This window comes from Micromonospora sp. NPDC003816, assembly GCF_042874705.1.
Classification (GTDB): Bacteria; Actinomycetota; Actinomycetes; order Mycobacteriales; family Micromonosporaceae; genus Micromonospora.
Genome location: NZ_JBIANP010000001.1, coordinates 921,927 through 1,152,612, shown reverse-complemented (window position 1 = coordinate 1,152,612; position 230,686 = coordinate 921,927). Strand labels below are relative to the sequence as shown.

Sequence of the window (230,686 nt, the reverse complement as noted above, 5' to 3'; positions counted from 1 at the left end):
ACCCGGTCGGCGGGGGCGTTGCGGGGCGCTCCCGCGTCCACCACCAGCACCGAGCGGCGGGCCCGCGCCAGGGCCAGCGCCCCGGCCAGCCCGGCCGCGCCACCGCCGACCACCACCACGTCGTATTCGTCGTCCATGCGTACCCCCTCGTGACCTTCGCTGGCACCCACGCTGCACCCGACCCGCCAAAACGACAAGTAATGTTGCTGTTATGGCAAACGACGAGGCGGCGGTGCTCGCGGAGGTCGGCCCCCGGCTCCGCGCGCTCCGCAAACGACGCGGCACCACCCTGACCGAACTCGCCGACACCACCGGAATCTCCGTCAGCACCCTGTCCCGACTCGAATCCGGCCACCGCCGCCCCACCCTGGAACTGCTCCTGCCGCTGGCCCGCGCCCACCAGGTGCCCCTGGACGAACTCGTCGGCGCGCCCACCGTCGGCGACCCCCGCGTCCGCCCCCGACCGATCGTCCGCCACGGCATGACGTTCCTGCCGCTGACCCGCCGCCCCGGCGGCGTCCAGGCGTTCAAACAGATCCTGCCGCCACACACCCCCACCGAACCGCAACCCTCCTCGCACGAGGGCTACGAATGGCTGTACGTGCTCTCCGGCCGCATCCGGCTACGCCTGGGCGAGCACGACCTGATCCTCAACCCCGGCGAGGTCGCCGAATTCGACACCCGCGTGCCGCACTCCGTCGCCAACCCCGACCCGACCCCCGCCGAAGTCCTCAACCTCTTCGGCCCCCAGGGCGAACGCCTGCACGTGCGGGCCCGACCCGCCGCCGACTGAGCACACGAAATCGGGGCGCGGCATACGCCGCGCCCCGATGCTCCCAGGCCCTTCCCAGCCGGTGCGGCGGGAATGAGGCACGCCGACCTTCGGACCGACCGGACGGTGACTGGCTGTCCCCGTCGGGCCGTTGTCTACTGGCCGTGCACCCCACCCTGCCCGTACACCGGTAACCGCGGCCGGTTCGCGCCGCCCCGCCGACCCCCGCCCGCTGGACCTGGCCGCCGCGACAACCGTCGCTCGGCCAGCGGACGAAGGGACGAAGCGAACAACAGCCGCTTCCCGTGGTAGGACTCAAAGACGGTACGTGGCGCACCCCCGGCCTTGTCAACCCACCCCCGACGAGTCGCCACACCGGCACGGCGTGTCGCGCTCACCGTCACCGTCCGCAGTCGACCCGACACCGGTCACGCCGACACCAACGGCCCCAGCAACGCCCGCGCCGCCCCCGGATGCTCCGCCGCCAACAACCCCGCCGCCGCCAACACGTAGTCGGAGTCCACCACCGCCCGCGCCGCCCTCGGCACCGCCCACCCACCCGCGTGATCACCCAACACCGCCTGCCACACCGGCGTCACCTCGCCGGCACGGGCATGCCGCAACACCCCACCCGAGCCCACCAGCAACCGCACGTCCCGCAGATCCCGACCGGCCCGCTCACCCGTACCCACCCCCCGGGCGTGCCGACGCACCGCCACCGTCGCCGCCAACGCCGCCAACCGGCCGTCGGACGCCCGCGCCGCCGCATCCGACGGCAGGAAACCCGGATCGGCGGCCCGCGCCGCCGCCGCGCCCGCCAACGCGTCCCGCTCGCCGTCACCGACCAGCCGCTCCTCCACGGCGGCCCGCACCACCCCCGGCGCGCTCCACCGCATCCCCAGGTCCCCCTCCACCGTCCGCGCCCGCCACAACGCCCCGGCCACCTCCCGACCCGGCCCGTCGGCCCGCTCGTCCGGCGTCAACACCGAATACACGTCCGTGGTGGCGCCCCCCACGTCCACCACCACCAGGTCACCACCGGCCGCGTCCGCCAACACCTCCACCCCGGTCAGCACCGCGTCCGGCGTCGCCGCCCGCACCAACCGCGCGAACCGCGACCCCCGCGACAACCGCTTACCGCCGATCACGTGCCGCAGGAACACCTGCCGGATGGCCGCCCGCGCCGACAGCGGCGCCAACACCCCGATACGCGGCAACACGTTGTCGGCCACCGTCACCGGCACCCCCGCACCGGCCAACACCGCCGCCAACTCCCCGCGCACGTCCACGTTGCCCGCCAACACCACCGGCACCCGCCACCGCGCCCGCGCCAACCGCGTCGCGTTGTGCGACAACGTCTCGGCATCCCCACCATCGGTGCCACCCACCAGCAACACCACGTCCGGCCGCGCCGCCCGCAATGCGGCCAGCTCCACCCGCCCCAGCCGCCCGGCGGCCACATGCACCACATCGGCCCCCGCCGACAACCCCACCCGCCGACCCGCCTGCGCGGTCACCAACGGCTCGTACCCCACCACCGCCAACCGCAGCCCACCACCCGCCGACGAACACACGAACCACGGCACGTCCCGACCACCCACCCCGGCCGCCGCCACCGCCGCGTCCAGACCGTGCAGCACGTCCGTACCCACCGTCGTCGGCACCGACGCCGCACCGACCAACCCGCCACCGGCCAGGTCGACCACCGCCACCTTCGTGAACGTCGACCCGACGTCGGCGCAGACCGCGACACTCATACCGGCGCGGGCACGACCACCGTGCCGGTCGCCGACACCGCCACCACCGGCACCTCCAACACCTCCGCCGCCGACTCACCCCGATCCGGGCGCCCCCGACACACCACCCGCGCCTCGAAGTCCAGCGTGCGGCTGCGGGAACCCACCCGCGTCACCGTCGCCACCACCTCCAGCACGTCACCGGCCCGCAACGGCGCCCGGAACTGCACATCCGAGTACGACGCGAACAACCCCTCGTCCCCGTCCGTACGGATACACACCTCCGTGGCCACGTCACCGAAAAGACCCAACGCGTACGCCCCGTCGACCAGGTTCCCCGCGTAGTGCGCATGCGCGTACGGCACATACCGCCGATGCGTCACCGTCAGGCCCACCCGAGGATCCGTCATGCCGCCCCCACCTTCCGACCCGTCACCAACGCGTGCACCAGATACGACGCCACCTCACCCGGCGTGGTGCCCCGACCGAAGATCCGATCCACCCCCAACTCGGCCGCCTGCGACTCGTCGAACCGCGGCCCACCCACGATCAACAACGGCCGCCGGCCCACCGGCAACGCCTCCCGGAACGCCGCCGACATCTCCCGCGTGTTGTGCAGATGCGCGTCCCGCTGCGTCACCACCTGCGACACCAACACCGCATCCGCCCGCGCCACCCGCGCCGCCTCCACCAACTCCGGCACACTCACCTGCGCACCCAGGTTCGTCACCGACAACTCCCGGTAGTACTCCAGACCCTTCTCCCCCGCGATCCCCTTCACGTTCAGGATCGCGTCGATGCCCACCGTGTGCGCGTCCGTGCCGATACACGCCCCCACCACCGACAACTTGCGCCGTAACCGCCGCTTCACCACCGCGTTGACCTCCTTGGCCGACAGCAGCGGAAAGTCCCGCTCCACCACCTGCACCGCCGACAGGTCCACCAGATGACTCACCCGCCCGTACACCACGAAGAACGTGAACCCGTCACCCATCTGCTTCGCGTGCACCAACAACGCCGGATCCATCCCCATCCGGTTCGCCAACTGGACCGCCGCACCCTCGGCCCGCTTGTCATGCGGCACCGGCAACGTGAACGACATCTGCACCATGCCGTCACCCGTGGTGTCCCCGTACGGTCGCACCACCGGACCCTGCGACACCGTCACGCCACCGCCTCCAGGATCTCCGTCGCCGGGTTGTAGTAGTCGGCCTCGTGCGCCGCCACCCCGTCCAACCCCTTACCCCGATCCGCCGGCCGCTTCATGATCCCGAACGTGCCCTCGGCGATCGCCGTCAACAACGACCGCTCACCGATCCGCTCCAACAACTCCACCGCCTCACCCAGCACCCGATGCGCCCGCTGCTGGATGAACCCACCCGGCGCCGGCACGAAGTCCTCGTGCAACCCGCCGGCGGCACCCAACACGTACCGCACGTTCTGCAGAGCGATGTCCCGATCCGACAACCACGGCGTCACCACCGCCTCCGTCATCATCCCCACCAGCAGGATCCCCTGCCCCGTCATGGCGCCCACCAGGTTGAAGAACCCGTCCAGCAGATTGCCCCGGAACACGTCACCGGTCATGTGCTTCGTCGGCGGCATCCACTTCAACGGCGCATCCGGGAACAACTCCCGCGCCAACAACGCATGCGCCAACTCCAACCGGAACGACTCCGGCACCTCCGGATTGATCTCGAACGCGTGCCCCAGCCCCAACTGCCAGTCCGCCAACCCCGCCTCGTGCGCGAAGTACTCGTTCAACAACTGCGACACCGTCACCGTGTGCGCCTCGTCCACCGCATCCGCAGTGGTCAGATAGTTGTCCTCACCGGTGTTGATGATGATCCCCGCCCGCGCGTGCACCTGCCGCGAGAACCGCTGGTCCACGAACGTCCGGATCGGATTGATGTCCCGGAACAGAATCCCGTACATCGAGTCGTTGAGCATCATGTCCAGCCGCTCCAGACCCGCGAGCGTCGCCATCTCCGGCATGCACAACCCCGACGCGTAATTCGTCAACCGCACATACCGACCCAACTCCCGCGACGACTCGTCCAACGCCGCCCGCATCAACCGGAAGTTCTCCTGCGTCGCGTACGTCCCCGCGAACCCCTCCCGCGTCGCCCCCTCCGGCACGTAGTCCAACAACGACTGACCCGTCGACCGGATCACCGCGATCACGTCCGCACCCGCCCGCGCCGCCGCCTGCGCCTGCGGAATGTCCTCGTAGATGTCCCCCGTCGCCACGATCAGATACACCCACGGCCGCCGCACCGGATCCCCGAACCGCCGCACCAACCGATCCCGCTCCGCCCGCCGCCGATCGATGCGCCGCACCCCCGCCGCCACCGCCCGCCGCGCCGCCCGCCGCGCCACCGACGCCGACCTGCCCGACGGCACCACGAACCGCACCGACCCCGCCGCCGCCTGCTGCGCCAGCAACGTCACATCCGAGACCCGCTCCCGCGCCAACGCCTCGAACACCGGCACCGCCACCCCGTGCCCCAACCCCACATCCGCCACCACCGCGTCCACCAACCGGTTCACCCACGGAATACCGTCCGGATCAGCCCCCGCCACCCCGGCCAACCGCAACACCGCACGCTCCACCGACACCGTGGTGTGCCCCCGCGCCAACTCCACCACCGGCTGCCCGACCCGCCGCGCCAACTCCCGCGCCCGCGCCACCACCACCGGGTCCAGATCCAACTTGCCGGCCGCGAAGCCACCCACCTCAGTCACGACAACCCTTCCTCATAGATCACCTCACCGCGCAACACCGTCGCCCGGCACACCGGCAACGGCAGCGGATCCTGCTGCGGATCCTCAGCCACCAACACCGGCAACCCCCGCTGCACCCCCGCCGACGACGACCACACCGCGAACGTCGCCGGCGCCCCCAACGCCAACACCCCCTCGCTGTCCCGATGCACCGCCCGCCAACCACCCCGCGAATGCGCCGCGAACGCCGCCCGCACACTCATCCGCTGCACCGGGTTGTGATGCGCCACCGCCGCCCGCACCGACCCCCACGGATCCAACGGCGTCACCGGCGAATCCGACCCGAACGCCAACGCCACCCCCACCCCGTGCATCGCCCCCATCGGATTCGACGCCAACGACCGCGCCAACCCCAACCGCGCCTCGTACATCCGACCCGCACCACCCCACAACCGGTCGAACGCCGGCTGCATCGACGCCACCACCCCGAACTCCACGAACCCCGCGATCAACCGCCGATCCACGATCTCCGCATGCTCGATCCGATGCCGCGCCGCACGCACCCGCTCCGTACCCAGCTTCTCCGCCGCCCCCGCGAACCCCGCCAACACCGTCGAGATCGCCGCATCCCCGATCGCATGGAACCCGCCCTGCATCCCCTGCGCCGCACAGTCCAACAAATGATCACGAACCTGCTCCGCCGTCAGATACCCGTGACCACACCCCTCCCCGTCCACGTACGCCGCCGACACATGCGCCGTCCGCGACCCCAACGCCCCGTCCGCGAACAGATCCCCACCCGCACCCACCGCACCCAACTCACGCGCCCGCGCCGCACCACCCAACTCACCCCAGTACCCGTACACCTCCGGCACCCCCGCACCCGACAGCGCCAACAGACCCGTGAAGTCCTCCTCGTCCGAGATCTCCGGCCCACCGCACTCGTGCACCGCCGCGATCCCCAACGACGCCGCATGCCGCAACGCCACCCGCTGCGCCGCCACCCGCTGCGCCCGCGACACCGAAGCCCGCGCCACCGCCCGCACCACGTGATGCGCGTCCCGCCGCAACCACCCCGAGGCGTCGAACCCCGGCGCCGTCACCGCCTCCGGACACGCCGCCAACAACGCCGACGACACCAGCGCCGAATGGATCGACGCCTGCGACAGGTACATCCGCCGACCACCGGCCGCCCGATCCACCTCCGCCGCCACCGGCGGCACCGGCACCGACCACGTCGACTCGTCCCACCCGTGCCCCAGCACCACGGCGTCCGCGGGCAAACCCGCCGCGAACGCCGCCACCGCCGCCAGCAACTCCCCCGCCGACCGCACCCCGGACAGATCCAGCCCCGACAACGCCAACCCCGTGTCACTCACGTGCACGTGCGCGTCCACGAACGCCGGCGTCACCAACGCCCCACCCAGATCCACCACCCGGTCCGCCGCCGGAGCATCCGCCCCGGCACCCAACCAGACGATCCGCCCGTCCCGCACCAACAGCGCCGTCGCGGACGGATCCGCCGGGCAGTGCAACACGCCGGCCCGGTACAACGTCGAGGGGTTCTTCGTCATGGCCTCAGTCTGCCGCCAACCGGGCCTCGAAGAGCCCACGCACCCCCGGCACCTCACGCAGCAGACCCAACGCCAGCTCCGCGTGACCCGGCACATACCCGTTGCCCACCAGCATCGTCACGTCCGCCGCCAGGCCCTCCGCACCCAGCGCCGCCGCCGCGAAACTCGTCGCCATCGAGAAGAACACCACCGTGCCGCCGTCCGCGGTCGCCAACACCGCGCCGTGCTCACACCCCGGCACGTCCACGCAGACCACCGTCACGTCCGCCGGCACCCCCAACGCCGAGGTCACCGCCACCGACAACCCCACCGGATCCCGCGCGTCGGCCACCACCACCTCGTCGGCCAGGCCCGCCGCCACCAACGCGTCACGCTCCGCGACCACCGGCACCACCCCGACCGTACGACCCGCACCCGCCCGCCGCGCCGCCGCCAGCGACAACGAACCACTCTTGCCCGCACCGCCGATCACCGCCACCGAGACCGGCCCCAACCCCGCCGGCCGCTCCGCCACATACCGCCGCACCACCCGCTCGGTCAACGCCGGCGCCCCGCACACGTCCAGCACCGCCAACGACAACTGCGGATCCAGATCCTCCGGCAGCACCGCCGCGATCGACCGGGCGAACAGGATCGCCCACCCCTCACACGGCACCTGCTCGCTGAGCCCGTCCCACCGCGCCAACCCGTCGGTGATCACCAGCGGCGTCAACGTCAACGACACCAACGTCGCCACCCGCTCACCGGCCTTGAACCCCAACGGCGACCGACGCCCCGCCTGCGCCACCGTGCCGATCAGCATCCCGCCCGACCCGGTCACCGGGTTCTGCATCTTGCCCCGCGTCGCGATGATGTCGCGCACCTCCGCGCGCACCGCGTCCCCGTCACCACCGTGCTTGTCCCGCAACTGGCGGAAACTCGCCGCGTCCAGGTTCAGCCGCTCGACCGAGATTCGCACCTCGTTCGGGCCGATCTCCGACCGCGCGTCCAACCGCCAGGCCGCCTGCGGCAGCACACCCGCCGGTTCCACGACCCGGTGCAGACCTACTGGTGACGTCACGCCAACCTCCCTGTCCGACCGCCCGAAGCCCCGACATCAACTCGCATGACGGGAAAACTTCCGGCAGAATAATTCCTGTACCGAATATTTTCCAGTAACCTTCGGTCCGCTGACGAACCCGTACCGACCTGCACCCAGGTCGGACGACCATCGACACACCCGCAGGAGGGGCCGTGACCCAGACCCAACCGCCGGTGCAGGCCACCCCGGCGACACCCGAGCCGGCCCCCACCACCGCACCCACCGGCCAGCCCTACGAATACCGCCGCCACCGCCTCGTCGAACCCGACTGGACCCGCTTCCCCGGCTGGCGCGACGTCACCCGCGACCAGTGGGAAAGCGCCCAGTGGCAGCGCGTCAACTGCGTCAAGAACATCAAGCAGCTCCGCGCCCTGCTCGGCGACACCGTCGACGAGAGCTTCTACGCCGACCTCGACGCCGACCAACGCGCCCTGGCCACCATGTCCATGCTCGTACCACCCCAAATGATCAACACCATGGTGCCGGACGCCCCACCCACCACCGAGACGCTGCTGGCCGACCCGATCCGGCGATACATGATCCCCGTCGCCTCGGACCGACGTACCGACTGGCCCTCCCACCCGTACGCCACCCGCGACTCCCTGCACGAACACGACATGTGGGTCGCCGAGGGCCTCACCCACCGCTACCCCACCAAGGTCCTCGCCGAGCTGCTCTCCACCTGTCCGCAGTACTGCGGACACTGCACCCGCATGGACCTGGTCGGCAACTCCACCCCCGCCGTCGACAAACTCAAACTCACCCTCAAACCCGTCGACCGGTACGACGCCCACATCACCTACCTCAAGGCCCACCCCGGCGTACGCGACGTCGTGGTCTCCGGCGGCGACGTGGCCAACGTCCCGTGGCGCAACCTCGAGTCGTACCTGATGCGCCTGCTGGAGATCGAGACCATCCGCGACATCCGGCTCGCCACCAAGGCACTCATGGGTCTGCCCCAGCACTGGCTCCAGCCCGACGTCGTGGAGGGGCTGGAGCGGGTCGCCCGCACCGCCGCCCGACGGGGCGTCAACCTGGCCATCCACACCCACGTCAACCACGCCCAGTCGCTCACCCCACTGGTCGCCAAGGCCGCGCAGACCGCCCTCGACGTCGGCGTACGCGACGTCCGCAACCAGGGCGTGCTGATGCGCGGCGTCAACGCCAGCACCACCGAACTGCTCGACCTCTGCTTCGCGCTCCAAGGCGAGACGGGCATCCTGCCGTACTACTTCTACATGTGCGACATGATCCCCAACGCCGAACACTGGCGGGTCCCGGTCTGGCACGCCCAACAGCTCCAGCACGACATCATGGGCTACCTGCCCGGCTACGCCACGCCCCGGATCGTCTGCGACGTGCCCTTCGTCGGCAAGCGCTGGGTACACATGATCACCGAGTACGACCGCGAACGCGGCATCTCCTACTGGACGAAGAATTACCGCACCTCCATCGAGTCCGCCGACCTGGAGGCCCTCAACAAGCGGTACGCGTACTACGACCCGATCGACACCCTGCCGGACACCGGCCAACAGTGGTGGCGGACCCACCGCGACGACTGACCGGACCCGGCGTAGCCCGGTCGGTACCTCCTCCACCGACTGACGCCACGCCGCGAAGCGGGCCACCGGAACGTTCCGGTGGCCCGCTTCGGCGTACGTACGGTCACTTCTTGGTGAAGGCGTCCTTGGCGTCGCGGCCGGCGTCCTTGACCTTCTCACCGGCCTGACGGGCACGGGCCTCGGACTGCTCACTGGCGCCCTCGGCACGCATGCGCTCGTTGTCGGTCATGTCGCCGACGCGCTCCTTGGCGGCGCCGCTCAGTTCCTCGACCTTGTTCTTCGCCTTGTCGGTGAAGCTCATGTCGCCTCCCTGCCTCGGCGGCGCAGCGATCCGCTGCGCTCCTCACGGTCGTGTCCCCGCTCCCGATGATCTGAAACTGTTCTCGGAGCGGTGGTGCCGCGCACATCCGCTAGGGCGTCCTAGGAAGCTAGGTGTACTGATCGTCGCGAGCTGCCGCCGCCCTCAGCGGGCTGTTGACCTGCCTTATGGCCGCTGTCGAGCTGAACCGTCCCTGCTATCGGAAGTCCCTGCCCTGGTCAGCGACGACTGGTAGCGCAGTTGGTCTGCCGGTTCCCGCCAGCCAGCTGAGACGTCATGCGCCCGGCCGTCGTCGCCGGCGGGCCCGCGTTCCCACTTCCCCACCCCTCGTTCTGGAGTGGAGCCCGATCCCCGTCCGCCTCCGACACGCCCACTCCGTCGGCCGCCGGGTCTGCCGACCACCTCCGTTCGTGCGTCACATCGCGCCGCCTCTGGCACGGACGCCACCAACCGCCCCCAACGGGATCCCACCACCGCCCCTCGAATGTGAACCTTGGACAGTTTCCGTTAGCTCGAAACGGAAACTGTCCAAGATCTTGAACCGATTCGTCCAGGCGCAGACCCTCCTGCTCTGCTTCAACCACCGCAACGGTCCGCGCCCAGAAGCAGTGCGGTGGTTGAAGCAGAGCAAAGGCGGCCGAGAGGTCACCCTCGCCGGGCCGAGCGATGCGGCAGGTCGCCTGATCCGTCCGTGACATCAGCTCGACAGTGCCCCTACCCCGAAGCCCTACCCCGAAGGATGGGCGGGTCAGGTCATGGGCCCAGCGTCCTTCGGGGTAGGGGGCGGTGGTGGCCAGACCACGACCTGGCCACCACTCACCACCGCACCGTCGAGCAGCCGGACAGGGAGCGTCCGTCAGGGCGACTCCTCGGCGGCTCCCAGCGACAGGATCTGCCAGTCCGCCAGGTCGGCGAGCATCTGGCGGTCGTGGGTGGCGACCACCACCGCCGCCGGGGTCTCCCGCAACGCGGCGGTCAACTCGTCCACCAGCAGCGCCGAGAGGTGGTTGGTGGGCTCGTCGAGGATCAACAGGTCGGGCAGCTCGGCCAGGCGCAGGGCCAGGTTCAGCCGCCGCTGCTGCCCCTGCGACATGCGGCCCACCGGAGTACGCAGCGCCTCCCGGTCCAGCAGGTGCGTCGCGCCCAGCGGCAGGCGGTCGGCCTCCCGGAGCCGACCTGCGGACTGGAGCCGACCCACGTGCTGGTCGTACAGGTCGCGGGCGAGCGCGCCCGACGGCCATGCCGGCACCTCCTGTCCCAGGTACGCCACCCGGGCCCGCCCCAGGTGCCGGACGGCGCCGGTGGAGGGTTCGAGGTTCTGGGCGAGCACCTCGAGCAGGGTCGACTTGCCGGCACCGTTGGGCCCGGTCACCAGCAGCCTCTCCCCACCGTCCAGGGTGAGCGTGACCGGCTGGTGCAGCCGCCCGGCCACCGTCACGTCGTCGCAGCGCAGCAGCGGCACCCCGGGGCGGGTCCGCAGCTCGGGCCAGCGCAGGCGCAGCGGCGGCTCGGGCACGGTGAGCCGGTGGGCGTCCAGGTCCTCCTGCCGGCGACGCAACGCCTGCACCACCCCGGGCGCCCGGGACTGGCGCTGATGCTTGCCGTGCCCCTTCTCCGGCCGCCAGCCGGTGCTGAGCCGCTGCCGTGCCTCGTTCACCGCCTCGGCCAGCCGCTGGTGTTCGGCCTGCTGGGCCTCGTAGTCGTGCAACCAGCGTTCCCGCTCGCGGCGACGGCCCTCCTGCCAGCCGGCGTACCCACCGGCGAAGACCCGTGGGCGGCCGTCCTCGCTGGGGTCGAGGTCGAGGAACTCCTCGGCCACGTCACCGAGCAGGGCCCGGTCGTGGCTGACCAGCACCACCCCGCCCGCGTGCTGACGCAGGCGCAGGGTCAGGAACGCCAGGCTGTCGGCGTCGAGATGGTTGGTCGGCTCGTCGAGCATCAGCAGGTCGTGTCGTGCCCCGAGCAGGCAGGCCAGCCGGACCCGGTAGCGCTGGCCGACCGACAACGTCGACAGCGGGCGCTGCCGGTCCGGGCAGGCGTCCAGCCCGGCCAGTGCCACGTCCACGCGGCGTTCCGCGTCCCAGGCGTCCAGTCGGGTGGCGGCGTCCAGCGCGACGGCGTACGCGGTGTCCGCGCCGGGCCGGCCCTCGGCCAGTCCCGTCGCCGCGTCGTCCAGCGCCCGCACCGCCTCCTGGGACTCCCGGATCGCTGCGGCGACCAGGGTGCCCACCGTCTCGCCGCTGCGGGCCTCCAGTGCCTGCCGGGCCACGCCGAGCGTGCCGACACGCTCCACCGTGCCCTGGTCCGGGGTGATTTCCCCGATCAGCACCCGGAGCAGGGTCGTCTTGCCCCGGCCGTTCTCGCCGACGACCGCCAGCCGCGAACGGGCGGAGACGGTCACGCTGACGTCGGACAGCACCACCCGTCCGCCCAGCACCACGCGTACGCCCTCGGCCCGGACATGCGCCCGGTCACCGGCCGGCAGGCCGGGGGTCGAGTCCTGGGTGGGGTTCAGTTCAAGATTGTTCACTCTGCGCTCTTCGGCTCGTCGTGGAGCCGGGCAGCGTGATCAGGCCGCCCGGCGGGAACACCAGGACGGCGACACAGAGTGGAGCTAGAAGAAGCCGGTCAACCCTGCCGCCGTCAGCGGCCGGACCAGGGCTTCATCGAGAAGGCACAGGAGTACATGGCCACGATCCTATCCGACTCCTGGTTGACTGAGAACATGAGCGAGATCCTGCTCGTCCGACACGGCGAGACCACCTGGAGCGCCAGTCGCCGGCACACCTCGTACACGGATCTGGAGCTGACGCCCGACGGTGAGCGACAGGCCCGCGCGCTCGGTCCGGCGCTCGCCGGCCGGCGGTTCGCCGCGGTGCTGAGCAGCCCGCGCCGCCGGGCGCTGCTCACCGCGCAACTGGCCGGGCTGACCGTCACCAGCACCGACGAGGATCTGGCCGAGTGGCACTACGGCGACTACGAGGGCCGGACCACCGCCGAGATCCACGACGAACGGTCCAGTTGGAACGTGTGGACCGACGGGTGCCCCAACGGGGAGTCGCCCAGCGAGGTCGGCGAACGCCTCGACCGGCTGCTCGCCACGGTGCATCCGCTGCTCGACCGGGGTTCCGTCGCGGTGGTCGGGCACGCGCACTCGCTGCGCGTGCTGGGTGCCCGGTGGATCGGCCTGCCGCCGTCGGCCGGCGGGCTGCTCCGGCTGGACACCGCCACCATGAGCGTGCTCGGCCACGAGCACGGCCGGCGGGTCATCCTCCGGTGGAACCAGCCGCCTCCCCCGCCGCCCGCGACCGTGAGCGACTCGACGGCTCGCCACTGATCTTCGGCGGACGGCCTTCGTAGGGCGTGGAGAGCACCACCGTCGTCCGGGTGGTGACGTTCGCCGCGGTCCGGATCTCCTGGAGTACGCGTTCCAGGTCGACCGGACCGGCCACCCGCACCAGCAACAGGTAGAAGTCCTCCCCCGCCACCGAGTAGCACGAGTCGATCTCGGGCAGGTGCGCGAGGCGTACCGGGGCGTCGTCCGGCTGCGACGGGTCGAACGGCCGGATCGCCACGAACGCGGTCAACGGCAGGTCGAGCGCCTCGAACGAGACCCGCGCGGTGTAGCCCTTGACCACACCGCGCTGTTCCAGCCGGCGTACCCGCTGGTGCACGGCCGAGACGGACAGACCCACCTTCTCCGCGAGATCCGTGTACGACTGCCGGCCGTCCGTGGTCAGCGCGGCGACGATGGCCCGGTCGATCTCCTCCACGGCGTGCAACCTACCGGGAAAGGCCCGTCCGCGCGACGACGAACCCACCCGAGGGCAGGCGCGGTCACTCCTTGGCCAGGGCCCGGGAGATCACCAGACGCTGGATCTGGTTGGTGCCCTCCACGATCTGGAGCACCTTGGCCTCCCGCATGTAGCGCTCCACCGGGTGGTCGGCCACGTACCCGGCGCCGCCGAGCACCTGCACCGCGTCGGTGGTCACCCGCATCGCCACGTCGGTGGCGAAGAGTTTCGCCTTGGCCGCCTCGATCGAGTACGGCCGTCCGGCGTCGCGCAGCCGGGCGGCGGCGAGCGTCAACGCCCGGGCGGCGGAGATCTGCGTGGCCAGGTCGGCGAGGGTGAAGCCGAGGCCCTGGAAGTCGATGACGGCACGGCCGAACTGGCGACGTTCCCGGGCGTAGCCGACCGCGTAGTCCAGCGCTGCCTGGGCCAACCCCACCGCGCAGGCGGCGATGCCGAGGCGGCCGGAGTCCAGGGCGGACATGGCGATGGTGAAGCCGGCGCCCTCGCCGCCGATCAGCCGCTCCGCCGGCACCCGCGCGTCGTCGAAGACGAGCTGTGCCACCGGTGACGACCGCAGTCCCATGGTGCGCTCGGCGGCCTGCGGGTGGAGACCGGGAGTGGCCCGGTCGAGCAGCAGGCAGGAGATGCCCCGCGGACCGGGTACGCCGGTGCGGCAGAAGACGTTGTAGAAGTCGGCCACCTGGGCGTGGGTGATCCATGCCTTGGTGCCGGTGACCACGTACGCGTCGCCGTCGCGGACCGCCTTGGTGGTCAGCGCGGCGGCGTCCGAGCCGCCCTGCGGTTCGGAGAGGCAGTACGCGCCGAGCAGCTCGCCGCCGATCATGTCGGGCAGCAGCTTGCGCTGGGCGTCGTCGCCGAACGTGGCGACCGGGTGGCAGGAGAGCGTGTGCACGCTGACCGCCTCGGCGACCGCCAGCCAGCGGCTCGCCAGGATCTCCAGCACCTGGAGGTAGACCTCGTACGGCTGGGCGGCGCCGCCGTACTCCTCCGGATAGGGCAGGCCGAGCAGACCGGCCCGGCCCAGGGTGCGCAGCAGTTCGCGGGGGAACTCGGCGCGCTGCTCGAACTCGACGGCCTTCGGGGCCAGCTCGCGGTCGGCGAGTTCGGTGGCCAGCTCCAGCAGGTCGTGGGCCTCTTCGGTGGGCAGGATCCGGTCGACGGTCATAGCGTGGTGAGCTCCGTGGGATGGTGGTGAGCTGTCGTACGCCGTGGCAGCTTCTGGCTCCCACCCGCTCAGCTTAACGTTCGTTCGGGTGGCGGGCACGGACGGTGCGGGTCGTGTCGACCACCGACCGACCGGCCTCGCGGTCAGTCCATCAGCCAGAGACAGAACGGGTGGCCGTCCGGGTCCAGGCAGACCCGCACGTCGTCCTGCGGCTGGAACTCGGCCAGCGTGGCACCACAGGCCAGCGCGTGCTCCAGGGCGGCGGCCAGGTCTTCGACCCCGACCTCCAGATGCATCATCATCTGCTGCCGGTCCGCCTCGGCCGGCCAGGTCGGCCGCACGTACGCCCGCTCGCGCTGGAAGGACAGGCCCACCCCGCCCTCGGGCCCGCGCAGGATGACGTCGTCGGCCTCCTCGACCTCCACCGTCCAACCGAGCAGTCGCGCGTAGAAGCGGGACAGCGCCGCCGGGTCGGGTGTGTCCAGGTTGACCGTGGTCAGCGCGAGTCGGGGCCTCGTGGTCATCGCGTCCTCCTGGATCGCGCCGTCGACGTGCCGTCGACCGCGAACGTCGGTGGGATGTGCCAGGCTGTCGGGCGTGGCACAGCAGACCCCGATCATGCTCGTCGACGCGCCCAGTCTCTACTTCCGGGCCTACTTCGGCATCCCCGAGTCGGCCGCGCGGACCGCCGACGGCCAGCCGGTCAACGCCGTACGCGGATTCCTCGACATGCTCGCCCAACTGGTCCGCACCCGGCGGCCGGGCCGGATGGTGTGCGCGATGGACCACGACTGGCGGCCGGACTGGCGGGTCGCGCTGCTGCCGTCGTACAAGGCGCACCGGGTGGCCCCCGAGGGCGGCGAGGTCGTGCCGGACACCCTCAGCCCGCAGGTGCCGATGATCCTGGACGTGCTCGACGCCCTCGGCATCACCGTGGTCGGCGCGACCGGCTACGAGGCCGACGACGTGCTGGGCACGCTCTCGGTCACCCAGCCCGGCCCGGTCGAGGTGGTCTCCGGCGACCGTGACCTGTTCCAGCTCGTCGACGACGCCCGTGGGGTGCGGCTGCTCTACGTCGGGCGGGGCGTGGCCAAGCTGGACGACTGCGACGACACGGCGGTCCGGTCTCGCTACGGGGTGGCCGCCGACCGGTACGCCGACTTCGCCGCGCTGCGGGGCGACCCCAGTGACGGGCTGCCGGGCGTGGCCGGCGTCGGCGAGAAGACCGCCGCCCGACTGGTCGAGCGGTACGGCGACATCGCCGGCATCCTGGCCGCGCTGGACGATCCGGCCTCCGGTTTCGCGCCCGGCCTGCGCACCAAGCTCGACGCCGCCCGCGACTACCTGGCGGTGGCCCCGAAGGTGGTGCGGGTCGCCCTGGACGTGCCGCTGCCGTCGCTGCCGACCGAGTTGCCGGCCGCACCGGCCGACCCGGAACGCGTGGTCGAGCTGGCCGAGCGGTGGAACCTGGCCGGCTCCACGCGCCGCCTGGTCGACGCCCTCGCCAACCGCACCACGACGGGCTGACGGACACTCCGTTCCACGAGAACTCACATACGGGGTTTATCGCGCGCACCTCTGGACGGGGCATCGCATCGACAGACGACAATTGATGTGTCGTCGACTCGATCGGGGGATCCCGCCATGGTCAGATTCCGCGCCCTGTGGCCGGCGCTGCTGGTCGCCGTCTGCGTGACCGTGCTGGCGCCGACGACGCTCGCCCGCGCCTCCACGGCGAACCCCTCATCGACCGCCGACCCGGCCACCGTCATCTGCCCGGTCTCCGTGGTCATGCACGGATCCGCCTACATGACCACCATCGTGGTGGTGAACACGGGCTCGGCGCCCCTCGTCGACTGGGCCGTCCGCTTCACCGCACCGCTCCCCGCATATGTCCATCCCTACGCGGAGAACGGCACCCTGACTCTCGTGGGCACCACCGGCACACTCACTCCGGCGTGGCCTCCGTACACCAACACCCTCGCGCCCGGCGCGGCTGCCATCATGCGCTTCAGCGGCGTCGCCTTCATCGCGACTCAGCGACCGACCGCCTTCGAGGTCGGCGGCACGCCCTGTCAGGTCGCCTACTACACCTGACAGGGCGACGAGCCCGGATCATCTGCGCGCGCGAGCTGCGATCAGGCCACCTCGCGCAGGTAGCCGTCGATCGAGGCGGCCAGCACCTCCGCACCGGGACGCGCCCACACCTGCGCGTTGAAGACCTCCACCTCGATCGGGCCGGTGTAGCCGGCCGCGTCGACCGCCTCGCGCATCCGGCGCAGCTCGATGCAGCCGTCGCCGGGCAGCGCCCGCCCCAGCAGCACGCCCTCGGGCAGCGGGGTGATCCAGTCGCAGACCTGGAACGAGGCGATCCACTCCCCCGCGCGGGCGATCTGGTCGTGGACGGTGTCGTCCCACCACACGTGGTAGGCGTCCACCACCACGCCGACCACGCCCGGGTCGAACCGTTCGGCGATGTCGAGCGCCTGGCCGAGGGTGGAGATGACGCAGCGGTCGGCGCTGAACATCGGGTGCAACGGCTCGATGGCGAGCGTCAACCCGGCGGAGTCGGCGTACGGGGCCAGTTCGGCGACGGCGTCGGCCACCCGGGCGCGCGCCCCGTCGATGTCCTTGCTGCCCGAAGGGAGGCCGCCGGAGACCAGCACCAGCACCGGCGCGCCGAGCGCGGTGGCCTCGTCGACGGCGCGCCGGTTCTCGTCCCACCAGTCGTCGGCGGTGAAGAACCCGCCCCGGCACAGCGTGGTGACCGCCAGCCCGGCGTCGCGGACCAGCTTGGCGGCGCGGTCCAGGCCGTACTCGGCAACCGGCTCGCGCCACAGGCCGATGCCGGGCACCCCGGCGTCGACGCACCCGGCCACCACGTCGGGCAGCGCCCAGTGCGTGGCGGTGGCCTGGTTGAACGAGAAGCGGGCCAGCTCCGGACGCCCGCCGCTCACTGGGCCACCCCCGCCACCTGGAAGAAGGCCCGGGCGCGGGCGGCGGCCAGCTCGGCGTCGGGCAGCAGGCCGGCGGCGTCGGCCAGGGTGAGCAGGGTGCCCAGGTGCGCCGGTGACCGGCCGGACTGGAGGCCGCCGACCATGGTGAAGTGGTCCTGGTGACCGGCCAACCAGGCGAGGAAGACGATCCCGGTCTTGTAATACCAGGTCGGGGCCGCGAACAGGTGCCGGGCCAGCGGCACGGTGGGCGCGAAGATCTCGTCGTACGCGGTCAGGTCGCCCCGGTCGAGGGCGGCGAACGCGGCCGAGGCGGCCGGTGCGATGGCCGCGAAGACGCCCAGCAGCGCGTCGGAGTAGCCGTCCGCGTCGCCCCGGATCAGCTCCGGGTAGTGGAAGTCGTCGCCGGTGTAGAGGCGTACGCCGGCCGGCAGTCGGCGGCGCAACGCCACCTCGCGTCCGGCGTCGAGCAGCGACACCTTGATCCCGTCGACCCGGGCGGCGTGTGACTTGAGCAGCTCCACCACCGTGTCGGCGGCCAGGTCCAGGTCGGTCGAGCCCCAGTAGCCGGCCAACGCCGGGTCGAACATCGGGCCGAGCCAGTGCAGCACCACCGGCCGGTCGGCGGCGGACAGCAGGTCGTCGTACACCCGCAGGTAGTCCTCGGGGCCACGGGCGGCGGCGGCCAGGTGGCGGCTGCACATCAGCACCGGCACCGCCCCGGCGGCCTGCACGTCGTCGAGCTGCTCGCGGTAGGCGGCGGCGACCTCGGCGAGGGTGACCGGGCCGGCCGGGAGCTGGTCGGTGGCGGCACCGGCGACGATCCGACCGCCGGCCGCCCGGGCCTCGGCCGCGCTGCGCCGGATCAGTTCCCGGGTGGCCGGGTAGTCCAGGCCCATGCCGCGCTGCGCGGTGTCCATCGCCTCGGCCACCCCCAGCCCGTACGACCAGATGTGGCGACGGAAGGCGAGGGTGCTCTCCCAGTCGACGACGGCGGGCGTACCCGGGGTGTTGTCGGCCTGCGGGTCGGCCACCACGTGCGCGGCGGCATAGGCGATCCGGCTGCGCGGCGGGCCGTCGGGGCGGGGGTGCCCGGTGCCACCGGCCAGCCGCAGTCGCCGGCCACCGGGCAGGTTGACCTCGGTGGCGCTCACAGCGACAGCTCCGGAATCTCGACGCGGCGACCCTCGCGGGCCGACACCAGACCCAGCTCGGCCAGTTGCACGCCGCGCGCCCCGGCCAGGAAGTCCCACGGGAACGGCTCGCCGACGGCGACGTGCCGCAGGAACGCCTCCCACTGCACCTTGAAGCCGTTGTCGAACTCCTCGTTGTCCGGCACCTCGGTCCACTGGGCGCGGAAGTCCTCGGTGGCGGGCAGGTCCGGGTTCCACACCGGCTTCGGGGTGACCGCGCGGTGCTGCACCCGGCAGCGACGCAGTCCGGCCACCGCGCTGCCCTGCGTGCCGTCGACCTGGAACTCGACCAGTTCGTCCCGGTGCACCCGGACGCACCAGGAGGAGTTGAGCTGGGCGATCACGCCGCCGGCCAGCTCGAACACGGCGTACGCGGCGTCGTCGGCGGTGGCCGCGTACGGGCGACCCCGCTCGTCGACGCGCTGCGGGATGTGCGTGGCGACGGTGGCCGAGACGCTGCGGACCTCGCCGAAGAGTTCCGCCAGCACGTAGTGCCAGTGCGGGAACATGTCGACCACGATGCCGCCGCCGTCGGAGGCCCGGTAGTTCCACGAGGGACGCTGGGCGGGCTGCCAGTCGCCCTCGAAGACCCAGTAGCCGAAGTCGCCGCGCACCGACAGCACCTGACCGAAGAAGCCGCCGTCGAGCAGCCGCTTGAGTTTGCGCAGCCCGGGCAGGAAGAGTTTGTCCTGCACCACGCCGGTGCGGATGCCGGCGGCGTTCGCGGCACGGGCCAGGTCCAGGGCGGCGGCGGTGTCCTCGGCGAGGGGCTTCTCGGTGTAGATGTGCTTGCCGGCCTCGATGGCCTGCCGGATCGCCTTCTCCCGCTGCTGGGTGACCTGCGCGTCGAAGTAGATCTCGACGTCGTCGCGGGCCAGCGCCGCGCTCAGGTCGGTGGTCCAGTCGGTCAGGCCGTGCCGGTCGGCGATCTCCCGCAGCTTGGCCTCACTGCGGCCGACCAGCACGAGGTGCGGCCAGAGGGTGGTGCCGTCGGGCAGCCGTACGCCGCCGGCGTCGCGGATGGCCAGCAGGGAGCGCACCAGATGCTGCCGGTATCCCATCCGGCCGGTGACGCCGTTCACGATGATGCCGATCGACCTGCGGGTCATGGGGGTCCTTCCGTCGCACACGCTCAGGTAAGCGCTTTCCCCGCGTAGCCTAGGCCGGACGGTCACGCCTGGGCAAGCGCTCTCCCGGCAGCGATATTTCCGGCACCCACCACCCACCGACCGGTGCCGACCACCGTCCCGACACCGTGCGAAGCACGCTGAGCTGGGCCGCGACCAGCGGTGTGAGCTGCCGGAACCGGCCCCCGAGCGGACGACCCCGACTGCGGTACGGTGACGCTGGCCGCAGGCGCGCGGCGTGAGCGCAAGGGGGCGGTACGTGGCGACTCTGTCCGATGTGGCCCGGCGGGCCGGCGTCTCCCCCGCCACCGCCTCTCGGGTGATCAACGGCAGCAGCAAGCCGGTCACCGACGAGTTGCGGGAGCGGGTGCTCCAGGCCGTCGCCGAGTTGCAGTACGTGCCCAACGCCCACGCCCAACTGCTCGCCCGCTCGCACCGGGGCGCGGTCGGCGTGATCGTGCACGACGTCTCCGACCCGTACTTCTCCGAGATCACCCGGGGCCTGCAACGGGTCGCCACCGACCAGGGTCGACTGCTGATGATCTGCAACAGTTACCGCGACCCGGAACGCGAGTTGGAGTATGTCGAGCTGCTGCGCGGGCACCAGGTGGCCGCCATCATCCTGGCCGGCTCCGGCTACCACGACACGGAGTTCACCCGCCTGCTCAACGGCAAGCTGACCGCGTACGAGGCGACCGGCGGGCGGGTCGCGGTGATCGGCCGGCACGAACACTCCGGCGACGCGGTGATGCCCGACAACCGCAGCGGCGCCCGGCTGCTCGGGCAGGAGCTGTGCCGGCTGGGCCACGACCGGATCGGGGTGGTGGCCGGCCCCCAGGTGTTGACCACCACCACCGACCGGTTGACCGGGCTGCGCGAGGAACTCACCGCCCACGGCCGCGACCTGCCGGAACACCGCATCCGGTACGCCGAGTTCGACCGCGACAGCGGTGCCGCCGCCACCGCCGCCCTGCTCGACGCGGAACCGGAGCTGACCGCCATCGCGGCGCTCAACGACTCGATGGCGATCGGCGCGCTGGCGCTGCTGCGCTCGCGCGGGCTGGCGGTGCCCGACCGGGTCAGCGTCGTCGGCTTCGACGACATGCCGATGGCCCGGGACGTCACCCCGACGCTGACCACGATCCGGCTGCCGCTGGTGGAGATGGGCGCGCGGGCGATGGCGCTGGCCCTGGACCCGGGTGCGGACCGCCCCCGGGTGGAGTCGCTCGCCGCCGAGCTGGTCCGCCGGGACAGTTCCGCCCCGCCACCCGGCTGACCGCCGGGCCGCCGCGATCGGGTTGCGCGGCTGAGATAGACGTAGTGCCATGCGTAGATTACTGATCTCCGCCGCGCTCGCCGTGGCGATGGTGGCCGGTGCCACCGGGCCGGCGGTGGCGGCCCCTCCGGACAGCCCCGCGCCCCGGCCCGCCGCCACCGGCTGGTCCATGGCCGGCGGCGAGCTGACCTGGCGTTCGAGCACCCGGGTGCCGGTCGGTGGTGCCGCGGTCGAGTTCTGGTCCGGTGACCGGCGGCTCGGCCAGGCCCGCCCGCACCCGGACGGACGCACGTTCAGCCTGCCGCTGACCGGGCCGGTTGAACCCGACCAGCTCAGCGTGCGGGCCGGCGGCCGACGGCTCGACGGGGCGGCTCCACCGGCCGCCCGTCGGTCGGGGCCGGTCCCCGCCGCACCCGCTCCGCAGCCCGCCGCCGCCGTCGATCCCGGCGTCCCCGGACCCCACGCACCGATCACCGGCGAGTACGACCTGCCCGCCGTCACGCTGCCGGACTTCCCGGAGAAGGTGGAGATGCGCGCCGTCGTGGTCGCGCCGCAGCGGGCCTCCGGTGCCCGACCGCTCGCGGTGTTCCTGCACGGCCGCCACACGAACTGCTACCAGAGCGGTTCCGACGATCTGTTCCTCCAGTGGCCCTGCCCGGACGGCACCGATCCGATCCCCAGCCACCGGGGCTACCTCCAGGCGCAGCGGCTGCTCGCCTCGCAGGGTTACCTGACGGTCTCCATCTCGGCCAACGGGATCAACGGCCAGGACTGGGCCCTCGAGGACGGCGGCGCCCAGGCCCGATCCTCGCTGGTCCGGCTGCACCTGGCGAAGTGGGCCGACTGGGCCGGTGCCGGCCGCGCCGCCGCGCCGGACATCGTGCGCGCGGCACCCCGCGCCGACCTGTCCCGGGTGCTCCTGGTGGGTCACTCCCGGGGCGGCGAGGGCGTCAACCGCGCCGCGATGGACTCGCTCACCCCGCCGCCGGCCGCCGTCGACGGCTACTCGGGCCGGGTCCGCTGGACCGTACGCGGTCTGCTGCTGATCGGTCCGACCATCTTCGGCCACAACCCGGTGCCGGACGTCCCGTCGGTAACGATCCTGCCCGGCTGCGACGGTGACGTCCTCGACCAGCAGGGCCAGATCTTCGTGGACGGCACACGCGGGGTCAGCTCCGGCCGCGCGTTGCACAGTGCGCTCTACGTCATCGGCGCCAACCACAACTTCTTCAACACCGAATGGACGCCCGGACAGGCGGTGGCCCCGTCGTGGGACGACTTCTTCACCGACGACGGCGGCCCGGATGCCGTCTGTGATCCCGGCACCCCGACCCGGCTCACCGCCGCGCAGCAGCAGACCGTCGGCGCCACCTACGTCGCCGCCGCCGCACGGCTCTTCGTCGCGGGCGACGACCGGGTCCGACCACTGCTCGACGGCAGCGGCCGACGCGCCCCCTCGGCCGACCCTGCCCGGGTGCGCAGTCACGCGCTCGGCGGCAACCGCACGCCGGTCCTGACGCCGGATGCGTCGACCCGGCTCTCCGGCGGGGCTCGCCTCTGCGAACAGGTCACCTTCGACCCGCAGCGGTCCTGCCTCGACCCGGACGACCGCAACGCGCAGTTCGCGCACTTCGTGCCGTTCTACTGGAACGTGCCCGACGCCGACCGATACGCGGCCGAGCTGACCTGGTCCCGCGCCGGCACCCCGATCCGGCTGGCGCCACCCCGGCCGGTATCCGCCGCCGGTGCCCGGGAGCTGGCACTCCGCGTCATCGTCCCGCCCAACACCACCGACAACCGGTGGGACGTCACCGTCGTCGGCACCGACGGACGGCGCACCCGGCTCGGTGAGGTCCGGATCGACGGCCTGCCCGGGACCGGGTACACGACCTCGTACTGGGCACAGGAGGTGCGGGTGCCGCTGAAGAGCGCCCCCACCCGGCTCGCCGCGATCGAGATCACCCCGCGCAGCGCGACCGGCAGCGCCTGGCTGCTCGACGCGTGGGGATGGGCGCCGGGTACGCCCGACCCACGCCCGGCCCCCCTGCCCCGCCTCGACGTCGGCACCCTCCAGGTATCCGAGGGCGACTCCGGCACCCGGACGCACGAGATCCCGGTGTCGTTGACCGGACGCGGCAGCGGCGCGGTACGGCTGTACCTGCTCGACCCGATGACCCTCGAGACGCGCATCTGGACGGCCACCGTGCGGCCCGGTCAGCGCCGCATCCCGGTGCCGGTCGAGGTGGTCGGGGACACGCTGTGGAACTACACCGAGCAGTACACCTTGTCCGTCAAGACGGACCGGGGCGTGGTGGTCGGCGACTACGTCGGTGGACTCGACGTCCGCAACGACGACCCGGTGCCGGTGCTCACCGTCGAGTCCCGCGAGGCGCGCGTGGCCGAGGGCGAACTGCTGAGCTGGCGCTTGTCCGCGTCGGCGCCGACCGAGCAGGGGCTGTTCCTGTCCACCTGGCCACAGGCGCCCAGCGCCGGGCCGGAGTTGTCCACCCTGGACGTCGACCCGGACTGGTTCACCGACAACGCGTTCGAGCCGGTGCAGCCGGAACGGCCGTTGTCGCAGACCTGGCTGACGCCGTACCTGGTGATTCCGGCCGAGACCGGCGTCGGTGAGGTCATCGTGCCGACGGTCGCCGACTCGGTGACCGAGCCGGACGAGTGGATCGAGCTGACCTTCGCCGAACCCGAGGACGGGCCGATCGTGGACGTGGTGCTGACCGGAGTGGTGACCGGCGGCTGACCGGTGACCGGCGGCACCGGACGCATACCCTGGTCCGGTGCCGCCGCTCAGCCCCACCCAACAGGTCCTCACCGCCGACGACGTGGCCGACTACGTCCGGGCCTCGTTCGGCCCCGACCGCAAGGTCCGCGACTGTGCGCCGCTGACCGGCGGCAGCTTCGCCACCGTGTGGTGGGTCCACCTCGACGACGACCGCCAGGTCGTGCTCAAGGTGGGCCCGCCGCCCCGCGCCCGGCTGCTGCGGTACGAGACCGGGCTGCTCGCCGCCGAGGCCCGCTACTTCCGGCTGGTCGCCGACGGCGCACCGACGGTGCCGGTGCCGGCCGTGCTGCACCACGGCGTGCACCCGCGCCTCGGCGAGTGGTTGGTCACCAGCCGACTGCCCGGCCGCGCCCTGCCCGACCTGGACGTCGACGACGCACCGGCCCGCGCCGACCTGGGCGCGGCGACGGCGGCCGTGCACCGGATCACCGGCGACCGGTTCGGCTACGACGCGGGCCGCAGCGGCGGGACGACCTGGCGGGCGGCGTTCACGGCGATCATCGATGACCTGCTCGCCGACGCCGCCGACTGGGACATCGCACTGCCCGCCCCGCCGCAGCGGTTCCGCGCGCTGGTGGCCCGGCACGGTGACCTGCTCGACCAGGTACGCCGCCCGGCGCTGCTGCACTTCGACTGCTGGGACGGCAACGTGCTGGCCGCGCCGGACGCCACCGGCGCGTACCGGATGTGCGGGCTGGTCGACGGCGAACGGTTCCTCTACGGCGACCCGCTGCTGGACCTGGTCTCGCCGCTGTTGTTCCGGCGGGCCGAGGACGAGCCGACCCATCCGTTCCTGCGCGGGTACGCCGAGGCCACCGGCACGCCGCTCGTCTTCGACGACGGGGTGCGCCGCCGGTTGGCGCTGTACCGGATGCACCTGCACCTGCTGATGACCGTGGAGATGCCGAGTCGGGGCATCACGCCCGACAACGACCCGGGGCGGCACATGCTGCTGGCCGACCTGGTGGCGCGTGACCTGGCCGACCTGGCCGACGACTAACCTGCGGTGGCCTCGACGGCGAAGGCCAGCACGACCAGGGTGCCGTTGCTGACCGCGTGGGCCAGGATCGGCACCCAGAGGTTGCGGTACCGGTGCAGCAGCCAGGCGAAGATGAGCCCGGCGACGAGCGCACTGATGGTGTTGAAGAACCGGGGCAGGTGCGCTACGGCGAAGAAAGCCGAGGAGAGGACGATGGCGGCGACGGCAGGCATCCGGGCCGCCAGTCCGCGGAAGAAGACGCCCCGGTAGAGGACCTCCTCGTAGACGGGTGAGGCGACGGCACCGAAGGCGAACGCGAAGGTGAACTGCGCCAGGAGGCTCCCGGCGGGGTAGCCGCCCTCTCCACCGCCGCCCTCGGTGAGCGCGGTGGGCAGCACCAGCAGCAGGCCGAGGGTCAGCGCGGCCTTGGCCATGCCCCATCCGGCGGCGGCGCCGACCTGGGCCCGGTCGGGGCGCTCCAGCAGCAGCGGTCGGCGGATCGCGCCGAAGCGGTGCCAGGTGACCAGCAGGCCGACGGCCAACTGGGTGCCGTTGATCAGGGCCCAGGCGATGCTCGTGGCCGCCATCTCGGACATGCCCAGCCGGGCCGGTCCCTGTGCCAGGAAGTCCGCCACGGCCGAGTTGGCCAGGCCGATGCCGACGAGGAACACCAGGGCCATGTCGCGGTAGGTGAATCGAGGGGCGTGGGTGATCGGGGTGGTCCGGCCCGGTGCGGAACTGCTCATGGGCGCTAGATTAGGTCGCTGACCTATATCGGTCAAATGACCGATCATCTATGATCGCTGGCGTGCCGAAGGTTGTGGATCATGAGGAGCGGCGGCGGCATCTCGGTGCCGCCGCCTGCACAGTGCTCGCCCGCTCGGGCTCGGTCGGGATGACCGTCCGGGCGGTCGCCACCGAGGCCGGCATGGCGCTGGCGACCGCTCAGCACTACCTGCCGACCAGGGAACGCATGGTGCAGGCGGCCATCGCGCACCTCGCCGAACGGGTGACGCGCCGGGCGCAGACGATCCCGGCGGACGCCATCACCGTGGACGTCCTCCGGCAGGCGGCGTGCGAAATCGTCCCGCTGGACGACGAGCGGACCTTCGAGGCCCGGGTCTGGCTCGTCCTGACCGCCGAGGCGCTGGTCGACGCGCAGATAGCGGAGATCCTCGCCGAGAGCGAGGCGGCCCTGCGGGCCAACCTCGAACGGTTGCTCACCCGGGGTCGGGCCGGCGGCGACCTCGGGGCGCACGTCGAACCGCGCGCCGAGGCCGCCGCGCTGACCACCCTGACCGACGGCATCACGGTCCGGATCCTGACCACCGGCCTGAGTCCCGCCGACGCCCGCACGGAGATCGACACGCACCTCGCCCGACTCGCGCCGGCAGCCGGTTGACGGCGGCACCCGGTCCCGCCGTGCCCACGCTCGACGGCGGGACGCCCGGCCTCGCCACCACAACCGCGAACGCCACCCGCCCGGCCGCCGTCAGGCAGGGCGGGTCGGCGGCTCACCGCGCGGGCGCGAAGCGGGCCAGGGGGTTGGTCAGGGCGCCGACGAGTTGCAGGGCGGCCGACGGGTCGGAGAGGTCGACCATCTGCTGGTTGTCGCGCAGTTGCAGCCGGTTGAGGCAGGAGAGCGCGAACTCCGGGGCGAACAGGTCGTAGCGGGCCAACCGGTCGGCCAGGTGCGGCACCTGGTCGGCGTACGCGGTGGCGCAGTCGGCGACCGCCCGCCAGAACGTCTCCTCGTCCACCACGCCCTGCGCGACCAGGGTGGCGCTGAGGAAGCGGAAGAAGCAGTCGAAGACGTCGGTGAAGATGGAGAGCAGCTTCATGTCCTCCGGGATGTCGGCCCGGATGCGCTCCACGGTCGCCGGCAGCTCCGCCTCGGCGCTCATCACCACGATCTCCTCGGCGATGTCCTTGAAGATCACCCGCTCGACCGCGCCGTCCCGCAGCACCATGATGACGTTCTCGCCGTGCGGCATGAAGGCCAGGTCGTAGGCGTAGAAGGCGTGCAGCAGCGGGGTCAGGTAGGCGTTCAGGTAGCGGCGCAGCCACTCGGTCGGCGCCAGTTTCGAGGCGGCGACGAGTTCGGCGACGAACGAGCGCCCGTCGGCGTCCACGTGCAGCATCGACGCCATGGTGGCCAGCCGTTCGCCGGGGGCGAGGCCGGGCACCGGGCTCTCCCGCCAGAGTGCGGCCAGCATCTTGCGGTACGGCGAGTAGCGGTCGGTGGCCGCCTCGTACTGCCGGTGCCGGTAACCGACGGCGGCCCGCTCCCGCAGGATGGTCAGGCCGGTGGCGCCGAAGACCGCGTCGCCGGCGACCAGCTCCGCGAGCCAGTCGTTGATCGCCGGGGTGGCCTCCATGTACGCGGCCGACAGTCCCCGCATGAAGCCCATGTTCAGCACCGACAGGGCGGTCTTGACGTAGTGCTGCTGCGGCGCGCTGACGTTGAAGAAGGTCCGGATGGACTGCTGGGCCAGGTATTCGTCCGGCCCCTCGCCGAGGTGCACCAGACGGCGGCGAGCCACCTCACCGGCGAACGTCACCGACATCTTGTTCCACCACTGCCACGGGTGCACCGGCATGAGCAGGTAGTCGTCCAGGTCCAGACCGAGGTCACGCATCGTGTCGGCGAACCGGGACAGGGTCGTCTCGCCCAGTTCCGCCCGCAGGAAGCTCGCGTACTCCAGGTCGGCGGCGCTGGTGAAGGTGGCGTGGTCGCGGTGCGCGGCCACCCAGACGAGCCGGACCGGATGGGCGGCCTCCGGGGCGTAGCGGTGGTACTCGTCGACGCCGAAGCCGAGGCGGCCGTTGTTGGCCACGAAGCACGGGTGGCCTTCCGTCATCGACGTCTCGATCACCTGGAAGTCGGCCTCGACCAGCTCGGCGGCGCTGGGCAGCGCGCGGTCCAGCTTGTACGCGGCACCGGCCAGCGTGGAGGTGATCTCCTCCAGGTAGACGGGCAGGATCCGGTCGGCGAGCCCGAGCGCGTCGCGCAGCTCCAGGCAGAGGTCGACGGCGTCCAGCGGCAGCGACTCGTCCCCCCGGTGCCGGGTGATGCTCTCCGGGTCGATGTCCCAGTGCTCCAGCGCCAGCACCCGCGCGGCGAAGCGGTACCGCACCGCGCCGGAGTCGCCGCTCACCGCGTACCACCGGCGGCCGTGCGCGTCGGCGGGCCCGGCGGCCGGGTCGACCGGCTCGGGGGTCAGCAGCCGCTCGTGGGTGAACTCGGCGAGGGCCTTGCGCACCAGCAGCCGGTTGACCCGCTCCCAGGTCTGCGGACGCAGGTGGGCGACCGGTGCGGACGAGGCGGGGGTGGTCACGATGATGCTCCTTCGCTACGGGTCGCGGCGACGAACCGTTCCCGGGTGCAGATGCTCAACAGCGCCGTCTTCTCCGGCTTGTCGATCGGGCCGGTCACCTCGAACCCGACCGCCGCGTTGAGCGCGTGCACGGCGGTGTTGCGCACGTCCGGCTCGACCACGACCCGACGGGTGGCGGGGTCGGTGAAGAGCCAGGCCATCACGGTGGTGATCACGGCGGTGGTGAAGCCGTGCACGGGGGCGTCGGTGGGCGCGCAGAGGAAGTGCATGCCGACGTCGCCGGGCTGCGCGTCGTAGAGACCGACCAGCTCCACCCGGGCCGGGTCGTAGCGTTCGGCGAGGAACGCCGGCTCGCCGCGCCACAGGCCGAGGAAGGCGTCGTGGTGCGGGTGGGCGGCGATCGCGCCGTACTCGGCCGCGACCCGGTCCACGTCGGCGTCCTGCATCATCCAGAACGCCGCCTTCGGGTGGGTGACCCAGCGGTGCAGCAGCGGCGCGTCGGCGGCCACGTCGAGCGTACGCAGGGCGAACTCGCCCAGCCCCGGATCGTGGCGGGTGAACACGAGCTCGGTCACGCGGGCACCCCGAACTCCTGGAACGTGATCGACTTCTCGATCGGGTACGCCTCCCGGCCGAGCATCTCGCGGATGATCCAGGCGTTGCGGTATGGGCCCATCCCGAGGTCGGGCGAGGTGATGCTGTGCGTGTGCGTACCACCGTTCTGGAGGAAGACGCCGCGCCCGGTGCTGTCGATGCTGTAGTTGCGGGCGACGTCGAGCCGGCCGTGCCCGTCGAAACGCAGCCGGTCCCGGATCGGGTCCAGGTACGCCGGCACCCGGTAGTGGTAGCCGGTGGCCAGCACCAGCCCCTCGGTCTCCATCGTGAAGTCGCGTTCCTGCTCGACGTGGCGCAGCGCGAGCGTGTGCACCCCGGCGGCCTCGTCGTAGCGCACCCCGGTCAGCTCGGTGTTGGTCAGCAGGCGGGTGTCCACCGGGCCGTGCACGCTGGTGGCGTAGAGCAGGTCGAAGATGTCGTCGACCAGGTCGGCGGAGATCCCCTTGAACAGGCCCTTCTGCTCGGACTCCAACCGGTAGCGGGTCGCCTCGGGCAGCGCGTGGAAGTAGTCCACGTAGTCCGGTGAGGTCATCTCCAGGGTGAGCTTGGTGTACTCCAGCGGGAAGAACCGGGGTGAGCGGGTCACCCAGTTCAGCCGGTAGCCGTACGTGTGGATGTCGCCGAGCAGGTCGTGGTAGATCTCGGCGGCGCTCTGGCCACTGCCGACCACGGTGATGCTCCGTTTGGCCCGCAACGCGTCCCGGTTGGACAGGTAGCGCGAGTTGTGCACCGCGTCGGAGGTCAGTCCGGCGCACGCGGGCGGCAGGTGCGGCGGGGTGCCGGTGCCGAGCACCACGTGCCGGGCCCGGTGCGTCACGGTCTCGCCGGCCACGGTGGCGGTCACCACGTACCGGTCGTCGGACGGATCGTACTCGACGGCGGTCACCTGGTGACCGAAGCGCAGGTTGGCCAGCTTCCCGGCGGCCCACCGGCAGTACGCGTCGTACTCCACCCGCAGCGGGTAGAAGTTCTCCCGGATATAGAAGGGGTAGAGCCGACCGATCTCCTTGAGGTAGCTGAGGAAGGAGTACGGCGAGGTGGGGTCGGCCAGGGTCACCAGGTCGGCCATGAACGGGGTCTGTAGGCGGGAGGACTCCAGCAGCATCCCGGGGTGCCAGGACACGTCGTCGCGGGCCTCCAGGAACAGCCCGTCGATCTCGGCGATCGGCGCGGTCAGGCAGGCCAGGCCGAGGTTGTACGGGCCGAGACCGATCCCGATGAAGTCGTAGCTGGACATCCGGCCCTCCAGGCTCGGGTTCTCCGGCGGCATGTCAGCCGACCGGGCAGGTCAGGTCAACGGCGGGCGTGCCGGCGTGGGCGTGCACGTACCGGCCGGCGTGCTCGGCGATCAGGTCCAGCACGTACCCGACATCCTCGCGTGTGGTGTGCGGATTGAGAACGGTGAACTTGAGGTACTGCCGACCGTCCACCTTGGTCCCGGCGACGACGGCCAGGCCGGAGGCGGCGAGCGCCTCCCGGGCCCGCAGGTTGGCCGCGTCGGCCAGGTCCCGCCCCCGGCCCGTGGGCAGCCAGCGGAACACCACCGTGCTCAGCGGCGAACGGGTCAGCACCTCGAAGCGGGGATCGGCGGCGACCAGCTCGAAGGCGTCGTCGGCCCGGTCGCAGACCTCGTCGAACAGCTCGCCGACCGCGTCCGGGCCCATCACCCGCAGGGTCAGCCAGAGCTTGAGGGCGTCGAAGCGCCGGGTCGTCTGCATGCTCTTGTCGACCTGGTTGGGGATGCGCTGGGCGACCATCCGGGCCGGGTTGAGGTAGTCGGCGTGCCAGGTGACGTGCCGCAACGTCCGCCCGTCACGGACCAGCACCGCGCTGGAGCTGACCGGCTGGAAGAAGGACTTGTGGTAGTCGACGGTCACCGAGTCGGCCCGCTCGATGCCGTCGAGCAGGTGCCGGCGGGTGGGCGAGACCAGCAGCCCGCAGCCGTACGCGGCGTCGACGTGCAGCCACACCCCGGCGGTGGCGCACACCTCGGCGATCCCGTCGAGCGGGTCGATGGTGCCGAAGTCGGTGGTGCCGGCGGTGGCGACGACCGCCATCACCGGCAGGCCGTCACGGCGGCAGCGGGCGATCTCGTGGCGGACCGCGCCGGCGCGCATCCGACGGTCCGGGCCGGTCTCCACCAGCACGATCGCGTCCGGGGCGAGGCCGAGCAGCTTGGCCGCCTTCTGGACGCTGAAGTGGCCGGCCGCCGAGGCGATGATCCGCAGCCGGGGCAGCAGGATGCGCCGGTCGGCAGGGGTGGCCCCGGCCAGGGCCTCCTCCCGGGCCAGCAGCAGGGCGTGCAGGTTGGACTGGGTGCCGCCGCTGGTGAACACCCCGTCGGCGGTCGGGCCGAACCCGATCCGGCCGGCCGTCCAGTCGACCAGCCGTCGTTCGATGAGGGTGCCGCCGGCGCTCTGGTCCCAGGTGTCCATCGAGGAGTTGACCGCGCTGAGCACCGCCTCGCCGAGCAGTGCCGGGAGCACCACCGGGCAGTTCAGGTGGGCCAGGTAGCGGGGGTGGTGGAAGTAGACCGCGTCGCGCAGGTAGACCTCCTCCAACTCGTCCAGGGCGGCCGTGGCGTCACCCAGCGGGCGGTCCAGGTCGACGGCGTCGACCAGCGGCGCCAACTCGTCCGGGTGTACGCCAGAGCAGGGTCCGGTCGCCTCGGCCACCCGCCGGGCCACCCGCTCGGTGCCGGCCGCCACGACGCGCCGGTACTCCTCGACTGTGCCGGCGTGGAACAGGTGGGCCCGGGCTGTTGTGGGCCCGTTCGGCGGCCGGGTCGGCGTTGCCTCGGCGGTGTGTACCGGCAGGGTCATGGACGTCCTCCACGCTCGGCGGATCAGGTGTCGGGCAGCCGGAACCCGCCGCTCGTACGTCGAGCGGCGGAGTGCTGCGGTCTCGGCGGGTGGTGGCAGGGGCGGCCGGCGGGATGAGGCGCGGGTCGCCCGGAGGCGTCAGGCGAGCAGTCGCGCACCCGGGGGCGGGGTGGCGGTCGGCACGAGGCCGCTAATGGCAGGTGCGAAGCGAGGTCGACCGATGTGACCGTCACGCGAAGGACCGAAAGTGATCGGCGAGTCGTCTCCGTCACGGCCGGCGGCCACGCCGACTGCGTCAGCAGTGCCGGCGGCGAGTGAGCCCCTGTGCGGGGAACGGCGGACGGAGACGGGATGAGGCATCGCGTCGTCTTTCGATCAGGGTCGAGAGGACCTTGGACAACCGCGGTTAGGTTAACCTAACCTAACCGACTGTCAAGTCCTGCTCGGCGTTTCGCACCACACAGGAGCTCACACTGTCCGTCATCGAGCCACCACCCGTTTCCCCCACCGCCGGTCCCCGCCACTCCCCTGCGCACCGGTACGGTTACGCCGTGGACGAGCGGCGGACGACCGGACCCTCCGGGCACAGTGGACGCCGCTACCGGGACCGCTACGGCATCCCGCACCTGCGCGCCGACGACCCCGGCTCGCTGGCGTACGCACAGGGTCGGGTCACCGCCCTGGACCGGGCCTGGCAGATCGAGGTGGAACGACACCGCTCCCAGGGCACCAGCGCCGCCTTCCTCGGCCCGGACGCGCTCGCCTGGGACCGGTTCGCGCGGCAGGTCCGGCTCGCCGACACCGCGCGACGCTGCCACGCGGCGCTCGACCCGGCGACCGCCGAGTGGGTCGGCCTCTACGTCGACGGCGTCAACAGCGGCCTCGCCGATGGTGCGGCGCGGACCCCCGAGTTCGCCGCCACCGGCCTGTCCCCCGGCACCTGGCAGCCATGGACACCGCTGGCCGTCTGGCTCGGTCACCACGTGCTCTTCGCCGGGCTGCCCACCAAGCTCTGGCGCGAACACGTGGCGCGCAAGCTCGGTGCGTCGGCGGCCCGCCTGTTCGCCGTCGACGGGCAGGTGACCTCCGGCAGCAACGGCTGGCTGGTCACCGGGGACCGCACCGCCACCGGCGCGCCCCTGATCGCCGGGGACCCGCACCGGTTCATCGAGGCGCCGGGCATCTATCAGCAGATCCGCCTGGCCTGCCCGGAGTACGACGTGCTCGGGTTCGCCGTGCCCGGCGTGCCGGGCCTGCCGCACTTCGGGCACGCCGGTGCGGTGGCCTGGGCCATCACCAACGCGATGTCCGACTACCAGGACCTCTACGCCGAGCGGCTGCGCCGGGTCGGTGACGCGGTCGAGGCGTACGGGCCGGACGGGTGGCGGCCGGCGTACCGGCAGGTCGAGACAATCGAGGTGGCGGGCGCCGACCCGGTCGAGGTCGAGGTGATCGAGACCGAGCGGGGGCCGGTGGTCTCCGGCAGCCCCGACGACGATCCCGAGCTGACCGTCAGCCTGCGTCACCCGCCCCGGGTCACCGCCGACCTCGGCTTCGCCGTGCTGCCCGCGCTGCTGCGCGCCCGCACCGTCGGCGACCTGGACGCCGCCCTGGACGGCTGGGTCGAGCCGGTCAACGTGGTGCTCGCCGCCGACACCGACGGTGGCCTGCTGCACCGGGTCGCCGGGCGGGTGCCGCGACGGCACCCGGACAACGGCCTGCGGGTGGTGCCCGGCTGGTCGGCGGAGCACATGTGGCAGGGCTGGCACGACACCCCGCAGTCCCCGGTCGACGGGGTCGCGGTGATGGCCAACGAGCGCGGCATCTCCACCGCCCTCGGCGTCGAGTTCGCCCCGCCGTACCGCGCCGACCGGATCCGTACGCTGCTCACCGCCCGCACCGGTTGGCGCGCGGAGCAGATGGCCGCCGTCCACACCGACACCCACCTGGCCGGCGCCGCACCGCTGCTCGCGGTCCTCGCCGACCTGGACGGCCTCAGCACCGACGCCGACGCGCTGCGGACCCGCCTACTGGCGTGGGACCGGCGGATGGCCGCCGACAGCGTCGACGCGGCGGCCTTCGCCGACCTGCGCTCGGCGGTGGCCCGACGGCTCGCCGTCCACCCGGCGCTGGCCGGGCTGGCCGAGCCGCCGGACCACCCGGAGGTCTTCCACCCCTGGCTGGCCCTGGTGCCCCGGGTCGGGTACGCGGTGGTGCCGCTGCTCCACGCCGACCTGCCCGGCGTGGACCGGGACGCGCTGGTGCGGGCCGCGGCCGAGGAGATCGCCGCCACCGGCGACACCCGTCGGTGGGGTGAGCGGCACCGGCTGCTGGCGTGGCAGGCCCTGCCCGACCCGGCCGCCCCGCCCGGGCCGGAGCTGTCCGGCGACAGCGACTGCGTGCTGGCCACCTCCAGCGTCCCCGGCGTCACCGACCTGTGCCTGCGCGGGCCGGCCGCCCGGTACGTGTGGGACCTGGCCCGCCGCGAGGACAGCCGCTGGGTGGTGCCGCTCGGCGCCACCGGCACCGGAGCACACCGCGACGACCAGCTCCCCCACTGGCTGCGCGGCGAGCTGGTCGAGGTGACCTGCGACTGGGACCGCCTCACCGAGGAGCACGATGACTGACCCGCACCACCACCGGCGGCACGTCCCCGGTTTCGGCACCGTCACCTTCCGGCCGGTCGACCCGGAGGCCGACGCGGACGTCATCCACGGCTGGGTCAGCCAGGACCGGGCCCGCTTCTGGGGGATGGGCGACGCCGACCGGGACCGGGTCGTGGAGGTCTACCGGTACGTCGACTCGCTGCCCAGCCACCACGCGTACCTCACCCTGCGCGACGGGCAGCCGGTGGCGCTGTTCCAGGGCTACCAGCCCGAACACGACCCGGTCGGCGAGTGTTACCCGGTACGCCCCGGCGACTACGGCGGCCACCTGCTGATCGGCACCCCGGTACGCCCCGAGCCCGGGTTCACCGGCACGCTGCTCGCCGAGTTCGTCGCGTTCGTCTTCACCGACCCCACCCGACGGCGGCTGATCATGGAGCCGGACGCCCGCAACGACAAGGCGATCGCCCGCCTGCGGCGGGCCGGTTTCGTCGAGGGCCCGTTGATCGACCTGCCGCACAAACAGGCCCGCCTGATGTTCCTCGACCGACCCAGGGTCGCGCTCGATCCAGGATCGAGTGGCATCCCAGCGCCGCAGTGACCACCCGATCCCTGATCGAGCGTGATCTCGGAGGCGGGTTCCGCGATCGAGAGGAGTGCCGTGGTGGACGTCTTCGGATCGGTGGCCGACCTGTACGACACCGTCCGGCCGGGCTATCCGCCCGAGATCGCCGGGGAGATCGTCGCCTACCACGGCGGCACGCCCGCGTCCGTGGTCGAGATAGGTGCCGGCACCGGCAAGGCAACGACCGCGCTCGCCCGCATCGGCGCACCCCTGACCTGCATCGAGCCCGATCCCCGGATGGCGGCGCTGCTGGCCGCGCGTCACCCCGGTGTTCGCCTCCACGTCAGCACCTTCGACCAGTGGTCGCCACCCGCCGGTGGGGTCGACGTGCTGGCCTGCGCCATGGCCTGGCACTGGCTGGATCCGGCCACCCGCAACGCACGCGCACGGCGGGCACTCGCGCCCGGCGGCACACTGGCTGTCCTCGGGCACCGCTACGACTACACCGACCCCGGCCAACGAGCGGCGATCCGATCGGCACTGCACGCCCTGGACCCCACCGTGCGGGAGCGGCCCACGGACTGGTTCCACCAGGACATCGTCGACCATGGACAGTTCGTCGACGTCCGCCAGGAGGTCTTCCGACGCGAGCTGCCCCTCGACCGGCAACGCTATCTCGACCTGGTGCGCACCTTCGGGCCGTACCTCTCCCGGTCGCCGGAGCAGCAACGGGCTGGTCTGACCGTCCTCGGCCGACTGGTCGACGACTTCGGTGGCACTGTCCTCCTCGACCTGCGCACCACGCTGGTGCTGGGCCGGGCGGGACGGCGCACCGGTCACGCCGGCCGGCAGCGCTCCGACAGGGCGTAGCGGGTCAGCACCACGTCCCCGATCTGACGCGCCTCCATCACCTGGGCCCGCCGGCCCGGATGCCAGGGGAACCGGCCCTCACCGACGAACCGGGGTGCCCGCCGGTCCCCGACGAAGAACGGCGCGACCACCAGGTGCAGTTCGTCGGCGAGCCCGGCGGCGAGGAACTGGCCGTGCACCACCGCGCCGCCCTCCACCAGGAGCCGCCGTATCCCCCGGTCGGCGAGGTCGGCCAGGGCCCGCGACAGGTCGACCGGGTCACCGGCGTCGACGACGGTGGCCAGGTCACCGAGGCGGTGCCGGGTCTTCTCCAGCGCGCCACTGGCGCTGTAGACGATCCGGTCGGTGTCGCCGACGGTGAAGAACCGGGCGGTCGGGTCCAGGTCGCCGCAGCCGGTCAGGGTCACCCGGGTCGGGGACTCCGGCAGGCCCCGGGCCACCCGCTCGGCCCGACGCCGGTCGCAGCGGACCAGCAACCGGGGATCGTCCCGGCGGACCGTACCGGCGCCGACCAGGATCGCGTCGCAGTCGGCACGGACCGCGTCGACACGGTCGAGGTCCGCGTCGTTGGAGAGCAGCAGCCGCTCCTCGGTGGCGTCGTCGATGTAGCCGTCGATCGAGGTCGCGCAGCTGAGCAGCACGTACGGGCGCTGCGCCGTCGCCGGGCCGGTCACCGGACGAAGGGAAGATCGACGGTACGGGCGGCGCGGTTGGCCTTGGCCGCGAGGTAGTCGGCGTTGGCCGGGGAGAGGAAGACACCGGTGGGCACCTGCTCGGTGACGGTGACCCCGAGGCGCCCCAACTGCTCGGTCTTCTCCGGGTTGTTGCTGAGCACCGCGATCGGCCCGACACCGAGCGCGACGAGCATCTGCGCGGCCACGGTGTAGTCGCGCTCGTCCTCCTCGTGCCCCAGCGCCACGTTGGCCTCGAAGGTGTCCAGCCCGGCGTCCTGCAACGCGTACGCGTCGAGCTTGGCGTACAGACCGATGCCCCGGCCCTCCTGCCGCAGGTAGAGCAGGTACCCGCCGACCTCGGCGATCCGCTGCACCGCCTCCCGCAACTGGGGGCCGCAGTCGCAGCGCTGACTGCCGAAGACGTCACCGGTCAGGCATTCGCTGTGCGGGCGGACCAACGGCACGGCCCCGCCCTGCTCGGCGTCCCCGAGGGCGAAGGCGAGATGTTCCCGGCCGTCGACCAGGCCGTCGAAGGTGAACAACCGGGCGGTGGTGGCGTAGCCGTCGGGGAACCGCAGCGGCACGGTGACCTGCGTCCGGATGGAGGCGAGAGGCAGTGAGTCGGACATGGGTCTCCTCGTCATACGGTGGCGGGTACACGAACACGTCGAGCCAGCAGCACGGCCGCTCCGGGCAGGCTCGCGACGAGCACGAGAGCCCCGTACACGGTCGCCGCGGCCACCCCCTCGGCGGCGGTCAGGCCGGCGGCGGCGAACGCCCACGCGGCCACCCCCTCGCGCGGACCGAAACCGGCGACGTTCGCCGGCACGGCCATCGCGAGCAGGGCAAGCAGGGTCAGCGGCAGCAGCAGGGTCAGCGGCGCGGTGGAGCCCGCCGTCCGCGCCGCCACCAGGAACGTCGCCAGGTGCCCGCCGATCGCGAGCGCGGAGGCGAGCAGCACACCCAGCCAGGTGCGTCGGCCCAGCAGGCCGTGGCGCACGTCGGAGACGGCCGTACCGATCGCGCGGGTGACCCGGGTGGCGCCCGACTGCGGCAGCATCCGGGCCGTGAGCACGACGCCGGCCAGCACCGCGACCGCGACGGCGGTCGCCACCGGCAGGTACGGCCGCACCGGCGAGGGGAACACGAACAGCAGCACCACCGCGACCGCGACCAGCACTACCTGACCTGCGACGCGCTCCCAGACCACCGCCCGGATGCCGCGTCCCACGTCACCGACGTCACGGCCGTGGCGTACCGCCCGGTGCACGTCGCCGAGGATCCCACCGGGCAGCGTGGCGTTCAGGAAGATCGCCCGGTAGCAGTGCGCGACCGCCTCCCGCAGCGGCAGCCCGACGCCGAGACCACCGGCGACCAGGCTCCACCGCCAGGCGACACAGACCGTGGTGAACAGGCCGATGGCGAGCGCGGCACCCAACGCGGGTGCGTCTATGAGCCGCAGTCCGGCCAGGAACGGTCCCGTTCCCAGCCACAGCAGCAGCCCGACGAGCACGGCGAGTCCCAGCGCCAGTCGTGCCCAAGCCCAGAACGACCGACCCGCCGGGGCGGCCGTGGAGACGGCGCCACCAGCTACATCCCCCACGCGTGCCTCCCCGGCATGGCGATCTTCCCTGACTGTACGCACGTAGTCGGCCGGCCACCGGTTCAATGGCACAGCGCGAGCAGGTCGACGTGATCGACCTGTACCCCGAGACGACCGGTTCTAGCCTCCTCGCGCCGACGACGCGCGTACTCCTCGGTGCGGTCGGTCAGCTCGGGCCGGTGGTCGCGGGCCGCGTCCAGCCAGCCGGCGAACCACTCCCCGGCCAGGTCGGCCTCGTCCGGCCCGAGCCGCCACGGGCTGGGCTGCACCCGCACCGGCACCCCGTGCCGGGCGAAGGCGGCGGTGCACGCCTGCACCGCGTCCGGGCCGAGCAGGTGCCGGCCCGCCACGGCCCGCCGCTGGTGGGCGTTGAAGGCCGCCGCCACCTCGTCGTCCAGCGGGTCGGACGGGGTCAACCGCACCCCGCCGGTCACCGAGATCAGGAACAGCGTCCGGGTGCCGGCACCGACACAGGCCGCCACGATGCGGTCGATCTCCTCGGCGGTCAGCATGTCGAGCAGCGCCGACGCGGTGACCAGGGCGGTACCGGCCAGGTCACCGTCGGTCAGCCGGGTCAGGTCCCCCGCCTCGGCGCGTACCGTGACCGCGCTGCCGTCGGCGGCGGTGGTGGGCATGTCGGCGCAGGCCCGGGCCAGCAGGTCCGGGTCCTGGTCGTGCAGCACCCAGTGCTGGGGGCCCGGCAGCAGCGGGGCCAGCCAGCGGCCCAGCGAGCCGGTGCCGGCGCCGAAGTCGCGCACCAGGTACGGGCCGTCGGTCAGGGTGGCCCGGACCGCGTCGACCAGCTCCGTCGACCGGGCCGCCACGTCGGCGGGTTCGCGCAGCGAGAGCCACTGCGCGAAGCCCGGCGGAAGCGAGAAGCTCATGCCGGCACTCCGCTCCGATGATTCACTCGCTGACGCTCGTTCATGACGCCAATGCCTCCTTGAGGGCGGTGGTGATCCGGGTGGTGGTGGCCGTCCAGTCGTCGAGCGTGTCCCGACGCCGCAGGGCGGCCTCGCGCAGGCGTGCCCGCAGGGCCGTGTCGTCCAGCCAGTGCCGCAGCGCCCCGGCCAGCGCCTGCGGGTCCTCCGGCGGCACCAGCAGCCCCGGCCGTACGCCGTCGGGGGCGTGACCGAGGGCGTCGGGCAGCCCGCCGACGGCCGAGGCCAGCACCGGCATGCCTCGGGCCAGCGCCTCGGTGACCACCATCCCGTACGTCTCGCCCCGGGACGGGTGCACCAGCAGGTCGGCGGCGGCGTACGCGGCGGCGAGCCGGTCACCGGTGAGCGGGCCGGCCAGTCGTACCCGGTCGGCGAGCCGGTGCTCGGCGAGCCGGGCCCGCAGCCGGTCGACGAAGGGTGGGTCCCGGTGCAGCGGGCCCGCGCAGGTCAGCGTCCAGTTCCGGTCCGCGACCGCGGCGAGCGCCTCGACCAGCACATCATGGCCCTTGTGCGCGGCGACGGCCGCGACGCAGAGCAGTGCCGCACCTTCCGGCGAACCGGGTACGGGCGGAGCCGGGTCGACCCCGGGCGCGGCCACGTGCACCCGGTCGGCGGGCAACGCGTACCGGTGCAGCAGCCGGTCGCGCGTCCAGGCGCTGGTGGCGACGACCGTGGTGGCCGCCGCCAGCGCGCGGGCCTCGGCGTCGTCGTCGCGGGGCAGGTGCACCAGCGGGACCAGGCGCAGCCGTCGGGCGTGTGCCACGAGCGCGTCCGGGACCACCGAGGCGACGAGGCCGTCGATCAGCACCGGGGCACCGTCGGGGAGCCCGGCCAGCACCTCGGCCAGCGCGGCCTGCTCGACCGGGGACGGCTGCGGCCAGCCCCCGGGCACGGCGTACTCGCGCACCGGCCAGCCGGCGGCGGCCAGACCGGCGCAGACACGCCGGTCGTAGCCGTTGCCTCCGCTGGGTGCGGCCGGGTCGTCGATGTCACCGGGCAGGATCACGTGCAGAACCGGCACGTGATCCTCGCCCGACGCGGGCGTATGCGGTACGACCACGTCAGGCGGCGCCCCCGCCGGACCCGCCGGGCAGTGACCGCTCGTAGGCGGCCCAGGCCACGTGCGACTCGTGCAGGGTCACGGTGATCCCGGTCAACCCGTGCGCGCCCGCGCCGAGCGCGCCGGCGGCCACCGCGTCGGCGAGCCGGTCGGCGATGGTCCTGGCCAGTACCTCGGTGGTGGTGTTCGTGCCGGCGAAGGCGGGCTCGTCGTCGAGGTTGCGGTAGTTCAGCTCGCCGAGCACGGCCTTGAGCTGGTCGGTGGCGAGTCCGATGTCGACCACGATGCCGTCGGCGTCGAGGTCGGGACGGCGGAAGGTGGCGTCGACCACGAACGTCGCGCCGTGCAGCCGCTGGGCGGGCCCGAAGACGTCGCCCCGGAAACTGTGGGCGATCATGATGTGGTCACGGACGGTCACGCTGAACACGGTCTACTCCCCGTCGTAGGTGATGAGATGGCAGAGCGCGGGCAGGCTGCCCCCGCTCAGTCGGTGCAGGACGTCGGGCAGCTCCGCGAAGGGCGACCGCCCGGTGATCAACGCGTCGAACGCCGGATCGGCGAGCAGGTCGAGCGCGAGAGCCATCCGGTCGGCGTAGCTGCGACTGCCGCCCCGGGCGGGGGCGACCGTGCCGACCTGGCTGCTGCGGACGGTCAACCGCCCCGAGTGGAACGCGCCACCGAGCGAGAGCTGCACCTGGCGGTCGCCGTACCAACTCAGTTCCAGCACGGTCCCCTCGGGCGCGAGCAGGTCCAGGCCGCGTTGCAGTCCGGCGGCGGTGGCGCTGGCGTGCACGACGAGGTCGCGTCCCCCGGTGGCGGTCTCCGGCGTGGCGAAGTCCACACCGAGCGCGGCGGCGATCCCGGCCCGGGTCGGGTCGGTGTCGACGAGTTCCACCCGTACCCCGGGGAAGCGGGCCAGCAGGGCGGTCACCGCGCAGCCGACCATGCCGCCGCCGATCACGGTGACCCGGTCGCCGACCAGCGGCGGCGCGTCCCAGAGGGCGTTGACCGCAGTCTCCACCGTGCCGGCCAGCACCGCGCGGGCAGCCGGCACGTCCTCCGGTACGACCGTGACCGCGTCGGCGGGCACCACGTACGCGCTCTGGTGCGGGTGCAGACAGAACACCGTCCGCCCGCGCAGCCGCTCCGGCCCCTGCTCGACCGTGCCGACGCTCAGATAGCCGTACTTGACCGGGGCGGGGAAGTCGCCCTCCTGGAACGGGGCGCGCATGGTGTCGTACTGGCTCTCGGGGACCGCGCCGGTGAAGACGAGCGTCTCGGTGCCCCGGCTGACGCCCGAGAAAAGCGCCCGGACCAGCACCTCTTCCGGGCCGGGCGTCGGGAGGGTCACCGAGCGGATCTCACCACGGCCTGGCACGCTGAGCCAGAAGGCGCGAGCCGTTCGGGTCACCGAGTTCTCCTTTGCCTGGGTCCGGACCGAACCGATCCGTGATGTTTTCCGTACATCTCTGACAGGGTCGTCGATCATAAACACGGAGGCACGGTGTCCACAGTTCGAACCGGTCCGCAAATCGGGCTGATCGTTCAGATCGTCCTGCTGGCGGGGCTCGCCGCGACCGTCGGTATCGGGGTCGCCGGCTGGGTGGCCGGGCTCGCGTACGGCACAGTGACCTGCGCGGTTCTCGTCCGCGCCCTGCGCCGATCCGGCTCGGACCGGCTCGGACCCGCCGACTGGGTGACCATGGGGCGGGGGCTGCTGGTCGGCGGGGTCACCGCGCTGATCGCCGACGCGCTGATCGCCGGCCGCCCGGCGCCGGTGGTGGTGCTGGTCACGATGACCGCGGTGGCGCTGGCCCTGGACGCCGTCGACGGCAAGGTGGCCCGCCGCACCGGCACGGTCAGCGCCCTCGGTGCCCGGTTCGACATGGAGGTCGACTCGTTCCTGGTGCTGATGCTGAGCTTCTACATCGCCCCGTCCGTCGGCGTGTGGGTGCTCGCCATCGGCCTGATGCGGTACGCCTTCCTGGCCGCGAGCTGGGCACTGCCGTGGATGGACCGGCAACTGCCGCCCCGGTACTGGCGTAAGGTGGTCGCCGCGGTCCAAGGGATCATGCTCGCGGTCGCCGCGTCCCAGGTGCTGCCCGGGCCGTTGACCGCTCTCGTACTGGTGGCGGCGCTCGGCATGCTGGTCGAGTCGTTCGGGCGGGACGTCGGGTGGCTGTGGCGGCAACGCGCGCCTCGGATCGTACCCGCGGTGGTGGTCCTGCCGGCGCCGGTCGTCGCTCGCCGGATCGATCGGATCGAGGACCGCGACATGCCACCCGCGCCTGTCCTGTCGCTGCGCTGACCCGGGAGAAGCAGTTGTCGAACTCCGACCCGGCCCCCACGCCGGGCACCGACCACGCCCGCACCACCGAGACCGAGCGACCGGACCACGAGCCCGCGTCCCCGCCCGCACCGGAGACCGCCGCCGAGGCGGAGACGACCGACGAGCCGGCGGCGGCGCCCAGCCGGCGGCGGGCGGTGCTGGCCCGGGTGGTGACCGTGCTGGCCGCCGTCCTGGTGCTGGCCACGTTGACGCTGCCCAACCGGCCGTGGCAGTTGGAACCGGGCACGTTCCTGCGGATCCCGCTGGAGGCGCTGCTGCTGGCCGCGCTCCTGCTGGCGCTGCCCGGCCGCCCCCGCCGGGTGGTGGCCGCCGTCTCCGGCGTACTGCTCGGGCTCGTCGCCATGGTGAAGGTCGGTGACATCGGCTTCTACTCGTCGCTGGGGCGCCCCTTCGACCTGGTGCTGGACTGGTCCCTGCTCGGCCCGGCGTTCGCGTTCGTGGCCGAGTCGGTCGGCCGGCCGGGTGCCATCGCGATCGCCGCCGGGGTCGGACTGCTGCTGCTGGGCATCCCCGTGCTCACCGCGCTCTCCTCGGTCCGGCTGGCGGGGGTGCTGGCCCGCCACCGCACCGGCAGTACCCGGGCCGTCGTGTCGCTGGTGGTGGTCTGGGTGGTGCTCGCCGCCTTCGGGGCACGGATCGTGCCGGGCGTGTACGTGGCCGACTCCAACGCGACCACCCTGGTCCAGGAGCACGCCGTCGAGGTGTACGCGCGGCTGCACGACCGGGCCGCGTTCACCGAGGAGATCAACGTGGACCCGTTCCGCGACCTGCCCGGCGACCAGTTGCTGACCGGGCTACGCGGCAAGGACGTGCTGATCACCTTCGTGGAGAGCTACGGCCGGGACGCGGTCGCCGATCCGGACTTCGCCTCGATCCAGCGGGTCCTCGACGAGGGCGCCGGGCGCCTGTCGGCGGCCGGATTCACGTCCCGCAGCGGCTTCCTCACCTCGCCGACCATCGGTGGGGCGAGCTGGTTGGCGCACGCCACCCTGCTCTCCGGGCTCTGGATCGACAACAACCAGCGGCACCGCAACCTGCTCGCCACCGACCGGTTCACCCTGGGTGACGCGTTCCAGCGCGCGCAGTGGCGCACGGTCGGCGTGATGCCGGCGGTCAACCAGGCCTGGCCGGAGGGGGCGTTCTACGGGTACGAGAAGTTCTACGGCGGGCCCGACCTCGGCTACCAGGGGCCGAAGTTCGCCTTCGCGCCGATGCCCGACCAGTTCGCCATCCACCAGTTCCACCAGCGGGAGCTGGCCGCCCCCCGGGATCGCCCGGTGATGGCCGAGTTGGCGCTGGTCTCCAGCCACTCCCCCTGGACCAAGGTGCCGTCGGTGGTGGACTGGGACGACATCGACGACGGCGAGGTGTTCCAGCGCGGCATCATCGGCACCCCGGCCGCGCAGGCCCGCACCGGTTACCGGCACTCGATCAACTACACGCTGCGTACCCTCGTCTCCTACCTGGAGCGGTACGGCAACGACGACACGGTGATGGTCATCGTCGGCGACCATCAGCCGGCGCCGGTGGTGACCGGGGAGAACCCCAGCCCCGACGTACCGATCCACATCGTGGCCAAGGACCCGGCGGTGTTCGCGCAGATCGAGGACTGGAAGTGGCAGGAGGGTCTGACCCCGGACGCCGACGCCCCGGTCTGGCGGATGGACACCTTCCGCGACCGGTTCCTGACCACCTTCGGGCCGGGCAACTCCCGCTCCCAGGCGCAGGGCCGCTGACCTGCCCGTGGTCCCGCACCGACCGCTGACGGCCGGTGCGGGACCACGGATCAGCCGGGTTTGCGGGCGACCAGCACGTCGCGGACGATCGCCTGGTCGACCCGGTGGGACAGGGCCTGCCAGGGGCCCTCGTCGAGCACGTCGAGACCGGCGGCGGTCAGCCGCTCGGCGGCGGCCTCCCGCCGGGCCACGTTGGTGTTCCAGGAGATGCCGAGGGCACCGCCGGGGCGCAGCAACCGCGCCCATCCCGGCACGGCGGCGGTGAGCAGCGCCAGCGGGTCGCGGGCCAGACCGGTCTCGGCGGTACGGCTGCCGTGCTGCACCCCGTACGGGGCGTCGGCCACCACCACGTCGACGGTCTCCGGGCGGAAGAACTCCCCGACCCGGGTGGTGTCGGCGCTGACCACGTCCACGGTCTGCACGTCGCCCGCCTTCTGCGCCTCCTTCGAGGCGGCCACCTCGACCCGCAGCCGTTTGCCGACCACCTTGCGTTCCCGACGGACCGCCCCGGACTCCAGCACCCGGTGCTTGACCCGCTTGCGCTTGAGCCAGGTGCTGAGGAACGTCTGGTACGCCTCGAAGTCCTTGCTGTCGCGGTCCAGGCCGGCGGCGTCGAAGCCGTACATCATCGCCTGGTTGACGGTGGTGCCCCGGCCGCAGAGCGGGTCGAGCACCCGGAAGCGCCGGGTGAGCAGGTCGTCGGCCCAGGCCGAGGCGAGCAGGGTGACATTGAGCAACAGCTTGGTGAACTGCTCGTTGGTCTTTCCCGGGTACTTCTGGATGGTGATCAGGTCGTCGTCGAAGCGGTCCAGAGGCGTCAACGGCACCGGCCGCAGCAGGTCACCGACGAACCCGAACAGCGCGTACGCGCTGGACAGGTTGGCCAGCAGCGCGGCGTCCCGTTCACTCAGTCCGCCGTCGACCTCGAACGTGACGTACGGGACGCCGCCCACGGCGACCGTCTCCACAGCCCCGATCCGTCCACCGAGCACGCTGCTGCCGAAGATCTCCAGCTCGGCCCGCGTCAGCTCCACCGCCGCCCCCGAGTACACCCGGTTACTCGAAGGCAGGATCAACACCCCATACCGCTCCACAACCAGGCACTATCCCACGCCCCCGCTCCCCCCACCTGCACCCCGGCCCCCTGACGCGATCATGGAGTTGTGGTACCGCGTACGCCGCACCTCGCGGCCGTCCGGGCACCACAACTCCATGATCGCGGGACTCGTCAGACGGGCAGGCCGCCGACCTGGGTGTTGATCCAGGAACGGATGGAGGGGAGGTCACCGTAGATCGAGGGCGCGGTGGCGCAGGTGGAACTGTTGTTGCCGGCCCGACTGGTCGCGCCGATCACCTGCCACACGCCGTTGACCCGGCGCACCTGCGGGCCACCCGAGTCGCCGTAGCAGGCCCCGGCGTTGCCGTTGGTGTTGTTGGTGCAGATCTCGTACGGGCCGTTGATGCCGCTGCACCGGCTGTCGGCCACGATCGAGGTGTCCAGTTCGTTCGCCGTGACCGGCGCGGAACCGCAGCCACGCGGCGCGCAGGTCTGGCCCCAGCCGATGATGCGGGTGGCGGTGCCGACCGCGCCGGAGGTGGACGGGATCACCGCCGGCGCGTAGCTGACCGAGCTGGAGAGCTGGAACAGCTTCACGTCGATGGTGGGGTGGTTGACGGCCCGGCTCACGCCGGCCACGACGCCGCCGCTGCTGCGGTTGACGCTGCCCACCCGCACCGACGAGGGGGTCGGGCAGTGCTTGGCGGTGACCACCCAGTTCGCCTTGATCAGCGTGCCGGTGCAGCCGGAGGTGTAGACCAGCCACGGGTAGTTCTCGGTGGCCGGCCGACCGCCGACCACGAAGGTGCCGAACTCCCCGTCCTCGTTCCAGGTGTACGACTGCGCCACGTCGGCCGTGCTGCGGCTGCCCGCGAAGAGCTGGTTGACCCGGCTGGCCTCGGCGGCACTGGGGTTGGCGTTGGTGCAGGAGACCGGGGCGCTGCTGCCGGACATCAGGTCCGAACAGAGCCCGGTACGCCGGTCGGGCAGCCCGAGGATGTGGCCGAACTCGTGGGTGGCGATGCGGGTGCGGTTATAGCCCTGGTCGACGGCCTGCCACCCCATCCAGATCCGGCCGGAGCCCAGCCCGGTGACCTGCGCCCGGGGCCAGCCGGTGTCGACCAGGATGGTGACGTTGGCCGGCGTACCCGGGACCAGCCGGACGTTGCTCACCCGGCTGTTCCAGATCTGGGCGGCCTGGTCGAAGTTGGTCCGGAACTCGCCGGCCCGGCTGGCGTCGTAGTACACGGTCCGGGCCGCGGCGGCGCCGGTGGCGGTGACCACCTGCACGCCGGTCGCCGCCAGCACCGCCGCGAGCGCGGCGGTGGCCGCGCGCAGCAGTTGTCGTCGGATCATCAGGTACTCCCCTGCGGACTGCGCGGCGCGCCGATACGCCGCGATCGATGTGCGTGAATATTAATGGCCGCCTCCCGTCCGATGTCATCGCGAAAGCGTCATACCGCCCGGGAGCTGTTAATCGCGTGTCACGCGCAAGCAGGGGTCCCCTGCTAACGCCTGGTGCATAGCAGGGGACCCCTGCTTACCCGAGGTCAGTCGAGGAGGCCCTCGTGCAGGGCACGCAGCACCGCGTTCGTCCGGTCCCGCGCGCCGAGCTTGGTGAGGATGGTGGAGACGTGGTTCTTGACGGTCCCCTCCGCCAGGAACAGCACCTCGGCGATCTCCCGGTTGCTGTAGCCGTGCGCGACGAGCCGCAGCACCTCCTGCTCGCGTTCGGTGAGGCCGGGTACGGGCCCGGCGTGCGGCCCGGCCGGTGACGGCCCCGACCGGATCGCCCGCAGCATCCGGTCGGTGATCGACGGGGCGATCAGCGTCCCGCCGTCGGCGAGCGTGCGGATGGCCCGGGTGAGCTGGTCCAGCGTCACGTCCTTGAGCAGGTAGCCACGGGCGCCCGCGCGCAGCGCCGCCAGCACCAGCTCGTCGTCGTCGAACGTGGTCAGCACCAGCACCGGGATCTCGACCTCGGCGGCGCGGAGTCGTTCGAGCGTCCAGATGCCGTCGAAGCGGGGCATCCGCAGGTCGAGCAGGATCACGTCCGGCGTGGTCTCGGCGACGACCGCCAGTGCGGCCCGCCCGTCGTCGGCCTCGCCGACCACGTCGATGTCGGCGACCTCCAGCAGCCCCCGGATGCCCTGCCGGATGAGCGTCTGGTCGTCGACCACCACCACCCGGGTCATGCCGCCGGCACCCGCGCGGTCACCCGGAATCCGGTCCGCCCGTCGACGGCGATGTCACCGCCGAGCGCCTGGAAGCGTTCGCGTAGCCCCCGCAGCCCGTTGCCGAGCACCAGGTCCGGTGCGCCGTGCCCGTCGTCGCGGGCCTCCAGCACGGTACCCCGGGCGTCGGCGGTCACCGAGATCCACAACTCCCGCGCCCCGGCGTGCCGGATGGTGTTCGTGACGATCTCCTGGGTGGCCCGCACGAACGCCGCGCTCTCCTCCTCGTCGACCCGCACGGTCGGCGAGACGTCCACCGACACGTCGAGTCCCGGCAGGTCGCGGGCCATCCGCCGCAACGCCTGCTCCAGGTCGGGCGGTTCGGTCCGCAGCCGGCCGACCGTGGCGCGTACGTCGCCGAGCAGTTCGCGGGCGACCCGGTCGGCCCGTTCCACGTGGGTACGCGACGCCTCGCCGTCGAGGTGCCGGGCCGTCTCCAGTTCCAGCGTCAGGACGGTCAACTGGTGACCGATCTGGTCGTGCAGCTCCCGCGAGATCCGCAGGCGCTCGGCGGTCCGGGCGGACTCGGAGAGCAGCACGCTCGCGGCCTGCAACTCCACGTGTGCCTCGGCCAACTCGCGGCGCATCCGCTGCTCGCGGAGCAGGGTGCTCGAACTGAGCAGGCTGGCCAACTGGATGAGCAGGTAGAAGCCGACCACCACGACCGCCTCCGCCGACCGGAGCGCGGTCGGCGGCAGGCCCACGGCGATCACCACGGTGTTGAGGGCGACGAGGACCAGCCCCACCTTCAGGGGCAGCAGGTACACACTGACCGCTGCGGTGAGCACCAGCAGCACCGGCAGCAGCCCCGTGTTGGGCAGTGCGAGAACCACCGCCCAGGACGCCAGCACGGCCACCGCGAACGCCCCGGTACGCAGCGGACCGGCCCGCTCGATGGCGAGCGAGGTGAGCAGCGCGACGAGGTGGAGGAGGAACAGCGCGATCCACAGCACCCGGGGGATCTCGGTGTCGACGGCCCCGAACAGCACGGGCGCGGCGACGCCGACCGCGACCACGAGCATGGCGATGCCGGACCACTCCTCCGTCCCGAAACGTCGCACGCCCCCACTCTAGGGCGGCCCGTGTCGGGCGCACCCGTGCCGGAAGTCATGCCCCCGGGAGGTGACTTCTGGGACAGGTGGCCAGGTCGGGGCGTCCGTAGCGTCGAGGCATGACCGATGCCGAACCGGCGATCCTCGCCGAGAACCTCGCCAGGAGTTACGGATCGACCCGGGCCGTGGCCGACGTGAGTCTCCGGGTCGACGTCGGGGAGGCGGTCGGCGTCCTCGGCACCAACGGAGCCGGGAAGACCACGGCGGTCGAGATGATCGCCGGGCTACGCGTACCCGAACGGGGGCGGGTACGCGTCCTCGGACTCGATCCCCGGGCGGACCGGCGGCGCGTACGGCAGGTGCTCGGGGTGCAGCTCCAGCGCGCCTACCTGCACGGCGCGCTGCGGGTGTCCGAACTCGTCGACCTGTACCGCAGCTTCTATCCCGACCCTCGCCCGGCCGACGAGTTGCTGGACATGGTCGATCTGACCACGCACCGGAAGGCGACGTTCGAGAAGCTCTCCGGCGGCCAGCAGCAGCGGCTCTCGATCGCCCTGGCGCTGGCCGGCCGCCCCCGCGTGGTGATCCTCGACGAGTTGACCACCGGCCTGGACCCGAAGGCCCGCCGCCGCATGTGGGCGACGATCGAGCAGCTCCGCGCCGAGGGGGTGAGTGTGCTGCTGGTCAGTCACGCCATGGAGGAGGTCGAGCGGCTGTGCGACCGGGTCGCCGTCCTCGACGCCGGCCGGGTCGTCGCCACCGACACTCCCGCCGGGCTGGTCGCACAGACCGGCGCCGCCAGCCTGGACGACGCGTTCGTCGCGCTCACCGGCAAGGAACTCGACCTGGAGGAAGCCGCATGACCACCGTCGTCGCCCACCGACCGGGGATGCGGTCGCTGCTGACGTTGATCCGCTGCGAGGCGAAGATGGTCATCCGGGACACCCCCGGACTGGTCGTCCCGCTCTGCCTGCCGCTGTTGATCATGCTGACCAGCGCCGGCTCCGCGAACGAGCAGGAGGTCTCGGGCGGGCTGACCGCGCTGGACCTGTTCGTGCTCCCGCTCGTGCTCACCATGGTCATCGCGATCATCGGCATCATCAACATGCCGAGCTTCCTGGCCTACTACCGGCGCTCCGGCATCCTGCGCCGGCTCGGCGTCACGCCCGCCTCACCGGCGACGGTGCTGGCCGCGCAGGTGATCGTCAGCGTGCTCCAGTCGGTCGTCGGCATCGCCGCCGCCGTCGCGCTCGCCTTCCTGGTGTTCGACGCGAACGCGCCGGTCGACGTCGGCGCGACCCTCGGCGTGGCGGCACTGGCGATGGCCGCCATGTACAGCGCCGGCATGATCGTCGCGGCGGTCGCGCCCACCCCGAACTCCGCCGTCGCCATCGGCCTGGTCATGTTCTTCGTCCTCGGCGCCCTGGGCGGGATGTTCGGCGGACCGGGCTCGCTGCCGGGCCCGCTCGCCGACATCGGTCGCCTGTTGCCGTTCGGCGCCTCCGTGGAGGCTCTCGGCGCCGCCTGGGAGGGCACGCCGGTCGGGCTCGGGCAACTGCTCGGCCTCGGCGTGACGGTGCTCCTCGGCGCCACCGTGGCGGGCCTGCTGTTCCGCTGGGAGTGACCCGCCCCGCCGGGCGGCCCTGCCGCCCTGGGGCCGCCGGGCGGTCCCGGGGCGGCCGTACGCGGGGGCACCGCCGGCGCCGCGTACGGCAGCGCGGTCAGCGCCGCTTGCGGCGGTTCCTGGTCCGGGCCCTCCGCTGGTCACGAACGCTGCCCGGCGGCGCGGAGGCGGTCCCGGCGATGTCGGCTTCCCGGGCCCGCCGTGGGACCGGCGGCAGGACGAGCGTCCCGACCTCCGGCGCGGCGGTCGGCGGACCGACCGGGACCGGTTCCGGCAGCCGCCGCTCCAGGTCCGTGATGATCGCCTGTACGCGGGCCAACTGCTCCCGCACCGACGGCTCGTCCTCGGCGTGCCCGCCCGTCGGCCGACCGGCCCGCTGCGCGGCGACCTGCTCGTCCTGGTGCGCCTCCTGCAACGCGGTGAGCACCAGCCCGACCAGCAGATTGGTCAACAGGTAGCAGGCGGCCACCATGTAGGAGACGTAGTAGAGCACCGCCCACCCGGTGACGTCGCGGCCCGCCTGAAGCGTGTCGGTGATCCCGTCCAGCGACAACAGCAGGAACAGCGTGAGCATGGCCTGGCCGACCGTGCCGTACTCCTCCGGGTAGGCGGCGCCGAACAGCATCCAGCCGAGCATCGCGTACCCGTACAGCAGCAACGCGGTGACCAGCAGGAAGCTGGCCAGACCGGGCAGGCTGCGCCGGATGCCCACCAGGATCACCCGCAGACTCGGGAAGAGCCGGAACGCCCGCACGATCCGGGCCAGCCGCAGCAACCGGAGCAGGGTCACGTTCTCCCGCACACCGGGCAGCAGCGGCGCGGCCACGATCACCAGGTCGAACACGTTCCACCGGTCCCGGAAGAAGCCGGCCGGGGCGGTGGCGTGCGCACCGAACCGCATCAGCAACTCCAGCACGAACAATGCGATGCAGACGTACTCGACGGCACGCAGCCCGATGCCCACGGTCGCCACGACGTTGCCGTACGTCTCCAGGCCCAACGCCACCGCGTTGACGATGACCACGGCGAAGCTGGCCAGGTTGAACCAGGGCGCGCCGACGACGGCCCCGCAGCGCACGGCGAGCCGGCGCAACGGACCACGGACAGTACGCGTCATGCTACTCCTCGACCGGCTCACGACCGGACGGCAGCCTATGACATCCCGGGACAGGCCGGGCAGCCGGACCGGCCACATAGGACGCATCCCAGCTCACCACGGCGCGCCGCCGGAGACGGTCGCGCAGCGGCCCTCACGGCCACGCGATCGTGCCTCCCGGCCGTCCGGCGGGAGGCACGATCGCGCGGTGGGCGGCTGGACAGCCGCCCTTACGATCTCCGTCGTGTCCACCTCCGTCGCCACCGAGTTCGCGGGCTCCTGGACCGCCGGCCGGTCGGTCCGCCGCACCGCGCTGCTGCTGCTCCTCGGGGTCACCGCCGTCGCGCTGAACACCGGCATCGGGTACGCCTCCGCAGGCACCCGGGTGATCCCGATCGTGACCGGCGTACTCCTCTGCCTGGCCTTCGCCACCGGCGTCCATCTCCTGCACCGGGCGAGTTGGCTGGCCCTGCTCTCCCTGCTGCCGGCCCTGTTCGTCCTCGTCGGCTCGGTGCAGCTCGCCCCGGACCTGGCCCTGGAGCAGCGCGGCGTCCGCCAGCAGGTGACGATCGTGGACGCCGAGGCCACCGGCAAGCGGCACACCTTCACCCTGCGCGGCGCGGCCGGCCCGCTCGACGAACCGCTCGTGTACCAGGGCAGTTCCCCCGGCTACCGGGTCGGCGACACGCTCACCGTGCTGACCGACCCGGAGGGACGGATCGCCCTGCGGGACGCCGACCGGGTCGACTCCGCCGGCAAGGTGGGCAGCCTCGCTCTCGGCACCCTCGGCTGGGCCGTGATCGCCCTGCTCGCCGGCTGGCGCGGCCACGTCCGCCGCCGCACCGGCCGCCACGCGGGCCTGATCCTCTAGCGCGGGACCTCGGACCTGGCACGAACCCCGGACCCGGTACGAGGTGGGGAGATTTGTTGTCGCTGGAACGACAACAAATCTCCCCACCTCCTCAGGAATCCGCTCCACCGCGGAGCAGGCAAGCGCCCACCGGAGCCGGACGGCTGGATCCCGCACGGCCGACACCGCGCACCGCGCCGGCATGGCACCCGGCAACCGGTCCGGCCGCTGTGGACGGACCCGCCCGACGCCCACGCGTCAGCGAGGATTCCTCGCGTTTTCGTTGACGCGCGCCACCGCACCGTGAGATACATGGCCACACGTCGATGGAGACGCCGGCCCGACGCCGCCGTCCGGAGAGGCGAGAGATGACACCGCACGCACACCCGCCGGTCCGGCGGCGTCGCCCCCTGTCCCGACTGCTGGCCGCGCTCGCGGTCCTCGTGCCCGCCGCGCCCGCGTACGCCAACTCGCTGCCCAACCTGCCGCACCACGCGGGCGGCTACGAGTCGTCCTTCTCCCCCGCCTACGACTACGACACCGACGGCTGTTACGCGGTCTCGGCGATCAGCCCGGACGGCCGGATCAACGGCGGGTTGCGGACCACCGGGGCGATCAACGGCAGTTGCCGGGACCGGTCCGACCTGGACATGTCGCAGACGTACGCGCGGTCGAAGTGCAACAACGGCTGGTGCGCGATCGTGTACGCCAGCTACTTCGAGAAGGACCAGGCGGTGCACGGCAGTGGCCTCGGCGGTCACCGGCACGACTGGGAACACGTGATCTCCTGGGTCGACCAGGTCACCGACCGGGTCGAGTACGTGACCACCACTCAGCACAGCAGTCGACGCACCTACCCGCGCTCCCAGGTGCGCTTCGACGGCACGCATCCGAAGGTGGTCTATCACAAGGACGGCGCGTCGACGCACTTCTTCCGGCTCGCCAACGGCAACGACGAGCCGCCGGAGAACCACTACGGCACCTGGCACTACCCGCCGGTGGTGGACTGGCACGGCTGGCCCAGCCTGGATCTGCGGAACAGTCTGATGGCGGCCGACTTCGGCGCGGCCAGCATCAAGATCAAGGATGGGGCGTTCGAGTACCTGCTCGGCGTCGCCAAGCCCGCCGGTATCCCGTTCGACGCGTACGCCTGAGGGCGAGCGGCGACTCGCTCACCGGTCGCCCAGCGACACCACCAGCTCCTGGGTGCGGTGGTCGGAGACGCCCCGCGCATCGCCGAAGCGGTAGGAGTGCACCCGGACCTGCGGCGAGGCGAGCGCCCAGTCGAGTCGCCACCAGTGCGGCCAGCCGGGTCGGGCCGCGAAGCTGGCCGGGTACGGCGTCGTCATGGCGTGGGCGGCGTCGCGCAGGCCGTCGGGCAGTTTACGCAGGTCGCCCATTGCCGGCGTGGTGTTCAGGTCACCGGCGAGCAGCACCGGATTCGGGTTGTCACGAACGTCGCGGGCCAGCGCCCGCCACTGCGGCTCCCGCTGGGCCCGTTGTTCCCGCAGAATGCGGTAGAAGGCGGCGTCGAAGGGGCCGTGCTGCGGGGAGAGCTGCACCGGCAGGTGCAGGTTGTACGCCGAGAGCACCCGCCCGCCACCCAGGTCCAGGTCGGTCCGCAGCGCCTTGTAGCGCCACTCGTCGCCGGCCGCCGCGACCTCGGGCGGCAGGCCGACCGGCTCCAGCGGTGCCTGCCGCAGCACCGGCAGCCGGGAGAGGGTGACCAGCTCGCCGACCACCACCACGTGGAAGCCGGGGAACTCGGCGCGCAGCCGGTCCAGCGTCGCCTGCGTCGGCCGGCCCTGCTCGAACCAGTACTCCTGCAACAGGTAGACGTCGGCGTCGGCGTCGCGCAGCACCTGGTACATCGTCTCGGTTTCGCCGCCGGAGTCCCAGTAGCCGGTGTTCCAGGAGAAGACGCGTACCGCGTCGGCCGGGGCGGGGCCGTCGCCGCCCTGCCACCAGCGCACGTTGGCGCCGCTGAGCCCGGCGCCGAGCAGCAACGCCAGGGCGGCGAGCACCGCCACCACACGACGACGGCGGCGGCTCATCACCGCGCCGGCCGCCAGCACCAGGGGCACCAGCAGGAAGGCCGGCGGCGGCACGGTGTCCACGGCGAGCCAGAGCCACCACCGCCCGCTCAGTGCCCGGTGCGCGACGGTGAAGGCGAGCCAGAGCCCGGCGGCGGCCGGCCACAGCACCGTCGGCCAGCGCCGCCGTACCGCGCGCCCGGGTGGCGTCGCGGTGTCGGCGGCGACCGGCGCGGCGGTGGTCACGCCGATTCCCACCGGGGGGTGCCGTCGATCGGGAACGAGGCGTCGTAGAGCTGCCGGAACGGCCGGGAGAGCAGCCACTGCGCGGCGCCGGTCGCCACCCCGGCCGTGATCGTCACGTTGACCAGGAAGTGCAGCCCGGCGAAGCCGAGCAGGAACAACGGCCCGTGCCGCCGCAGGACGAAGCGGTACATCCCGGCGTCGCAGGCCAGCGACGCGGCCAGCAGGGCCGCCGGCAGCACCGCACCCCACGGCCCGAACAGCAGCGGTACGACCAGCGCCGGCAGGGCGAGGAACGCGGCCAGGCTGCCCCATGCGCGGGAGGCGGTCTCGAAGCCCTTGCCGAATCGCCGGGCGCGGGCGTACAGCGGGATCCGCAGCCGTCCCCGGTGGAACAGCTTGCGCAGCAGTCCGGGCAGCTCGTGGTCGTGGTCGTGTCGGCCGCGTACCTCGGAGGTGAGCAGCATCCGGTACCGGCGGGTCAGCCGGTAGCCGTAGTCGACCTCCTCGGTCTGCCGCAGGGCCGGGTTGAAGGGCCCGATCTCGTCGTACACGGCCCGGCGGATCACGCAGACGGCGGGGAAGAGGAACGACACGTCGCCCTCCGAACTGATCGACCAGTAGTGGTACTGGAGCCCACGGTAGCGGGAGACGAGCGTGTCGTGGATCAGCGGCTCGGCGTCCTGGATCCCGCAGACCGCACCGACATCCGGCGCGTCCCGCAGGAGGCGCACCGCGTGGGCCACCGCGTCGGGCGCCAACGCCAGGTCGGAGTCGACGTAGCAGATCAGCTCGCCCCGGGTGTGCGCGGCACCGACGTTGCGGGCGGTCCCACAACCACCGTTCGCGCCGGTGCTGACCACGCGTACGCCGAGCGCCTCGGTCACCGCGACGGACTCGTCGGTGCTGCAGTCGTCGACCATCAGCACCTCGATGTTCGGGTAGGTCTGGTCGAGCACCGAGCGCAGGCAGAGGTCCAGGGACTCGGCGTAGTTGTAGTTGGGCACGATCACCGAGACCAGCGGAAGGGCGTTCATCGGGTGGCGACCTCCGGGCGGTCGTAGAGCCGACGGAACCGGCGTGAGGTCAGCCAGGCCAGCACACCGCAGGCCGCGGCGATTGCGATGACCAGGTTCAGGAAGAAGTGCATCGCGACGAAGTAGACCAGGAATCCCCAGCCGCGTTCGGCGCGGACGAAGCGGTACATCGGCAGGTCGCCGGCGACGAAGGCGGCGAACGCGGCCAGCGGCACCACCAGTGCCGCCGGGCCGAGCAGGACCGGGAGCACGAGGGTGAGCAGGGTCAGCGGGGCGGCGATGCTGACCCAGGCCCGGGGGCCGCTGCGCAGTCCGCCGGGGAACTCGGGTTTGCTCGCGTACATCGGGATGTGCAGCGCCGTGCGGGTGAACACCTTGCGGATCAGGACACCGAGTTCGTGGTCGTGGTCGTGCACACCCCGCACCCTCGGCGACAGCAGGATCCGGTAGCGCTGCGCGAGCCGCATGCCGTAGTCGGCGTTCTCGGTCTCGCGCAGTCGGGGGTTGAACGGGCCGATCTCGGCGAACACCCGGGCCGGCACGGCCAGCAGCGCGGTGTAGAGCGTCATGATCTGCCCCTCGTCGGCGATCAGCCAGTAGGACTGCTGGAGGCAGCGGTACTCCTCCAGCAGGCTGTCCCGGATCAGCGGCACCGGATCGTAGTTGCCGCACACCGCCCCGATCTCCGGGTCCGTGGTGAGCAGGTCGACCGCGTTGGCCACCGCGTCCGGGCGGGCCGCCACGTCGGAGTCGACGAAGAACAGGATCTCACCCGCCGCGACCGCCGCGCCGAGGTTACGGGCCGCGGCCGGGCCGCTGTTGCTCGGCGTCCGCACGACCCGAGCGCCGTGGGCCTCGGCGACCGCCACCGAGTCGTCGGTGCTGCAGTCGTCCACCACGATGATCTCCAGGCGCGGGTACGTCTGTGCCCGCAGGGAGTCGAGGCAGAGCCGCAGCGCGCGGGCGTAGTTGTAGTTCGGCACGATGACCGACACCAGGGGAGGGCTCATCAGTCCATCCAGGTCAGCAGGTGGGGATAGCGGGCGTTGATCTGTGCCATGGCCAGCACGACGCCGATCAGCACGGCACAGCCGACGATCGTCCGGTCGCGCAGCAGGATCCGGATCGGGTCGCCGCCGGTCCGCAGCACCAGGACCGCCTGGAGGTAGCGGAACGCGGCCAGCAGCCCGAGGGGTACGACGAGGGCCAGGACGGCCGGCGGGTAGGCGGCGATCGGGGCGTCCAGGTGCAGGTAGAGCAGGAAGGTGGTGCCGGCCAGGGAGGTGGTCAGGCCGAGCAGGTGGTCGGCGAGCAGCAGGTTGTAGCCGTGCAGCGCAGGCCGGTGCGGCGTGCCCAGGGCGGACAGTTCGTGCCGGCGCTTGCCGAGGATCAGCACCAGGCAACCGCTGAACACGGCGGTCAGCAGCAGGCTGGCGGGGACCGTCTCGGTGGCGGCGTACCCCTGGAGGACGCGCAGCACGAAGCCGGTGGAGACCACGCAGACGTCCAGCAGCGGCAGGTGCTTGAGCCACCGGCTGTAGGCGGCGCTCAGTGCCAGGTAGGCGATCAGCGGCCACCAGGTCATCTCCGGCCCCGTGACGGTCACCGCGACCAGTCCGACCGCGAGCAGCACCGCGTACGCCCAGGCGACCGGGACCGGGACGTGCCCGGCGGCGATCGGGCGGTGTTGCTTGTCGGGGTGCGCCCGGTCCAGGTGGCGGTCGGCGATGTCGTTGAGCACGTAGATCACCGACGAGGCGAGCGTGAACGCGCCGATCGCCCACAGGCACCGCCACAGCGACGACGCCGTCCAGACCGGGGTGTCGACCAGGGCGAGCGGAACGGCCAGGAGGTTCTTGACGACGTGACCCGGTCGGGCCAGGACGAGGAGGTGGCGTGGCAGCAGGAGCGGGCGTACGACCCGGTCGGGGGCGACCGGGGCGACCGGCTCCACCACGGTCTCGGCGGCGGTCATCGCGGGCCGTCAGAAGAAGATCTTCGCGGCGGCCAGGGCGCCCTGCCGCCACGGATCGCGGCTGGTCCGACCGTCCCGGGCCGGTCGGTGATGCTGCCGTTGCGCCCGCCACCACTCGTAGGTGCGCAGGATGGCGTCCTGGTTGGACAGCTTGGGCCGGAAGCCCAACCGGTCCCGGGCCTTGTCGGTGCTGACGTACGAGTCGGCCATCAGCTTGTGCAGCAGGCGCCCGTAGACCGGGGAGAGTCGGCTGCGTTCCAGCAGGCTGAGCGCGGCGAGTGCGGGCCGGGCGGGCAGCGAGACCACGCGTCGGCCGTGACCGGCGGCGTCCAGGACGGCCTGGAAGTCCTCGCGCAGTGTGCCGAACTCCTCGGCGGCGAGGTTGTACGTGTCGTTGGCGACGTCGTCGGCGGCGTGCAGGACGGTGACCACGGCGTTCACCAGGTCGTCCACGGCGAACATCTGGATGCGTACGTCGCCGCGACCGAGGACCGGGAAGTGGCGCCCTTCCTCCGCCCACTCGAAGAGCATGGCGAACAGTCCCATCCGGCCGGGGCCGACGAAGGTCTTGGGCCGCAGCACCGCCACCGGCAGGCCGTCCGCGCGGTGTCGTTCGGCGATCTCCTCGGCGGCGGCCTTGGCCGCGCTGTAGGTGTCGACCGGACTGCGCGGGTACGCCTCGGTGGTGGGCACCTGCCTCGGCAGCCCGTACACGGCGGTCGAGGAGACGTGCAGGACGCGAGCCACCCCGGCCCGGCGCGCCGCGTCGAAGACACCGCGCGTGCCGTCGACGATGACCGACCGGATCTCGTCGGTCGGGTAGCTGGGCAGCGCCGCCGCGCAGTGGATCACCACGGTGGCGCCGGTGAGGGCGCGGTCCAGCAGGGCCGGGTCGCGGATGTCGCCGACGTACCCGACGGTGGGTTCCGGTCGCAGGTCGACGCCACGGACCTGGTGTCCGTCGGCGGCGAGACGGTCGGCCAGCCGGGAGCCGAGCATCCCGGCGGCGCCGGTGATCGCGATCACCACAGCGATCCCACCTTCTGCGTGACGAACCGGGTCACCAGTCGGGTCAGTCCCTGGTCGAGCACCTCACCCAGGGCGTCCACGGCCCGCTGCGCGTCGGCCGGCTCGGTGACCAGCGACGGGCCGACGACAAGCGGGTTGCGGCCGTTGAGCGTGTAGTAGGTGAAGATGTCGTGGTCGCGGTAGAGCGCGTTGATGACGGCGCAGGTGACCAGCTTGGCCTTGAAGCGGGGGTCGCGGGCGACACCGGCCGGGGCGAGCCGGCCCACCAGGTCGAGGATCCGGGGTCCGCCGTCGATGTGCACGCCCCAGAGCGCCCCGGCGCCGGCCACCCGGCCGACCGCCTCCGGATGCTCCTTGGCCAACCGGTGCAGCCCCGGTTCGAGGACCCGTTCCAGCGCCCGCGCCCGTGCCGGGTAGTCGTCCTCCACCACGATGTTGATCGCCTCGATGGCGGTGACGCACTCCTCCCCCATGCCGTAGTAGGTGGTGCTGGTGCTCTGCAACAGCGCGTCGGTCAGATTGTCGTACGCCTTCCGGAAGACCGGCTTGCGGGCGACGAAGGCCGATATGGACGACTTGCCGCCGCCGAACGATTTGCTGGTGGTCAGCACGTCCGGTATCAGATCCGGGTAACGCATGAAGTAGAAGAGGCTGCCCGTCTTGCCCCAGCCGGTGTAGATCTCGTCGAAGATGAGTACGATGTCGTGTCGGTCGCAGAGTTCCCGGACGCCGCGAAGGAAATCTTCGTCGCACCATTGAATGGTGGAGGCGCTGAAAGGTTCGACGATCAGGGCGTACACGTCACCCGCATGCCGCTCGATAGCGGACCGGACGGATTCCAGATCCCCGTACGCGAATGGGACGATTCCCGGAATTGTCGGAAAGTTGAAGTGCGGCTGTCCGGTGAGCCCACCGGAACCGAGCAACTTCCCGTGGAATCCGCAGTCCGCGCGAAGGATGGTGCCCCGTCGACCACCGTGGTACTTGTAGGCCAGCTTCACCGCACCCTCCACCGCCTCGGCGCCGGAGTTGGGCAGGAACGACATGGACAGATCGCCGGGCAGCAGCTGGGCCAGGTTGTGGCCGAGCGCCGCGAGGTAGGGCGAAAAGTACGTCTTGTGCACCTCCATTCGCCGACGCTCGGCGAAGCGTTGCCGGGCCGCCACGATCCGTGGATGGTTGTGGCCGTGGTTGAGCACCCCCACCCCGCCGGTCAGGTCGAGGACGCGCCGGCCGTCCCGCAGGGTCAGGTAGGCACCCTCGGCCTGCTCCACCAATTCCCGACCGAACCCGAACGACGTCATCAGATTGACCTGGCTCGCGTTCACGTACCGCCGATAGAGGTCGTGCACCTCGCGAACGGTGAACCGCTCGCATTCCTCGACACTGACGAGATTGGGCATGCCGCGACGCTATCTATTGGTCCGTGATCTTTCCTGGACCGAGGCTGGATGCAACCTTGACTACGCAAGGCAACCCTTGCCACGGCGGGTGGGGCATGGATAACTTGGTCAAGGCGCAACACAATTGCCGCCGGTCAATTCCTCTGCACATTAGCCAACACTCGTTGAGGTGCCCGTCATGCCGCCGACGGTGTCGGTAATCGTTCCCACCCACAACAGCGCCAAGACCCTGGGTGCGTGCCTCGCGGCGGTGCACCGACTACGGCACCCGGTGACCGAGGTCATCGTGGTCGACGACGCCAGCACCGACGACACCCGGGCCGTCGCCCAGCGCTTCCCGTGCCGGCTGCTGGTCACCGACCGCAACGCCGGCCCGGCCGCCGCCCGCAACCGCGGCATCCGGGCCGCCACCGGCGACCTGCTGTTCTTCCTCGACTCGGACTGCGCCCCGGAACCCGACGCTCTGGGCAACGCCCTGGCCGTCCTGCGCGAGCAGCCCGACGTCGCCTGCGTACACGGCATCTACGCGCTGGAGCCGCTCTTCGACGACGGCCCGGTCGAGGCGTACCGGCTCACGCACGGGCACCACTGGCGGCTGCGCCACGTCGGGCGGGTCCGCACCACCCTCTTCGCGATCTGCCTCATCCGCCGCGAGGTCTTCGACACGGTCGGCCTCTTCGACGAGAAGCTGCGCGCCTCCGAGGACGTGGAGATCGGCGACCGGATGGGCGACCGGTACGGCATCGTCCTCACCGACACGGTGGTCTGCCGACACGACGACGACAGCCGACTCGGGTCGTTGCTGGCCAAGCAGTTCCGCCGCTCGCAGATGCTGATTCCGGTGGCCCTGGCCGAACGCGGACCGGCCGGGATCCGCGCCAACAGCGCGGCGGGCCTGCTCACCGCGGCGGCGGTGCCGGCGACGCTGCCGACGGCACCGCTCACCGGCGGGTGGCCGGTGCTGTCGCTGCTGTTCCTCGTCCTGTTCACGGTCGCCGAGCCCGCGCTGCTGCGGTTCGTGCTGCGTCGACGCGGGCTGCCGTTCACCCTCTTCTTCTTCGCCGTGCACCTGCTGGTCCAACTCGCCGTCGTCGGCGGCGCCGTGGTCGGCGGGATCCGTCACCTCACCGACCGCGACTTCGGGCCGAGCCGGGCCACCGCGGCGAAGACGTCCCGATGAGCGCCCGCCGAGGACCCGTCACCCGACTCGGCGCGCACCTGCACGCACAGGCGTTGCACTACCTGCTGTTCGCCTATCGCGGCGGGCAGACACTGCGCCGTCACGCGGCCCCCGGCGGCCCGCGCTGGCCGGCGTTCGGCCTGGCCGGGGCGGAGGTCGCCCTCACCGTCGACGACGGGCCGCACCCGCAGTGGACGCCCGCCCTGCTCGACCTGCTCGACCGACACCGGGTACGCGCCACCTTCTTCCTCATCGGCGACCGCGTCCGGGAACACCCGGACCTGGCCCGGCGGGTGCTCGCCGCCGGTCACCTGATCGGCAACCACTCCCGCTCGCACCCGCAGCCGTTCGCCGCGCTGTCCCGACCCGCGATCGTCGCGGAGATCGCGCAGACCCAGCGCGACATCGAGGACGCCACCGGGGTGTCGCCGCGCCTGTTCCGCGCGCCCGGCGGCAACTGGTCGCCGACCGTCCTGCGGACCGTCGCCGAGCTCGGCCTCACTCCTGTCGACTGGACGGTGAACCCCAGTGACTGGCGTCGTCCGGGTGTCGCGCGGATCGCCCGCACGCTGTCGCGTACCCGGCCCGGGCAGATCATGCTCTGCCACGACGGCGGTGGCGACCGGTCGCAGACCGTCGCCGCCCTGGCCGAGGTGTTGCCCGGGCTGACCGCCCGTGGGCTGCGCTTCGTCACCGTCCCCGCACACGTGACGCCCCGGCCGCGCCGGGTGGGAGAAGGCCCCTGATGTCGCAGAGTGAACTGTCCATCCTGCTCCTGGGTCCGGTGCGGGCCCGGCGGGGAGACACCGTCCTGTACCTGGGCACCCCCCGGCAGCGGGAGGTCCTGGCGGTGCTGGCGATGCGCAGCGGCATGGTGATGTCCGTCGCCCAGATCGTCGAGGCGATCTGGGTCGGTCGGCGGCCCGACTCGGTGGAGAACATGGTGCACACCTACATCGGCCGGCTGCGTCGGGCCCTCGAACCACCCGGAGACCGTCCGGCGGTGGCCCGGGTGCTGCGCTCCACCCGACCCGGCTACACCCTCGACGTACCGCCCGACGCCGTGGACACCGTCCGCTTCGAGCAGGACGTCCGCCGGGCCCGGGCGGCCCGCGCCCAGGCAGACCTGACCGACTCGCTCTACCTGTTCCAGGCCGGTCTGGCGCGCTGGTCGGGCCGGGCGCTGCACGAGGCCACCGGCCCGCTGGCCGAGGCCGAGCGGATCCGGCTGACCGAGCTGCGCCAGGACGTCCGGGAGGAGGTGACCGGCGTACGGCTGCTGCTCGGCGACATCGAGAACGTCGTCGCCGAGCTGCGCTGGATGCTGGCCGAGCACCCGATGCGGGAGCGGCTCTGGGAACTGCTGCTCATCGCGCTCGGACAGACGTCACGGCGGGCCGAGGCGCTGACCGCCTTCCAGGACGCCCGGACCACGCTGGCCGACCGGCTCGGCGTCGAACCGGGACACCGCCTCCAGGACCTGCACCGCCGGCTGCTGCGCAGCGAGCCGGTGACGGTGTGGCCATGGTGGGAGCGGCGCGTGCCGGTGTAGGCCCGGTGTGGCTCAGGGCTCCGCGACGGCGGCGGGGGTGAGAACGAAGAAGGCGTCCCGCCCGGCGTCACCGGTCTCCGGCGGTCGCCAGGTGGTCACCTCCAGCCCGCAGTCCCGGATCACCGCCACGAACTGCCGGGACCGCTGCACGTCGTAGATCTGCACGAGGATCCGTCCCCGCGCGGTGAGCATCCCCGGCAACCGGCGCAGCAGGTCCGCCGCCTCCGGCACGGACAGGTAGTAGATGACCTCGCGCAGCAGGATCGCGTCGTACCGGTCCGGCGGCGTGTACGTGCGGATGTCGGCCACCGCGTAGGACGCGTCCGGCCGACCCAGCGCCCGGGCCGTCCCGATGGCCCGCCGACTGATGTCCACCCCGTGGTAGTGCCGGTAGCGGCCCCGGCGCAACGCCAGGTTGACGCTGGTGCCGCAGCCCAGGTCGAGGATCGCCGGTTGCGGCGCCCACGTCTCGATCAGCGACAGCGGAACGCTCCCGTCGCCGGCCTCGTCGAGGTATCCCCACATCCCCAACGCGTACTGGGCGTCCCAGAGCACCGCGTTCAGCCGTGGACTGCGCCGTACCAGCGCCCGCACCGGTGCCCCCAGCAGTCCCGCCGTCGTCCGTAGTCTCGACACGTCCCTCACCGACCTCCTCCGCCGGGCCCGCCCGGCGGCTGTCAACACGAACGGCTCACCCGACCGGTGCCGACCGCTCGACCGGGACCGGCCCGGTGAGCACCGGACCGTCGCGCCGCAACCGGCGCCGGTGCAGATACTGGGCCAGCATCAGCCCTCCCCCACCGACGGCCACCTCGCTGAGCGCGCAGACCAACCGGCTGACCAGCACCACCGGGGTGGCCACGGCCACCGGCAGCACGGTGGACAGCCCGAGCATCAGCACCGCCTCCCGGACACCCAGGCCGTCCGGGGCCACCATCACGGCCAGCCCGGCGACGGTCGCGGCGGCGAACCCGGCTACGCAGACCAGGTAGGACCGCAGCGGCGGCGCGCCGGCCGCCACCGCGAGCAGCCACAGGTGGTGCCCGGAGACGAACCAGGACAGCGACTGCGCGCCGATGGCCCGTCGCAGGCCCGCCGGGGAGGCGCGCACCTGCGGCGGTGGACGCCGCAGCAGCCGGGCCACCAGGACCAGCGCCTTGTCGAGCAGGTCCGGCCGGACCACGAGCACGAGCAGTGGGACGCTGGCCAGCAGCAGCCACCAGGTGGCGCCGGAGAGCACCGCCGGACCGGCGGCGACCCCCAGCGTCATGCCGGTCATCGCCACCACCGCCCAGCTCAGCAGGAACACCCCGGCCAGCCGGACCGGCCCGACCTCGATCTCCCGACCCATCCGCAGCAGCACCGGCAGGGCGACCAACCGACCGGGCACGAACTTGGTCAGGAACCCCACGAAGAACAGCCGGTACGCGGTCCACCGGTCCACCGGCGCACCCAGGTCGACGAAGATGGCCCGCCAGGACGCCACCCCCAGCAGCAGCCCGACGGCGTTGACCAGCAGGGCCGCGCTGACCGCCGCGCCCACCCGCCACGGGTCCAGGCGACCGGCCAGCGTCGCTACCGGCGTCCAGTCCTGGGAGCGGACGAAGAGCACCAGACCGACGGCCAACGCCACCACGAAGGCGACGGTGAAGGCCCGGTTGAGCCACCGCCACCAGCCGCCGCTCACCGGCGCGGTTCCACGGTGACCGGACGGGAGCCCCGGGCGCGTACCCGACGCGACAGCGCGGCGCAGATCCCCAGCCCCATCCCGACGAACTCGGTCAGGTGGGTGAGCAGGCGCATTCCGGCGGCGTAGAGCGCGAACCGGGAACCCCGGTGCCGCGCCGCGAACGCCAGCAGGGCCCGGTCGGCCACCCCGACGGTCACCAGCAGGGCCAGCGGCAACACCACCAGCCCGGGTGTCACCAGGACCAGCGGCGCGGTGGCCACGGCCAGCCCGGTGCCGGCCATGCCGACCACCGCGCCGACGTCGACCCGGTGCGGTGGGCGTCCGTCGGCGACCGGCGGCTCCCAGCGGGCGGCGACGACCGCGTCGGCGTACGTCACCGCGCGGCGGAACAGTTCCGACAGGTACGGCCGGAGCCGGTCCACGTCGTCGTGGCGGCCGACCATCTCGGCACTGACCCGGATCTCGTAGCGCGCCGGCAGCCGGGTGCCGAACTCCACGTCCTCGGCGTCACGCAGCCGCTCGTCGAAGCCACCGACCAGCTCGAAGACGTCCTTCGGCACAGCCGTCAGCGCGAACATGGTGGTGGACGTGACCCCGGTGGCCCGGCGTCGCCAGAAGTGCTCGAACAGTGTCTTGTACGCCTCGACCGGCCCGTCGTCGTGGAGCGGGCGCAGGTCGTAGATGCCCTGCACCACGCCGCAGTCCGGATGCTCCCGCAGGACGCGCACCGCCGCGGCCAGCGTGCCGGGGGCCAGGGCGACGTCCGAGTCGACGAAGAGCAGCACGTCACCGGTGGCCCGGGCGGCACCGGCGTTGCGGGCCGCCGACACTCCCCCGTTCACCGGCAGAGCCAGCACGGTGCAGCCGAATCCGGCGGCGATCCGCCGGGACCGGTCGGTGCTGGCGTCGTCCACCACGATCACCTCGGCCGGCGTAACGGTCTGCGCGTACACCGCCGACAGGCAGTCGCCGAGGGTTCGCTCCTTGTTGTAGTTGGGCACCACCACCGACACCCTCACCGGTGCCACCCCTCCCCGCCGTCGGAGCGGGCACCGTCCGGCCGCCACGCCAGCCAGCCCAACGCCGCGTACCCGACGAGCACGTACAGGTTGCTGTGCAGCAGTTGCCAGTCACGGAAGTGCAGGTCGACGCCACGCAGCCCGATCACCGTCCAGGCGGCGCTGGCCACCAGCGCGGTCCAGAGCAGCACCGCGACGGCGACCGCGTACCGGTTCCGCCGGCCGCGCACCGCCAGCAGCACCAGGGCCGGTACGCACCAGATCCAGTGGTGGTGCCAGGAGATCGGCGAGACGAGCAGGCCGGTGGTCGCGGCGGCCAGCACTCCGAGGAGTTCGTGACCGGCGCGGACGCATCGGACCGCGACGACCAGTCCGGCCACCGCCGTCAGTGCCGCCAGCGGCAGCCAGACCGCCCGGACGTCGGCGGTGTCGCCGATCCGGGCCAGCGCGCCGTGCAGCGACTGGTTCAACACGGTCCGGGGATCACCGGTGACCCGGGCGGTGTCGAACAGGCCGCCGCCCCAGAACCGGACCGAGTCGGCTGGCCGCCAGGCCAGCCCGAGCCCGACGGTGGCGGCGAACGCGGCCAGCGCCACTCCGGCGGCCCGCCAGCGACGCAGGCAGAGCAGGTAGACCACGAACAGCAGCGGGGTGAGTTTGATCCCGGCCGCGACGCCGACACCGAGGCCGCGCCAACGGCGGTCCGGATCGCCGGTCAGGTCCAGCAGCACCAGCAGCGCCAGGAAGAGCCCCACCTGACCGACCTGGAGGTGCCCGGCCACCGGGAAGACCGGGAGCACCGCGACCGTGCCCAGCAGGACCGGTCCGGGTCCGGTGTCCGCCCCGGCGGCGCGCAGAGTCACCCGGACCACGGCCGCCACGGCGGCGACGGTGGCCAGCGTCCAGAGGCCGATGCCGGTGGCGGCGTCGAGGTACGCCAGCGGTTGCAGCAGCAGCGCGGCGAACGGCGGGTACGTGAAGCCCAGGTCGATGCCGTCGGTCCCCCGGTGGATCACGTCGTAGAGGGCGCCGTCGCCACCGGCGGCGGCGACCGCGCCCGCCCGGTAGACGGCGAGGTCGCCCCAGAACCGTCCCGTGCCGTGGTGCACGGCGACCGCTGCGGCGGCCACCAGCACCGCGAGCAGCGGCAACGCGGCGGCCGGCAGCACCGTGGCGAGTCGGCGCGCCGGCCGGGAGTCTGTCGTCGGCGAGAGGGTCGTCACCGCATCCCCCTTCAGACGTCGGCGGGACGACGGTAACAATCGATGCGGTACCCGTTTCTGTAACTGATCTGGATTACCGACGGTGCGGGTGAACCCCGGCCCGGCGTCCGCCCCCCGCGGACGCCGGGCCGGGGTCTCAGCCCTTGACGCAGACCACCTGCTTGAGGTGGGCGACCACCTCGACCAGGTCCTTCTGCTGCGCCATCACCTCGGTGATGTCCTTGTACGCACCGGGGATCTCGTCGACCACCCCGGCGTCCTTGCGGCACTCCACCCCCGCCGTCTGTGCCGCCAGGTCGGCCGTGCTGAACGTCCGCTTCGCCTGCGCCCGGGACATCCGCCGTCCCGCGCCGTGCGAGGCGGAGCAGTACCCCCAGTCGTTCCCGCCGCCCCGCACGATGTACGAACCGGTGCCCATCGAGCCGGGGATGATGCCCAGCTCGCCACGTCCCGCCCGGATCGCGCCCTTCCGTGTCACCAACACGTCCACCCCCTCGTAGTGCTCCTCGGCCACGTAGTTGTGGTGGCAGCTGATCGGCTCGTCGTAGCCGACCTGCGGGAACCGGTCCCGCATCAGGTTCATCAGCACGGCGAGCATCACGGCCCGGTTGCGCCGTGCGTACTCCTGCGCCCACCACAGGTCCCGGCGGTAGGCGTCCATCTCCGGCGTACCGGAGAGGAACACCGCCAGGTCCCGGTCGGGCAGATCCGCGTTGTGCGGCAGCCGGCGGGCCACCGCGATGTGCCGTTCGGCCAGTTCCTTACCGATGTTGCGCGAGCCGGAGTGCAGCATCAGCCAGACCCGGCCCGGGTCCGTCCCGCCCTCCTCCAGGCAGACCTCGATGAAGTGGTTGCCGCCGCCGAGCGTGCCCACCTGCCGCCGGGCCCGCGCCTCCAACTGCTGCACCCGCCGGTCCAGGTCACCGAAGCCCCGCCAGAAGTCGTCCCAGCCGCGCTGCTCCAGGCCCCGGATCCGGCGCGGATCCACCGGGTCGTCGTGCTTGGCGAAGCCGACCGGAATGGCGTCCTCGATGGCCCGGCGCAGCCCGGCGAGGTCGTCGGGCAGGTCGGCGGCGGTCAGCGAGCTGCGGACCGCCGACATGCCGCACCCGATGTCGACCCCGACCGCGGCCGGTGACACGGCCTGCCGCATGGCGATGACCGACCCGACCGTGGCGCCCTTGCCGAAGTGCACGTCCGGCATCACCGCGACGCCCTGCACCCACGGCAGCGCCCCGATGTTGCGCAGCTGCCGTGCGGCCTGCGGCTCGATGGCGTACGGGTCGGTCCAGACCCGTACCGGCGCCCGCGTTCCCGCGAGCAGACTGAATCCCATGACGTACCCCCGAAGTGTGTGGCTCCTCGCCCGACCACGGCCGACGCCGGGCAGGGGTGCGCCACCGGTGCCCTCCGGCACCGGCGCGACGAGTGGAGAAGTAGGTGGGTAGGACGAAGCCGCCCGGACCCGTGGCGGGTGGGCGGCCTCGACGAACGGGCGGACGCGCGCTAGCTGCGGCGCTCCGAGCCCCGAGGCGGAAGGCGGCGGGCGCCGGTCAACGCCGGCGATTTCCCGAGCCGACAGGGTTCACCCCGGGTCGGCCAACCGTCCTGCGGTCTGACGTCTGTCGACACGGCGTACTCCTCTCGGCTCCGGTCCGATGTGACCTGATGCCGAGAAGAGTAGGGACCACCGCCGGTGGGCCGCAAACGATATTGAGCGACGCTCAGACGCGCGCGCCTCCGCCCTGATCGCCGCCGACCCGGTCAAGGTGGTCGGCGAGTTCGTCGGTGAGCAGCAGATCGGTACGGATGTCGTCGTGCGGGTACGCGGCCCGGCCGACCATGTGCGCCGCCACCGGCGCGGTGGCCAGTTGGAAGACGCCGACCAGCACCAGGGTGGTGATGTCCACCCCGGTCCGCAGCCGCAGCGCGCAGCCGACCAGCACCAGCAGCAGCCCGAGGACCTGCGGCTTGGCCGCGGCGTGCATCCGGGTGAGCAGGTCCGGGAAGCGCACCAGCGCCACCCCGGCGGCGAGGCTGAGCAGCGCACCGCTGATCAGGCAGACGGCGGCGACGATGTCGAGGATGGCGTCCAGGCTCATTTGGTGTTTCTCCGCGCGGCGAATCGGGCGACGCTGACCGACCCGACAAAGCCGAGGACCGCGAGGACCACCAGCACCGGCAGTGCGGTGGCGTCGCGGCTGTAGGCGGCCTCGGCGGCGATCCCGGCGACGATGATGGCCAGCAGGACATCGGTGGCCACGGCCCGGTCGAGGATCGACGGGCCACGGATGATGCGGGTCAGGGTGAGTCCGCCCGCCACCGCGAGCAGCACGGTGACGGTCACGGCGACGACGGTCATGACGCGGCCCCTTCCAGGTCGGCCGGTGGGGTCGGGTCGGGGTTCTGGCGGACGCGGCGCAGCTCGTCGGCGGAGCCGATGGCCTCGATGATGCGGGCTTCGAGCGCCAGCACCTCGCGCCGGAACTGTTCCACCTCGTCGATGCTGTTCACGTTGATGACGTGGACGAACAGCGTGCCGGTGTTCCGGTCGGCCTCCAGGATCAGGCTCCCCGGCACCAGCGACAGCGCCTCGGCGGTGAGGGTGAGGTTGAGATCGGTGTTCACCCGGAGTGGCACCGCGATGATGGCGCTGCGCGGGATGTGCCCGGGACGGAACGCCAGCCAGGCGATCTGGATGGAGGCGACCACCAGGTCACTGAGGAACCGCGCCCAGAAGCGCAGCATCCCCACCGGGTGGAGCCGACCGGCGAACGTCACCGGCGGCAGTGGGAAGACCGCGATGACGATGGCGGCCACCACCAGTCCGCTGAGGATGTTCGCCACAGTGAAGTGGCCCCAGAGGAGCACCCAGACGACGACCAGCACGGTCACCGCGATGATGCGGTTGCGGCGTCGCGCCGCCCGGGTCAGTGGCGGGTTCGGCGAGTCGGTCGGCGGGGCTGGGGTCATCTGGTCGGGGCTCACGGCGTACCCCCTGGGAAGACGGCCTCGACGTAGGGTGTCCGCCGCAGCAGGTCGTCGGCGGCGTCGGTGCTGAGGTCGAAGAGCGGACCGGCCACCACGGTCAGCGCCAGCCCGAGCGCCACCAGGGCGACGGTCGGCGCGATCATCAGACCGGGCAGCACGGCGCCGCTCTGGCCGGTGGTGTTCACCTGCGGCTGGATCGCACCCTCGGTGCGGGAGGCCCGGTCGGCGTCACCGGAGTCCGGCATGTCCGGGTGCGGTGCCCGCCAGAACGCGAGGTTCCAGACCCGGGCGACCGCGTAGAGGGTGAGCAGGCTGGTCACCAGACCGCCGGCGACCAGGATCCAGGCCAGCACGCCGCCGTCGGCGATACCCGCCTGCACCAGGCCGACCTTGCCGAGGAACCCGGAGAACGGTGGGATGCCGGCGAGATTCAACGCGGGCACGAAGAAGAGGATGGCCAACACCGGCGACAGTCGTGCCAGGCCGCCGAGGCGGTCCATGGCGGTGCTGCCGCCGCGACGTTCGACGAGGCCGGCGGCGAGGAACAGGGTCGTCTGGATGGTGATGTGGTGCACCACGTAGAAGATCGCCGCGGAGAGGCCCAGCGACGAGGTGAGCCCGACGCCGAACAGCATGTACCCGATGTGGCTGATCAGGGTGAACGACAACAACCGCTTGATGTCGGACTGCGCCACCGCACCGAGGATGCCGACCAGCATGGTCAACACCGCTACCACCAGGAGCAGGGTGGCCGTACGGCCACCGGGGAACAGCAGCGTCTCGGTCCGGATGATCGCGTACACACCGACCTTGGTCAGCAGGCCGGCGAAGACCGCGGTGACCGGGGCCGGGGCGGTCGGATAGCTGTCCGGCAGCCAGGCCGACAGCGGGAACACCGCCGCCTTGATGCCGAAGGCGAGCAGCAGCATGCCCTGCAACAGCAGGCGCATGTCGTCGGGCAGCGCGTCCAGCCGGTCCACGAGCTGGGCCAGGTTGAGCGTACCGGTCGAGGAGTACACCAGGCCGATGGCGACCAGGAAGATCACCGAGGAGAGCAGGCTGACCACGACGTACGTGGTGCCGGCCCGGATCCGGGTCTCGGTGCTGCCCAGGGTCAGCAGCACGTAGCTGGCGACCAGCAGGATCTCGAATCCGACGTAGAGGTTGAACAGGTCACCGGAGAGGAACGCGTTGCACACACCGGCGGTCAGCACGAGATAGGTCGGGTGGTAGACCGACAGCGGCGTCTCCTCGTTGCCGTCGGCCATACCCTGCCCGATGCTGTAGACCAGCACGCAGAGGGTGACCGAGGCGGAGACCACCAGCATCAGCGCGGCGAGCTGGTCGGCGACCAGCACGATGCCCATCGGGGCGACCCAGCCGCCGACCTCCACCACGAGCGGACCGTCGATGCTGGAGCGGACCAGCAGCATCGCGGCGACCGCGACGGTGGCGGTGAGCACGGTGAGGCTGACCCACCGCTGGGCACGTGGACGGCCCAGCAGTAGCAGCGTGATTGCCGCGCCGAGCAGCGGCATCACCACCGGCAGCGGAACGAGGTAGGTCATCCGGCCCTCCCCGCGTCGACCGAGGCGGTCCGGGACCGCTCCGTCTCGGTGTTCGCGTCGTCGTCGTCATCGTCGTCACCGGTGCCGGCGTCGGCATCGCCCGGACCCTCGTCGCGTTCCGCGAGATCCATGATCCGGCGGTCCTCGACGTCGTCCTGCACCTCGTCGTGCCCGTTGAGGTGCCAACTCCGGTAGGCCAGGGCGAGCAGGAAAGCGGTCATGCCCAGGGTGATGACGATGGCGGTGAGGATCATCGCCTGCGGCAACGGATCGCTCATCTCCTCCTGCGGGCTGTCGCCGACGATCGGCGCGGTGCCGGCGCGCCCGCCGGTGAGCAGCAGCATGTTGGCGCCGTTGCCGAGCAGGATGACGCCCATCAGCACTCGGGTCAGGCTGCGCTCCAGCAGCAACGTCACGCCCGCGGCGACGAGGACGCCCACCACGATGACGTAGGTGAGGTTGGGTGTCACACCAGCTCCTTCTCGCGGATCTCGGCGTCCTCGGTCTCGTGTTGGCGGTCCATCTCGGCACCCAGGCTGCGCAGGATGTCCAGCACCAGCCCGACGACGATCAGGAAGACACCGACGTCGAAGAAGGCCGAGGTGACGAAGTGGATGTGCCCCAGCACCGGCAGATAGAAGTCGAGCAGGGCGGTCTGGAGGAACTCCCCACCGAGCAGCATCGCGGCCACGCCCGTGCCGACCGCGACGAAGAGTCCGGCGCCGAGGACCGCACCGGCGTCGACCGGTGCCGCGCCGTTGAGCTCGGTACGCCCACCGGCCAGGTAGCGCACGGCCAGGGCGAGGCCGGCGACCAGACCGGCGGCGAAGCCGCCGCCCGGGGCGTTGTGGCCGCTGAACAGCAGGTAGATGGAGAACAGCAGGATGGCGTGGAACAGCAGTCGGGTGACCACCTGGAGGATGACCGACTGGGAACGCGCGGTGGCGCCCGTGGTCAGCCAGCGGGGCCGGGTCGACTCGGTCGGGTTCCCGCCGGGGATCTGACCGCGCCGGTCCAGGTCACGGGCATGACGGAAGATCAGGCTGGCGACGCCGGTGGCGGCCACCACGAGCACCGCGATCTCCCCCATGGTGTCCCAGGCCCGGATGTCGACCAGGGTCACGTTGACCACGTTCTTGCCGCCGCCGTAGGAGACCGCCTCGTCGGGGAAGTCCACCGAGATGGGGACTGCCTGGCGGGCGCCGGTCGCGACGTACGCCATGCCGGCGGTGACGGCACCGACGGCGATGCCGAGCACGACACGTCCCCGGCGGCTGGCCCGGATCGGCCGTTCCGAGAACTTCACCGGCAGGCGGCGCAGCACCAGCACGAACATCACGATCGTGACGGTCTCCACCAGGAACTGGGTCAACGCCAGGTCGGGCGCACCGTGCAGGACGAACAACAGCGCGATGCCGTAGCCGGCGACGCCGACCAGGATCATCGCGGTGAGCCGGCGCAGCGCGCGGGCGGCCATCACGGCGGCGACCACAACGACGGCGGCGGCGACCCCCTGCAACGGCGTGTCCCACAGGTGGAAGCGCTGCGGCCAGGGGCTCCCGGCGATCAGGGTGCCGCCGGGCAGGACGACCAGCACCACCAGGATCACGCCGAGATAGAACGGCAACGAACCACGCTGGGTGGCACCGGTCAGCTCGACCGCCAGGCGGTCGATGCCGCTGATGGCCTTCTTGTAGACGCTGGCGCCGTCGAACGGCAGGCGCAGCGTCGCGCGTACCCGCTCCCGCCGCATCAGGTGGAACAGGCCGGCGCCGGCGGCGATGGCCAGCACCGACAGACCCAGCGCCGGGGTCAGGCCGTGCCAGAGCGCCAGGTGGTAGCCGGGCTCGGCGGAGCGGTAGAGGTCGGCGTACGGGGCGAGCAGGCGGTCCACCGCCGGGGCGAACAGGCCGGCGGTGACACCGGCGACCGCCAGCACGGCGGCCGGGGCGAGCAGGGACCAGGACACCGGCGTGGACTCGGTGTCCGGGGTGTCGGGCTTGTCGGCGAAGGCACCCCACATGAACCGCAGGGTGTACGCCACGGTCAGCACCGAACCGAGGATCACCCCGGCGAGGACGACCAGGTTCGCGGTGCCGCCGTGCAGCAGCGCCTCGACCGCCGCCTCCTTGGCCACGAACCCGGCCATCGGGGGCAGGCCGGCCATCGACGCGGCCGCGAGACCGGCGACCACGGCCAGGGCGGGTGCGCGGCGCCGGAGTCCGCTGAGTTCGCGCAGGTCACGGGTGCCGGTGATGTGGTCGACGACGCCGACGGTGAGGAACAGGGTCGCTTTGAACAGGGCGTGGGCCAGCACCATCGCCACTCCGGCCAGCGCGGTGTCCCGGGTGCCGCCACCGAGGATCACCATCAGCAGGCCGAGCTGGCTGACCGTGCCGTAGGCCAGCAGCAGCTTGAGATCGGTCTGGCGCAACGCGGCCCAGCCGCCGAAGAACATCGTGAGTAGACCGGCGACCAGGAGCACCGGACGCCACGGTCCGGCCTCGGCGACCGCCGGGCCCATCAGGGCGACCAGGAACACACCGGCTTTGACCATCGCCGCGGCGTGCAGGTATGCGCTGACCGGCGTGGGTGCCGCCATCGCGCCGGGCAGCCAGAAGCTGAACGGGAAGATCGCCGACTTGCTCAGTGCGCCCAGCAGGACCAGCACCACCGCCACCGCGAGGTAGCCGCCGCCGGGCAGGTTCTCGGCGACCTCGGACCACCGGTAGGTGCCGGCGTGCTGACCGAGCATGACGAAACCGGCGAGCATCGCCAGGCCGCCCAGCGTCGTCACCAGCAACGCCTGCATGGCCGCCCGTCGGCTGGCCCGCTTGGCGGGGTCGTAGCCGATCAGCAGGTAGGAGAAGACCGTGGTCAGCTCCCAGAACACGTAGAGCAGCAGCAGGTCGTCGGAGACGACCAGGCCGAGCATCGCGCCGGCGAAGGCGACGAACACGGCGGCGAAGCGTCCCAGGCTCGGGTCGTCGGAGCGGAAGTAGCGGGCGCTGTACGCCAGCACCAACGCGCCCACCCCACCGACCAGGATGACCATCAGCCAGGACAGCGTGCCCATCCGTAGCGCGAGTTCCAGCCCCAACTGCGGTACCCAGGAGACGGTCTCCACCACCGGCTCACCGGAGCGGACCCCGCTCGTGTGAGTCAACGCCCACACCAGCGTCGCGCCAGGCACCAGTGCCACCAGGTAGAGGGCGTGCCGTCCCCAGGTCCGCACCAGCGCCGGGGCGATCACAGCTGTCAGCGCATGGACCGCCACCAGTACCAGCACACACCCTCCCCAGAGATCATTCGTCGGTGTGACGACCCTATCCGGTAAGGACCGCAATCCGCATCTGCCGTGATCCGGATCAAAGGTGTGTCACCCTGACAGACCGCCCCGGCTCGTGTGCGAGTTCACGTGCGGTTCACAACCCGACCCACGCGCGAAACCTGCGGCCCACCAGGAGATCCGATCACACCTTAACGGACGTTCAGTCTCGTCCCGCACGTCGGAGTCGCCCGTCATCGCGGTCGATACGAAGTTCTCGTTCCAGCTCGACGATGAGGGTGCGCAGGTCGTCCAGCCGTTGGCTGATCGCGATCCGGTCCAACTCGTCGGGCACCCCGTCACCGTCCTGGTCGTAGCCGGGGGCGAGCCCCTCGGTCATCTCCAACCGCCGGGCCTCCTCCATCGAGTTGACGAAGACCGCGATGAGGATGTTGAGCAGCAGGTTGACGGTGATCACCACGAAGCTCACGTAGTAGAGCACGGTCCACGGCGAGAACTCCATGCCCTGCTCGATCAGGTCCGGCAGCGTCTCCAGGGAGAGCAAGACGAACAGTGTCAACAACGACCGCCCGATGTCCCCGTATTCCTCCGGGTAGGCGTCCTTGAAGATCAACCATCCGGCCATGCCGTACACATAGAGCGTCACCATCGCCAGCGCGAGGAACCCGCCGATACCGGGCAGGCTGCGCCACAACGCCGCGACGATCATGCGCAGGCCGGGCGAGAACCGCACCAGCCGCACCATCCGCAACACGCGGACGACCCGCAACAGCGCCGAGTCGCCATGCAGGCCCGGGACGAAGATCGCCGCGATCACCAGGAAGTCGAAGACGTTCCAGCCGTGCCGGAAGAAGTCCTGCGGGCGGCGACCGTAGGCCAGCAGCCGGATGGCGATCTCGACCACGAAGACCGTCCGGAAGAACCACTCGACGCCGTGCAGCGCGGTGCCCGCCGTGCCGAGATCGGGATAGGTCTCCAGACCGAGCACCACCCCGTTGGCGAGGATCACCGCGACGATGGTGACCTCGAACGACCGCGAGGCGGCGATCTCGTGGCAGGCGCGGGCGAGCCGGGACTCGGGCGGCAGCTCCACCGGCCCACCCCGCTGGACCGGCACACGCGTGACAATCACCCGACAACCGACCCCGACGGGAGGTCTGGGACCGGCGCGTCCGGCCACCGTGCGTCACGGTGGCATCGACGTACAGCAGTCATGGCCCACAGCGTACGGGACGCCGTGGGCCAGACTGCCCGGCCTCCGCGGAGCCCGTCCACTCCGGACGGGCCGTCGCCGGTCCGGGAGCTACGCCACCGGGACCCGGTCCAGGAACCCCAGCACCTGGGTCAGTCGGCCGTCGTCGTCGACGGTCGCCACGTCGAATCCGGCGATCGGCGCCTCGACACCCTCAGGGCCGAGTTCCCAGGTGAAGCGGACCTGCTGGTGGTGGCCGTCGACCGGACCCACCGCACGGAACGTCATCCCGGGGAACCGGTCCTGCACCGCCGAGATCGTCGCGTCGACGGCGTCGCGCCCCTCAGCGACCACCAGCGGGTCGACGTAACGCCCCTCGGCGGCGAACAGGTCGTCGATCTCCCGGCGTCGCCGCGCCGGGTCGGTCTCGTTCCAGATCGCCAGGTACCGCTCGACCAGCTCGTCGAACTCGACAGCCATCCCCGTCTCCTCGTCGCCACATACGGCCCGGCTCTCGGTGCCGGGACCGATGTTTCCCGGCCGCCGTGCATGGTGTCGATTACCTCGTGGGTAATGGTTCGGGCGACCAGCCCTCACTAGGGTCGGCGGGGTGACCACTGTGACCTCGCCGAGCCGTCCGGTCGGCACGCTGCTGCGCTACTGGCGGCGGGTACGCGGGCTGAGCCAGCTCGACCTGTCGATCGAGGCGGGCGTCTCGACCCGGCACCTGAGCTTCGTGGAGACCGGCCGCTCCCGGCCGAGCCGGGAGTTGCTCATGCGGCTCGGCGAACAACTCGACCTGCCGCTGGCCGCCCGCAACGTGATGCTGCTGGCCGGCGGGTACGCGCCCGCCTTCCCCGCGCACGACCTGGCCGACCCGGAGTTGGCCCCGGTCCGCACCGCCGTCCGCCGGATCCTCGACGGGCACCACCCGTACCCGGCCGTGCTCGTCGACCGGCACTGGCACCTCCTCGAGGCCAACCCCACGATCGACCTGTTCACCGCCGACGCCCATCCCGACCTGCTCACCCCGCCGGTCAACGTGTTGCGGCTCAGCCTGCACCCCGACGGCATGGCACCGCGCATCCTCAACCTCGCGCAGTGGCGCGCCCATCTGCTCCGGCGACTGCGTCACCAGGCCCAGACGACCAGCGACCCGGTGCTGACCGCGCTGCACGACGAGCTGCGCGGCTACCCCGGCGGCGAGGGACCCGCCGAGCCGGTCGGTGACCTCGCCGCACGGGTCGCCGTCCCGCTGCGTTTCCGGCACGACGACGGCGAACTCTCCTTCTTCAGCACCACCACGCTCTTCGGCACGCCGCTGGACGTGACGGTCTCCGGGCTGGCCGTGGAGGCGTTCTTCCCCGCCGACCCGGCCACCGCCGAGGCGCTGCGCGACCTCGCCCCGCTCAGTCCGCCGACGAGCGCGTGACCGGCAGGTCGAAGTAGGTGTCCGGCCAGGGCTCGTCGCGGTAGCGGAAGTGCCACCACTCCCGGTCGTAACCGACGAAACCGCCGTCGGTCATCAGGTCCCGCAACAACCGCCGGTTCGCCTGTGCGGTGGCGCCGACCGCCGTCGAGTCGGTGTGCGACAGCGGGTCGAAGCAGTCGAAGCCGGTCCCCATGTCCACGCTGCCGTCGGTGGAAAGCCGGCCGTACGGGTCGGTGCAGGCGGCCGGGGGCCGACCCGGGACGGGCCCGGACCGCTCGGGCGGCGGCTCCTCGACCAGCGTGAGGTCGACCGTGCTGCCCCGGCTGTGCGACGTGGGGGCACCGAGGTAGCCCCGGTCGAACAGCGCGGACTTGGCCACCCGGGGATAGAACTCCGCCTTGGTCTCCTGCCGCCCCGGGTCGGCGCCCCAGGCCACGAAGTCGTTCACGGCACGCTGCGGGCGGTAGCAGTCGTACACCTTGAGGCGGTGACCGGTGGCCAGGGCGGCGTCCTGCACCCGGCGCAACGCCCGCGCGGCCGCCGCGGTGAGCAGGCAGAGCGGCTCCTGGTAACCGTCGACCGGGCGACCGACGAAGTTGTGCGCGGTGGCGTAGCGGATGTCGGTGAGGATGCGTCCGTCCAGGTCGGACAGGACCACCAGGCCCGGCCGGGCCGGTGCCGACGCCGGCGGTGGCGTGCGGGACGGCTCGGGCGTCGGCGCGTTCCGCCCGCACCCGCCCAGCCCCGCGACCAGTCCCACCACGGCCGTCGGGACGACCGCCCACCGACCGAGCCGGCACCGGGCCGGACCGGTCGCCCGGTGTGTTGTCGACGCGGACCGGGCGGGTTCAGCGGGCCGGGCGGCCACGGTGGGCGGCACGGCGGCGATGCCGGGTGACGAGCGCGCCGGCCAGCAGCGTCACGCCGACGGCGAGCACGACCAGCGAGGCCCACCGCAGCGGGGCGCCGAGCGTCCGCGGTGCGGGCTCCGCCGCGGCCCCGCCGGGCAGCGCCTGCGGCGGCACCGAGGCCGACGGTACGGCGGACGTGGCGGTGCCCGGACTCACCAGCACCCCGACCGAGGTGTCCCGGGGCAGCGCGAACCCCCAGTCGAGCAGCGCGGCACCCTGCTCCCAGCCCCGCTTGTCGACGACGTCCGCGCCGAGCAGGGTGACCACCAGTCGACGCCCGCCCCGCTCGGCCGCGCCCACGTAGGTGTGCCGGGCCAGGTCGGTGTAGCCGGTCTTGCCGCCCAGCGCACCCGGATAGTGGTAGAGCAACTGGTTGTCGTTGTCGATGGCGAAGCCCTTCGTGCCCTGCGCCGGCTGGGGCGGGATGTTCGCCTCCCGGGTGGCCGCGTACCGCCGGAACTGTTCGTCGGCGAAGCAGGCGCGGGCGATCAGCGCCAGGTCGTACGCGCTGGTGAACTGCCCCGGACCGTCCAGCCCGGACGGGGTCACTGCGTGCGTCTGGTACGCGCCGAGTGCCCGGGCCCGCTCGTTCATCGCGCGCAGCCCGCCCGCCATGCCGTCCGGCCCACCACCGGCCCGCGCCAGCGCGTTCGCCACCTCGTTGCCGGACCGCAGCAGCAGACCGAGCCAGAGCGTCTCCACCCGGTACCGGCCGCCCTCCACCAGCCCCACGGCCGAACTGCCGGGTTCGATGTCGAGGTCCCCGGCGGTGATGGTGACCATGTCGTACGGGTCGAGTCGGGGCAGCATGGTCGCGGCCAGCAGCAGTTTCTGCACGCTGGCCGGGGTGGCGTACTCGTGCGGGCCACAGCCGCCCAGCACCGCACCGGTGTCCAGGTCGGCCACCAGCCACGAGGTGGCGGCCACCTCGGGCGGCCGGGGCACCGTCGTCGGCACGACCAGTCCCTGGGTGGCCAGCCGCGCGCCGCCCACCGCCCGCTGCACCGGGTCCGGTGACGGCGTGACCGGCTGCGACGGCCCGGGAGCCGGCGGTGCCGGACGTGGACACGGCACGGGTGCCGCCACCGCCACGGTCGCCGGCAGCGGTGTGGTCATGAGCGCCGTCGCCACCGCGACGACCAGGGCTCGGACTCTCACATCCAGCGACACTATCGGGTGATTACCGACTGGTCCGGCAAATCGACCATCGCACACGCGGTCGGCGCGTCCGCCGGCCGGCGGGTGGTGCGGATCGTCGGGTCAGTCGCGGGTGCGACCGGAGGCGCGGATCCGGCGGGCGGCGACCACCGCCAGGGCGATCGCGGCCGCGCCGACCGCCAGCGCTACGACCGTGCCCGCGCCCGGGCGGTCGTCGACGGTGGCCGAGGTCGTGGTGCTCACCGGCGGCGCCTCGGCCGGCGCGGGCAGGGCCGGCGGAGGCGGTACGGGCGTTCGTGCGGCGTCCCACTCCCCCGGCTCCACCAGCCGACCCACGCCGGCCTCCCGGGGCAGCCGGAAACCCCAGTCGAGCAGGGCGGCACCCTGCTCCCAGCCGCGCTGCGGTCGGGGCTCGGCACCGAGCAGCGTGACCACCAACCGGCGACCGTCGCGCTCGGCGGCGCCGACGTAGGTGTGCCGTGCGTAGTCGGTGAAGCCGGTCTTGCCGCCCAGCGCACCCGGATAGCGGTGCACGAGCTGGTTCTCGTTCTGGATCTGGAAACCCCTGGCGCCCAGCCCCCGCTGGGCCGGGATCCGGGTGCGTTCGGTGAGCGCGTACCGGCGGAACGTCGGGTCGGCGAAGCAGGCCCGGGCGATCAGCGCCAGATCGTACGCGCTGGTGAACTGCCCCGGACCGTCCAACCCGGACGGCGTGACCGCGTGCGTCTGCAACGCGCCGAGGTGCCGGGCGTACTCGTTCATCGCCCGCACCCCGCCCGCCGCACCGTCCGGGCCACCGCCGAGGCGGGCCAGCGCGTTGGCCGCCTCGTTGCCGGACTGCAACAGCAGACCGAGCCAGAGCGTCTCCACCCGGTACCGGCCACCGGGCAGCAGCCCGACCGCCGAGGAGCCGGGCGCGATGTCCAGGTCCTCCCGGGTCACCCTGATCACCTGCTCCGGATCGAGTCGGGGCAGCATGGTCGCGGCGAGCAGCAGTTTCTGCACGCTGGCCGGGGTGGCGTACTCGTGCGGGCCACAGCCACCGAGCACGGTGCCGGTGTCCAGATCGGCCACCAGCCACGAGGTCGCGGTCACCCTCGGCGGGGACGGTACGCCCGGCGGCACGACGAGTCCCGAGGTCGCCAGCGGCTCCCCGCCGACCACCCGGTGCTCCGGGTCCGAGGGTGGCGGGGTCGGCCGGGGCGAGCGGGTCACCTTCGGCGCGACGGCCTTCGGGCAGGGCACCACAGCAGTCGGCGTGGCGGCCGGCGCAGCAGGCGGCGGCGACACGGCGGCGACACGGTCGGTGATCGCAGCCGCACCGGCAGTCGCGGGGATCGCCACGATCGCGAGGACGACGACGGCGACGGAGAAGGCCCGGACGCTCATGAAGACGCAGACTAACGGCACGATCGGCGGCCGCACCCGATCGGTCGGACCGCCGACTCGACGCGATGGTGCCGATCTTCCACACGCACCGGTTGAACCGATCCCGCGCGCCCCCCGTATCCACAGCCGAACACACCACAACGTTCGGACCTGCGGCGGGAGCGCTCCCGAAGCGCGTCCGACGGTCACCCCGGGACAGGCTCCGGCATGCGGAACGGCCGCCGCTGTCGAGGCTCCCGGGCTTCCCACGGCGCTTCAGCCGGCGGCCGCCGACGCGGTCGGCCCGCCCGGCGGTCATTCATGAGGAGAGAATCATGGTCAGGCGTACCCAGAAGCAGCGGAAGCAAGCCGCCCTGAAAGTCGGCGGCGTCGGCATCCTCGCGGTCGCGCTGCTCGGCGCGGGCTTGACGCTGGCCTCCGCCGACGACAGCGCCGGGGCGGCGCAGACGGCGAACTGCCCGACGGTCCGGGACAAGCTCTCCGGCGTACCCGCCGCCGCCGTCGCCGGCGTCGAGCAGGAACTGGCCAACCTCGACAAGCAGATCGAGGAGGCCAACGCCCGCCTCGCCGCCCAGGCCGCCAACCCCCAGGGCGGCGCCAACTTCGTTCAGCTCGCCATCCTCGGCCCACTGGCCAGCAAGCGCACCGCCGCCCTCGACCGCATCGGCATCAACATCAACCGGGCCGGTGGCCAGCGCCCCGACCTGGCCAGCCTCGCGAACTGCGGACTGAACGCCGCAGGCACCCCCAGCGCCGTCAACGGCGGCGCGGGCAACGGCAACATCGGTGCCGGGAACGCGAACAACGGCGGCAACACCGGCAATGCCGGAGCCGGAGCGGCGCAGACGGCGAACTGCCCGACCGTCCGGGACAAGCTCTCCGGCGTACCCGCCGCCGCCGTCGCCGGCGTCGAGCAGGAACTGGCCAACCTCGACAAGCAGATCGAGGAGGCCAACGCCCGCCTCGCCGCCCAGGCCGCCAACCCCCAGGGCGGCGCCAACTTCGTTCAGCTCGCCATCCTCGGCCCACTGGCCAGCAAGCGCACCGCCGCCCTCGACCGCATCGGCATCAACATCAACCGGGCCGGTGGCCAGCGCCCGAACCTCGCCAGCCTCGCCACCTGCGGACTGAACACCCCGGGTACCCCCAGCGCGGTCAACGGCAACAGCGGCAACGCGGGTAACGGGAACGCCGGGAACAACGGCAACGCCGGGAACGGCAACGCGGGCAACAACGGCAACGCCGGGGCCGGCGTGGCGCAGCGGGTGAACTGCCCGAGTGTCGCCGACCGCCTGCCGGCCGTACCCGCTCAGGCCGCCGCCGAGGTGCAGCGCGAGCTGGCCAACCTGGACAACCAGATCGCGGACGCCAACGCCCGTCTCGCCCAGCTCGCGGTACGCCCGGAGGGTGGAGCGAACTTCGTGCAGAACACGGTCGTCGGCCCGCTGAAGGACCGGCGTGTCGCCGCCCTGAACCGGATCGCCACCGCGATCGGCCGGGTCGACGGCAACCGGCCCGCCGAGCTGGTCAACCTGGCACCCTGCTCGGTCAGCTGACCTGACGGAACACCACGGATGGTGGGCGATGGCTGCAGCCATCGCCCACCATCTCTTTTTGCGGCATCTCTCACAACTGGTTGACCCCTCAGTCACCAAGCGACTACAAAACGTTACAGAGCGGGGCCGGAGCCGCCGGCCGCGGTCGGAGGGGTGACCGTGGGTCTGATCTCGTACGACGACGCCGAGGCGGCCGCGTTCGCCGCCACCCGCGAGCTGGCACCCGCCGGCCTGACCCACTGGCGACACGCCGTCCGGGAGCACCTGCGACCACACCCCGGGTCGACGCTGCTGGACCTCGGCGCCGGTACGGGAGCCTGGGCCACCACCTTCGCCGGCTGGTACGGCGTACGCGTGCTGGCGGTGGAGCCGGCCCCGGCGATGCGTGACCGGTGCCCGCACCGGCCGATGCTCGCCGGTGAGGCGACCGCGCTCCCGCTGGCCGCATCCAGTGTGGATGGTGCCTGGCTCTCGACGATGCTGCACCACGTACCCGATCTCGACGCCGTGGCCCGGCAGTTGCGCCGGGTGCTGCGTCCGGGCGCTCCGGTGCTGATCCGTTCCCCCTTCCCGGGACGGCACCAGCTCGTCGCCCTCTTCGAGTGGTTCCCGGAGGCGATCCGGGTGCTCGACCAGTTCCCCAGCCTGTCCCGGGTGCGCTCCGCGTTCGCCGCGGCGGGGTTCCCGGTGAGCAGCGTCGAGCCGGTCGCCCAGACCGTGGCCACCTCGCTGGCCGAGTACGCCGACCGGATCGACCGCCGCGCGCACACCCCCCTGCACCTGATCACCGAATCCGAGTTCCGGGCCGGCATGGCCCGGCTACGCCAGGCGGTCCGGGGCAGTGCCCCGGCACCGGTGGTCGACCACCTCGACCTGCTGGTGCTGCGCTGATCCGACCGGAGCGCGGATCAGCACAGGCCGAGGTGCCGCAGGTAGTCGTGCAGCGCGGCGGAGCCGGCCAACCGACGCAGGCTGCGTCGGTGCAGGTCCTGTTCCCGCCGGGCGAGTTCCGCGCGGACCCGCAGCGGGCTGCCGGTGCTCCTCAGCTCGTCCAGCACCGCCGTGATGATCTCGAACGGGTAGGCACCCCGGCGCAGCAGCGCCACCACCTGGGCCGCGCGCAGCTCGGCCTCGTCGTAGCGCCGGTAGCCGGTGCCCGGCTCGCGGCCCGGCCGGAGCAGACCACGCGCCTCCCAGGCCCGTAGCTGCGAGGTGCGGACACCCACCAAGTCGGCGACCGCGCCGACCCGGGCGGCCCGACGGGGCACCGGGACCGGCGGGGCGGAGGCGCTCACCACCGTCTCGAAGGCGCCGAGCACCCGACGGATCTCGGCACGTTCCCGGTCCAGTTCGGCGTGCCCGGCGTCCAGCGCGGCCAGCACCGTCGGCAGGTCACCCACGTGCGCCGCCGCCATGATCTGGCGGGTACGCGCCCAGCCGTGCCCGTCCGCGACCGTCCGCGCCACGGTCAGCGCCCGCTGGTGCGCCGCAGTGAAGATCCGGTAGCCGCTCGGTGTGCGCTCCACCGGCGGCAGCACCCCGAGATCGACGTAGTTGCGCACCTGCTGCACGGAGATGCCGACCGCTGCGGCGAGGTCGACCGCGCGCAGTCGCCCGGTCGTCCGTCGTCCCGCCACCGGTTCACCCTAGCGCCTCACGGTTGTTTGAGACTTTACGGCACCTTTCGCCGCTCGTAGGCGCTCACCGTCGACGAAAGTCTCCACGGGCAGGTCCATGAGACACTTGAACCTGGCCAGGCCATCCCAGCTCCTTCTTTCCGGGGCGGGAGTCCGTCCACGATCTCGCGAAGGGTTCGCATGCAGCAGCCAGCACGGTCCGCCGCCGACAGTCACGACGTGATCGAGGTACGCGGAGCACGGGAGAACAACCTCGACTCCGTCTCGGTCGACATCCCGAAGCGTCGCCTGACCGTCTTCACCGGCGTCTCCGGATCCGGTAAGTCGTCGCTGGTCTTCGGCACCATCGCCGCCGAGTCACAACGAATGATCAACGAGACCTACAGCGCGTTCCTCCAGTCGTTCATGCCCAACCTCTCCCGGCCGGACGTGGACTCGCTGCGCAACCTCACCCCGGCGATCGTGGTCGACCAGGAGCGGATGGGCGCCAACTCCCGCTCCACCGTCGGCACCGCCACCGACGCGTACGCGATGCTGCGCATCGTGTTCAGCCGGCTCGGCACCCCGCAGGTCGGTGGCGCCGGAGCGTTCAGCTTCAACCTCGCCGAGGGCATGTGCCCCGCCTGTGAGGGCCTGGGCCGCGTCTCCGACCTCGACGTCAACGAACTCGTGGACGTGGAGAAGTCCCTCAACGACGGCGCGGTCACCGTGCCGAACTTCGCGGTCGACACCTGGTACTGGCAGACCATCGTCGGCTCCGGTCTCTTCGACCCGGACGTCAAGCTCCAGGACTTCACCCCGCAGCAGTGGGAGGACCTGCTCCGCAAACCGGCCACGAAGATCAAGGTGGGCGGCACGAACCTCACGTACGAGGGTCTGATCGTCAAGGTGCGCCGGCTCTACCTGGCCAAGGACCGGGAGTCGATGCAGCCGCACATCCGCGCCTTCGTCGACCGGGCGGTCACCTTCACCACCTGTACCGACTGCGACGGCACCCGGCTCAACGCCGCCGCGCTCTCCTCCCGCGTCGCCGGACGCAACATCGCCGAGTGCGCCGCCATGCAGATCAGCGACCTCGCCGCGTTCGTCCGGGGCATCGAGGACTCCTCGGTCGCCCCGTTGACCGGGAACCTGCGGGAACTGCTGGACTCGCTGGTCGAGATCGGTCTGGGCTACCTCAGCCTCGACCGCGAGTCGGCCACCCTCTCCGGCGGTGAGGCGCAACGGGTCAAGATGGTCCGGCACCTCGGGTCCAGCCTCTCCGACATCACGTACGTCTTCGACGAACCCACCGTCGGCCTGCACCCGCACGACATCGCCCGGATGAACGACCTGCTGCTGCGACTCCGGAACAAGGGCAACACGGTCCTCGTCGTCGAGCACAAGCCGGAGACCATCGCGATCGCCGATCACGTGATCGACCTCGGTCCCGGGGCGGGCACCGGCGGCGGCCGGATCTGCTACACCGGCGACGTGGCCGGGCTGCGCCGCTCCGACACCCGCACCGGCCGGCACCTCGACCACCGGGTACGCCTGCGCGAACAGGTCCGTACCCCCAGCGGACAGCTGGCCATCCGCCACGCCGACCTGCACAACCTGCGCGACGTCAGCGTGGACGTCCCGCTCGGCGTGCTGACCGTCGTGACCGGGGTGGCCGGCTCGGGCAAGAGTTCCCTGGTGCACGGCTCGCTGCACCGCCGCGACGGGGTGGTCGTGGTCGACCAGGCACCGATCCGGGGCTCGCGGCGCAGCAACCCGGCCACGTACACCGGCCTACTCGACCCGGTCCGCACCGCGTTCGCCAAGGCCAACGGGGTGAAGGCGGCGCTGTTCAGTGCCAACTCCGAGGGCGCCTGCCCGACCTGCAAGGGCATCGGGCTGGTCTACACCGACCTGGCGATGATGGCGGGCGTCGCCTCGGTCTGCGAACGGTGCGAGGGTCGGCGCTTCACCGACGAGGTTCTGACCTACCGGCTGCGCGGTCGCACCATCAGCGAGGTGCTCGGCATGTCGGTCAGCGAGGCGCAGGACTTCTTCCCCGGCGGTGCCGCCCGGGTGGTCCTGGACCGGCTCGCCGACGTGGGGCTGAGCTACCTCACCCTGGGCCAGCCGCTGACCACCCTCTCCGGCGGCGAACGGCAGCGGCTCAAGCTGGCCATCCACATGGCCGAGAAGGCCGGCACGTACGTGTTGGACGAGCCGACCACGGGCCTGCACCTGGCCGACGTGGACCAGTTGCTGGCGCTGCTCGACCGGCTGGTGGACGCCGGCAACACGGTCATCGTCATCGAGCACCACCAGGCGGTGATGGCGCACGCGGACTGGCTGATCGACCTGGGGCCGGGCGCCGGTCACGACGGCGGACGGGTCGTGTTCACCGGCACCCCCGCCGACCTGGTCGCACACGGCGACACCCTCACCGCCCGGCACCTGCGCGAGTACGTGGCCCGCTGACGGACGTGCCCCGCCCGGCACCGTCGCATCGCGCGGGTGCCGGGCGGGGCACCCCGATCAGGGTCGTCGGCGGAGTGTCAGGTCAGACGACGCAGCCAGCGACGTTGCCAGGGAGTCTCGACCGCGCGGGGCCGGTAGGCCGCCCGGACCCAGTCCACCGCCTGCTCGGCGGGCAACCCGTCGAGGATCGCCAACGCGGCCAACGCGGTGCCGGTCCGACCCGTACCACCCCGGCAGGCCACCTCCACCCGCTCGCCCGCGTATCCCCGGCGCAATGCCTCCCGCAGGGCCTCCAGGGCGTCGGCGCGGTCCACCGGTATCCAGAAGTCGGGCCAGCGCACCCGGCGGTGCGCCCATGCGGGCGTCGGGCCGGGAGCCAGCAGCAGGCTGAAGTCGGCCGGGGTGGCCGGGTCGGCGATGCGTCGCCCCCGCACCCGTACGCCGCCGGGCAGCGTGACCACCCCGGTCTGCGCGGCCCAGTCCTGCGGCTCGGCGCTCACCACCGGTGTCCCGACTGGTCCGGACGCCCCTGGTCCGGCACGGGCCGGTCGTCAGCCCAGGTGCGCTGGTCGGTCCCGGGCCGGTCGTCTGCCCACCCGGGGTGCTGGTCCGCCATGGGCCGATTATCTCCCCAGGCGTGGTGCTGGTCCATCACCGGCTGGTTCTCGGCCCACCCACGCTGCTCTGCCACCGGCCGGTCCCCCCAGACACTGTGCTGGTCCGCCGCAGGCCGGTTGTCGGCCCACCCACGCTGGTCCGCCACCGGCCGGTCCTCCGCCCAACCCGGCTGGTCGGCCACGGCCGGGTTGTCGGCCCACCCACGCCGGTCCGCCACGGGCCCGTCGTCCGGCCGGACGCGCTGGTCGGTCACGGGCCGGTCGTCAGCCCAGGCGCTGCGGTAGATGGTGCCCCGTCCCTCCGGGTCGGGGGTCCCGGTCGGCGCGGTCTCGGCCACCGCGGACGCGGTGTCGTTGGCGCGGAGCCCGCCGGTCCGCCGGGAGCGCCGCAACCGGGTGACCACGAACCACACCAGCCCGACGAGGCAGGCCACGATGACCACTTTCTGGAGGATGCCGGCGTACCCCTCGACCAGGTGCCAGTTGTCGCCGAGCAGGTAACCGGCCATCACGAACGTGGTGTTCCAGATCAGGCTGCCGAGCGTGGTGTAGAGCGTGAAGGTGAGCAGCGGCATCCGTTCCACGCCCGCCGGAATGGAGATCATGCTGCGGAAGATCGGGATCATGCGGCCGAAGAAGACGGCCTTGACGCCGTGCCGGAGGAACCACTCCTCGGTCCGGTCGACGTCGCTGAGCTTGACCAGCGGCAGCTTGGCCGCGATCGCCCGGGTCCGCTCCCGCCCCAGCGCCGCACCGATCCAGTAGAGCGCCAGGGCACCGACCACCGAGCCGAGCGTGGTCCAGAAGATCGCCGCGACCAGGCTCATCCGGCCCTGTGCGGCGGCGAAGCCGGCGAGCGGCAGGATCACTTCGCTGGGGATGGGCGGGAAGAGGTTCTCCAACGCCACGGCCAGCCCCGCCCCCGGGGCACCGAGTCGCTCCATCAGGTCGGTGACCAGGCCGACCAGGCCGTCCTCGGGTGGTGCGGACTGGCCGACGACGTCGGCGGCAGACGGAGCATGCGGGGCATGAATCATGGCCCACACGCTACGAACTCACGCGGGGAATCGCACAATCACCCGTCGATCCAGGACCGAGCGACCTCGGAGAGCGATCGGCACCAGGGCCGCCTCGTCCCACACGCCCTGTCACCGGTCGCTCTAAGCTACTCGGCATGAGTGGCATTCCCGCGCGCAGCCCGCTGCGGATCGCCGTCGCCCAGCCGCCGTGCGTGGCCTATGACGTCGAGGCGAACGTGTCGGCACACGCCGCGCTGGTCCGGGCCGCGGCCTCCCGGGTGGTGGTCTTCCCCGAACTCTCGCTGACCGGGTACGAACTGGACGCGCCGGCGCTCGACCCGACCGACCCGCGGCTGACACCGCTCGTCGAGGCGTGCGCCCAGACGGGGACGCTGGCGCTGGCCGGCGCGCCGGTGGCCGGTGAGCACATCGCCACCCTCGCGGTGGACCACACCGGCGCGCGTGTGGCGTACCGGAAGATGTCGCTCGGCACGGTGGAGGCCCGGCGGTTCGCGCCCGGCCCGGAGCCGGTCGTGCTGACCGTCGACGGCTGGCGGCTGGGCCTGGCGATCTGCAAGGACACCGGCGTGCCGGAACACGCCGCCCGGACCTGCGCCCTCGGCGTCGACGTCTACGTCGCGTCGGTCGTCGACCACGCTGCCGACACGGCGGTCCAGGACGAGCGGGCGCTACGGATCTCCACCACGCACCGGGTGGTGGTCGCGACGGCGAGCTTTGCCGGCTCGACCGGCGGTGGCTTTGTGGAGACCGCCGGGCGCTCGGCGATCTGGGCGTCCGACGGCGCGGTGCTGGCCCGCGCGGGCACGACGCCGGGCGAGTTCGCCCGGGTCACGCTCACCTGAGGCCGGTCAGTCGTCGTCCTCGTCGTCGAGTGAGTCCTCGACCTGGTCGAGCAGCCGCTCCAGGCGGTCGGCGAAGTCGGCCGGGACGCGGCCGCGTTCCACCTCGTCGTCGAGGCGGTCACGCACCTTCTCGATACGCTTCTCGCGGTCCTTGGGCTTACCGGTGGCGAGTTCGGCCAGGTCCTTGCGCAGCCGGTCGGCGACCTTGCGGTCGATGTCGCCGGTGAACTGCCCCTCGACGAGCAGCGCGATGAGTTCGCCCGCGGTCTGCCGCAGGTTGACCGGCTCGGGTCGGCTGGTCGACGGCGTGGGGCTGGGTCGTGGGGCGGCAGACGTCGGCGGGGGCGCGGAGGTCGGCGGCGGCGCGGCCGGAGCGGTGCTGGGCGTTGCCGCCGGCACTCCGTCGCCGCCGCCACTCAGGGCGACCGCCGTACCGACGCCGACCACCAGGGCCAGACCGGTCGCGACCACCGCCCCGACCGGGCGTCGGGGACGCCGTGGGCGGCCGGGAAGGCCCCGGACCGGACTGTCCGGCGTGGACCGGGCGCCGGAGGGCGGTCGGGCCGTCGCCGACCAGGTGCCGGTCCGGTCGACGAGCGTCGACGGGTGTGCGTCGGCCGCCGTGCGGGCCCCGGTGGACGGGTCCACCGGGGCGGTGGCCGTGACGATCGGCAGCACGGTCGTGGCCGACGAGGGCGCACCGCTCGCGCCGGCGGCGAACCGCGCCGCCAGTTGGCCCGCCGTGGGGCGGCGCCCCGGATCGGGATCGAGGCAGGCCAGCATCAGGTCGGCCAGCTCGGCCGGCAGGCCGGGTACGCGCGGCGGCGGCACCGGACGGCGGTTGGCGTGCACCACCAGGGCGTCCTCCCAGCTGTGCACGGGCAGCGGGGGTTCACCGGTGACGGTGCGGTAGAGCAGCGCGCCGAGGGCGTACACGTCGCTGGCCGGGTCCGGGGCCCCGGACCCGAAGCGTTCCGGCGCGGTGTACGCGGGCGTACCCATCATGGGCTCGCCGGTCGGGCCGGGACCGGGGTGCGGTGGCCCGGCCGGCGCGGCGATGCCGAAGTCGAGCACCTTGGCGCCGGTCTCGGTGAGCATCACGTTGCCCGGCTTGATGTCGCGGTGCACCACGCCGATGCGGTGCGCGGCGGCCAGGGCGGCGGCCACCTGCGCGGCCGTGCGCAGCGCCGACGGCCAGGGCAGCGGGCCGTCGGCGAGCCGGTCGGCGAGGTTCTGCCCGTCGACGAGTTCCATGACCAGGAACGGCACCACCGTGCCACCGGCGAGGGCGGCCTCGCCGTAGTCGTAGACCTGGGTGACGTGCGGGTGGGTCAGGCGTGCCGCGGCGCGGGCCTCACGCCGGAGGGCGGCCCGCAGGTCCGGGTCGACGGCGAACGAGCCGGCGAGGACCTTCACGGCGACGGGACGGCCGAGGATCTCGTCGTCGGCCCACCAGACCTCGGACATCCCGCCCAGGCCGATCCGGTCACGCAGCACGTAGCGGTCGTGCAACCGCAGGCTGGAGGTGAAGGCTGACATCGGTCCCAGTCTGCCTGGTGCACCGCCCCGCACACCACCCGAGCGGCCTGGTCGGCAACGGTCCGGGGATCGCGGACCCGCCTCGCCGCTCCCGCCCCGTCGCCGGCCGCTCCTACCGGACGCAGTTCGTCGGACTGGGCAACGCGGGCGGTTGGATCTGGTCGGCGAGCCGGCGCAGCGCCGTGGCGGCGCGGCGACGACCGGCGGCGAAACGCGCGGGGCGGGGCGGATCGGGACGGATCGGCGCGTCCGGCCGGGCGGAGTTGACGTGGCGGGTGACCGCGTCGATGGCGAACACGAAGCCGGTCGGCTGTTCCATGGTTCAGCTCCTCGGGGCAGGTCCGGAACTGGTCCGGACGACCAGCGTGGTGGGCAGCAGGATCTGACGCGCACGGGCGTCCCCGGGCGGGTCGAGGAGCAGTTCGGCGGCGGTGCGGCCCTTCTGCTCGGCGGGTTGGCGCACCGTGGTCAGGCCGGCCGTGGCGGCCTCGGCGATGTCGTCGAAGCCGGTGACGGAGACCTGTCGCCCCCGCCCGCCCTGCTCGCGCAGCGCGTCGAGCGCGCCGAGGGCGAGCACGTCGGAGGCGGCCAGCACCGCAGTGGGTGGTTCGGCCAGGGCGGCCAGCGCGCGGGCGGCGGTGGCCCCGGCGTCCCGGGTGTTGTACTGGGCGGTGAGCACAGTCAGGTCGGTCCAGGGCACGTCGGCGGTCGCGAAGGCGTCGGCGAAGCCGGCGAGTCGGTCGCGGGTGGTGGGGTGCGGCACGTCGGCCACGTCGGCGACGCGTAGCAGACCGGTGTCGGCGCGCGGCAGGACGTCGTGGCCGAGCAGCGCGACCCGTCGGTGGCCGAGGTCGACCAGGTGTGCGGCGACCGAGCGAGCGGCGGCCCGCTCGTCGATGCCGACCCACCGGTCGTCCGCGCGGGGCCGCGACGAGGTGGTGACGAAGGGAAGTCCGCGACCACGGATGGTGTCGAGAATGCCTTCCTCACCTCCGGCGCAGTAGACGCAGAACCCGTCGGCGGCGGCGTTCTCCACCGCCCGCCGGGCACCGGCCGGGTCCGGCGGCAACGGCACCAGCAACAGGCTGCTGTCGTGACGTTCGGCCGCCTCGGCGACGCCGGTGACGAACCGGACCGCGAAGGGATCGGTGAACGCGTACGACAGCCGCGAGGTGAACAGCACGCCGATGGCGCCGACGAAGCCCCGGCGCAACGATCGTGCGGTCGGGTCGGGCCCGGGATAGCCCATCTGCCGGGCGGCTTCCAGGATGCGTGCCCGCAACTCGGTGGAGAGCTGGTCGGGACGGCTGTAGGCGTTGGAGACGGTGCTGCGCGAGACACCGACCGCCTCAGCGACGGCCCGCAGGGTCGGTTTCATGCGCCACCCCGTTCTGGATCGATTCAGTAACTGGATCGATCCAGAGATTAGCCAGCAGTTCGTCAGGTGTCAATCCACGCCACCCCGGCGCGGATCGGTCAGCTGGGGTCGAGGTCGGCGATCATCCGTTCCAGGATCTCCGCCGTACGCTCCGGCGGCTCGGCCTCGACACAGAGCCGCTCCATCGCCACCGCGTAGAAATCGAGGTCCTCGCGCTTGTCCAGATAGATCGCGCTGGTCAACTGCTCGATGTAGACGATGTCCGGCAGGTCCTGGTCGCCGAAGCGCAGGATGGTGAACGCGCCACCGGCGGCGGCGTGCCCACCGGCGGCGAACGGGATGACCTGCACCCGGACGTTCGGCGTCCGGGTGGCCTTGAGCAGGGCCTCCAACTGGCCCCGCATCACCTGCGGGCCACCGATCGGACGGCGCAGCGCCGCCTCGTCGACCACCGCCCAGAGCCGGGGCGGCTTGGCCCGGTGCAGCACCTCCTGCCGACGCATCCGCAGGTCCACCCGGCGGTCGATCTCCGCCGGCGAGGCCTGGCCGTGCCCGAGCAGCACCACGGCGCGGGCGTACTCGCGCGTCTGCAACAGGCCCGGCACGAACTGCACCTCGTAGCTGCGGATCAGCGCCGCCGCCGCCTCCAGGCCCAGGTACGACTGGAACCACGCCGGCAGCACGTCGCCGTAGCGGTGCCACCAGCCCGGGTTGTTGGCGCCCCGGGCCAACTTGAGCAGCGCGCCGCGCTCCTGTTCGGCGGTGACGCCGTAGAGCGTGAGCAGGTCGGCGACGTCGCGTTCCTTGAACCCGACCCGACCCAGCTCCATCCGACTGATCTTCGATTCGGAGGAGCGGATCTCCCAGCCGGCCTTCTCCCGGGTGACCCCGCGCGACTCCCGCAACCGCCGCAGTTGGGCACCCAGCAGCATCCGCAGCACGGTGGGGCCCGCCGCCGGACCCTCCTCCGCGGAAACCATGGTCACCTGCCGCCCTCCGCACGCCGTCGTCGTCGATCGAACCGACGGACCGGTCCGACCGACGTGTAAGCATGCCATGAACCATCAGTGAGATGAACCTCCGTCCCGCGCGCGGCGAATCCCAGCCGTGGGATGGACGGTCAGTCGATCAGATGGTCGAAATCCCCGTCCCGGGCGCCGAGCACGAACGCGGCGATCTCGTCCACGGTGTAGATCAGCGCCGGCCCCTCCGGGTGGCGGGAGTTGCGCATGGCGATCCCCGCCCCCTCGGGCAGTTCCGCCAGCTCGACGCAGTTTCCACTGGGATTGCTGCGCTGGCTCTTCTGCCAGACGAGGGGAGGCAACTGGGCGACGGGAACGCCGTTCGGGGGCTGCTGCATGGTGGCGTCGGTTCTCTCCGGTAGGCGCCGGTGCCGTGGGAGGAGCGGTAGCGGCAAAAGGGATGGAGTCAACTCATCTGCACGTGCATCTGCTATTGCATCTGCAATGGACAGCGAGCATGATAGCGCAAGTGAGCGGTGCCCATCCGCTCACTTTCTGTCACGCGATCTCGGCCGCCACCAGGGGAAACGAGGTGTCTGGCACACACCCGTCGGCCGGAAGCGGGACGTGCTCGCGGCGAAGGGAGAGGTGCGTGCCGGATCCGCTCACTGTCGCGTCCGGTATCTGCGCCGTCGGTGCCCTGCTCTCCTCCTGGCAACTCGGACGTCGGGCCGTACGCGCCGAGACGGAGATCGGCCGCCTCCAGGCAGAGCTGACCGCCGAGCGGCACGCCGCCAGCCACGATCCGCTGACCGGCCTACCGAACCGGCGTGCCTTCTACCGCCTCGCCGCCACACTGCTCACCGACAGCGCGGGCCGCCCGCTGGTCGCCGTGGTGCTGGACGTGGACGACTTCAAGCAGATCAACGACCGGTACGGACACGCCGCCGGTGACCACGTGCTGATCAGCGTCGCCGAGCGGCTGGCCACCTTCGCCGGGGACAACCTGGTCGCCCGGCTCGGCGGGGACGAGTTCGCCGGGCTGCTGGCCACCCCCACGGTGGACCGCCGCTGGATCGACCACGCCACCCGACGGCTCTGCGACATGCTCGCCGCACCGATCCCCCTGGGCACCGTCACCCTCCGGGTGACCGCCTCGGTCGGCCTCGCACCGGTGCAGGGCGCGCAGCTCAACGAGGCCCTCGACCGGGCCGACGCGGCGATGTACGAGGCCAAGGGCATCGGCGCCGGCCGGGCCCGCCGGGAACTGCGCGACAGCCCCCACCTCGCCGAGTGCTGACCTCCGTCCCGGAATCGGGGCGTGACCGTGCCGAAGGCGGGTAACGGACCGGAATCAGCGGAACGACGGCCGGAGGGACGATCGTGGCGAACATCCGGGCCCTGGTGCTCAACTGCACCCTCAAACGCTCACCGGCGCCCTCCAGTTCCGAGGCGCTCGGGCGCGAGGTCCTCGACGCCCTCGCCGAACAGGACGTCGAGGGCGACCTGGTCCGCGTCGTCGACCACGACGTCCGGTTCGGTGTCTCCACCGACGAGGGCGACGGCGACGGCTGGCCGGACATCCGGGCGAAGCTGCTCGCCGCGCAGATCCTGGTGATCGCCACGCCGATCTGGCTGGGGCAGCCGTCCAGCGTGTGCAAGATGGTGCTGGAACGGCTGGACGCCGAACTCGCCGAGACCGACGAGCAGGGCCGGTTGCTCACCTACGGCAAGGTCGGCGCGGTGGCCGTGGTCGGCAACGAGGACGGCGCACACCACACCATCGGCCAGGTGCAACAGGCGCTCAACGAGGTCGGCTTCACCTGCCCGGCGGCCGGGGCGACGTACTGGGTCGGCGAGGCGCTGCACAAGACCGACTACCTCGACGTACGCCCGAAGCCCGACACCACCGGCCGGACGACCTCGGCGCTGGCACTCAACAGCGCCCACCTCGCGCGACTGCTCGCCGAGCAGCCGTACCCGCCGCCGGACACCCGGCACGCGGCCACCCGCCCCGAATCGGGCTGAGCGCCGGCGGGAAGGTCACTGCCAGCCGTACCCGGCGCGCAACGCCTGGCCGACCCGGTCGAACCGGGCCCGGTCCAGCACGGCGCCCTCCCGGCGGATGCCGTCCTCCCGCATGGTCAGCACCCGGTCCAGCCGTACCCAGCTGGGCCGCTTCTCCCGGTCCCACTCGCCGGGCCCGAGCGCCAGCCAGTGCCGTTCGCCGTCACGGTCGCTGCGGCTGGACAGCATCAGCGCGAACAGCGTCCGGCTGTGCCGTCCGACCACCAGCACCGGGCGGTCCTTGCCCTGCCGGGGATCGTCCTCGTAGGACACCCAGGTCCAGACGATCTCGCCCGGATCGGCCTGACCGTCCGGCTCCGGGGCGTACGACAGCACGCGGCGTTGCAACGCGGTGACCTGACGCGGTCGCGCGGTCTTCGCCGGGGTCGGCCCGCTACGCCGGGGACCCGGGATCACCGCGCCGACACGGGCCGCCATACTCCTCAACAGACCTGCCACGGCGGCAGCCTATCCGCTGCCCCCGACCGCCCCACGGGCAGGGAGACACCACCGGGCCGCGAAACGGTCCGCCCGGCCGGGCGCGCCGGGTGGCGGCAGGTCCTCCCCCGCCCCGAGGCCGGTGCCGCGTCAGGGCAGGCGTCCGCCCGGCCCGTCGAACGGACCACCCGGCGAGGTCCGCAGGCGCGCCACCAGTTGCCGGAACTCGTCCACGGTGACCGTCTCGCGCAGCGTGGCGAAGACCGCCTCCGCCCCGGCCGAGGCAGTCGGGGCGTCCACGCCGGCCCGCTGGGCCACCCGGCGCAGGAACTCCGCCGGCCGGGTCGGACCGGATCCGGCGGGCAGTTCGCCGGTCAGCTCGTCCGGCAGGTACCCGGTCGGGTCGGCGGTCGTCGCCGCGCCCGCCATCCGCTCGACGACGGTGTCCAGCACCGCACGGGCCACGGCGGCGGCCTGCTCGGACGGCAGACCCGACCGGCGCGACACCGCGGCGACGAATAGGGGAAACCGCACGGCGCCCTCCTGTCGTCGGCGCCGCGCCGATTACCCCCGGCACCTCCCGACAAACCGCCCTGGGCGGGTAAGCAGGGGTCCCCTGCTAACGCCTGGTGTATAGCAGGGGACCCCTGCTTACCCGCGGCGCGCGCCCGACGGAGTTCAGCTTGCGGGGTGTGCCGGGCCCGGTGCGGTCGCGGGCACGGGTTGTTCCGGGAAGCCGCTCTCCGGTGTCCGGGGCGAGCGGGCCTCGCGCCAGCACGCCGCCCGCCGCGCGTCCACGGTGTAGCAGAGTTCCCGTGGCGCCTCCGGCCGCCCGTCCACCCGGGCGAACGGAAGTCCCCGACCCGCGTAGTCGTAGTGCGCCTTCAACAGCCGGGTCAGTCCCGCCATCGCCCCGACGATCTTCTTGCGCGGACGGCCGGTGGCCTGGGCCAGGTCCCGCACGGTGAACAGCCGGTCGGGGGCGGCGGCGAGCGCGTCGAGCACCGCGGCCACCGTCCGGTGGGTGGCGCTGCGTCCCCGGCTGAGCCGACGCAGGTCCTCGACCGTCCAGTCGGCGACGGGCGGGCCCGGCGGCGAGTCGATGCGGGTACGCGGCGGACCCGAGCGCTGGCCGGCGTCGAGCTCGGCCAGCAGGCGCGCGACGTGCGGCACGTACGCCAGGGGCACCGCCACCAGGACCATCCCGTCCGGTGCCGTACCCGTCGGCGGGGCCGGCGCCCACCCGGTCGTCGGCGGGTACGGCGGCGGTGCGGGGGCGGTCACGAGGTCGGACGGATGGCCGGGGCCGCGGCGGGCACGAACCGGTAGCCCAGGCCGCGTACGGTCACGATCACCGGAGGTCGGTCGCCGTCGAGGGCGAGACGCCGACGCAGTCGCTTGATGTGCACGGTCAGCGTGTTGGAGCTGTCGTCGGGAAGCCCGCCCCACACGGCGGTGAGCAACTGCTCGCGGGTGACCGTACGCTCGGCGTGGCTCATGAAGAAGTAGAGCAGCTTGAACTCCTTCAACGGCAGGGCGATCGCCCGACCGTCCAGGCTCACCTCGAACGTCGCCGGGTCCACCCGCAGGCCACCGAGTTCGATCGGCGGGTCGAGCGCGCCGGAGGTGTCCGGGCGGATGGCCCGCAGGATCGGCAGGACCTCCTCGGCCCGGTACGGACGCCGGACACCGGCGGTGGCACCCGCCTTGAGCGCGGCCACGGCCACGCCCCCGTCGTCGTCGCCCACCCCGACCACGGTCGGGATACCGGCCCGACCGGCCAGCAGCCGTACCAGGTCTGCGCTGCTCATGGTGGCCAGTCCGGCGGCGACCACGGCCGCGTCCGGTTGCAGGGCGCCGGTGGCCAGCAGCGCCTCCGCGGCATGCGGGAAGTGGTGCCCGCGTACCCGGTGGTCGGCCAACTGCGCGACCAGCGCGGCGCCGACGCTCTCGTCGTCGTCCACCACGAGCAGCACGAATCGCCCGTCGGCTCGGTGGTCACCCCTGGTGGCCTCGACGAGGATGTTCATCGCACACCGGCTCCGGTTCAGGTTCGGGCCCGGCGCGACGTCGACACGCCGCGCAGGACGGTCCGCCGCACGGCAGGACGGCGTGCGGCCCGCCGTTGCACCGTCGCTCCGGCTCAGCCGAAGCGGCCGGTGATGTAGTCCTCCGTACGCTTGTCGGCGGGGTTGGTGAACAGCTTGCCGGTCTGGCTGAACTCGACCAGGCGGCCGTGCCGCACCTGCTTGTCGTCCACCTCGGCGGTAAAGAACGCGGTGTAGTGGCTGACCCGGGCGGCCTGCTGCATGTTGTGCGTGACGATGACGATGGTGTAGTCGCTCGCCAGCTCGAACATCAGGTCCTCGATCTTGGCGGTGGCGATCGGGTCGAGTGCCGAGCAGGGCTCGTCCATGAGGATCACCTCGGGCTTGACCGCGATGGTCCGGGCGATGCAGAGCCGCTGCTGCTGGCCGCCGGAGAGCGCCAGGGCGCTCTTGCGCAGCTTGTCCTTGACCTCGTCCCAGAGCGCGGCGCGGGTCAGCGCCTCCTCGACGTGGTCGTCGAGCCGGCCCTTGATGCCGTTGATCCGCAGCCCGTACGCGACGTTGTCGAAGATGGACTTGGGGAACGGGTTCGGCTTCTGGAAGACCATGCCGATGCGGCGGCGGACCTGGATCGGGTCGACCTCCTTGGCGTACAGGTTCTGGCCGTGGAAGAGGACCTCGCCTCCCACCCGGGCGCCGGGGATCGGGTCGTTCATCCGGTTGAGCGCCCGCAGCACCGTCGACTTGCCGCAGCCCGACGGCCCGATCATCGCGGTGACCTGGTTCTGCTGGATCGGCATCGAGGTGCCCCGCACGGCCTCGTAGCTGCCGTAGAAGACGCTGACGTCGTGGAGCTGCATCACCGGTGCGGTCGACGACACGGTACCCGCGGCGGTGGTGCCGGGGGCGTGCACCGCGACGGACGGCCGGGTGGTGAGGTCGGTGTCGTTACTGGCCATGTCAGCGCTCCTTGATGGCGAACCGGCTTGCGATGAGTCGGGCGATGATCGTGAAGCCGAGCACGATCACGATGAGCGTCAGGGCGGCACCCCAGGCCCGGGACTGGGCCGCCTCGAAGGGTTGGCTGGCGTTGCGGAAGATCTGCGCGGGCAGCGCGGTGTTGGTGCCGTCGAAGAGGTTCCAGTTCGGCGCGAACACGATGCCGGTGACGATGACGATCGGGGCGGTCTCACCGGCGGCCCGGGCCACCGCCAGCAGCGAGCCGCTGGTGATGCCGGAGATCGCCGCCGGCAGCACGACGGTGAGCGTGGTACGCCACTTGCGCGCGCCCAGCGCCATGCTCGCCTGCCGCAGCTCCTCGGGGACCAGCCGGAGCATCTCCTCGCTGCTGCGGATCACCACCGGCAGCATCAGGCAGGCAAGCGCCAACGAACCGGCGAAGCCGGTCTGCTTGCCGACCATCAGCACCCAGGCGATGTAGATGAACACGCCCATCACGATCGACGGCACGCCGGTCATCACGTCGGCCATCAGCCGGATGATCCGGGCCAGCGGCTTCTGCTTGCCGTACTCGTTGAGGTAGATCGCGCCGAAGACGCCGAGCGGGATGGCCATCAGTGCGGCCATGCCGGTGATGGTGAGCGTGCCGACGATCGCCGCCGACATGCCACCGCCGTCGCGGCGGTAGGAGTTCGGGATGTCCTCGGTCAGGAAGGACAGGCTCATCACCCCGGAGCCCTTGGCGACGACCTCGTAGGTCACCAGGGCCAGCGGGACGACGGCGAGCAGCACGGCGGTCCAGATGGCCCCCGTCGCGAGGTGGTTGCGAAACCGCCGACGGCCGGAGAGGGCCGCCCTGGTCAGGTCGGGCCCGCCGGCTGCGGCCCGCTGGGCCGGTGGTGCGGTGACGGTCATTACCTGCTTCCCTTCATCCGCGCCTCGGCCCGGCGGACGACCACCTGGGCGAGCACGTTGATCAGTACCGTCATCGCGAACAGCACGACACCGAGGCCGATCAGGGCGGCGGTGAAGGTGCCGGTGGACTCGCCGAACTGCTGCACGATGACCGCGGCCATGGTGTTGCCGGAGGCGAACAGGTTGGCGGTGATCTGGGTCGAACCGCCGATGACGAGGGCCACCGCGATGGTCTCCCCCATCGCCCGGCCCAGGCCGAGCATCACCGCGCCGACGATGCCGCCGAAGCTGTGCGGGAAGACCGCGCCCCGGATCATCTCCCAGCGGGTCGCGCCGAGCGCCAGGGCCGCGTCCTTGTCGGCGCGGGGAACGGTGCCGAACACCTCGCGGGTGATCGAGGTGATGATCGGCGTCACCATGATCGCCAAGATGATGCCGGCGGTCATGAAGTTCCGGCCGCTGCTCACCGGGCCGAAGAGGCTGCCGAGCACCGGCACGCCGCCGAGCACGTCGTGGATCGCCTGGTAGATCGGGACCAGCGCCGGTGCGACGACCAGGATGCCCCACAGGCCGAAGACCACCGACGGCACGGCGGCCAGCAGGTCGATCACGGTCACCGCCGGGGCGCGCAGCCGCCGGGGCGCCAACTCGGTGAGGAACAGCGCGATGCCGATCGAGACCGGCACCGCGAACAACAGGGCGATCAGCGACGAGACAGCCGTGCCGAACGCGAACGACAGCGCGCCGAAGATGGCGTCGCCGGTCGCCGGATTCGGGTCCCAGACCCGCTCGGTGATGAAGCGCAGCCCCATCGCGTCGAACGCCGGCCACGCCTCGGTCACGGTGGTGACGAGGATCAGCCCGAGCACGGCCAGCACGAGCAGGCCGGTGCCCAGGGTCCACCAGGAGAAGACCCGGTCGCCGAGGGCGCTGGAACCGCTTTGGGCCAGCGTCGGCCGGGGGTCGGGGGACTTGGTTGTCACGGTCATCTTCACTCCAGCTCAGGTACCCCTGGTGGGGACGGGATCGTGTCGATCCCGTCCCCGGATGGAACGCCCAGCGATCTTGATCTGATCAGCCCTGGATCTTCTCGACCTGGGCCAGCGCCTTCTCCTTGAGGGAGTCCGGCAGCGGCGCGAAGTCGATCTCCGGAGCCAGGTCCTGGCCCTCGTTGAGCAGGTAGGTGAGGAAGCCCTTGACCAGCTCGGCCTTTGCGGCGTCGCCGTACGAGGTCTTGACGATGATGAAGGTCGGTGCGGTGATCGGGTACGAGCTGGCCCCGGCGGCGTCGAGCGGGTTGTAGCTCAGGTCCGCCTCGACCGCCGCGCCCTCCAGGCCGGCGGTGGTGCCCTCGATCGACGGCGCGACGAACTGGCCGTCCTTGTTCTTGATGGCGGCGAAGGTGAGCTGGGTGGCCTTGGCGTCGCTCAGGTCGACGTAGCCCACCGCGCCGTTGGTCTGCTTGACGATCTGCGCGACACCGGTGTTCTTCTCACCGCCCTGGGTGCTGGCCGGCCAGGCCACCGTGTCACCGCTGCCGAGCTTCCAGGTGGAGCCGGCGGCAGCCGCCAGGTACTTGGTGAAGTTGTTGGTGGTGCCGGAGCCGTCCGAGCGGTGCGCGACGACGATCGGCGTGCTGGGCAGCTCGACGCCCGGGTTGTCGGCCTTGATGGCGGCGTCGTCCCAGGTCTTGATGTCGGTCTGGAAGATCTTGGCAAGCGTCTCCGGGCTGAGCTGGAGCTTCTCGACGCCCTGGAGGTTGTAGGAGATCGTGATCGGCGCCGCCACGGTCGGCACGTAGAGGAACGAGTCGGCGGCCACGCCGTCGGTCTCCTTCACCAGGCTGTCGGTGCCGGCGAAGTCGACCAGGCCCTCACCGAACTGCTTCTTGCCGGTGCCGGAGCCGGTCGCGTTGTAGGTGACCGTGACGTTGGAGGCAACGCCCTTGAACTCTTCGATGACCTCTTGGTAATACGCGTCCGGGAAGCTGGCGCCGGAGGCGTTCAACGCGCCGGAGAGGTTCGCGTAGGCGCTGTCGCCGCCGCTTCCGCCCGGCTCCGTGCCGTTGTCATTGCTTCCACAGCCGGTAAGCGCGAGCGCGGCAAGCGCGACGCCGGCGAGGACGCGCCGCGAGAGCACGTTGCGGTTCACCAGGTAAGCCTTCCTATCGGGGTGCATCAGCCCGTCCGGGCCGTACGCGAGTCAAGGTAGGAGGCGCAGGTAGCCGGACTCCCGGAGCCAGGTGAACGAAAAGTGAACTTGACGGCTCGACCGGTGGCCGGACCGGAGTCGGGATGTGACGTTCCGGGGGCGACGTGCCGGATGCCCGGAATGGGACCCCGGTCAGAGCCGGATGGTGCCCGTGGCCAGGTAGACGACCTGCCGCGCCACGTTGACCGCCTGGTCGGCGTACCGCTCGTAGTAGCGGCCGACCAGCGCCAGGTCGATGGCGGACTCCACCCCGTACGGCCAGCCGGCCACGAGCTGCGACAGCAACCGCTGCTGGGCGGCGTCGACCTCGTCGTCGTCGAGCCCGAGCTGCATCGCGTCCAACCGGTCGCGGGTGGCCAGCACGACGGCGGTCTTGTCGGCGATCCGGGCCGCCGCGTCGGCCATCTCGGTCATCACCGGGACCGCCGGTGCCGGAACCACACCCACCGGATACCGCATCAGGACCACCTTGGCGACATGCACCGCGAGGTCACCCATCCGTTCCAGGGCGCCGGCGATCCGCAGGGCGCACACCACCAGCCGCAGGTCGGACGCGACCGGCTGGTGCCGGACCAGCACCTGCGGGATCATCGCCTCGACCTCGGCCCGCCGCTGGTCGAGCACCGTGTCGGCGGTGATCACCGCGTCGGCGGCGCCCCGGTCGATGTCGAGCAGGGCGGTGCTGGCACCCCGGATCGCCGCGCTGGCGTCGCGACTCATCGCGGCCAGCACGCCGGTGAGTCGGTCGAGCTGCTCGTCGTAGCTGTCCCGGCTCATCGCGCCCCTCCGTCCGTCCAGGCCGTCCCACCCGCCGGTGGCACGTCACCGCCGCGCCGGGGGCAAGGCCCGGCCCGCAAAGCTACCTGCCGCGCGCATCCGTGGTGCCCGGCCCCGGCGGCGGTCAGTCGGCCAGCACGTCCAGCAGCAGTGCCGCCGTCCACCCGAAACTTGCCGAGCCGAGACCCGCGCCGGTCTCCGGGTGGAAGTACTCGTGACAACCGGCGGTCTCGACCAGCCCGATCATCGACGCCCGCAGGCCGGCGGCGAGTCGGTCCTGCCCGTGCGCCAGCAGGCCGTGCCGCACCAGCCAGTTCACGTTCATCCAGCTCGGACCGCGCCAGTAGCGCAGCGGCTCGAAGTCGGTCGCGGTGCGGTCGTGGCTGGGCAGCGGCCGATCCATCCCGGCGGCCAGACCGAAGCGCGCCGAGGTGGCCTCCGCCAGCACCGCCTCGACCTGCCGTGCCGGCAGGTCGGGCAGGATCAGCGGGGTCAGCCCGAGCACCGTCCGGGCCGGGGTCAACCGACCGGTGCGCAGGTCGCAGGCGTGGAACGTACCGGTGGCCGGGTCGTACAGCCGGTCCACCAACGCCGCGGTGATGCGGGTCGCGTTCTCCCGGTGCGGTCCGGGGTCGGCGTCGACCTCCCCGGCGATGCGCGCCAACGCGTGCTCGGCGACGCCCATCGCGGCGTTGAACAGCGGACACTCCACCAGGAACGGATGCCGCTCGGCAAGCCCCTCGTCGCGGTAACCCGCCGCCCGGTAGGCGGTGACGACGGCGACGTACCGCGCGTAGTCCAGGTCCGTCGGCCGGTGCGCGGCGGCGGCGTGCACGGTGTCGCGCCGCCGGTACGCCCGCATGACCGACGCCTCGGCGGGTACCGCAGCCAGCGGTTCGTCCCAGGCCGGGCTGTTGTCCAGACCGGACTCCCACGGGTGCACCACGGCGGCCAGCCCGGCCCCACCGACGTCGCGGTGGGTGGCGAGGTACCGCTGCTGCGCCACCAGCCGGGGATAGAGCCGCCGCAACGCGTCCCGGGCCTGCGGGGACGGCGCCCGCTCGTAGGCGTGCCAGGCGGCCAGCGCGTGCACCGGCGGCTGGACCAGACCCGAGGTGGCGACCGCAGGGGCACCCTCGACCTCGGTCGAGGCCCAGAAGACCGGCCCCGGGAAGTACGCGGTGGCGGGCACCGCCGGGTTGAACACGATGTGCGGCACCCGGCCGTCACGCCACTGGGCGTCGAAAAGGCTGGACAGCTCCGACCAGGCGCGCTCGGGCCGGACGTGGGCCCAGCCGATCGCGATGAACGCCGAGTCCCAACTCCACTGGTGCGGATAGAGGCTGCGCGACGGCACGGTGTGGTCGTGTTCCCAGTTGCCGTCCAGAGTGGCCCACGCCGACTGCCGGAGCGCGGCGTACCGCCCACTGGCCAGGTCGGCCGGGGCAGGGCTCGGCCCGCTCGACGGAACAGTCCGGTTAACCATGAGTCACATCCAGGTAGCGCTACGCTCCTCGCTAGGCTAGACGATCGTGGCACCAGTCACTGCGCACGGGGGCGCGCGAACGATCGACGCGAAGGAGCCCATCGATGCACCAGGGTCCGACGGGAACCGAGGGCGAGGACTACACACACCGGTTGCAGCAGCTCAGTGGCGCCCGGTGGAAGAGACTCCTGGACGTGCAGGCGCCGTACCGGTGGAACCTGCGACGGCTCGGCCTCGGCCGTACCCTCGATGTCGGGTCCGGGTTGGGCCGCAACCTGGTCAACCTGGGCGCCGGCGCGGTCGGCGTCGACCACAACCCGACCTCGGTGGCGCACACCCGCTCGCTCGGGCTGGAGGCGTACACCACCGATGAGTTCTTCGGCAGCGCGCACGCCCGCCCGGACGCGTTCGACTCCATGCTCGCCGCGCACCTGCTCGAACACATGCCGGCCGAGCAGGCCCGCGAGGTGGTCGCGTCGTACCTGCCGTTCGTCCGTTCCGGCGGCCGGGCGGTCTTCATCACCCCGCAGGAGCGCGGGTACGACAGCGACGCGTCGCACGTCCGGTTCGTCGGCTTCGCCGAGGCGGCCGAGGCCTGCCGCGAACTCGGGCTGACCGTGCTACGGCAGTACTCCTTCCCGTTCCCCCGCATCGCCGGGCGGGCGTTCACGTACAACGAGTTCGTGACCGTCGCCCGGCTGCCCTGAGGCCCGCCGGTTACGGTGGGCCCATGGGCAACCCGACCCGGTGGGCCACCGACACCGGCCCCGAGCACTCCCAGTGGTACGTCGACCGGTTCCGCCGCATGGCGGCCGACGGGATCGACCTGGCCGGGGAGGCGCGGCTGTTGGACGCGCTGGTGCCGCCGGGCTCCCGGATCCTCGACGCCGGCTGCGGCACCGGCCGGGTCGGTGCCGAGCTGGCCGCCCGGGGGCACACCGTGGTCGGCGTGGACGCCGATCCGGTCCTGGTCGAGGCGGCCCGCGCCGACCATCCGGGACCACGCTGGCTGATCGCCGACCTGACCGAGCTGGACCTCGCGGCGGCCGGCGAACCCGAGCCCTTCGACGCGGCCGTCCTGGCCGGCAACGTGATGGCCTTCGTGGCGGCCGGCACCGAGGTCGACGTGCTGCGGCGCGTCGCCGCGCACCTGCGCCCGGACGGGGTGGCGGCGATCGGATTCGGCACCGACCGGGGCTATCCGCTGCCCGACTTCGACGCCGACGTGGTCGCCGCCGGGCTACGCCTGGAGCACCGCTTCGCGACCTGGGACCTGCGTCCGTGGCGGGACGACGCCGACTTCGCCGTCACCATCCTGCGCCGCCCCACCCCATAACTGCCCTGAGGTGTAAGGAGGGGACCCTTCCTATACACCAGGCGTTAGTAGGGGGCCCTTCCTTGCACCGGACCGGGCTCAGTCGGGGGTGGCGGCCTGGCGGGCCGTCTCGGGGTCCAGGGAGGCTCCGGCGGGGACCAGGTCGACCACGCCCGCAGGCAACCGGACCGGTCGCACGTCGCCGTAGCCGAGCATGGCCGGTACGGCGGCGTCGGCCAGGACGTACCGCCGTCCGAGGTCGGTGACCAGCGAGACCGCCCCGCCGGTGGCACCGGGTGCGGCGACGGACTCGACCACCGCGCCACGTCCCGGCTCCACCACCACCTGCTCGGCCACCTGACCGGTCGGTCGGTGCGGGGCGGCGGCCGGCTCCGGCAGGGCCACGCCCAGGCGTACGTCGACCGGGCCGGTGTCGTCGCCGACCCGCGCGCAGAGCGTCGACGCGTCCTCGGTGGCCAGCGGCGGCGGCAGTTCGGGTGGCGCGCCGGCTCCGTTCGGGGCGAGGTCGTCGAGGTGCGGCAGGGCGGCGAAGCGACCGAGGCTGACCTGGTCCGGCTCGCGCTGGCCGGTCCGGGCCAGCAGCAGCGCGGCCTGCAACTCGGTGATGCCGGCCAGACCGTCGCGGAGCACCACCGCGTACTGCCGTCCGCCACCGGGGTTGCGCACCACCAGCGCGTCGCCGACCCGCGCACCGGCGACGCCGACGGAGCGGTCACCGAGGCCGGGTATCTCCAGCGGCTTCAGGTCCGTCCCGGCCGGGACGGCGTTGAGCAGGGCCGCAGCCACCGGAACGGCCCGCGCCCGGGTGACCGCCAACGCGGCCAGCACCCGGTCGGTGTCCCGGACCAGGTGCCGTCGCTGCTGCCAGAGCAGGTGCAGCGCGCCGTCGGGGGCGCGCAGCAGCAGGGCGTACGCGCCGAGCGGCCGACCGCCGTCGGCCGAGGCGCCGATCATGAGCACCGAGCGGGGCCGCTCGGTTCCGGCCGGGGTCGCCACCGACGAGCAGACCGTCCACGGCGCGGTGGTGAGCCGCCGGGTGTCCGGTAGCGAGTCGGGTGCGTCGCCGATGCCCAGCGGTACGCCACGCGGCACCCCGTCGAGCGAGCGGCGTGACACCACCACGGTTCTCGGCTGCTCCGCACCGACGATGAGCAGCGCCGACGCGTAGTTGCGCACCGGGTGCAGGCGTTGTTCGCGGTAGACGAACCGGGCACCGGACTCCTTCTCGACGATGACGGCGGCGGTGTCCCGCCACGTCGCGCCACCCCCGGTGAACAGGCCGTAGAGGGCGAACGCCCCCAACCCGACGACCGCCACCAGGACGCTGGCCAGCGCGGCACCGGCGAGCCGACGCATCGGTGACTGCACCGGGTCGGTCTCGCGCATCACCAGCGCCGCCACCACCCGCTGGAGGGTGAACTGGTACGAGTGGAGCTGGTCCTGCCGCGACGGCATGCGATCTCCTCCGCGCGAGACGGTCGGCGCACAGGATATGCGGCGTGTCGATGTCGCGTGGACCGTGCGTCACCACCCGTCGGCAACCGCGTAGCATCCGGCCGGTGAGCGTACGTTTCGAGGAACTGGCCTGGCGTCCGACCCCGATCGGTGAGATCAGCCTGCGCCGACGCCGGGACCTCCGTCTCGACCTCGACGTCTACGAGGTCAAACTCGACGACGAGTTCCTGATGTCGAGCCTCTTCACCGCCGGTGAGGTCGAGCTGGCCCGGTTGGGGCTGGCGCCGCTCGCCGGGACCGGTCTGGACGTGGCGGTCGGCGGTCTCGGGCTCGGGTACACGGCGCGGACCGTGCTGGCCGACGAACGGGTGGGCGCGTTGCTGGTGGTGGAGGCGCTCGAGGACGTCATCGACTGGCACCGGCGCGAGTTGTTGCCGTTCGCCGCCGGGCTGGCCACCGATCCGCGTACCCGGTTGGCCCGGGCCGACTTCTTCGCCCGGGTGGCCGGCGGGGAGGGCCTCGACCCCGACGCGCCGGGGCGTCGTTTCGACGCCATCATCCTGGACGTCGACCACTCCCCCCAGCATGTGCTGCACCCGAGCCACGCCGACTTCTACACTCCGGCGGGGCTGGGTCGCCTGGCGCGGTTGCTGCGGCCGGGCGGGGTGTTCGCGCTCTGGTCGGACGACCCGCCCGAGCCGGGGTTCGAGCGGGTGCTCGCCGAGGTCTTCCCGACCCACCACAGCCACGTGGTGCGCTTCGCGAACCCGCTGACCGGCGGCGAATCGGCCAACACGGTCTATGTGGCGCAGACCACGACCGGCCCCGACCTGGTCGGGCAGGCATGAGGCCGGGCCGGACGGGGTAGCTGACCAGGCAGGCCGCCCGGATCGTCCGGGCGACCTGTCCAGGAGGTGGAGATGCGTGCCCTGCTCTGGGTGGTCGGCGTGGTGGCCGGTGTGCTCGTCCTGCTCGGGCTGCTTCTCGAAGCGGTCCGTTGGCTGCTCATCATCGGTGTCATCGCGCTCGTCGCGGTGATCGTGCTGGCTTTCGTCAAGGGGCGACGGTCGGCCCAGAACTATCCGAGCCGCCGTTGACCGGCGGCTCGGAAGTCGGCGGTGTCAGACGCCGGCGGCGGCCAGCGCGGGCGTCGCCGGTCGGTCGTCCGAGGTCGTCTCGGTGCGGCGGCGGCGGTTCGGCAGGGCGAGGCGGAAGACCTTGCCCCACGCGGAGAGCACCTGTCGCGGCAGGGAGCCGGTGACGTACTTCAGGCCGTACTTGTCGAAGAGCGCCCGCACCTCGGGGGCGATCTCCTGGTAGCGGTTGCTGGGCAGGTCGGGGAAGAGGTGGTGCTCGATCTGGAACGACAGGTTGCCGGTCATGATGTGCATCAGCTTGCTACCGCTGATGTTGCCCGAGCCGAGCATCTGCCGCAGGTACCACTCGCCCCGGGTCTCCCCCTCGATCGAGGTCTTCTCGAAGGTCTCCACGCCCTTCGGGAAGTGCCCGCACATGATCACCGAGTGGCTCCACACGTTGCGGACCAGGTTGGCGGTGAAGGTCGCGGCCATGGTGTGGAAGAACGACGGGCCGGACAGCAGCGGATGGACCACGTAGTCCTTGAGCGCCTGGCGGCGGATCTTGCGGCCGACCGCGCGGAGCCGGGCCCGGAACTCCGGGCTCTTGTGCTTGCCGTCCTTGAGGTTGTTGGCCAGGTCGAGGTCGTACGCGGCGACGCCGTACTCGAAGAAGCAGGCGTTGACGAAGTTGTAGACCGGCTGGCCCAGGTAGGCCGGGTGCCAGGGCTGGTCCTCGTCCACCCGCATGATGCCGTACCCGAGGTCGTTGTCCTTGCCGACCACGTTCGTGTAGCGGTGGTGCAGCTCGTTGTGCGATTCCTTCCACTGCGAGGCGGGGGTGGCGTGGTCCCACTCCCAGCTCGTCGAGTGGATCTTCGGGTCGCGCATCCAGTCCCACTGACCGTGCAGGACGTTGTGCCCGATCTCCATGTTCTCCAGGATCTTGGCCACCGACAGACCCGCGGTGCCGATGATCCAGGCCGGCGGGAACAGCGAGAACAGCAGCACCACCCGGCTGCCGACCTCCAGCTTGCGCTGCGTCGAGATGACCTTGCGGATGTACGCGGCGTCCCGCTCACCCCGGGAGTTGATCACCCGCTCCCGCAGGGCGTCGAGCTCCCGGCCGAGGTTCTCGATGTCCTCGGCGGTGAGGTGCGCGATCGGGTTGTTGGCCTTCTTCTGGATCACGGTCACGGCGGCGGTTCTCCGATTCAGATCTCGAGTTCGCAGGGCCCGGCCGCGGCCGACACGCAGGTCTGCACGCGTACGCCGTCGCCCGGCAGGGCGGTGGTGAGCTGTCCGTTGCGCAGGTCGCGGACAGCGCCCTGGCGAAGAGGCAGCACGCAGCCGAAGCAGATGCCCATCCGGCAGCCGGAGGGCATCAGCACGCCGGCGTTCTCACCGGCGTCGAGCAGCGGGGTGGTGCCGTCGGCCGCCACCGTCACCGACGAGTTGGTGAAGGTGACCGTGCCGCCGTCACCGGCGGTGATGATCGTGGGTCGGAAGCGTTCGGTGTGCAGGCGCTCGACCTGCCCACGGGCCTCCCAGTGTGCCTCGGCCGCGTCGAGCAGACCGAGCGGGCCGCACGCCCAGGTCCGGCGCTCCAGGTGGTCGGGGACGAGCGTGTCGAGTTCGGCGACGTCCAGCAGGCCCTCGACGGAGGTGTGGCGCTCCACCAGCCGCAGGGCGCCGCGTGCGGCGAGGGCACGCAGTTCCGGGCCGAAGACCACGTCGTCGGCGGTCGGCGCCGAGTGGACGAGCACCACGTCGCTGCCGTCCAGCGCGCCCGAGCGCAGCATCCCGGCGACCGGGGTGATGCCGCTACCTGCGGTGAGGAACAGCACCCGCTCCGGCGCCGGCGAGGGCAGCACGAAGTCGCCGCGTGCCTGGTCGAGCTGCACCAGCGTGCCGGGGCGCGCCCGCCGCACCAGGTGGTTGCTGACCACGCCGTCGGGGATCGCCTTGACGGTCACCGAGATCGGGTCGGTGCGGCGGCCGGGTGCCGAGGTCACCGAATAGGCCCGCCACTGGCGTACGCCGTCCACGTCGACGCCGAGGCGCACGTACTGGCCGGGGACGTGGCCACGCCAGCTGCGGCCCGGCTGGATCAGCACGGTCGCCGCGTCCGCCGTCTCAGGGCGCACCTCGACGATCCGCCCGCGCAGGTCGGCGCTGGCCCGCAGCGGGGCGACCAGGTCGAGGTAGTCCCCGGGCAGTACCGGTGTGGTCACCGACTCGGCGAGTCGCCACAGACGGCGTCGAAGGGATACCTTGGCGCCGGGTCGCGGAACGGTGGCGGTCATAGAACGATGGTCGCCGTGTGCTGGGCATAAAATCTTGGCCGGCGAAGGTAAAGCGACCCATCCGTTTTGTGCGGGGAGAACAACGTGGCGGAAAGTTCCGGCACCAGCCACCGGGCGGCTCGCATCGAGTTGGACCAGCGGGTAGCCCGTGAGCTGCGCGAGCGCCTGCCGCTGGTCGCCGAACGGACCGTCACCGCGATCACGGCGGAGGTGCCCAGTTACTCCGGCACCCTGACCGGACAGATGCGGGACAAGATCGAGAACGCGGTGCAGATCGCGTTGGGCACCTTCCTGCAACTGCTCGAACGGTCCCACGGCGGCGATCCCAGCACACCGCTGGTCCCGGCGCTGGAGGCCGCGTACGCGCTGGGCAGCGGCGAGGCCCGGTCGGGTCGCAGCGTGGACGCGCTGCTGGCCGCGTACCGGATCGGCGCCCGGGTCTCCTGGCGGGAACTGGCCGCCACCACGGTGGCGATCGGGTCACCCGCCGCTGCGGTCGCCGAGTTCGCCGAGCTGATGTTCGCCTACATCGACGAACTCTCCGCGGCCAGCGTGGCCGGGCACGCCGACGAGCTGGCCAGCGTCGGGCGGGCCCGGCGGCGGAACCTGGAACGTCTCACCCAGCAGTTGCTCCTCGGCGAGCCGGAGGACGTGCTGGTGCGCAGCGCGGAGCGGGCCGACTGGCCGCTGCCGCAGACGCTGACCGTCGTGCTGCTGCCGCAGACGAAGCTGCGCGGCGCACTGGCCCTGCTCGACGAGCACACCCTGGAGAGCAACGAGGAACTGCCCGCCGGGGAGTCGGGCGCGGAGACCGCCGTGCTGCTCGTACCGGACATGCACGGCGACCGGCGACGGCAGCTCGCCCGGGTGTTGCAGGGCCGACGCGCCGTGCTGGGCCCGGCCCGCTCGTGGGCCCGGGCCAGTTCGTCCTACGAGCGGGTGCTGCGGCTCAACGCCCTGGGCATCGCGCCGCCCGACGACGGGGAGCCGGTGGACACCGAGCACCATCTGGCCGAACTGCTGCTCAGCGCCGACCCGGAGGCTCTGGCCGACCTGCGTGCCCGGGTGCTGCAACCACTGGCCGCGCTGCCCCCGGCCAGTGCCGAGCGGCTCGCCGAGACACTGCGCTCCTGGCTGCTGCACCAGGGGCGACGCGACGACGTCGCCGCCGACCTCTTCGTCCACCCGCAGACCGTCCGGTACCGGATGGGTCAGCTCCGCCAGCTCTACGGCGAGCGGCTCACCGACCCGCACTGCCTGCTGGACCTCACCGTGGCACTGGCGCTGCCGGCACCCGTCCCGCCCGCCGCGACCCCCTGAGCGACGCACCGACCCTCGCGGCGCGGTCGTGGTGATGTGTGTCGTGGTGATGTGTTAGGAAGGGTCCCCTGCTATGCACCAGGCGTTAGCAGGGGACCCTTCCTTGCACTGAGCGCGCGGTCATTCGAGCGTGCGCGGCCCGAGCAGGCGGATCTCCTCGACGTCCAGGTGCGCCTGCAACTCGCGCAGCACCACGTCGTCGATCTCCCGGGAGTCGCGCATCCGGGTGATCTCACGGCGCTTGTGGTCCAGCGCGGCCAGCCGTAGCTGACGCTCCGCCTCCTGGACGGCAGCCGTGTCGTCCTCCGGCTCGGCCTGGGCCGCGTCCAGGTGCCCGGAGTACTCGTCCTGGATCCGCCGCAGAATGTCCGCGTCGGCACCGATCCGCTCGGCGATGTCCGGCAGCGCGTCGAGGGTGACCTGGGTGGCGCGGACCCGCGCCTGCCGGCTCTCGTCCTCGCGTTCCGGGTCACCGGTGAGCCCCGCCCAGGTCAGCAGGAACGGCAGCGTGGTGCCCTGCACCAACATGGTCAGCAGGATCACCGCCGCCACGCAGAAGATGATCAGGTCCCGTTCCGGGACCCGGTCCCCGTCGATGCTGAGCGGCACGGCGAGCGCCGCCGCCAGCGAGACCGCGCCCCGGAACCCGGCCCACCCGGCGACGGTACGGACCCGCCAGTTCACCCGACGGCTGACCGCGACCGCACGTCGGTCCACCAGCCGGGCGACGATCGCGGTGAGGTGCAGCCAGAGCATCCGCACCGCCACCAGCACCACGGCCACCACCACCGCGATGGCGAGCGCACGCAGCAGCGACACGCTGGTGACGCTGCGTACCGCCCGGGGAATCTGCATGCCGACCAGCACGAAGAGTCCACCGTTGATGAGGAAGGTGGTCAGGTCCCAGAACGACAGCGCCAGCACCCGCGACCGGGCCCGGACCACGCGGGGACTGGCCGCGGTCAGCATCAACCCGGAGACCACCACCGCGAGTACGCCGCTCTCGTGCACGACGTCGGCGAGGAAGAACGCGGCGAACGGGGTGAGCACGCTGATCGCGCCCTCCCGCAACGGGTCGTCCAGGCGCTTGCGGATGAGGATCACCACGGTGCCGACCAGCAGACCGGCGGCGATGCCACCGAGGAACGACAGGCCGACCCGCTCGACGAGTTCGAAGACGGTCGGCGCGGCACCGCCACCGAGCAGCCCGAGCGCCACGGCGAACAGCACCAGGGCGGTGCCGTCGTTGATCAGGCTCTCGGTGTGCAGCGTGGTGAGCAGCCGCCGGGGCATCCGCTTGGCCAGCCCGGCGACGGCCGCGGCGTCGGTCGGGGCGAGCACCGCGCCGAGCACCCAGGCCACCGCCGGGTCGACGCCGAAGCGCTGCACGACCAGCGACACCACCACCATCGTGACGCCGACCAGCCCGACCGCCAGCAGCGTGATCACCACGATGTTCGCCCGGACCTCGCGCAGGCTGGTGGTCAGGCTCTCCCGGTAGAGGATGGCCGGCAGGAACAGCAGCAGCACCACCTCGGGGGGCAGGATGACGTGCGACAACGGCGGTAGCAGCGCCAGCAGCGCGCCCATGCAGATGAGCAGGACCGGTGGCGCGACCCGGTAGCGACCGCCGAGGGTGGTGCCGACCAGCACGGTGACGCCCAACGTGATGATCAGCAACAGCTCGCTCACGTCGCCCCCGTTCGTCGTCCACCACATGGTGGTACGCCGACCGGGCGTTCCGGGCGGATTCAGCCGACCCGCAGACGAGGGAGCCTGCCTAGCGGAGTGCTCCCCCGGCCAGGTCCTCCTCGATGCGCCGGGCGGCGGCGAGCAGCGGCGGCAGCAGTTCCCTGCGGATCGCGTCGAACGTGCCGCGGCTGGCGTGGGCGGAGACGTTGACCGCCGCGATCACGGTGCCGTCGTCGGCGCGTACCGGGGCGGCCAGCGACCGCAGCCCCTCCTCAAGTTCCTGGTCGACCAGGGCGTACCCCTGGGCGGCGATCCTGGTGAGGATGGTGCGCAGCTTGGCCGGGTCGGTGACGGTGCGACGGGTGAGCGGGCGCAGCGTCGCGGTGGCGAGGTAGTCGTCCAGCCACTGCGCGGGCTGTGCGGCGAGCAGCACCCGGCCCATCGAGGTGGCGTACGCGGGGAAGCGGGTGCCGACGCTGATCCCCACCGTCATGATCCGTTTGGCGGGCACCCGGGCCACGTAGACCACCTCGTCGCCGTCGAGGACCGAGGCGGAGCACGACTCGTGGACCTGCGCGACCAGGGCCGCCATGTGCGGCCGGGCCACCTCCGGCAGACCCAGGCCGGAGAGGTACGCGTAGCCGAGGTCCAGGATGCGTGGGCGCAGCGAGAACAACCGCCCGTCGGTGTGCACGTAGCCCAACTCGACCAGGGTGAGCAGGAACCGTCGGGCGGCGGCGCGGGTCAGCCCGGTGGCGCGGGCGACCTCGCTGAGGGTGAGTTGCGGGTGCTCCGCGTCGAACGCCCTGATCACGGCGAGACCGCGTTCCAGCGACTGGACGAACTCGCCGGATCGCGTGGTCGCCGCGTCGGTCACTGGGCCTCCTGCCGCAGGGTCTCCTGGGCCACCTTGAACGCCCGGTTCGCCGCCGGTACGCCAGCGTAGACGGCCACCTGCAACAGGACCTCACCGACCTCCTGCGGGGTCAGGCCGTTGCGCAGCGCGGCGCGTACGTGCATCGCCAGTTCCGCGTCGTGGTGCTGGGTGGCGAGGACGGCGAGGGTGATGCAACTGCGGGTACGCCGGTCCAGCCCGTCCCGGGTCCAGATCTCACCCCACGCGTACCGGGTGATCAGGTCCTGGAAGTCGGCGGTGAACTCGTCGGTGTCGGCGACCGCCCGGTCCACGTGGGCGTCGCCGAGCACCTGCCGGCGTACCGCCATCCCGGCCTCGTGTCGTTGCGCGTCGGTCACGGCGTCGCCCTGCCTTCCGGGTCGAGGTGGCTCGTCAGCAGGCGGGTGACGGCCTCGGGTCGTTCGACGTTGGCCAGGTGGGCGGCGTCGGCCAGCACGACCAGCCGGGCACCGTCGATCCGCGCGGCGATGTCGGCGGCGTGCGCGGGCGGGGTCGCCGGGTCGTCGGCGGCGGCGACCACGAGCGTGGGGGCGCGTACCGACGCGAGGGCGGGACGCAGATCCATGGCGGCGATCGCCTCGCAGCAGGCGGCGTACCCGGCGGGCGGGGTGAGGGCCAGCATGTCCTGGTAGGCGGCGACGGTGTCGGGGTGCGCGGCGGCGAACGCGGGGGTGAACCAGCGGGACACGATCGCGTCGGTGACCGTGTGCAGCAGACCGGCGCGGACGGTCGCGGCGCGGGCCCGCCATCCGTCGGCCGGGCCGAGCGCCGCCGAGGTGCAGAGCAGGGCCAGGCGGTCGATGCGCTCGGGCGCGTACGCGGCCAGCCACATGCCGACCATGCCGCCGAGGGAGAGCCCCGCGTAGTGGACCCGCTCGACGTCCAGGTCGTCGAGCAGCCCGAGCACCTTCCGGCCCAGCAGGTCGATCGTGTACGGCCCGGGGGGCGCGGGTGAGGCGCCGTGACCGAGATGGTCGTACCGGAGCACCCGGAACCGGGTGGCGAGCGCCGCCACCTGCGGCTGCCACATGGCGCCGGTGGTCCCCAGCGAGCTGCCCAGCACCAGCACCGGCGCGTCCGGCGGACCGTCCACGGTGGCGTGCAGCACGTCGGTCACGAGCCGGACCTCCCGTATGCGAGCGCCCGGTCGACCAGGTGGCCGGCGGACCCGAGCCAGGCGCGCGGGTCCAGGGCGGCGTCGAGGTCGGCCTCGGACAGGTGGGCCCGCACCTGTGCGTCGGCGAGCAGGGCGTCCCGGAAACGTGGGCCGGTGGTGGCCCGGCGGACCAGGTCGTGGGCGGCGGCGCGGCCCAGCGCCGGGGCGAGTCGGGCGGCGACCGCCTCGGCCATCGGCAGGCCGCCGGTGGCGTCCAGGTTGGCCCGCATCCGTTGCGGGTCCACCCGAAGGTGGGTCAGCATCCGGGCGGTCCGGGCGGCGGCCCCGCCGGCAAGGTGCACCAGGTCCAGCAGCGGCTCCCACTCGGCGTGCCAGCCACCGGCGGCGCGCTCGTGTTCCTGCCCGGCAGCGGCGAACAGGGTGCCGACCAGCCCGGGACCCCGTCGGGCGGCGGCGCCGACCAGGATCGAGTCGACCGGGTTGCGCTTGTGCGGCATCGCCGAGGAGCCGCCGCGTCCCGCACCGCCCTCGGACACCTCGCCGACCTCGGTCTGGGCGAGCAGACCGACGTCGAGCGCGACCTTGCCGGCGGCGGCGAGCAGCCCACCGAGCGCGGCGGCCAGGTCGAGGACGGGTTGCCGGCGGGTGTGCCAGGGCAGCGGAGCCGCCGCCAGGCCCAGCCGGGCGGCGAAGCGCTCGACCACCGCCGGGCCGGCCGGACCGTACCCGGCGAGCGTGCCGACCGCGCCGCCGAGCTGCGCGGGCAGGCTGTCGCGCACCTGGAGTACGCGGCGGCGCGCCTCGACGAGGCCGAGCAGCCAACCGGCTGCCTTGAGCCCGAAGGTGGTGGGCGCGGCCTGCTGGCCCAGGGTCCGCCCGATCATCGGGGTGTCCCGGTGGGCACGGGCGAGACCGGCGACGGCGTCGACGGCCGCGTCGAGGTGCCGCAGCAGCGGCGTCAGCGCCCGCGAGAGCACCAGCGCCAGCGCGCTGTCGAGCACGTCCTGGCTGGTGGCGCCGTAGTGCACCCAGGGGCGGGCCGACTCGGCGACGGCGGCGGTCAGTTCCCGCACCAGCGGTACGACCGGATTGCCGGCGTCCTCCGCCGCCGCGCCCAGGACCACCGGATCGTACGCGTCGGCGCGGCACCCGGCGGCGATCGCCTCGGCGGCCGGGGCGGGCACCAGTCCGGCGTCGGCGGCGGCCCGGACCAGCGCGGCCTCCACGTCCAGCAGCGCCCGCAGCAGGGCGGTGTCGCCGAGCTCGGCATCGACGTCCGGTGTGCCGGACAGGCCCCGCAGCAGGGTGTCAGAGGGCGAAGAAGACGGTCTCATGCTCCCCCTGCAGACGGATGTCGAACCGGTAGCCGTCCGGGGCCGGGCGGGCCAGCAGCGTGTCCCGACGGTCGGGGTCGACGGTACGCAGCACCGGGTCGGTGGCGTTGGTCGGCTCGCCGGGGAAGTAGATCCGGGTGACCAGGCGGTGCAGCAGCCCGCGCCCGAGGACGGAGACGGTCAGGTGCGGTGCCTCGGTCCCGCCCTCCGGAGCGGGCAGCGGTCCCGGCTTGACGGTGAGCAGCGCGTACTCCCCCTGCGGGTCGGTCTCGGCGCGGCCGAAGCCACGGAAGCCGGCGACCGACGGCGGCCGGGCGCCGCGCGGGTCGTCGGGGTGGTCGAAGCGACCGTCCGGGTCGGCCTGCCAGCTCTCCACCAGGGCGTCGGGCACCGGGGCGCCGGTGCCGTCGACGATGCGGCCCCGGATCCAGAACGCCTCCGGCGTGCCCTCGGGCACCACGTACGCCCCGTCCGCCCAGCGCAGGCCGATGTGCAGGTACGGCCCGACGGTCTGGGCGGGCGTGACACCGAGACGTTCAGTCATCGTGGTCGTCCTCGTCCTCGAAGGGGGTGGCCTCCCGGCCGCGCAGCACGATGTCGAACGCGTACGCCAGCGCCCACTCGGGTCGCGTCGCGTCGTGGTCGTACCGGGCGACCATGCGCTCCCGGGCCTGCGGGTCGCGGACCGAGTTGAAGATCGGGTCCTGGAAGAACAGCGGGTCGCCGGGAAAATACATCTGGGTCACCAGGCGCTGGGTGAAGGCGCGCCCGAACAGCGAGAAGTGGATGTGCGCGGGTCGCCAGGCGTTGTCGTGGTTGCGCCACGGGTACGCGCCGGGCAGCACGGTGACGAACTCGTAGCGCCCGTCGGCGTCGGTGCGGGCCCGCCCGACGCCGGTGAAGTGCGGGTCGATCGGGGCCGGCCAGGTGTCGGCGGCGTGCCGGTAGCGACCGGCGGCGTTGGCCTGCCAGATCTCCACCAGGGTGTGCGGCACGGCGCGCCCGTCGCCGTCGCGTACCCGGCCGTGCACGATGATCCGCTGCCCCTGCGGTTCGCCGTCGTGCTGGCGGGTCAGGTCGTGGTCGAGGTCGCCGATGCGTCCGTCACCGAGCAGCGGGCCGGTGATCTCGGTGAGTCGCTGCGGCAGGTGGACCAGGGGCTGGGCGGGGGCACGGGCCACCGTGGAGCGGTAACCGGGGCTGAGCAGGGGCGGATGGGCCTCGACGTCGTCACGTCGGTAGCTCGGCAGCACCAGCCGGGCGCCGCTGTCTCGGGTCATGGCGTGGGTTCTCCCCTCGGTGTCGGCGGGTCCCCGCCGGGGCCGCCCGCTCACCGGGTCGACCGGACGGTCGCCTCGAGAGCGCGCAGCGCGGTGAGTTCGGTGGCGCTGGGCGGCGTGCCGGTGGCCAGGTCGTCGGCGACGGCGAGGGGCCAGCCGGTGGCCGCCCTCGCCTGTGCCACGGTGACCCCCGGGTGCAGTCGGGTCAGGGTGAGTTCGCAGGTGGCCGGGTCGGCTTCGAGCACACCGAGGTCGGTGATGACGGTCTTCGGGCCGCCGCCACGCAGGCCCAGACGGGCCCGGGCGCCGGGCCCGTCGCCGTAGCCGACGGAGGTGACGAAGTCGACGCGGTCGGTGAACGTCCGGCGGCTCTGCCGCACCACGACCACCACCTCCCGGCAGGAGGCGGCGATCTCCGGTGCGCCCCCGGCGCCGGGCAGTCGCACGGCGGGGTCGCGGTAGTCGCCGCCGATGACGGTGGTGTTGATGTTGCCGTACCGGTCGAGCTGCGCGGCGCCGAGGAACCCGACGTCGATGCGGCCGGGCTGCAACCAGTAGTTGAAGACCTCGGGCACCGAGACCACCGCGTCGGCGGTGTCGGCGAGCACGCCGTCGCCGATGGACAGCGGGAGCCGGTCGGGCTTGGCGCCGAGGCAGCCCGACTCGTAGACGAGCACCAGATCGGGGGCGTGGGTCGCCCGGGCCAGGTTCGCCGCGGTGCTGGGCAGCCCGATGCCGACGAAGCAGGCGGTGCCGTCGCGCAGTTGCCGGGCGGCGGCGACCGTCATCATCTCGTCGGCGGTGTACCCGTCGGTCATGCCGGCACCTCCACGTCGCGTACGTGCCGCTCGATCCACTCCTGGAAGGTGTCGCGGTCCCGGCTGACCGCGTCCCAGGCGCGGTAGAAGTCGTTGTCGCGGACCGAGTAGTCCTGGGTGTAGGAGGGGTGGGCGCCGCCGGGCACCCGGGCCACCGCGTCCACGACCCAGCCGGGCAGCACCACCTGCCCCGGCACCGGGGTCAGCTCGTCGACGATCTCCTCCACGGTGACCAGCGACCGGTCGGCGGCGAGCACCGCCTCCTTCTGCACGCCGGTGATGCCCCACATCTGCACGTTGCCGGCGCGGTCGGCGCGCTGGGCGTGCACCACGGTCACGTCGGGGCGCAGGGCGGGCACGGCGGTGAGCGTCTCGCCGGTGAACGGGCAGTCCACGGTGCGGATGTTGTCGGTGTGCCGGGGCAGGTCGGTGCCGGTGTAGCCGCGCATCACCGCGAACGGCAGCCCGGAGGCCCCGGCGACGTACCGGTTGGCCATCCCGGCGTGGCTGTGCTCCTCCAGTTCCAGCGGGACCGGCCAGGAGTTCTGCACCGCGTCGCGGAAGCGGTGCAGCGAGCCGACGCCGGGGTTGCCGCCCCAGGAGAAGATCAGCCGTCGGGCGCAGCCGGCGCCGATGAGCTGGTCGTAGATGACGTCCGGGGTCATCCGGACCAGGGTCAGGTCACGCCGCCCCTGCCGGATGATCTCGTGGCCGGCGGCGAACGGGATCAGGTGGGTGAATCCTTCCAGCGCCACCGTGTCACCGTCGCGGACCAGGTCCGCGACGCCGTCGGCCAGCGAGACGAGCTTCGCCATGGGCCTCTCCGCCTCCCGCTCTCCGCGGCCCGTCAGCCTGTTCGGCATACGGACGCGCGTACTTATCTCGAACGTAGCGGTCCGCCGTCGACCTCGTCAACGCACCCGACCGGCGGCGCGGCGCGGCCGGGAAATGGTGCGGCACGCCCGTTGACTCGGCCCCGACCCGCGTGCCAACGTTCCTGATGAGAACGGACGTTCGGCTTGCGAACAGCCGGTGACCCCTCCCCCGCGACGGGACGGGGTGTCCTCCGGAACGCCGTGACGCCCGGCCGTCGCGCGGACGCGCACGGCACGCCAGACAGGTCGAGGAGGCACGGATGCGTACCCAGGTCGGCATCGTCGGGGCGGGACCGGCCGGTCTCATGCTGTCGCACCTGCTGCACCGGCACGGCATCGACTCGGTGGTGCTGGAGAGCCGCAGCCGGGAGTACGTGGAGCACCGGGTCCGCGCGGGAGTGCTCGAACAGGGCTCGGTCGACCTGTTGCGCCGGACCGGCCTGGGGGCGCGGCTGGACCGGGAGGGGATGCGGCACGAGGGCATCGAGCTGCGCTTCGACGGCGAGTCGCACCGGGTGCCGATGACCGAGCTGACCGGCCGGGCGATCACCGTGTACGGGCAGCAGGAGGTGGTCAAGGACCTGATCGCCGCCCGGCTCGCCGCCGACGCGACGATCCTCTTCGAGGCCGAGGCGGTACGCCTGTCCGGCCTGGACTCCGCGCCGGTGGTGCACTACCGGCACGGGGGCGTCGAGGCGGAACTGCACTGCGACTTCGTGGTGGGCTGCGACGGCTTCCACGGGATCAGTCGCGCGGCCGTGCCCGACGGGGTGCTGCACACGTACGAGCGGACGTACCCGTTCGCCTGGCTGGGGGTGCTGGCCGCCGCCCCGCCCGCGGTGGACGAACTGATCTACGCCCACCACGAGCGGGGTTTCGCGCTGTACAGCCTGCGCTCGCCGGAGATCTCCCGGCTCTATCTCCAGGTGCCCGCCGACTCGGACATCGCCGACTGGCCGGACGAACGGATCTGGGCCGAGCTGCGGACCCGGCTGGAGACCGTGCCCGGGTGGCGCCTCAACGAGGGACCGGTCCTGGAGAAGTCGATCACGCCGTTGCGCAGCCTGGTGGTGGAGCCGATGCGCTGGCAGAGACTCTTCCTGGCCGGTGACGCCGTACACATCGTGCCGCCCACCGGCGCGAAGGGCATGAACCTGGCGCTGGCCGACGTCGCGCTGCTCGGCGACGCCTTCGCCGCCTGGTACGCCGACGGGAGCACCGACCTGCTCGACGGGTACTCGGCCACCGCGCTGCGGCGGGTGTGGCGGGCCCAGCAGTTCTCCTGGTGGATGACCTCGATGCTGCACCGGCTCGACGCGGACGACCCGTACGAGGCGAAGATCCAGTCGGCGACCCTGCGGTACGTGACCACCTCCGACGCGTACGCGACCAGCCTGGCGGAGAACTACGTGGGCCTGCCGCAGGTCTGAGCCCTACCGCAGGGCGCCGAAGAAGGTGCGCAAGTCGGCGACGAAGACCTGCGGCTGCTCCAGGGCGAAGAAGTGCCCGCCGGTGTCGTACTCGGCCCAGTGCACCACGTGGTGGTCGCGTTCGGCGAGCCGCCGCACGGTGACGTCACGGGACCGGGACACCAGCACCCCGGTCGGCACGGTGGACGGCTCCCCCACGCCCCAGTCGCCCGCCGCGTCGTCGCCGCACGCCTCGTCGGACCAGGTGGCGGCGGTGATGTCCTCGTAGTAGACCTGGGCTGCGGAGCCGGCCGTGCCGGTCAGCCAGTACAGGGTGACGTTGGTCAGCAGTCGGTCCCGGTCGACCACGTCGTCGAGGTTCCCGTCGGCGGGCAGGTCGGTCAGCCGGTGGAACATCTCGACGATCCAGGCGAGCTGGCCCACCGGCGAGTCGTGCAGCCCGTAGGCGAGCGTGTGCGGTGACTTCGCCTGGATCTGGAGGTACCCGTCGTTGTAGGCGGTCAACGCGTCCAGCCTGGCCTGCTCGACGTCGGTGAGTCCGTCGAGTTCGCCCTCGACCCCGGACGGGAAGGTGAGCAGCGCGTTGACGTGCACTCCGACCACCCGCTCCGGCGCCTGCCGACCGATCGCCGGGGCGACGTACGAGCCGGTGTCGCCGCCCTGCACGCCGTAGCGGGCGTAACCGAGCCGGCGCATCAGCTCGACCAGCGCGCCGGCCATCCGTTCGCTGCCCCAGCCGGGCCCGGACAGCGGTGCGGAGAAGCCGAATCCGGGTAGCGACGGGATCACCAGGTGGAAGGCTTCCGCCGGGTCGCCGCCGTGCGCGCGGGGGTCGGTCAGCGGCCCGACGGTGTCCAGGAACTCCAGGAACGAGCCCGGCCAGCCGTGCAGCAGGAGCAACGGGAGCGCGTCCGGCTCTGGCGAGCGTACGTGGAGGAAGTGCAGCGGTTGCCCGTCGATCTCGGTGCGGTGGTGCGGGAGGGTGTTCAGCTCCGCCTCGTGGCCGCGCCAGTCGTAGCGGGTACGCCAGTACTCGGCCAGGTCCCGGAGCTGGTCCACCGGTACGCCCCGGGTCCAGCCGACGTCGGGCAGCGCGGGCCAGCGGGTGGTGGCCAGCCGGGCGTGCAGGTCGTCGAGCTGGGACTGCGGGACGTCCAGGTGGAACGGGACGATGTCGTCGGTCATGCGGTCGACGCTAGGAGCCGGTTAGGTCAGTTCCGGTCCTAAGCCGGTGGCATCCTCGATCACATGTCGACGCCCTCCGCACGCCTGCTCCGGTTGCTGTCGCTGTTGCAGACGTACCGTCAGTGGTCCGGCGCGGAACTGGCGGCGCGGCTCGGGGTCACCGCGCGGACCGTGCGCCGGGACGTCGACCGACTCCGCGAGCTGGGCTACCCGGTGCACGCCACCCAGGGCACCGGCGGCTATCGGCTCGGTGCCGGCGCGGCGCTGCCACCGCTGCTGCTCGACGACGACGAGGCGGTGGCCGTGACGATCGGGCTGCGGACCGCCACCGCCAGTGCGGTCAGCGGCATCGGCGAGACCGCCCTGCGCGCCCTGCACAAGGTGGAGCAGGTGCTGCCGTCCCGGTTGCGGCACCGGGTCAGCGGGCTGCACCGCGCCACGGTACGCGCCGAGAGTCCCGGCCCGACGGTCTCCCCGGACGTGCTGGTGGCAGTCTCCGACGCGTGTCACCGTCGGGAGGGGCTGCGGTTCGACTACACCAGCCATCACGGCGACCGGTCGCGGCGCACCGTCGAGCCGCACGCGCTGGTGAGCTGGGGCCGGTACTGGTACCTCGTCGCCTGGGACGTCGACCGCGAGGACTGGCGCTCGTTCCGGGTCGACCGGCTACGTCCGCGTACGCCCACCGGGCCCCGGTTCGTCGCCCGTGAGCTGCCCGACCCGGACGCGAGCGCCTACCTGGCACGGACGCTGTCGACCGGCCCGTACCCGGTCCGGACCACCGTCACGATGCACGCGCCCGCCGCCGTGGTGGCCGAGCGGGTCTGGCCGGGCATGGGTGCGGTGGAGGCGGTCGACGACCACCGCTGCCTGCTGCACCTCGGCGCGGCGACGGCCGCAGACCTGGCCTGGATGATCGCGGTCCTCGGCGTCGACTTCACCGTGCCCGGCCCGCCCGAGCTGGTGACGGCGCTGCGCGACCTGGGCGAGCGCTGCCACCGGGGCGTCTCGGGCGGGGACGGCGAGAGTGGCGGGAACTGCGACGGCCCGGCGGCCGACTAGAGGGCAGAGCGGCGGGCGACCGGGCGACGGCAGCAACAGCGACCCGAAGGGCACGGGCGCGTCCGCGGAAAGACCTTCTAGTCCGATCGGAAAAGTCATGTCTCTGACCGAAGTCTCCGGTGCCTCCACACCGGACTCCACGCCCGGCCCGGAACGGCCCGCCGCCGAACCGTCGCCCGCCCGCGCACCACGCCGCCCCTCGCCGCTGGCCGCACTCCTGGTCCGCCTGCACTTCTATGCGGGCGTCCTGGTCGCGCCCTTCCTGGTCGTCGCCGCCCTGACCGGCCTGGCGTACACCGTCACCCCGCAACTGGACCGGATCCTCTACGCCGACGAGCTGACCATCGCCTCCGTCGGTGAGCCGAGGCCGCTGGCCGAGCAGATCACCGCCGCGCGGGCGTTCCATCCCGAGGGCAGCCTGTTCGGCGTCTCCCCCGGCACCGGCGAGCACACCACCCGGGTGGTGTTCGCGCTGCCCGAGCTGGGCGACAAGCAGCACACCGTCTACGTCGACCCGTACACCGCCGAGGTACGCGGACAGTTGACCACCTGGTTCGGCTCCACGCCCGCCACCACCTGGCTGGACGACCTGCACCGCCACCTGCACCTCGGCGACCTGGGACGGCACTACTCCGAGATCGCCGCGAGCTGGCTGTGGGTGCTGGCGCTGGGCGGGATCGCCCTGTGGTGGCGTCGGCGCGGCGGACGCGCTCGGGTGAGGCACCTGCTGGTGCCGGACGTCTCCGCCGGCAAGGGGGTCCGGCGTACCCGGAGCTGGCACGCCACCACCGGCGTCTGGCTCGCGGTGGGTCTGCTCGTGCTCTCCGCCACCGGGCTGACCTGGTCCCGGTTCGCCGGGGGGAACTTCGCCGCCGGCCTGGACGCCATGGACGCCGGCCGGCCCGCGCTGTCGACCGGCCTGTCCGGCGTACCGGCCGACTCCGGCGGCGCACACGACCACGGCGGGGCACCCGCGGGGGCCGCCGACCCGGCCGCCTTCGACCGGGTGGAGGCCGCCGCCCGCACCGCCGGTCTGGACGGGCCGATCGAGATCACCCCGGGCGAGCCGGGCAGCGCGTGGGCGGTCGCCCAGACCGACAACACCTGGCCGGTGGGCCGGGACCAGGTGGCCGTCGACCCGGCCGACGGCACGGTGACCGCCCGCCTGGACTTCGCCGACTGGCCGTTGCTGGCCCAGGTGAGCGCGCTCGGCGTACAGGCGCACATGGGTCTGCTCTTCGGGGTGGTCAACCAGGTCCTGCTCGCCGCGCTCGCCGTCGGCCTGCTCTGCGTCATCGTCTGGGGCTACCGGATGTGGTGGCAGCGCCGCCCCACCCGCACCGACCGACGGGCGTACGCCGGGGCGCCACCCGCCCGTGGCGGTCTGCGCGGGCTGCCGCCGTGGGTGCTGCTGGTCGGCGCACCGGTGACGGTCGCGCTGGGCTGGGCGCTGCCGTGGTTCGGCGTCCCGCTGCTCGGCTTCCTGGTCGTCGACGCCGCCCTGGGGCTGGCCGCCCGGCGGCGCGGCCGGACCGCGACGCCCGCCACCCGGTGAGGCGTGCCGTCCCGGCCGGGTGTCGTGATCCGGCCGGGACGGCACCGTCGGCTCTCTGCCGGGCCCACGTGGTGGACCCCCACGGAAATCGATGCGTCCCGACCATGGCGCGTGGCGCGGTTACGGGGTAGAAACATCTCGACCCCGATTTCTTCACACCGTGATACAAGTCCGCCCCAGCGAGAGAGCGCTCTCACGCAACGGGGTCCACCGCGTCGTCGGGCCGGAGATCACGCCGTCCCGACGGGAAGGACGAACGCATGCCGACTCGACCACACCGCCGGCGGCTCGGTCGCGCGCTGGCCTTCGGCCTCGTGCTGACCACCGCCGCCGTCTCCACCACCACCCCGGCCGGTGCGGGACCGCCCCGCCCGGTCACCCCGAACTTCGGGCCGAACGTCACGATCTTCGACCCGAGCATGCCGGTCAGCCGGATCCAGGCCACCCTCGACGCGGCCCACGCCGCGCAGGTCGACAACGAGATGGGCACCACCCGGCACGCGTACCTGTTCCGGCCGGGCAGCTACGGCACGGCCGCGCAGCCGCTCCAGATCAAGGTCGGCTACTACACCGAGATCTCCGGGCTCGGCGCATCCCCCACCGACGTGGTCATCAACGGCAAGATCGAGGCGTACAACCGGTGCCTGACCGAGGGGGGCACCGGCAACTGCATCGCGCTGGTCAACTTCTGGCGCACGCTGTCCAACCTGTCGCTGCGCGTCAACGCCGCCGGTCAGGACGACTGCCGTGCCTCGGCCAACTTCTGGGCGGTCTCCCAGGCGGTGTCGATGCGCCGACTGGACATCAGCGGCGGCGGGCTCTCGCTGATGGACTACTGCACCAACGGGCCGCAGTACGCCAGCGGCGGCTTCATCGCCGACTCCCGGCTGCCGGCCACCACCAACGGCTCCCAGCAGCAGTGGCTGACCCGCAACAGCGAGGTCGAGAGCTGGTCCAACGGGGTGTGGAACCAGGTCTTCGCCGGAGTGGTGGGCGCCCCCGACGACGACGGGTTCCCCGACCCGCCGTACACCACCCTGGACACCACACCGGTCAGCCGGGAGAAGCCGTACCTGTTCGTCGACGCCAAGGGCAAGTACCAGGTCCGGGTGCCCGCCGCCCGCCGGGACACCCGGGGTGTCACCTGGGCGAACGGGCTGACGCCGGGACGCACCATCCCGATCGGTGACTTCTTCGTCGCCAAGCCGTCCGACTCGGTGCAGACGATCAACTCGCAGCTCGCCCGAGGCAGGCACCTGCTGCTCACCCCGGGCGTGTACGACGTGGCCCGCAGCATCGAGGTGCGCCGGCCCGACACCGTCGTGCTCGGCATCGGACACGCCACGCTCACCGCCGTCAAGGGAGCCGTACCGCTCGACGTCGCCGGGGTGCCCGGCGTGGTGGTCGCCGGAGTCACCATCGACGCCGGCCTCACCGAGTCGCCGGTGCTGCTGCGGGTCGGCCGCAAGCACGGCCGCGACCACAGCACGCCGAAGAACCCGACGACGCTCTCCGACGTGTACTTCCGGATCGGCGGACCGCACATCGGCAAGACCGACACCGCGCTGGAGGTCAACAGCGACCATGTCCTGATCGACCACACCTGGGTGTGGCGCGGCGACCACGGTGTGGAGGGCTTCACCGAGGGGGTCAACGGCGACACCGACCGCTGGCGGACCAACACCGGACGGTACGGCGCGGTCATCAACGGCGACCACGTCACCGCCACCGGCCTGTTCGTGGAGCACTTCCAGCGGTACAACACCGTCTGGAACGGCGAGCACGGCACCACGGTCCTCTACCAGAACGAGCTGCCGTACGACCCGCCCACGCAGGCGGACTGGATGAACGGCACGGTCAACGGGTGGGCCGGTTACAAGGTCGCCGACCGGGTGCGGCACCACACCCTGTACGGCGGCGGCGTGTACGTGTTCAACCAGAACAACCCGTCGATCCGTACCGAGAACGGATTCGAGGTGCCGGTGCGGCCCGGTGTCCGGCTGCACCACATCATGACGGTGAACCTGAGCGCCGGCACCATCGACCACGTGGTCAACGGGGTGGGCGAGGCCGCCGACATGGACCGGGTCGGCGCACCCGTCTACCTGCGCCAGTACCCGTAGGAGTGAAAGGAGGGGTCCCCTGCTAACGCCTGGTGCATAGCAGGGGACCCCTCCTTACATCACGACCGGGCTGCGGCGTTCCAGGAGGACGACGTCGCGCCAGCGGCCGTGGTGCCGGCCCACCCGTTCCCGGGTGCCGACGACGCGGAAGCCGGCCCGCCGGTGCAGCGCCAGACTGGCGACGTTCTCCGGGAAGACGCCGGACTGGATGGTCCAGACACCGGCCGCCTCGGTCGAGGCGATCAACCCGTCCAGCAGCAGCCCGGCCACGCCACGACCCTGGGCTGCCGGATCCACGTAGACGGAGTGCTCCACCACCCCGGCGTACACCGCCCGGGTCGAGGTCGGCGACACCGCGATCCAGCCGAGCAGCGCGCCGTCGGCGTCCACCGCGACCAGCCGGTGCGCCGGCAGCCGACCGGCGTCGAAGGCGGCCCAGGTCGGCGCGACGGTCTCGAAACTGGCCTGCCCGCCGTCCAACCCGGCCTGATAGATCGCCAACACCCGCTCGGCGTCCCCACCCCGCATCACCCGAAGCACCACGTCACCCATCGAGCCCTCTCCCATCGTGGCGGTGTGGCTGCCCGACACGCCGACCCGGCAACAGCCACACCGCCACGATGAAGCCCGCACCGCCACATCACACGCGCGCCACGATGAGACGCGCGCCACGGTGTCAGCGGTCGGCCAGGAAGCTCTCCACCGCCTCCGCCGCGTGCCGTACCCCGCCGTTCGCCCGCACCTCGGACCGGAGCGTGTCCAGCCGTCGCCGCAGCTCCGGGTCGTCGGCGACCGCGTCGACGGCCGTCCGCAGGGTCTGCGCGGTGACCTCGTCCGCCGGCAGCAGCCGGCCGACCCCGGCCGCCACCAGCCGGTCGGCGTTGGCGAACTGGTCCACCGCCTGTGGGATCGCCACCGTGGGTACGCCGCACCAGAGCGCCTCGGTGCAGCCGCCCATCCCGGCGTGGGTGACGAACGCCGAGGCGTGCCCCAGCACCATCACCTGCGGCACCCGGCGGTGCACCTCGACGTTGGCCGGCAGTGGACCCAGCTCGGCCGGGTCCACCTTGTCGCCGACCGCGAGCACCACGTGCCAGCGGAAGTCGGCGAACCCGCTCAGGCACGCGCGGTAGACCGGCATCTGGTCGTTGTACGCGGTGCCGAAGGAGACCAGCAGCACCGGCAGTCCGTCGGCCGGTGGCGTCCAGCCCGGTTCGTCGAGCCGGGCGGGGTCGAGGCACGGGCCGACGAACCGTACGCGCTGGCGCGACACCCGGTCGGCGTGCGGCTGCATCGCCTCGGGGATCAGGGCGAGGACGTGCGGCGGACGGCTCAGGAACACGTGCCCGTCCTGGTGGACGCCGTTCTCGGCAAGCCACCGGTCCAGCGTGGCGTAGTAGTCGCGCCCGGACTCCGAGGCACGCAGGGCGGTGAAGAACTCCGCCATGTCCTCGTCGTAGCCGTCCCAGGCGACCATCGCGGGCGACAGTTGCACGGCCGGTACGCCGTACCTGGTGCCGAGCAGCGGTCCCGCCAGCCCGCCGATGTCGTACAGCACGAGGTCCGGCCGGTCCTCGTCGTAGCGGGCGGTCAGCCGGGGCAGCACCGCCACGGCCTCGTCGAGGAAGATCCGCATCGCCGCACCCGGGTCCTCCGGCCAGGCCGTGTCGCCCAGCGGCAGGATCGTCGGGTGGGCGAGCGGCTCCGCACCGGTCGACGCGACCAGGTCGGTCAACGGTGCGCCGATCGCGTACGTGACGCGGTGGCCCCGGTCCACGAGTTCGCGGATCAGGGCCAGCGAGGGATAGACGTGACTCGGCGCGGTGCTGCCGATCATGGCGATGTGGCGAGCGGACATGACGACGATTCTGACGACTACCCGGCCAGATGCCCGCCGATTTTCGTGTACCCCCGCAGCAGGTCGCGGGCGATGATCAGCCGCTGCATCTCGTCGGTGCCCTCGAAGATGCGATAGAGCCGCACCTGCCGGTACCAGCGTTCGATCGGCAGCTCCCGGGTGTAGCCCATGCCGCCGTGGATCTGGAGCACCCGGTCCACCACCCGGTTGACCATGCCGGCGCCGTAGAGCTTCGCCATCGAGGAGGCGTGTCGCGGGTCCAGGCCCGCGTCGACCGTCCAGGCGGCACGCAGGATCAGCCACCGGGCCGCCTCCAGCTCGGTCTCCGAGTCGGCGATCATCCACTGGATGGCCTGGTTGGTGCCGATCTTCTTGCCGAAGGTCTCGCGCGTGTTGGCATGCTCGATCGCCATCCGCAGCGCCCGTTCGGCGATGCCGACGGCGTGCGAGGGGATGGTGTACCGCCCCTTGCCGATCCACTCCATGCCGAGGGCGAAGCCCTGGCCGATCTCGCCGAGGATGTTGCGGTGCGGCACGCGTACGTCGTCGAAGACCAGCGACGCCGGCCCGCCCTCGCCCATCGTCGGGATGAACTCCGACCGCCAGCCCATCGCCCGGTCCACCAGGAACGCGGTCGCCCCGCCGTTGCGGGCGCCCCGCTCGGGATCGGTGACGGCGATGACGATGGCGAAGTCGGCCTCGTTGCCGCCGGTGATGAAGGTCTTCTCGCCGTTGAGGATCCAGTCGTCACCGTCGCGGCGGGCGCTGAACCGGATGTTGGCCGCGTCCGAGCCGGCGCCCGGTTCGGTGATGGCGAAGCAGGAGAGCCGCTCCCCCTCGATGGTGGGCAGCAGGAACTCCTTCTGCTGCTCGTCGGTGGCGTGGAAGAGGATGTTGTCGGCCTCGCCGCCGAACCGGAACGGCACGAACGTACGGCCGATCTCGGTCCAGATCAGCGACTGGACGACGGCGGGCAGTTCCATGCCGCCGTACCGCTGCGGGGTGGCCAGGCCCCAGAAGCCGAAGGCACGCGCCTTGAGCTGCAACTCGCGCAGCTCGGCGCGTTCCAGGCCGGGCTGGTGGGCCCGTTCCCGGCGCAGCAACTCCTGTTCCAGCGGCATGACCTCGCGGGCGATGAAGTCGCGGGCGGTGTCGCGGATGGCCCGTTCCTCGTCGGACAGTCCGAAGTCCATGTGCTCACCCGTCCTTTCGGTTGGGCTGGTGACGTCTCCGCGTTTAAACTAGCGCTGCAAGTTTTCGGCTGTCCAGACCTGCAGTGTGGCAGAGTTCCGCCACAGAGCACCCACCCGAGGAGGAAGCCCATGCCCCGGCCACGACAGGCGCTGCTCAGCCGGGAGCGGATCGTCGAGGCCGCCGTGGCGCTGATCGACGCCGACGGGCTGGCCGGGTTCTCCACCCGCCGGCTCGCCGCCGAACTCGGCGTCCGGGGACCGTCGCTCTACAACCACTTCGCCACGAAGGACGCGATCCTCGACGCGGTGGCGGACAGCATCACCGGCCGGGTGGACGTGTCGTACTTCGGTGCGGTCGACTGGCGGGTGGCGCTGCGCCGGTGGGGACACACCTATCGGGCGGCCCTGGCCGCCCACCCGAACATCGTGCCGCACCTGGCGCAGGGTCCCGGGCGGCGACCGGCGGCGCTGGCGATGGCCGACGCCGTCTACGGCGGGCTCGTCACGGCGGGCTGGCCACCGGCGCGGGCCACCCACATCGGCGCGCTGATGCGCTACTTCGTGACCGGCTCGGCGCTCGGCTCGTTCGCCCGGGGCTTCGTCGAGGACCCGAGCGTCTACGCCGACCAGTACCCGCACCTGAGCCAGGCGCACCGGCTCGCCGAGCACCAGCAACAGGTCGACGAGGGCGCCTTCACGCTCGGCCTGGACGCCCTGATCGAGGGCTTGTCCCACAGCTACGAACGCGCCGTCGGCCCGCTGCCACCCCTCCCGTCGACCGACGAGGCGTACTAGGGTCAAAACTTCCACTGCTAGGCGAGGTGAGGGCCGCATGGATCTCGCACGGACGGACTTCTACCTGGACGGGCGCTGGGTGCCCCCGAGCGGCGCGGAGTCGTTGGAGGTGCACGACCCGACGACCGAGGAGATCGTCGCGACCGTCCCGGCCGGCACCGCCGAGGACGTGGACCGGGCGGTGGCCGCCGCCCGCGCGGCTTTCGGGAGCTGGTCCGCGACCGACCCGGCGGACCGGGCCGCCCACCTCGACCGACTGCACGCCGAGCTGACCGCGCGCGCCTACGACATCGCCCGCACCGTCGTGCGGGAGCTCGGCACTCCGCTCAAGGTCGCCACCCGGGTGCAGACCGGCCTGCCGCTGACCGTGCTGCGCAGCTACGTCGACCTGGCCGCCCGGCCGCCGGCACCGGAGACGGTCGGCAACTCACTGGTGGTCCGCGAGCCGGTGGGTGTGGTCGGCGCGATCACCCCGTGGAACTACCCGCTGCACCAGATCGTGGCCAAACTCGCGCCGGCGCTGGCCGCCGGGTGCACGGTGGTGCTGAAGCCGAGCGAGCTGACGCCGCTGACGGCGTACCTCCTCTTCGACGCCGTGCACGCGGCGGGCCTGCCGCCGGGCGTGGTCAACCTGGTCACCGGCACCGGTCCGGTGGTGGGCGAGGCCATCGCCGCCCACCCCGACGTGGACCTGGTCTCCTTCACCGGCTCCACCGCCACCGGTCGACGCGTCGCGCACCTCGCCGCCGACCGGATCGCCCGGGTCGCACTGGAACTCGGCGGCAAGTCGGCCAACGTGATCCTGGACGACGCCGACCTGACCACTGCGGTCAAGGTCGGTGTCGGCAACGCCTTCCTCAACTCGGGGCAGACCTGCACCGCGTGGACCCGGATGCTGGTGCAGCGGGCCCGCTACGACGAGGCCCTCGACCTGGTGGCCAAGGCCGCCGAGGGCTACCAGGTCGGCGACCCCCTCGAACCGGCCACCCGGCTCGGTCCGCTGGTCTCGGCGCAGCAGCGGGACCGGGTCCGCGCGCACGTCGCCCGGGGCCTGGCCGACGGCGGCCGGCTGGTCGTCGGTGGGCCCGACGCCCCGGTGCCGGACCGGGGCTTCTTCGTCGCCCCGACGGTGATCGCCGACGTCGACCCGGACAGCGCCCTCGCGCAGGAGGAGGTCTTCGGGCCGGTGCTGGCGGTGATCCCGGTCGACGACGACGACCACGCCGTGGCGGTCGCCAACAACTCCCGCTACGGTCTGGCCGGCGCGGTCTGGTCCGCCGACGAGGAACGGGCGCTGCGGGTGGCCCGGCGGCTGCGGACCGGTGCCGTCGACATCAACGGGGCGCCGTTCAACCCGAGGGCCCCGTTCGGCGGCTACAAGCAGTCCGGTCTCGGCCGCGAGCTGGGCAGCCACGGGCTGGCGGAGTTCTGCGAGATCAAGGCGATCCAGCGGTGAGAGGTCTGGTGGCCAGGGCCGCCGACGCACCGCTGCGGGTGGAGCCGGTCGAGCTGCCGGAGACCGGCCCCGGCCAGGTACGCGTCCGCATCCGGGCCTCCGGTGTGTGCCACTCCGACCTGTCCATGGCGGACGGCACCCTGACCGCGCCGTACCCGCTGCTGCTCGGACACGAGGCGGCCGGCGTGGTGGCGGAGGTCGGTGACGGCGTGGACCGGGTGGCCCCCGGCGACCACGTGGTGCTCAACTGGGCGCCGGCCTGCCGGTCCTGCTGGTTCTGCCGGCGCGACGAGCCCTGGCTGTGCCGGCGCAACGGGGCACCGGCCGTGGCGCGCGGACACACCCTGGACGGTCGGCCGCTGCACGTCACGCTCGGGCTGGGCGCGCTCGCCGAGCAGGTGCTGGTGCCGCAGGAGGCCGCCGTGGCAGTGCCGTCCGCGCTGCCGTTCCCGGCCGCCGCGCTGCTCGGCTGTGCGGTGCTCACCGGGGTCGGCGCGGTGCGGCGTACCACGCGGGTGGCGGCCGGCGACTCGGTCGCGGTGATCGGTCTCGGCGGGGTCGGCCTGTCGGCGGTGGCCGCCGCGCATGCGGCCGGTGCGGCTGTGGTGATCGGGGTGGACGTCGCCCCCGCCAAGGCCGAGTTGGCCGCCGCCGCGGGCGCCACCGACTTCCTGCTCGCGGACGACTCGCTGGTCCGCGCGGTGCGGGGACTGACCGGCGGCCGGGGCGTCGACCACGCGGTGGAGTGCGTCGGGCGGTCCGCCACGATCCGCAGCGCCTGGCAGAGCACCCGCCGGGGTGGCCAGGTCGTCGTGGTGGGGATGGGCGGCAAGGACGACATCGTCGGCCTGAGCGCGTTGGACATCTTCCACTCCGCGCGGACGCTGCGTTCCTCGGTCTACGGCTCCTCGGACCCCGACCGGGACGTGCCCGAGCTGGCGCGGGCGGTGCTCGACGGCACGCTCGACCTGAGCTACCTGGTCACCGACCGGGCCACCCTCGACGAGGCGCCGGCGGCGTTCGCCCGGATGGCGCGGGGCGAGGGCGCCCGGACGGTGGTCGAGTTCGACTGAGCGCCTCCGGGCCGGTGGACGACGACGGTCCGTGATGACATCCCTCGAAGGAGTGCCACCACGGACCGGTCGGGCGCGTCGGGTCAGCCGGCCTGGGCCGGGCTGCTCTGCGCGGTGTTGTAGAGGCTGTCACCCTGGTAGCGGGCGGTCACCGGCTCGGTCAGCGGGCCGCTGACGTTGCCCTTGAACTCGGCGACGCCGTTGCGCACGGTCGCCGAACCGAGGCGCTTGTCGCCGGCGTAGAAGTCGACCTTGCCGGAGGGCTTACGGTCGCTGGTGGTCACCGAGGCCACCTCGGCGGTGGCGATGACGCGGTACCGGTGCGAGTTGCCGGCCCGGATCGACTCGACGTCCAGGTCGACGGTGGTGCTCCGGAACGCGACGGTCCGCAGGTAGTCGTTGAGCATCTGCCGCCACACGTCCCAGACGTGCACACCGTCGATGTTGAACTCGGTCACCTCGACACCGGCCGCACGCCAGTTCTCGGTGCGGGCGACCGAGTCGGGCGCGATGTTGATCAGCCAGTCCTGCAGGCCGGTACCGACGTGGATGCCGCCGGGCACGGCCTTCATCCGCGCCACCTGCTCCGCGGAGGGGTTCACCGCACCGCCGGCCGCACCCCACGCGCCGTGGTAGCCGACCAGGTCGGTGTTGTCGTACAGCAGCGTGATGGCACGGGCACCACCGGCGGAGAGACCCCCGAAGGCGCGGTCCTGGGCCTGGGTGGAGACGTGGTAGTTCTTCTCCACGAACGGGATGACGTTGTTCCGCAGCTCGTCGACGTAGCCCTGGTTGCCGTCGGGCAGGCCGTTGAAGTCGGTCGAGACGATCACCATCGGCAGCGCCTTACGGTCCCGGATCGCGTTCTCCAGGATCTCGTGGGCCACGCCCTCCATGGTCCAGTCGGTGGCGTTGCCGCCGCCGCCGTGGCTGAGGTAGAGCGTCGGGTACGGGGTGGCGCGCGTGGCGTCGTAGCCGTGCGGCAGGTAGACGACCACGTCGTGCTTGCCCGCCGGGTCGGTGGACAGCGGCGAGTCGTACCAGCGCTGCTCCAGCTTGCCCGCCTTCTTCCGGTCGACCGGCGCCTGGTAGCTGTTGTCGTAGGTGGGGAAGCGCTTGCTGCTCGGCACGTAGACCCGGCTGAGCAGCGCACCCGGCGCGGTCGCGTGCGGCGTGACCTCCAGCGGGTTGGCCGGGTCCGGGTGCAGGGTGCAGCCGCTGGCCGTCGGGCTGTCACAGTCGTGGGTGAACGCGTACCGGAAGGTGCCGGAGGGCAGCGGCGTGGTGAACGTCCACACCCCGTCGCGTCCCTGCTGCATCGGCAGCGGACGCCATGGGTCGGCGAGGATGTCGCCGGGCTGCCACTGCGCGCCGGTGCGGGCGTCACCGCAGCCCACGCAGGTCACGCTCGCGGGCTGGGAGAACCACCACTCGCCGTAGATCTGGACCGACTGCACACCGGCGGGGGCCCGGTAGCGGAAGGTGACCGAGTGGCCGGTGGGTGCCTGGTTGGTCTGCACGACCTTCGGTCCGAGGGCGGCGGCCGGGGCAGCGGACGCTGCGGGAGCCGCGAGGGCTCCGGAGGCGACCGTCAGGCCGGCGACGGCCGAGACGGCCAACGCGCGGCGGAGCCGGCGGGTCGGCGCGGGGTGAGGATGAGCAACGGGCATGTGTGCGTTTCCCTTCATCGGCTGGTCGACCGGTTCGTCCCGGGGATGCCGTACGGGCGACCAGTGGTGGCGTGTCGACGAGTCGGTTCTCCCCTGGTGTTCGTGGCCGGTCCGTGACGGTCCGGAGTGGACCGACGGGGACCGGACGGCGGCCAGGGCGCTCCGATCCCGGTGCGGTGCGGGGTCGCACCGGGCCCGTCGTGCGGCGCCACCTGCTGATTAACGTGATCGTCACACAAAGGTGATATCTTTGTAAACACATTGGTGACACCTTTCGCCGCCATTCCGCGCCGAACCGGACGGCCAGCGGTGCCCGGCGCGCTAGTCTCTCCGGAAGCGAGTGATCGGGGATCCTTGATGGGTGAGGCGACACGCGACGCGGCGCGGCCCGCAGCGCCCGTGCTGCACGACGCCGTGCTCGACGCGCTCGGGCTGGAGATCACCAGCGGTCGGCACGTCGCCGGAGAGGCGCTCACCCTGGAGCAGTTGCAGCACCGCTTCGGCGTCTCGCGCACCGTGATGCGGGAGGCGATGCGGATCCTGGAGTCGTTGCACCTGGTGGCCTCGCGCCGCCGGGTCGGCCTGGTGGTCCAGCCGATGCACCGGTGGCGGGTGCTCGATCCACGCGTGATCCGCTGGCGGCTCGAAGGTCCCGGCCGCGCCGCGCAGCTACGGACGCTCACCGAGCTGCGGGTGGCGGTCGAACCACTCGCCGCTGCCGGGGCCGCCCGGCACGCCACCGCCGAGGAGCGACAGCGACTCCGCGCGCTGGCCGCCCAGATGCGTCAGCTCGGCGAGGCCGGGGAGCTCGACGCGTTCCTCGCCGCCGACGTCGAGTTCCACGCACTGCTGCTCCAGGCCTGCCTCAACGAGATGTTCACCGCGCTGACCGGGGTGATCGCCGAGGTGCTCGCCGGCCGGACCGAGCACGGGCTGATGCCCAAGTGCCCGCGACCGGTCGCCCTGGACCTGCACGAGCAGGTCGCCAACACGGTCGCCGCCGAGGACGCCCGGGGCGCCGAGACCGCCATGCGGGCACTCGTCGAGGAGGTACGCGACGCGATCGGCACCGCCGACGCGGACCGCCCCGACTTTCACTGAGTGAGAACGCGGCTCCCGGCCGAGGGGGTACGCCCGGGACCATCCGACTGACCGTCGTACGTCGACAGGAGGCCCGGATGACGTTCGCACGTGACCAGTGGTACGTGGCCGCGTTCAGCAACGAGGTCGGGCGGGACCTGCTCGCCCGTACCGTGCTGGGCGAGCCGCTCGTGTTCTACCGCACCGAGTCCGGCGCGGCGGTGGCGCTCGCCGACCGGTGTGTGCACCGGCGGTACCCGCTGTCGGAGAGCCGCCTCGACGGGGACACCGTGGTCTGCGGATACCACGGCTTCACCTACGATCCGAGCGGCGCCTGCGTCTTCGTACCCGGGCAGCAGCGCATCCCCCGGACGGCGCGGGTGGCCGCGTACCCGGTGGTGGAGCAGGACACCCTGGTCTGGGTCTGGATCGGCGACCGGGACCGGGCCGACGCCTCCACCATCCCCCGGGCACCCTGGCTCGGGGACCCCCGCTACACGACGGTGCGTGGCATGGCGCCGCTGGACGCCCGGTACAGCCTGCTGGTGGACAACCTGATGGACCTGTCCCACGAGACGTACCTGCACGGCGGCTACATCGGTACGCCCGAGGTGGCGAACACGCCGATCACCACCGAGGTGGACGAGGACCGGGGCGTCGTCTACGTCAGCCGGCACATGGACGACGCGGAGTGCCCACCGTTCTATGCCCGCTCGACCGGCATCCAGGGCCGGATCACCCGCTGGCAGGACATCGAGTACCACCCGCCCTGCCTGTACGTGTTGCACAGCCGGATCGCCCCGCAGGGCGTCTACCCGCCGGCCGAGGGCGACGACGACCAGGCGTTCCACGCCGAGATCGTGTACGCCATCACCCCGTCGACCGCGCACACCACGTACGACTTCTGGGCGGTGGCGCGGGACTTCGCCGTCGACGACGAGTCGGTCAGCGAGTACCTCTACCAGAGCAACCACACCGTGGTCATGCAGGACGTCACCGCCCTGAACATCCTGGAGCGGGTGATCGCCTCCGAGCCGGAGCGCTACCAGGAACTGAGCATCAACATCGACACCGGCGGGCTGGCCGCCCGACGGCTGCTCGCCCGGATGGTCGAGTCGTCCACGGTGGAGGCGCCCCGGTGACCGCGCCGGCCGGCGGGCTCACCGGCGACCGGGTCTATCGGATCCACTGGCTGCCGGGCACCGACACGCTGCGCGGCATCTGCCACTGCGGTGCCGAGCGGATCGCCGAGGAGCCGGTGCAGTTGTGGGAGTGGCTGCTCGCCCATCCCCGGGACCACCGGCCACCGGCGGCACCCGCACCGGCACCGACGCAGCGGGTGGTGGTGCCGGCATGACCGCGACGGAGACGACGCTGGTGGTCGCCGGCCGGGAGGCGGTGGCCACCGGCGTGGTGGTGCTGACCCTGCGCCGCCCGGATGGTGGCGAGGTGCCGGGCTGGACCCCGGGCGCGCACGTCGACCTGGACCTGGGCCCCGGGCTGGTGCGCCAGTACTCGCTCTGCGGCGACCCGGCCGACCGCACCGCGCTCCAGGTGGCGGTGCACCTGGCGCCGCAGGGGCGTGGCGGTTCCCGGCACGTGCACGAACGCCTGCCGCCCGGCGCGACGGTGCGGGTGGTCGGGCCGCGCAACGCCTTCCGGCTGGTCGAGGCCGACCGGTACCTCTTCGTCGCCGGGGGCATCGGCATCACGCCGATCCGGCCGATGGTCGCCGCCGCCGACGCCGCCGGTGCCGACTGGCGACTGGTGTACGGCGGACGCAGCCGCAGCTCCATGGCCTTCGCCGCCGATCTGCGGCAGGCGTACGGCGAGCGGGTGCGCCTCTGTCCGCAGGACGAGACGGGCCTGCTCGACCTGGACACGCTGATCGGTGACCCGGCCGACGCGGTCGTCTACTGCTGCGGGCCGGAGGGGCTGATCGACGCCGTGCAGCAGCGCTGCCGGACGTGGCCACCCGGTCGGCTGCACGTCGAGCGGTTCGCCCCGGCGGCCGGGGCCGGCACGGGCGAACACGCCGTGGAGGTCGACCTCGCGCTCTCCGGCCGGACGGTGCACGTACCACCGGGCACCTCGATCCTGGCGGCGCTGGAGCAGGCCGGTACGCAGGTGCTCTCCTCCTGCCGCGAGGGCACCTGCGGCACCTGCGAGACCACCGTGCTCGACGGCACGCCGGAGCACCGCGACAGCCTGCTCACCGAGGCGGAACGGGCTGCCGGGGACACCATGCTGATCTGCGTGTCCCGGGCGCGTACCCGGCGGCTCGTGCTGGAGCTGTGACCGGTCGGCGGGGATGATGGCGGGGTGCAGGCACGGCCCGGACGCTCGGTCACCAGCAAGGTGCTGGCGCTGCTCGACGCGTTCAGCCCCGGCGAACCGGCGCTGACCCTGAGCGAGCTGGCCCGGCGGGCCGAGCTGCCGCTGCCCACCGCGTACCGCCGGGTCGCCGAACTCGTGGCCTGGGGCGCGCTGGAACGCGGTGACGACGCGCGCTACCGGGTCGGCCTGCGCCTGTGGGAGGTCGGTTCGCTGGCGCCGCGCGGGCTGGGGCTGCGCGAGCTGGCGCTGCCGGTGCTGGAGGACCTGTACGAGGTGACCCACGAGAACGTCCAGCTCGCCGTCCGGCAGGACCTCGAACTCGTCTTCATCGAGCGGATCGCCGGACGGCACGCGGTGCCGGTGCTCACCCGGGTCGGCGGTCGCTTCGCGCTGCACGCCACCGGTGTGGGGCTGGTGCTGCTGGCGCACGCACCGGCGCAGGTGCAGGAGCGGGTCCTCGCCGCGCCGTTGGAGCGGTACACCGAGCTGACCGTCACCGATCCGGTGCGGTTGCGCCGCCAGCTCGCCGAGGTGCGCCGCGCCGGGTACGCGATCAGCGACCGGCAGGTCACCATGGACGCCCTCTCCGTCGCCGCGCCGATCGCCGGGCCGGACGGGGTGGTGGCGGCGATCTCGCTGGTGGTGGCGTACGACCGGGCCGATCCGCTGGCGCTGGCGCCGCTGGTGCAGGCGGCCGGTCGGGTGGTCTCCCGGTCGCTGGGTCGCCCGTCCGCGTCGACCCGGCCGGCGCCGTTACCCCGACGCCCCCGTGGGCAGTAGTTTGTCCGGATGCGTGTTGTCCTCTGTGCGGCCCGTCGGACCGGCCCGACCGGGTCACCCGGCGCACCGTGTTGACCGAGGGCCGGGTGTGGCAGCCGGAGCCGGCCACGCCGTCGGATCGGGCGGCGGTGGGTCGGGCCCGCGCGCAGCGGCTGCTGGTGACGCTCCTCGGTGACCACTGGCACGCCGGCCGGTCCCCGCTGCCCTCCGGTGGGCTGGTCGCGGTGCTGGCCGAGTTCGGCATCGCCCCGGCCAACGCCCGGGCGACGCTGGCCCGCCTGACCCAGCGCGGCATGCTGGAACGCACCAAGGAGGGCCGGCGGACCAGCTACCGGCTGACCGAGTCGGCGTCGCAGACCCTGCGCCGGGGTGCCCGGCGCATCTTCGCCAGCAGCGACTCAGACGACTGGGACGGGGTCTGGACGCTGCTCGCCTTCACCCTGCCGCTCGACGACGCGCACCAGCGCCGGCTGCTGCGGGCCCGGCTGCGCTGGCTGACGTTCTGGCCGTTGTACGACGCGACCTGGGTGACCCCGCACGACCGGTTCGACGAGGTACACGAGCAGCTCGGCGAGCTGGGTGTCACCGACGCGGTGGTGTTGCGGTCGCGGGACTTCGAGCTGCTGCCGAGCACCCGCGCCCGACTGGAGGCCGCCTGGCGCATCGACGTGCTCGCCGACGGGTACCAGCGGTTCCTGGAGCGCCACCGGACGGTGGCGCGGCGGGCCGACGCCGGTGCGGTGGGCCCGTCGGCGGCGCTGGTCGCGCGGACCGAGCTGGTCAACGACTGGCGGGCGCTGGTGGGCGACGATCCGGACCTGCCGGCCCGGTTCCTGCCGGCGTCCTTTCCCCGGGCACAGGCGCGGGTGATGTTCCTGCGGACCGCGACGGCGCTGGCCGAGCCGGCGCAGCAGCGCTTCGAGGAACTGGTCCGGACTCCCGAGCGGGGCTGACCGGACTCCCGAGCGGGGCTGAGCAGAGGCGACAACGCCGCCGATCTTCGCCATCCATAGATACGATGCAGAATCGTTGACGCGCGATCAGATTTCGCATTATGTTCGCCACACGTGCCTGACCAGCAGGTCCAGCCGTCCGTCTCCGGCTGAAAGGGGTCCCGTCATGCCCACCGATCGACCTCAGGAGCGCACCAGACCACGATCGTGGAAGGGAGCGCTGGCCGTGGCCGCCACGGCGGCGCTGCTCGCCGGCTCCACCGCACCGGCCCTCGCCGCGCCGCCACCCCACGCCGGTCCCGCCGATCGTGCCTTCGAGGTGACCGTTCTGTCCGGACGGGCCGACACCGTCAGCGGCGGTGACGCGCTGGTGCGCGTCGCCGTGCCGCGCACCGTACCCCCACACCACGTGAAGGTCCGGCTCGACGGCCGGGACGTCACCGACCGGTTCCGGGCCACCGACGACAAGCGCACGCTGCTCGGTCTCGTGGACGGGCTGGCGCTGGGCGCCAACGAGCTCGAGATCCGCGCGAACGGGCAGGGCCACGGCCGCCCCCGCGCCACGCTGACCCTGCGCAACCATCCGGCCGCCGGACCGGTCATCTCCGGCCCGCACATCCCGCTGTTCTGCACCGCGTCGGGCAACCCGTGGAACCTGGGCCCGGTGGACGCGGACTGCCACGTGGCGCAACCCCGGGTCACCTACCAGTACCGCACCACCGCCGGGAGCTTCGTCGCGCTGCCGGACGGCCCGCTCCCGGCCGACGTGGCCACCACCACGACCAGCGACGGCCGCACCGTGCCGTACGTGGTCCGGGTCGAGCGCGGCACCATCAACCGCGCGGTGTACGAGATCGCCCTGCTGCACCGGCCGGGCACCGCGCCGCCGGACCCGTGGACGACCACCGACGGATGGAACGACCGGCTGGTCTACACCTTCGGCGGCGCCTGCGGCATCGGGTACACCCAGGCCACCAGCACCGGCGGGGTGATGAACCACAGCCTGCTCAGCAGGGGTTACGCGGTGGCCAGCGCGACGTTCAACGTCTTCGCCAACAACTGCAACGACGTCACCTCCGCCGAGACCGCGATGATGGTCAAGGAACACTTCGTCGAGTCGTACGGCGTACCGCTGTTCACCATGGGCTGGGGCGGCTCGGCCGGCACCATGCAGCAGTTGCTGATCGCCAACGCGTACCCGGGGATCCTGGACGGGGTCATCGGCCAGATCGGCTACCCGGACGAGCGCTCGGTGACCCTCACCGGGCACGAGTGCCGGTTCATCTCCCAGGCGGCCCCGGCGGCCGGGCTCTCCACCGCCCAGCGGACCGCGGTGACCGGCTTCGCCAGCCCGAACACCTGCGGCGGCTACCAGAACTTCGACAGCGTCGACTGGCCCGCCACCTGCCCGAGCCACGTTCCCGCCGGGCTGCGCTACCACCCGGTGACCAACCCGGACGGCATCCGCTGCGCGATGGCGGACTTCATCTCCAACGTGTACGGCGTCGACCCGACCACCGGCGCCGGGCGGCCGATCGTCCCGGACACCGTCGGCGTGCAGTACGGGCTGCGCACCCTGGACGCCGGGGTGATCAGTCCGGAGCAGTTCGTCCGGCTCAACGAGGGCATCGGTGGTCTGGACGTCGAGGGCACCCGCACCCCGCACCGCACCTCGGCGAACGTCGACGCGATCGAGGTGGCGTACGTGACCGGACGCGTCAACCAGTTCGACGGTGGTCTGCGGTGGACGCCGATCATCGAGACCCGTGGTTACACCGACCCGAGCGGTGACTTCCACGACCGCTTCCGCTCCTGGACCATGCGGGAGCGACTGCTCGCGGCCAACGGTCACGCGGACAACCACATCAGTGTCACAGGCGCGTCCGGGGCGCCCGCGTCGACGAGTCAGACGCAGGCACTGGTGGACATGGACGCCTGGTTGACCGCCCGGACGGCGTTGGCGGCGAGCCGACCCCATCTGGACGAGACGGCACTGACCCGGCTGTCCCGGCCGGCCGGGCTGGCGGACCACTGCGTCGCGGCGGACGGGGAGCGGATCGTGGAGACGTTGACCCTCGACCCGGCGGCCCGGTGCAACCAGCTCTTCCCGTTCCACCGCAACCCGCGCGTGGAGGCGGGCGGGCCGACCACTTCCGCCGTGCTCAAGTGCCGGCTCGCGCCGCTGGACCGGGCGGCGTACGGCGTCGACTTCACCGACGAGCAGTGGCAGCGGTTGCGGGCGGTCTTCCCGGACGGGGTCTGTGACTGGTCCCGGCCCGGCGTCGGTCAGGTCCCGTCGACCGGCACCTGGATCCGCTTCTGAGCGCACCGGTGTCGGGCGGCGTCATCCACCGCCGCCCGGCACCGGCTCGCTCCGGCACCGCTCGGTCCGTCACCGGTTCAGTCCGGAAAGGCCAGCAGGCGCAGCAGTTGCGCCAGCCGGGCGTGGTCCTCGGGGGTGACCGCGGCCAGCAGGCCCAGCTCCACGGCGTGCGCGGAGGACTGGGCGCGGGCGAACAGCTCGCGCCCCTCGTCGGTGGCGACCAGGACGTTGGCGCGCCGGTCGGCGGGGTCGGTGCGGCGCTCGACCAGACCGCGTCTCTCCAGGTCGTCGATGAGCGCCACCACCTGGCTCGGGTCCAGCCGGAGGAACTCGGCCAGCTCCCGCTGGGTGGGCCGGGTGTCGTCGGCGGCCAGCGCGAGCACCGAGTACGAGCGGGCCTTCAGTCCGTGCTCGGCCAGGGCGGCGTTGGCCGCGGCGAGGGTGAGCGCGTTGGCGCGCACCAGCAGGAAGCTCAGATCCCGGCCGAGCACGCTGTCCCGCAGGCCGTCGGCCGGTCGGGCTCTCTCGGGAGGGGGCACGGCGACGATGATAGCAAGCCTTACCAATAATTGACTTTTTCAACGGTCCATGTTCCGATCGACCTCGACGCGAAGGAGTGCCCATGTCCCTGGACGGCAAAGTCGCAATCGTCACCGGAGCCGGACGCGGTCTCGGCCTCGCCTACGCACGGCAGTTGGCCGCGCAGGGCGCCGCGGTCGTGGTCAACGACGTGGACGAGCAGGCGACCGCCGACGCCGTCGCGGCGATCCGGGCGGCCGGCGGACGCGCCGTCGCCGTGGTCGCACCGGTCGGTCCGACCGAGACCGCACAGGCCCTGGTCGCCGCCGCCGTCGAGAGCTTCGGCCGACTGGACGTCCTGGTCACCAACGCCGGGGTGCTGCGCGACACGGTGCTCTGGAAGATGACCGACGAGGACTTCGACACCGTGATCGGGGTGCACCTGCGGGGCACCTTCACCACCGTGCGCGAGGCCGTGCGGCACATGCGCCAGGCCGGCGAGGGCGGGCGGATCATCTGCATCGGCTCCCCCACCGGCCAACGCGGCACCTTCGGCCAGACCAACTACGCCGCCGCCAAGGCGGGCATCGTCGGCATGGTCCGGACCTGGGCGTTGGAGCTCAAGCGAGCCGGCATCACGGTCAACGCCGTCGTCCCGGTCGCCGCGACCGCGATGACCGCCACGGTCCCCTACTTCGCCGCCGCGGTACGCGCCGAGGCCGCCGGTGAGCCGATGCCCGCCTTCTTCCGGCACGACCTCGGGTTCGGCACCTCCGACGACGTGGCCGGGCTGGTCGCCTTCCTCGGCTCCGACAGCGCCGCCGAGGTGACCGGCCAGGTGATCGGCGTGGGCGGCGACCGGATCCAGATCTGGACCCACCCGGAGGTCGCGCTGACCGCCCACCACGAGGGCGGTTGGTCCTACGACGCGCTGGTCGCCGCGTGGCCGATCGAGTTCGCCGCCGCGTCGCAGAGCGTCGGCGAGCGCTTCCCGGAGCTGCCCGAGGAGTTCCGCGACACCGCCTCCTGACCCGCCGGACGAAGGTTCCCGAGCATGTACCAGCCCGCGATCGACCTGGACGCCGTCACCGCGATCGACATGCACGTGCACATCGAGATCGACGACCACGGCCACGCCTCGCTGCCCGATCCGCTCGTCGCCGCCGCCTCGAAGTACTTCCGCACCGACGGCCCGCGTCCGGCGGTGGACGCGGTCGCGCAGTACTACCGCGAACGGAACATGGCCGCCGTGGTGTTCAGCGTCGACGCGCGGACGCAGCTGGCGCACCCGCCGCTGTCCAGCGCCGACATCGCCCGCGCCGCCGCCCAGCACGCCGACGTGCTCGTGCCGTTCGGCTCGGTCGACCCGCGCACCGGCGAGGCGGCCCTGGAACTCGCCGCCCGGCTGATCGAGGACGAGGGCGTACGCGGGTTCAAGTTCCACCCCACCGTGCAGGGTTTCGACCCGAGCCACGAGGAGTACGCGCCGCTGTGGGGACTGATCGAGCAGGCGGGACTGCCGGCGTTGTTCCACACCGGGCAGACCGGCATCGGCGCGGGACTGCCCGGCGGCTACGGCTTCCGGCTCGGGCTGTCCAACCCGATGCTGCTCGACCCGGTCGCCGCCGAGTTCCCGGACCTCCAGATCATCATGGCCCACCCGTCGGTGCCCTGGCAGGACGAGGCGCTGTCGGTGGCGACGCACAAGCCGAACACCTGGATCGACCTGTCCGGCTGGAGCCCGAAGTACTTCCCGGCCGAGCTGGTGCGCCACGCCAACTCGATCCTCAAGAACCGGGTGCTCTTCGGCACCGACTACCCGCTGCTCACCCCGGACCGCTGGCTGCGGGACGTGGCGAGCACCGACCTCAAGCCCGACGTGCTGCCCGGCATCCTGAAGGACAACGCCGCCCGGCTGCTGCGCCTGGCCGGATGACGACGGAAGGACCCCCGTGACCACCACCATCGCCTACGACCAGCTCGCCGGCCTCGGCGGCACCGACCTCGGGCAGACCGAGTACCGCACGGTCACCCAGGACCAGATCGACCTGTTCGCCGACGCGACCGACGACCACCAGTGGATCCACGTCGATCCGGAACGGGCCAAGGACGGCCCGTTCGGCGCGCCGATCGCCCACGGCTTCCTCACCCTCTCCCTCGCCGTGCCGTTCTGGACCGAGCTGCTCGACGTGACCGGTGTGTCCACGAAGGTGAACTACGGCCTGGACAAGGTGCGCTTCCCGGCACCGGTGCGGGTCGGGTCACGGGTCCGGATGCGGGCCGTCGTCGCCGAGGTCACCGAGGTGGCGGGCGGCTACCAGATCGCCGTCGACCAGACCATCGAGATCGACGGCGGCGGCAAGCCCGCAGTCGTCGCCCGGGGGATCTACCGCTTCTACGCCTGACCTGCCGGGACCACAGCCGCCCGGCCACCGCCCTCCACCACCAGGAGACTGCTGATGCACCACCAAGGGATCGGCGGCTGGCTGGCCAAGCGCCGACTCAAGTCACCGGAGAAGATCGCGCTCGTCCACGGCGAGCAGGCGACCATGACGTACCGGCAGCTCGCCGACGCCACGGACGGCGTCGCGGCGGCGTTGCGGCACCTCGGCGTCGGCAAGGGCGACACGGTCGCGTACCTGGGTGAGAACAGCCCCGAGTTCCTCCAGGTGATGTTCGGCGTCACCCGGCTGGGTGCCGCCTTCGTGCCGGTCAACACCCGGCTGGCGACCCCCGAGATCACCCACGTGCTCAGCGACAGCGGTGCGCGGGTGCTGATCCACGATCCCGAGTTCGCCGCCCGGGTGGCCTCGGTCGCGGCGGCGTCCCGCCCGGCGCACGTGGTGCCGACCGGCCCGGGGAGCGCCGAGACTCCGGGTCTGTCCCGGCTGGCCGCCACGGCACCCCGGGACGACACGCCGGTCCGGGTGACGATGCGGGACCCGGCCGCGATCGTCTACACCTCGGGCACGACCGGTCGCGCCAAGGGTGCCGTGCTGACTCACGGCAACCTGACCTGGACGGCGCTGAACTGCATCGTCGACTACGACGTGGTGTCGACCGACATCGCCCTGATGATCTCGCCGCTGTTCCACGTCGCCTCGCTCGGCATGGGCGCGCTGCCGGTCATCCTCAAGGGCGGCACCCTGGTGCTGGAGAAGGGTTTCGAGCCGGGACGCGCGCTCGCCCAGATCGCCCGGCACGGCGTCACCATGCTCAGCGGCGTGCCGACCACCTTCCAGCTCATGGCCGACCACCCGGACTGGGCCTCCACCGACCTGTCCACGCTGGGCAAGCTCACCTGCGGCGGCTCGGCCGTGCCCGTCCGGGTGCTGAACGCGTACGAGGAGCGGGGTCTGTCGTTCTCGCAGGGGTACGGCATGACCGAGGCGTCACCGGGGGCCACCTCGCTGCCGCCGACCATGACCCGCGCGAAGCAGGGCAGCGTGGGCCTGCCGCACTTCTTCACCGAGGTACGGGTCGCCGACGAGAACGGCGGCGCGGCTCCCGCCGGCAGCATCGGCGAGATCGAGATAGCCGGTCCGAACGTGTTCCGTGGCTACCACCGGATGCCCGAGGCGACGGCCGGGGCGTTCACCACGGACGGCTGGTTCCGCTCCGGCGACCTCGGCTACCTGGACGACGACGGCTACCTGCACGTCGCGGGCCGCCTCAAAGACATGATCATCTCGGGTGGGGAGAACATCTACCCGGCCGAGGTCGAGGTGCTGCTCGGCGAGATCGACGGGGTGACCGGCGTGGCGGTCATCGGCGTCCCGGACGAGCGCTGGGGCGAGGTGCCCTGGGCGATCATGACGATCCGCGAGGGCGCCGCCGTCGACGTCGACACCGTCCGCGACTTCCTGAACGGCAAGGTGGCCCGCTACAAGCTGCCCAAGAACGTGGTCATCGTGAACGAACTGCCGCGGACCGCGTCGGGGAAGGTGCGGAAGGCGGACCTGCGGAGCCGGTTCGGCGGGTGGTGGCAGCGCGAGTGGTGACCAGCGCGGCGAACTCGGCGGCCGAGGCGTCGGCCAGCCGCTCGTGCATCCGCCGATAGACCTGCGTCGACCGGGCCGCCGGCCACTGCGCGTCCATGAACTCGCGCGGAAGTCGCGGGTCGGCGCGCAGCAACGCGAGCCAGTCCGCCACCAGCATCGTGCGGACGGTCAGCGCGCTGGGCGCCTGCGTCGCCGCGTCCGGGTCGTCCCACACCTCGATGAAGGCCAGGTGTTCGCGCCGGATCGCCTCGATGTCCCAGGCCGCCCGGACGCTCTCGGCGATCGGGAACCCGGCCAGTTCGCGGGCGTGGAAGGCGATCACCGTGTTCGGCGGCAGGTCCTGGCACAACGGCTCCAGCGATCCGGCGAGGTCGACCTCGCCAGGTGCCAGCCACAGCCCGTCGCGCAGCGGCGCGAAGCCCTCCCAGGTCAGCGTGGAGCGCAGCCGGTGACGCAGGGTCCGCTGCCCCTCCGGGATGGTGAACGTGACGAGGGTCCAGCCGGTGCCCTGCGGGTCGAACGGGCGCGGGCCACGGACCCGCTCGGTCGCCTCGCGCAGCACCGCCACGCCGTGCTCGGTCAACGAGAACTGGATCTCCCGGCCGCTCTTGCTGCGGGCGAGGATGCCGGTCTGCACGAGTCGGTCGAGGGTGGCCCGCGTCGCCGGGGCGGCCACGCCGGCCCCCTCCAGCACCCCGATCAGGACACTGGCGCGCACCGGCCCCGGCTCGTCGTCGACGACGTGTTCACCGAAGAACGCGAGCAGCAGTTGCTTCGGCTGACGACTGCGCACAGTCCTCCCTCTCGGACGGCTCCGACCCGGCGACGGTCACGGGGCGACGGTCTGGGCGCCCTTGGCGCGCCGGATCTGGTCGTAGACGCGGGTCCGCAGCTCCGTGAAGCGGGGTAGCGCGCGAGTCGTGATCTGGTCACGCTCCGGCGGCAGGTCGATGGCGAGATCCTCCTGCACCCAGGTCGGCGACTTGGACAATACTAGAACCCGTTCGCCCAGGTAGACCGACTCGTCGATGTCGTGCGTGACGAAGACGATCGATATCTTGCGGGTCGCGTGCAACTCGCGCACCAGGTCTTCCAGGTCCGCGCGCGTCTGGGCGTCGACCGCGGCGAACGGCTCGTCCATGATCAACACCTCCGGCTCGTACGCGACCGCGCGGGCGATCGCCACCCGCTGCTGCATCCCGCCGGAGAGCTGCCAGGGGTGGCTGCGGGCGGCGTGCCCGAGGCCCACCGCCTCGATGGCGTCGGTGACGAGCCGCTCGCGCGCCGCCCGGGACAACTTCTTGTGGCGCAACGGCAGTTCGACGTTGCCCCGCACGGTCAGCCACGGGTAGAGGCTGCGGCCGTACTCCTGGAAGACGACGGCCATGGCGGGACTCGGGCCGGTCACCGGCGCCTCGTGCATCTCGACCAGCCCGCTGGTCGGTCGCAGCAGCCCGGCCAGGCACTTCAGCAGCGTGGTCTTGCCGCAGCCGGACGGGCCGACGACGCACACCAACTCACCGGCGGCCATGGTGAAGCTGACGTCACCGATCGCCTCGACGTCCCCGGACGCGGACTCGTACACCTTCCGCAGGTGCTCCACCTTCAGCAACATGTTCCGGTCAGGCACGGTTGACCTCCCTGATTCCGTGGTACCAACGCAGCACCCGCCGTTCGACGACACCGAAGGTCGCGGCGAGCAGGACGCCGACGAGTCCGAGCAGGAGGATGCCGCTCCACATCTCGGCGATGAGGTAGTTCCGCTGGAAGTACGCGATCCGGTAGCCCAGCCCGGCGGACGAGGCGAACATCTCCGAGATCACCATCAGGATGAGCGCCACCGAGAGCCCCTGCCGGACACCGGCCATGATGCGCGGGCTCGCCGCCGGCAGCACGAGGAACCGCAGCCGCTCCCACCAGGTGATCCGGAAGGAGTCGGCGGTCTCGGACATGACGCTGTCGGTGGCCCGGACACCGTCGATGGTGTTCAGCAGGATCGGCCAGACGGCGCCGGAGACGATGACCACCACCTTCATCGTGTCGGTGATGCCCAGCAGCAGCATCATCACCGGGATCAGCACCGGCGGTGGGATGGCCCGGAAGAACTCCAGCAGCGGTTCCAGCAGTTCGCTCAGCCACCGGAACAGTCCGATGAGCGTGCCGAGGGCGACGCCGATCACGATCGAGGCGGCGATCCCGAGGGCGAGCCGATAGAGGCTGGGCAGCACGTCGTGGACGAACGCCGGGCCGATCCAGGTCTCCCGGAACGCCTCGAGAATGGTGAGCGGGCCGGGGAAGAACCGGTTCGTCGACACGGTCGACGCCGCGCCCCAGAGCACCAGGAGCAGGAAGGGCAGCCCGAGCGCATAGAGGAAGCTCGACGCGACACGGTGGGCGACACCGTGCCCGCGCGGCCGGGCGGTGGTCCGTTCGACACGCGTGGTCATCGGGGCTCCTCCCCACGGACGGACTGGTGCCAGGACAACGAGCGCCGCTCGACGAACCGGAAGACGAGGTTCACCAGGAGTCCGAGCAGACCGGTGACCACCACCAGGGCGTACAGGCCGACCGCGTCACCGGCGGAGCGGGAGAGTTCGATCATCCGCCCCAGACCGGGGTTGCCGATCACCATCTCCGAGGTGATGGCGAGGATGAGCGCCACCGCCGCGGCCAGCCGGACACCCGTCATCAGGTACGGCAGGGTGGTGGGCAGCACGAGGTAGGCCAGGCGCTCGCGCCGGGTGAGCCGGAAGCTGCGCGCGGTGTCCCGGGCCACCGCGTCGACGTCCGCGACCCCGTAGATGACCTGGACGAACACCTGCCAGAAGGACGCGTAGATGATGATCACGAGCGCGGCCTTCATCTGGATGCCGAACATCAGCACGGCCAGCGGGATGAGTGCCACCGAGGGGATCGGACGCAGGAACTCGACCATCGTGTGGGTCGCGCGACGCAGGACGGGCACCAGCCCGACGACGGTGCCCAGGACGAGCGCGGCGACCGTCGCCACGGTCAGCCCGATCGCCCACGAGGTCATGGTGTGGCCGAGCCGGCGCCAGAAGGCGACGTCGCGGAACTCCTCGGCGAGCCGGACCAGCACGTCGGTGACGTACGGCAGGTACTCCGAGTTGACCAGGCCGAGCGTCGGCACCAACTGCCAGACGACGAGGAATCCCGCCAGACCCGCGGCGCCCAGCAGCACCTTGCGCGGCGGGCGTGTCCGCCGGATGTATAGCACGTGCATGTCGCTCCCGTGGTCGGCGGCGACGCCCTTCCCGGCCGGTGACCGGGAAGGGCGGGACCGCGAGGGCTACTGCTGCTGGATGAGGCGGTCGAGGTTCGGCTGCCGGTCGAGCACCTGGTACTTCCCGGCGAGCGTGGCGAGCGTGGTCAGGCTCTCCCGGTCCAACTCCCAGCCGAACTCCGGGAGCCGCACCGAGTCCGCCACCGGCTCGGGGAGCTGCAGGTTGTCCTTGATGGCCTGCCGGACGTCCGCCTCGTTGGCGGGGTCCTGCGCCCACTGGAGCGTCTCCTTCATGGCCGTCGAGAAGGCGGAGATCAGCTCGGCGTCGGACTCGGTCCGCTCCTTCGTGGTGATCGTGGTCAGGGTGGCGAGCCCCGGGACGACCGACTGGTAGGGCGCGACCACGAAGGTGTCTCCCCGGCCGCGCAGCTGCGTGACGAACGGCTCCGGCACCCAGGCGGCGTCGATGTTGCCGGCCTCCAGCTGGGCCGGGGTGTCCGGGAACGCGACCTCGACGAACTTGATCGTGGACGGGTCACCGCCGTCCTTCTCCACCGCGGCCATGATGGTCACGTCACCGGCCGCACCCAGGCTGTTCACCGACACCCGCTTGCCGGCGAGTTCGGCGGGCCGGGTGATGCCCGAGGCCGCCGACGCCACGACGGCGTTGATGTCGTCGCCGTCGGCGTACGAGGACGCGTAGTTGCCGATCATCACCACGCCGAGGTCCTGCAGGTCGGCCCGGAACGGACCGAACGGCTGGCCGATGGCGAACTCGATGTCACCGTTGATCAGCGCCGGGATCGCCTGGGCGCCGCCCTGCGCGGGGAGCACCTCGACCCCCAGCCCGTGCTTGGCGAAGATGCCCGCCTTGATGCCGCCCCACAACGCGGCGGTCTCGGTGATGGGCAGCGCCGCGACCCGAACCTGGCGCAGGTCGCCGTCGGCCGGCTCGGAGCCGGTCGCGTCGGAGTCGGTACAGGCGGTGAGAGCGATCGCGACGGCGGCGACCAACCCGTAAGTGATGACCTTCTTCATGGACGGGGCCCTTCCTGGGCGGGGGTGGTGGGGTGCGTCGACACGGCGGATGCCTCGGGGGTGCGGACGCGTTCGGGTGTGAGTGGGGTCACCCTGCCGTGGTGGCCATGGTCAGTCACCCGAGCACCAGATGTCAATAATTTCTGACGCCCGTCATGAATAGGTTGAATATTGCGGCGGTGTGCCGTCCAGCGCCCGGGTCAGCTCGGTGCGTGACCGCACGCCGAGCCGGTGGAACACGTTGCGCAGGTGGTGGTCGACGGTGCGGGTGGACAGGAACATCCGCCCGGCGATCTCCCGGTTGGTCGCACCCTCGGCGACCAACCGCGCGATGCGGAGCTGCTGACCGGTGAGCAGCCGCTCGGCCGGACGCTGCGGCACCCCGACCGACTCCCCCGCCGCGCGTAGCTCGGCCGTCGCCTGCTCGGCCCAGGAGTGCGCGGCGAGCAGCACGAACGCCTGCCGGGCGCGGTGCAGGTACGCCCGGGCGTCGCGTGGACGGCGGCGACGCCGCAGCTCCCGCCCGAACAACAACTCGGTGCGGGCCCGCTCGAAGGTGGCGACGTCGGCCGGGTGCAGTCGCAGGGCGGCCCGGAACAGCTCCTCGGCCTCGGCGCTGCCCCGGGGCGCCAGCAGTGCGTGGCACCGCGCGGACAGCGCCCGCCGCGAGGAGCTGGCCGTGCTGCCGACCCAGCGGTCGAAGACCGCCAGAGCGGTCCGGGCCTGCGCGGGCCGACCGGCGCCGACGGCCGCCTCCACCAGGTGTGGCGTGGCCATCACCTGCACCAGGACCTGACCCCGGCCGGTGCCCGGACGGGCCAGCGCGGTGAGCCGGTCGGCGGCGTCGGCGTACCTGCCGTCGACCAGGTCGAGCACGGACAGCGCCCACTGGGCCAGCGCGTACGGGCGGCTTCCCGCCGGGGCGCTGTCCCCGATCTCGGCCACGTACCGCAGCCCGGTGTCCCGGTCGGCGCGGACCGCGGCGAGCACGGCGAGCAGACCGAGGTGCACCTCGGCACTGGCGCGCTGGTCACCGGAGCGGGCCAGCAGCAACCCCTCGCGGCAACTACGGGCCGCCGCGTCGTGCCGACCCAACCAGTACTCGCTCATCGCCCGCAGTTCGAGGGCGCGCGGCAGCAGGCACACCTCGCCCCGGTTCCGGGCCAGGTCCACCGCACGGTCGGCGAGCCGGTGCGCGGCGGCGTCCACGGCCACCAGCAGGCCGGCGACGGCCGCACCGGTCAGCGCGGTCGGGGTGAGGGCGACGGTGGACCGGCCGCCCAGGACGACCGCGCGGCGCAGCAGCGGGCCGCCGCGCGTGTGCTCGCCCCGCAGTGTCGCGGCGACCCCCGCGATCATCGTGGTCAACAGTTCCGCCTCCGGGCCGTCGGCGTCGTGACGCGCCGCGGCCGGGTGACGTGCCACCTCGGCGTAGCGGTACTGCTCCCCGGAGAAGCACACCGCCTCGCCGGCCCGCAGCAGCGCGAGCCGGGCCGCCGCGAGATCGGTGCCGGTCAGCGCGTCGGCGGCGGCCAGCAGCACGGGCAGCGCGGCGGACGGCGCGCCGCAGCGCAGACGCATCTCGCCGCGCAGCAGCGCGGCCCGGCCGCCGGGGCCGACGTCCCGGGGCGTGCTCGGCCCGCCCGCACCGGCGGCCTCCTCCGGTGCGCCGGGCGGCGGCACCGCGCGCAGCAGGGCGCGGGCCTGACCGGTTCGCCCGACCGTCCAGGCGTGCCGGGCGGCGGCAACCCGCCGCTCGGCGGCCAGCGCCGGGTCGTCGGTCAGCTCGGCCGCCCGGGCCAACGCCGCCGCCGCGCCGACCGAGTAGCCGCCGTCGATGGCGACCGCCGCCAGGTCGGCGGCGAGGGCCGGGTCCGGGCCGTCGGCGGCGGCCCGGTGCAGCACGCGCCGCAGCCGCTGACCGGGAGCGCCGCACGCGGCGGCGAGCAGCAGGTGCGCCGCCCGCCGGTCGGCCGCCGAGGCGGTGGCCTCGACCATCGCGCGGGCGAGCGGCCGGGCGAAGGCGACGTCGCCGTACGGGTCGGTCCGCACCAGCCCCGCCGCCTCGGCCGGAGCGAGCGCCTCGACGGCGGTGCCGGCGGCCCGGGCGGCACGGGCCAGCACGCCGGAGCCGATGTCGGCGGCGAGTGCGGTCAGCAGCAGGACGCGCCGGGTGTCGGCGGGCAGCCGGTCCAGCATGGCCCGGTACGCGCGGCCGAGGTTGCCGTCCGTGGGCGGCGCCCCCGGCAGCGGCTCCCGTCCGAGCCACTGGCCCGGGGTGAGCGCGTCGCCCAGGTCCACCAGGGCCTGCGGATTGCCCGCGCCGACGGCGGCCAGCGTGGCGAGCACCGGCTCCGGCGGCGGCGGGCCGGGGCACCGGTCGGCGAGCAGCGCACGGCTGGCGGTCTCGTCCAGCGGCGGCAGCCGGCGGCTGGGTATCCCGGCCACCCGGCTGCCGTCACCGGCGGTGAGCAGCAGGGTGACCGGCAGGTGCCGCAACCGCCGGGCCACGAAGGCCAGGATCCGGGCGGTCGGCGCGTCGCCGGTGTCCAGGTCGTCCATGGTGCACAGCAGCGGACGCTCCCGGGCGGCCCGGCCCAGCAGTCCGAGTACGGCCATGGTGAGGACGAGCTGGTCGTCGTCGCCGCAGCCGTCCCCGGTCAGCGCGCGGCGCAGCACCCGACGCTGCCGCTCGGGCAGGTCGACGGCGTGGTCACGGACCGGGTCGAGCAGGCGTTGCAGGCCCGCGTAGGGCAGCTCCGCCTCGTCGGCCAGCCCGGCCGCACTGAGCACCGTCCGCCCGTCGGCGTGCCGGTGGGCGTACGCCAGCAGGGTGGTGCGGCCGGCGCCGGGCTCACCGTGCAGCAGCAGCGCCGCCCCCGGTGGTGTGGCGAGCAGGTCCTGGATCTGTCGGCACTCGTGCTGCCGTCCGCAGATGAAGGTTATTTGCACTCGTGATGCATTAACCATGCATCGAGTCTCACCCACGTCGGGCGGCTTGGAAAGGGGGTCAGGGTTCGACGACGGTCCTGAACAGGGCCTCCACCGTGCGGGACAGCACGGCGCGGGCGGCGTCCACGCCGAGACCGAGACCGTCGCGCAGCGTCGACCAGGCCGGCCAGGTGCTCGCCGCCACCACCGCGTGGACCAGTTGCTCCCGACCGGCACCGGCGCGCGCCAGCTCGGCGGCGAACAGCTCCTCGACCTCGCCGCGCACCCGGGCCAGGTGTTTGAGCCGGTTGCGGCGGAGTTGCGCGGAGAAGGGCTCGCGCATCTGGGCGGCCCGTGCCGCCGGTGCGATCAGCTGCAACAGCCTGGCCCGCTGCCGACAGTACGCGTCCACCCGCTTGGCCAGCGGCAACGTCGGCGAGATCGGCCGCCAGGCGGCGTCCTGCTGGCGGAGCAGTTCCCGGCCACTCGCCTCGAACAGGGTCTCCATGTCCTTGAAGTTGGTCCAGAGGGTCCGCAGCGAGATCCCGGCCCGCTCGGCGATGCGCTCCCCGGTCGGGCGCAGGTCACCCTCGGAGATCAGGGCGAGATGCGCCTCCACGATGGCCGCCCGGGTGCGCTCGGCCCGGGCGGTCCGTCCGTCGACGCGGCCTGTCGCCTCGGCCGCCGTCGGTGTCGCCGCCCGACCCGCTGCCTCGGCCCCACCCATCCGCGCCCGCCTCCCCCACCGTCACGTTCCGTTGTGCGAGCCGAGTCTAGACGCGTGCCACGGCGGGGGTTTGCGCCCGATATGCCGTGCCGTGTGTCCGGCGAGTCGGAGTATCGGCGGTCAGATCGTCGGCACCCCGTCGGCCGGGGGCGTCACCGGTGGCACGGTCTACTCCGCGACCGGCCCGTCCGCCTCGTCGGTCTGGTACGTCGGGCCGAAGTAGCGCTGCACGCCCCCGTCGACCCGACTCAACCGGCCGCCGCCGTACCCGGAGTGGTCGGTGGCGGAGAACCGCAGCGGCGCCACACCCGGCCCCTGGTAGCCGCCCTCGGCGACGACCGCCCCGGCGTCGGTGTCAGTGCGGGCAGGTGCTGCGGTACTCCTCGACGGCCAGGCCGCTCGGTCCCGGGCAGAGGAACTGCTCGTACCGGGTGTCGTCGTCGACGAACCGCTTGAGCCAGGACACCGCCTGCTTCGCGGTCGGCGTGTTCACCGTGTTCGGGAAGAAGTGCCCGGCGTTGTTGAGCTCCAGGTACGCCTTCTCCGCCGAGGCCGGGATGCTGGTGTAGAAGGGCTCGGAGTGCGAGGCGACCGGGGCGACGCCGTCACTCTCCGCGCCGATGATCAGCGTCGGCACCCGCAGGTTCGACCAGTTCTTGCTCAGGTTCCAGGGTGCCAGCGGCACGGCGGCCTGCAACGACGGTCGGCTCGCGGCGGCCTCCAGACTGCCACCGCCGCCCATCGAGTGACCGGCCACCGCCAGCCGACTGGCGTCGACCCGGCCGCGTACCGAACTGCGCTGGGTCAGGTAGTCCAGCGCGGCCAGGAGTTGGCGCCCCCGGCTGGCCGGCTGGTCGAGACGGGTGATGGTGTCGATGCCGATCACCACGAACCCGTGCGAGGCGATCCGGGGGCCGAGCCAGTCCAGGCTCGACCAGGAGGCGGTGTAGCCGGGCGAGATGGCGACCGCACCGAAGGTGCCCTCGCTGCTGCTGGTCGGGTAGTAGATCACGCCGCCGCCGAAGCCGCTGACGCTCAACGAGGAGACGCTCGTCGAGGAGGTGGCGAACGGGCCTCGGCTCGCCTCCAGGATCGCGTCGGTCGGTGCCGGCCCGCGCTCGTACGGGCTGGCGGCGTGGGCGGGCGCGCCGGTGGCGACGAGGCCGCCGGTGGCGGCCAGCACGGCGGCCGTCGCCAGCCGGGCCACCAGGGGACGGAAACGGGAACGGGTGGTGGTGGAGGATCGCACGTCAGGCACTCCCTCGGTCCGGGCGGTATCGACTGCGATCAGTGTTCGAGATGTCCTACCTGCACCGCATCGGCAAAATCGCCAGTCACCGGGGTCGCCGGTGGACGCTGCCCACCGGCGACCCCGGCCCGGTTCACCGCACCGAGCAGAGCGTGCCGTTGAGCCGGAAGGCGGTCGGCGTCACGTTCGGGCCGCTGTACGCCCCGACGAACCCGGTGCCGACCGTCCCCCCGGCGGGGATCCGGCGGTTGTCGTCGGTGGCGGTCACCCGCACGGCGGTGCCGACCTGTTCCCAGTTCGCGTTCCAGCCGCTGCTGACCTGCTGCCAACGCGTCGGCCAGGTCCAGGTCAGCGTCCAGCCGTCGACCGCACTCGTCCCGGTGTTCGCCACCTCGACGTCGGCCACGTAACCGTTGCCCCAGTCCGTGGTGCTGGCGAAGCGGACGGCGCAGGTGCTGCTCGCCGGGCTGCCGGTGGTGAAGGTGAGCGGCGGGGATGACCAGGAGACCCGACCCGCGGTGTCACGGGTCAGCACGTTGACCGTGTACCGGGCGCCGGGGGCGAGGTTGTCCACGGTGAGACTGGTGCCCGAGGTCTCCCCGAGCTGTTCGCTGACCGCGCCGTACTGCCGGTACACCTCGTACTTGGCGATCGGGGCGGCGCCCCGGGTGGCCGCCGGCCAGGAGATGGTCGCGCTGCGGTGGGTGACGTCGTCGACCGTGGGTCGGCCGGGTGCGCTCGGCTGACCGCTCGGCGCGGCGGCCGGACGCACCACGAGCGTGGTCAGCGAGTACGGCGGCAGGGTCCGGCTGGTCGCGCTGCCGGACTGCGCGGTGGTGACGGCGGTGGCGCCGTTGGTGTGGGTGTGCACGGTCGGCGCGGCGGCCGACGGGGCGAACCCGGCGTAGTCGACGCTGACCTCCCGCGCGTTCTCCGGGTCCTTGTTGATCAGCAGCACCGCGACCTCCCCGTTGGCGCGGCGCACCGCGTGCGCGGCGACCAGCGGGTCACTGGTGTCGGCCCGGATGAACTGGTCGCCGGTCCGCGCGAACCGGCTCATCATGGTCAGCCCGTGGTACGACGCGAACGGCGTGTTCAGCGGCGGCTCGCAGACCGACCCGTCCGAGGTGCAGGTGCCGCTGGAGAGCATCCCGAAGTCGCCGTAGTCGGTCTGCCCGGCCACGGTCGTCACCTTGCCGATGCCGTTGCGCACGTTCCACCACTGCACGGTGAAGACCCCGTTGGCGAGCAGCCCGCTGTAGGCGTCGGCCAGGAACAACGCGGCCGGTTGGCTGGTCATCCCCTCGGCGGTCACGTTCACCTCGGTGAGGCTGATGCCGATGCGGTCCGCGTCCGGCCCGGCGTACCGGCTGATCTGCTGCCGGAGCAGGTGCACCGCGTCGGTGATGTGGCTGGTCCGGGGCAGCGACTCGGCCGGGCTGCCACCCGGGTACCAGTGCACGTCGACGAAATCGATCTTCGGTCCGGCGATCGACAGGACGGTCTGGTTCCAGGGTCCCGGGTCGGCACCGGCGGTCAGCCCGTCCGGCCAGTTCGCCGGCATGGTCAGCACCGCGCCGACCTTGATGTCCGGATCGACGGCCTTCATCGCGTCGGCGTAGTCGACCACCAGGTTCGCGTAGTACGTGGCGCTCTTGTCCGGGTGTTCGTCGGCCTCCCAGGCCGATCCGTAGTGGCCGTTGCCGTAGTTCTCGTTGCCGACGGCCCAGTAGCGGGCACCGTATCCCTTGGTCACGTTGGCGTACCGCACCCACTCGGCCGCCTCCTGCGGCGTGCCGGTGCCGTAGTTCGCGATGATCATCGGCTGGGCGCCGGCCCGGCGGACCCCGGCCATGAAGGTGTCGAAGTCGGTGTTCGGCGCGACGTACCCACCAGGTGCGGTGTGGTCACGCCAGTGGTAGATGTCGGCGTACGAACCGCCGGGGTACCGCATCATCTGCACGCCGGCCGCGCGCAGCAGGTCCGACGTCTCCGTGGTGCCCAACTGCGAGTCCCAGATGGCGTGGTTCACGCCGAGGGCGGTGTCCGGCACGGCGGCCAGCCCGGCCCGCGCGTTCACCGTCACCGCCACCGGTGCCGTCGCCGCGCCGACGCTGGGCGGCGCGACACCGAGTAGCGCGCCGGTGGCGAGCAGCAGGCTCGCCGCCAGGGCCGCCCGGCCGCGCCGGGAGAGTCGCAACGGCGGGTTCAGGGGTCGAACACCGTGCCTGTTCGAGATGGTCATGGTCGTCCTTCGTGTGTTCACGGCGGCGACCCGCCCGGCCCGGCGTCCGAGGCAGGCAGCTCCGGACGCGGGCGGACGCCACGACAACAGCTCGTCCGCCGCCTCCCGGAAGGCCGTGGCGGCTCCGGGTGCCCCTGAGGCGGCGGTCAGCGCGCTCACGCGACCGGCATCGACGCATCAGAATCCCACACGCTCCGACGTGGACTCAACGACGCGCCGGACCGATTCGGTGGCGACGTCGGCGGTCAGGCCACCTTGGGGGTGGCCCGGTCGATGATCGCGGCGAAGTCGACGCCGGCCGGCAAAGTGCCGTACGCGTGCCCCCGGTCGACGCCGAGGCGGGAGGCGCAGAAGGCGTCGGCGACGGCCGGATGACCGTGGCGCACCAGCAGCGCGCCCTGCACCACCAGGGCCAACTGCTCGACCACCCGACGGGCCCGCACCTCCAGGTCCACCGGGTCGTCCAGGGCGACCTGGAGCTGGTGCACCGCCGCGTCGAGCCGGGAGTCCGCCCCGGCCGCCATGCCCACCTCGGCCTCGAACGCGGCCCGTACCTCGGGTTGCCCGGTCAACGCCCGCAGCACGTCCAGCGCGGCGACGTTGCCGGAGCCCTCCCAGATCGAGTTGAGCGGCGACTCGCGGAACAGTCGGGGCATCCCGGACTCCTCGACGTAACCGTTGCCGCCCAGGCACTCCAGGGCCTCGGCGGCGTGCCCCGGCCACCGCTTGCAGACCCAGTACTTGCCGACGGCCAGGGCGATCCGCTTGAACGCCGTCTCCACCGCGTCACCTCGCACGGAGCGGTCCGTCGCCCCGGCGAGGCGCATCATCAGCACGGTCGCCGCCTCGGACTCGACCGCCAGGTCGGCCAGGACGTTGCGCATCAGCGGCTGGTCGGCGAGATAGCGGCCGAAGGCCCGCCGGTGCGCCGCGTGGTGCGCCGCGGTGATCACGCCCTGCCGCATCCCGGCCGCCGCGCCGATCACGCAGTCCAGCCGGGTCAGGTTGACCATGTCGATGATGGTGCGGACACCCCGCCCCTCGTCACCGACCCGCCAGGCGACCGCGTCGTCGTACTCGACCTCGGCGGAGGCGTTGGACCGGTTGCCCAGCTTGTCCTTCAGGCGCATCAGCCGCATCGGGTTGCGGCTGCCGTCGGGCAGCACCCGGGGCAGCAGGAAGCAGGTCGGTCCCTCCGGGGTCTGGGCCAGCGTCAGGAACAGGTCGCTCATCGGTGCCGAGGTGAACCACTTGTGCCCGACCAGTCGGTAGCTGCCGTCGGCCTGGGGGCGCGCGGTGGTGGTGTTCGCACGGACGTCGGAGCCGCCCTGCTTCTCCGTCATCGACATGCCCGCCAGCAGTCCCCGCTTGCCCAGTGGCTCACGCAGCCCGAAGTCGTACACCCGGGCGGTGATCAGCGGCTCGTAGCGGTCGGCCAGCTCCGGTGCGTGCCGCAGCGCCGGCACCGCGGCATAGGTCATCGAGATCGGGCACCCGTGACCGGCGTCCGGCCGCCACGTGTAGAACCCCGCCGCGCGGGCGACGTGTGCGCCGGCGCGCGGGTCGGCCCAGGGCGCGGCGTGCAGCCCGTGGCCGACGGCGGTCCGCATCAGTTCGTGCCAGGACGGGTGGAACTCCACCTCGTCGACCCGGCGGCCGTAGCGGTCGTGGGTGCGCAGCGTCGGCGGGTGTTCGTTGGCCAGCCGACCGTGCTCGGCGGCGGCCTCGCCGCCCGCCAGTCGGCCGAGTTCATGCAGGTCTGCCGTTGCCCAGTCGGCGCCCTCGCGGGCCAGTCCGGCCAGCAGCGCCGGGTCGTCGGCGACGTCGTGACCGACCAACGGCGGAACCTGGTTGAACACCTCGTGCGTGGCCACGTGCGGGACTCCCCTCGGCGGTGCGGGCGCGAACCATCATCCAGTTTCCCGAGGCGGAGCCGTCAACCCTGGCCCGTGGCCGTCAGGGACTTGGCGAACCAGTGGTGCGCGTACGGGTTCGCGTTGTAGCGCGGGATCTCGTGGTAGCCCGCGCTGCGGTAGAGCCGGATCGCCTCGGTGAGAGCGCCGTTCGTGTCGAGGCGTACGGCGTCCGCCCCGCCCGCCACGGCGTGCCGCTCCAACTCGGTGAGCAACCTCCGGCCGACCCCGAGTCCGCGTACCGACCCGGACACCCACAGGCGTTTGATCTCGGCGGGCGCGCCGGGGTCGAAACGCAGTCCGCCGCAGCCCACCGGTTCGGTGGCGAGCGTTGCGACCAGGAACAATCCGTCCGGCTCGACGAGGTCGGGCTCGTCGTCGCCGCCCGGGTCGAAACCCGCCTCGAAGCGCTCGTCCAGCTCCCGCACGTACGCCCGCAGGCAGGCCCGCGCCCGGGGGTCGCGGGGATGACAGGGTGCGATGTCGACCAGTGACGCCATCAGCAGCCGCTCGACCTCGGCCATGGCGGCGGTGAGCCGGCCGCGCTGCCCGTCGGTCAGCGGCGCGAGCATCGACCAGGCCAACTCGTCGGACCTGCGGTCGAGCAGGTTCCACTCGGCGTGCCCGTCCTCGGTGAGGCGAGCGGCACGGACGCGCCGGTCGCCGTCGCCGGGACCGACCACGACGAGCCCGGCCGCTTCCAGGGTGCGGAGCAGCCGGCTCAGGTGACCGGCGTCGAGATCCAGCCGGGTACGCAGCGCGGCCACCTCGGCTCCGGCCGGGCCGATCTCCCAGAGCAGCCGCGCCTGCCCCAGGGGCCGGTGGCGGGCGAGGTAGTCGTCGTCGAGTGCGCCGACCCGTTGGGTGACGGTGCGGTTGAAGCGCCGCACCACGTCGACCAGTCCACGATCCACGATTGCTGACTTTAGTCAGGTGATCTGGACCGCACCAGGACCGGCCCCGTCATCCGCGCAGCACCGGTGAGGCCAACGCGGTCAGGGCGGACACCGTGAGCGCTCCGGCGCAGCCGTGGAGCACCAGCGAGGCGTCCGCGATCTCGGCGACGGTGCCGAGCAGCGCCGTGGTCAGCAGCAGCGGCAGGCTCTGCACGAGTACCAGCACGGACTGCACCCGGGCCAGGTGTGTCGCCGGGGCGGCGGCCAGGATCAGCGGGCCGACGTGGGTGGCGAACAGGCCCGACCCGACGCCGACGGTGGCCGCGGCGGCGACCGACCATCCCGGCGCGCCACCCACCGCCAGGGCGACCATCCCGACGGCGGCTGTCAGCAGTCCGGCGACCGCCGTCGCGCCCGGCCGGGATGCCGCGCCCCGCACCAGCACCGTCAATGCGACGACGGCGGTACCCGCAGCGAGGCCGGCGACGACCGTGCCGGTGGCCGACGGTGACCACGCGCGCTCGCGGGCCAGCAACGGCAGCACCAGGGACGAGACCGGCAGCAGGAACGCTGCGGCGGCTCCGGTGAGCAGCAACGTGGGGCGCAGGGCGGGGTGGGTGGCGGCGACGCGAAGCCCGTCCAGGGCGGCCCGCCACACCGGTGCCGCCTCCGGACCGGACGCGGATGCGTCGTCGGTCGACCGGTACCGGCGGTGGAGGGCGACCAGGATCGACAGCATCACCGCGAAGGTCGCGGCGTTGACCAGTGCCGCACCGGCGAGGCCGACCGACGCGAGGAGCAGACCGCCGAGGGCCGGGCCGGCGAACAGGGCCAGTTGACCGGCGAGCTGGCGTGCCGACATCGCGGGCGCCAGGACGGCCGGCGGCACCAGGCGACGCGGCATCGACCCGCTGCTGGGCAGGTGGAAGGCGTCCACCACGCCGGTGGCCAGGGCGGCGATCAGCAGCGGCGGGCGCGGGTCGGTCGACGACCAGGCGGCGAGGGCCAGCGACAGGGTCACCACCACCATCGCCGCGTCGGAGACGATCATGACGCGCCAGGGTCCGACCCGGTCCGCCACCGCACCACCGGCCATCAGCAGCAGCGCCCGGGGCAGGTTGATCGCGGTCAGCACCAGGGCGGCGAAGCGACCGCCGCACCCGGCCGCCACGAAGGCCATCGCGAACGCCAGGGCCTGTACGCCGACCAGGCTCACCGCGGTCCCGCCGAGCCAGGCCCAGTACGTGCCGGGCACCGTCGCCCGACCACCCGTCACTTTCACGTTCCCCCCCCCGTCGACGGGACCGGCGGCGCCACCGGGTGCGGCGCCGGCCCGGCTTCCCGGCACGGAGAGTGCGGCCTCGACCGGGTCGAGGGTCAAACGGCTCCGGGGCTTCGCAGGCACCCGGCCGCAGGCGCGTTGCCGACCGGTTTCCGGTGCCATCTCCCGGAAATCGGAGGCTTGCGCACGTGTTAACAGACCGCTACGTTAGCGCTAACATCGAACTAGGTGCATAGGTTGTCGGACCTCGGCGGCAAGACGTCCGAGGCACCCACGTCGTCACGGACCGCACACGACGCCGCCCCCGTGACGGGTCCGCCCGTGGCCCGCCGCCGGGGGTTCGACACCGGCACCCCCCACCCGGACATGGCCTCCCGTACGGCTCGACCGGCCGCCACCCCGCCCCCGGACGAGCCCGACCGACGCCCGTCCCGACTCCGGAGGTCCTGATGCCCCACCCGTCCCTGAACCGTCGTCACCTGCTCCAGGCCGCCGGCGTGGCGGCCGTCGCCGGCACCGTCGGCCCCGTGCTGGGCGGCCAGGCCGCAGGTGCGGCGATCCCTCCGGCCCGGCCCGACATCGGCGTCTCCGCGTACGCCTTCGACCCGGGTCAGGTCCGGCTGACCGCGAGCCGGTGGCTGGACAACCAGAACCGGACGCTGACCTACCTGCGTTTCGTCGACGTCAACCGGCTGCTCTACAACTTCCGCGCCAACCACCGCCTCTCCACCGGCGGCGCTGCGGCGCTCGGCGGGTGGGAGGCGCCGTCCTTCCCCTTCCGGACCCACTCCCAGGGGCACTTCCTGACCGCCTGGGCACAGATGTGGGCCGTGCTGGGCGACACGACGTGCCGCGACAAGGCCAACCTGATGGTGGCCGAGCTGGCCAAGTGCCAGGCCAACAACGCGGCGGCCGGGTTCAACACCGGATACCTCTGCGGCTATCCCGAGTCCGACTTCACCGCCGTGGAGAACCGCACGCTCAGCAACGGCAACGTGCCGTACTACACGATCCACAAGACCATGGCCGGGCTGCTCGACGTGTGGCGGCACATCGGCAACACCCAGGCCCGCGACGTGCTGCTGGCGCTCGCCGGCTGGGTGGACTGGCGTACCGGGCGGCTCAGCTCCGCGCAGATGCAGGCCATGCTGGGCACTGAGTTCGGTGGTATGAACGCGGTGCTGACCGACCTGTACCAGCAGACCGGCGACGCGCGCTGGCTGGCCGCTGCCCAGCGCTTCGACCACGCCGCCGTGTTCAACCCGCTCGCCGCCAACTCCGACCAGCTCAACGGGTTGCACGCCAACACCCAGATCCCGAAGTGGATCGGTGCGGCCCGGGAGTTCAAGGCGACCGGCACCACCCGGTACCGCGACATCGCCGGCAACGCCTGGAACCTCACCGTCAACACCCGCACCTACGCGATCGGCGGCAACAGCCAGGCCGAACACTTCCGGGCACCGAACGCCATCGCCGGGTACCTGCGCAACGACACCTGCGAGCACTGCAACACGTACAACATGCTCAAGCTGACCCGGGAGCTGTGGCTGCTCGACCCGAACCGGGTCGCGTACTTCGACTTCTACGAGCGGGCGCTGCTCAACCACCTGATCGGGGCGCAGAACCCGGCCGACGCCCACGGCCACGTCACCTACTTCACGCCGCTGCAACCGGGTGGCCGTCGCGGCGTGGGTCCGGCCTGGGGCGGCGGCACCTGGAGCACCGACTACAACTCCTTCTGGTGCTGCCAGGGCACCGGCCTGGAGAGCAACACCACGCTGATGGACGCGATCTACTTCCACAACGGCAGCACGCTGACGGTGAACCTGTTCATGCCGTCGGTGCTGACCTGGTCGCAGCGCGGCATCACCGTCACCCAGTCCACCAGCTTCCCGGCCGGCGACACCACCACGCTGACCGTCACCGGCAGCGTCGGCGGATCGTGGACGATGCGGATCCGCATCCCGGCCTGGACGCAGGGCGCGACGGTCAGCGTCAACGGCACGGCGCAGAACATCGCCACCGCACCGGGCACGTACGCCGCGCTGACCCGCAACTGGTCCTCGGGCGACACGGTGACCGTCCGCCTGCCGATGCGGGTGGTCGCGGAGCCGACCAACGACAACTCGACCGTGGTGGCGCTGCGGTACGGCCCGGCGGTGCTCTCCGGCAACTACGGCAACACCGCGCTGTCGGCGCTGCCCGCCCTGGTGACCGCCTCGGTGACCCGCACCAGCAGCACGGCGCTCACCTTCACCGCGACCGCGAACGGCGCCACCGTCAACCTGATCCCGTTCTATGACGCGCACGGCCACAACTACACCGTCTACTGGAGCGCCGGCGGCCAGGGCGGCACCGGTAGTGCGACGTTCCGGCTGGTCAACGTCGCCAGCGGACTGGTCCTCGGGGTCGAGAACATGTCCACCGCCGACGGCGCCCCCGCGCTGCAGTGGGGCGACACCGGCACCGCCGACCACGACTGGCAGCTCGTGGTCGACGGCGCGGCGGTGCGGTTCCGCAACGCCCACAGCGGCAAGGTCCTCGGCGTGCAGGACATGTCCACCGCCGACAACGCCCAGGTCCTGCAGTGGGGCGACACCGGCACCGCCGACCACCGGTGGACGGTGGTGGACGTGGGCGACGGCTCCCACAAGATCCGCAACGGGCACACCGGCAAGCTGCTCGCCGTCCTCAACGGCTCGACGGCCCAGGGCGCCCGGGTGGTGCAGGACCCGGACAACGGCACGCCGGACAACCAGTGGCGGTTCCTCCCCAACGGTGCGCGACGGATCCAGAACGTGGGCAGCGGCCAGGTGTTGGGCGTGCAGAACATGTCCACGGCCGACGGTGGTCTGGTGATCCAGTGGGGCGACACCGGCACCGCCGACCACCTCTGGACCGCGCTCGTGGACAGCAACGGCTACCTGCGGTTCCGCAACTCGCACAGCGGCAAGGTGCTGGGGCTGGAGAACAGCGGCACCGGGGCCGGCACGCGGGTGGTGCAGTGGGCCGACAACGGCGCGGGAGCCAACCGATGGCGGCTGCGGTACGGCTCCGCCGGCGCCTTCCGGATCCAGTCCGGCACCGGCGGACGCGTTCTCGGCGTCAGCGGTTCCTCGTCCGCCCAGGGGGCCCAGATCGTGCTCGCCGACGACACCGGCGGCAACGCCAACCTCTGGCGGTTCGTCTAGCCAGGACGGTGCGGGTGTCGAGGCGCGTCAGAGCCACCCTCGACACCCGCACCGGACGGCCCGGCCCATGGGAGCGCGCCCAGTACGCATCGACGACGGTGTTACGCGGACATTTCAGACGAGTATCGCGGAAACTCTTGACGATCCATGTTAGCGCTAACAAGCTAGGGGCCCGTCACCTCGCCTCTGGAGCTCGTATGCAGGTGTTCGTCGGCTCTCGCACGCCCCGCCTCCGGCCCCTCCTCAGACGGATGCTCACCGTCGGCCGTCGCGCCCCGGCCCAGCGGTCCCGCGCCGCGATCCGGCGTCGGCGGGCCACCGCCCTCACCGCGACCGCCGCGCTGCTCGGCGCCGGACTGGTCACCACCGGCGGCACCGCGCAGGCCGCCGAGCCCTGGTCGCCCCGATCGTCGTACACCTCGACCGACCGGGGTGACGGCACCTACACCGTGCCACTGCTCCGGGCAGACGTGCCGGACATCGGCGTCGAACGGGTGCCGGCCGCGGAGAACGCCGAGGGCCGGGACATCTACTACATGATCAGCACCACCATGCACCTGAGCCCGGGTGCGCCGATCATGAAGTCGTACGACCTGGTGAACTGGGAGATCGTCAACTACGTCTTCGACCGGGCGAGCATCGGCGACTCGTTCTCGCTGCGCAACGGCCAGAACTCGTACGGCCAGGGCCAGTGGGCGTCGTCTCTGCGCTACCACGACGGCATGTTCTACGTCGCCTTCAACACCAACAACCTCGGCGGCGCCTACATCTATCGCACCGACGACATCGAGAACGGCGCGTGGCAGCGCACGGCCCTCGGTCGCGGCCTGCACGACCCGTCCCTCTTCTTCGACCACGACGGTACGGCGTACATCTTCTACGGCAACGGAAACATCAGCGCGGTGCGGCTCAACTCCGCACTGACCGCCGTCGTGCAGGACTACCCGAACGTCTTCACCGCCAACGACTACGCCGGCCGGCCCTTCATCGGCGGACTCTTCGAGGGCGCCCAGTTCTACCACATCAACGGCTACTACTACGCCGTCATCATCACCTGGCCCTCCGGCCAGGGACGTCAGGTCGTCATGCTCCGTTCGCCGGAGCTGCTCGGGCGCCACACCTCCGAGGGCGGGGTCAACACCTACGAGGCGCGCGGCGTGCTCAACTCCAACGGCTTCGCGCAGGGCAGCCTCGTGCCGATCGCCCGAGAGGGTGGTCAGACCGACTGGCACGGCATGTTCTTCCGGGACACCTTCCCGATCGGCCGCATCCCGGCGCTCATCCCCGCGACCTGGTCCGAGGACGGCTGGCCGACCTTCGGCACCAACGGTGTGGTGCCGGTGGAGGGCGCGTTCGCCAAGCCGATCGCGCTCAGCCCGGAGCAGGAGCGGTTCGAGCGGCAGAAGTCCATCGTGGTCTCGGACGACTTCGCCAACGACGCACCGCACAGGGCGTACATGGACGAGGAGTGGACCGCCCCGACGCCGGAGATCGAGGAGGAGATCAGGCCCAACGGATCGCGGCTTCACATGGCCTGGGAGTGGAACCACGCGCCGGACAACCGCCACTGGTCGCTGACCGACCGGGCGGGCTGGCTGCGGCTGACCACCGGCAAGGTGGTCACCGGCGGCTACGTCTACACCAAGCTCTCCAACCGCGCCGAGCTGGCCTGGTTCGAGGAGGCCCGCAACACGCTGTCGCAGCGGACCTTCGGGCCCCGACAGTCCGTCGAGACCAGGATGGACATCTCCCGGATGACCGACGGCGACGTCGCGGGTCTGGCCGCCTACAACCGGGGCTTCTCGTACGTGGCGGTCAAGCGTGCCGGTGGGGTGAACACGCTCGGCGTGGTCAACCGGGGGCAGCCCTTCGCCGTCGACCTCGACCAGGCGACGCTGGAGAACTTCCTGCCCGGCACGACGGTGCCGCTCGGCGACGCGACCGAGGTGCACGTGAAGGCGGACCTCGACTTCGCCTCGCCCACCGGGCAGCTCTGGACCACGTTCCACTACAGCCTGGACGGGGTGACCTGGACGCAGATGGGCAACCGGGTGGGTCCGCAGACGCTGGACGGCAGTCTGGCCCACTTCATGGGGCACCGGGTCGGCCTGTTCAACTACGCCACCCAGCAGACCGGTGGTCAGGTCGACTTCGACCACTACCTGCTCAGCGACACGCTCACCGCGCAGAACCGGCCGTTGGACACCGGCGCGCTGGACGCGGCCATCGCGTACGCGGCCACGCTCGACGAGTCGGCGTACCCGGCCGACGCCTGGGCCGCCATGCGTGCCACGCTCGCCGCCGCCACGACGGCCCGGGCCGGCACGTTCGGCACCCAGAACCAGATCGACGCGCCGGAACGGGCGCTGAGCTACCAGTTGGCCCGGCTCGGGGTGCTGCGCAGTGCCACACTCCCGGTCACGGTGACCGCCCAGACGCGGTGCGTCGGCGGTAAGGCGTACGTGGCGGTGCAGGCCCGCAACGACCACGACGCTCCGGTGGACGTGGTGCTGGAGAGCGCGTACGGCCGGCGGTCGGTTCCGGACGTGGCACCGGGTGCCCACGCGTTCCAGCAGTTCGCCGCCCGCGGCGCCGCCGCCCCGGCGGGTACGGCGACCGTCCGGGTGACCGGGACGGTCGACGGCAGGGACGTGACCACCGTCCGCACCGCGGCGTACCCGGCCACCACCTGCGGCGGCTGATCCCCACCCATCCGATCTGCCCCGGAGCCGGTTCCACGCCGGTTCCCGGGGTGCCGATGAACTCCCCTGCCCGTTCCACTTCAAGGAGGACATCTCGTGACACCGCGTCCACGAACGGGGGCCCGCCGACGGGTCGCCGCCATCGCGACGGCCGGCGTGATGCTCGCCGGATTCGTCGCGGCGGCACCGGTCCAGGCCGCCGACACGAATCTCGTCGTCAACGGCGGGTTCGAGAACGGCCTGGCGAACTGGTTCGTCAACAACGGCAACGCCACCGACAGCGCGACCCTCTCCCCCACCACCGACGCCTACTCCGGGTCGAGCGCGGTGCGGGTCACCAACCGGACGACCACCGGGTCCGGTCCGATGCAGGACCTCTCCGGCAAGGTCCAGGCCGGGCAGACGTACACGTTGAGCGCCCGACTCAAGTACGAGAACGCGGCCTCGCCCGCCACGAAGCAGTTCTTCGCCACCATGCACTACGGCGGCTCCACCTACACCAACCTGGTGAGCGTGACGGCGACCCGGGGACAGTGGGCGCATGTCAACGGGCAGTTCACCATCCCGGCGAGCCAGGGCGTCGGCACCGCGCGCCTGTTCTTCGAGACCCCGTGGACGAGTGACCCGGGAGCCGATGCGAACCTGCACCTCATGGACTTCACGCTCGACGACGTATCGGTGGTCGGCGCCGCGCCGCCGCCGCCCGCGTCCAAGACCATCGAGGTGGTCGGCAAGCTGCCCGGCGAGCACAACCCGTTGATCGGCCACAAGTTCGGCGCCGACGGGTACGGCTTCGTCCACGACGGCCGGGTCTACATGTACATGACCAACGACACCCAGGGGTACGCCCCGAACCCGACCACCGGTGTCTCGCCGGGCATCAACTACGGCGACATCAACCAGATCACGGTGATCTCCACGACCGACATGGTCAACTGGACGGACCACGGTGAGATCCAGGTCGCCGGGCCGAACGGCGTGGCACCGTTCACGAACAACTCGTGGGCGCCGGGCATGGCCAAGAAGGTCGTCGACGGGCAGGAGAAGTTCTTCCTGTACTACGCCAACGGCGGCGGCTCCAGCAACGTGATCACCGGTGCGTCGCCGGTGGGCCCGTGGACCAGCGAGCGCACCAGCACGCTGATCGACGGCCGCACCCCGGGTGCCGAGGCGGTCGCCTGGAAGTTCGACCCGGCGCCGTTCGTGGACGACGACGGCGAGGCGTACCTCTACTTCGGCGGCGGTCCGGCGGCGACCAGCATGCCGGCGGCCGAGCGGTTCAACAACCCGAAGAACCTGCGGTCGATCAAGCTCGGTGACGACATGGTGTCGACCGAGGGCACGGCGGCGGTCGTGGACGCCCCGGTGGCCTTCGAGGCGGCCCAGGTGTTCAAGCGCGGTGACAAGTACTACCTGTCGTACTCGTCGCACTTCGGCGGCAACGACTTCGGTGGCAACCAGACGCCGCTGCCCGGCTACCCCGGCGGCGGTCAGATCGGCTACATGATCTCCGACGACCCGATGGTCTGGCCGAAGGAGACCTACGCGGGCGTGCTGTTCCCGAACCAGTCCCAGTTCTTCGGCACCGGCACCGGCGGCAACAACCACCAGTCCGCCTTCGAGTACGAGGGCAAGTACTACTTCACGTACCACGGCCCGACGCTGAACAAGCGCATCAACGGCAACACCACCCAGGGCTACCGCAGCCCGCACATCCAGGAACTCAGCTTCAACGAGGACGGCACCATCCGGCAGGTGGTGGGCGACTACGCCGGTGTCGACCAGGTCCGGAACTTCGACCCGTACCGGGTGTTCGAGGCGGAGACCTTCGGCTGGAGCAAGGGCATCGCGACCGTGAAGATCGACGGCGGGTCCGCCCAGTTCGGCGACGAGGCACCCAACCTGGTGGTCCGCGACATCGACAACGGAGACTGGACCGCGCTCTCCTCGGTCGACTTCGGCGCCGGGGCCAGGAGCCTGACCGCGAAGGTCCGGCCGCTGGTGGCCGGCGGGTCGATCCAGCTCCGGCTCGGTGACGTGACCGCCCCGGTGGTGGCGACCATCCCGGTCGACGGGACGATCGGCGAGTGGACGGAACTCACCACTCAGCTCGACGGCGTGGCCGGCGTGCACGACGTGTACTTCACCTACGCCGGGCCGGCCGGTGCCGACCTGTTCGAGCTCGACACCTGGGCGTTCGAGGCGGCCACCGCCGACCTGCCGGTGACGGTCAGCGCGCAGACGCGGTGTGTCGGCGGTAAGGCGTACGTGGCGGTGCAGGCGCGCAACGACCACGACGCTGCGGTGGACGTGGTGCTGGAGAGCGCGTACGGGCAGCGGTCGGTGTCGGCCGTGGCGCCGGGCGCGAGCGCGTTCCAGCAGTTCAACAGCCGGACGGCGGCGACGCAGGCGGGCACGGCGACCGTCCGGGTGACCGGGTCGATCGACGGCAGGGACGTGACGACGGTACGCACCGTCGAGCACCCCGCTGCCACCTGCTGATCATCCCTACCCACTGTCGATCACGAGTGACGCGGAGATGCAGATGAGAACGGACAATCGCAGGCGGCTGTTGGCGGCGGGTGCCGCCGGGGCCCTGCTGGTCGGGTCGGTGATGGCGGCTGCGCCCGCCTCGGCCGATCCGGGTGACACCGGTGACGTGACGGTCACGGTGGAGATCGAGGAGTTGGTGGAGCCGGGTGTGTTGGCGATGTCGATCGCGGGTGACTCGGTGGCGTTGACCGAGGACGGGTCGACGCTGGTGGTGCGGCAGTTCGTGGGTGGTCTGCCGACGGTGACGGTGACCGACACCCGGACCGCCGACGAGGTGCCCTCGGGTGCGGCGTGGGCGGTGCTCGGTAGCGCCACCGACTTCACCGGGGCCGACGGTCAGGAGCCGATCGGTGCCGGGCACCTGGGCTGGAAGCCGCGCCTGGTCGACGGTGGCGACACCGGTCTGGTCAGCGAGGGCGAGGAGGTCGTCACCGTGCTGGACGAGCCGACGCAGCCCGGCAACAACGTCGGCCTCACGGACCAGGAGCTGCTGGTCTCCACGTTCGACTCGGGTGCGGTCGCCGGTGGCGCGTACTCGGTCGACGCCGACCTGTTCCTGCGCACCCCGGCCGACGTGGCCGCCGGCGCGTACACCTCGACTCTGACCCTGTCCCTGTTCGAGTGATCCGCTGAGGGCGGGGCCGCCGGTCCACGGCGGCCCCGCCCTCGTTCCCCGTCGCGCCGCCCCGGACCGGCGCGTCAGGCCGCGATGGCGATCGCGAAGATGTGCATGGTGGGCACGTTGGCCGCCGGGCGGGCACTGATGTTGGGCAGCTCGACCCGGACGACCGCCTTGTTCTGCACCGTCACGCCCACGAAGTAGACGCAGGCGGCCGTGTTCTGCCGCTGGTTGCCGGGCCGGTTCTGGTAGGCGCTGACCACGGCCGCGGTGGCCCCGCTGTGCGGCCCGCCGTACCAGTCCGGGGTGCTCAGCGTGAAGGTCTGACGGGTGCCGTCGGCGTACACCACCGTGCCGGTGCCGGACACCGCGCCGTACGTGCCGGTGGCGAGGAAGCCGAGCGTACGACCGGTGCCGGTGACGCTGATCGACTGCCCGGAGGCGATGGCGTTGTCCGCTCCGCCCGCCGCGACGCTGGGCCAGCGGAAGGTCACCCCGTTGCGGCTCAGGGTGGCGCCGGGGGTGACGCCCGCAGCGGCCAGGGCCTGCGCGGAGAGCGAGGCACCGTTGCCGTCGAAGTTGCCGACGCCGGTGTTGGTGTCGTTGGTGGTGCTGACGTTGGTGAAGCTCTGTTCCAGCGTCGGGAGGGCGACGCCCTGCCCGGTGGCCCGGTAGGTGCGACCTGCCTGGACGGTCACCTCGACCAGGTCCGACTCGATCCGCGTGGTCCGCGCGGGCGTCCCGTCGGCGACGTCGACCACCGTGTACGTGGTGGCGAAGAGCCGTCCGCGCAGGCGTACCGTGCCGGCCCGGTCCGGCCGGACGAGGACCTCGCTGGCCTGGCCGTTGGTCCACGCGATGCCGACGGTGTGTCCGCCCCGGCCACGCAGGCCGGATACCCGCCCGTTCGGCCACGCGGTCGGCAGGGCCGGCAGGACGTGCAGTTCACCGGCATGGCTCTGGAGCAGCATCTCGGCGACCCCGGCGGTGGCGCCGAAGTTGCCGTCGATCTGGAACGGCGGGTGCAGGTCGAACATGTTCGGCGCGAGCCGGGCCGGGGTGGCGAGGAAACGGATCAGGTCGTGGGCGCGGTTGCCCTCCTCCATCCGGGCCCAGAAGTTGATCTTCCAGGCGAGTGACCAGCCGGTGCCGTCGTCACCCCGGATCTCCAGGGTGCGCCGGGCCGCCTCGAACAGCTGCGGGGTGCCGCGCCGGGTGATCTGGTTGCTCGGCGCGAGCCCGTACAGGTGCGAGATGTGCCGGTGGTTCCGCTCGGTCTCCACCCAGTCGTAGAGCCACTCCATGATGTTGCCCCGGGAACCGACCCGCGTCGGTGCCAACCGGTCCCGGGTCGCGCGGACCTGGGCCCGGAACGTGGCGTCCACCCCGAGGATCTCGCTGGCCCGGGCGCAGCCGTCGAAGAGGTCCCGCAGGATCTGGTTGTCCATGGTCGGGCCGGCGCACACGCTGGCGTCCGTGTGGTGGCCGATCTCCGGCGAGTTCGACGGGTTGGTGACCAGGTAGCCGAGGGACGGCTCGGTCACCAACGTGTCGAGGAAGAACTGCGCGGCACCCTTCATCGCCGGGTAGTTCGCGCGCAGGAACTCGACGTCGCCGTTGAACAGGTAGTGGTCCCAGATCAGGGTGGCCAGCCACGCACCGCCGGTCTGCCACATGCCCCAGAACGCGCCGTCCACCACCGAGGTGGCCCGCCAGGCGTCGGTGTTGTGGTGGGTGACCCAACCGCCCGCGCCGTACTGCACCTGCGCGGTGCGGGCACCGCTGACCGCCAGGTCGCGGACCATGTCGAAGACCGGTGCGTGGCACTCCGCCAGGTTCGTGGTGTTGGCCGGCCAGTAGTTCATCGGCAGGTTGGCGTTGATCGTGTACTTCGAGTCCCACGCCGGGGTCAGCGAGTCGTTCCAGATGCCCTGGAGGTTTGCCGGCTGGGTGCCCGGCCGGGAGGACGAGATCAGCAGGTACCGGCCGAACTGGAACAGCAGCGCGGAGAACTGCGGGTCGTTGACGCTGTTGTGCTGCGCGATCCGCACGTCGGTCGGCTGGTCGGCGGCGGCGGTCCGGCCGAGGTCGAGACTGACCCGGCCGAACAGCGCCTGGTAGTCGGCCACGTGCCGGCTGCGGAGTTGGTCGTAACTGCTGGCCCGGGCGGCGGTCAGGTGACGCCGCGCGATGCCCTGGTAGTCCCCGCCGACGTTGCGGTAGGTGACGTAGCTGGATCCGATCGAGATCAACAGGGTCACGCTGGTGGCGTTGGTGACCCGCAGCGTGCCGCCGGAACTCGTCACCGTGCCGCCGCTGACGGTCGCGTTGGCCAGGGCGTGGAACCGCACCGCGCCGGTGACGCCCTCCTGGTTGCCGGAGACCCCGTCGAGGGCGATCGTGGTGCCGTCAGGGCTGGACAGCGTGGTCCGCTGCGGGCTGTCGAAGGTGGCGGTAAAGGAGATCGACCCGCTCCGGTCGGCGGTCAGGCGCATCGCGATGACCTGGTCCGGCGCGCTGGCGAACACCTCGCGCTGGTAGCGGACGCCGTTCATCAGGTAGCTGACCGAGCTGGTCGCGGTGGTCAGGTCGAGCTGCCGCTCGTACTGCGACGCCCCGCCCGAGGTGGGGAACGTCAGCCGCAGGTTGCCGACGAGCTGGTACGCCAACTGCCCGACCGGGTTGCCGAGCATGTTCTGGTTGATCAGGTTCTGCGCCTGCGTCCACTGGTTGGCGAAGACCAACCGCCGGATCTCCGCCAGCGCCCCCGCCCCCCGGGTGTTGCTCGGGTCGTGGGGGCCGCCGGCCCAGACGGTGTCCTCGTTGAGTTGCAGCCGTTCGGCGTCGACGTTGCCGAACACCATGGCGCCGAGCCGACCGTTGCCGATCGGGAGCGCGCGCAGCCAGTCGGTCCCGGCGGACTCGTCGTACCACAGTGCCAGGTCACCGGCGGCGAGCACCTGGGCTGGTGGGGCGGAGTCCGCGCGGGCCAGGGCGGTCCACGGCAGCGGCAGCAGGGCGCCGCTCGCGCCGGCCGCGCCCATCTTGAGAGCCTGCCGTCGGGTCAGGTCTGACATCGATCCTCCAACCGGTGGCCCGAGGAGCCACGCCGGTGCGCGGGAACAGGGTGGAAAGCCGACATGCCGGCGCTGTTCGGTGACGTCGGGCGGGACGTGTCGGGCGAGACCCGAGCGCCACGGAGACAGCCAGACATCTGATGTGTTTCGCGAAGGTTACTCCGGGACGACAAAATAGGCAATGGTCGATGACGATGCCTGACGCCCACGGGCAATTCACTACCGATCACACCGATGTGCAGGCACAACGGAGTGGCCCGCCCCCGTCGCCAGACTTTCTCGCGTGGCCGGGCCGATCAGCGACGACACGGAGGGACACACCGACGAGGGGCTGAATACATCACATGTATCGCCCCGGGGCGGGGTCGGCGGAGTGCGGAGCCCGCCGCGATCAGCGCCGGGCGGCCGTACCACCTCGGGCGGTCGTGCCCGGTCGGGCGTCACCGAGCCGCGCCAGGGCCGCGTCACGGTCCACGGCGGATTCGGTGAGGGCGAGCCGCCGCACGTGGTCGACGACCCGGTCGGGGAACCGGTAGCGGCTGCCGCACCGGACGAGCAGGCGGCGCTCGCGCAACTCCCCCAGACCCCGTCGGACCTGCACGAGGGTCAGGTTGCACAGCGCCGCCGCCGCGTCGGCGTCGAAGTCCGGGCCGGGATGCAGGCCGAGGTAGCGGACCAACCGCTGCCCACGAGCGGGCAGATCGCGGTAGGCCAGGTCGAAGGCGGCGAGCAGGGCTGCCGCCGGGTCGACGCCGACCGACTCGTCCGCCAGGTCGAAGGGAGAGGTGGCGGCCTCTCCGGTCCGCTGGTCGACGACCGGCTCCGCGCCGCCGACCTCGTCGATCATGGTGCTCAACAGACGTTCCATCCGGTCGGCGCGGTCCACCACCACGGCGGTGTCGGACGGTCGGACCGGACTTGCCGACGGGCGCCGGTCGGTGCGGACGCCCATGGACGCGGCGGTGGCAGGTACGCGCATGACAGCCCCCCTTCCTCGTCAGACATCAGGTGGCGTGGCGGCGGACGTCCGTCCCGCACGCGAACCTGGCCCGCCGGGGCGTCGCGGTGACCGGCTCGGCCGGCCGGGACGGTGGACGCCGAGCACCCGGGTGAGCACGTCGCGAGTGAGGGGAAGCCTGCACTCTTGCTGACGAAAAGTAGTCTGTGAGCGATAACATAGCAAGGAGTAGATGTTCTTGCGATGAGGTGGACGCACCTCATCGGGCCAGCCAACCTCCGTCGACCGGGATGACGGCGCCGTGCACGTAGGCGGCCGCGTCGGAGGCGAGGAAGACGGTGACTCCGGCGAGGTCGTCGGGGCGCCCCCACCGCCCGGCCGGGATCCGTTCCAGGATCGCCCGGTTGCGCTCCGGCTGGTCCCGCAGTGCCCGGGTGTTGTCCGTGCCGATGTAGCCCGGCGCGATCGCGTTGACGTTGACCCCGTGCGGCGCCCACTCGTTGGCCAACGCGCGGGTCAGACCGGCGATCCCCGACTTCGCGGCGGCGTATCCGGGCACCGTCACGCCGCCCTGGAAGCTCAGCATCGACGCGGTGAAGATGATCTTCCCGCTGCCCCGCCGGACCATCTCCCGGCCCAGCTCCCGGGCGAGGACGAACGGCGCGGACAGGTCGACTTGGAGCACGTGGTCCCAGTCGGCGTCGGAGTGCTCTGCGGCGGGCGCGCGACGGATCGTGCCGGCGTTGTTGACCAGGATGTCGACGGGCCGGTCGGCCCCGACGAGCCAGTCGCCGAGCGCGCGGACGGCGGCGCGGTCGGACAGGTCCGCCCGGTACGGCACGAACCCGCGCCCGTGCGCCGCCACCCGGTCGGCCACCTCGCTACCGGTCTCCTCCAGCGCCGCGCTCACCCCGATCACGTCGGCTCCGGCAGCCGCCAGGGCCTCCGCCATCGCCAGTCCGATGCCGCGTCGGCACCCGGTCACCACGGCCAACCGGCCGCTCAGGTCGAACAGGTTCACGTGTCTCCTCCACAGTCGACGAGCACCTTCACGTCACCACCGGCGGCGAGCGCCTCGAAGGCCCGCGACACGTCGGCCAACGGCACGATCCGGGAGACGAGCCGGTCGGCGGGCACCTGACCGGTGTGCACCAGGCGGACCGCCTCGGCGTAGTCCCCGCGTTCGTAGACCCGTACCCCGATCACCTCCAGCTCGCGCCAGAAGATCCGGTGCAGGTCCACCTCGCGGGGGGTGGGGTGGATGGCGACGACGACGAGCCGTCCCCGGACCGCGAGCAGGTCGGTGGCGGTCCGGATACCGGCCGCCGAGCCGGAGACCTCGAACACCACGTCCGCGCCGGCCTCGGCGGTCGCCTCCCGGACGTACCGCGCGACGTCGACCGTCGCCGGGTCGACGGCGGTGAGACCGAGGTCGGTGGCGAGTTCCCGGCGGCGCGGGTCGAGTTCGAGCACGGTCACCTCGGCACCGGTGGCCCGGGCGACCGTGCCGATGAGCAGACCCACCGGCCCGGCGCCGATGACGACCGCGTGTTCGCCGGCGACGAGCCGGGAGCGGCGCACGTCGTGCACCGCCACCGCGGTCGGCTCGACGAGCGCGGCGTGGACCAGCGGCAGGTCCGCCGGCAGCGGCACCAGGAGCCGCGCGGATACGGTCCACGACCGTTGCATCGCGCCGGGCGAGTCGATGCCGACGAAGTCGAGCCGGTGGCAGATGTGCGTGTGTCCGGCACGGCAGGCGGGACACTCACCGCACCAGTCCAGCGGCATCACGGTGACCGGGTCCCCCACCCGGAAGCCGTCGACGCCCGCGCCGACCTCGGCCACCCGGCCCGACATCTCGTGCCCGATCACCGCCGGTACGCTCACCCGCTGGTCCATCGCCCCGTGCGCGATGTGCAGGTCCGTGCCACAGATCCCGGTGTACGCGACGTCGAGGCGCACCTGGCCGGGACCGGGCGGCACGACGGGGGTCTCCTCGACGACGAAGGTCTGCTCGCCGACGTACTGTGCGCTGCGGTTCACGCCGCCTCCTCGGGTCTCTCCGGTGGGCTGTTCTTCTCCCGCGAGCCGCTCGGCCGGGCCCGACCGAGTGCACCTGCCAGCGGTGGATCGCTGGGACGCCGAGGGTGCCGTGAGGGCACCAAACGTCCGACGTCTCTATAGTGGTGAGGGCTGCCGGTGTCTGCCACAGGCGGTGGCGGACCCATGTCGACGCCCCAGCGCGGGCCGGTCCGAAGGGGGCGTGGATGGCACTCACCGACGACGCGATCGCCAGGATCCGCAGCATGATCCAGAGCGGGGAGCTGCCGCCGGGCGCACGGCTGCCACCGGAGCCGCAACTGGCCGCGCAGATGGGGCTGTCCCGCAGCGGGGTCCGGGAGGCGGTGAAGGTGCTCGAATCGGCGCGGGTGCTCGACGTGCGTCGCGGCGACGGCACGTACGTCACCAGCCTCGCCCCGCGCCTGCTGCTGGAGGGCCTCGGCGTCGCGGTGGAACTGCTGCGCGACGACACGCTGCTGGAGGTGATGGAGGTCCGCCGGATGCTGGAGCCGGTGGCGACCGGCCTGGCGGCGCTGCGGATGACCGACACCGACCTCGACGAGCTCGCCCGGATCCTGGAGGACATGCGGGCCGCCGCCGACGACGCCGAGAAGCTGATCCAGTTCGACACCGCCTTCCACCACACGGTCATCGCGACGACCGGGAACGAGACCCTCACGTCGCTGCTGGCCGGGCTCTCCAGCCGGACGCTGCGGGCGCGGGTGTGGCGCGGGCTGATCGAGGGCAACGCGGCACACAAGACGATCGACGAGCACCACGCGATCTATCTCGCGCTGCGGTCGCGCGATCAACTGCTCGCCCAGGCCAGCGCCCTGATGCACGTCAACACCTCCGAGGCGTGGCTGCGTACGGTGCTCGCCGCCAAGGCGGCGGACGCGTGATGCCCGCACGACGGGGTTCACCCGGCCGCCCCGGCGGGCTGGGACCGCCGGGGCAGTCCGTAGGTCCGCAGGGCGGTGCCGGCGAAGACGTCCTGCCGTTCCCGGGCCGACAGCGGCGGTAACGCGGCCTCCAGCGCCCGACGGACACCCGGGTAGTCCGACCTGAGCAGACACACCGGCCAGTCCGAGCCAAACATCAGACGATCCGGGCCGAACTCGTCGATCGCGACCGCGACGAACGGGCTCAGGTCGGCCGGTGACCACTCCGGCCGGGCCTCGGTGACCAGGCCGGACAGCTTGGCGGTGACGTTCGGGTGGTCGGCGAGCGCGGCGAACGGGTCGCGCCAGGCCCGCAGACCCGCCCCTCCCGCGTCGATCCGGGGCTTGCCGAGGTGGTCGAGGACGAACCGGAGCTGCGGTACGGCCCGTGCCGCCCGGGCCGCCGCCGGCAACTGGTCGGCCCGGATCACCAGGTCGAACACGAGCCCGGCATCGGCCACCTCGACGAGGCCGCGCCGCACCTCGGGCCGGTCGAGATAGTCGGGGTCTGCCTCCCCCTGCACCTGCGGGCGTACCCCGACCAGCAGCTCACCGCCGCGCAGCCGACGGTAGCCCGCGACGGTTGCGGAGACGTCGCCGGCCGCGATGTCGAGCCAGGCCACCACACCGAGGATGGCCGGCGTGTCGGCGGCGTGGCCGAGGAACTCGGCGGCCTCGTCGGGATGACAGCGACCGCCCTCCACCAGCACGGTGCCGTCCACGCCGGTCGCGGTCAGCTCGGTGGTGAGGTCCGCCGGGGTGAACGGTCGACGGATGGCGGCCAGTGCGGGATCGTCCAGCCAGTCGTAGCCGTGGTCCGGCTGCCACAGGTGGTGGTGCGCATCGATGATCATGCCGGCGCTCCCGCCACGACCGGCGCGGTGGTCCACTCCGGGCCGTCGGGGAACCGGTAGTCGGTCAGCGCGGCGGGGACGATCTCGGCGCTCATGCCCGGCACGCGCGGTGCGAGGTAGCGTCCACGCTGGACGCGGACCGGGTCGGCGAAGTGCTCGTGCAGGTGGTCGACGTACTCGATGGCCCGGTCGTCCGTGGTGCCGCTGAGTGCCACGAAGTCGAACATGGCCAGGTGCTGCACCAGCTCGCACAGCCCGACACCTCCGGCGTGCGGGCAGACCGGCACCCCGAACTTCGCGGCGAGCAGCAGGATCGCCAGGTTCTCGTTGACCCCGGCGACCCGGCAGGCGTCGATCTGCACGACGTCGACCGCGTCGGCCTGGAGGAGCTGCTTGAACATCACCGCGTTGTGCACGTGCTCACCGGTGGCCACCTTGACCGGGGCGAGGGCCTTGCGCACGGCGGCGTGCCCGAGCACGTCGTCCGGGGACGTCGGCTCCTCGATCCAGTACGGGTCGAAAGGCGCCAGCTCCCGCATCCACCCGATGGCCTCGGGCACCCCCCAGATCTGGTTGGCGTCGACCGCGATGCGGACGTCCGGCCCGACCGCGCGGCGGGCGATACCCATCCGGCGTACGTCGTCGGCCAGATCCCCGCCGACCTTGATCTTGATCAGCCGGTACCCGTCGTCGACCGCCTCGCGGCAGAGCCGGGCGAGCTTCTCGTCGTCGTAGCCCAGCCAGCCCGGCGTGGTCGTGTAGGCGGGATAGCCCTCGGCCAGCAGGCGCTGCTCCCGGGCGGCGCGTCCGCCCTGCGCGGCCCGTAGCAGGTCCAGCGCCTCGTCCTCGGTGAGCGCCTCGCGCAGGTAGCGGAAGTCGACCTGCGCGACGATCTGTTCCGGGGTGAGGTCGGCGAGCAGCTTCCACAGCGGCTTGCCCGCGCGGCGGGCGGCGAGATCCCACACCGCGTTGACCAGCCCGCCGGCCGCCATGTGCACCACTCCCTTCTCCGGGCCGAGCCACCGGATCTGGCTGTCGCCGACGAGCCGCCGGGCCAACGCGCCGGGGTCCGCGAGCACCTCGTCGACCGGCTGACCGACCACCATCGAGGCGAGCGACTGCACGGCCGCGACCTGGATCTCGGTGCCGCGCCCCACGGTGAAGACCAGTCCGTGCCCCTCCGCGCCGGTCGATGTCCGCAGGATCAGGTACGCGGCGGAGTAGTCCGGGAACGGGTTCATGGCGTCCGACCCGTCGCGGTGCCGGGACGTGGGGAACCGTACGTCGATGGTTTCTACGGACGAGATGCGCTCACTCACCGAAACTCCTGGGGGTCGAACAACTGGCCGGGTCGGGCCCGGCTTCGGGGTCTGGGGTGCGGCGGACCGCCGGCCTCATGTCTGCGCCTTGCCTCCGGTGATGCGGGAGACCACCAGGGCCACCAGGATGACGGTGCCGTTGAGGAAGTTCGTCCACTGTGCGGGCACCCCGGCCAGGGTCAGCACGTTGATGATCATGAACAGCAGCAGGACACCGGTGAAGGCGCCGAAGACGCTGCCCTTGCCGCCGTTGAGACTCACGCCGCCGATCACCGCCGCCGCGAAGACCTGGAAGATCGCGCCGCTGCCCTGCGCCGCCGGCACCGCCGCCAGCCGACCGCTGATCAACAGGCCGGCGAGCGCGGCGAGGACGCTGGCCACGATGAGGGCGACCCACAGCACGCGGTCGGTGCGGATGCCCGCCGCCCGGGCGGCGTCGGCGTTGCCACCGATGGCGTAGAGCGCCCGGCCGGCACGGGTGTAGCCGAGAACCACGATGCCGACGGCGACCAGCAGCAGCGACACCCAGATCGACGCCGGCACCCCGGCCCAGGAGGCGGAGCCCAGATAGGTCATCGACTCCGGCAGCGCGAAGAAGGTCTGGCCGCCCGAGATGCCGGTGAGCAGGCCACGCAGGACGATCAGCATGCCCAGCGTGACGATGAAGCCGTTGAGGCCGAAGCGGACGATGAGCAGGCCGTTGAAGGCACCGACGAGCGCGCCGACGAGCAGGACCACCGGCACCGCCCAGGCGTCCGGCACCACGTCGAGCCCGAGACCTCGGGTGAGGGCGGGGTCGATGACCAGCCATGCGGCGATGCCCGGCGCCAGACCGAAGGTGGACTCCAGCGACAGGTCCATCTTGCCGGTGATCAGCACGATCGTCTGGGCGAGCACCACGATGGCGATCTCCGACATGCTCTGCAGCACGTTGATGATGTTGTCGCTGCTGAGGAAGACCGGGTTGACGATCGAGCCGACGACGGCGACCGCGATGATCGCCGGCACCAGCGCCAGGTCGCGTAGCCGGGCGACGGCCAGACTCCGTGAGGCGGACCTGGACGGTGGTGGTGCCGCCGCCGGTGGGGTGGTGGGAGTCAGCGTCTCAGACATGGTGGAGGTCCACCCCTTCCATGGCGGCTACCAGATCGTTGTCGCGCCAGCCGTGTGCCATCTCGCCGACGACCCGGCCCTGGAACATCACCAGCACCCGGTCACAGATCCGCAGGTCGTCGAGTTCGTCGGAGACCACGAGCACGGTGGTCCCGCCCCGACGGACCTCGTCGACGACACCGAGGAGCGTCTGCTTGGACCGCACGTCGACACCGGCGGTGGGGGTGATGAGCACCAGCACCTTGGGCTCGCTGGCCAACGCCCGACCCATCACCACCTTCTGCTGGTTGCCGCCGGACAGGTCGGAGACCGGCACCTGCGGCCCGGACGCCTTGATCGCCAGATCGGCGATGGTGCCACGGGCCAGCGCGTCGCGTCGGGCCGGTGAGATGAGGCCCCGTCGCGCGACCCGGTCCGGCACGGTCATCGTGACGTTCTCCGCTATGGACAGCAGCGGCACCAGCCCCTCCCGGTGCCGGTCCTGCGGCACCAGGCCGACGCCGGCGTCGAGCGCGTCCGGCACGCTGCCCGGACGCAGTGTGCGGCCGTCCACCACGACCGATCCCCCGGCCGCGCGGGCCAGGCCGACGATCGCCTCGGCGACCTCGACCTTGCCGCTGCCACCGCCGCCCGCGATGCCGACCACCTCGCCGGCCCGGGCCTCGAGCGACAGCTCCGCACCGGTGGCGGTGGTCAGGTCACGCACCGACAGCAGCACCGGCGCGTCGGCCACGAGCGGTCGGTGGTCCGCCTCCGGCATCGTCACGTCCTCACCGGTCATCGCGGCGACCAGGTCCGGCCGGCGCAGCTGCGCCACCGGGGCCGTCAGGATGTGCCGCGCGTCGCGGAAGACCGTCACCTGGTCGCAGATCTCATAGATCTCCTGCAGGTGGTGGCTGATGAACAGGAACGTCACACCCTGGGCCCGCAGGTCCCGGATCCGGGTGAACAGACGGTTGATGCCCGCGCCGTCGAGCTGGGCGGTCGGCTCGTCGAGGATGATGAACCGGGCGCCGAAGGAGAGTGCGCGGGCGATCTCCACGAACTGCCGCTGTTCGACCGAGAGCGACGCGGCGGGCTGGCGTACGTCCACCTCGACCGACCACGTCGCGAGCAGTTCCTCGGCCTGCCGGCGCAGCCTCGACCACTGGATCAGCCCGGCCACGCCCCGGGCGTGGCGGTTGAGGAACAGGTTCTCCGCCACGGTGAGGGTGGGGATGATCGTGGACTTCTGGTAGACGCAGGCCACCTGCCGGCGCCAGGCGTCGCGGTCACCCAACGGTGGAGCGGGCCGGCCGGCGAAGGCCACCGCGCCACCGTCGGCGGCCTGGAGTCCGGTGAGGATGCCGACCAGCGTCGACTTGCCGGCGCCGTTGCGCCCGACCAGGGCGTGCGTCTCGCCGGGCCGGACCACGATGCCCGCGTCGAGGAGGGCCACCGTCGACCCGAACCTCTTGGTGATGTTCACCGCCTCGACGACGGGCCGGGCGTCGCCGGCCGGCCCGTCGGCCGAGTGGTGTGGGACGGTGTTCATGCGTTGTTGCCCCACAGGGAGGCGTCGTCGAACTTCAGCGTCGGCTCACCCGCGACCGGTGCGCCGTCCACCGTCACCAGCGGCGCCGGGAGCTGGTCCTCCAGCAGGCCGTCGCGCACCTGGATGATGGTGCTGCCGTGGTCGGTCGGGCCGGGCTGGAACGTCTTGCCGTCCATCGCCGCCTTCACGTACTCCAGCCCGTACTTGGCGTACAGGTCGGCGGGTTGGCTGACGGTGGCGTCGATGAGGCCCTCGCCGATGTTCTTCAGCTCCTCGGGGATGCCGTCGTTGGAGACCACGAAGACGTGCTTCGGGTCGCTCGGCGGCACCTGGAGGCCGCGCTGCTTGAGGATCTGCAACGTGCCGGACAGGGCGAACGAGGACTGCATGTAGATGCCCTTGACGTCCGGGTCCGAGGCGAACCGGGTCTGCAGCTTCGACGCCGCCACGTCGGCCTTCCAGTCGGTGGCCTCGCCGAAGACGGTGATGGCGGGGAAGTCCTTGCGCATGCACTCGTTGAACGCCTCGGTGCGGTCCCGGCCGTTGATCGAGTCCAGGCCGCCCTGGAGCATCACGACCTTGCCCTTGCCACCGAGCTTGGTGCCGAGGAACTGGCAGGCCTTGATGCCGTAGGCGCGGTTGTCGGCACGGACGACCATGAACACCTTGCCGGTGTCCGGTCGGGTGTCGATCGTGACCACCGGGATGTCCCGGCTCTCCAACTGCGTCAGGGTGGGCGCGATGGCGGCGGTGTCCTGCGGTGCCATCACCACGCCCTTGACCCCTTGGCTCATGAACGCCTGGGTGTTCGAGATGAGGTTGGCGATGTCGTTCTGCGAGTTGGTGGTCTTGATCTCGACGCCCAGCTCGTCGGCGAACTGCGGCACGTACCTGATGTAGGAGTTCCAGAAGTCGGTGTCGGATCGCGGGTAGTCGACGCCGACGAGCCGCGCCGCGGCACCCGAGCCGGTGCCGTCGCCGTTGTCGCCGCAGCCGGCCGCGAGGGTGGCCGAGGCACCGAGCAGCATGGTCAGTCCCACGCTCAGCAGTGCTCTCCGTGTCATGCGGGGTCCTCCGTGTCAGGGATGTCGTCGGACGTCTGTCGCCGCGACCACTCGGGCCGCGGCAACAGACGTCCGACGGGAAGAGGTGTGATCAGACGGCGGTGATGGTCCACAGCAGGTTCGTGTTGCCGTCGAAGCTCCACTGCTTGACCGTCGAGCCGGAGGCGACCTGACCACCGCCGTCGAGGACCAGACCGGTCGTCCGGTTGGTGATCCGGTACCGCCGGTTGCCCTGGTCGGTGATCTGCCACTGTTGGTTGGTGCCGCCGTTCCACGGTGCCTGTTGGGCGGCGGCGCCGTTGGTGGTCTGCCCAAAGCCGTCGATGACCATGCCGTTGGTGCGGTTGACGATCCGGTGGTAGCCGGTGCCCAGGTCGACGAGCTGCCACTGCAGGTTGGTGCTGCTGTCCCAGCTCCACTGCTTCAGCGGTGACCCGGAACCGACGCTGCCGCCGCTGTCCAGTGCCAGGCCGTTGGTCACGTTCGTGATCCGCTGGTAGGTGGTCGGGTTGAAGGTGACGCGTAGCGACGCGATGGCGTCGTTGTTGCCGGTGGTGCGCAGGTCGCTGTTGTCGCTGCTGAACGTCCAGCTGGTGCCCGAAAAGTTGTCGTTGGCATAGCCGATGAGCTGATGGCCCGCGGTGACCCGGACCGACGAGATGGTGCGCAGACCGATGCCGGCAGCCTGGAGCTGGGCCGCCGTGTAGCTGCCGACCGAGAGGCTGACGCCGCCCTCGTAGCCGGTGTGCGCGTAGACGCTGACCGGGGGCGAGACGCTGGGGCCGCCGCCGAGGGTCGGGATGGGCCCGTTGAAGGTCAGCTTCACCACGTACGCGGACGCGCTGAACGGCGCGCCGGCCGATGGCAGGGTGATCCGCAGTCCGGTGGCGTCCTGGGCACGCGTGGGCAGGTTGACGTAGCTGCCGGCGGTCGAGCCGAGGAGTTGGACGCCGACCAGCGAGCTGAGGTTGATGCGATTCGAGGCGAGCGTGGTGATGGTGACCGAGCTGCCCGGCCAGCCGAGGATGGTCGCGTACAGCACCCGGTTGTCCTTGCTGCGGGTGAACCGGATGTCCTGGGCGGTGCCGACGACCGGGGCGACGAAGTATCCGCCGCCCATCCGGGTCGGTCCCTCGCCGAAGGTGGTCCAGGCCCGGGTGGCGTAGACGGACTCGCCGAAACGGCGGAGGTAGTCGCCGATGCCGAGCAGGATGGTGCGCTGGCCGGAGGGGATGGTGCCGTCTGCCATCGGCGCGATGTTGAGCACCATGTTGCCGTTCTTGCTGACCCGGTCGATCAGCGAGTGCAGCATCTGGTTGAGCGAGTAGTAGCCGATCCCCGTCGTGTAGCACCAACTGGAGCTGCTGATGCTGTCGTCGGTCAGCCAGTAGGGTTCGCGCAGCTCGGCGGGGCCACCGCGCTCGTAGTCGTAGACCGCACCACCCTGTTCGAGACCGTCCTTGTAGGTGGCGACGACCTCCTTGTCCCACGCGACGGCCCGGTTGTAGTAGTACGCCAGGAACCGCAGCCGCTGCGCGGCGCTGATCCGGTGCAGGTCGAAGTCCTGCCAGATGATGTCCGGTTGCGCCTGGTCGATGATCTCGCGGAGCTTGTCGTACCAGAGCTGCTCCTGCGCGGCGGTACCGAGCTGCCCGTACAGCTTGCGCAGGCTGGGGTCGGACTGCTGCGGCGCCCACTGGTAGAAGCCGGTGAAGTTGAAGGCGTGGTGCATCGCGACCATGACCTTGAGGCCCCGGGCCCGGATCGCCTCGGTGTGCAGCCGCAGCAGGTCCAGGCGTGGTCCGCGCGCCACCGAGTTCCACTCGTTGACCTGGCTGTTCCACATCGAGAAGCCGTCGTGGTGTTCCGCCACCGGGCCGGCGAAGCGCGCCCCGGCGTCGACGAACAACTGGGCCCACTCCGCCGGATCGAAGTTGCCACCGGCCGACCGCAACCGGGGCGCGAACTGCACGAAGCGGCCGGACCGGTCGTTCGCCCCGTTGATGAAGTTGTGGTACGGCCAGACCGACGGATCGCCGTACGTGCTGCGGTGGTGGTTGTTCTCGTTCGAGCCGGGGTTGTACATGTTGCGCGGGTACCACTCGTTGGCGTAGGCGGGGACGCTGAACGCGCCCCAGTGGTAGTAGATGCCGAACTTGGCGTCCTGGAACCACTCAGCCGCGGCGGGATGCTGCCCCACCGACGCCCAGGTCTCGGAGTAGTTGGACGGACCAGGAATCGCGGCGAGGGACGGTAGCGGGCGGACGACGCCGGCGAGAGCGGCGGCAGCTCCACCCGCGCCGACGGCGGCCAGCAGCGAACGACGGGTGATCGGGGGACGGGACATGGATATCCCTCCAAAACACGGACGGCGTGGGGTGGTGGCACTAGGTGCTTCAGACATCAGACGTTAAGCGCTGCCAGCAGGCACCGTCAACGCCTGGATATCCGTTTTCTGCGCGGAAAACGCCCCGGCAGCAGGCATCGCAGCCGACCATTCGTCATATCAATAACGGCTCGGCGGACGCGGACCGCTCCGGTCGTCGAACCGGCGGATCCCTCGACACCCACCTAGCCGATGTTGGCGATCACATCGCGGTGATCGACCTTGGCCGCATCGGCACATCGCCACTGTCTGCGAACGCTAACATCGATGACCCTGATGTTGCTAGCGTGTTGCGCCCCCGCCCGTCCGGTGACGGGCCTCCCCGGCGCGACCAGCAGCCGGCCGAAAATATCGATCAATGTCATCTTGTTGCTGGCGCTCTCGGCGCGACTCCATACTTTGGCTTGCGCGCGAGCCGCGAATCGGCACGAAAGTGTCATCGTCACGGCGAGGTGAGCGGATCCCTCCGCAGGGCAGCACCTCCCGCACCGCGACGCCCGGTCCCCGCCCCCCGGTCGATGTCGGCTGACCCCGACGTCCACCGTGCCCGGGTTCCGGCGTCGACCCCAACCACCGGAGAGGTGAACATGACCCGAACGAGAGCGGGGCTGCTGGCATCCCTGGCCACCGCGTTACTTCTCGCCGTGGCGGGCGTCGCCCTGTCCCCGTCACCGGCCGTCGCCGCGTCGCTGGTCGAGGTGACCAGCTTCGGCAACAACCCGGGCAACATGCGCATGCACATCTACGCGCCGGACAACCGGCCGGCCAATCCGGCGATCGTGGTCGCCATGCACGGCTGCGGCGGATCCGGCACCGGCTTCTACTCCAGCAGCGAGTTCGCCCGGCTCGCCGATCAGTACGGCTACCTGGTCATCTACCCCACCGCGACCCAACAGGCCGGTTTCGGCAACTGCTTCGACGTGTGGTCGGCCGCCTCGAAGCGCCGCGACGGCGGCAGCGACCCGGTCTCCATCATGTCGATGGTCAGCTACGCCCAGCGGCAGTACGGCGGCGACCCGCAGCGGGTCTACGCCACCGGCAGTTCCTCCGGCGGCATGGCCACCCAGGCCCTGCTCGCCCTCTACCCGGACGTGTTCAAGGCCGGCGCGGCCTTCATGGGCGTGCCGTTCAACTGCTTCGCCAACGCCGCCGACTTCCCGCCGACCAACAGCCAGTGCGTCAACGGCCGGATGGACCGCACCCCGCAGCAGTGGGGCGACGCGGTGCGGCAGGCGTACCCCGGCTACAGCGGTGCGCGTCCCCGCATCCAGCTCTGGCACGGGACCAACGACACGCTCATCCCGTTCCAGCTCCTGCAGGAAGCGGTCGAGCAGTGGACCAACGTCTTCGGGTTGAGCCAGACGCCGACGTCCTCGGACACCCCGCAGGCAAACTGGAACCGGCGGCGGTTCGCCAACTCCTCCGGCACGGTCCAGGTCGAGGCGTACAGCATCCAGGGTGCCGGGCACACCCTGCCGTCGACCGGCATGGCCCGGGCCGCCATCGACTTCTTCGGCCTGACCTCCACCCCCACCACTCCCCCGCCCACCACCCCACCCCCGACCACGCCGCCGCCCACCACCCCACCTCCGACCACCCCGCCGCCCACCACCCCGCCACCCACCACTCCGCCGCCGGGCACCACGACCTGCCGGGTGCAGTACTCGGCCGACTCGTGGAACAACGGTCTCGTCGGCACGGTGACCGTCACCAACAACACCCCGAACCCGGTCAACGGCTGGACGTTGCAGTGGACCTGGCCGAACGGCCAGCAGGTCACCAGCGCGTGGAACGCCACGGTGACCCAGAGCGGCAGCCAGGCGACCGCGCGCAACGTCGCCTGGAACGCCACGATCCCCGGTAACCAGAGCGTCAGCTTCGGCTTCCAGGCCACCCACAACGGCACCAACAACCCACCCACCGGCTTCACCCTCAACGGGCTCGGCTGCCAGTGAGCGACGCCGGCCGACGAGCCGGGCCCCGGTCGCACCACGACACGGGCGCGGCGACGTCGACCGGTGGCGGCACCCGGATCTGATCGACACCCGACGGCGAGCCGGCCGTCACCGAGTACGCGGCCCGGTGCCGCGGGCGCGCCACCTGCGCCCGTGGCACCGGGCCCGCTCGTTGTGCTCGTGCACACCCGCCCGCACGCCCGTCCCGGAGCGGACGCCGCCCGACCAGGCGACCAGAGCATATTTACTGCTGTCACTTGAGCGTGTTATCGATAACATGCTAACTTCCGGTCGAGGGGTGCAGGGCACGCTCCTTCGAGGTCATCGACCCGGCCGGCAGGGCACGCCGGCCGATCGCGGCACCCGCTGGTGACCTGTCCGGGCCCGCCGACAAGGCGCAGCGCGCCGGCCGTCCGAGCCGCCCCGACCGCAGGTGGCACCGGATCCCGTGCACCACGGCCAGGCCACCGCGCCCGCACGAACTCCACCGATCGCCCCAGCACCCGACGGGCCGAGCCTTGGCCGCCCCCGGGTGTGGTCGCCGCTCGTCCCGTGTCGGCCGAGAGGCGTACCGACCACCACCACGAGAGGTCTGTCATGAATCATAGATCCACCGACGACAGGGGCCCGACGATCCGGCCGCGCGCCCTGCTCTTCTCCATCGTGGCGGGCACCGCGCTGCTCGCCTCGACCATGCTCGTCGCTCCGGCCGCCAACGCCGCCGCCAGCACACTCGGCGCGGCGGCGGCCCAGAGCGGGCGCTACTTCGGCGCCGCCACCAACTCGTTCATGCTCAACGGTCAACACGTGACGATCCTCAACCGCGAGTTCAACTCCATCGTGGCCGAGAACGAGATGAAGTGGGACGCCACCGAACCCCAACAGAACGGCTTCAACTTCACCGGCGGCGACCGGCTCGTCGCACACGCCCGGGCCAACGGCATGTCGGTACGCGGGCACGCCCTGGTCTGGCACGCCCAGCAGCCGGGCTGGGCCCAGAACCTCTCCGGCACCGCACTGCGCAACGCCATGACCAACCACATCACCCGGGTCGCCGGCCACTTCCGGGGCCAGATCCACTCCTGGGACGTGGTGAACGAGGCGTTCGCCGACGGCGGTGGCGGCGGTCGGCGTGACTCCAACCTCCAGCGCACCGGCAACGACTGGATCGAGGTCGCGTTCCGGACCGCGCGCACCGCCGACCCGAGCGCCAAGCTCTGCTACAACGACTACAACACCGACGGGATCAACGCGAAGTCGACCGGCATCTACAACATGGTGCGCGACTTCAAGGCCCGTGGGGTGCCGATCGACTGCGTGGGCTTCCAGTCCCACCTGGGCACCACGCTCTCCAGCGACTACCAGGCCAACCTGCAACGCTTCGCCGACCTCGGCGTGGACGTGCAGATCACCGAGTTGGACGTCGCCCAGGGGTCCAACCAGGCGAGCATCTACGAGCGGGTCACCCGCGCCTGCCTGGCGGTGGCCCGGTGCACCGGCATCACCGTGTGGGGCGTACGCGACAACGACTCGTGGCGGCGCAACGAGAACCCGCTGCTCTTCGACGCGAACGGCAACAAGAAGCCGGCGTACCAGTCGGTGCTCAACGCGCTGAACAGCGTCAGCGGGCCGAACCCGACCACCCCGCCGCCGACCACCACCCCGCCCCCGTCGACCGGTGGCGGATGCACCGCATCGGTGTCGCTGAACTCGTGGAACGGCGGTTTCGTGGCCACCGTCAAGGTCACCGCCGGCAACTCCGCGATCCGTGGCTGGAGCGTACGGGTCGCGCTGCCCGGCGGCACCGCGGTCACCGGCACCTGGAACACCCAGGCCAGCGGCAGCAGCGGCACGGTGAACTTCGCCAACGTGAGTTACAACGGCCAGGTCGGTGCCGGCGGCAGCACCGAATTCGGCTTCCAGGGCACCGGAACGGGTCCGTCCGGTACCCCCACCTGCACGGCGAGCTGACCACCCACCGGCAGCGGGTCCGGTCCGGCATGGCCGGGCCGGACCCTGCCTGCCGCACGGGTGCACGCCGGACCGCCTCAGCGGACCGGTGGCCGCCCCACGCTCTGCCGGGAGACCAGGGTCGGTGCGACCGTCTCGCGCAGCGCGCCCCCGCTGGCCGACTCGATCTGGGTCAGCAGCATCTCCAGGCTGGCCCGGGCCACCGCGTCGAAATCCGGCCGCACGGTGGTCAGCGGCGGGATGAAGTAAGCCGCCTCGGGCACATCGTCGAAGCCGACCACGCTGATGTCGTCCGGCACCCGGCGACCGTGCTCGTGCAACGCCCGCAGCACCCCGAGCGCGAGGTGGTCGTTGGCGGTGAAGACGGCGGTGACGTCGGGCATCCGGGCCAACATCTGCCCGCAGCGGTAACCGGCGGCGGCGGACCAGTCCGCCGGCACCAGCGGTGGGATCTCCGCCCCGGCCGCGAGCAGGGCCTCCCGCCAGCCCTCGATCCGGCCCGCGCTGTCGAACCAGTCGGACGGACCGGAGACGTGCCACACCGTACGGTGCCCGGCCTCGAGCAGGTGCTGGGTGGCGGCCCGGGCACCGGCGGCCTGGTCCACCGTCACCAGTGGCATCGGTCGGCGCGGATCCCCGTCGACGGTGACCAGCGGGACGTCCTTCGGCAGCCGCTCCAACGCCTCGCCTGCCGACTCCACCGGCGCGATCACGACGATGCCGGCGACCCGGTGGGCCAGGTGCCGCTCCACCGCCGCCGAGATGGACCGGTGGTCGAGGTCCCGGACGCTGCCGACGCTGACCGCGAAGCCGGACTCGGCGGCGACCTGTTCCAGCGCGGTGAGCAGCGACGCCGGGCCGTAGAGGGTGGTGTTCTGGGCGACCACGCCGATCACCTGCGAACGACCGGTGACCAACGCGCGCGCCGCCCGGTTGGGGCGGTAACCGAGCTCGGCGATGGCGGCCTGGACCCGCAGTCGGGTCTGTTCGCGGACGTTCGGGTGGCCGTTGAGCACTCGTGACACCGTCTGGTGCGAGACACCAGCGAGGCGAGCCACGTCCGTCATCGCAGGATCGCGTACGGCCATCTCAGACTCCCCGCATGTCGGTCGGCGCCGCGACCGGTCGACGCTGACTGGAACGGCTAAGGGTACAAAGATCCCCTCTCGCGGTACCCACACCGGCCCGTGCCGTCCGAGTGGAGAGCGCTCGATCACGCACAGTCTACGTCAGCGCCGATCCCGATCGTTGCCTGGCCGTGGGCCGAGTCCGCGTCGCGCCGAGGGCTCCGGCGCCCGACCCGGTCGACGGCGTACACCGGGATTCCGCATGACGTGCTGTGCCGGGACGCGGGTGGTGCCCGGCCGGTCGCCGGGCACCACCCCCTCGGTCACCGGAGCGCGGTGACCGTCCGTACCGGCGGGCGGCGCGGTCGGAGGTACGCGCCGCACCCGCCCCGAGGGCGCCCTGACATCGAGGTCAGGGCGTCGTCAACTCGAAGCGTCGCACCGTCACCGCACCACCAAGGGCGCTGGTGGCGAAGTTGAAGATGCCGAACCGGTACCCCATGAAGAACGTCCAGTTGTTGTTGAGCGTCAGGGCGTTGCCCAGCGAGACGAAGTTGACCCCGTCGGTGCTGTACGAGAAGCGCGCCTGCCGCCCGGAGCCGGGTCTGATGTCGGCGTTGGCCCGTAGCCAGATCCGGCCGCCGGACACCGCGGCACTGGCGATCTCGCTGCCGGTGCTCGTGGTGCTCCAGTTGCTGCCCATGGTGAGGCCGTTGGTCATCACCACCCGGGTCGCGCCGTTGTCGCGGCGTACACCGATCCAGGCCGAGTTGTCGCGCAGCATGGCCAGGCCGGTGCGGTCCCCGTCGCGCATCGTGGAGTAGTCCAGCTCGACCGTCGCGGTCGAGGTGGGCCCCTGGATACGGTGCGTGACGGTGTTGCGGGCCCGGTAGAGGTCGTTGGTGACGGTGGCGGTCTGCAGGCGCAGTCCGTTGTTCACCGAGAACCGGCTGGTGTCGGGGTTGTGGTTCCACTCCCACTGCACGCCGAGTTGGGTGCCGGCGAACGTGTCCACCCCGGTGAGCGGCTTGACCGGCCGCAGCGGCAACGGGTTGGGGTAGTTCACGCCCCACGCGCCGTTGACCGTCTGCACCTGCGGCCAGCCGTCGGCGGTCCAGGTGATCGGCGCCAGCGTCGGCATCCGGCCGCCCGGGTACGCGTCGGTGAACGCCATGTAGTACCAGGCCCCGTTCTGGGTCTGCACCAGCCCACCCTGGTGCGGTACGCCGCCGCCGGAGATCGGCCCCTGCATGTTGAGCAGCACCTGCCGCTGCTCGTACGGGCCGAACGGGCCGTTGGTCGACTTGAGCACGTACTGGCCGTTGGCCGGACGGGTCAGCCAGATGTAGTAGGCGCCGTTGCGCTTGTAGAAGCGGGCTCCCTCCAGCGTGCCGATGCTCGACGGCGTCTGGTAGACCTGCTGGGCCCGTACCTGGGAGCGTCCGTCGGCGGAGAGCTGCGCCACGCTGATCGTGCCGTTGCCGTACGCGACGTACATGGTGTCGTTGTCGTCGATCAGCATGCCGGCGTCGTAGTAGCAGTTGGGGATGGTGGCGTGCCGGCTCCAGGTGCCGTCCACGGCGGAGGCGGTGTAGATGTGGGTCTGGGCGAAGTCGATGCAGCCCGCCCAGTAGTACGTCCGGTTGCTGGGTCGGTAGTTCAGCGTCGAGGCCCAGATCCCGTTCACGTACGCGTGTTGCCCGCTGGGCAGGTCGTACTTGGTGCCGAAGTCCAGCCGGGGCACCGAGTGCCCGGCGAACTCCCAGTTCACCAGGTCGTACGAGCGCAGCACCGGCGCGCCCGGCGAGTAGTGCATGGTCGAGGCGGACATGTAGTAGACGTCGCCGACCCGGATGATGTCGACGTCGGCGAAGTCCTGCCAGACCACCGGGTTGGTGAAGTTGCCGCCGGGGGTGCCCGGGTTGCCGGTGTCGCCGACGCGGACGAGCTGCCACTGCTGGTTGGTGCCGCCCCAGTCGTCGTACTGCACGATGTTGCCGCCGTCGGCGGTGGAGGCGTTCTGCACCTCCACCGCCTTGTTGCTGTTGCGGTTGATCAGACGGACGTACCCGCCGTCGGAGTCGGCGAGCCGGAACTGCTGGTTGGTGCCGTTGCCGTCGCTCCACTGCACGATGGACGCGCCGTTGGCGGTGGAGAAGTTGTAGACGTCCAGCACCTTGCCCGAGTGCCGGGACTTCAACCGGTAGTAGCCACCACCGGAGTCGACGAACTGCCACTGCTGCTGGTTACCGTTGTTGCGCGTCCACTGGGTGATCCGCGCACCGTCGTTCGTGGCCAGGTTGTACACGTCCAGGGCCTTACCGCTGTTGCGGTTGACCAACACGTACCACGCGTTGGTGTCGACCGTCGCCGCCGCGGCCGGCGTCGGTGCGACCGCCACCAGCGTGCCGCCCACCACGACCGCCGCCACCGCCGCGACGGCCCGGGACAACCACCCGCGCCGATGCGGAGCGACGCGGGGGACCTCGAAGGTACCCATGATCCTCCTTGGGAGAAGAGAGCCGAGCGACCACAGGAGACGGTCGCGGGGTAGATGCGTCCCGCGTGGTGTGATCGCTAACAACCGCCGCCGTGCCCACGTGCGGCGTGGTGATCGCTTGCGCCGAAGCGGAACGCGCCTGGCCCGGTCGACCGCAGATATCGTCCGTCTTCACTATCGACTGTGAGCGATAACAGATCCTTAGTCAAGACGTAACACCGACGACTTGCGCGGGGCCGGATCACGCGCCCGGACACGACGAAGCCACCGCCCGACGGGGCGGCGCGGACGCGCCGTCCACGCCGGGCGGTGTGGCGGCAGGGATCGCGCCGATCACCGTCGACGCGGCGGGTGCGGCGGGCCACCCGCGCGGCGACCGCCCGCCCCGGCGGCCCCACCCCGGACACCGAGCAGGCCAGGGTCGGCAGCGACGATCCGGTCGCGCATCGGGCGTCGGGCGAGCGCGGCCAGCGCCTCGTCCACGAGCACGTGCAACGGCATGGACAGCTCGGTCTCCAGCTCGCGGGTCGCCGTGGTGGTGGCGGCGACCTCGGCCCGCAACGCGGGCAGGACGCGCCGCCCCTCGTCGGTGAGCGTGACCATCCTGGTGCGCGCGTCGCGGCCGGGGATCGTCTCCACGAGCCCGGCATGCGCCATCGCGGCGACCGTCTGACTGGCCGCCGAATGGGTCACGTCGATCGCCGTCGCGACGGCCCGGATCGAACACGGCCCGTCGTCGGCCACCACCAGGAGCACCGGCGCGAACCGCGCGCGCAGACCGGGGAGGCCGATCTCGGCGTACACCTGGCCGATGCCGCCGTCGAGCAGCTCCATGAGCGTCGCGAGTCTCGTGCCGAGGACGCCGGGACCGGGATCGGAGGTTGCTATGGCGGGTACTGTAACAGCGCTGTCATATCGCGAGGAGCGCACATGATCGAGCCGTACGACACCGGGATGCTCGACGTCGGCGACGGCAACCAGGTCTACTGGGAGGTCAGCGGCAACCCCGAGGGCGTACCCGCCGTCGTCCTGCACGGCGGTCCCGGCAGCGGCAGCACGACCCGGCACCGACGGGCACTCGATCCGGAGCGGTTCCGCGTCGTGCTCTTCGACCAGCGCAACTGTGGGCGCAGCACACCGTCGGCGGCCGACCCGAGCACCGATCTGAGTGCCAACACCACCGCCCATCTCGTCGCCGACACCGAACGGCTGCGCGAGCACCTCGGCATCGCCCGCTGGGTGGTGTACGGCGGGTCGTGGGGCGCGACGCTCGCGCTGGCGTACGCGACGCACCATCCCGACCGGGTACGCGGCATGGTGCTGGTCGCGGTGACCATGACCCGACGCTCCGAGGTGGACTGGTTGTACCGCGGCGGGGGCCGGTTCTTCCCCGAGGCGTGGCGACGATTCGTCGCCCACGCCGGCGTGCCGGGCTACGCGCTGCCGACCGACAGCCAACCACCGATCGAACCGGTCCTGCTGCGCTACGGCCAGCTCCTGGCCGACCCGGACCCGGCGGTACGCGAACGGGCGGCCGAGGAATGGTGCGCATGGGAGGACGCGCTCATCTCCGAGGAGAGCAACGGCCAGCCCGGCCACTACTCCGCCGGGGAACTGCGACAGCGGCTGACGATGACCCGCATCTGCGCGCACTACTTCGGCAACGGCGCGTTCATGGCCGACGGCGAGATCCTGCGCGACGTCCCGAAGCTGACCGGCATCCCCGGTGTGCTGGTGCACGGCCGCAACGACGTGAGCGGACCGGCGATCACGCCGTGGGAGATCGCGCAGGCGTGGCCCGGGGCACGCCTGCACGTCGTCGGGGACGCCGGGCACACCGGCAGCGAGACCATGCGGCGCGTCCTGTCCGAGGCGGCGGACACGATGGCGCGCACCTAGCAGGCCCGCACCCCCGCCACAGGGGAATCGGGCACGTGCGTCGGTGCCGCCCAGCGGAGGGGCGGCACCGACGCATCGCGGACGGCGCGGTCAGAAGCCCCGGGCGAGGCGGTAGTACGCCTGGTTCCAGCGAAGCTCGTCGGCGAAACGACGAGACTCGGTGTTCGCGTCGATGACGACCAGCTCGGTACGGCTCATCTCGGCGAGGTCGTGCAGTTCCTCCACGCCGACCGCGTGCGAGAGCACGGTGTGGTGCGGGGCACCGGCGGTGATCCACGCCTCGGCCGACCCGGCCAGGTGCGGGCGGGGCCGCCACACCGCCCGGGCCACCGGCAACCGGCGCAGCGGCTGCGGCGGGGGCACCACGTCCACCTCGTTGGCGACCAGCCGGAACCGCTCCCCCATGTCGGCCAGACCGAGCACCACCGCCGGTCCCGGCTCGGCGTCGAAGACCAACCGGACCGGGTCCTCCCGACCGCCGATGCTCAACGGGTGGATCTCCACGTTCGGCTTGTCCGCGGCGATCGTCGGGCACACCTCCAGCATGTGCGCGCCGAGGATCAACTCCTCGCCCGGCGTCAGGTCGTAGGTGTAGTCCTCCATGAAGGAGGTGCCGCCCTGTGCGCCGGCCGACATCGCCTTGAGCGTGTGGACCAGCACCGAGGTCTTCCAGTCACCCTCGCCGCCGAAGCCGTAGCCGTCGGCCATCAGCCGCTGCACCGCGATGCCGGGCAGTTGGCGCAGGCCGCCGAGGTCCTCGAAGTTCGTGGTGAAGGCCCGGAACCCGCCCGCGTCCAGGAAGGTCCGCATCCCCAGTTCCAGCCGTGCGGCGTACCGCAGCGAGTCGTGTCGCTCACCGCCGGGCCGCAGCTCGGCGGCGACCCGGAAGGTGTCGTCGTACTCCTTGACCAGGTCGTCGATCTGCGCGTCGGCGACCTCGTCGACCACCCGCACCAGGTCGTTGACCCCGTAGGTGTTCACCGAGACACCGAAGCGCAACTCCGCCTCGACCTTGTCCCCCTCGGTCACCGCGACGTCGCGCATGTTGTCGCCGAACCGCGCCAGGCGCAGGGAACGCATCGCCGACCAGCCGATCGCCGCCCGGGTCCACGAGCCGACACGGGTGACCACGCGGGGGTCGCTGACGTGGCCGGCGATGGTCTTGCGGGCCACCCCGAGCCGGGTCTGGATGAAACCGAACTCCCGGTCGCCGTGGGCGGCCTGGTTCAGGTTCATGAAGTCCATGTCGATCTCGTCCCAGGGCAGCCGGACGTTGGCCTGGGTGTGCAGGTGCAGCAGCGGAGTACGCAGCGCGTCCAGACCCGAGATCCACATCTTCGCGGGCGAGAAGGTGTGCATCCACGCGATGACCCCGACCGCACCCTGCACCGCGGCGTCCCGGCAGACCTCCAGGATGTCCGCGCTGGTGGTCAGCACCGGCTTCCAGACCACCCGGGCCGGGATGTCCGGCGAGTCGTCGAGCAGTGCGGCGATCTGACGGGACTGCTCGGCCACCTGCCGGAGGGTGTCCTCGCCGTACATCGCCTGGCTTCCGGTGAGGAACCAGACCTCGGGTTCAGGATGCGTTGCCATGGGAGTTGCCTTCCGCGAGAGGGGCGGTCACTTGTAGCGGATGCCGATGAGGCGCTGGAGCAGGATGAACGCGAAGAGCAGGCCGCCAATAACGATCTTGGTCCACCAGGAGTTGAGGCTACCGTCGAACGTGATCAGCGTCTGGATCACGCCGAGCACCAGCACACCGAGCACCGTGCCGAAGACGTACCCCGAACCGCCGGTGAGCACCGTGCCGCCGATCACCACGGCCGCGATCACGTCGAGCTCCATCCCGATCCCGATCAACGGCGCCCCGGAGAGCGTGTAGAACGAGAGCAGGATCCCGCCGATCGCCGAGCAGAGACCGCTGATCGTGTAGACCGCGATCCGGGTACGCCCCACCGGCAGCCCCATCAGCAGCGCCGACTGCGGGTTGCCGCCGATCGCGTACACGTTGCGACCCAACCGGGTGTACGCCAGCACGTACGCGCCGATGAGCACCACCGCGAACGCGACCAGCACACTCACCGAGACGAAGTTGCCGCCGGGATCACCGATCCGGTGCTGCGCCATCGTGGTCCAGAAACCGTCGGTGATACGGATCGACGAGTCACTGATGAACGTACACATGCCCCGGGCGAAGAACATCCCGGCGAGTGTCACGATGAACGGCTGGATGTCGAAGAAGTGGATCGCACAGCCCATCAGGAACCCGAGCGTCGGCCCGATGAGCAACGCGATGACCAGCACCAGTAGCGCGGGCAGACCCGACTGGAGCAGCCACGCCGAGACCATCGCCGTCATCGCGACCACCGACCCCACGGACAGGTCGATCCCGCCGGTGAGGATCACGAAGGTCATCCCCACCGCGACGACGAGAAGGAAACCGTTGTCGATGAAGACGTTGAAGATGACCTGGACGTTCGAGAAGGCCCGGTACTGGGACACACCGATCGCGTACATGACCAGCAGCAGGGCCAGCGTGGCCAGCACCGGCACGTGCCGCCGGGGCAGCCGCGCCCAGCTCGGCCCGGTGGTCAACGACGTACTGCTCATGCCGTCACTCCGCTTCGCTGCATGCCGCCACGAGACTCCATCGCGCTGAACCTGATGATTCGCTCGCTTTGCTCGCTCATGCCGAAGCCTCCTCCTTCTGGCGCTGCGGCGTCGGGGCCGGCGGGGGTGGGGTGCCGCGCTTGCGGCGGTTGAACGTGGCGCGGAACGCCGGTGCCTGGATGAGGCAGACTGCGATCACGACGACCGCCTTGAACAGCAACGCCGTCTGCGGCGAGATGTTCATGGCGTACACCGTGGTGGTGAGCGTCTGGATGATCAGCGCGCCGAGGATGGTGCCGCTGAGATAGAACCGTCCGCCGGCCAGGGCGGTGCCCCCGATGACGACCGCGAGGATGGCGTCCAGTTCCACCCAGAGGCCGGCGGCGTTGCCGTCGGCACTGGACACGTTGGCCGTCATCATGAAGCCGGCGACCGCCGCGCAGGCCGCGCTGACCACGTAGACCAGGAAGACCATCCGGCCCGACCGGATGCCGGCCAACCGGCTGGCCTCCCGGTTGCCACCCACCGACTCGATGATCATGCCGAGCGCGGTACGGCGGGTGAAGGCCGCGACCAGCAACGCCGCACCGAGCGCGATGAAGATCGCCAACGGCAGGGTGAGGAAGTGACCCAGACCGATCGCCCGGTACGGGCCGGAGTTGATCGTGATGATCTGACCCTCGGTGATCAACTGCGCCAGTCCCCGACCGGCCACCATCAGGATCAGCGTGGCGATGATCGGCTGAATACCGATCACCGAGACCAGTACGCCGTTCCAGGCGCCGAGGACCAGTGCCACCCCGAGCGCCATCGCCAGTGCGGTCGCCACCGTGACGAGGCTGTTCTGGTCGGGTGCCTGACTGATGTGCAGACAGGCGATGGCGCCGCTGATGGCGCAGATCGACCCGACCGAGAGGTCGATGCCGCCGGTGGAGATGACCAGGGTCATGCCGAGCGCGACCAGGATCAGCGGCGCGCTCAACCGGAGGATGTCGATCGGGGTCCCGTACAGGTGGCCGTTGTTCATCTCGATCGACAGGAAGCCGGGGCGGTAGATCGTGTTCGCCGCCAGCATCACCACCAGGACGGCGATCGGCCAGAACAGCCGGTGCCCGAGCAGGGGCTTGATCCGCTCGCTCATGACGGCACTCCGCTTCGCTCCGTGCCGCCATGAGGCACCACCGCCCTGAGCCCGCCGATTCGCTCGCTCCGCTCGCTCATGACTCAACCCCTTCCCGCTGGGATCCGCTGGCGATGGTCTGCATGACCCGGTCGGCGTCCACGGTGTCGTCGTTGGTCAGGTGCGCGACCATCTCCCGGTCCCGCATGACGGCGATCTTGTGGCTGAGCCGGAGCACCTCCTCCAACTCGGCGGAGATGAACAACACCGCCATCCCGCCGTCGGAGAGCTGGACGACCAACTTCTGGATCTCCGCCTTGGCGCCGATGTCGATGCCACGGGTCGGCTCGTCCAGGATGAGCAGTCGGGGCTCGGTGATCAGCCACCGGGCCAGCAGCACCTTCTGCTGGTTGCCGCCGGAGAGGTTGCGGACCGGCGTCTCGGGGTTGGGCGGGCGGATGCTCAACGCCTTGATGTACTTGGCGACCAGCTCGTCCTGGCGACGCCGTGGGATGGGTCGCAGCCAGCCACGGGCCGCCTGCATGGCCAGGATCATGTTCTCCCGGACCGACAGGTCCCCGATGATCCCCTCGGCCCGGCGGTTCTCCGAGCAGAAGCCGATGCCGTGGTCGATGGCCTGCACCGGGTTGCGCAGACCGGTCGCGTTGCCGCTGACCGCCACCTGGCCCCGGTCGGCGCGGTCCGCGCCGAACAGCAGACGGGCCACCTCGGTACGGCCGGAGCCGAGCAGGCCGGCCAGGCCGACCACCTCCCCGGCGTGGATGGTCAGGCTGAACGGGGCGACCGCGCCCTTGCGCCCGAGGTCGGACACCTCGACGAAGGGCGTGCCGTCCTCCAGGACCGCCAACTCCCGCCGGGGCTGCTCCTCGATGCGTTCGAGGACGTCGAGCTCCTTGCCGATCATCTTCTCCACCAGCGCGAGCTGCGGCAGCTCGGCGGTCGGGTACTCCCCCACCAGCGTGCCGTTGCGCAGCACGGTGATCCGGTCGGCGATGCCGTACACCTGGTCGAGGAAGTGCGTGACGAAGAGGATGGCGATGCCCTCGTCGCGCAGCTGCCGCATGATCCGGAACAGCTGCGCCACCTCACCGGCGTCCAGGCTGGAGGTCGGCTCGTCGAGGATGAGCACCCTGGCCTGTACGTCGATCGCCCGGGCGATCGCCACCATCTGCTGCACGGCCAGCGAGAAACTCGCCACCGGTGCGCTGACGTCGATGTCGAGATCCAGGCGGGTCAGCAGAGCCCGGGCCCGTCGCCGGACCTCACCCCAGTGCACGGCGCCGAAGCGACGCGGCTCCCGGCCGATGAAGATGTTCTCCGCCACCGAGAGGTTGGGGCAGAGGTTGACCTCCTGGTAGACGGTGCTGACTCCGGCCGAGGCGGCCTGCATCGGTCCGCTGAAGGCGACCTGCTCGCCGTCCAGGGTGATGGTGCCCTCGTCGATGCCGTAGACGCCGGTCAACACTTTGATCAGGGTCGACTTGCCGGCGCCGTTCTCGCCCATCAGGGCGTGCACCTCACCGGGGTAGAGCCGGAAGTCGACGTTGTGGAGTGCACGCACCCCGGGAAAGGACTTGCTGATCCCGGTCATCGTCAGGACCGGACGGCTATCCGTCATCCCATCAGATCCTCTTCTGGGTTCTCGCTGTACGGAAGGGCCACGGAGCCCCCGTGGCGTCCGCCCGGTCAGCCGTGGGGCCGACCGGGCGGACGTGGCACGGGGGTCTCGGGCCAGGCGCCCAGTCCGTCGGGAAATGGGCGACGCGGCGGGGCCGCCACGTCAGCGCGGCGACCCCGGGCGTCGATCAGTACTTGCGGTTGGGCAGGGCCTCCTTGGCCTGCTCCTGGGTGAAGGTGGTCTCCTCGGTCTCGATCCGCGGCTGCACCTCCTCACCCGCCTTGACCTTCTTGGCCAGGTCCATCAGCTGTGGGCCGAGCAGCGGGCTGCACTCCGCGATGAAGTTGAACTTGCCGTCGGCCAGGGCCTGCATGCCGTCCTTGACCGCGTCGATGGTGATGATGGTGATGTCCTGGCCGGGCACCTTGCCGGCCGAGGTGATCGCCTCGAGGGCGCCCAGACCCATGTCGTCGTTGTGCGCGAAGAGCACGTCGATCTTCGGGTGGGCCTTCAGGAACTGCTCCATGACCTGCTTGCCGCCGGCCCGGGTGAAGTCACCCGACTGGGAGGCGATGACCTTGAGCTTCGGGTCGGCCGCGATCGCCTCGGCGAAGCCCTTCTTGCGGTCGTTGGCCGGGGCCGAACCGGTGGTGCCCTGGAGCTCGACGATGTTCACGTCGCCGCTGGCGGCCTTCTTCTCCTCGACCAGCCACTCACCGGAGAGGCGGCCCTCCTTGACGAAGTCCGAGCCGAGGAACGTCTTGTACAGCGACTTGTCCGCCGAGTCCACCGCGCGGTCGGTCAGGATGACCGGGATGCCGGCGTCCTTGGCCTCCTTGAGCACGGTGTCCCAGCCGGACTCCACCACCGGCGAGAAGGCGATCACGTCGACCTTCTGCTGGATGTAGTTGCGGATCGCCTTGATCTGGTTTTCCTGCTTCTGCTGGGCGTCGTCGAACTTCAGCTCGATGCCCGCCTCCGCCGCCGCCTCCTTGATGGAGTTGGTGTTGGCGGTCCGCCAGCCGCTCTCCGCGCCGACCTGGCTGAAGCCCAGGACGAGCTTGCCGTCGTCGCCACCGGCGTCGCTACCGGTGTCGCTGTTACCGCAGGCCGCCACGCTGCCGGCGAGCAGCACGGCGGCGGCGACCGCGATGGCGCGACGACGCGCCATCGGCATTCGCATGTTCCTCATCGGATCTCCTCGAGTGGGTGCGGTTGTCCACGCCCCCCGCCGTGCTGCACGGGTGGCCTGAGTCGGTGGTGCGGATCCTGTGCGGGTGGTGCGAATCAGGTCGCGGGTCGCCGGGACCCGCGACCGGTCAGGAGCTCGCCGGAGGCGAGGGGCGTTGTCCGTAGACGTTCTGGTAGCGGTCGTAGAGCGCGTCGATGTCGGCCTGCGCCATCGGCACCGGTTGCCCGAGCGCACGCGCCAGGTGCGCGGTCCGGGCGACGTCCTCGCACATCACCGCGGCCTTGACCGCGGCCCGGGCGTTGCGCCCGATGGTGAAGACGCCGTGGTTCTGCATCAGCACCGCGGGCGACCGGTGCCCGGTGAGGGTGCTGACGATGCCCTTGCCGATGTCGTCGCCGCCGATCAGCGCGAACGGGCCCACCGGGATCTCCCCGCCGAACTCGTCGGCCTGCGCGGTCAGGTGGCAGGGGATCGACTCGCCGCGCGCCGCCCAGGCGGTGGCGTACGTGCTGTGGGTGTGCACGACGCCGCCCACCTCGGGCATGGCACGGTAGACGTACGCGTGCGCCGCGGTGTCGCTGGACGGCGACAACTCCCCCTCGACCGGTACGCCGTCGAGGTCGCAGAGCACCATGTTCTCGGCCGAGAGGTCGTCGTAGTCCACGCCGCTGGGCTTGATGACCATCAGATCGTGGCCCGGCACCCGCGCGGAGACGTTGCCGGCCGTCCAGGCGACCAGCCCGTAGCGGGTCAGCTCGCCGTGCAGCCGGGCGACGCCGGCACGCAACTCGGTCACCAGTGCGGTCAGGTCCTCGCTCATGCCGGCACCTCCACGGTCTCCTGCGGCGAACCGGTCGACTCGACCGCCGCGTTGCGGATCGCCCGCAGGCGCAGCATCACGTCGTTGGCGCCACGACCGAAGTGGTCGTGCAGGGCGCGGTACTCGGCGTAGAGGGCGTCGTAGGCGCGTACCCGCTCCGGGTCCGGCTGGTAGACGGCCTCGTGCACGCGGCCCATGGTCTGCGCCGCCTCCCGGACCGAGGGGTACGCACCGGCGGCGACGGCGGCGTGGATCGCCGAACCGAGCGCCGGGCCCTGGGCCGAGCCGATGATGCCCAGCGGCCGGTTGGTGACGTCCGCGTAGATCTGCATGAGCAGCTTGTTCGAGGTGAGCCCCCCGGCGATCACCAGGTCGTCGACGGGCACGCCGGCGTCCACGAACGCCTCGACGATCATCCTGGTGCCGTACGCGGTCGCTTCGAGCAGCGCACGGTAGACGTCCTCCGGGCGGGTGGCCAGGGTCAGACCGACGATCATGCCGCTCAGGTCGTGGTTGACCAGCAGCGACCGGTTGCCGTTCCACCAGTCCAGCGCCACCAGGCCGTGGGCGCCGACCGGCTGCGCGGCGGCCAGCTCGGTGAGCCGCTCGTGCGAGTCGAGCCCGGCCGGGGCGGCGTGCGTGACGAACCATCCGAAGATGTCACCGACCCCGCTCTGGCCCGCCTCGTAGCCCCACGCGCCGTCGCTGATGCCGCCGTCGACGACACCGCACATGCCGGCCACCTCGGCCGGGACGGTGCCGTTGACCACGTGGCAGGTGGAGGTGCCCATGATGGCCACCAACCGGCCCGGCTCGATCGCCTGGGCGGAGGCCGCGGTCACGTGCGCGTCGACGTTGCCGACGGCGACCGCGACGCCCTCCGGCAGCCCGGTCCAGGTCGCGGCGGTGGCGGTGAGCCCGCCCGCCTTCGCGCCCAGGGGCAGGAGCGGACCGTCCAGCTTGGCCGTGAAGTCGCCGAAGTCGGGGTTGAGCGCGGTCAGGTAGTCCGCCGACGGGTAGTTGCCGTCCTGGAGGATGCCCTTGTAACCGGCGGTGCAGACGTTGCGGGTCTCGACGCCGCAGAGTTGCCACACGATCCAGTCGGCCGCCTCGACGAAGCGCTCGGCCCGGCGGTAGACCTCCGGGTCCTCCTCCAGGATCTGCAGGCCCTTGGCGAACTGCCACTCGGCCGAGATCTTGCCGCCGTAGCGGCCGATCCAGGGCTCCCCCCGCTCGTGGGCCAGCGCGTTGATCCGGTCCGCGTGCGGCTGGGCGGCGTGGTGCTTCCAGAGCTTGACCCAGGCGTGCGGGCGCTGGCGCAGCTCCGGCACCTCGCACAGCGGGGTGCCGTCGGCGAGCGTCGGCAGGACCGTGCAGGCGGTGAAGTCGATGCCGATGCCGATGACGTCGGCCGGGTCGATCCCGGCGGCGGACACCGCCGCCGGAACGGCGTGGCGCAGCACGTCGCGGTAGTCCTCGGGGTCCTGCAACGCCCAGTCGGGCGGCAGCGGGGTGCCGCCGTCCGGTAGGGCGGTGCTGATGACCGCTCTGCGGTACTCGTGCACCGCAGTCCCCAACTCGGCACCGTCGCGGACCCGGACCACCAGGGCCCGTCCCGACAGGGTGCCGTAGTCGACGCCGACGACGTACCGGTCGCCTGCTTCGTCCACTCCGCTCATCTTCACCTCCGGCCGATGACGGACCTCAGTGTTAACGCTCACATCCTGCGCCGTCAAGACACCTGCCGGCAACAGCTCCGTAACGGAGTACACCGAGGAATAGACCGTCGTCAACAGGTTACCGAAGGGTGGCGCGCGGCGACGCCCCCACCCCAGGTCATGCCGCATCCGGCTCATCGGCGCACCGGCCACCGTGGGGCCGGGCACGAACCCCGCCGACGCGAGCCGGGCGCCAGGGGCGCACCGGAGGGTGGGACGACGACCGCACCCGGCCCTCTTCGGCCTGCTGGGACGGCGTGCCGGACCGGTCGGACCGGAGCGGACGCGGGCGCGCGACGACCGCCGCACGATCACCGCGCGGGGCGCCCCGCGCCGGAGCGCCGCACCCGGACCCGCACGGTCTCGGCACCCGGGTACGAGCTGCGCACATCCGTACGGACACCGGGCACCGTGGACGGCACACGGGAACCGACCTCCGCCACCGTCCGAACGTCGGCGCGGCACCGATCGGCCCCGGCGACCGGTCCGTTCAGCCGACCCTCAAATGAGCGTTAACATTGGCGATTCATCAGACGATCAAGGCAGATCGCGCCCGGCGTCCTTCCACCGCGCGCACGCCGCCTTGCCGCAAGGGTCCGTCTCCGCACTGACGTGCACGATCACCGCGTCGACGGTCGATGAGAGCGAGGGCAGACCTGCCGCACACACCTCGACCACCCGTCACGAGTGATTTACAGAATTGAATGTCAGCGATAACATTCGCGACATCCATGCTGAGCGTGGCCGGCCGAGGACTCCGTGCGGCCACGGCCGACGGCGAGGGCCGACCGCCGCCGGTCACCGGCGCACCCTCGCCCGGCCGGTGCTCTGCCACCACCGGTGCGCCCACCCGGCGACGCACCACGCACGTCGTACCACCCCCACCACCACACGGGCACCTCGTCGTCGGTCATCGCCGGACGACACCTGTTGGCTCCCGTGACCTTGAAGGAGGTCCGCATGCGCGCACGACCACGATGGTTGGCCGTCCTGAGCGTCCTGATGCTGGCGTTCACGGCCGTCGTCGTCGACGGGCTCCACTCGCCGAGACCCGCACAGGCACTCAACAACGGGGTGGCCCGTACGCCACCGATGGGCTGGAACACCTGGAACACCTTCGGGTGCAACATCAACGAGGCCCTGATCCATCAGATGGCTGACTCGATCGTTTCCACCGGGATGCGGGACCTCGGCTACAAGTACGTCGTCGTCGACGACTGCTGGTTCGACCCGAACCGCGACGCCCAGGGCAACCTGCAGGCCCACGCCGGCCGGTTCCCCAGCGGCATGAAGGCGCTCGGCGACTACCTGCACGCCCGGGGTCTGCTCTTCGGCATCTACCAGGTGCCCCGGGAGAAGACCTGCGCCCAGTACTTCGGCGCCTGGCCGGGCTCCACCGGCAGCCTCGGACACGAATACCAGGACGCCCGCCAGTTCGCCGCCTGGGGCGTGGACTTCCTCAAGTACGACTGGTGCTCGCCCTGGGGCACCATCAACGACCAGGTGGCCGGCTTCTCCCTGATGCGTGACGCGCTGGCCGCCACCGGCCGACCGATCGTCTACAGCATCAACCCGAACAGCATCCACGAGAAGACCGGTCCGCAGCGCAACTGGGGCGACATCGCCAACATGTGGCGGACCACCGAGGACATCACCAACTCGTGGAACACCGGGCAGACCAACGGCTACCCGATGGGCGTGCAGAACATCATCAACGTCACCGTTCCCCTCGCCCCGTGGGCTGCACCGGGCGCCTTCAACGACCAGGACATGATGGTGGTCGGCAACGGGGGCATGAACGACACCGAGATGCGCAGCCACTTCGCCCTCTGGTCGATCATGGCCTCGCCGTTGATCGCCGGCAACGACATCCGCAACGCCAACGCGGCGACCCTGGCCATCCTGCGCAACCCGCAGCTCATCGCGATCAACCAGGACCCGCTCGCCCTCCAGGCCGTGCAGGTGTCCCACGACGGCACCCGCCGGGTGCTGGCCAAGCGGCTGGCCAACGGCGACGTCGCGGTGGCCCTGCTCAACCAGGGCTCGTCCACCACCACCGTGTCCACCACGGCGGCGGCCATCGGCAAGTCCGGAAGCTCGTTCACGCTCCGCGACGCCTGGACCAACGGCACCTCGACCAGCACCGGCGCGATCTCCGCCAGCGTGCCGGCACACGGCACGGCGGTCTTCCGGGTCAGCGGCGGCGGCACGACCAACCCGCCGACCACCTTCCGGTTGCGCAGCGAGTCCTCCGGCCGGTGCCTCGACGTCAACAACGGCGGCACCGCCAACGGCACCGCCACGCTGATCTGGGACTGCCACAGCAACAGCAACCAGAGCTTCACCCAGAACGGCCAGAGCCTCCAGGTGCTCGGCAAGTGCCTGGACGTCTCCACCACCGCCACCGCCGGCAGCCCGGTGCAGATCTGGGACTGCAACGGGGGCACCAACCAGCAGTGGACCTTCAACGGCAACGGCACGGTCAGCAACGTCCGATTCCCGAACCTCTGCCTGGACGTGAACAACAACGGGACCGCGAACGGCACCACGGTCCTGGTCTGGAACTGCCACACCGCCGCCAACCAACGGTGGAGCCGGGCCTGACCCGGACGGCGCGAACCCGTCGCCCGGCGTGACCGGGTGACGGGCCGGGCGGGTGCCCCGACACCCGCCCGGTCCGCCGTGCCCGGACGTCGACACCCCGGCGGGTACGCACCGACGCGGCGAACGTCCGGGGGTGCGCGCGAGACGGGCGTCGACCGGTACGCCGGCACTCAGCCGCAGCGGGCGGGCGGCTCGCGGCGGGCCGTCGTGGGTGTGGCACACCGGCCGGTGATGGTGTCCTGCGGCACCGGCGCGCAGATGCCCAACGGGTCGTCGAGCAGCGGGGCGAACCCGAGTTCGGCCGCGCCGACCAATGTCGCGTCGTCACCGAGCGCGGCGGTACGCAGGCGCACGCTCTCCCGGGCCACCGGCAGCACGTTGCGGGCTATCCGGCTGCGCACCTGGGCCGCCGCACCCGGGTACACGTCGCACAGCATCCCGCCGAAGACGACCATGCCGGGGTTGAACAGGTTGATCAGGTTGGCCACGCCGATGCCGAGCCAGTCCCCGATCCGTCGGAACGCCTCGCGGGCGACCGGATCGCCGCGATCGGCGTCGTCGGCGACCGACCGGATGGCCGCCCGGCCGACCATCTCGGCGGGGCGGCCCGCGACGTCGAGCAGGGCCCGCTCACCCACCTCCGCCTCCAGGCAGCCGGACGAGCCGCAGCCGCACGGCCGTCCGTCGTACGGGTTCACCACCATGTGCCCCAGCTCGCAGCCGTAACCGCCGTCGCCGCCGAGCAGCCGTCCGCCGACGATGATGCCGCCGCCGACGCCGACGTCTCCGTGCAGGTAGATGAGGTTGTCGAAGCCGACACCCGCGCCGCGCCGCTGCTCGGCCTGGGCGCCGAGATGGGCCTCGTTGCCGACCGCGACCGGCAGGCCGAGCCCGAGGCGGCGGCCGAGTTCCGCGCCGAAGTCCTGGTCCACCCAGCCCAGGTCCGGTCCGAAGCGGACCATCCCGTCACCGGGCCGGATCATCCCGCAGTACGAGGCGCCGATGCCCACGCATCGCGCCTGCGGCGGCGCGGCACGGTGCAGTTGGCGACCGAACCGGGCCAGGACGGCCACCACGCGGTGCAGGTCCGGCCCGGCGCGCGGGCGTACCGCTTCGCGTCGGTCCAGGATCGCCCCGCCCAGCCCGACGCGGGCCGCGACCAGCCGGTCCACCGCCACGTCGAAGGCGAGCACATAGAACCGGTCGGCCGAGGGCCGGACCATCAGCGAGGGGCGACCGGCGCGGCCGGTGTCGGTCGGCAGTTCCTCGTGGACCAGGCCCGCCCGGCTTAACTCGGTGGTCAGCGCCATGATGGTGCTGCGGTTGAGGCCCATCCGCTCGGCCAGCCCGGCGCGGGACGTCGGGCCACCGAGGTGCACGTGCCGCAGCAGCGTGCCGGCGTTGCGCCGACGGATCTCCTCCTGGACCAACCCGACCTCCGGCATCAGCGACGGGGCGTACGGCCGACGGGAGGGAGTGTGTCCACGCAATGGGACGACGTCAAGCGCGGGTCGACCGTGGACCGGTCGACCCGCGCCCGTCGATCAGCGACTCGCGCCGGCACGCCGCTTGTTGTAGACGTCGAAGGCGACGGCGACGAGCAGCACCAGTCCCTTCACCACCGACTGCATCGACTGGTCCACGCCCATCAGCTGCATGCCGTTGCTCATCACCGCCATGATCAGACCACCGACCATCGCGCCGACGACCGTGCCGACCCCACCGGTGACGGCCGCGCCGCCGATGAAGGCCGCCGCGATCGCGTCGAGCTCGAACATGTTGCCGGCGGCGGGCTGCGCGCCGTTGGAGCGTGAGGAGAAGATGATGCCGGCCACGGCCGACAGGAAGCCCATGTTGACGAAGATCCAGAAGTTGACGGACTTCACCTTGACGCCCGACAGCATCGCCGCGGGAAGGTTGCCGCCGATGGCGTACACCTGGCGACCGAAGACGGTCCGCCGGGTGAGCATGCCGTAGACCAGCACCAGGGCGGCGAGGATGATCAGCACGATGGGCAGACCTCGGGCGTTCGCGAGCTGCCAGGCGAAGTACATGACCACCGCGCCGACAAGCACCATCCGGGCGACGAACAGCGCGAAGGACTCGACCGGCTGCTGGTAGCGGATGCGCGCCACCCGGGTGCGGAAGCAGCTCACCACGTAACCGGCCACCGCGATGGCGCCGATGAGGAGTGTGAAGGCGTCGTACCCGTCGCCGCCGATGAGTCCGTTGAGGAAGCCCGCGGCGATCCTGTTGTACTCGGCCGGGAACGGCGACAGCGAGATGTTGTCCAGCACTCGCAGGGTGAGACCACGGAACAGCAGCATGCCGGCCAGGGTCACGATGAAGGCGGGAATGCCGACGTACGCGACCCAGAAGCCGTGCCACGCGCCGACCGCCAACCCGACCAGCAGCGCGGCCACCACGCCCATCCACCAGGGTTGGCCCTGCCGGATCACCACCACGGCGGAGACCGCGCCGGTCAACGCGACCACCGAGCCGACCGAGAGGTCGATGTGCCCGCCGATGATCACGATGACCATGCCGATCGCGAGCACCAGGATGTACGAGTACTGGAGGACGATGTTGGTGATGTTGCCCGGGCTCAGCGACAGTCCGTCGGTGAGGAACGCGAAGAGCGCGACGATGACGACGAGGGCGACGAAGATGCCGCTCTGCCGCAGGTTGTTCATGATGAACGTACGGGGGTCGCTGCTGCCGACGTGCAGCGCGGCGGCGGGAGCACTCTCGGTCGACGGGCCCTTCGACACCGAGGAGGGCTTGGTGCTGGTCATCCGACGGTTTCCTTGTCCTTCGCCATGAGTTCCATGAGCTTCTCCTGGGTGGCCTCGCCGACCGGCACCATGCCGGTGATCCGCCCCGCCGACATCGTGTAGATGCGGTCGCACATGCCGAGCAGCTCGGGCAGCTCCGAGCTGATGATGATCACCGCCTTACCGGCGGCGACCAACTGGTTGACGATCGTGTAGATCTCGAACTTCGCGCCGACGTCGATGCCCCGGGTCGGCTCGTCCAGGATCAGCACGTCCGGGTCGGTGAAGAGCCACTTCGACAGCACGACCTTCTGCTGGTTGCCGCCGGAGAGCTTGCCCACGACCGACATCACGCTCGGCGCCTTGATGTGCATGTCGCGCCGGCTGGTCTCGGCGACCTTGGTCTCCTCGTTGTCGTGCACCCATCCGAGGTGGGCGAGCTTGCGCAGGCCCGCCGCGGAGACGTTGTGGCGGATGTCGTCGATGAGGTTGAGGCCGTACCGCTTGCGGTCCTCGGTGGCGTACGCGATGCCGTTGCGGATCGCCTCCGCGACGGACCGTGCCCGAATCTCGCGGCCGTGCATGACCAGCCGCCCGGAGATGTCCCGACCGTACGACCGTCCGAAGACGCTCATGGCCAACTCGGTACGCCCGGCTCCCATCAGCCCGGCGATGCCGACCACCTCACCGGCGCGGACGTTCAGGCCGGCGTTCTGGACGACCAGCCGGTCCTGCGTCGGGTGCCGCACCGACCAGTCCTCGATCCGCAGCACCTCCGCGCCCGGTGACGAGACCCGGTCGGGATAGAAGCTGTCCAGGTCGCGGCCGACCATGCCGCGGATGATCCGTTCCTGGGTGACCTCGCCGGAGGCCATCTCCAGGCGTTCCACCGTGCGGCCGTCGCGCAGGACCGTGGTCGAGTCGGCGATGGCGGTGATCTCGTTGAGCTTGTGCGAGATCATGATGCAGGTGATGCCCTGGTCGCGCAGCCGGCGCATCAGGTCGAGCAGGTGCGCCGAGTCGACGTCGTTGAGCGCGGCGGTCGGCTCGTCCAGGATCAGCAGCCGGACCTTCTTCGAGATCGCCTTGGCGATCTCGACCAGTTGCTGCTTGCCGACGCCGAGCTGCACCACCGGGGTCACCGGGTTCTCCGGCAGCCCGACCGAGGCGAGCAGTTCCGCGGCCTCGGCGTTGGTGCGGTTCCAGTCGATCAGGCCGCTGCGGCCACGGCGCTCGTTGCCGAGGAAGATGTTCTCGGCGATCGAGAGGTACGGCACCAGGGCGAGTTCCTGGTGGATGATGACGATGCCCCGGTCCTCGCTGTCCCGGATGCCACGGAAGTGCACCGGGGCGCCGTCGAAGAGGATCTCACCGTCGTAGCTGCCGGACGGGTAGACGCCCGACAGCACCTTCATCAGGGTGGACTTGCCGGCGCCGTTCTCGCCGCAGATGGCGTGGATCTCCCCCCGGCGTACGGCGAGGGAGACGTCCTGGAGCGCCGCCACCCCGGGGAAGGTCTTGGTGATGTGACGCATCTCGAGGATGTTGTCGTCCATCTGCACCGTCCTGGCGATCTGTGTCGTGAGGTCTGTACTGGGTGGTCGATGCGGGTGGGGCTCGGCGGCGGACACCGCCGCCGAGCCCCCCGGGGGTGTCGCCGTCAGCTCTTGGCCTGACCGGCGGCGACCTCCTCCGCGGTGAAGTATCCGGAGTCGATCAGCACCTTCTGGATGTCGTCCTTGAAGACGGTCTCGACCGGCAGCAGGTACGACGGGACGACCTTGACCCCGTTGTTGTAGGTCTCGCTGTCGTTGGCCTCGGGCGTCTTCTCCTGGAGGAACGCCTCACCGGCGACCACGGCCTGATCGGCCAGCAGACGGGTGTCCTTGAAGATGGTGGAGCTCTGGATGCCGTCGTCGATCAGCTTGACCGAGGCGATCTCGGCGTCCTGCCCGGTGACGACCGGGATCTCGTCGGCACCCCGGTAGCCGGCGTTCTGCAGCGCGGTGATGATGCCGCGCGAGATGCCGTCGTACGGCGACAGCACGCCGTCGATCTTGCTGTTGTCGTTGTAGCTGGAGGTCAGCAGGTCCTCCATGCGCTTCTGCGCGGCCTCCTGCTGCCACCGCAGGATCGCCACCTGCTCGATCTTGGTCTGCCCGGACTTCACCTTGAGCGTGCCGGCGTCGAGGAACGGCTTGAGGGTGTCCATCGCACCGTCGAAGAAGAAGTGGGCGTTGTTGTCGTCCAGCGACCCGGCGAACAGCTCGATGTTGAACGGCCCGGTCGCCTCGCCCTTGCCGCCGTCCTTGGTCTGCAGGCCGAGGCCGACCAAGAGGGCGCTGGCCTGGGCCACGCCGACCTTGTAGTTGTCGAAGCTGACATAGAAGTCGACGTTCGGGCTGTCCCGGATGAGCCGGTCGTAGGAGATGACCGGGATCTTCGCGTCGGCCGCCGCCTGGAGCTGTCCGCTCAGGGCGGTGCCGTCGATCGCGGCGATGATCAGTACGTCGGCACCGCGCGTGATCATCTGGTCGACCTGCTGCGACTGGGTCGGGATGTCGTCACCGGCGTACTGGAGGTCGACCTTGTAGCCCTTGGCCTCCAGCTTCTCCTTGACGGAGTTGCCGTCGGCGATCCACCGCTCGGAGGTCTGGGTCGGCATCGAGACGCCGATGGTGAGGTCGGACGGCTTCTCGTCGCTGGTGTTGCCACTTCCGGCACCGTCGCCACTACACGCCGCCATACTCAGCGCCAGGGCGGCGCTACCGAGAGCGGCCAGAATTCTTCTGCTCACTGGCTTCCCCAATCTGGAACTCGCGCCGTCGCACCGGCTGCGTGGATCGCACTTCGGGGCCCAAGTGTTAGCGCTCACATTGCCCGGGTCAACACCTCGCCGGAAATCCACCGGTCACGTTCTCGTAACGAAGCCGAGGCTCCACCGGTCGGCCGAATCACCCCAGGTCAAGGCGTTGCACATCGAAGGAAGTCGCGCGTTCGCACCGGCCACCCGAATAACATCCATCGAGAGCAGAGAATACGCCAACCGGTGGCCCGGGGCGACGGTCCGGACACCGGCAGTCGCATCCGTCGACACGCAAAGGAAAACGGATCACCCGGTCGACGGACACCCACCCGGCGATCACACAGTGTGACCGGCCGCGCCTCACGCTCCACGACGGACCGGAGGGGCGGGGTCGCACCCGGCACGCCGGTCCGGACTTCACCGCAGGCGCGTCTGCGGCCAGGGGGCGCACGGTCGGTCCCCGTGCCGTCACCAGCGCGGTCTTGACATCGCCCAGCCGGACGTCGATGCTCTGCTAAATCAGTTTAGCGCCCGTCCTCCCCCACACCACCGCAACCGGTCCGGGGCGCTGCCACGGGACCCGCCCGCGGCAGCCGGACGCGTCCAACAAGGAGGACCGATGAGACTGCGAAGGACGCTCACCGCCGTGGCGGCGGTGGCACTTCTCGCCACCTCCGGCACGGCCGCGTACGCCGCGTCGAAGGGTCCCGGTGGCAACACCGGGGGCATCCGCAGTGTCACACCGATCACCACCGTCTACACGTACGGCCAGAAGGTCTCCGCCGTCGCCGTCGAGTACCCGCAGACGGTGAACCCCCGCGAGCTCGACAACTCCACCTTCTCGGTCTCCGACACCGTCTACAACTTCCGCTTCAACCAGATGGAAGACCTGCCGAAGCTGGCCGACCGCAAGGTCACCCACACCTACACGAACAGCGCGCCGACCACCCGCGCGGACCGTCGTTCGGTGGACGGTCGGTACGTCATCGTCGAGCTGGACCCCGCCGAGAACCTCGGCTGGACCGTCATCGTCTCCAAGTGCCCGACCTTCCTGTGCAGCGTGAAGGTCAACACCGAGCTGCCCACCCGGGTGACCCAGCGCAAGGACGTGCACGCCCAGCCCGGTAAGGGCAAGGGCAAGGGCCCGGTGCAGGCCAAGGCCGCCCCGAAGACCCCGCGTGGGGTCACCGAGGAGCCGGTGAACCTGCTCGTCGACGACTTCCAGTACGGCTCGTACCTGAGCAGCGGCATGGTGCTGCCGTACCACTACCACCTGCCGAAGAACTACCAGCCCGGCAAGAAGTACCCGCTGATGGTCGTCCTGCCCGGGCACGGCATGGGCTGGGACGGCGACAACCTGGGCGTCCAGATCGCCGCCGACATCCCGGCCACCGCCTGGCTCCAGTCGAGCTGGACCGGCAGCCGCGAGGACGTCATCGTGCTCGCCCCGCAGAACCAGCGGGTCGGCCTGCCCGCCGAGGGCGACCTGCTGATCCGGCTGGTCGACCAGTTCGTCAAGGACCACGCGGTGGACGCCGACCGGGTCTACGCCACCACCGTGTCGTACGGCTCCCGGCTGCTCTGGGAGGCGTTCGCGAAGCGTCCCGACCTGTTCGCCGGTGGTCTGGTGACCGGCGGCTTCCAGGTCGGCGCCGACCAGGCCAAGGCCATCGCCGCCGGCGAGGTGCCGCTCTGGATCACCCACGGGGTGAACGACCACCTGCTCAACATCTCGCTCGCCCGCAACACGCACACCGCCCTGCGCGCGGCCTACGAGGCCCAGGGCAAGACGCCCGCGCAGATCGCCAAGCTGCTGCACTACACCGAGTACGGCAACGACGCGTTCTCCCTGCCCGACTACCACGCCGCCTACGGCCCGACGTACGAGGACCGCAACATCCTCCAGTGGCTGCTGGCCCAGCGTAAGGGCTGACACACCGCTCAAGAGGCACCGTCCGGGCTCGCCGGCCGCGATCGATCTCGCGGCCGGCGAGCCTCGTTCGTGGTCCACGCGACCCGAGCGATTCCCCCCGGCCCTCCCGGCCCTCCCGCCGCTCCCCCGGCATCGCCTCGTCGATCATGGAGTGGTGGCTGCCGGATTGCACCGGTAGATGGCTTTCCTGCACGCCACGACTCCATGATCGACGGGACTGACGCCGAGCAACGGCGCGCGGGCGGCGCGGCCTGGTCCGTGCCGGTGGCGTGGGAGCGGCGGGACGGCACGTACGGTGCGGGGATGCGAGTCGTACCGGGATGGGCGCTGGTCTCCGCCGTGGCGGCACCGATCCTCCTGATCGGTGGGTGGACGCTGGGCGCGGCCCGCCAACCGGGCGGGTTCGACCAGGTCACCGGCACGATCAGCGCACTCGCCGCCGTCGGCGCCACCGACCGGTGGATCATGACGGTGGCGCTGGCCGGTCTCGGGCTCTGCCACTGTGTGACCGCCGCCGGGCTGCGTACCCTCGCACCCGCCGGGCGGGCCCTGCTCGCCCTCGGCGGGGTGGCGACGCTGGCGGTGGCGGTGTTCCCGCTACCGGCCGACGGTGGCGGGTCGGTGCCCCACACGCTCGCCGCCGCCGTGGCCTTCGGCGCGCTGGCACTCTGGCCGGCCGCAGCACGGGCGGCGGGACAACGGGCGCCGTGGGTGGCGCTGGCGGTCGGGCTGCTGCTGGCCGTGGCCTGGTTCGTGGCCGAGATGGCGGCCGACGGCGGGCGGGTCGGTCTGGCCGAGCGGGTGGCGGCCGGCGCGGAGGCGTTCGCACCCCTGCTGGTGGTCACCGCCCTGCGCCGCACGGGCCGGCCAGGTCGGACGGGCCGCACCACGCCGGACGGGTGACGGCGGGGTCGACGTCACGGCTCGTCGGCCGTGACGTCGAACCGGTCCGCCTACTCGCTCAGGCAGGAGAGCAGGGCCGCGGCGAGCAGATTGGCCCGCTCGTCGACCACGCCACCCATCTGGTTGACCACGTAGCCGAAACCGACCCGGTGCTGGTCGTCGCCGAAGGCGAGGTGTCCGCCCGCACCGTCGTGGCCGAAGCTGCGCTCGCCGAGCATCGGGCGCGGCGTCGAGTGAACGAGGAAGCCGGTCCCCCAGCGGTGTCCGACGTCGGGGAGTCCGTACACCTGTTGGCCGGCGACGCGGACGGTGACGGCGTCGTCGACGGACGCGGTGGTGAGCAGCGGTCCGCCGCCGACCTCGGAGACGCAGGCGGCGTAGAGGCGGGCCAGCGACTCGGCGGTGCTGATCCCGCCCGCACCGGGGATCTGGGCGGCCTGGATCGCCGGGTCGTTGAAGCTGACCAGGCCGGCGGCGTCGGCGGGGAAGGCGAACGCGCCGCCCATGGTGATCCCACGGTCGGCGACCGGGTCGCCGGCCGGGAAGGGCTCGCCGAGCGGTGCCAGCATCCAGGCGACCGCGTCGCGCTCGGCGGGCGGCAGGCCGACCCAGGTACGCAGACCGAGCGGCTCGGCGAGGGTCCGGGCGAGATAGGTGCCGGGCATCTCCCCGGTGATCCGGCGGATCACCTCGCCGATCAGCCAGCCGTAGGTGATCGGGTGATAGCTGTGGGCCGTACCCGGCTGCCACAGCGGGGTCTGTGCCTCGATCGCCTCGATCACCGGGTCCCAGGCGAGCACCTCCGCCCGGGTGAAGGCGCGGTCCAGCGTGGGCAGTCCGGACTGGTGGGTGAGCAGCCAGCGGACCGGGATCTCGGCCTTGCCGTGCCGACCGAACTCGGGCCAGTACCGGATGACCGGGGCGTCGAGGTCGAGCCGGCCCTGCTGGACCAGGAGGTAGGCGCAGATCGCCATGATCCCCTTGGTCACCGAGAAGACGACGGCCGGGGTGTCGGCGGTCCACGGCCGTCCGGAGCGCTGGTCGGCCAGCCCTCCGTACAGGTCCACGACCTTGGTGCCCCGCAGGTAGACGGCGACTGCGGCGCCGACCTCCCCACGGTGGACGAAGTTGTCCCGGAACACGTCGGCGACGGGCCCGAAGCCCTCGTCGGCGTGGCCGTGGATCGGGGTGTCGTTCAACCCGTCATCCCTTCACGGAGCCCTGCAGGAGCGCCTTGATGAACTGGCGCTGGAAGATCAGGAACACGATGAGCGTCGGAGTGAGGATGAGCAACGATCCGGCGCAGAGCAAGACCAGATCGGTTCCCCACTGTCCCTGGAACGCGCCGAGGGCACCGGCCATGGTCCGTTTGGTGGCGTCGTCGACCATGACGATGGCGAGCAGGAACTGGTTCCAGGTCCAGAGGAACAGCAGGATGGTCAGCGAGGCGATGGCCGGTCGGGCCAGCGGCACGTGCACCCGCCAGAACAGCTGCCAGGTGTTGCTGCCGTCGACGCGCGCGGCCTCGGACAGCTCACGCGGCACGTTGGTGAAGTGGGCGCGCATCCAGAAGACCGCGAACGGCATGTAGAGGCCGACCAGCGGCAGGATGATGGCCCACCGGGTGTTCAGCAGACCGAGGTCCCGCATCTGGTAGTACAGCGGGGTCACCACCGCCTCGAAGGGCAGCGTGAGACCGAGCAGCAGCAACCCGAAGGCGATGTGACCGCCGGCCACCCGCAGGTGCCCGAGGCCGAAGCCGGCCATGGTCGCGATGATCACGCCGAACGGCACCACCCCGGCCACGATCAGCATGCTGGACCCCAGCAGGGCGCCCATGTTCGCGGCGGTGAAGGCGTCGGCGAAGTTGCCCCACTGTGGATCGGAGGGCCAGGCCAGGCCGGTGGGTACGGTGCCGCGCGGTTGCAGGGCCGCCGAGAGCATGCTCAGGAACGGCAGCAGGGTGACGACGACCAGGGCGATCAGGAAGATCCGCCCGGTCAGCCGCTCGCTGCGGGTGGTCATGTTCATGGCTTCTCCCCCCGGGTCAGCCGCTGGATGGGCAGCACACAGATCAGCACCAGCAGCATCAGCACCACGCCCAGGGCCGAGGCGAGCCCGACCTGGCGCTGGGAGAAGGCCAGCCGGTAGATCTCCAGCCCCGGCACGGTGGTCTGGATGCCCGGGCCGCCGCTGGTCGAGATGTAGACGATGTCGAAGCTGGCCAGCGCCGCGATGATGGTCACGGTGAGGCAGACGCCGATCTCCTGGCGCAGGCTGGGCAGGGTCACCGCGAAGAACTCGCGGATCGGGCCGGCACCGTCCATCCGGGCCGCCTCGTACAGCGACGGGTCGATCTTGCTCATGCCGGTGACCAGCAGGATCGTGCAGAGTCCGAGCATGATCCAGGTGCCGATCACGCCCACCGACGGCAGCGCGGTGCTGAACTCGCCGAGCCAGGCCCGGGTGATGCCGTCCAGCCCGACGGCCCGCAGTGCCTGGTTGACCAGACCGTTGCTGGACAGCACCCAGCTCCACGCGATACCGGCCGCCACCAGCGGGATCACCTGCGGCAGGAAGAGCACGGTCCGGACCAGCGTGCCGCCGGGGCCGGTGGTGATGCGCCGGACCAGGCTGGCCACCACCAGGCCGAGGACGACCGGGATGAAACTGAAGAAGATGATCAGGACGAAGGCGTTACCGATGATCTTCAGCAGGTCGCGGTCGGTGAAGACGGTGACGTAGTTGTCCAGGCCGACCCAGGTGGCCGCCCCGATGCCGTTCCAGCGGTAGAGCGAGTACTGCACGGTCATCACGAGCGGACGCAGGACGAAGAAGCCGTACATGGCCAGGGCGGGCAGGACCCAGAGCCAGCCGCTCCACCGCACCACGCGGCCCCACCGCTTCCGGTGGGGCCGCGTGGCGGGACGGGGGTCCGCACCGCCGGGTCGGGCAGGGGTGCCCGACCCGGCGGGAACGCTGCCGAGGGCAGACGTCATCGGGAGAGTTCCTTCTCGTACTCGGCCTGGACCGCCTTGACGTAGCCCTCCGGGTTCTGCTGGCCGGCGATCAGCTTCTGCATCTCCGGGGTGATGGCGGCGGCGAAGATGCCACCGGTGGCGTTGGCGGTGAAGTCCACCGCGCCGTTGTCGGCGCCGAGCTGCTGGGACGCCTTCAGCGTCTCGGCCAGGACGGTGCCCTCGGTCACCGGCGGCAGCGCCAGCTCGGCCGGGCCACCCGGGTGCGAGCCGCCGACGTTCACCGAGATCTCACGGGCCTTGTCGTTGGTGTGCACCCAGTTCAGGAAGAAGGCCGCGGCGTCGGCGTTCTTGGCCCGGGCACCGACACCGAAGGTGTTCGGCGCGGACATCGCCACGTTCTTGGCCTCGGCGGTCTCACCGGGGAAGAGGAAGAACCCGACGTCGCCGGCCATGTTCTTGTCCAGGTTCGCCGACTCCCAGTCGCCGTTGAACATGAACAGGCCGTTGCCCTTCTGGAACTCGCCCATCATCGCGGTGTAGTCGATGGCGTTGGCGTCCTTCGGGAAGTAGCCGGCCTTGGCCCACTTCTCGATGGTCTGGGCGGCCTTCAGCGACGCGGGGGTGTCGAAGGTGGCACCCGGCTTCTGGAAGATCCAGTCCGCGATCGGGCCCGGGTCGCCGAACTGGTTCTGCAACGCCTGGTACGGGAAGTTGATGCCGGCGGTGTTCTTGTTGAACTGCATGATCGGCTGGAGGTCGGCGGACTTGGCCTTGGCCAACAGGTCCTCGAACTCGGCGATGGTGGCCGGCGGCTGGGTCATGCCCACCTGCTCGGCCTGCTTCTTGTTGTAGAACACGCCGGTCACGCTGTAGCCGAGCCCCATGCCGTACAGCGAGCCGGTGCCGCGCTCCGCGCCGCCGTCGGTGAGCCGGAGCTGGACGAGCTGGGAGGCGGGGAACTTGTCCCAGCCGTGCGCGTCGAAGTACGGGTCGAGGTTCTTCAGCAGGCCGTCCTTCACCAGGTCGACCATGGTGGGCAGCCGGATGATGTCGGGCGCGTTGTCCGAGGCGAGCACCCGGGGCGCGTTCTCCACGATGACCGTGAACTGGTCCTCGCGGATGTTGAACGTGACGTTGGGGTGCTGCTTGGTGAACTCGTCGGCGAGCGCCTTGGCCAGCGGGAAGCCGGTCTCCGCGTACATCTCCAGGGTGATCGGGTCGGTCCCGAGCTCGGTACTGACCGGGGCGCCGGAGTCCTCCGGCGCGGTCTGTTCCGAACCGGGTGCGCTACAGGCGGTGGCCGTCAGACCGACGGCGAGTAGTGGCACCATCAGTGCCAGCCGGCGACGGGTGAATCTGGTGGACAACTCCCGCACGTCAATGGCTCCCTTGACTCATCCGCACGTCCCCACCGGTCGTCGACCGGGGGTACGCTCGCCACCACGGTCGGTGAACGCCACGCCTGCGCGTCGCGCACCCGACCTCGGCTCGCGGTATCCGATATGACCTCGGAGGTCGCTGCGACAGCGGCCCCCGCAGTGGCGAAACAACGTCGCTAAACTGATTTAGCAGAGCATGCGCGCGGCACCCCGGCCTGTCAAGGACGAGTTGGCAACGGTCCGGAAACAAGGGGTTCACCAGGGGGCTTCGCCGACACCCGGCCGGTCACCGGTGAGCCGGAACGCGACTCGACCCATCATGATGGGCAACGGCGGCGTCGTACGGACGACCGCGAACGGAGGACTGATGGGCCGCAACAGGGCAACACTGGCCGATGTCGCGCGACGGGCTGGGCTGTCCAAGACCGCAGCCTCGATGGTGCTCAACGGGCGCGAGGGCACCCGACTCTCCGCCGAGGCGCACCAGCGTGTCTTCGCGGCGGCGGAGGAACTCGGCTACCGGCCGAACGTGGCAGCCCGCAGTCTGCGTACCCGTAAGACGGCGACCATCGCCTTCGTCTCGGACATCGTCGCCACCACCCGCTTCGCCGGCGGCCTGATCCGGGGCGCGCTGGACGCCGCCCGCGAGCGCGACCACGTCCTGCTGATCACCGAAACCCAGGGTGACGCGTCGTTCGAGCAGTACGCCATCGAGGCGATCCTCGACCGCCAGGTCGACGGCGTGATCTACGCGGCGATGGCCACCCGCCGGCTGACCGTGCCGAAGGCCATCCTCAACGGCCCGGTGGTGCTGCTCAACGCCACCAGCTCGGAGGAGCTGCCGAGCGTGCTGCCCGACGACGAGTTGGCCGGCGCCACGATCGCCGAGGCCCTGCTCGCCCGGGGCCACCGGGACCGGATCGCCCTGATCGGCCGCAACCGACCCAAGGAACGCGACCCGGAGATCTCCCTCGCCGCCGAGGCGCGGCTGCGCGGCATCCGGAGCACGCTCGCCGCCGACGGTGTCGCGCTGTTCGCCGAGGGCTTCTGCACCGAGTGGCTGCCCGAGCACGGCTACACCGCGACGCAGGCCCTGCTCGCCCGCCCGGACCGGCCGAGCGCGATCATCTGCATGAACGACCGGCTGGCCTTCGGCGCGTACCAGGCGCTCGGGGAGGCCGGCCTGACCATCCCCGACGACATCTCGGTGATCTCCTTCGACGACGATCCGATCGCCTCCTGGCTGCGCCCGGGGCTGTCCACGGCCGCCATCCCGCACGAGCAGATGGGTCGCCGGGCGGTGGAGCTGCTGCTCGACAAGGACGACTCCGGCCCGGCCCTGGTGCCGATGCCGCTGCGCCGTCGGCGTTCGGTCGCGACTCCGGCCGGGCGGACCCCGATGCCGCGAACGGAGAGCGACTCCGCCCCGAGGTCGCGGGCTAAACCGATTTAGTGATACCTTCCCCGCCATGCTTCGTCTGCCCGACCACTGGGTGTGGGACAGCTGGTACGCCCAGGACGACGACGGCCGGTGGCACGCGTTCTTCCTGCGCGCCTCCCGGGCCCTCCTCGACCCGGACCGTCGCCACCGCCGCGCCACGATCGGCCACGCCGTCTCCACCGACCTGCGTGACTGGCGGCTGCTCCCGGACGCGCTGGTCCCCGCCGACTCACCGGGCTGGGACGATCTGGCCACCTGGACCGGCAGCACCGTACGCGGGCCGGACGGGCGGTGGTATCTCTTCTACACCGGTGTCGGCCGCGCCGAGGACGGCCTGGTCCAACGCATCGGGCTGGCCGTCTCCGACGACCTGGTGACCTGGCACCGGCACGGCGACACCCCGCTGCTCGAGGCCGACCCGACCTGGTACGAGCTGCTCGACCTGGACGCGTGGTACGAGCAGGCCTGGCGTGACCCGTGGGTCTTCGCCGACCCGGACGGCGACGGCTGGCACATGCTGATCACCGCCCGCAGCAACCAGGGCCCGGCCGCCGAACGCGGCGTCATCGGTCACGCCACCTCGCCCGACCTGCTGAACTGGACCGTCCGACCGCCGCTGTCGCCACCGGCCGGATTCGGCCACCTCGAAGTGCCGCAGGTCGCCGTGGTGGAGGGGCAGCCGCTGCTGCTGTTCTGCACCAACCCGGCCACCGCACCCGGCGACTCCCGGGAACGGCTCTGGATGGCCACCGCCCCGACCGTACGCGGACCATGGGACATCGCCGCCGCCCGACCGATCGCCCAGCCGCACCTGTACGCGCCCCGGCTGTTGTCGACCGACGACGGCTGGGTACTGCTGGGCTTCGTCGAGCACGGTGACGGGACGTTCGTCGGCGAGATCAGCGACCCGGTGCCGGTGCGCTACGAACCCGAGGCCGGCCTGGTGGCACGCGAACCGCTGCCGGCCACCGGTGGTGCCTGAGGTGACGGCCCCGGGCGACCCGGAGCCGTCGTCCGCCGCCCCGGCGGTGACCGTGGTCGGTGAGGCTGTCGTCGATCTGGTGCAGGAGCCGGACGGCCGGTTCGTCGCCCATCCCGGTGGCAGCCCGCTCAACGTGGCCGTGGGCCTGGCCCGGCTGGGCGTACCCACCGCGTTGCTCGCCCGCTTCTCCACCAACCGCTTCGGTCGGCGGCTGCGCGCACACGCCGAGACCAACGGCGTCGACCTGCGGCACGCCGTCGACGCCGACGAGCCGGCCACCCTGGGGATCGCCACGCTGACCGGGACCGGTGTGGCCACGTACGACTTCTACGTCGACGGCACCGCCGACTGGCAGTGGCGCGCCGAGGAACTGGCCCCGGCGGTCGCCGGACGGGGCATCGTGCACACCGGCTCGCTGGCCGCGTTCCTGCACCCGGGCGCCGACCGGTTGGCCGCCGCCCTGCGGACGGCGCGCGAGCGCGGCGCGCTCGTCAGCGTCGACCCGAACATCCGGCCCGGCCTGATCGGCGGTGTCGACGCGGCCCGGAGCCGCGTCGACGCGCTGGCCCGGATCGCGCACGTGCTCAAGGCCAGCGAGGAGGACGTCGCCTGGCTCTATCCGGGCCGGACGAACGAGGACGTCCTGCGGCACTGGCGCGACCTCGGCGTGACGCTCGCCGTGATCACCCTCGGCGTCGGGGGCGCGGCTGCCGCCTCCGGCACGGGCGGATTCCGGCAGCCGGCGCCGGTCGTCGCGGTGGCCGACACCATCGGCGCCGGTGACGCCTTCACCGCCGGGCTGCTCGCCGCCCTCTCCACCGCCGGGCCCGGGTGGTCCGACGACGACGTCCGGGCCGCGCTGCGGTACGGCGTCGAGGTGGCCGCCGTGACCTGCACCCGGGCCGGTGCCGATCCGCCGTACCGGCACGAGCTGGCGAGTCGCTTCCCGACGGGGTCCTGAGCCCGGCGGGCGGTGCCTCAGCGCGGCAGGTCGGTGTGCATCCGGCGCCACTGTCCCGGGGTGAGCCCGTACGCCGCGCGGAAGCGCCGGGCGAAGTGGGTGGGGTCGCCGAACCCCCAGCGGCGGGCCACCACCGCGATGGTCAGGTTCCGGCTCTGCGGCCGGAGCAGCTCCTCGGCGGCGCCCTTCAACCGCTCCCCGATGATCCACTGTTCCAGGCTGAAGTCGGCCTGGGCGCAGACCTTGTACAGGTGGCGCAGGGAGACGTTGTGTGCCATCGCGATGGTGGACGGCCGCAGGTCGGGGTCGGCCAGGTGCTGCCGGACGTACGCCCGGACGAGGGTCAGCAGCGTCCCGGCCCGGTCCACGTGAACGTGCCGCGCGGTGGCGTACGCCGCCGAGGTGAGCAGCGCCCGGGCCAGCTCGACACTGGCCGCGCCCAGCACCGGTGCCGCCGGGTCGGCGCCGAGTCGGTCCGCTCGCCCCACCACGTCGACGACGTGCCGGGCGACCAGCGGATAGAGCGGGCTGGCCGGCAGGTTGCCCAGGGCCCGCCGGATCACGTCCACCGGTAACGCGAGCCGGTCGATGGGGATCTGGAGACATCCGGCCGCACCGTCGCCGGACCAGGAGAAGTCGTACGGGGCGGAGAGGTCCATCCCCATCAGCCCGCCCGGTGCGACCAGCGCGTGACGTCCGCCCTGCTCCTGCCGACCGTCGGCGCGCCGCTGCACGGAGAGCGCCACCACCGGCGTCACGTCCTGCCGCGTCTGCCGGGGAGTGCGCAGCAGCCGGATGCCGGACGCCTCGGTGGTGAAGACCGAGACGTCACCGAGGTCCCAGACCGCCATCCGGGCGTACACGTCGCCGCTCGGATTCTCGTGGATCACGTGGCACGGCGCGGAGGCGTACGCCATCGTGGCGTGCACCGCCTCGACCCGGTCGCGGACCGGTAGCTGCGCGGTGTCCAGGACGACGGCCATCAGCTCACCTCGTCGGCTCGACCGGGCCGGCTGCCGCGACGGCGCGGTGGGCGGGCGACGGTGCCCGTGCGGGCCCCGGCGCCGGCACACCGGGTGGTCCCAGGATCCCATGCCCGCGTTACGAAGGAGAGAATCCCCGACGCCCTCGGACGGCGCGGGGGCGGGGTCCGGCGCCGATGGTCAGGCCGCGACCGGCCCGGCCCAGCCGTCGTTGCCGGGCACCAGACCGGTGTAGCGGCCCCGGTGGTAGAGCAGCGGCGATCCGGCGGCCGGGCTGTGCACCAGTTCCGGTTCGGCCAGCACGATGGCGTGGCTGCCGACCGTCACCCGGTCGATCACCCGGCACAGCAGCCAGGCGAGGGTGTCGTCGAGGATCGGTACGCCCTCGGGGCCGGCCTGCCACCGGGTCGGCGCGGCGAACCGGTCGATGCCGCTGGTGGCGAACGTGCGGGCGAGGTCCTGCTGGTGGTGGGCGAGCAGGTGGACGCCGACGTGCCGGGCGGCGGCGACCGTGGGCCAACTGGACGAGCCGAGGTGGAGGCAGAACGACACGACCGGCGGCGACAACGACACCGACGTGAAGGAGGTGGCGGTGAACCCGACCGCCGGTGTCCCCGGGGCGGTCACCACCGTGACCGTGCTGGCCTGGTGCCGCAGCAGGGTCCGGATCTCGTCGGTCTCGGCGTCGAGGGGCGGCTGGTCGTCGGTGGGGGGTGTCACGAGTTCCTCCCGGGGGTGCTGTGCTGCGGTGGGGGCACGCCGTCCGCCCGCCGCTCGTACGGGATCTGCTCGCCGGCCTCGACGGCGACCGGCAGCCGGTTCTCCGCCGGCGGCAGGGGGCAGGTGGCGAAGTCGGTGTACGCGCAGGGCAGGTTGGTGGCGCGGTTGAAGTCCACGGTGACCCGGCCCTGCTCGTCGGGCGGGTCGACGCTCAGGGCCCGGTTGGCGGCGTACGTGGTCACGCCGGAGGTCTCGTCGGTGAACAGCACCGACAGGCTTCCCGGGGACCAGCCGTTGAAGGCGGTCAGACGCAGCGGCACACCGTCCACGGTGAACTCGATCGTGCCGGGGGCGTCGTAGACGTGCTGGAGTCCTTCGACGGCGGCACCGACGGTGGTCGGCCGGGGGCTGTCGAAGGGGACGAACCGTCCGGACAGGACCCAGCGGGTCGTCGGCGGGTACGTCGGTGTGCCCCGGAAGGCGGTCCGCAGTGGGTGGTCGGGGCGGCGTGGACGCAGGATGTCGTACCCACCCCGACGGGCGATCTCCAGCACGCCGCCGTCGAATCCGACGGTGACGCCGCCGCGCTCCGGGATCGGGCCGAACTCGTGGCGACCGGTCACCGGCTCTCCGTCGACGAGGAGTTCCTCACCGTCGGAGAGGTCGACCACCACGCCGTCCGCACCGGTGTGCCACCGTCCGGGCAGGTCGGCGACGCGCTCGGGGCGGTCGGTGAGCCAGTGCAGCCCGGTCACGGCGAGGAAGCCGTGCGGGGCGGCCAGGGTCTCCTCGTGGCGGCGGTGCCACTCCCGCCATTCGAGGGTGAAGGCGTCGACCTGCGCCTCGGAGGCCTCGGGCACGTCTGGGGTCGCCGCCGGAAGCGGGTGGGGCCGGGTCATGTCGGGTTCCCTCCGTCGGGGATGGATTCGGCCGGCGTCGGCCCGACCGCCTCGGGCGACCGGGTACGCGGGAGGTGCCGGGTCGCCGGGCGCGGCTGCCCGATCGGCGCCAGGACGGTAGCGCGGGGTGTCCACACCGTCACCCTGCCAGTGACCGCGTTCACAGGCCACTCCCCTCACGTCGATCCTCCGTCGGCAACCACCCGAGACCCGGCGGAGGCCCAGGTGGACGGCGTCCCACCCGGGCGCGACGCCTGCCTTCGGGAGCCACCCTCCCGGCCCGCCCGAGATATACCCTACTCATCCGGTTGGTTATATGGGTATTGTGAGCCGACCCACCGGACGAGGCAAGGAGGTGGCATGTCGACGAGCGCCGCGCGACTCGCGCCGGGGCTGCACACGGCACCCGCACCCGTCTCGATGCGCCAGGTGGGGCGTGCCTTCACCGGCCGTCGCGGCACGCACCGGGTGCTGGACGACGTCACCCTGCGGATCGAGGCCGGTGAGGTGGTCGCGCTGCTCGGCGCCTCCGGGTGCGGCAAGTCGACACTGCTGCGCCTCGTCGGCGGACTGGACCGGCCGAGTGACGGGGAGATCACCGTGGACGGTCGAGCGGTGCGCGGGGTGGCGGCCCGCACCGCGATGGTCTTCCAGGACCCGCGCCTGCTGCCGTGGCGGACGCTGGCCGGCAACGTGGCCTTCGGTCTCGCACCCGGCCACGACCGGACGACCGCCCGCGCCGACGTCCGGGCCTGGCTGGAACTGGTGGGGCTGGGCGACTTCACCGAACACCGCCCCCGGCAGGTCTCCGGCGGGATGGCCCAGCGCACCGCGCTCGCCCGGGCACTCGCCCGGCGACCCGGCGTCCTGCTGCTCGACGAGCCGTTCGCCGCCCTCGACGCGCTCACCCGGTTGCGCATGCAGGACCTGGTCGGCCAGGTGCAACGCGCCGCCGGCAGCACGGTGCTGCTGGTCACCCACGACGTCGACGAGGCGCTGCGGCTGGCCGACCGGATCGTCGTGCTCGGCCCCGCCGGTCCGGCCGGACAGGGATCGACCGTCCAGCACGTCACCGCCGTACCCGGGGTGCGGCCCCGCGACCTCGGCTCGCCGGCCTCGGCCGCCCTGCGCACCGACCTACTCGACCGTCTCGGCGTCGCCCCCGAAGGAAGCAGGAGTTCATGAGGAAGACAGTCGCCGTCGTGCTGGCCGCCGCCCTGCTGCTCACCGGCTGTGTCGCCGGGGAGGACAGCGGCGGCTCGGCGGCCGACGGCACGACCCGGTTGCGTCTGGACTACGCGTACTGGAACCCGGCGAGCCTGGTGCTGCGCGAGCAGCGCTGGTTGGAGGAGGAGTTGGCCGACGAGGGCGTGTCGGTGAGCTGGTTGCAGTCCGCCGGCAGCAACAAGGCCAACGAGAACCTGCGCGCCGGCGCGCTCGACGTCGGCTCGACCGCCGGTGTCGCCGCCCTGGTGGCCCGGGCCAACGGTTCGCCGATCAAGACCGTCGGCGTGTTCAGCCAGCCCGAATGGGCCGCGGTCGTGGTCGCCAAGGGTTCCCCGATCACCTCGGTCGCACAGCTCAAGGGGCGCAGGGTCGCCGCGACGAAGGGCACCGACCCGTACTTCTTCCTGTTGCAGGCGCTCGACGAGGCCGGGCTGACGCCGGGCGACGTCACCGTGGTCAACCTCCAGCACGCCGACGGCAAGACCGCGCTGGAGCGCGGCGACGTGGACGCCTGGGCCGGCCTCGACCCGCACATGGCGCAGACCCAGGTCGACGCCGGTTCCACCCTGCTCTACCGCAACGTCGCCTTCAACACCTACGGCGTGCTCAACGCCCGCGAGGAGTTCGTCTCCACCCACCCCGATCTGGTGCAGCGGGTGGTGAACGCCTACGAGCGGGCTCGCCAGTGGATCGTCGCGCACCCGGACCAGGCGGTGGAGCTGCTGGCCCGCGAGTCGCAGGTCTCCCCCGCCGTCGCCCGGGTGGTGCTCGCCGAACGGACCCGGTTCGACGTCGACCCGGTGCCGGGGGCGGCGCAACGGCAGGTCTTCGAACGGGTGCTGCCCATCCTGGTCGCCGACGGCAACGTCCGCACCGACGCCGAGGCCCGCGCGGCACTGGACAGCATCTTCGAGCCCCGCTTCGCCCAGGCGCGGGCGCAGCCGTGAGCGCGGGCAGTCCGGTGGCGGTGCAGCCGCCACCGGCCCGCCCCGCCGAGCCGCCGGCTCCGGCCACCGCCGGTCCCGGCCAGAGCTGGACCGCCCGGGTGGGGTACGCCGCCGCCGGCCTGCTGCTCCCGGTGGCGCTGCTCGTCGGCTGGCACCTGCTGGCCACCTCCGGCGGCTACTCGCGGGCGCAACTGCCGCCGCCGTACGACGTGCTGCTGGCACTGCGGGAACTCCTCGTCCGGGGTGAGCTGTGGCAGCACCTGGCGATCAGCGTGCAGCGGGTCCTGCTCGGGTTCACCGCCGGATCCGTCGCCGGACTGGTGCTGGGCGCCCTGGTGGGGCTCTCCCGGGCGGCCCGCTCGCTGGTCGGCCCGACCATCCAGGCGGTCCGGGCCATCCCGTCACTGGCCTGGGTGCCGCTGCTGCTGCTCTGGTTCGGCATCGGTGAGACCCCGAAGATCACCCTGGTCGCGATCGGGGCGTTCTTCCCGGTCTTCACCACCGTGGCCGCCGCGCTCCGGCACGTCGACCCGCACCTGGTCGAGGTTGGCCGGGCGTACGGCCGCTCCGGCGTACGGCTGCTCGGCACGGTGCTGCTGCCCGCCGCCACGCCGCCGGTGCTGGCCGGGCTGCGCCTGGCCATGGCGCAGTCCTGGCTCTTCCTGGTCGCGGCCGAGCTGATCGCTTCCTCGATGGGGCTGGGCTTCCTGCTCATCGACAGCCAGAACACCGGCCGCACCGACGTGATCCTGCTCGCCATCGTGTTGCTGGCGGTGCTGGGCAAGCTCGCCGACACCCTGCTCGGGCTCGTGGAACGACGCTTCCTCGCGGCCTGGACGTGACCGGGTGACCCACCGGCCCGCCGACGACGCGCCGCTCCGGTCAGAGCTGGCCGTGACGCGGCGGCGGGGTGCCGTCGAGCAGCCAGCGACCGACGTGCTGGACCTTCCACCGGGCCGGATCGTGCAGCGTGTGGGTGCGCGCGTCGCGCCAGTACCGGGACAGGTTCAGCGCGTCGGCGGCGGAGCGGGTGCCACCGAGATCGAACAGGGCCGAGGAGACCTCCACCGAGGCGCGGGCACCGGCCACCTTCGCCACGGCGGTCGCCACCGAGGCGCGCGCCGTACTGTCGTCGGTCAGGTCCGCCTCGGCCGCGTCGATCGCGGTCGCCGCCTCCCGCAGCAGCGCCTCCGCGCCGCGTACCAGGATCTCCAGCTCGCCGGCCTGCTGGATGAGAAGCGGCTCGTCGGCGGCCCGGTCGACACCGGACTCGAACCACGGCCGGGCCCGGGCCACCTGCGCCACCGCGGCGTCCAGCGCGCCCCGGGCGATCCCGGTGTCCAGCGCGGCGTGCAGCACCTGGGCGCGCGCGCCGTAGGTGGTCGCCGCACCGAAGATCGGCGTGTACGGCACCACCTGCGTCTCGTCCACCGCCACCTGCGCCAGCAGCACCGTCCCGCTGGCGGTGGTGCGCTGCCCCATGCCGTCCCAGTCGTCGCGCACGGTCACCCCCGGAGTGTCCCGGGGCAGGTAGGCCAGCATCTTCAACGGTGGGCCGCCGGACGCACCCGGGCCGCCGGACGCAGCGGGACCGTCGGGCTCGGCCGGGTCGGCCAGTACGGCACGGACCACGATCCAGTCGGCGAACAGCGCACCGGTGCAGTAGAACTTCTCGCCGTCCAGCACGTACCCGCCGTCTGGCCGACGACGCAGTGTGGTGGCATCGTCGGCGACGGTCCGCCCGCCGCGCTCGGACTGGGCGTTGGCGAACCGCTGCCCGGCCAGCGCGGCGGCGAAGTATCGCCGTTGCTGCTCCTCGGTGCCCTGCAGGCGCAGCGCCTGGAGGAAGACGACGTGACTGTGCGGGATCTGGGCGAGGCTGGCATCGGCCGCCGCCAGCGTCCGGAACACCTCGGTCAGCGCGGCGACCGAGACCTCGGCACCACCGAACTCGGCAGGCACCGTGATGCCCAACAGACCGGAGGCGGAGAGCTCGGCCACCTCGGCCTCGGGCAGTCGACGCTCCCGGTCTCGGACTGCGGCCTCGTCGGCGAGGACGGCCGCCAGTTTCCGGGCCACCTCGACGGCCTCCTCGTCCGTCCGGATCACACGCGTCATCCCGTCGACCACCTTCCCACCGAAGACCGCGAATCCTATCGGTTGAATAGGGTTAGTCTCGCTCTCACCGGTGCCCGACGTCAATCTCGCCGTCCGACCGGACCACGCCGCCGTTCCGGGACACCGCCGGCCCGGACAGCACTCGATCCCGGATCGAGTGGCCACGTGGTCGCGGGAAGGCCACTCGATCCGGGATCGAGCATGATCTTGCGCGGTGCGCGGTGCGCGGTGCGCGGTGCGCGGTGCGCGGTGCGCGGTGCGCGGTGCGCGGTGCGCGGTGCGCGGTGCGCGGTGCGCGGTGCGCGGTGCGC

At 71.9% G+C, this 230,686-nt stretch carries 202 protein-coding genes and 2 pseudogenes (1 of these 204 running past the window's edge); 68 read left to right on the top strand and 136 right to left on the bottom strand.

The window, feature by feature from the left end:
• Positions 1-137 carry the beginning of an FAD-dependent oxidoreductase gene (locus ACFYTT_RS04910; RefSeq protein WP_387257805.1) on the bottom strand. It extends 1,441 nt beyond the left edge of the window, so the window shows 137 of its 1,578 coding nt (coding positions 1-137); its start codon is at positions 135-137; its stop codon lies off the left edge, out of view.
• Between the two features lie 74 nt (positions 138-211).
• On the opposite strand from ACFYTT_RS04910, the gene ACFYTT_RS04905 reads away from it, so the two are divergent.
• Positions 212-793 (top strand): helix-turn-helix domain-containing protein, encoded by a 582-nt coding sequence (locus tag ACFYTT_RS04905; protein WP_387257804.1) that lies wholly within the window; start codon positions 212-214, stop codon positions 791-793.
• Between the two features lie 407 nt (positions 794-1,200).
• Here ACFYTT_RS04905 and ACFYTT_RS04900 read toward each other — a convergent pair whose 3' ends face one another.
• The 6 genes from ACFYTT_RS04900 to ACFYTT_RS04875 are packed head-to-tail and all read right to left on the bottom strand — an operon-like array spanning position 1,201 to position 7,866.
• Positions 1,201-2,529 (bottom strand): glutamate mutase L, encoded by a 1,329-nt coding sequence (locus ACFYTT_RS04900; protein ID WP_387257801.1) that lies wholly within the window; start codon positions 2,527-2,529, stop codon positions 1,201-1,203.
• Positions 2,526-2,918 (bottom strand): hotdog domain-containing protein, encoded by a 393-nt coding sequence (locus tag ACFYTT_RS04895; protein ID WP_131057313.1) that lies wholly within the window; start codon positions 2,916-2,918, stop codon positions 2,526-2,528. Before ACFYTT_RS04895 ends, ACFYTT_RS04900 begins: the two co-directional genes overlap by 4 nt.
• Positions 2,915-3,670 carry an OAM dimerization domain-containing protein gene (locus tag ACFYTT_RS04890; protein ID WP_176095843.1) on the bottom strand — a complete coding sequence of 252 codons (756 nt, stop codon included), beginning with the start codon at positions 3,668-3,670 and terminating at the stop codon, positions 2,915-2,917. The genes ACFYTT_RS04895 and ACFYTT_RS04890 overlap by 4 nt, the downstream gene beginning before the upstream one ends.
• A gap of 2 nt (positions 3,671-3,672) precedes the next feature.
• On the bottom strand, positions 3,673-5,244 hold the full coding sequence (locus ACFYTT_RS04885) for a lysine 5,6-aminomutase subunit alpha (protein ID WP_387257967.1): 1,572 nt from the start codon (positions 5,242-5,244) through the stop codon (positions 3,673-3,675).
• Positions 5,245-5,249: 5 nt separating this feature from the next.
• On the bottom strand, positions 5,250-6,806 hold the full coding sequence (locus ACFYTT_RS04880) for an amidohydrolase (protein WP_387257798.1): 1,557 nt from the start codon (positions 6,804-6,806) through the stop codon (positions 5,250-5,252).
• 4 nt (positions 6,807-6,810) lie between these two features.
• Positions 6,811-7,866, bottom strand: coding sequence for a zinc-binding alcohol dehydrogenase (locus tag ACFYTT_RS04875; protein ID WP_387257795.1), 1,056 nt, complete (start codon positions 7,864-7,866; stop codon positions 6,811-6,813).
• A 173-nt stretch (positions 7,867-8,039) separates the two neighbouring features.
• On the opposite strand from ACFYTT_RS04875, the gene ACFYTT_RS04870 reads away from it, so the two are divergent.
• Positions 8,040-9,449, top strand: coding sequence for a KamA family radical SAM protein (locus tag ACFYTT_RS04870; protein WP_131053648.1), 1,410 nt, complete (start codon positions 8,040-8,042; stop codon positions 9,447-9,449).
• A 103-nt stretch (positions 9,450-9,552) separates the two neighbouring features.
• Here ACFYTT_RS04870 and ACFYTT_RS04865 read toward each other — a convergent pair whose 3' ends face one another.
• Both ACFYTT_RS04865 and ACFYTT_RS04860 read right to left on the bottom strand, forming a co-directional pair.
• Positions 9,553-9,750, bottom strand: a complete 198-nt coding sequence (locus ACFYTT_RS04865; RefSeq protein ID WP_131053649.1) for a CsbD family protein — start codon at positions 9,748-9,750, stop codon at positions 9,553-9,555.
• A gap of 874 nt (positions 9,751-10,624) precedes the next feature.
• The gene (locus ACFYTT_RS04860; RefSeq protein ID WP_387257792.1) at positions 10,625-12,298 is read right to left on the bottom strand and encodes an ATP-binding cassette domain-containing protein; all 1,674 of its coding nucleotides are present in this window, start codon (positions 12,296-12,298) and stop codon (positions 10,625-10,627) included.
• Between the two features lie 195 nt (positions 12,299-12,493).
• Here ACFYTT_RS04860 and ACFYTT_RS04855 point away from each other — a divergent pair, with 195 nt between their 5' ends.
• Positions 12,494-13,105, top strand: a complete 612-nt coding sequence (locus ACFYTT_RS04855) for a histidine phosphatase family protein (protein WP_387257966.1) — start codon at positions 12,494-12,496, stop codon at positions 13,103-13,105.
• Here ACFYTT_RS04855 and ACFYTT_RS04850 read toward each other — a convergent pair.
• The 3 genes from ACFYTT_RS04850 to ACFYTT_RS04840 all read right to left on the bottom strand — a co-directional run bounded on the left by ACFYTT_RS04850 (position 13,035) and on the right by ACFYTT_RS04840 (position 15,272).
• Positions 13,035-13,541: an Lrp/AsnC family transcriptional regulator gene (locus ACFYTT_RS04850; protein WP_131053653.1), complete on the bottom strand. Its 507-nt coding sequence runs from the start codon at positions 13,539-13,541 to the stop codon at positions 13,035-13,037. The two genes, ACFYTT_RS04855 and ACFYTT_RS04850, sit on opposite strands and share 71 nt — an antisense overlap.
• 64 nt (positions 13,542-13,605) lie before the next feature.
• The gene (locus ACFYTT_RS04845; RefSeq protein WP_176094103.1) at positions 13,606-14,748 is read right to left on the bottom strand and encodes an acyl-CoA dehydrogenase family protein; all 1,143 of its coding nucleotides are present in this window, start codon (positions 14,746-14,748) and stop codon (positions 13,606-13,608) included.
• Positions 14,749-14,891: 143 nt separating this feature from the next.
• On the bottom strand, positions 14,892-15,272 hold the full coding sequence (locus tag ACFYTT_RS04840) for a VOC family protein (protein WP_387257789.1): 381 nt from the start codon (positions 15,270-15,272) through the stop codon (positions 14,892-14,894).
• 94 nt (positions 15,273-15,366) lie between these two features.
• Here ACFYTT_RS04840 and ACFYTT_RS04835 point away from each other — a divergent pair, with 94 nt between their 5' ends.
• Both ACFYTT_RS04835 and ACFYTT_RS04830 read left to right on the top strand, forming a co-directional pair.
• Positions 15,367-16,275: a 5'-3' exonuclease H3TH domain-containing protein gene (locus tag ACFYTT_RS04835; RefSeq protein ID WP_387257965.1), complete on the top strand. Its 909-nt coding sequence runs from the start codon at positions 15,367-15,369 to the stop codon at positions 16,273-16,275.
• A gap of 117 nt (positions 16,276-16,392) precedes the next feature.
• Complete coding sequence (locus ACFYTT_RS04830) at positions 16,393-16,845, top strand: cellulose binding domain-containing protein (protein ID WP_176094101.1); 453 nt, start codon at positions 16,393-16,395, stop codon at positions 16,843-16,845.
• Between the two features lie 41 nt (positions 16,846-16,886).
• On the opposite strand, the gene ACFYTT_RS04825 is transcribed toward ACFYTT_RS04830, so the two are convergent.
• The 3 genes from ACFYTT_RS04825 to ACFYTT_RS04815 are packed head-to-tail and all read right to left on the bottom strand — an operon-like array spanning position 16,887 to position 20,004.
• Positions 16,887-17,705, bottom strand: coding sequence for a sugar phosphate isomerase/epimerase family protein (locus ACFYTT_RS04825; protein WP_387257786.1), 819 nt, complete (start codon positions 17,703-17,705; stop codon positions 16,887-16,889).
• Positions 17,702-18,856, bottom strand: a complete 1,155-nt coding sequence (locus ACFYTT_RS04820; RefSeq protein WP_387257784.1) for a dihydrodipicolinate synthase family protein — start codon at positions 18,854-18,856, stop codon at positions 17,702-17,704. The genes ACFYTT_RS04825 and ACFYTT_RS04820 overlap by 4 nt, the downstream gene beginning before the upstream one ends.
• Positions 18,853-20,004, bottom strand: coding sequence for a Gfo/Idh/MocA family protein (locus ACFYTT_RS04815; RefSeq protein WP_387257782.1), 1,152 nt, complete (start codon positions 20,002-20,004; stop codon positions 18,853-18,855). The genes ACFYTT_RS04820 and ACFYTT_RS04815 overlap by 4 nt, the downstream gene beginning before the upstream one ends.
• A gap of 277 nt (positions 20,005-20,281) precedes the next feature.
• Between ACFYTT_RS04815 and ACFYTT_RS04810 the strand changes: the two genes are divergently transcribed.
• Genes ACFYTT_RS04810 through ACFYTT_RS04800 form a run of 3 tightly spaced genes read left to right on the top strand, consistent with a single transcriptional unit; the run spans position 20,282 to position 25,098 of the window.
• Positions 20,282-21,298 (top strand): LacI family DNA-binding transcriptional regulator, encoded by a 1,017-nt coding sequence (locus ACFYTT_RS04810; protein WP_131057463.1) that lies wholly within the window; start codon positions 20,282-20,284, stop codon positions 21,296-21,298.
• 49 nt (positions 21,299-21,347) lie between these two features.
• Positions 21,348-24,056, top strand: coding sequence for a hypothetical protein (locus tag ACFYTT_RS04805; protein WP_387257780.1), 2,709 nt, complete (start codon positions 21,348-21,350; stop codon positions 24,054-24,056).
• 37 nt (positions 24,057-24,093) lie between these two features.
• Positions 24,094-25,098, top strand: coding sequence for an aminoglycoside phosphotransferase family protein (locus ACFYTT_RS04800; protein ID WP_387257778.1), 1,005 nt, complete (start codon positions 24,094-24,096; stop codon positions 25,096-25,098).
• Here the strand turns inward: ACFYTT_RS04800 and ACFYTT_RS04795 are convergent.
• Positions 25,095-25,823 carry a CPBP family intramembrane glutamic endopeptidase gene (locus ACFYTT_RS04795; RefSeq protein WP_131052911.1) on the bottom strand — a complete coding sequence of 243 codons (729 nt, stop codon included), beginning with the start codon at positions 25,821-25,823 and terminating at the stop codon, positions 25,095-25,097. The genes ACFYTT_RS04800 and ACFYTT_RS04795 overlap by 4 nt on opposite strands.
• 62 nt (positions 25,824-25,885) lie before the next feature.
• Between ACFYTT_RS04795 and ACFYTT_RS04790 the strand changes: the two genes are divergently transcribed.
• Entirely contained in the window at positions 25,886-26,479 is a 594-nt protein-coding gene (locus ACFYTT_RS04790) for a TetR/AcrR family transcriptional regulator (protein ID WP_131052910.1), read from the top strand.
• A gap of 112 nt (positions 26,480-26,591) precedes the next feature.
• On the opposite strand, the gene ACFYTT_RS04785 is transcribed toward ACFYTT_RS04790, so the two are convergent.
• Genes ACFYTT_RS04785 through ACFYTT_RS04770 form a run of 4 tightly spaced genes read right to left on the bottom strand, consistent with a single transcriptional unit; the run spans position 26,592 to position 31,852 of the window.
• Positions 26,592-28,415: an IucA/IucC family protein gene (locus ACFYTT_RS04785; protein ID WP_387257775.1), complete on the bottom strand. Its 1,824-nt coding sequence runs from the start codon at positions 28,413-28,415 to the stop codon at positions 26,592-26,594.
• Positions 28,412-28,990 carry a GNAT family N-acetyltransferase gene (locus tag ACFYTT_RS04780; protein ID WP_387257773.1) on the bottom strand — a complete coding sequence of 193 codons (579 nt, stop codon included), beginning with the start codon at positions 28,988-28,990 and terminating at the stop codon, positions 28,412-28,414. Before ACFYTT_RS04780 ends, ACFYTT_RS04785 begins: the two co-directional genes overlap by 4 nt.
• On the bottom strand, positions 28,987-30,267 hold the full coding sequence (locus ACFYTT_RS04775) for a lysine N(6)-hydroxylase/L-ornithine N(5)-oxygenase family protein (RefSeq protein WP_387257770.1): 1,281 nt from the start codon (positions 30,265-30,267) through the stop codon (positions 28,987-28,989). The genes ACFYTT_RS04780 and ACFYTT_RS04775 overlap by 4 nt, the downstream gene beginning before the upstream one ends.
• A 34-nt stretch (positions 30,268-30,301) precedes the next feature.
• On the bottom strand, positions 30,302-31,852 hold the full coding sequence (locus ACFYTT_RS04770) for a pyridoxal phosphate-dependent decarboxylase family protein (protein ID WP_387257769.1): 1,551 nt from the start codon (positions 31,850-31,852) through the stop codon (positions 30,302-30,304).
• 551 nt (positions 31,853-32,403) lie between these two features.
• Between ACFYTT_RS04770 and ACFYTT_RS04765 the strand changes: the two genes are divergently transcribed.
• The 3 genes from ACFYTT_RS04765 to ACFYTT_RS04755 all read left to right on the top strand — a co-directional run bounded on the left by ACFYTT_RS04765 (position 32,404) and on the right by ACFYTT_RS04755 (position 35,893).
• Positions 32,404-34,479 (top strand): penicillin acylase family protein, encoded by a 2,076-nt coding sequence (locus tag ACFYTT_RS04765; protein WP_387257768.1) that lies wholly within the window; start codon positions 32,404-32,406, stop codon positions 34,477-34,479.
• A complete protein-coding gene (locus ACFYTT_RS04760; RefSeq protein WP_131052905.1) occupies positions 34,472-35,059 on the top strand; it encodes a GNAT family N-acetyltransferase in 588 nt (195 codons plus the stop codon). Before ACFYTT_RS04765 ends, ACFYTT_RS04760 begins: the two co-directional genes overlap by 8 nt.
• 63 nt (positions 35,060-35,122) lie before the next feature.
• Positions 35,123-35,893 (top strand): class I SAM-dependent methyltransferase, encoded by a 771-nt coding sequence (locus ACFYTT_RS04755; RefSeq protein WP_387257767.1) that lies wholly within the window; start codon positions 35,123-35,125, stop codon positions 35,891-35,893.
• Here the strand turns inward: ACFYTT_RS04755 and ACFYTT_RS04750 are convergent.
• The 7 genes from ACFYTT_RS04750 to ACFYTT_RS04720 all read right to left on the bottom strand — a co-directional run bounded on the left by ACFYTT_RS04750 (position 35,860) and on the right by ACFYTT_RS04720 (position 41,582).
• A complete protein-coding gene (locus tag ACFYTT_RS04750; protein WP_131052903.1) occupies positions 35,860-36,567 on the bottom strand; it encodes a dihydrofolate reductase family protein in 708 nt (235 codons plus the stop codon). The two genes, ACFYTT_RS04755 and ACFYTT_RS04750, sit on opposite strands and share 34 nt — an antisense overlap.
• Entirely contained in the window at positions 36,564-37,196 is a 633-nt protein-coding gene (gene ribA / locus ACFYTT_RS04745; RefSeq protein ID WP_387257766.1) for a GTP cyclohydrolase II, read from the bottom strand. Before ribA ends, ACFYTT_RS04750 begins: the two co-directional genes overlap by 4 nt.
• 11 nt (positions 37,197-37,207) lie before the next feature.
• Entirely contained in the window at positions 37,208-38,170 is a 963-nt protein-coding gene (locus tag ACFYTT_RS04740; protein ID WP_131052901.1) for a lysylphosphatidylglycerol synthase domain-containing protein, read from the bottom strand.
• 62 nt (positions 38,171-38,232) lie between these two features.
• Positions 38,233-39,054, bottom strand: a complete 822-nt coding sequence (locus ACFYTT_RS04735; protein WP_131052900.1) for a class I SAM-dependent methyltransferase — start codon at positions 39,052-39,054, stop codon at positions 38,233-38,235.
• A gap of 40 nt (positions 39,055-39,094) precedes the next feature.
• Positions 39,095-40,132, bottom strand: a complete 1,038-nt coding sequence (locus ACFYTT_RS04730) for a glycosyltransferase family 4 protein (RefSeq protein WP_387257764.1) — start codon at positions 40,130-40,132, stop codon at positions 39,095-39,097.
• Positions 40,133-40,172: 40 nt separating this feature from the next.
• Positions 40,173-40,598: a 6-carboxytetrahydropterin synthase gene (locus ACFYTT_RS04725; protein ID WP_131057553.1), complete on the bottom strand. Its 426-nt coding sequence runs from the start codon at positions 40,596-40,598 to the stop codon at positions 40,173-40,175.
• A gap of 3 nt (positions 40,599-40,601) precedes the next feature.
• Positions 40,602-41,582, bottom strand: a complete 981-nt coding sequence (locus ACFYTT_RS04720; protein WP_387257762.1) for a zinc-binding alcohol dehydrogenase — start codon at positions 41,580-41,582, stop codon at positions 40,602-40,604.
• Positions 41,583-41,675: 93 nt separating this feature from the next.
• On the opposite strand from ACFYTT_RS04720, the gene ACFYTT_RS04715 reads away from it, so the two are divergent.
• Entirely contained in the window at positions 41,676-42,479 is an 804-nt protein-coding gene (locus ACFYTT_RS04715; RefSeq protein ID WP_176094086.1) for a CDP-alcohol phosphatidyltransferase family protein, read from the top strand.
• Positions 42,480-42,541: 62 nt separating this feature from the next.
• Positions 42,542-44,257, top strand: a pseudogene (locus ACFYTT_RS04710) (sulfatase-like hydrolase/transferase); the annotation flags it as partial.
• A 50-nt stretch (positions 44,258-44,307) separates the two neighbouring features.
• Here ACFYTT_RS04710 and ACFYTT_RS04705 read toward each other — a convergent pair.
• The 4 genes from ACFYTT_RS04705 to ACFYTT_RS04690 form a co-directional block, all read right to left on the bottom strand.
• Complete coding sequence (locus ACFYTT_RS04705; RefSeq protein ID WP_236145905.1) at positions 44,308-45,336, bottom strand: TRM11 family methyltransferase; 1,029 nt, start codon at positions 45,334-45,336, stop codon at positions 44,308-44,310.
• Positions 45,337-45,485: 149 nt separating this feature from the next.
• Entirely contained in the window at positions 45,486-46,670 is a 1,185-nt protein-coding gene (locus ACFYTT_RS04700; protein WP_387257760.1) for a snapalysin family zinc-dependent metalloprotease, read from the bottom strand.
• Between the two features lie 194 nt (positions 46,671-46,864).
• Positions 46,865-47,509: a response regulator transcription factor gene (locus tag ACFYTT_RS04695; RefSeq protein ID WP_131054743.1), complete on the bottom strand. Its 645-nt coding sequence runs from the start codon at positions 47,507-47,509 to the stop codon at positions 46,865-46,867.
• Positions 47,506-48,609, bottom strand: a complete 1,104-nt coding sequence (locus ACFYTT_RS04690; protein ID WP_217706023.1) for a histidine kinase — start codon at positions 48,607-48,609, stop codon at positions 47,506-47,508. Before ACFYTT_RS04690 ends, ACFYTT_RS04695 begins: the two co-directional genes overlap by 4 nt.
• Positions 48,610-48,719: 110 nt before the next feature.
• On the opposite strand from ACFYTT_RS04690, the gene ACFYTT_RS04685 reads away from it, so the two are divergent.
• Both ACFYTT_RS04685 and ACFYTT_RS04680 read left to right on the top strand, forming a co-directional pair.
• Positions 48,720-49,463, top strand: coding sequence for an ABC transporter ATP-binding protein (locus tag ACFYTT_RS04685; RefSeq protein ID WP_387257757.1), 744 nt, complete (start codon positions 48,720-48,722; stop codon positions 49,461-49,463).
• Entirely contained in the window at positions 49,460-50,224 is a 765-nt protein-coding gene (locus ACFYTT_RS04680; RefSeq protein ID WP_131054741.1) for an ABC transporter permease, read from the top strand. Before ACFYTT_RS04685 ends, ACFYTT_RS04680 begins: the two co-directional genes overlap by 4 nt.
• A 97-nt stretch (positions 50,225-50,321) precedes the next feature.
• Here ACFYTT_RS04680 and ACFYTT_RS04675 read toward each other — a convergent pair whose 3' ends face one another.
• On the bottom strand, positions 50,322-51,341 hold the full coding sequence (locus ACFYTT_RS04675; protein WP_357213649.1) for an ion transporter: 1,020 nt from the start codon (positions 51,339-51,341) through the stop codon (positions 50,322-50,324).
• Positions 51,342-51,564: 223 nt separating this feature from the next.
• On the opposite strand from ACFYTT_RS04675, the gene ACFYTT_RS04670 reads away from it, so the two are divergent.
• Together ACFYTT_RS04670 and ACFYTT_RS04665 are read left to right on the top strand one after the other, a co-directional pair.
• Entirely contained in the window at positions 51,565-52,191 is a 627-nt protein-coding gene (locus ACFYTT_RS04670; RefSeq protein ID WP_387257755.1) for a hypothetical protein, read from the top strand.
• A gap of 347 nt (positions 52,192-52,538) precedes the next feature.
• Positions 52,539-53,324, top strand: coding sequence for an NPP1 family protein (locus ACFYTT_RS04665; protein ID WP_387257753.1), 786 nt, complete (start codon positions 52,539-52,541; stop codon positions 53,322-53,324).
• Positions 53,325-53,342: 18 nt separating this feature from the next.
• Here ACFYTT_RS04665 and ACFYTT_RS04660 read toward each other — a convergent pair whose 3' ends face one another.
• Genes ACFYTT_RS04660 through ACFYTT_RS04635 form a run of 6 tightly spaced genes read right to left on the bottom strand, consistent with a single transcriptional unit; the run spans position 53,343 to position 59,791 of the window.
• Positions 53,343-54,449 carry an endonuclease/exonuclease/phosphatase family protein gene (locus tag ACFYTT_RS04660; RefSeq protein WP_387257751.1) on the bottom strand — a complete coding sequence of 369 codons (1,107 nt, stop codon included), beginning with the start codon at positions 54,447-54,449 and terminating at the stop codon, positions 53,343-53,345.
• Positions 54,446-55,483 carry a glycosyltransferase family 2 protein gene (locus ACFYTT_RS04655; RefSeq protein WP_131055504.1) on the bottom strand — a complete coding sequence of 346 codons (1,038 nt, stop codon included), beginning with the start codon at positions 55,481-55,483 and terminating at the stop codon, positions 54,446-54,448. Before ACFYTT_RS04655 ends, ACFYTT_RS04660 begins: the two co-directional genes overlap by 4 nt.
• Positions 55,480-56,493: a glycosyltransferase family 2 protein gene (locus ACFYTT_RS04650; protein WP_387257748.1), complete on the bottom strand. Its 1,014-nt coding sequence runs from the start codon at positions 56,491-56,493 to the stop codon at positions 55,480-55,482. The genes ACFYTT_RS04655 and ACFYTT_RS04650 overlap by 4 nt, the downstream gene beginning before the upstream one ends.
• Positions 56,493-57,458 carry a UbiA prenyltransferase family protein gene (locus ACFYTT_RS04645; protein WP_387257747.1) on the bottom strand — a complete coding sequence of 322 codons (966 nt, stop codon included), beginning with the start codon at positions 57,456-57,458 and terminating at the stop codon, positions 56,493-56,495. Before ACFYTT_RS04645 ends, ACFYTT_RS04650 begins: the two co-directional genes overlap by 1 nt.
• 9 nt (positions 57,459-57,467) lie before the next feature.
• Positions 57,468-58,487 (bottom strand): NAD-dependent epimerase/dehydratase family protein, encoded by a 1,020-nt coding sequence (locus tag ACFYTT_RS04640; RefSeq protein WP_387257746.1) that lies wholly within the window; start codon positions 58,485-58,487, stop codon positions 57,468-57,470.
• Entirely contained in the window at positions 58,481-59,791 is a 1,311-nt protein-coding gene (locus ACFYTT_RS04635; RefSeq protein WP_217706096.1) for an aspartate aminotransferase family protein, read from the bottom strand. The genes ACFYTT_RS04640 and ACFYTT_RS04635 overlap by 7 nt, the downstream gene beginning before the upstream one ends.
• A 277-nt stretch (positions 59,792-60,068) precedes the next feature.
• Between ACFYTT_RS04635 and ACFYTT_RS04630 the strand changes: the two genes are divergently transcribed.
• Genes ACFYTT_RS04630 through ACFYTT_RS04620 form a run of 3 tightly spaced genes read left to right on the top strand, consistent with a single transcriptional unit; the run spans position 60,069 to position 62,622 of the window.
• Positions 60,069-61,070, top strand: coding sequence for a glycosyltransferase family 2 protein (locus tag ACFYTT_RS04630; protein ID WP_357213668.1), 1,002 nt, complete (start codon positions 60,069-60,071; stop codon positions 61,068-61,070).
• Positions 61,067-61,816, top strand: coding sequence for a polysaccharide deacetylase family protein (locus tag ACFYTT_RS04625; protein ID WP_387257743.1), 750 nt, complete (start codon positions 61,067-61,069; stop codon positions 61,814-61,816). Before ACFYTT_RS04630 ends, ACFYTT_RS04625 begins: the two co-directional genes overlap by 4 nt.
• Complete coding sequence (locus tag ACFYTT_RS04620; RefSeq protein ID WP_131054066.1) at positions 61,816-62,622, top strand: BTAD domain-containing putative transcriptional regulator; 807 nt, start codon at positions 61,816-61,818, stop codon at positions 62,620-62,622. Before ACFYTT_RS04625 ends, ACFYTT_RS04620 begins: the two co-directional genes overlap by 1 nt.
• Positions 62,623-62,634: 12 nt before the next feature.
• Here the strand turns inward: ACFYTT_RS04620 and ACFYTT_RS04615 are convergent, their stop codons facing one another.
• The 13 genes from ACFYTT_RS04615 to ACFYTT_RS04555 form a co-directional block, all read right to left on the bottom strand.
• Positions 62,635-63,267, bottom strand: coding sequence for a class I SAM-dependent methyltransferase (locus ACFYTT_RS04615; RefSeq protein WP_387257741.1), 633 nt, complete (start codon positions 63,265-63,267; stop codon positions 62,635-62,637).
• A 46-nt stretch (positions 63,268-63,313) separates the two neighbouring features.
• Entirely contained in the window at positions 63,314-64,309 is a 996-nt protein-coding gene (locus ACFYTT_RS04610; protein WP_387257739.1) for a lysylphosphatidylglycerol synthase domain-containing protein, read from the bottom strand.
• A complete protein-coding gene (locus ACFYTT_RS04605) occupies positions 64,306-65,331 on the bottom strand; it encodes a glycosyltransferase family 2 protein (protein WP_387257737.1) in 1,026 nt (341 codons plus the stop codon). The genes ACFYTT_RS04610 and ACFYTT_RS04605 overlap by 4 nt, the downstream gene beginning before the upstream one ends.
• Positions 65,328-66,554, bottom strand: coding sequence for a glycosyltransferase 87 family protein (locus ACFYTT_RS04600; protein ID WP_236145765.1), 1,227 nt, complete (start codon positions 66,552-66,554; stop codon positions 65,328-65,330). The genes ACFYTT_RS04605 and ACFYTT_RS04600 overlap by 4 nt, the downstream gene beginning before the upstream one ends.
• A 136-nt stretch (positions 66,555-66,690) precedes the next feature.
• The gene (locus ACFYTT_RS04595; protein ID WP_131053585.1) at positions 66,691-67,890 is read right to left on the bottom strand and encodes an RtcB family protein; all 1,200 of its coding nucleotides are present in this window, start codon (positions 67,888-67,890) and stop codon (positions 66,691-66,693) included.
• Between the two features lie 388 nt (positions 67,891-68,278).
• Positions 68,279-68,656, bottom strand: coding sequence for a monovalent cation/H(+) antiporter subunit G (mnhG, locus tag ACFYTT_RS04590; protein WP_387257735.1), 378 nt, complete (start codon positions 68,654-68,656; stop codon positions 68,279-68,281).
• On the bottom strand, positions 68,653-68,916 hold the full coding sequence (locus ACFYTT_RS04585; RefSeq protein ID WP_131053583.1) for a monovalent cation/H+ antiporter complex subunit F: 264 nt from the start codon (positions 68,914-68,916) through the stop codon (positions 68,653-68,655). Before ACFYTT_RS04585 ends, mnhG begins: the two co-directional genes overlap by 4 nt.
• Entirely contained in the window at positions 68,913-69,527 is a 615-nt protein-coding gene (locus ACFYTT_RS04580; RefSeq protein WP_387257733.1) for a Na+/H+ antiporter subunit E, read from the bottom strand. Before ACFYTT_RS04580 ends, ACFYTT_RS04585 begins: the two co-directional genes overlap by 4 nt.
• Positions 69,528-69,538: 11 nt before the next feature.
• The gene (locus ACFYTT_RS04575; RefSeq protein ID WP_176094069.1) at positions 69,539-71,113 is read right to left on the bottom strand and encodes a Na+/H+ antiporter subunit D; all 1,575 of its coding nucleotides are present in this window, start codon (positions 71,111-71,113) and stop codon (positions 69,539-69,541) included.
• Positions 71,110-71,583 (bottom strand): Na(+)/H(+) antiporter subunit C, encoded by a 474-nt coding sequence (locus tag ACFYTT_RS04570; RefSeq protein ID WP_131053580.1) that lies wholly within the window; start codon positions 71,581-71,583, stop codon positions 71,110-71,112. Before ACFYTT_RS04570 ends, ACFYTT_RS04575 begins: the two co-directional genes overlap by 4 nt.
• A complete protein-coding gene (locus ACFYTT_RS04565; RefSeq protein WP_176094068.1) occupies positions 71,580-74,402 on the bottom strand; it encodes a Na+/H+ antiporter subunit A in 2,823 nt (940 codons plus the stop codon). Before ACFYTT_RS04565 ends, ACFYTT_RS04570 begins: the two co-directional genes overlap by 4 nt.
• Before the next feature lie 202 nt (positions 74,403-74,604).
• Complete coding sequence (locus ACFYTT_RS04560; RefSeq protein ID WP_254876864.1) at positions 74,605-75,534, bottom strand: ion transporter; 930 nt, start codon at positions 75,532-75,534, stop codon at positions 74,605-74,607.
• Between the two features lie 171 nt (positions 75,535-75,705).
• Entirely contained in the window at positions 75,706-76,074 is a 369-nt protein-coding gene (locus tag ACFYTT_RS04555) for a nuclear transport factor 2 family protein (protein WP_387257732.1), read from the bottom strand.
• 130 nt (positions 76,075-76,204) lie between these two features.
• On the opposite strand from ACFYTT_RS04555, the gene ACFYTT_RS04550 reads away from it, so the two are divergent.
• Positions 76,205-77,026 carry a helix-turn-helix domain-containing protein gene (locus ACFYTT_RS04550; protein WP_387257731.1) on the top strand — a complete coding sequence of 274 codons (822 nt, stop codon included), beginning with the start codon at positions 76,205-76,207 and terminating at the stop codon, positions 77,024-77,026.
• On the opposite strand, the gene ACFYTT_RS04545 is transcribed toward ACFYTT_RS04550, so the two are convergent.
• The 3 genes from ACFYTT_RS04545 to ACFYTT_RS04535 all read right to left on the bottom strand — a co-directional run bounded on the left by ACFYTT_RS04545 (position 77,004) and on the right by ACFYTT_RS04535 (position 80,484).
• Positions 77,004-77,786, bottom strand: coding sequence for a M15 family metallopeptidase (locus ACFYTT_RS04545; protein WP_357213689.1), 783 nt, complete (start codon positions 77,784-77,786; stop codon positions 77,004-77,006). The two genes, ACFYTT_RS04550 and ACFYTT_RS04545, sit on opposite strands and share 23 nt — an antisense overlap.
• A gap of 88 nt (positions 77,787-77,874) precedes the next feature.
• Complete coding sequence (locus ACFYTT_RS04540) at positions 77,875-79,095, bottom strand: D-alanyl-D-alanine carboxypeptidase family protein (RefSeq protein ID WP_387257729.1); 1,221 nt, start codon at positions 79,093-79,095, stop codon at positions 77,875-77,877.
• Positions 79,096-79,197: 102 nt separating this feature from the next.
• Complete coding sequence (locus tag ACFYTT_RS04535) at positions 79,198-80,484, bottom strand: D-alanyl-D-alanine carboxypeptidase family protein (RefSeq protein WP_387257727.1); 1,287 nt, start codon at positions 80,482-80,484, stop codon at positions 79,198-79,200.
• A gap of 314 nt (positions 80,485-80,798) precedes the next feature.
• On the opposite strand from ACFYTT_RS04535, the gene ACFYTT_RS04530 reads away from it, so the two are divergent.
• Both ACFYTT_RS04530 and ACFYTT_RS04525 read left to right on the top strand, forming a co-directional pair.
• Positions 80,799-82,040, top strand: a complete 1,242-nt coding sequence (locus tag ACFYTT_RS04530) for a hypothetical protein (protein ID WP_387257726.1) — start codon at positions 80,799-80,801, stop codon at positions 82,038-82,040.
• Between the two features lie 159 nt (positions 82,041-82,199).
• Positions 82,200-82,931: a class I SAM-dependent methyltransferase gene (locus ACFYTT_RS04525; protein WP_131054941.1), complete on the top strand. Its 732-nt coding sequence runs from the start codon at positions 82,200-82,202 to the stop codon at positions 82,929-82,931.
• A gap of 17 nt (positions 82,932-82,948) precedes the next feature.
• On the opposite strand, the gene ACFYTT_RS04520 is transcribed toward ACFYTT_RS04525, so the two are convergent.
• The gene (locus ACFYTT_RS04520; protein ID WP_131054942.1) at positions 82,949-83,677 is read right to left on the bottom strand and encodes a MerR family DNA-binding transcriptional regulator; all 729 of its coding nucleotides are present in this window, start codon (positions 83,675-83,677) and stop codon (positions 82,949-82,951) included.
• A gap of 180 nt (positions 83,678-83,857) precedes the next feature.
• Between ACFYTT_RS04520 and ACFYTT_RS04515 the strand changes: the two genes are divergently transcribed.
• Positions 83,858-86,131, top strand: coding sequence for an ATP-binding cassette domain-containing protein (locus tag ACFYTT_RS04515; protein ID WP_387257723.1), 2,274 nt, complete (start codon positions 83,858-83,860; stop codon positions 86,129-86,131).
• 77 nt (positions 86,132-86,208) lie between these two features.
• On the opposite strand, the gene ACFYTT_RS04510 is transcribed toward ACFYTT_RS04515, so the two are convergent.
• Together ACFYTT_RS04510 and ACFYTT_RS04505 are read right to left on the bottom strand one after the other, a co-directional pair.
• Positions 86,209-86,631, bottom strand: coding sequence for a protein-tyrosine phosphatase family protein (locus ACFYTT_RS04510; RefSeq protein WP_131054944.1), 423 nt, complete (start codon positions 86,629-86,631; stop codon positions 86,209-86,211).
• A 368-nt stretch (positions 86,632-86,999) separates the two neighbouring features.
• Positions 87,000-87,785 (bottom strand): annotated as a pseudogene (locus ACFYTT_RS04505) (DedA family protein); the annotation flags it as partial.
• 137 nt (positions 87,786-87,922) lie between these two features.
• On the opposite strand from ACFYTT_RS04505, the gene ACFYTT_RS04500 reads away from it, so the two are divergent.
• Positions 87,923-88,630, top strand: coding sequence for a carbon-nitrogen hydrolase family protein (locus ACFYTT_RS04500; protein WP_387257720.1), 708 nt, complete (start codon positions 87,923-87,925; stop codon positions 88,628-88,630).
• A 6-nt stretch (positions 88,631-88,636) separates the two neighbouring features.
• Here ACFYTT_RS04500 and ACFYTT_RS04495 read toward each other — a convergent pair whose 3' ends face one another.
• The 5 genes from ACFYTT_RS04495 to ACFYTT_RS04475 form a co-directional block, all read right to left on the bottom strand.
• Positions 88,637-90,169 (bottom strand): serine/threonine-protein kinase, encoded by a 1,533-nt coding sequence (locus tag ACFYTT_RS04495; RefSeq protein WP_387257718.1) that lies wholly within the window; start codon positions 90,167-90,169, stop codon positions 88,637-88,639.
• A 112-nt stretch (positions 90,170-90,281) separates the two neighbouring features.
• Positions 90,282-90,488: a hypothetical protein gene (locus ACFYTT_RS04490; RefSeq protein ID WP_387257716.1), complete on the bottom strand. Its 207-nt coding sequence runs from the start codon at positions 90,486-90,488 to the stop codon at positions 90,282-90,284.
• 3 nt (positions 90,489-90,491) lie between these two features.
• Complete coding sequence (locus tag ACFYTT_RS04485) at positions 90,492-91,547, bottom strand: LacI family DNA-binding transcriptional regulator (RefSeq protein WP_387257714.1); 1,056 nt, start codon at positions 91,545-91,547, stop codon at positions 90,492-90,494.
• A gap of 98 nt (positions 91,548-91,645) precedes the next feature.
• Positions 91,646-92,527 carry a helix-turn-helix domain-containing protein gene (locus tag ACFYTT_RS04480; RefSeq protein ID WP_387257964.1) on the bottom strand — a complete coding sequence of 294 codons (882 nt, stop codon included), beginning with the start codon at positions 92,525-92,527 and terminating at the stop codon, positions 91,646-91,648.
• A gap of 140 nt (positions 92,528-92,667) precedes the next feature.
• Positions 92,668-92,907: a DUF397 domain-containing protein gene (locus tag ACFYTT_RS04475; protein ID WP_131055942.1), complete on the bottom strand. Its 240-nt coding sequence runs from the start codon at positions 92,905-92,907 to the stop codon at positions 92,668-92,670.
• Positions 92,908-93,161: 254 nt separating this feature from the next.
• Here ACFYTT_RS04475 and ACFYTT_RS04470 point away from each other — a divergent pair, with 254 nt between their 5' ends.
• Both ACFYTT_RS04470 and ACFYTT_RS04465 read left to right on the top strand, forming a co-directional pair.
• Entirely contained in the window at positions 93,162-93,809 is a 648-nt protein-coding gene (locus ACFYTT_RS04470) for a GGDEF domain-containing protein (protein ID WP_131055940.1), read from the top strand.
• A gap of 83 nt (positions 93,810-93,892) precedes the next feature.
• Positions 93,893-94,537, top strand: coding sequence for a flavodoxin family protein (locus tag ACFYTT_RS04465; RefSeq protein ID WP_387257710.1), 645 nt, complete (start codon positions 93,893-93,895; stop codon positions 94,535-94,537).
• A gap of 15 nt (positions 94,538-94,552) precedes the next feature.
• Here the strand turns inward: ACFYTT_RS04465 and ACFYTT_RS04460 are convergent, their stop codons facing one another.
• The 10 genes from ACFYTT_RS04460 to ACFYTT_RS04415 form a co-directional block, all read right to left on the bottom strand.
• Complete coding sequence (locus tag ACFYTT_RS04460; protein ID WP_131055938.1) at positions 94,553-95,035, bottom strand: type II toxin-antitoxin system PemK/MazF family toxin; 483 nt, start codon at positions 95,033-95,035, stop codon at positions 94,553-94,555.
• Between the two features lie 129 nt (positions 95,036-95,164).
• Positions 95,165-95,548 carry a DUF2267 domain-containing protein gene (locus ACFYTT_RS04455; protein ID WP_131055936.1) on the bottom strand — a complete coding sequence of 128 codons (384 nt, stop codon included), beginning with the start codon at positions 95,546-95,548 and terminating at the stop codon, positions 95,165-95,167.
• Positions 95,549-95,692: 144 nt separating this feature from the next.
• Positions 95,693-96,298, bottom strand: coding sequence for a hypothetical protein (locus ACFYTT_RS04450; protein WP_176094058.1), 606 nt, complete (start codon positions 96,296-96,298; stop codon positions 95,693-95,695).
• Positions 96,295-97,044, bottom strand: coding sequence for a response regulator transcription factor (locus tag ACFYTT_RS04445; protein WP_131052805.1), 750 nt, complete (start codon positions 97,042-97,044; stop codon positions 96,295-96,297). The genes ACFYTT_RS04450 and ACFYTT_RS04445 overlap by 4 nt, the downstream gene beginning before the upstream one ends.
• A 113-nt stretch (positions 97,045-97,157) precedes the next feature.
• Positions 97,158-98,021, bottom strand: a complete 864-nt coding sequence (gene pstB, locus ACFYTT_RS04440) for a phosphate ABC transporter ATP-binding protein PstB (RefSeq protein ID WP_131052806.1) — start codon at positions 98,019-98,021, stop codon at positions 97,158-97,160.
• A 1-nt stretch (position 98,022) separates the two neighbouring features.
• Positions 98,023-98,937, bottom strand: coding sequence for a phosphate ABC transporter permease PstA (gene pstA, locus ACFYTT_RS04435; RefSeq protein WP_131052807.1), 915 nt, complete (start codon positions 98,935-98,937; stop codon positions 98,023-98,025).
• Positions 98,937-99,926 carry a phosphate ABC transporter permease subunit PstC gene (gene pstC, locus ACFYTT_RS04430; RefSeq protein ID WP_236145691.1) on the bottom strand — a complete coding sequence of 330 codons (990 nt, stop codon included), beginning with the start codon at positions 99,924-99,926 and terminating at the stop codon, positions 98,937-98,939. The genes pstA and pstC overlap by 1 nt, the downstream gene beginning before the upstream one ends.
• An 85-nt stretch (positions 99,927-100,011) precedes the next feature.
• Complete coding sequence (gene pstS, locus ACFYTT_RS04425) at positions 100,012-101,088, bottom strand: phosphate ABC transporter substrate-binding protein PstS (RefSeq protein WP_131052809.1); 1,077 nt, start codon at positions 101,086-101,088, stop codon at positions 100,012-100,014.
• Between the two features lie 192 nt (positions 101,089-101,280).
• Positions 101,281-101,925: a phosphate signaling complex protein PhoU gene (phoU, locus tag ACFYTT_RS04420; RefSeq protein ID WP_131052810.1), complete on the bottom strand. Its 645-nt coding sequence runs from the start codon at positions 101,923-101,925 to the stop codon at positions 101,281-101,283.
• 124 nt (positions 101,926-102,049) lie between these two features.
• On the bottom strand, positions 102,050-103,411 hold the full coding sequence (locus ACFYTT_RS04415; RefSeq protein ID WP_387257707.1) for a hypothetical protein: 1,362 nt from the start codon (positions 103,409-103,411) through the stop codon (positions 102,050-102,052).
• Between the two features lie 104 nt (positions 103,412-103,515).
• Here ACFYTT_RS04415 and ACFYTT_RS04410 point away from each other — a divergent pair, with 104 nt between their 5' ends.
• A complete protein-coding gene (locus ACFYTT_RS04410) occupies positions 103,516-104,118 on the top strand; it encodes a class I SAM-dependent methyltransferase (protein ID WP_387257706.1) in 603 nt (200 codons plus the stop codon).
• A gap of 23 nt (positions 104,119-104,141) precedes the next feature.
• Positions 104,142-104,747, top strand: a complete 606-nt coding sequence (locus tag ACFYTT_RS04405) for a class I SAM-dependent methyltransferase (RefSeq protein WP_387257705.1) — start codon at positions 104,142-104,144, stop codon at positions 104,745-104,747.
• A 78-nt stretch (positions 104,748-104,825) separates the two neighbouring features.
• On the opposite strand, the gene eccB is transcribed toward ACFYTT_RS04405, so the two are convergent.
• Entirely contained in the window at positions 104,826-106,202 is a 1,377-nt protein-coding gene (gene eccB / locus ACFYTT_RS04400; RefSeq protein WP_387257703.1) for a type VII secretion protein EccB, read from the bottom strand.
• A gap of 104 nt (positions 106,203-106,306) precedes the next feature.
• Here eccB and ACFYTT_RS04395 point away from each other — a divergent pair, with 104 nt between their 5' ends.
• Both ACFYTT_RS04395 and ACFYTT_RS04390 read left to right on the top strand, forming a co-directional pair.
• Positions 106,307-107,050 carry a spermidine synthase gene (locus tag ACFYTT_RS04395; RefSeq protein ID WP_131052814.1) on the top strand — a complete coding sequence of 248 codons (744 nt, stop codon included), beginning with the start codon at positions 106,307-106,309 and terminating at the stop codon, positions 107,048-107,050.
• A gap of 72 nt (positions 107,051-107,122) precedes the next feature.
• Positions 107,123-107,299 (top strand): hypothetical protein, encoded by a 177-nt coding sequence (locus ACFYTT_RS04390; RefSeq protein WP_162854349.1) that lies wholly within the window; start codon positions 107,123-107,125, stop codon positions 107,297-107,299.
• Positions 107,300-107,323: 24 nt separating this feature from the next.
• Here the strand turns inward: ACFYTT_RS04390 and ACFYTT_RS04385 are convergent, their stop codons facing one another.
• Both ACFYTT_RS04385 and ACFYTT_RS04380 read right to left on the bottom strand, forming a co-directional pair.
• The gene (locus ACFYTT_RS04385; protein ID WP_131052815.1) at positions 107,324-108,475 is read right to left on the bottom strand and encodes an acyl-CoA desaturase; all 1,152 of its coding nucleotides are present in this window, start codon (positions 108,473-108,475) and stop codon (positions 107,324-107,326) included.
• A gap of 17 nt (positions 108,476-108,492) precedes the next feature.
• On the bottom strand, positions 108,493-109,584 hold the full coding sequence (locus ACFYTT_RS04380; RefSeq protein WP_131052816.1) for a ferredoxin reductase: 1,092 nt from the start codon (positions 109,582-109,584) through the stop codon (positions 108,493-108,495).
• 84 nt (positions 109,585-109,668) lie between these two features.
• On the opposite strand from ACFYTT_RS04380, the gene ACFYTT_RS04375 reads away from it, so the two are divergent.
• Positions 109,669-110,904 carry a CdaR family transcriptional regulator gene (locus tag ACFYTT_RS04375; RefSeq protein WP_131052817.1) on the top strand — a complete coding sequence of 412 codons (1,236 nt, stop codon included), beginning with the start codon at positions 109,669-109,671 and terminating at the stop codon, positions 110,902-110,904.
• A gap of 120 nt (positions 110,905-111,024) precedes the next feature.
• Here the strand turns inward: ACFYTT_RS04375 and ACFYTT_RS04370 are convergent, their stop codons facing one another.
• The 9 genes from ACFYTT_RS04370 to ACFYTT_RS04330 all read right to left on the bottom strand — a co-directional run bounded on the left by ACFYTT_RS04370 (position 111,025) and on the right by ACFYTT_RS04330 (position 118,876).
• Positions 111,025-112,596: a Na+/H+ antiporter gene (locus ACFYTT_RS04370; RefSeq protein ID WP_217706020.1), complete on the bottom strand. Its 1,572-nt coding sequence runs from the start codon at positions 112,594-112,596 to the stop codon at positions 111,025-111,027.
• Between the two features lie 88 nt (positions 112,597-112,684).
• Complete coding sequence (locus ACFYTT_RS04365; protein WP_176094050.1) at positions 112,685-113,473, bottom strand: IclR family transcriptional regulator; 789 nt, start codon at positions 113,471-113,473, stop codon at positions 112,685-112,687.
• Positions 113,470-113,820 (bottom strand): 4-carboxymuconolactone decarboxylase, encoded by a 351-nt coding sequence (gene pcaC / locus ACFYTT_RS04360; RefSeq protein WP_131052821.1) that lies wholly within the window; start codon positions 113,818-113,820, stop codon positions 113,470-113,472. Before pcaC ends, ACFYTT_RS04365 begins: the two co-directional genes overlap by 4 nt.
• Before the next feature lie 26 nt (positions 113,821-113,846).
• The gene (gene pcaD / locus ACFYTT_RS04355; RefSeq protein ID WP_357213743.1) at positions 113,847-114,629 is read right to left on the bottom strand and encodes a 3-oxoadipate enol-lactonase; all 783 of its coding nucleotides are present in this window, start codon (positions 114,627-114,629) and stop codon (positions 113,847-113,849) included.
• Positions 114,626-115,963 carry a 3-carboxy-cis,cis-muconate cycloisomerase gene (pcaB, locus tag ACFYTT_RS04350; protein ID WP_357213746.1) on the bottom strand — a complete coding sequence of 446 codons (1,338 nt, stop codon included), beginning with the start codon at positions 115,961-115,963 and terminating at the stop codon, positions 114,626-114,628. Before pcaB ends, pcaD begins: the two co-directional genes overlap by 4 nt.
• Positions 115,938-116,507 carry a protocatechuate 3,4-dioxygenase subunit alpha gene (gene pcaG, locus ACFYTT_RS04345; protein WP_131054909.1) on the bottom strand — a complete coding sequence of 190 codons (570 nt, stop codon included), beginning with the start codon at positions 116,505-116,507 and terminating at the stop codon, positions 115,938-115,940. Before pcaG ends, pcaB begins: the two co-directional genes overlap by 26 nt.
• On the bottom strand, positions 116,500-117,243 hold the full coding sequence (gene pcaH / locus ACFYTT_RS04340) for a protocatechuate 3,4-dioxygenase subunit beta (protein ID WP_131054908.1): 744 nt from the start codon (positions 117,241-117,243) through the stop codon (positions 116,500-116,502). Before pcaH ends, pcaG begins: the two co-directional genes overlap by 8 nt.
• A 50-nt stretch (positions 117,244-117,293) precedes the next feature.
• Positions 117,294-118,061, bottom strand: coding sequence for a CoA-transferase subunit beta (locus tag ACFYTT_RS04335; RefSeq protein ID WP_131054907.1), 768 nt, complete (start codon positions 118,059-118,061; stop codon positions 117,294-117,296).
• Positions 118,058-118,876 carry a CoA transferase subunit A gene (locus ACFYTT_RS04330; RefSeq protein ID WP_387257701.1) on the bottom strand — a complete coding sequence of 273 codons (819 nt, stop codon included), beginning with the start codon at positions 118,874-118,876 and terminating at the stop codon, positions 118,058-118,060. Before ACFYTT_RS04330 ends, ACFYTT_RS04335 begins: the two co-directional genes overlap by 4 nt.
• A 320-nt stretch (positions 118,877-119,196) precedes the next feature.
• Between ACFYTT_RS04330 and pobA the strand changes: the two genes are divergently transcribed.
• Positions 119,197-120,366: a 4-hydroxybenzoate 3-monooxygenase gene (gene pobA / locus ACFYTT_RS04325; RefSeq protein ID WP_387257698.1), complete on the top strand. Its 1,170-nt coding sequence runs from the start codon at positions 119,197-119,199 to the stop codon at positions 120,364-120,366.
• Between the two features lie 3 nt (positions 120,367-120,369).
• Here the strand turns inward: pobA and ACFYTT_RS04320 are convergent, their stop codons facing one another.
• Positions 120,370-121,551 (bottom strand): epoxide hydrolase family protein, encoded by a 1,182-nt coding sequence (locus tag ACFYTT_RS04320; RefSeq protein ID WP_131054904.1) that lies wholly within the window; start codon positions 121,549-121,551, stop codon positions 120,370-120,372.
• A 63-nt stretch (positions 121,552-121,614) separates the two neighbouring features.
• Between ACFYTT_RS04320 and ACFYTT_RS04315 the strand changes: the two genes are divergently transcribed.
• From ACFYTT_RS04315 to ACFYTT_RS04305, 3 genes are all read left to right on the top strand, one after another.
• Positions 121,615-122,613: a YafY family protein gene (locus ACFYTT_RS04315; protein ID WP_162520281.1), complete on the top strand. Its 999-nt coding sequence runs from the start codon at positions 121,615-121,617 to the stop codon at positions 122,611-122,613.
• Between the two features lie 97 nt (positions 122,614-122,710).
• Positions 122,711-124,168: a PepSY-associated TM helix domain-containing protein gene (locus ACFYTT_RS04310; RefSeq protein WP_387257695.1), complete on the top strand. Its 1,458-nt coding sequence runs from the start codon at positions 122,711-122,713 to the stop codon at positions 124,166-124,168.
• Positions 124,169-124,428: 260 nt separating this feature from the next.
• A complete protein-coding gene (locus ACFYTT_RS04305; protein ID WP_387257694.1) occupies positions 124,429-126,291 on the top strand; it encodes an adenylyl cyclase in 1,863 nt (620 codons plus the stop codon).
• Between the two features lie 54 nt (positions 126,292-126,345).
• On the opposite strand, the gene ACFYTT_RS04300 is transcribed toward ACFYTT_RS04305, so the two are convergent.
• The 3 genes from ACFYTT_RS04300 to ACFYTT_RS04290 form a co-directional block, all read right to left on the bottom strand.
• On the bottom strand, positions 126,346-126,843 hold the full coding sequence (locus tag ACFYTT_RS04300; protein ID WP_387257692.1) for a GNAT family N-acetyltransferase: 498 nt from the start codon (positions 126,841-126,843) through the stop codon (positions 126,346-126,348).
• Between the two features lie 124 nt (positions 126,844-126,967).
• Positions 126,968-128,149, bottom strand: coding sequence for a macrolide family glycosyltransferase (locus ACFYTT_RS04295; protein ID WP_387257691.1), 1,182 nt, complete (start codon positions 128,147-128,149; stop codon positions 126,968-126,970).
• 17 nt (positions 128,150-128,166) lie between these two features.
• Positions 128,167-129,342, bottom strand: a complete 1,176-nt coding sequence (locus ACFYTT_RS04290) for an acyl-CoA dehydrogenase family protein (RefSeq protein WP_131052771.1) — start codon at positions 129,340-129,342, stop codon at positions 128,167-128,169.
• Between the two features lie 129 nt (positions 129,343-129,471).
• Here ACFYTT_RS04290 and ACFYTT_RS04285 point away from each other — a divergent pair, with 129 nt between their 5' ends.
• Genes ACFYTT_RS04285 through ACFYTT_RS04275 form a run of 3 tightly spaced genes read left to right on the top strand, consistent with a single transcriptional unit; the run spans position 129,472 to position 132,666 of the window.
• Entirely contained in the window at positions 129,472-130,137 is a 666-nt protein-coding gene (locus tag ACFYTT_RS04285; protein WP_131052770.1) for a TetR/AcrR family transcriptional regulator, read from the top strand.
• Positions 130,138-130,174: 37 nt separating this feature from the next.
• A complete protein-coding gene (locus tag ACFYTT_RS04280; RefSeq protein ID WP_387257689.1) occupies positions 130,175-131,593 on the top strand; it encodes an aldehyde dehydrogenase family protein in 1,419 nt (472 codons plus the stop codon).
• Positions 131,590-132,666 carry a zinc-binding dehydrogenase gene (locus ACFYTT_RS04275; protein ID WP_387257688.1) on the top strand — a complete coding sequence of 359 codons (1,077 nt, stop codon included), beginning with the start codon at positions 131,590-131,592 and terminating at the stop codon, positions 132,664-132,666. The genes ACFYTT_RS04280 and ACFYTT_RS04275 overlap by 4 nt, the downstream gene beginning before the upstream one ends.
• An 83-nt stretch (positions 132,667-132,749) precedes the next feature.
• Here ACFYTT_RS04275 and ACFYTT_RS04270 read toward each other — a convergent pair whose 3' ends face one another.
• Positions 132,750-134,336 (bottom strand): alpha/beta hydrolase-fold protein, encoded by a 1,587-nt coding sequence (locus tag ACFYTT_RS04270; RefSeq protein ID WP_387257686.1) that lies wholly within the window; start codon positions 134,334-134,336, stop codon positions 132,750-132,752.
• A 357-nt stretch (positions 134,337-134,693) separates the two neighbouring features.
• On the opposite strand from ACFYTT_RS04270, the gene ACFYTT_RS04265 reads away from it, so the two are divergent.
• The 7 genes from ACFYTT_RS04265 (at position 134,694) to ACFYTT_RS04235 (ending at position 141,809) form a co-directional block, all read left to right on the top strand.
• A complete protein-coding gene (locus ACFYTT_RS04265; RefSeq protein WP_131052766.1) occupies positions 134,694-135,437 on the top strand; it encodes a FadR/GntR family transcriptional regulator in 744 nt (247 codons plus the stop codon).
• Positions 135,438-135,514: 77 nt separating this feature from the next.
• Positions 135,515-136,558, top strand: a complete 1,044-nt coding sequence (locus ACFYTT_RS04260; protein ID WP_387257684.1) for a Rieske 2Fe-2S domain-containing protein — start codon at positions 135,515-135,517, stop codon at positions 136,556-136,558.
• Positions 136,555-136,773 carry a hypothetical protein gene (locus ACFYTT_RS04255; RefSeq protein ID WP_131052764.1) on the top strand — a complete coding sequence of 73 codons (219 nt, stop codon included), beginning with the start codon at positions 136,555-136,557 and terminating at the stop codon, positions 136,771-136,773. The genes ACFYTT_RS04260 and ACFYTT_RS04255 overlap by 4 nt, the downstream gene beginning before the upstream one ends.
• The gene (locus ACFYTT_RS04250; RefSeq protein ID WP_131052763.1) at positions 136,770-137,714 is read left to right on the top strand and encodes a PDR/VanB family oxidoreductase; all 945 of its coding nucleotides are present in this window, start codon (positions 136,770-136,772) and stop codon (positions 137,712-137,714) included. Before ACFYTT_RS04255 ends, ACFYTT_RS04250 begins: the two co-directional genes overlap by 4 nt.
• Positions 137,715-137,738: 24 nt before the next feature.
• The gene (locus tag ACFYTT_RS04245) at positions 137,739-138,533 is read left to right on the top strand and encodes an IclR family transcriptional regulator (protein ID WP_176094036.1); all 795 of its coding nucleotides are present in this window, start codon (positions 137,739-137,741) and stop codon (positions 138,531-138,533) included.
• A gap of 68 nt (positions 138,534-138,601) precedes the next feature.
• Positions 138,602-139,486: a PaaX family transcriptional regulator C-terminal domain-containing protein gene (locus ACFYTT_RS04240; RefSeq protein WP_161594941.1), complete on the top strand. Its 885-nt coding sequence runs from the start codon at positions 138,602-138,604 to the stop codon at positions 139,484-139,486.
• 166 nt (positions 139,487-139,652) lie between these two features.
• The gene (locus ACFYTT_RS04235) at positions 139,653-141,809 is read left to right on the top strand and encodes a DUF6351 family protein (RefSeq protein ID WP_387257681.1); all 2,157 of its coding nucleotides are present in this window, start codon (positions 139,653-139,655) and stop codon (positions 141,807-141,809) included.
• 77 nt (positions 141,810-141,886) lie between these two features.
• Here ACFYTT_RS04235 and ACFYTT_RS04230 read toward each other — a convergent pair whose 3' ends face one another.
• On the bottom strand, positions 141,887-142,348 hold the full coding sequence (locus tag ACFYTT_RS04230) for a MarR family winged helix-turn-helix transcriptional regulator (RefSeq protein WP_131052760.1): 462 nt from the start codon (positions 142,346-142,348) through the stop codon (positions 141,887-141,889).
• An 83-nt stretch (positions 142,349-142,431) separates the two neighbouring features.
• Here ACFYTT_RS04230 and ACFYTT_RS04225 point away from each other — a divergent pair, with 83 nt between their 5' ends.
• The 4 genes from ACFYTT_RS04225 to ACFYTT_RS04210 are packed head-to-tail and all read left to right on the top strand — an operon-like array spanning position 142,432 to position 146,329.
• A complete protein-coding gene (locus ACFYTT_RS04225) occupies positions 142,432-143,358 on the top strand; it encodes an SDR family oxidoreductase (protein WP_387257679.1) in 927 nt (308 codons plus the stop codon).
• Positions 143,359-143,382: 24 nt separating this feature from the next.
• On the top strand, positions 143,383-144,264 hold the full coding sequence (locus tag ACFYTT_RS04220) for an amidohydrolase family protein (protein WP_131054554.1): 882 nt from the start codon (positions 143,383-143,385) through the stop codon (positions 144,262-144,264).
• Positions 144,265-144,280: 16 nt separating this feature from the next.
• The gene (locus ACFYTT_RS04215; protein WP_131054555.1) at positions 144,281-144,733 is read left to right on the top strand and encodes a MaoC family dehydratase; all 453 of its coding nucleotides are present in this window, start codon (positions 144,281-144,283) and stop codon (positions 144,731-144,733) included.
• Between the two features lie 54 nt (positions 144,734-144,787).
• Entirely contained in the window at positions 144,788-146,329 is a 1,542-nt protein-coding gene (locus ACFYTT_RS04210; protein WP_131054556.1) for a long-chain fatty acid--CoA ligase, read from the top strand.
• Here the strand turns inward: ACFYTT_RS04210 and ACFYTT_RS04205 are convergent.
• From ACFYTT_RS04205 to ACFYTT_RS04145, 13 genes are all read right to left on the bottom strand, one after another.
• Positions 146,235-147,122: a PaaX family transcriptional regulator C-terminal domain-containing protein gene (locus ACFYTT_RS04205; protein WP_176094031.1), complete on the bottom strand. Its 888-nt coding sequence runs from the start codon at positions 147,120-147,122 to the stop codon at positions 146,235-146,237. The genes ACFYTT_RS04210 and ACFYTT_RS04205 overlap by 95 nt on opposite strands.
• 36 nt (positions 147,123-147,158) lie before the next feature.
• Positions 147,159-147,959 (bottom strand): ABC transporter ATP-binding protein, encoded by an 801-nt coding sequence (locus ACFYTT_RS04200; protein ID WP_387257675.1) that lies wholly within the window; start codon positions 147,957-147,959, stop codon positions 147,159-147,161.
• Positions 147,952-148,776: an ABC transporter permease gene (locus ACFYTT_RS04195; RefSeq protein ID WP_387257673.1), complete on the bottom strand. Its 825-nt coding sequence runs from the start codon at positions 148,774-148,776 to the stop codon at positions 147,952-147,954. The genes ACFYTT_RS04200 and ACFYTT_RS04195 overlap by 8 nt, the downstream gene beginning before the upstream one ends.
• Positions 148,773-149,573, bottom strand: coding sequence for an ABC transporter permease (locus ACFYTT_RS04190; RefSeq protein ID WP_176094029.1), 801 nt, complete (start codon positions 149,571-149,573; stop codon positions 148,773-148,775). The genes ACFYTT_RS04195 and ACFYTT_RS04190 overlap by 4 nt, the downstream gene beginning before the upstream one ends.
• 66 nt (positions 149,574-149,639) lie before the next feature.
• Complete coding sequence (locus ACFYTT_RS04185) at positions 149,640-150,611, bottom strand: ABC transporter substrate-binding protein (RefSeq protein ID WP_131054560.1); 972 nt, start codon at positions 150,609-150,611, stop codon at positions 149,640-149,642.
• A 153-nt stretch (positions 150,612-150,764) separates the two neighbouring features.
• Complete coding sequence (locus ACFYTT_RS04180) at positions 150,765-153,563, bottom strand: LuxR C-terminal-related transcriptional regulator (protein WP_387257671.1); 2,799 nt, start codon at positions 153,561-153,563, stop codon at positions 150,765-150,767.
• 58 nt (positions 153,564-153,621) lie between these two features.
• Entirely contained in the window at positions 153,622-154,269 is a 648-nt protein-coding gene (locus tag ACFYTT_RS04175; RefSeq protein WP_131052916.1) for a TetR/AcrR family transcriptional regulator, read from the bottom strand.
• Positions 154,270-154,437: 168 nt separating this feature from the next.
• The gene (locus ACFYTT_RS04170) at positions 154,438-154,575 is read right to left on the bottom strand and encodes a hypothetical protein (RefSeq protein WP_387257668.1); all 138 of its coding nucleotides are present in this window, start codon (positions 154,573-154,575) and stop codon (positions 154,438-154,440) included.
• 49 nt (positions 154,576-154,624) lie between these two features.
• Entirely contained in the window at positions 154,625-155,518 is an 894-nt protein-coding gene (locus tag ACFYTT_RS04165; protein WP_387257666.1) for an alpha/beta hydrolase family protein, read from the bottom strand.
• Positions 155,519-155,651: 133 nt separating this feature from the next.
• A complete protein-coding gene (locus ACFYTT_RS04160; protein WP_387257664.1) occupies positions 155,652-157,763 on the bottom strand; it encodes a cellulose binding domain-containing protein in 2,112 nt (703 codons plus the stop codon).
• Between the two features lie 245 nt (positions 157,764-158,008).
• Complete coding sequence (locus ACFYTT_RS04155) at positions 158,009-159,637, bottom strand: acyl-CoA dehydrogenase family protein (protein WP_131052924.1); 1,629 nt, start codon at positions 159,635-159,637, stop codon at positions 158,009-158,011.
• Between the two features lie 62 nt (positions 159,638-159,699).
• Positions 159,700-160,590: a bifunctional helix-turn-helix transcriptional regulator/GNAT family N-acetyltransferase gene (locus ACFYTT_RS04150; RefSeq protein WP_176094020.1), complete on the bottom strand. Its 891-nt coding sequence runs from the start codon at positions 160,588-160,590 to the stop codon at positions 159,700-159,702.
• A gap of 49 nt (positions 160,591-160,639) precedes the next feature.
• A complete protein-coding gene (locus ACFYTT_RS04145; protein ID WP_387257661.1) occupies positions 160,640-161,848 on the bottom strand; it encodes an MFS transporter in 1,209 nt (402 codons plus the stop codon).
• Positions 161,849-162,303: 455 nt separating this feature from the next.
• Here ACFYTT_RS04145 and ACFYTT_RS04140 point away from each other — a divergent pair, with 455 nt between their 5' ends.
• From ACFYTT_RS04140 to ACFYTT_RS04125, 4 genes are all read left to right on the top strand, one after another.
• Entirely contained in the window at positions 162,304-165,045 is a 2,742-nt protein-coding gene (locus ACFYTT_RS04140) for a beta-L-arabinofuranosidase domain-containing protein (RefSeq protein ID WP_387257658.1), read from the top strand.
• Between the two features lie 251 nt (positions 165,046-165,296).
• Entirely contained in the window at positions 165,297-167,747 is a 2,451-nt protein-coding gene (locus ACFYTT_RS04135) for a glycoside hydrolase 43 family protein (protein WP_387257656.1), read from the top strand.
• Between the two features lie 96 nt (positions 167,748-167,843).
• Positions 167,844-170,249, top strand: coding sequence for a family 43 glycosylhydrolase (locus ACFYTT_RS04130; protein WP_387257654.1), 2,406 nt, complete (start codon positions 167,844-167,846; stop codon positions 170,247-170,249).
• A 43-nt stretch (positions 170,250-170,292) separates the two neighbouring features.
• Positions 170,293-170,925 carry a hypothetical protein gene (locus ACFYTT_RS04125; protein WP_387257652.1) on the top strand — a complete coding sequence of 211 codons (633 nt, stop codon included), beginning with the start codon at positions 170,293-170,295 and terminating at the stop codon, positions 170,923-170,925.
• A 74-nt stretch (positions 170,926-170,999) separates the two neighbouring features.
• On the opposite strand, the gene ACFYTT_RS04120 is transcribed toward ACFYTT_RS04125, so the two are convergent.
• The 4 genes from ACFYTT_RS04120 to ACFYTT_RS04105 form a co-directional block, all read right to left on the bottom strand.
• Positions 171,000-173,996, bottom strand: coding sequence for a glycoside hydrolase N-terminal domain-containing protein (locus ACFYTT_RS04120; protein WP_387257650.1), 2,997 nt, complete (start codon positions 173,994-173,996; stop codon positions 171,000-171,002).
• A 391-nt stretch (positions 173,997-174,387) separates the two neighbouring features.
• Entirely contained in the window at positions 174,388-174,975 is a 588-nt protein-coding gene (locus ACFYTT_RS04115; RefSeq protein WP_131052575.1) for a hypothetical protein, read from the bottom strand.
• 238 nt (positions 174,976-175,213) lie between these two features.
• Positions 175,214-175,975, bottom strand: a complete 762-nt coding sequence (locus ACFYTT_RS04110; RefSeq protein WP_387257647.1) for an SDR family oxidoreductase — start codon at positions 175,973-175,975, stop codon at positions 175,214-175,216.
• Positions 175,972-176,997 (bottom strand): zinc-binding dehydrogenase, encoded by a 1,026-nt coding sequence (locus ACFYTT_RS04105; RefSeq protein WP_387257644.1) that lies wholly within the window; start codon positions 176,995-176,997, stop codon positions 175,972-175,974. The genes ACFYTT_RS04110 and ACFYTT_RS04105 overlap by 4 nt, the downstream gene beginning before the upstream one ends.
• A gap of 224 nt (positions 176,998-177,221) precedes the next feature.
• Between ACFYTT_RS04105 and ACFYTT_RS04100 the strand changes: the two genes are divergently transcribed.
• A complete protein-coding gene (locus ACFYTT_RS04100) occupies positions 177,222-177,917 on the top strand; it encodes a FadR/GntR family transcriptional regulator (protein WP_131052578.1) in 696 nt (231 codons plus the stop codon).
• 17 nt (positions 177,918-177,934) lie between these two features.
• Here ACFYTT_RS04100 and ACFYTT_RS04095 read toward each other — a convergent pair whose 3' ends face one another.
• The 7 genes from ACFYTT_RS04095 to ACFYTT_RS04065 form a co-directional block, all read right to left on the bottom strand.
• The gene (locus tag ACFYTT_RS04095) at positions 177,935-178,810 is read right to left on the bottom strand and encodes an amidohydrolase family protein (RefSeq protein ID WP_387257641.1); all 876 of its coding nucleotides are present in this window, start codon (positions 178,808-178,810) and stop codon (positions 177,935-177,937) included.
• Positions 178,807-180,129: an enolase C-terminal domain-like protein gene (locus ACFYTT_RS04090; RefSeq protein WP_387257638.1), complete on the bottom strand. Its 1,323-nt coding sequence runs from the start codon at positions 180,127-180,129 to the stop codon at positions 178,807-178,809. The genes ACFYTT_RS04095 and ACFYTT_RS04090 overlap by 4 nt, the downstream gene beginning before the upstream one ends.
• A gap of 75 nt (positions 180,130-180,204) precedes the next feature.
• Positions 180,205-181,242 (bottom strand): ABC transporter permease, encoded by a 1,038-nt coding sequence (locus ACFYTT_RS04085; protein WP_131052581.1) that lies wholly within the window; start codon positions 181,240-181,242, stop codon positions 180,205-180,207.
• A complete protein-coding gene (locus tag ACFYTT_RS04080; RefSeq protein WP_387257635.1) occupies positions 181,235-182,776 on the bottom strand; it encodes a sugar ABC transporter ATP-binding protein in 1,542 nt (513 codons plus the stop codon). The genes ACFYTT_RS04085 and ACFYTT_RS04080 overlap by 8 nt, the downstream gene beginning before the upstream one ends.
• Positions 182,773-183,840: a sugar ABC transporter substrate-binding protein gene (locus ACFYTT_RS04075; RefSeq protein ID WP_387257633.1), complete on the bottom strand. Its 1,068-nt coding sequence runs from the start codon at positions 183,838-183,840 to the stop codon at positions 182,773-182,775. The genes ACFYTT_RS04080 and ACFYTT_RS04075 overlap by 4 nt, the downstream gene beginning before the upstream one ends.
• Positions 183,841-183,931: 91 nt before the next feature.
• Entirely contained in the window at positions 183,932-186,187 is a 2,256-nt protein-coding gene (locus ACFYTT_RS04070; protein ID WP_387257631.1) for an alpha-L-fucosidase, read from the bottom strand.
• A gap of 224 nt (positions 186,188-186,411) precedes the next feature.
• The gene (locus tag ACFYTT_RS04065; RefSeq protein WP_387257629.1) at positions 186,412-186,672 is read right to left on the bottom strand and encodes a hypothetical protein; all 261 of its coding nucleotides are present in this window, start codon (positions 186,670-186,672) and stop codon (positions 186,412-186,414) included.
• Positions 186,673-186,813: 141 nt separating this feature from the next.
• Between ACFYTT_RS04065 and ACFYTT_RS04060 the strand changes: the two genes are divergently transcribed.
• Both ACFYTT_RS04060 and ACFYTT_RS04055 read left to right on the top strand, forming a co-directional pair.
• Positions 186,814-188,181: a PHB depolymerase family esterase gene (locus tag ACFYTT_RS04060; RefSeq protein WP_387257627.1), complete on the top strand. Its 1,368-nt coding sequence runs from the start codon at positions 186,814-186,816 to the stop codon at positions 188,179-188,181.
• Between the two features lie 597 nt (positions 188,182-188,778).
• Complete coding sequence (locus tag ACFYTT_RS04055) at positions 188,779-190,152, top strand: endo-1,4-beta-xylanase (RefSeq protein ID WP_387257625.1); 1,374 nt, start codon at positions 188,779-188,781, stop codon at positions 190,150-190,152.
• A gap of 77 nt (positions 190,153-190,229) precedes the next feature.
• Here ACFYTT_RS04055 and ACFYTT_RS04050 read toward each other — a convergent pair whose 3' ends face one another.
• The 3 genes from ACFYTT_RS04050 to ACFYTT_RS04040 all read right to left on the bottom strand — a co-directional run bounded on the left by ACFYTT_RS04050 (position 190,230) and on the right by ACFYTT_RS04040 (position 194,553).
• Positions 190,230-191,219, bottom strand: coding sequence for a LacI family DNA-binding transcriptional regulator (locus tag ACFYTT_RS04050; protein ID WP_176093836.1), 990 nt, complete (start codon positions 191,217-191,219; stop codon positions 190,230-190,232).
• Between the two features lie 412 nt (positions 191,220-191,631).
• The gene (locus ACFYTT_RS04045; protein WP_387257623.1) at positions 191,632-193,719 is read right to left on the bottom strand and encodes a family 43 glycosylhydrolase; all 2,088 of its coding nucleotides are present in this window, start codon (positions 193,717-193,719) and stop codon (positions 191,632-191,634) included.
• 333 nt (positions 193,720-194,052) lie between these two features.
• Positions 194,053-194,553, bottom strand: coding sequence for a MarR family winged helix-turn-helix transcriptional regulator (locus ACFYTT_RS04040; RefSeq protein ID WP_387257621.1), 501 nt, complete (start codon positions 194,551-194,553; stop codon positions 194,053-194,055).
• Positions 194,554-194,649: 96 nt separating this feature from the next.
• Between ACFYTT_RS04040 and pip the strand changes: the two genes are divergently transcribed.
• A complete protein-coding gene (pip, locus tag ACFYTT_RS04035; RefSeq protein WP_387257619.1) occupies positions 194,650-195,618 on the top strand; it encodes a prolyl aminopeptidase in 969 nt (322 codons plus the stop codon).
• Positions 195,619-195,708: 90 nt separating this feature from the next.
• On the opposite strand, the gene araA is transcribed toward pip, so the two are convergent.
• The 7 genes from araA to araB form a co-directional block, all read right to left on the bottom strand.
• A complete protein-coding gene (araA, locus tag ACFYTT_RS04030) occupies positions 195,709-197,211 on the bottom strand; it encodes an L-arabinose isomerase (RefSeq protein ID WP_131052426.1) in 1,503 nt (500 codons plus the stop codon).
• Between the two features lie 27 nt (positions 197,212-197,238).
• Positions 197,239-198,228, bottom strand: coding sequence for a galactofuranose ABC transporter, permease protein YjfF (gene yjfF, locus ACFYTT_RS04025; protein ID WP_131052427.1), 990 nt, complete (start codon positions 198,226-198,228; stop codon positions 197,239-197,241).
• 76 nt (positions 198,229-198,304) lie between these two features.
• Positions 198,305-199,369, bottom strand: coding sequence for an ABC transporter permease (locus ACFYTT_RS04020; RefSeq protein WP_387257616.1), 1,065 nt, complete (start codon positions 199,367-199,369; stop codon positions 198,305-198,307).
• 76 nt (positions 199,370-199,445) lie between these two features.
• Positions 199,446-200,987 carry a sugar ABC transporter ATP-binding protein gene (locus tag ACFYTT_RS04015; RefSeq protein WP_131052429.1) on the bottom strand — a complete coding sequence of 514 codons (1,542 nt, stop codon included), beginning with the start codon at positions 200,985-200,987 and terminating at the stop codon, positions 199,446-199,448.
• A 187-nt stretch (positions 200,988-201,174) separates the two neighbouring features.
• Positions 201,175-202,179 carry an ABC transporter substrate-binding protein gene (locus ACFYTT_RS04010; RefSeq protein ID WP_236145655.1) on the bottom strand — a complete coding sequence of 335 codons (1,005 nt, stop codon included), beginning with the start codon at positions 202,177-202,179 and terminating at the stop codon, positions 201,175-201,177.
• Positions 202,180-202,306: 127 nt separating this feature from the next.
• Complete coding sequence (locus ACFYTT_RS04005) at positions 202,307-202,999, bottom strand: L-ribulose-5-phosphate 4-epimerase (protein ID WP_387257615.1); 693 nt, start codon at positions 202,997-202,999, stop codon at positions 202,307-202,309.
• On the bottom strand, positions 202,996-204,678 hold the full coding sequence (gene araB, locus ACFYTT_RS04000; RefSeq protein WP_131052431.1) for a ribulokinase: 1,683 nt from the start codon (positions 204,676-204,678) through the stop codon (positions 202,996-202,998). The genes ACFYTT_RS04005 and araB overlap by 4 nt, the downstream gene beginning before the upstream one ends.
• 999 nt (positions 204,679-205,677) lie before the next feature.
• Between araB and ACFYTT_RS03995 the strand changes: the two genes are divergently transcribed.
• Positions 205,678-207,321 carry a ricin-type beta-trefoil lectin domain protein gene (locus ACFYTT_RS03995; protein ID WP_131052432.1) on the top strand — a complete coding sequence of 548 codons (1,644 nt, stop codon included), beginning with the start codon at positions 205,678-205,680 and terminating at the stop codon, positions 207,319-207,321.
• Between the two features lie 170 nt (positions 207,322-207,491).
• Here the strand turns inward: ACFYTT_RS03995 and ACFYTT_RS03990 are convergent, their stop codons facing one another.
• The 4 genes from ACFYTT_RS03990 to chvE all read right to left on the bottom strand — a co-directional run bounded on the left by ACFYTT_RS03990 (position 207,492) and on the right by chvE (position 212,892).
• A complete protein-coding gene (locus ACFYTT_RS03990; protein WP_176093832.1) occupies positions 207,492-208,766 on the bottom strand; it encodes an ROK family transcriptional regulator in 1,275 nt (424 codons plus the stop codon).
• A gap of 99 nt (positions 208,767-208,865) precedes the next feature.
• Positions 208,866-210,116 (bottom strand): multiple monosaccharide ABC transporter permease, encoded by a 1,251-nt coding sequence (gene mmsB / locus ACFYTT_RS03985; RefSeq protein WP_131052434.1) that lies wholly within the window; start codon positions 210,114-210,116, stop codon positions 208,866-208,868.
• Complete coding sequence (mmsA, locus tag ACFYTT_RS03980; protein WP_131052435.1) at positions 210,113-211,651, bottom strand: multiple monosaccharide ABC transporter ATP-binding protein; 1,539 nt, start codon at positions 211,649-211,651, stop codon at positions 210,113-210,115. The genes mmsB and mmsA overlap by 4 nt, the downstream gene beginning before the upstream one ends.
• A gap of 104 nt (positions 211,652-211,755) precedes the next feature.
• Complete coding sequence (chvE, locus tag ACFYTT_RS03975) at positions 211,756-212,892, bottom strand: multiple monosaccharide ABC transporter substrate-binding protein (protein ID WP_131052436.1); 1,137 nt, start codon at positions 212,890-212,892, stop codon at positions 211,756-211,758.
• Positions 212,893-213,520: 628 nt separating this feature from the next.
• On the opposite strand from chvE, the gene ACFYTT_RS03970 reads away from it, so the two are divergent.
• Both ACFYTT_RS03970 and ACFYTT_RS03965 read left to right on the top strand, forming a co-directional pair.
• A complete protein-coding gene (locus tag ACFYTT_RS03970) occupies positions 213,521-214,834 on the top strand; it encodes a hypothetical protein (RefSeq protein WP_387257612.1) in 1,314 nt (437 codons plus the stop codon).
• Between the two features lie 204 nt (positions 214,835-215,038).
• On the top strand, positions 215,039-215,737 hold the full coding sequence (locus ACFYTT_RS03965) for a DUF998 domain-containing protein (protein ID WP_387257610.1): 699 nt from the start codon (positions 215,039-215,041) through the stop codon (positions 215,735-215,737).
• A 50-nt stretch (positions 215,738-215,787) separates the two neighbouring features.
• Here ACFYTT_RS03965 and ACFYTT_RS03960 read toward each other — a convergent pair whose 3' ends face one another.
• The 4 genes from ACFYTT_RS03960 to ACFYTT_RS03945 all read right to left on the bottom strand — a co-directional run bounded on the left by ACFYTT_RS03960 (position 215,788) and on the right by ACFYTT_RS03945 (position 220,094).
• The gene (locus ACFYTT_RS03960) at positions 215,788-216,936 is read right to left on the bottom strand and encodes a serine hydrolase domain-containing protein (RefSeq protein WP_387257608.1); all 1,149 of its coding nucleotides are present in this window, start codon (positions 216,934-216,936) and stop codon (positions 215,788-215,790) included.
• Between the two features lie 4 nt (positions 216,937-216,940).
• On the bottom strand, positions 216,941-217,768 hold the full coding sequence (locus ACFYTT_RS03955; protein ID WP_176093830.1) for a carbohydrate ABC transporter permease: 828 nt from the start codon (positions 217,766-217,768) through the stop codon (positions 216,941-216,943).
• Entirely contained in the window at positions 217,765-218,628 is an 864-nt protein-coding gene (locus ACFYTT_RS03950; RefSeq protein WP_357214327.1) for a sugar ABC transporter permease, read from the bottom strand. The genes ACFYTT_RS03955 and ACFYTT_RS03950 overlap by 4 nt, the downstream gene beginning before the upstream one ends.
• Positions 218,629-218,732: 104 nt before the next feature.
• Positions 218,733-220,094 (bottom strand): extracellular solute-binding protein, encoded by a 1,362-nt coding sequence (locus tag ACFYTT_RS03945; RefSeq protein ID WP_357214324.1) that lies wholly within the window; start codon positions 220,092-220,094, stop codon positions 218,733-218,735.
• Positions 220,095-220,464: 370 nt separating this feature from the next.
• Between ACFYTT_RS03945 and ACFYTT_RS03940 the strand changes: the two genes are divergently transcribed.
• Genes ACFYTT_RS03940 through ACFYTT_RS03930 form a run of 3 tightly spaced genes read left to right on the top strand, consistent with a single transcriptional unit; the run spans position 220,465 to position 223,481 of the window.
• Positions 220,465-221,550, top strand: coding sequence for a LacI family DNA-binding transcriptional regulator (locus ACFYTT_RS03940; protein WP_176093827.1), 1,086 nt, complete (start codon positions 220,465-220,467; stop codon positions 221,548-221,550).
• Between the two features lie 16 nt (positions 221,551-221,566).
• Complete coding sequence (locus tag ACFYTT_RS03935) at positions 221,567-222,520, top strand: glycoside hydrolase family 68 protein (RefSeq protein ID WP_176093826.1); 954 nt, start codon at positions 221,567-221,569, stop codon at positions 222,518-222,520.
• 1 nt (position 222,521) lies between these two features.
• Positions 222,522-223,481 (top strand): carbohydrate kinase, encoded by a 960-nt coding sequence (locus ACFYTT_RS03930; protein ID WP_236145779.1) that lies wholly within the window; start codon positions 222,522-222,524, stop codon positions 223,479-223,481.
• 17 nt (positions 223,482-223,498) lie between these two features.
• Here ACFYTT_RS03930 and ACFYTT_RS03925 read toward each other — a convergent pair whose 3' ends face one another.
• The 3 genes from ACFYTT_RS03925 to ACFYTT_RS03915 form a co-directional block, all read right to left on the bottom strand.
• Positions 223,499-224,464, bottom strand: a complete 966-nt coding sequence (locus ACFYTT_RS03925) for a helix-turn-helix domain-containing protein (RefSeq protein WP_387257605.1) — start codon at positions 224,462-224,464, stop codon at positions 223,499-223,501.
• 180 nt (positions 224,465-224,644) lie between these two features.
• The gene (locus ACFYTT_RS03920; RefSeq protein ID WP_176093824.1) at positions 224,645-225,184 is read right to left on the bottom strand and encodes a flavin reductase family protein; all 540 of its coding nucleotides are present in this window, start codon (positions 225,182-225,184) and stop codon (positions 224,645-224,647) included.
• Positions 225,181-226,083, bottom strand: a complete 903-nt coding sequence (locus tag ACFYTT_RS03915; protein WP_387257604.1) for a DUF1684 domain-containing protein — start codon at positions 226,081-226,083, stop codon at positions 225,181-225,183. The genes ACFYTT_RS03920 and ACFYTT_RS03915 overlap by 4 nt, the downstream gene beginning before the upstream one ends.
• Positions 226,084-226,443: 360 nt before the next feature.
• Here ACFYTT_RS03915 and ACFYTT_RS03910 point away from each other — a divergent pair, with 360 nt between their 5' ends.
• The 3 genes from ACFYTT_RS03910 to ACFYTT_RS03900 are packed head-to-tail and all read left to right on the top strand — an operon-like array spanning position 226,444 to position 229,099.
• Positions 226,444-227,268, top strand: a complete 825-nt coding sequence (locus ACFYTT_RS03910) for an ABC transporter ATP-binding protein (protein ID WP_387257602.1) — start codon at positions 226,444-226,446, stop codon at positions 227,266-227,268.
• A complete protein-coding gene (locus ACFYTT_RS03905; RefSeq protein ID WP_387257601.1) occupies positions 227,265-228,257 on the top strand; it encodes an aliphatic sulfonate ABC transporter substrate-binding protein in 993 nt (330 codons plus the stop codon). The genes ACFYTT_RS03910 and ACFYTT_RS03905 overlap by 4 nt, the downstream gene beginning before the upstream one ends.
• Positions 228,254-229,099: an ABC transporter permease gene (locus ACFYTT_RS03900; RefSeq protein WP_357214310.1), complete on the top strand. Its 846-nt coding sequence runs from the start codon at positions 228,254-228,256 to the stop codon at positions 229,097-229,099. The genes ACFYTT_RS03905 and ACFYTT_RS03900 overlap by 4 nt, the downstream gene beginning before the upstream one ends.
• A 40-nt stretch (positions 229,100-229,139) precedes the next feature.
• Here the strand turns inward: ACFYTT_RS03900 and ACFYTT_RS03895 are convergent, their stop codons facing one another.
• Positions 229,140-230,375: an SfnB family sulfur acquisition oxidoreductase gene (locus ACFYTT_RS03895; protein WP_387257599.1), complete on the bottom strand. Its 1,236-nt coding sequence runs from the start codon at positions 230,373-230,375 to the stop codon at positions 229,140-229,142.
• Positions 230,376-230,686 lie beyond the last annotated feature (311 nt).

Excerpts from the sequence above, each read along its gene's own strand:
- ACFYTT_RS04905 (WP_387257804.1), top strand. The coding sequence starts at position 212 with ATGGCAAACGACGAGGCGGCGGTGCTCGCGGAGGTCGGCCCCCGGCTC.
- ACFYTT_RS03925 (WP_387257605.1), bottom strand. The coding sequence starts at position 224,464 with ATGGCCGTCGTCCTGGACACCGCGCAGCTACCGGTCCGCGACCGGGTC.
- ACFYTT_RS03990 (WP_176093832.1), bottom strand. The coding sequence starts at position 208,766 with ATGCCGGAGGTCGGGTTGGTCCAGGAGGAGATCCGTCGGCGCAACGCC.
- ACFYTT_RS04390 (WP_162854349.1), top strand. The coding sequence starts at position 107,123 with ATGCGTGCCCTGCTCTGGGTGGTCGGCGTGGTGGCCGGTGTGCTCGTC.
- ACFYTT_RS04415 (WP_387257707.1), bottom strand. The coding sequence starts at position 103,411 with ATGGTTAACCGGACTGTTCCGTCGAGCGGGCCGAGCCCTGCCCCGGCC.
- ACFYTT_RS04140 (WP_387257658.1), top strand. The coding sequence starts at position 162,304 with ATGCCCCACCCGTCCCTGAACCGTCGTCACCTGCTCCAGGCCGCCGGC.
- pobA (WP_387257698.1), top strand. The coding sequence starts at position 119,197 with ATGCGTACCCAGGTCGGCATCGTCGGGGCGGGACCGGCCGGTCTCATG.
- ACFYTT_RS04535 (WP_387257727.1), bottom strand. The coding sequence starts at position 80,484 with ATGAGCGTCCGGGCCTTCTCCGTCGCCGTCGTCGTCCTCGCGATCGTG.
- ACFYTT_RS03910 (WP_387257602.1), top strand. The coding sequence starts at position 226,444 with ATGTCGACGAGCGCCGCGCGACTCGCGCCGGGGCTGCACACGGCACCC.
- ACFYTT_RS03970 (WP_387257612.1), top strand. The coding sequence starts at position 213,521 with ATGAGACTGCGAAGGACGCTCACCGCCGTGGCGGCGGTGGCACTTCTC.
- ACFYTT_RS04895 (WP_131057313.1), bottom strand. The coding sequence starts at position 2,918 with ATGACGGATCCTCGGGTGGGCCTGACGGTGACGCATCGGCGGTATGTG.
- ACFYTT_RS04735 (WP_131052900.1), bottom strand. The coding sequence starts at position 39,054 with ATGAGCTTCTCGCTTCCGCCGGGCTTCGCGCAGTGGCTCTCGCTGCGC.
- ACFYTT_RS04405 (WP_387257705.1), top strand. The coding sequence starts at position 104,142 with ATGGGCAACCCGACCCGGTGGGCCACCGACACCGGCCCCGAGCACTCC.
- ACFYTT_RS04775 (WP_387257770.1), bottom strand. The coding sequence starts at position 30,267 with ATGTCCAGCTACGACTTCATCGGGATCGGTCTCGGCCCGTACAACCTC.
- eccB (WP_387257703.1), bottom strand. The coding sequence starts at position 106,202 with ATGCCGTCGCGGCAGGACCAGCTCCACTCGTACCAGTTCACCCTCCAG.
- phoU (WP_131052810.1), bottom strand. The coding sequence starts at position 101,925 with ATGAGCCGGGACAGCTACGACGAGCAGCTCGACCGACTCACCGGCGTG.
- ACFYTT_RS04265 (WP_131052766.1), top strand. The coding sequence starts at position 134,694 with ATGGGTGAGGCGACACGCGACGCGGCGCGGCCCGCAGCGCCCGTGCTG.
- ACFYTT_RS04865 (WP_131053649.1), bottom strand. The coding sequence starts at position 9,750 with ATGAGCTTCACCGACAAGGCGAAGAACAAGGTCGAGGAACTGAGCGGC.
- pstB (WP_131052806.1), bottom strand. The coding sequence starts at position 98,021 with ATGGCCAGTAACGACACCGACCTCACCACCCGGCCGTCCGTCGCGGTG.
- ACFYTT_RS04225 (WP_387257679.1), top strand. The coding sequence starts at position 142,432 with ATGTCCCTGGACGGCAAAGTCGCAATCGTCACCGGAGCCGGACGCGGT.
- ACFYTT_RS04815 (WP_387257782.1), bottom strand. The coding sequence starts at position 20,004 with ATGACCCGCAGGTCGATCGGCATCATCGTGAACGGCGTCACCGGCCGG.
- ACFYTT_RS04490 (WP_387257716.1), bottom strand. The coding sequence starts at position 90,488 with ATGGAACAGCCGACCGGCTTCGTGTTCGCCATCGACGCGGTCACCCGC.
- ACFYTT_RS04280 (WP_387257689.1), top strand. The coding sequence starts at position 130,175 with ATGGATCTCGCACGGACGGACTTCTACCTGGACGGGCGCTGGGTGCCC.
- pcaC (WP_131052821.1), bottom strand. The coding sequence starts at position 113,820 with ATGGCGGTACGCCGGCAGGTGCTCGGCGACGCCCACGTGGACCGGGCG.
- ACFYTT_RS04900 (WP_387257801.1), bottom strand. The coding sequence starts at position 2,529 with ATGAGTGTCGCGGTCTGCGCCGACGTCGGGTCGACGTTCACGAAGGTG.
- ACFYTT_RS04515 (WP_387257723.1), top strand. The coding sequence starts at position 83,858 with ATGCAGCAGCCAGCACGGTCCGCCGCCGACAGTCACGACGTGATCGAG.
- yjfF (WP_131052427.1), bottom strand. The coding sequence starts at position 198,228 with ATGAGCAGTACGTCGTTGACCACCGGGCCGAGCTGGGCGCGGCTGCCC.
- ACFYTT_RS04880 (WP_387257798.1), bottom strand. The coding sequence starts at position 6,806 with ATGACGAAGAACCCCTCGACGTTGTACCGGGCCGGCGTGTTGCACTGC.
- ACFYTT_RS04040 (WP_387257621.1), bottom strand. The coding sequence starts at position 194,553 with ATGGAGCTGCTCGACGGCGGCATCGGCCAGGTGTACGCCGAGATCGGC.
- ACFYTT_RS04190 (WP_176094029.1), bottom strand. The coding sequence starts at position 149,573 with ATGCACGTGCTATACATCCGGCGGACACGCCCGCCGCGCAAGGTGCTG.
- ACFYTT_RS04410 (WP_387257706.1), top strand. The coding sequence starts at position 103,516 with ATGCACCAGGGTCCGACGGGAACCGAGGGCGAGGACTACACACACCGG.
- ACFYTT_RS04305 (WP_387257694.1), top strand. The coding sequence starts at position 124,429 with ATGCCGACTCGACCACACCGCCGGCGGCTCGGTCGCGCGCTGGCCTTC.
- ACFYTT_RS04100 (WP_131052578.1), top strand. The coding sequence starts at position 177,222 with ATGGCACTCACCGACGACGCGATCGCCAGGATCCGCAGCATGATCCAG.
- ACFYTT_RS03895 (WP_387257599.1), bottom strand. The coding sequence starts at position 230,375 with ATGACGCGTGTGATCCGGACGGACGAGGAGGCCGTCGAGGTGGCCCGG.
- ACFYTT_RS04295 (WP_387257691.1), bottom strand. The coding sequence starts at position 128,149 with ATGTCCGCTCGCCACATCGCCATGATCGGCAGCACCGCGCCGAGTCAC.
- ACFYTT_RS04830 (WP_176094101.1), top strand. The coding sequence starts at position 16,393 with ATGGTCAGATTCCGCGCCCTGTGGCCGGCGCTGCTGGTCGCCGTCTGC.
- ACFYTT_RS04835 (WP_387257965.1), top strand. The coding sequence starts at position 15,367 with ATGCTCGTCGACGCGCCCAGTCTCTACTTCCGGGCCTACTTCGGCATC.
- ACFYTT_RS04675 (WP_357213649.1), bottom strand. The coding sequence starts at position 51,341 with ATGACGCGTACTGTCCGTGGTCCGTTGCGCCGGCTCGCCGTGCGCTGC.
- ACFYTT_RS04135 (WP_387257656.1), top strand. The coding sequence starts at position 165,297 with ATGCTCACCGTCGGCCGTCGCGCCCCGGCCCAGCGGTCCCGCGCCGCG.
- ACFYTT_RS04005 (WP_387257615.1), bottom strand. The coding sequence starts at position 202,999 with ATGAGCGAGGACCTGACCGCACTGGTGACCGAGTTGCGTGCCGGCGTC.
- ACFYTT_RS04020 (WP_387257616.1), bottom strand. The coding sequence starts at position 199,369 with ATGAGCGAGCGGATCAAGCCCCTGCTCGGGCACCGGCTGTTCTGGCCG.
- ACFYTT_RS04635 (WP_217706096.1), bottom strand. The coding sequence starts at position 59,791 with ATGACGTCGTTCGGGTTCGGTCGGGAATTGGTGGAGCAGGCCGAGGGT.
- ACFYTT_RS04210 (WP_131054556.1), top strand. The coding sequence starts at position 144,788 with ATGCACCACCAAGGGATCGGCGGCTGGCTGGCCAAGCGCCGACTCAAG.
- ACFYTT_RS04485 (WP_387257714.1), bottom strand. The coding sequence starts at position 91,547 with ATGAAACCGACCCTGCGGGCCGTCGCTGAGGCGGTCGGTGTCTCGCGC.
- ACFYTT_RS04475 (WP_131055942.1), bottom strand. The coding sequence starts at position 92,907 with ATGCAGCAGCCCCCGAACGGCGTTCCCGTCGCCCAGTTGCCTCCCCTC.
- ACFYTT_RS04050 (WP_176093836.1), bottom strand. The coding sequence starts at position 191,219 with ATGACGGACGTGGCTCGCCTCGCTGGTGTCTCGCACCAGACGGTGTCA.
- ACFYTT_RS04335 (WP_131054907.1), bottom strand. The coding sequence starts at position 118,061 with ATGACCGACGGGTACACCGCCGACGAGATGATGACGGTCGCCGCCGCC.
- ACFYTT_RS04620 (WP_131054066.1), top strand. The coding sequence starts at position 61,816 with ATGTCGCAGAGTGAACTGTCCATCCTGCTCCTGGGTCCGGTGCGGGCC.
- araA (WP_131052426.1), bottom strand. The coding sequence starts at position 197,211 with ATGGCAACGCATCCTGAACCCGAGGTCTGGTTCCTCACCGGAAGCCAG.
- ACFYTT_RS04315 (WP_162520281.1), top strand. The coding sequence starts at position 121,615 with ATGTCGACGCCCTCCGCACGCCTGCTCCGGTTGCTGTCGCTGTTGCAG.
- ACFYTT_RS04665 (WP_387257753.1), top strand. The coding sequence starts at position 52,539 with ATGACACCGCACGCACACCCGCCGGTCCGGCGGCGTCGCCCCCTGTCC.
- ACFYTT_RS04060 (WP_387257627.1), top strand. The coding sequence starts at position 186,814 with ATGACCCGAACGAGAGCGGGGCTGCTGGCATCCCTGGCCACCGCGTTA.
- ACFYTT_RS04300 (WP_387257692.1), bottom strand. The coding sequence starts at position 126,843 with ATGGGTGACGTGGTGCTTCGGGTGATGCGGGGTGGGGACGCCGAGCGG.
- ACFYTT_RS04235 (WP_387257681.1), top strand. The coding sequence starts at position 139,653 with ATGCCCACCGATCGACCTCAGGAGCGCACCAGACCACGATCGTGGAAG.
- ACFYTT_RS04855 (WP_387257966.1), top strand. The coding sequence starts at position 12,494 with ATGAGCGAGATCCTGCTCGTCCGACACGGCGAGACCACCTGGAGCGCC.
- ACFYTT_RS04480 (WP_387257964.1), bottom strand. The coding sequence starts at position 92,527 with ATGGTTTCCGCGGAGGAGGGTCCGGCGGCGGGCCCCACCGTGCTGCGG.
- ACFYTT_RS04285 (WP_131052770.1), top strand. The coding sequence starts at position 129,472 with ATGCCCCGGCCACGACAGGCGCTGCTCAGCCGGGAGCGGATCGTCGAG.
- ACFYTT_RS04625 (WP_387257743.1), top strand. The coding sequence starts at position 61,067 with ATGAGCGCCCGCCGAGGACCCGTCACCCGACTCGGCGCGCACCTGCAC.
- ACFYTT_RS04085 (WP_131052581.1), bottom strand. The coding sequence starts at position 181,242 with ATGTCTGAGACGCTGACTCCCACCACCCCACCGGCGGCGGCACCACCA.
- ACFYTT_RS04695 (WP_131054743.1), bottom strand. The coding sequence starts at position 47,509 with ATGACCCGGGTGGTGGTGGTCGACGACCAGACGCTCATCCGGCAGGGC.
- ACFYTT_RS04075 (WP_387257633.1), bottom strand. The coding sequence starts at position 183,840 with ATGACACGGAGAGCACTGCTGAGCGTGGGACTGACCATGCTGCTCGGT.
- ACFYTT_RS04070 (WP_387257631.1), bottom strand. The coding sequence starts at position 186,187 with ATGTCCCGTCCCCCGATCACCCGTCGTTCGCTGCTGGCCGCCGTCGGC.
- ACFYTT_RS04250 (WP_131052763.1), top strand. The coding sequence starts at position 136,770 with ATGACCGCGACGGAGACGACGCTGGTGGTCGCCGGCCGGGAGGCGGTG.
- ACFYTT_RS04575 (WP_176094069.1), bottom strand. The coding sequence starts at position 71,113 with ATGACCTACCTCGTTCCGCTGCCGGTGGTGATGCCGCTGCTCGGCGCG.
- ACFYTT_RS03995 (WP_131052432.1), top strand. The coding sequence starts at position 205,678 with ATGCGCGCACGACCACGATGGTTGGCCGTCCTGAGCGTCCTGATGCTG.
- ACFYTT_RS04795 (WP_131052911.1), bottom strand. The coding sequence starts at position 25,823 with ATGAGCAGTTCCGCACCGGGCCGGACCACCCCGATCACCCACGCCCCT.
- ACFYTT_RS04380 (WP_131052816.1), bottom strand. The coding sequence starts at position 109,584 with ATGACCGCCACCGTTCCGCGACCCGGCGCCAAGGTATCCCTTCGACGC.
- mmsB (WP_131052434.1), bottom strand. The coding sequence starts at position 210,116 with ATGACCAGCACCAAGCCCTCCTCGGTGTCGAAGGGCCCGTCGACCGAG.
- ACFYTT_RS04760 (WP_131052905.1), top strand. The coding sequence starts at position 34,472 with ATGACTGACCCGCACCACCACCGGCGGCACGTCCCCGGTTTCGGCACC.
- ACFYTT_RS04175 (WP_131052916.1), bottom strand. The coding sequence starts at position 154,269 with ATGGGTGGGGCCGAGGCAGCGGGTCGGGCGGCGACACCGACGGCGGCC.
- ACFYTT_RS04310 (WP_387257695.1), top strand. The coding sequence starts at position 122,711 with ATGTCTCTGACCGAAGTCTCCGGTGCCTCCACACCGGACTCCACGCCC.
- ACFYTT_RS04630 (WP_357213668.1), top strand. The coding sequence starts at position 60,069 with ATGCCGCCGACGGTGTCGGTAATCGTTCCCACCCACAACAGCGCCAAG.
- araB (WP_131052431.1), bottom strand. The coding sequence starts at position 204,678 with ATGAGCGGAGTGGACGAAGCAGGCGACCGGTACGTCGTCGGCGTCGAC.
- ACFYTT_RS04080 (WP_387257635.1), bottom strand. The coding sequence starts at position 182,776 with ATGAACACCGTCCCACACCACTCGGCCGACGGGCCGGCCGGCGACGCC.
- ACFYTT_RS04685 (WP_387257757.1), top strand. The coding sequence starts at position 48,720 with ATGACCGATGCCGAACCGGCGATCCTCGCCGAGAACCTCGCCAGGAGT.
- ACFYTT_RS04530 (WP_387257726.1), top strand. The coding sequence starts at position 80,799 with ATGGTCAGGCGTACCCAGAAGCAGCGGAAGCAAGCCGCCCTGAAAGTC.
- ACFYTT_RS03965 (WP_387257610.1), top strand. The coding sequence starts at position 215,039 with ATGATCGACGGGACTGACGCCGAGCAACGGCGCGCGGGCGGCGCGGCC.
- ACFYTT_RS03935 (WP_176093826.1), top strand. The coding sequence starts at position 221,567 with ATGCTTCGTCTGCCCGACCACTGGGTGTGGGACAGCTGGTACGCCCAG.
- ACFYTT_RS03955 (WP_176093830.1), bottom strand. The coding sequence starts at position 217,768 with ATGAACATGACCACCCGCAGCGAGCGGCTGACCGGGCGGATCTTCCTG.
- ribA (WP_387257766.1), bottom strand. The coding sequence starts at position 37,196 with ATGTCCGACTCACTGCCTCTCGCCTCCATCCGGACGCAGGTCACCGTG.
- pcaG (WP_131054909.1), bottom strand. The coding sequence starts at position 116,507 with ATGACTGAACGTCTCGGTGTCACGCCCGCCCAGACCGTCGGGCCGTAC.
- pip (WP_387257619.1), top strand. The coding sequence starts at position 194,650 with ATGATCGAGCCGTACGACACCGGGATGCTCGACGTCGGCGACGGCAAC.
- ACFYTT_RS04840 (WP_387257789.1), bottom strand. The coding sequence starts at position 15,272 with ATGACCACGAGGCCCCGACTCGCGCTGACCACGGTCAACCTGGACACA.
- ACFYTT_RS04500 (WP_387257720.1), top strand. The coding sequence starts at position 87,923 with ATGAGTGGCATTCCCGCGCGCAGCCCGCTGCGGATCGCCGTCGCCCAG.
- ACFYTT_RS04045 (WP_387257623.1), bottom strand. The coding sequence starts at position 193,719 with ATGGGTACCTTCGAGGTCCCCCGCGTCGCTCCGCATCGGCGCGGGTGG.
- ACFYTT_RS04580 (WP_387257733.1), bottom strand. The coding sequence starts at position 69,527 with ATGACCCCAGCCCCGCCGACCGACTCGCCGAACCCGCCACTGACCCGG.
- ACFYTT_RS04595 (WP_131053585.1), bottom strand. The coding sequence starts at position 67,890 with ATGGGATTCAGTCTGCTCGCGGGAACGCGGGCGCCGGTACGGGTCTGG.
- ACFYTT_RS04220 (WP_131054554.1), top strand. The coding sequence starts at position 143,383 with ATGTACCAGCCCGCGATCGACCTGGACGCCGTCACCGCGATCGACATG.
- mmsA (WP_131052435.1), bottom strand. The coding sequence starts at position 211,651 with ATGGACGACAACATCCTCGAGATGCGTCACATCACCAAGACCTTCCCC.
- ACFYTT_RS04015 (WP_131052429.1), bottom strand. The coding sequence starts at position 200,987 with ATGACGGATAGCCGTCCGGTCCTGACGATGACCGGGATCAGCAAGTCC.
- ACFYTT_RS04195 (WP_387257673.1), bottom strand. The coding sequence starts at position 148,776 with ATGACCACGCGTGTCGAACGGACCACCGCCCGGCCGCGCGGGCACGGT.
- mnhG (WP_387257735.1), bottom strand. The coding sequence starts at position 68,656 with ATGAGCCTGGACGCCATCCTCGACATCGTCGCCGCCGTCTGCCTGATC.
- ACFYTT_RS04655 (WP_131055504.1), bottom strand. The coding sequence starts at position 55,483 with ATGAACGCCCTTCCGCTGGTCTCGGTGATCGTGCCCAACTACAACTAC.
- ACFYTT_RS04260 (WP_387257684.1), top strand. The coding sequence starts at position 135,515 with ATGACGTTCGCACGTGACCAGTGGTACGTGGCCGCGTTCAGCAACGAG.
- pcaH (WP_131054908.1), bottom strand. The coding sequence starts at position 117,243 with ATGACCCGAGACAGCGGCGCCCGGCTGGTGCTGCCGAGCTACCGACGT.
- ACFYTT_RS04495 (WP_387257718.1), bottom strand. The coding sequence starts at position 90,169 with ATGTCAGCCTTCACCTCCAGCCTGCGGTTGCACGACCGCTACGTGCTG.
- ACFYTT_RS04185 (WP_131054560.1), bottom strand. The coding sequence starts at position 150,611 with ATGAAGAAGGTCATCACTTACGGGTTGGTCGCCGCCGTCGCGATCGCT.
- ACFYTT_RS04845 (WP_176094103.1), bottom strand. The coding sequence starts at position 14,748 with ATGACCGTCGACCGGATCCTGCCCACCGAAGAGGCCCACGACCTGCTG.
- ACFYTT_RS04160 (WP_387257664.1), bottom strand. The coding sequence starts at position 157,763 with ATGACCATCTCGAACAGGCACGGTGTTCGACCCCTGAACCCGCCGTTG.
- ACFYTT_RS04680 (WP_131054741.1), top strand. The coding sequence starts at position 49,460 with ATGACCACCGTCGTCGCCCACCGACCGGGGATGCGGTCGCTGCTGACG.
- ACFYTT_RS04320 (WP_131054904.1), bottom strand. The coding sequence starts at position 121,551 with ATGACCGACGACATCGTCCCGTTCCACCTGGACGTCCCGCAGTCCCAG.
- ACFYTT_RS04805 (WP_387257780.1), top strand. The coding sequence starts at position 21,348 with ATGCGTAGATTACTGATCTCCGCCGCGCTCGCCGTGGCGATGGTGGCC.
- ACFYTT_RS04055 (WP_387257625.1), top strand. The coding sequence starts at position 188,779 with ATGAATCATAGATCCACCGACGACAGGGGCCCGACGATCCGGCCGCGC.
- ACFYTT_RS04010 (WP_236145655.1), bottom strand. The coding sequence starts at position 202,179 with ATGAGGAACATGCGAATGCCGATGGCGCGTCGTCGCGCCATCGCGGTC.
- pstC (WP_236145691.1), bottom strand. The coding sequence starts at position 99,926 with ATGACCGTGACAACCAAGTCCCCCGACCCCCGGCCGACGCTGGCCCAA.
- pcaB (WP_357213746.1), bottom strand. The coding sequence starts at position 115,963 with ATGAGACCGTCTTCTTCGCCCTCTGACACCCTGCTGCGGGGCCTGTCC.
- ACFYTT_RS04120 (WP_387257650.1), bottom strand. The coding sequence starts at position 173,996 with ATGTCAGACCTGACCCGACGGCAGGCTCTCAAGATGGGCGCGGCCGGC.
- ACFYTT_RS04125 (WP_387257652.1), top strand. The coding sequence starts at position 170,293 with ATGAGAACGGACAATCGCAGGCGGCTGTTGGCGGCGGGTGCCGCCGGG.
- ACFYTT_RS04770 (WP_387257769.1), bottom strand. The coding sequence starts at position 31,852 with ATGACCCTGCCGGTACACACCGCCGAGGCAACGCCGACCCGGCCGCCG.
- ACFYTT_RS04290 (WP_131052771.1), bottom strand. The coding sequence starts at position 129,342 with ATGGACTTCGGACTGTCCGACGAGGAACGGGCCATCCGCGACACCGCC.
- ACFYTT_RS04115 (WP_131052575.1), bottom strand. The coding sequence starts at position 174,975 with ATGCGCGTACCTGCCACCGCCGCGTCCATGGGCGTCCGCACCGACCGG.
- ACFYTT_RS04700 (WP_387257760.1), bottom strand. The coding sequence starts at position 46,670 with ATGATCCGACGACAACTGCTGCGCGCGGCCACCGCCGCGCTCGCGGCG.
- ACFYTT_RS04270 (WP_387257686.1), bottom strand. The coding sequence starts at position 134,336 with ATGCCCGTTGCTCATCCTCACCCCGCGCCGACCCGCCGGCTCCGCCGC.
- ACFYTT_RS03940 (WP_176093827.1), top strand. The coding sequence starts at position 220,465 with ATGGGCCGCAACAGGGCAACACTGGCCGATGTCGCGCGACGGGCTGGG.
- pstA (WP_131052807.1), bottom strand. The coding sequence starts at position 98,937 with ATGACCGTCACCGCACCACCGGCCCAGCGGGCCGCAGCCGGCGGGCCC.
- ACFYTT_RS04585 (WP_131053583.1), bottom strand. The coding sequence starts at position 68,916 with ATGACCGTCGTCGCCGTGACCGTCACCGTGCTGCTCGCGGTGGCGGGC.
- ACFYTT_RS04650 (WP_387257748.1), bottom strand. The coding sequence starts at position 56,493 with ATGAGCCCTCCCCTGGTGTCGGTCATCGTGCCGAACTACAACTACGCC.
- ACFYTT_RS03905 (WP_387257601.1), top strand. The coding sequence starts at position 227,265 with ATGAGGAAGACAGTCGCCGTCGTGCTGGCCGCCGCCCTGCTGCTCACC.
- ACFYTT_RS04445 (WP_131052805.1), bottom strand. The coding sequence starts at position 97,044 with ATGAACATCCTCGTCGAGGCCACCAGGGGTGACCACCGAGCCGACGGG.
- ACFYTT_RS03915 (WP_387257604.1), bottom strand. The coding sequence starts at position 226,083 with ATGACCCGGCCCCACCCGCTTCCGGCGGCGACCCCAGACGTGCCCGAG.
- ACFYTT_RS04095 (WP_387257641.1), bottom strand. The coding sequence starts at position 178,810 with ATGATCATCGATGCGCACCACCACCTGTGGCAGCCGGACCACGGCTAC.
- ACFYTT_RS04555 (WP_387257732.1), bottom strand. The coding sequence starts at position 76,074 with ATGGCTGTCGAGTTCGACGAGCTGGTCGAGCGGTACCTGGCGATCTGG.
- ACFYTT_RS04645 (WP_387257747.1), bottom strand. The coding sequence starts at position 57,458 with ATGACCGCCGCCGAGACCGTGGTGGAGCCGGTCGCCCCGGTCGCCCCC.
- ACFYTT_RS04330 (WP_387257701.1), bottom strand. The coding sequence starts at position 118,876 with ATGGCGAAGCTCGTCTCGCTGGCCGACGGCGTCGCGGACCTGGTCCGC.